The organism is Streptomyces sp. C36 (assembly GCF_040932295.1).
Taxonomy (GTDB): domain Bacteria; phylum Actinomycetota; class Actinomycetes; order Streptomycetales; family Streptomycetaceae; genus Streptomyces; species Streptomyces triculaminicus.
This window is the reverse complement of sequence record NZ_JBFQGI010000001.1, coordinates 342,878-568,582: the sequence shown is the minus strand read 5'-3', so window position 1 is coordinate 568,582 and position 225,705 is coordinate 342,878. Positions and strand designations below refer to the sequence as shown.

General features: G+C 72.6%; 200 protein-coding genes, 1 tRNA gene, 1 pseudogene and 1 riboswitch (2 of these 203 only partly in view). Of the genes and pseudogenes, 89 read left to right on the top strand and 113 right to left on the bottom strand.

Going from position 1 to position 225,705, the window contains the following annotated elements; genetic code table 11:
• From AB4K12_RS02465 to AB4K12_RS02430, 8 genes are all read left to right on the top strand, one after another.
• On the top strand, nucleotides 1–1,050 hold the 3' portion of the coding sequence (locus AB4K12_RS02465; protein ID WP_368432547.1) for a DegT/DnrJ/EryC1/StrS family aminotransferase. Its footprint begins 129 nt before the window's first position; the window shows 1,050 of its 1,179 coding nt (coding positions 130–1,179); the start codon falls outside the window, past its left edge; it ends in the stop codon at nucleotides 1,048–1,050.
• Nucleotides 1,047–2,327, top strand: a complete 1,281-nt coding sequence (locus AB4K12_RS02460) for an ATP-dependent carboxylate-amine ligase (RefSeq protein ID WP_368432546.1) — start codon at nucleotides 1,047–1,049, stop codon at nucleotides 2,325–2,327. Before AB4K12_RS02465 ends, AB4K12_RS02460 begins: the two co-directional genes overlap by 4 nt.
• Nucleotides 2,328–2,418: 91 nt before the next feature.
• Nucleotides 2,419–3,648 (top strand): MFS transporter, encoded by a 1,230-nt coding sequence (locus AB4K12_RS02455; RefSeq protein ID WP_368432545.1) that lies wholly within the window; start codon nucleotides 2,419–2,421, stop codon nucleotides 3,646–3,648.
• Between the two features lie 99 nt (nucleotides 3,649–3,747).
• Entirely contained in the window at nucleotides 3,748–5,634 is a 1,887-nt protein-coding gene (locus AB4K12_RS02450) for a hypothetical protein (protein WP_368432544.1), read from the top strand.
• A 65-nt stretch (nucleotides 5,635–5,699) separates the two neighbouring features.
• Complete coding sequence (locus AB4K12_RS02445) at nucleotides 5,700–6,317, top strand: class I SAM-dependent methyltransferase (RefSeq protein ID WP_368432543.1); 618 nt, start codon at nucleotides 5,700–5,702, stop codon at nucleotides 6,315–6,317.
• Nucleotides 6,318–6,340: 23 nt separating this feature from the next.
• Nucleotides 6,341–6,868 carry a nucleoside 2-deoxyribosyltransferase gene (locus tag AB4K12_RS02440; protein WP_368432542.1) on the top strand — a complete coding sequence of 176 codons (528 nt, stop codon included), beginning with the start codon at nucleotides 6,341–6,343 and terminating at the stop codon, nucleotides 6,866–6,868.
• A gap of 103 nt (nucleotides 6,869–6,971) precedes the next feature.
• Nucleotides 6,972–7,334: a hypothetical protein gene (locus AB4K12_RS02435; protein ID WP_368432541.1), complete on the top strand. Its 363-nt coding sequence runs from the start codon at nucleotides 6,972–6,974 to the stop codon at nucleotides 7,332–7,334.
• Between the two features lie 30 nt (nucleotides 7,335–7,364).
• On the top strand, nucleotides 7,365–8,072 hold the full coding sequence (locus AB4K12_RS02430; RefSeq protein WP_368432540.1) for a ribonuclease H: 708 nt from the start codon (nucleotides 7,365–7,367) through the stop codon (nucleotides 8,070–8,072).
• Nucleotides 8,073–8,107: 35 nt separating this feature from the next.
• On the opposite strand, the gene AB4K12_RS02425 is transcribed toward AB4K12_RS02430, so the two are convergent.
• Nucleotides 8,108–8,947 carry an SDR family NAD(P)-dependent oxidoreductase gene (locus AB4K12_RS02425; RefSeq protein WP_368432539.1) on the bottom strand — a complete coding sequence of 280 codons (840 nt, stop codon included), beginning with the start codon at nucleotides 8,945–8,947 and terminating at the stop codon, nucleotides 8,108–8,110.
• Nucleotides 8,948–9,177: 230 nt separating this feature from the next.
• Here AB4K12_RS02425 and AB4K12_RS02420 point away from each other — a divergent pair, with 230 nt between their 5' ends.
• The 3 genes from AB4K12_RS02420 to AB4K12_RS02410 all read left to right on the top strand — a co-directional run bounded on the left by AB4K12_RS02420 (nucleotide 9,178) and on the right by AB4K12_RS02410 (nucleotide 10,273).
• Entirely contained in the window at nucleotides 9,178–9,534 is a 357-nt protein-coding gene (locus AB4K12_RS02420; RefSeq protein WP_368432538.1) for a zinc ribbon domain-containing protein YjdM, read from the top strand.
• 78 nt (nucleotides 9,535–9,612) lie between these two features.
• Nucleotides 9,613–9,834, top strand: coding sequence for a hypothetical protein (locus AB4K12_RS02415; protein ID WP_368432537.1), 222 nt, complete (start codon nucleotides 9,613–9,615; stop codon nucleotides 9,832–9,834).
• A 166-nt stretch (nucleotides 9,835–10,000) separates the two neighbouring features.
• Nucleotides 10,001–10,273, top strand: coding sequence for a hypothetical protein (locus AB4K12_RS02410; protein ID WP_368432536.1), 273 nt, complete (start codon nucleotides 10,001–10,003; stop codon nucleotides 10,271–10,273).
• Nucleotides 10,274–10,390: 117 nt separating this feature from the next.
• On the opposite strand, the gene AB4K12_RS02405 is transcribed toward AB4K12_RS02410, so the two are convergent.
• Nucleotides 10,391–10,786: a hypothetical protein gene (locus AB4K12_RS02405; RefSeq protein ID WP_362261174.1), complete on the bottom strand. Its 396-nt coding sequence runs from the start codon at nucleotides 10,784–10,786 to the stop codon at nucleotides 10,391–10,393.
• 122 nt (nucleotides 10,787–10,908) lie between these two features.
• Nucleotides 10,909–12,099 (bottom strand): MFS transporter, encoded by a 1,191-nt coding sequence (locus tag AB4K12_RS02400; RefSeq protein ID WP_368433133.1) that lies wholly within the window; start codon nucleotides 12,097–12,099, stop codon nucleotides 10,909–10,911.
• 140 nt (nucleotides 12,100–12,239) lie between these two features.
• On the opposite strand from AB4K12_RS02400, the gene AB4K12_RS02395 reads away from it, so the two are divergent.
• Nucleotides 12,240–12,986, top strand: a complete 747-nt coding sequence (locus AB4K12_RS02395; protein ID WP_368432535.1) for a helix-turn-helix transcriptional regulator — start codon at nucleotides 12,240–12,242, stop codon at nucleotides 12,984–12,986.
• Between the two features lie 54 nt (nucleotides 12,987–13,040).
• On the opposite strand, the gene AB4K12_RS02390 is transcribed toward AB4K12_RS02395, so the two are convergent.
• The gene (locus tag AB4K12_RS02390; protein WP_368432534.1) at nucleotides 13,041–13,871 is read right to left on the bottom strand and encodes a DUF1206 domain-containing protein; all 831 of its coding nucleotides are present in this window, start codon (nucleotides 13,869–13,871) and stop codon (nucleotides 13,041–13,043) included.
• A gap of 139 nt (nucleotides 13,872–14,010) precedes the next feature.
• Nucleotides 14,011–14,460 (bottom strand): DUF6098 family protein, encoded by a 450-nt coding sequence (locus tag AB4K12_RS02385; protein WP_368432533.1) that lies wholly within the window; start codon nucleotides 14,458–14,460, stop codon nucleotides 14,011–14,013.
• Nucleotides 14,461–14,705: 245 nt separating this feature from the next.
• Nucleotides 14,706–14,876, top strand: a riboswitch (cobalamin riboswitch).
• Nucleotides 14,877–15,016: 140 nt separating this feature from the next.
• Between AB4K12_RS02385 and AB4K12_RS02380 the strand changes: the two genes are divergently transcribed.
• A complete protein-coding gene (locus tag AB4K12_RS02380) occupies nucleotides 15,017–15,475 on the top strand; it encodes an acyl-CoA thioesterase (RefSeq protein ID WP_368432532.1) in 459 nt (152 codons plus the stop codon).
• A 224-nt stretch (nucleotides 15,476–15,699) separates the two neighbouring features.
• Nucleotides 15,700–16,950 (top strand): MFS transporter, encoded by a 1,251-nt coding sequence (locus tag AB4K12_RS02375; RefSeq protein ID WP_368433132.1) that lies wholly within the window; start codon nucleotides 15,700–15,702, stop codon nucleotides 16,948–16,950.
• 9 nt (nucleotides 16,951–16,959) lie between these two features.
• On the opposite strand, the gene AB4K12_RS02370 is transcribed toward AB4K12_RS02375, so the two are convergent.
• Nucleotides 16,960–17,163 (bottom strand): hypothetical protein, encoded by a 204-nt coding sequence (locus AB4K12_RS02370; RefSeq protein ID WP_362261162.1) that lies wholly within the window; start codon nucleotides 17,161–17,163, stop codon nucleotides 16,960–16,962.
• A 191-nt stretch (nucleotides 17,164–17,354) separates the two neighbouring features.
• Here AB4K12_RS02370 and AB4K12_RS02365 point away from each other — a divergent pair, with 191 nt between their 5' ends.
• On the top strand, nucleotides 17,355–18,290 hold the full coding sequence (locus AB4K12_RS02365) for a hypothetical protein (protein ID WP_368432531.1): 936 nt from the start codon (nucleotides 17,355–17,357) through the stop codon (nucleotides 18,288–18,290).
• A gap of 97 nt (nucleotides 18,291–18,387) precedes the next feature.
• Here the strand turns inward: AB4K12_RS02365 and AB4K12_RS02360 are convergent, their stop codons facing one another.
• Both AB4K12_RS02360 and AB4K12_RS02355 read right to left on the bottom strand, forming a co-directional pair.
• Nucleotides 18,388–18,663, bottom strand: coding sequence for a peptidoglycan-binding protein (locus AB4K12_RS02360; RefSeq protein WP_368432530.1), 276 nt, complete (start codon nucleotides 18,661–18,663; stop codon nucleotides 18,388–18,390).
• Between the two features lie 40 nt (nucleotides 18,664–18,703).
• Nucleotides 18,704–19,129 carry a peptidoglycan-binding protein gene (locus tag AB4K12_RS02355; RefSeq protein ID WP_368432529.1) on the bottom strand — a complete coding sequence of 142 codons (426 nt, stop codon included), beginning with the start codon at nucleotides 19,127–19,129 and terminating at the stop codon, nucleotides 18,704–18,706.
• A 73-nt stretch (nucleotides 19,130–19,202) separates the two neighbouring features.
• Between AB4K12_RS02355 and AB4K12_RS02350 the strand changes: the two genes are divergently transcribed.
• Complete coding sequence (locus tag AB4K12_RS02350; RefSeq protein WP_368432528.1) at nucleotides 19,203–19,559, top strand: hypothetical protein; 357 nt, start codon at nucleotides 19,203–19,205, stop codon at nucleotides 19,557–19,559.
• 58 nt (nucleotides 19,560–19,617) lie between these two features.
• Here AB4K12_RS02350 and AB4K12_RS02345 read toward each other — a convergent pair whose 3' ends face one another.
• The gene (locus tag AB4K12_RS02345) at nucleotides 19,618–22,104 is read right to left on the bottom strand and encodes an ABC transporter substrate-binding protein (protein WP_368432527.1); all 2,487 of its coding nucleotides are present in this window, start codon (nucleotides 22,102–22,104) and stop codon (nucleotides 19,618–19,620) included.
• A 155-nt stretch (nucleotides 22,105–22,259) separates the two neighbouring features.
• Nucleotides 22,260–22,616: a DUF805 domain-containing protein gene (locus AB4K12_RS02340; protein WP_368432526.1), complete on the bottom strand. Its 357-nt coding sequence runs from the start codon at nucleotides 22,614–22,616 to the stop codon at nucleotides 22,260–22,262.
• 225 nt (nucleotides 22,617–22,841) lie between these two features.
• Here AB4K12_RS02340 and AB4K12_RS02335 point away from each other — a divergent pair, with 225 nt between their 5' ends.
• From AB4K12_RS02335 to AB4K12_RS02325, 3 genes are all read left to right on the top strand, one after another.
• The gene (locus tag AB4K12_RS02335; RefSeq protein ID WP_368432525.1) at nucleotides 22,842–23,795 is read left to right on the top strand and encodes a GNAT family N-acetyltransferase; all 954 of its coding nucleotides are present in this window, start codon (nucleotides 22,842–22,844) and stop codon (nucleotides 23,793–23,795) included.
• A 268-nt stretch (nucleotides 23,796–24,063) separates the two neighbouring features.
• Nucleotides 24,064–24,312: a hypothetical protein gene (locus tag AB4K12_RS02330; RefSeq protein WP_368432524.1), complete on the top strand. Its 249-nt coding sequence runs from the start codon at nucleotides 24,064–24,066 to the stop codon at nucleotides 24,310–24,312.
• 122 nt (nucleotides 24,313–24,434) lie between these two features.
• A complete protein-coding gene (locus AB4K12_RS02325) occupies nucleotides 24,435–24,659 on the top strand; it encodes a hypothetical protein (RefSeq protein ID WP_143587571.1) in 225 nt (74 codons plus the stop codon).
• Nucleotides 24,660–24,811: 152 nt separating this feature from the next.
• Here the strand turns inward: AB4K12_RS02325 and AB4K12_RS02320 are convergent, their stop codons facing one another.
• Nucleotides 24,812–24,967, bottom strand: a complete 156-nt coding sequence (locus AB4K12_RS02320; RefSeq protein WP_086566821.1) for a DUF6131 family protein — start codon at nucleotides 24,965–24,967, stop codon at nucleotides 24,812–24,814.
• A gap of 296 nt (nucleotides 24,968–25,263) precedes the next feature.
• On the opposite strand from AB4K12_RS02320, the gene AB4K12_RS02315 reads away from it, so the two are divergent.
• Nucleotides 25,264–26,883 (top strand): alkaline phosphatase, encoded by a 1,620-nt coding sequence (locus AB4K12_RS02315; RefSeq protein WP_368432523.1) that lies wholly within the window; start codon nucleotides 25,264–25,266, stop codon nucleotides 26,881–26,883.
• Nucleotides 26,884–26,942: 59 nt separating this feature from the next.
• Here the strand turns inward: AB4K12_RS02315 and AB4K12_RS02310 are convergent, their stop codons facing one another.
• From AB4K12_RS02310 to AB4K12_RS02280, 7 genes are all read right to left on the bottom strand, one after another.
• Complete coding sequence (locus tag AB4K12_RS02310; RefSeq protein ID WP_368432522.1) at nucleotides 26,943–27,716, bottom strand: alpha/beta fold hydrolase; 774 nt, start codon at nucleotides 27,714–27,716, stop codon at nucleotides 26,943–26,945.
• A gap of 124 nt (nucleotides 27,717–27,840) precedes the next feature.
• The gene (locus tag AB4K12_RS02305) at nucleotides 27,841–29,067 is read right to left on the bottom strand and encodes a nucleotidyl transferase AbiEii/AbiGii toxin family protein (protein WP_368432521.1); all 1,227 of its coding nucleotides are present in this window, start codon (nucleotides 29,065–29,067) and stop codon (nucleotides 27,841–27,843) included.
• Nucleotides 29,068–29,329: 262 nt separating this feature from the next.
• A complete protein-coding gene (locus tag AB4K12_RS02300) occupies nucleotides 29,330–30,625 on the bottom strand; it encodes a CAP domain-containing protein (protein ID WP_368432520.1) in 1,296 nt (431 codons plus the stop codon).
• Nucleotides 30,626–31,115: 490 nt separating this feature from the next.
• Complete coding sequence (locus tag AB4K12_RS02295; RefSeq protein WP_368432519.1) at nucleotides 31,116–31,856, bottom strand: ferritin-like domain-containing protein; 741 nt, start codon at nucleotides 31,854–31,856, stop codon at nucleotides 31,116–31,118.
• A 177-nt stretch (nucleotides 31,857–32,033) separates the two neighbouring features.
• On the bottom strand, nucleotides 32,034–33,923 hold the full coding sequence (locus tag AB4K12_RS02290; RefSeq protein WP_368432518.1) for an endonuclease/exonuclease/phosphatase family protein: 1,890 nt from the start codon (nucleotides 33,921–33,923) through the stop codon (nucleotides 32,034–32,036).
• A gap of 119 nt (nucleotides 33,924–34,042) precedes the next feature.
• Nucleotides 34,043–34,282, bottom strand: coding sequence for a hypothetical protein (locus tag AB4K12_RS02285; protein WP_086566796.1), 240 nt, complete (start codon nucleotides 34,280–34,282; stop codon nucleotides 34,043–34,045).
• A gap of 131 nt (nucleotides 34,283–34,413) precedes the next feature.
• A complete protein-coding gene (locus tag AB4K12_RS02280) occupies nucleotides 34,414–35,544 on the bottom strand; it encodes an amidase domain-containing protein (RefSeq protein WP_368432517.1) in 1,131 nt (376 codons plus the stop codon).
• A 236-nt stretch (nucleotides 35,545–35,780) separates the two neighbouring features.
• Here AB4K12_RS02280 and AB4K12_RS02275 point away from each other — a divergent pair, with 236 nt between their 5' ends.
• On the top strand, nucleotides 35,781–36,227 hold the full coding sequence (locus AB4K12_RS02275; protein WP_368432516.1) for a hypothetical protein: 447 nt from the start codon (nucleotides 35,781–35,783) through the stop codon (nucleotides 36,225–36,227).
• Nucleotides 36,228–36,245: 18 nt separating this feature from the next.
• Here the strand turns inward: AB4K12_RS02275 and AB4K12_RS02270 are convergent, their stop codons facing one another.
• From AB4K12_RS02270 to AB4K12_RS02245, 6 genes are all read right to left on the bottom strand, one after another.
• Nucleotides 36,246–36,707, bottom strand: a complete 462-nt coding sequence (locus AB4K12_RS02270; RefSeq protein WP_368432515.1) for a hypothetical protein — start codon at nucleotides 36,705–36,707, stop codon at nucleotides 36,246–36,248.
• A gap of 201 nt (nucleotides 36,708–36,908) precedes the next feature.
• Complete coding sequence (locus tag AB4K12_RS02265; RefSeq protein ID WP_368432514.1) at nucleotides 36,909–37,364, bottom strand: Lrp/AsnC family transcriptional regulator; 456 nt, start codon at nucleotides 37,362–37,364, stop codon at nucleotides 36,909–36,911.
• A gap of 99 nt (nucleotides 37,365–37,463) precedes the next feature.
• Nucleotides 37,464–39,302 carry a peroxidase family protein gene (locus AB4K12_RS02260; RefSeq protein ID WP_368432513.1) on the bottom strand — a complete coding sequence of 613 codons (1,839 nt, stop codon included), beginning with the start codon at nucleotides 39,300–39,302 and terminating at the stop codon, nucleotides 37,464–37,466.
• Between the two features lie 26 nt (nucleotides 39,303–39,328).
• The gene (locus tag AB4K12_RS02255) at nucleotides 39,329–41,269 is read right to left on the bottom strand and encodes a GMC family oxidoreductase (protein ID WP_368432512.1); all 1,941 of its coding nucleotides are present in this window, start codon (nucleotides 41,267–41,269) and stop codon (nucleotides 39,329–39,331) included.
• Complete coding sequence (locus tag AB4K12_RS02250) at nucleotides 41,266–41,712, bottom strand: hypothetical protein (RefSeq protein WP_368432511.1); 447 nt, start codon at nucleotides 41,710–41,712, stop codon at nucleotides 41,266–41,268. The genes AB4K12_RS02255 and AB4K12_RS02250 overlap by 4 nt, the downstream gene beginning before the upstream one ends.
• Before the next feature lie 145 nt (nucleotides 41,713–41,857).
• The gene (locus tag AB4K12_RS02245; RefSeq protein WP_368432510.1) at nucleotides 41,858–43,177 is read right to left on the bottom strand and encodes an alpha/beta hydrolase family protein; all 1,320 of its coding nucleotides are present in this window, start codon (nucleotides 43,175–43,177) and stop codon (nucleotides 41,858–41,860) included.
• A gap of 155 nt (nucleotides 43,178–43,332) precedes the next feature.
• Between AB4K12_RS02245 and AB4K12_RS02240 the strand changes: the two genes are divergently transcribed.
• Nucleotides 43,333–44,352 (top strand): ArsR family transcriptional regulator, encoded by a 1,020-nt coding sequence (locus AB4K12_RS02240; RefSeq protein ID WP_368432509.1) that lies wholly within the window; start codon nucleotides 43,333–43,335, stop codon nucleotides 44,350–44,352.
• 38 nt (nucleotides 44,353–44,390) lie between these two features.
• Here AB4K12_RS02240 and AB4K12_RS02235 read toward each other — a convergent pair whose 3' ends face one another.
• From AB4K12_RS02235 to AB4K12_RS02220, 4 genes are all read right to left on the bottom strand, one after another.
• Nucleotides 44,391–44,984, bottom strand: a complete 594-nt coding sequence (locus AB4K12_RS02235) for an NUDIX domain-containing protein (RefSeq protein WP_368432508.1) — start codon at nucleotides 44,982–44,984, stop codon at nucleotides 44,391–44,393.
• 40 nt (nucleotides 44,985–45,024) lie between these two features.
• Nucleotides 45,025–46,287, bottom strand: coding sequence for a glycosyltransferase (locus AB4K12_RS02230; protein ID WP_368432507.1), 1,263 nt, complete (start codon nucleotides 46,285–46,287; stop codon nucleotides 45,025–45,027).
• Nucleotides 46,284–47,060 carry a MerR family transcriptional regulator gene (locus AB4K12_RS02225; RefSeq protein WP_368432506.1) on the bottom strand — a complete coding sequence of 259 codons (777 nt, stop codon included), beginning with the start codon at nucleotides 47,058–47,060 and terminating at the stop codon, nucleotides 46,284–46,286. The genes AB4K12_RS02230 and AB4K12_RS02225 overlap by 4 nt, the downstream gene beginning before the upstream one ends.
• A 163-nt stretch (nucleotides 47,061–47,223) precedes the next feature.
• Nucleotides 47,224–47,296 (bottom strand) — tRNA-Ala (locus tag AB4K12_RS02220).
• A gap of 192 nt (nucleotides 47,297–47,488) precedes the next feature.
• Between AB4K12_RS02220 and AB4K12_RS02215 the strand changes: the two genes are divergently transcribed.
• Both AB4K12_RS02215 and AB4K12_RS02210 read left to right on the top strand, forming a co-directional pair.
• Nucleotides 47,489–47,920, top strand: coding sequence for a hypothetical protein (locus AB4K12_RS02215; protein WP_368432505.1), 432 nt, complete (start codon nucleotides 47,489–47,491; stop codon nucleotides 47,918–47,920).
• A 162-nt stretch (nucleotides 47,921–48,082) separates the two neighbouring features.
• A complete protein-coding gene (locus AB4K12_RS02210; RefSeq protein WP_368433131.1) occupies nucleotides 48,083–48,361 on the top strand; it encodes a DUF1540 domain-containing protein in 279 nt (92 codons plus the stop codon).
• Between the two features lie 17 nt (nucleotides 48,362–48,378).
• Here AB4K12_RS02210 and AB4K12_RS02205 read toward each other — a convergent pair whose 3' ends face one another.
• A complete protein-coding gene (locus AB4K12_RS02205) occupies nucleotides 48,379–49,392 on the bottom strand; it encodes an alpha/beta hydrolase (protein WP_368433130.1) in 1,014 nt (337 codons plus the stop codon).
• A gap of 295 nt (nucleotides 49,393–49,687) precedes the next feature.
• On the opposite strand from AB4K12_RS02205, the gene AB4K12_RS02200 reads away from it, so the two are divergent.
• Nucleotides 49,688–50,155: a hypothetical protein gene (locus AB4K12_RS02200; protein WP_368432504.1), complete on the top strand. Its 468-nt coding sequence runs from the start codon at nucleotides 49,688–49,690 to the stop codon at nucleotides 50,153–50,155.
• Between the two features lie 13 nt (nucleotides 50,156–50,168).
• Here the strand turns inward: AB4K12_RS02200 and AB4K12_RS02195 are convergent, their stop codons facing one another.
• The 3 genes from AB4K12_RS02195 to AB4K12_RS02185 form a co-directional block, all read right to left on the bottom strand.
• Nucleotides 50,169–50,846, bottom strand: a complete 678-nt coding sequence (locus AB4K12_RS02195) for an AIM24 family protein (RefSeq protein ID WP_086566815.1) — start codon at nucleotides 50,844–50,846, stop codon at nucleotides 50,169–50,171.
• Between the two features lie 79 nt (nucleotides 50,847–50,925).
• Nucleotides 50,926–53,352, bottom strand: coding sequence for a SpoIIE family protein phosphatase (locus AB4K12_RS02190; RefSeq protein WP_368432503.1), 2,427 nt, complete (start codon nucleotides 53,350–53,352; stop codon nucleotides 50,926–50,928).
• Between the two features lie 80 nt (nucleotides 53,353–53,432).
• A complete protein-coding gene (locus tag AB4K12_RS02185; RefSeq protein WP_368432502.1) occupies nucleotides 53,433–54,044 on the bottom strand; it encodes a helix-turn-helix domain-containing protein in 612 nt (203 codons plus the stop codon).
• A 118-nt stretch (nucleotides 54,045–54,162) separates the two neighbouring features.
• Here AB4K12_RS02185 and AB4K12_RS02180 point away from each other — a divergent pair, with 118 nt between their 5' ends.
• Entirely contained in the window at nucleotides 54,163–54,996 is an 834-nt protein-coding gene (locus AB4K12_RS02180; RefSeq protein ID WP_368432501.1) for a trans-aconitate 2-methyltransferase, read from the top strand.
• Between the two features lie 58 nt (nucleotides 54,997–55,054).
• Here the strand turns inward: AB4K12_RS02180 and AB4K12_RS02175 are convergent, their stop codons facing one another.
• The 3 genes from AB4K12_RS02175 to AB4K12_RS02165 form a co-directional block, all read right to left on the bottom strand.
• Nucleotides 55,055–55,957, bottom strand: a complete 903-nt coding sequence (locus AB4K12_RS02175) for a phytoene/squalene synthase family protein (protein WP_368432500.1) — start codon at nucleotides 55,955–55,957, stop codon at nucleotides 55,055–55,057.
• A 142-nt stretch (nucleotides 55,958–56,099) separates the two neighbouring features.
• A complete protein-coding gene (locus AB4K12_RS02170; protein WP_368432499.1) occupies nucleotides 56,100–57,326 on the bottom strand; it encodes a S8 family peptidase in 1,227 nt (408 codons plus the stop codon).
• 282 nt (nucleotides 57,327–57,608) lie between these two features.
• Nucleotides 57,609–59,666: a phosphocholine-specific phospholipase C gene (locus AB4K12_RS02165; RefSeq protein ID WP_368432498.1), complete on the bottom strand. Its 2,058-nt coding sequence runs from the start codon at nucleotides 59,664–59,666 to the stop codon at nucleotides 57,609–57,611.
• Between the two features lie 281 nt (nucleotides 59,667–59,947).
• On the opposite strand from AB4K12_RS02165, the gene AB4K12_RS02160 reads away from it, so the two are divergent.
• Nucleotides 59,948–60,130 carry a hypothetical protein gene (locus AB4K12_RS02160; RefSeq protein ID WP_086566758.1) on the top strand — a complete coding sequence of 61 codons (183 nt, stop codon included), beginning with the start codon at nucleotides 59,948–59,950 and terminating at the stop codon, nucleotides 60,128–60,130.
• A gap of 305 nt (nucleotides 60,131–60,435) precedes the next feature.
• Here the strand turns inward: AB4K12_RS02160 and AB4K12_RS02155 are convergent, their stop codons facing one another.
• The 4 genes from AB4K12_RS02155 to AB4K12_RS02140 form a co-directional block, all read right to left on the bottom strand.
• Entirely contained in the window at nucleotides 60,436–61,368 is a 933-nt protein-coding gene (locus AB4K12_RS02155; protein WP_368432497.1) for a MurR/RpiR family transcriptional regulator, read from the bottom strand.
• A 69-nt stretch (nucleotides 61,369–61,437) separates the two neighbouring features.
• Nucleotides 61,438–62,556: a PP2C family protein-serine/threonine phosphatase gene (locus AB4K12_RS02150; RefSeq protein WP_368432496.1), complete on the bottom strand. Its 1,119-nt coding sequence runs from the start codon at nucleotides 62,554–62,556 to the stop codon at nucleotides 61,438–61,440.
• A gap of 133 nt (nucleotides 62,557–62,689) precedes the next feature.
• Nucleotides 62,690–62,998, bottom strand: coding sequence for a hypothetical protein (locus AB4K12_RS02145; protein ID WP_368432495.1), 309 nt, complete (start codon nucleotides 62,996–62,998; stop codon nucleotides 62,690–62,692).
• A 32-nt stretch (nucleotides 62,999–63,030) separates the two neighbouring features.
• The gene (locus tag AB4K12_RS02140; protein ID WP_368432494.1) at nucleotides 63,031–64,713 is read right to left on the bottom strand and encodes a cytochrome bc complex cytochrome b subunit; all 1,683 of its coding nucleotides are present in this window, start codon (nucleotides 64,711–64,713) and stop codon (nucleotides 63,031–63,033) included.
• Between the two features lie 305 nt (nucleotides 64,714–65,018).
• On the opposite strand from AB4K12_RS02140, the gene AB4K12_RS02135 reads away from it, so the two are divergent.
• Complete coding sequence (locus AB4K12_RS02135) at nucleotides 65,019–67,049, top strand: M6 family metalloprotease domain-containing protein (protein ID WP_368432493.1); 2,031 nt, start codon at nucleotides 65,019–65,021, stop codon at nucleotides 67,047–67,049.
• 171 nt (nucleotides 67,050–67,220) lie between these two features.
• On the top strand, nucleotides 67,221–69,194 hold the full coding sequence (locus AB4K12_RS02130) for a transglycosylase domain-containing protein (protein WP_368432492.1): 1,974 nt from the start codon (nucleotides 67,221–67,223) through the stop codon (nucleotides 69,192–69,194).
• A gap of 4 nt (nucleotides 69,195–69,198) precedes the next feature.
• Here the strand turns inward: AB4K12_RS02130 and AB4K12_RS02125 are convergent, their stop codons facing one another.
• The gene (locus AB4K12_RS02125) at nucleotides 69,199–69,645 is read right to left on the bottom strand and encodes a hypothetical protein (RefSeq protein ID WP_368432491.1); all 447 of its coding nucleotides are present in this window, start codon (nucleotides 69,643–69,645) and stop codon (nucleotides 69,199–69,201) included.
• Between the two features lie 78 nt (nucleotides 69,646–69,723).
• Between AB4K12_RS02125 and AB4K12_RS02120 the strand changes: the two genes are divergently transcribed.
• Entirely contained in the window at nucleotides 69,724–70,056 is a 333-nt protein-coding gene (locus tag AB4K12_RS02120) for a hypothetical protein (protein WP_368432490.1), read from the top strand.
• A 34-nt stretch (nucleotides 70,057–70,090) separates the two neighbouring features.
• Here AB4K12_RS02120 and AB4K12_RS02115 read toward each other — a convergent pair whose 3' ends face one another.
• Nucleotides 70,091–70,852, bottom strand: coding sequence for a hypothetical protein (locus tag AB4K12_RS02115; protein WP_368432489.1), 762 nt, complete (start codon nucleotides 70,850–70,852; stop codon nucleotides 70,091–70,093).
• Nucleotides 70,853–71,070: 218 nt separating this feature from the next.
• Here AB4K12_RS02115 and AB4K12_RS02110 point away from each other — a divergent pair, with 218 nt between their 5' ends.
• Complete coding sequence (locus AB4K12_RS02110) at nucleotides 71,071–71,220, top strand: hypothetical protein (protein WP_368432488.1); 150 nt, start codon at nucleotides 71,071–71,073, stop codon at nucleotides 71,218–71,220.
• A gap of 175 nt (nucleotides 71,221–71,395) precedes the next feature.
• Here AB4K12_RS02110 and AB4K12_RS02105 read toward each other — a convergent pair whose 3' ends face one another.
• Nucleotides 71,396–72,400: a cobalamin-independent methionine synthase II family protein gene (locus tag AB4K12_RS02105; RefSeq protein ID WP_368433129.1), complete on the bottom strand. Its 1,005-nt coding sequence runs from the start codon at nucleotides 72,398–72,400 to the stop codon at nucleotides 71,396–71,398.
• Nucleotides 72,401–72,662: 262 nt separating this feature from the next.
• On the opposite strand from AB4K12_RS02105, the gene AB4K12_RS02100 reads away from it, so the two are divergent.
• On the top strand, nucleotides 72,663–73,571 hold the full coding sequence (locus tag AB4K12_RS02100) for an endonuclease/exonuclease/phosphatase family protein (RefSeq protein WP_368433128.1): 909 nt from the start codon (nucleotides 72,663–72,665) through the stop codon (nucleotides 73,569–73,571).
• Nucleotides 73,572–73,595: 24 nt separating this feature from the next.
• On the opposite strand, the gene AB4K12_RS02095 is transcribed toward AB4K12_RS02100, so the two are convergent.
• Entirely contained in the window at nucleotides 73,596–73,973 is a 378-nt protein-coding gene (locus AB4K12_RS02095) for a hypothetical protein (protein ID WP_368432487.1), read from the bottom strand.
• Nucleotides 73,974–74,358: 385 nt separating this feature from the next.
• Here AB4K12_RS02095 and AB4K12_RS02090 point away from each other — a divergent pair, with 385 nt between their 5' ends.
• The 3 genes from AB4K12_RS02090 (at nucleotide 74,359) to AB4K12_RS02080 (ending at nucleotide 78,333) form a co-directional block, all read left to right on the top strand.
• Nucleotides 74,359–75,015: a hypothetical protein gene (locus AB4K12_RS02090; protein ID WP_368432486.1), complete on the top strand. Its 657-nt coding sequence runs from the start codon at nucleotides 74,359–74,361 to the stop codon at nucleotides 75,013–75,015.
• A gap of 102 nt (nucleotides 75,016–75,117) precedes the next feature.
• Complete coding sequence (locus AB4K12_RS02085; RefSeq protein ID WP_368432485.1) at nucleotides 75,118–77,793, top strand: LuxR C-terminal-related transcriptional regulator; 2,676 nt, start codon at nucleotides 75,118–75,120, stop codon at nucleotides 77,791–77,793.
• An 84-nt stretch (nucleotides 77,794–77,877) separates the two neighbouring features.
• A complete protein-coding gene (locus AB4K12_RS02080) occupies nucleotides 77,878–78,333 on the top strand; it encodes a hypothetical protein (RefSeq protein ID WP_368432484.1) in 456 nt (151 codons plus the stop codon).
• Between the two features lie 63 nt (nucleotides 78,334–78,396).
• Here the strand turns inward: AB4K12_RS02080 and AB4K12_RS02075 are convergent, their stop codons facing one another.
• On the bottom strand, nucleotides 78,397–79,107 hold the full coding sequence (locus AB4K12_RS02075) for a YoaK family protein (protein ID WP_368432483.1): 711 nt from the start codon (nucleotides 79,105–79,107) through the stop codon (nucleotides 78,397–78,399).
• A 336-nt stretch (nucleotides 79,108–79,443) separates the two neighbouring features.
• Here AB4K12_RS02075 and AB4K12_RS02070 point away from each other — a divergent pair, with 336 nt between their 5' ends.
• Together AB4K12_RS02070 and AB4K12_RS02065 are read left to right on the top strand one after the other, a co-directional pair.
• Nucleotides 79,444–80,460, top strand: coding sequence for an ETX/MTX2 family pore-forming toxin (locus tag AB4K12_RS02070; protein WP_368432482.1), 1,017 nt, complete (start codon nucleotides 79,444–79,446; stop codon nucleotides 80,458–80,460).
• 142 nt (nucleotides 80,461–80,602) lie between these two features.
• Nucleotides 80,603–81,202, top strand: a complete 600-nt coding sequence (locus AB4K12_RS02065; protein ID WP_368432481.1) for a hypothetical protein — start codon at nucleotides 80,603–80,605, stop codon at nucleotides 81,200–81,202.
• Nucleotides 81,203–81,291: 89 nt separating this feature from the next.
• Here AB4K12_RS02065 and AB4K12_RS02060 read toward each other — a convergent pair whose 3' ends face one another.
• Both AB4K12_RS02060 and AB4K12_RS02055 read right to left on the bottom strand, forming a co-directional pair.
• On the bottom strand, nucleotides 81,292–82,029 hold the full coding sequence (locus tag AB4K12_RS02060; RefSeq protein ID WP_368432480.1) for a transglycosylase SLT domain-containing protein: 738 nt from the start codon (nucleotides 82,027–82,029) through the stop codon (nucleotides 81,292–81,294).
• Between the two features lie 273 nt (nucleotides 82,030–82,302).
• Complete coding sequence (locus AB4K12_RS02055; RefSeq protein WP_368432479.1) at nucleotides 82,303–83,196, bottom strand: LysR substrate-binding domain-containing protein; 894 nt, start codon at nucleotides 83,194–83,196, stop codon at nucleotides 82,303–82,305.
• 127 nt (nucleotides 83,197–83,323) lie between these two features.
• Here AB4K12_RS02055 and AB4K12_RS02050 point away from each other — a divergent pair, with 127 nt between their 5' ends.
• A complete protein-coding gene (locus AB4K12_RS02050) occupies nucleotides 83,324–84,139 on the top strand; it encodes an alpha/beta fold hydrolase (protein WP_368432478.1) in 816 nt (271 codons plus the stop codon).
• Between the two features lie 28 nt (nucleotides 84,140–84,167).
• Here AB4K12_RS02050 and AB4K12_RS02045 read toward each other — a convergent pair whose 3' ends face one another.
• The 5 genes from AB4K12_RS02045 to AB4K12_RS02025 form a co-directional block, all read right to left on the bottom strand.
• Entirely contained in the window at nucleotides 84,168–85,013 is an 846-nt protein-coding gene (locus tag AB4K12_RS02045) for a hypothetical protein (RefSeq protein ID WP_368432477.1), read from the bottom strand.
• A 100-nt stretch (nucleotides 85,014–85,113) separates the two neighbouring features.
• Nucleotides 85,114–87,456, bottom strand: coding sequence for an Orn/Lys/Arg decarboxylase N-terminal domain-containing protein (locus tag AB4K12_RS02040; protein WP_368432476.1), 2,343 nt, complete (start codon nucleotides 87,454–87,456; stop codon nucleotides 85,114–85,116).
• Between the two features lie 166 nt (nucleotides 87,457–87,622).
• Nucleotides 87,623–88,834 carry a cytochrome P450 gene (locus AB4K12_RS02035; RefSeq protein ID WP_368432475.1) on the bottom strand — a complete coding sequence of 404 codons (1,212 nt, stop codon included), beginning with the start codon at nucleotides 88,832–88,834 and terminating at the stop codon, nucleotides 87,623–87,625.
• Nucleotides 88,835–88,944: 110 nt separating this feature from the next.
• Nucleotides 88,945–89,661 carry a transglycosylase SLT domain-containing protein gene (locus AB4K12_RS02030; protein WP_368432474.1) on the bottom strand — a complete coding sequence of 239 codons (717 nt, stop codon included), beginning with the start codon at nucleotides 89,659–89,661 and terminating at the stop codon, nucleotides 88,945–88,947.
• 333 nt (nucleotides 89,662–89,994) lie between these two features.
• The gene (locus tag AB4K12_RS02025) at nucleotides 89,995–90,660 is read right to left on the bottom strand and encodes a hypothetical protein (RefSeq protein ID WP_368432473.1); all 666 of its coding nucleotides are present in this window, start codon (nucleotides 90,658–90,660) and stop codon (nucleotides 89,995–89,997) included.
• Between the two features lie 197 nt (nucleotides 90,661–90,857).
• On the opposite strand from AB4K12_RS02025, the gene AB4K12_RS02020 reads away from it, so the two are divergent.
• Both AB4K12_RS02020 and AB4K12_RS02015 read left to right on the top strand, forming a co-directional pair.
• Nucleotides 90,858–92,126, top strand: a complete 1,269-nt coding sequence (locus tag AB4K12_RS02020; RefSeq protein ID WP_368432472.1) for a sensor histidine kinase — start codon at nucleotides 90,858–90,860, stop codon at nucleotides 92,124–92,126.
• Nucleotides 92,123–92,818 (top strand): response regulator, encoded by a 696-nt coding sequence (locus AB4K12_RS02015; RefSeq protein WP_368432471.1) that lies wholly within the window; start codon nucleotides 92,123–92,125, stop codon nucleotides 92,816–92,818. Before AB4K12_RS02020 ends, AB4K12_RS02015 begins: the two co-directional genes overlap by 4 nt.
• Before the next feature lie 31 nt (nucleotides 92,819–92,849).
• Here AB4K12_RS02015 and AB4K12_RS02010 read toward each other — a convergent pair whose 3' ends face one another.
• Complete coding sequence (locus tag AB4K12_RS02010) at nucleotides 92,850–94,631, bottom strand: serine/threonine-protein kinase (RefSeq protein WP_368432470.1); 1,782 nt, start codon at nucleotides 94,629–94,631, stop codon at nucleotides 92,850–92,852.
• A 162-nt stretch (nucleotides 94,632–94,793) separates the two neighbouring features.
• On the opposite strand from AB4K12_RS02010, the gene AB4K12_RS02005 reads away from it, so the two are divergent.
• Entirely contained in the window at nucleotides 94,794–96,188 is a 1,395-nt protein-coding gene (locus AB4K12_RS02005) for a sensor histidine kinase (RefSeq protein ID WP_368432469.1), read from the top strand.
• A 7-nt stretch (nucleotides 96,189–96,195) separates the two neighbouring features.
• Entirely contained in the window at nucleotides 96,196–96,879 is a 684-nt protein-coding gene (locus tag AB4K12_RS02000; protein ID WP_368432468.1) for a response regulator, read from the top strand.
• Between the two features lie 45 nt (nucleotides 96,880–96,924).
• Here AB4K12_RS02000 and AB4K12_RS01995 read toward each other — a convergent pair.
• From AB4K12_RS01995 to AB4K12_RS01970, 6 genes and pseudogenes are all read right to left on the bottom strand, one after another.
• A pseudogene (locus AB4K12_RS01995) lies at nucleotides 96,925–97,575 on the bottom strand (phosphatase PAP2 family protein); the annotation flags it as partial.
• Nucleotides 97,576–97,663: 88 nt separating this feature from the next.
• On the bottom strand, nucleotides 97,664–98,263 hold the full coding sequence (locus AB4K12_RS01990; RefSeq protein WP_368432467.1) for a hypothetical protein: 600 nt from the start codon (nucleotides 98,261–98,263) through the stop codon (nucleotides 97,664–97,666).
• Between the two features lie 124 nt (nucleotides 98,264–98,387).
• Nucleotides 98,388–100,424, bottom strand: coding sequence for an RICIN domain-containing protein (locus tag AB4K12_RS01985; protein ID WP_368432466.1), 2,037 nt, complete (start codon nucleotides 100,422–100,424; stop codon nucleotides 98,388–98,390).
• A 182-nt stretch (nucleotides 100,425–100,606) separates the two neighbouring features.
• On the bottom strand, nucleotides 100,607–102,202 hold the full coding sequence (locus tag AB4K12_RS01980; protein WP_368432465.1) for a sigma-70 family RNA polymerase sigma factor: 1,596 nt from the start codon (nucleotides 102,200–102,202) through the stop codon (nucleotides 100,607–100,609).
• A 198-nt stretch (nucleotides 102,203–102,400) separates the two neighbouring features.
• Nucleotides 102,401–104,635 carry a DNA/RNA helicase domain-containing protein gene (locus AB4K12_RS01975; RefSeq protein ID WP_368432464.1) on the bottom strand — a complete coding sequence of 745 codons (2,235 nt, stop codon included), beginning with the start codon at nucleotides 104,633–104,635 and terminating at the stop codon, nucleotides 102,401–102,403.
• Between the two features lie 172 nt (nucleotides 104,636–104,807).
• A complete protein-coding gene (locus tag AB4K12_RS01970; protein ID WP_368432463.1) occupies nucleotides 104,808–105,869 on the bottom strand; it encodes an enoyl-CoA hydratase/isomerase family protein in 1,062 nt (353 codons plus the stop codon).
• A 286-nt stretch (nucleotides 105,870–106,155) separates the two neighbouring features.
• Between AB4K12_RS01970 and AB4K12_RS01965 the strand changes: the two genes are divergently transcribed.
• A complete protein-coding gene (locus AB4K12_RS01965; protein ID WP_368432462.1) occupies nucleotides 106,156–107,274 on the top strand; it encodes an alpha/beta hydrolase family protein in 1,119 nt (372 codons plus the stop codon).
• Between the two features lie 211 nt (nucleotides 107,275–107,485).
• Here the strand turns inward: AB4K12_RS01965 and AB4K12_RS01960 are convergent, their stop codons facing one another.
• Together AB4K12_RS01960 and AB4K12_RS01955 are read right to left on the bottom strand one after the other, a co-directional pair.
• Complete coding sequence (locus tag AB4K12_RS01960; RefSeq protein WP_368432461.1) at nucleotides 107,486–108,973, bottom strand: amino acid permease; 1,488 nt, start codon at nucleotides 108,971–108,973, stop codon at nucleotides 107,486–107,488.
• A gap of 417 nt (nucleotides 108,974–109,390) precedes the next feature.
• Nucleotides 109,391–110,572 carry an Ig-like domain-containing protein gene (locus tag AB4K12_RS01955; protein ID WP_368432460.1) on the bottom strand — a complete coding sequence of 394 codons (1,182 nt, stop codon included), beginning with the start codon at nucleotides 110,570–110,572 and terminating at the stop codon, nucleotides 109,391–109,393.
• A 214-nt stretch (nucleotides 110,573–110,786) separates the two neighbouring features.
• Between AB4K12_RS01955 and AB4K12_RS01950 the strand changes: the two genes are divergently transcribed.
• The 3 genes from AB4K12_RS01950 (at nucleotide 110,787) to lepB (ending at nucleotide 112,822) form a co-directional block, all read left to right on the top strand.
• Nucleotides 110,787–111,101: a hypothetical protein gene (locus tag AB4K12_RS01950; RefSeq protein ID WP_368432459.1), complete on the top strand. Its 315-nt coding sequence runs from the start codon at nucleotides 110,787–110,789 to the stop codon at nucleotides 111,099–111,101.
• 69 nt (nucleotides 111,102–111,170) lie between these two features.
• Nucleotides 111,171–111,758: a hypothetical protein gene (locus tag AB4K12_RS01945; protein ID WP_368432458.1), complete on the top strand. Its 588-nt coding sequence runs from the start codon at nucleotides 111,171–111,173 to the stop codon at nucleotides 111,756–111,758.
• A gap of 209 nt (nucleotides 111,759–111,967) precedes the next feature.
• Nucleotides 111,968–112,822: a signal peptidase I gene (lepB, locus tag AB4K12_RS01940; protein WP_368432457.1), complete on the top strand. Its 855-nt coding sequence runs from the start codon at nucleotides 111,968–111,970 to the stop codon at nucleotides 112,820–112,822.
• 63 nt (nucleotides 112,823–112,885) lie between these two features.
• Here the strand turns inward: lepB and AB4K12_RS01935 are convergent, their stop codons facing one another.
• Nucleotides 112,886–113,632, bottom strand: coding sequence for a lysophospholipid acyltransferase family protein (locus tag AB4K12_RS01935; RefSeq protein WP_368432456.1), 747 nt, complete (start codon nucleotides 113,630–113,632; stop codon nucleotides 112,886–112,888).
• 82 nt (nucleotides 113,633–113,714) lie between these two features.
• A complete protein-coding gene (locus AB4K12_RS01930) occupies nucleotides 113,715–116,144 on the bottom strand; it encodes an MMPL family transporter (RefSeq protein WP_368432455.1) in 2,430 nt (809 codons plus the stop codon).
• Between the two features lie 201 nt (nucleotides 116,145–116,345).
• Here AB4K12_RS01930 and AB4K12_RS01925 point away from each other — a divergent pair, with 201 nt between their 5' ends.
• Nucleotides 116,346–116,738 carry a rodlin gene (locus AB4K12_RS01925; RefSeq protein WP_368432454.1) on the top strand — a complete coding sequence of 131 codons (393 nt, stop codon included), beginning with the start codon at nucleotides 116,346–116,348 and terminating at the stop codon, nucleotides 116,736–116,738.
• A 66-nt stretch (nucleotides 116,739–116,804) separates the two neighbouring features.
• On the opposite strand, the gene AB4K12_RS01920 is transcribed toward AB4K12_RS01925, so the two are convergent.
• Nucleotides 116,805–117,602 carry a VOC family protein gene (locus AB4K12_RS01920; RefSeq protein ID WP_368432453.1) on the bottom strand — a complete coding sequence of 266 codons (798 nt, stop codon included), beginning with the start codon at nucleotides 117,600–117,602 and terminating at the stop codon, nucleotides 116,805–116,807.
• A 186-nt stretch (nucleotides 117,603–117,788) separates the two neighbouring features.
• On the opposite strand from AB4K12_RS01920, the gene AB4K12_RS01915 reads away from it, so the two are divergent.
• Entirely contained in the window at nucleotides 117,789–117,974 is a 186-nt protein-coding gene (locus AB4K12_RS01915) for a hypothetical protein (RefSeq protein WP_368432452.1), read from the top strand.
• A gap of 7 nt (nucleotides 117,975–117,981) precedes the next feature.
• On the opposite strand, the gene AB4K12_RS01910 is transcribed toward AB4K12_RS01915, so the two are convergent.
• The 3 genes from AB4K12_RS01910 to AB4K12_RS01900 form a co-directional block, all read right to left on the bottom strand.
• On the bottom strand, nucleotides 117,982–118,263 hold the full coding sequence (locus tag AB4K12_RS01910; protein ID WP_368432451.1) for a hypothetical protein: 282 nt from the start codon (nucleotides 118,261–118,263) through the stop codon (nucleotides 117,982–117,984).
• Between the two features lie 144 nt (nucleotides 118,264–118,407).
• On the bottom strand, nucleotides 118,408–118,980 hold the full coding sequence (locus AB4K12_RS01905) for a hypothetical protein (protein ID WP_368432450.1): 573 nt from the start codon (nucleotides 118,978–118,980) through the stop codon (nucleotides 118,408–118,410).
• Nucleotides 118,981–119,138: 158 nt separating this feature from the next.
• Entirely contained in the window at nucleotides 119,139–121,466 is a 2,328-nt protein-coding gene (locus AB4K12_RS01900) for a polyprenyl synthetase family protein (protein ID WP_368432449.1), read from the bottom strand.
• Between the two features lie 230 nt (nucleotides 121,467–121,696).
• Here AB4K12_RS01900 and AB4K12_RS01895 point away from each other — a divergent pair, with 230 nt between their 5' ends.
• Both AB4K12_RS01895 and AB4K12_RS01890 read left to right on the top strand, forming a co-directional pair.
• Entirely contained in the window at nucleotides 121,697–123,934 is a 2,238-nt protein-coding gene (locus AB4K12_RS01895) for an MMPL family transporter (RefSeq protein WP_368432448.1), read from the top strand.
• The gene (locus AB4K12_RS01890; RefSeq protein ID WP_368432447.1) at nucleotides 123,931–124,530 is read left to right on the top strand and encodes a hypothetical protein; all 600 of its coding nucleotides are present in this window, start codon (nucleotides 123,931–123,933) and stop codon (nucleotides 124,528–124,530) included. Before AB4K12_RS01895 ends, AB4K12_RS01890 begins: the two co-directional genes overlap by 4 nt.
• Before the next feature lie 7 nt (nucleotides 124,531–124,537).
• On the opposite strand, the gene AB4K12_RS01885 is transcribed toward AB4K12_RS01890, so the two are convergent.
• Nucleotides 124,538–125,323 carry a hypothetical protein gene (locus AB4K12_RS01885; protein WP_368432446.1) on the bottom strand — a complete coding sequence of 262 codons (786 nt, stop codon included), beginning with the start codon at nucleotides 125,321–125,323 and terminating at the stop codon, nucleotides 124,538–124,540.
• Between the two features lie 153 nt (nucleotides 125,324–125,476).
• On the opposite strand from AB4K12_RS01885, the gene AB4K12_RS01880 reads away from it, so the two are divergent.
• Entirely contained in the window at nucleotides 125,477–126,640 is a 1,164-nt protein-coding gene (locus tag AB4K12_RS01880; RefSeq protein ID WP_368432445.1) for a hypothetical protein, read from the top strand.
• On the opposite strand, the gene AB4K12_RS01875 is transcribed toward AB4K12_RS01880, so the two are convergent.
• Nucleotides 126,633–127,208 carry a heme-binding protein gene (locus tag AB4K12_RS01875; protein WP_368432444.1) on the bottom strand — a complete coding sequence of 192 codons (576 nt, stop codon included), beginning with the start codon at nucleotides 127,206–127,208 and terminating at the stop codon, nucleotides 126,633–126,635. The two genes, AB4K12_RS01880 and AB4K12_RS01875, sit on opposite strands and share 8 nt — an antisense overlap.
• Nucleotides 127,209–127,520: 312 nt before the next feature.
• Here AB4K12_RS01875 and AB4K12_RS01870 point away from each other — a divergent pair, with 312 nt between their 5' ends.
• Entirely contained in the window at nucleotides 127,521–128,684 is a 1,164-nt protein-coding gene (locus AB4K12_RS01870) for a sensor histidine kinase (RefSeq protein ID WP_368433127.1), read from the top strand.
• On the top strand, nucleotides 128,681–129,334 hold the full coding sequence (locus AB4K12_RS01865) for a response regulator (RefSeq protein ID WP_368432443.1): 654 nt from the start codon (nucleotides 128,681–128,683) through the stop codon (nucleotides 129,332–129,334). Before AB4K12_RS01870 ends, AB4K12_RS01865 begins: the two co-directional genes overlap by 4 nt.
• 1 nt (nucleotide 129,335) lies before the next feature.
• Here AB4K12_RS01865 and AB4K12_RS01860 read toward each other — a convergent pair whose 3' ends face one another.
• Nucleotides 129,336–130,559: a globin domain-containing protein gene (locus tag AB4K12_RS01860; protein ID WP_368433126.1), complete on the bottom strand. Its 1,224-nt coding sequence runs from the start codon at nucleotides 130,557–130,559 to the stop codon at nucleotides 129,336–129,338.
• Nucleotides 130,560–130,836: 277 nt separating this feature from the next.
• Between AB4K12_RS01860 and AB4K12_RS01855 the strand changes: the two genes are divergently transcribed.
• Nucleotides 130,837–131,658 carry a VOC family protein gene (locus AB4K12_RS01855; protein WP_368432442.1) on the top strand — a complete coding sequence of 274 codons (822 nt, stop codon included), beginning with the start codon at nucleotides 130,837–130,839 and terminating at the stop codon, nucleotides 131,656–131,658.
• A 208-nt stretch (nucleotides 131,659–131,866) separates the two neighbouring features.
• The gene (locus AB4K12_RS01850; protein ID WP_368432441.1) at nucleotides 131,867–132,553 is read left to right on the top strand and encodes an AAA family ATPase; all 687 of its coding nucleotides are present in this window, start codon (nucleotides 131,867–131,869) and stop codon (nucleotides 132,551–132,553) included.
• A 22-nt stretch (nucleotides 132,554–132,575) separates the two neighbouring features.
• On the opposite strand, the gene AB4K12_RS01845 is transcribed toward AB4K12_RS01850, so the two are convergent.
• A complete protein-coding gene (locus AB4K12_RS01845) occupies nucleotides 132,576–133,019 on the bottom strand; it encodes a nitroreductase family deazaflavin-dependent oxidoreductase (RefSeq protein WP_368432440.1) in 444 nt (147 codons plus the stop codon).
• A gap of 72 nt (nucleotides 133,020–133,091) precedes the next feature.
• Complete coding sequence (locus AB4K12_RS01840; RefSeq protein WP_368432439.1) at nucleotides 133,092–139,049, bottom strand: TIR domain-containing protein; 5,958 nt, start codon at nucleotides 139,047–139,049, stop codon at nucleotides 133,092–133,094.
• Nucleotides 139,050–139,120: 71 nt separating this feature from the next.
• Between AB4K12_RS01840 and AB4K12_RS01835 the strand changes: the two genes are divergently transcribed.
• On the top strand, nucleotides 139,121–140,311 hold the full coding sequence (locus AB4K12_RS01835; protein ID WP_368432438.1) for an SLC13 family permease: 1,191 nt from the start codon (nucleotides 139,121–139,123) through the stop codon (nucleotides 140,309–140,311).
• Here AB4K12_RS01835 and AB4K12_RS01830 read toward each other — a convergent pair.
• The 5 genes from AB4K12_RS01830 to AB4K12_RS01810 all read right to left on the bottom strand — a co-directional run bounded on the left by AB4K12_RS01830 (nucleotide 140,301) and on the right by AB4K12_RS01810 (nucleotide 145,004).
• A complete protein-coding gene (locus AB4K12_RS01830) occupies nucleotides 140,301–141,197 on the bottom strand; it encodes an inositol monophosphatase (RefSeq protein ID WP_368432437.1) in 897 nt (298 codons plus the stop codon). The genes AB4K12_RS01835 and AB4K12_RS01830 overlap by 11 nt on opposite strands.
• Complete coding sequence (locus AB4K12_RS01825) at nucleotides 141,178–141,876, bottom strand: hypothetical protein (protein WP_368432436.1); 699 nt, start codon at nucleotides 141,874–141,876, stop codon at nucleotides 141,178–141,180. The genes AB4K12_RS01830 and AB4K12_RS01825 overlap by 20 nt, the downstream gene beginning before the upstream one ends.
• 8 nt (nucleotides 141,877–141,884) lie before the next feature.
• Complete coding sequence (locus tag AB4K12_RS01820) at nucleotides 141,885–142,847, bottom strand: hypothetical protein (protein WP_368432435.1); 963 nt, start codon at nucleotides 142,845–142,847, stop codon at nucleotides 141,885–141,887.
• 68 nt (nucleotides 142,848–142,915) lie between these two features.
• A complete protein-coding gene (locus AB4K12_RS01815) occupies nucleotides 142,916–143,476 on the bottom strand; it encodes a L,D-transpeptidase family protein (RefSeq protein WP_368432434.1) in 561 nt (186 codons plus the stop codon).
• 94 nt (nucleotides 143,477–143,570) lie between these two features.
• The gene (locus AB4K12_RS01810) at nucleotides 143,571–145,004 is read right to left on the bottom strand and encodes an NAD(P)/FAD-dependent oxidoreductase (protein WP_368432433.1); all 1,434 of its coding nucleotides are present in this window, start codon (nucleotides 145,002–145,004) and stop codon (nucleotides 143,571–143,573) included.
• A 260-nt stretch (nucleotides 145,005–145,264) separates the two neighbouring features.
• Here AB4K12_RS01810 and AB4K12_RS01805 point away from each other — a divergent pair, with 260 nt between their 5' ends.
• The 3 genes from AB4K12_RS01805 to polX all read left to right on the top strand — a co-directional run bounded on the left by AB4K12_RS01805 (nucleotide 145,265) and on the right by polX (nucleotide 151,310).
• Nucleotides 145,265–149,176, top strand: coding sequence for a helix-turn-helix domain-containing protein (locus AB4K12_RS01805; protein WP_368432432.1), 3,912 nt, complete (start codon nucleotides 145,265–145,267; stop codon nucleotides 149,174–149,176).
• 170 nt (nucleotides 149,177–149,346) lie between these two features.
• Nucleotides 149,347–149,541 (top strand): hypothetical protein, encoded by a 195-nt coding sequence (locus AB4K12_RS01800; RefSeq protein ID WP_362253983.1) that lies wholly within the window; start codon nucleotides 149,347–149,349, stop codon nucleotides 149,539–149,541.
• Nucleotides 149,542–149,582: 41 nt separating this feature from the next.
• The gene (gene polX / locus AB4K12_RS01795; RefSeq protein WP_368432431.1) at nucleotides 149,583–151,310 is read left to right on the top strand and encodes a DNA polymerase/3'-5' exonuclease PolX; all 1,728 of its coding nucleotides are present in this window, start codon (nucleotides 149,583–149,585) and stop codon (nucleotides 151,308–151,310) included.
• A gap of 45 nt (nucleotides 151,311–151,355) precedes the next feature.
• Here the strand turns inward: polX and AB4K12_RS01790 are convergent, their stop codons facing one another.
• Together AB4K12_RS01790 and AB4K12_RS01785 are read right to left on the bottom strand one after the other, a co-directional pair.
• Entirely contained in the window at nucleotides 151,356–152,012 is a 657-nt protein-coding gene (locus AB4K12_RS01790) for a class I SAM-dependent methyltransferase (protein ID WP_368432430.1), read from the bottom strand.
• Between the two features lie 167 nt (nucleotides 152,013–152,179).
• Nucleotides 152,180–152,614: a hypothetical protein gene (locus tag AB4K12_RS01785; protein ID WP_368432429.1), complete on the bottom strand. Its 435-nt coding sequence runs from the start codon at nucleotides 152,612–152,614 to the stop codon at nucleotides 152,180–152,182.
• A gap of 374 nt (nucleotides 152,615–152,988) precedes the next feature.
• Between AB4K12_RS01785 and AB4K12_RS01780 the strand changes: the two genes are divergently transcribed.
• The 3 genes from AB4K12_RS01780 to AB4K12_RS01770 are packed head-to-tail and all read left to right on the top strand — an operon-like array spanning nucleotide 152,989 to nucleotide 154,603.
• Nucleotides 152,989–153,255 carry a hypothetical protein gene (locus AB4K12_RS01780; protein WP_368432428.1) on the top strand — a complete coding sequence of 89 codons (267 nt, stop codon included), beginning with the start codon at nucleotides 152,989–152,991 and terminating at the stop codon, nucleotides 153,253–153,255.
• Nucleotides 153,233–153,757 (top strand): DUF6879 family protein, encoded by a 525-nt coding sequence (locus tag AB4K12_RS01775; RefSeq protein ID WP_368432427.1) that lies wholly within the window; start codon nucleotides 153,233–153,235, stop codon nucleotides 153,755–153,757. Before AB4K12_RS01780 ends, AB4K12_RS01775 begins: the two co-directional genes overlap by 23 nt.
• Nucleotides 153,758–153,763: 6 nt before the next feature.
• Nucleotides 153,764–154,603, top strand: coding sequence for a helix-turn-helix domain-containing protein (locus tag AB4K12_RS01770; RefSeq protein WP_368432426.1), 840 nt, complete (start codon nucleotides 153,764–153,766; stop codon nucleotides 154,601–154,603).
• A gap of 394 nt (nucleotides 154,604–154,997) precedes the next feature.
• Here the strand turns inward: AB4K12_RS01770 and AB4K12_RS01765 are convergent, their stop codons facing one another.
• Together AB4K12_RS01765 and AB4K12_RS01760 are read right to left on the bottom strand one after the other, a co-directional pair.
• Complete coding sequence (locus AB4K12_RS01765) at nucleotides 154,998–155,444, bottom strand: hypothetical protein (protein ID WP_368432425.1); 447 nt, start codon at nucleotides 155,442–155,444, stop codon at nucleotides 154,998–155,000.
• 194 nt (nucleotides 155,445–155,638) lie between these two features.
• Nucleotides 155,639–156,811 carry an amidase gene (locus AB4K12_RS01760; RefSeq protein WP_368432424.1) on the bottom strand — a complete coding sequence of 391 codons (1,173 nt, stop codon included), beginning with the start codon at nucleotides 156,809–156,811 and terminating at the stop codon, nucleotides 155,639–155,641.
• A 253-nt stretch (nucleotides 156,812–157,064) separates the two neighbouring features.
• Here AB4K12_RS01760 and nadE point away from each other — a divergent pair, with 253 nt between their 5' ends.
• A complete protein-coding gene (nadE, locus tag AB4K12_RS01755) occupies nucleotides 157,065–157,895 on the top strand; it encodes an ammonia-dependent NAD(+) synthetase (RefSeq protein WP_368432423.1) in 831 nt (276 codons plus the stop codon).
• Nucleotides 157,896–157,953: 58 nt separating this feature from the next.
• Here the strand turns inward: nadE and AB4K12_RS01750 are convergent, their stop codons facing one another.
• Together AB4K12_RS01750 and AB4K12_RS01745 are read right to left on the bottom strand one after the other, a co-directional pair.
• A complete protein-coding gene (locus AB4K12_RS01750; protein ID WP_362253971.1) occupies nucleotides 157,954–158,706 on the bottom strand; it encodes an acyltransferase in 753 nt (250 codons plus the stop codon).
• Between the two features lie 31 nt (nucleotides 158,707–158,737).
• Nucleotides 158,738–160,207 carry a flavin monoamine oxidase family protein gene (locus AB4K12_RS01745; protein WP_368432422.1) on the bottom strand — a complete coding sequence of 490 codons (1,470 nt, stop codon included), beginning with the start codon at nucleotides 160,205–160,207 and terminating at the stop codon, nucleotides 158,738–158,740.
• 112 nt (nucleotides 160,208–160,319) lie between these two features.
• Here AB4K12_RS01745 and iscX point away from each other — a divergent pair, with 112 nt between their 5' ends.
• Entirely contained in the window at nucleotides 160,320–160,514 is a 195-nt protein-coding gene (gene iscX / locus AB4K12_RS01740) for a Fe-S cluster assembly protein IscX (RefSeq protein ID WP_362253965.1), read from the top strand.
• 82 nt (nucleotides 160,515–160,596) lie between these two features.
• On the opposite strand, the gene AB4K12_RS01735 is transcribed toward iscX, so the two are convergent.
• The 3 genes from AB4K12_RS01735 to AB4K12_RS01725 all read right to left on the bottom strand — a co-directional run bounded on the left by AB4K12_RS01735 (nucleotide 160,597) and on the right by AB4K12_RS01725 (nucleotide 163,740).
• Complete coding sequence (locus AB4K12_RS01735; RefSeq protein WP_368432421.1) at nucleotides 160,597–161,247, bottom strand: VC0807 family protein; 651 nt, start codon at nucleotides 161,245–161,247, stop codon at nucleotides 160,597–160,599.
• 152 nt (nucleotides 161,248–161,399) lie between these two features.
• A complete protein-coding gene (locus AB4K12_RS01730) occupies nucleotides 161,400–162,626 on the bottom strand; it encodes a cytochrome P450 (protein ID WP_368432420.1) in 1,227 nt (408 codons plus the stop codon).
• Between the two features lie 148 nt (nucleotides 162,627–162,774).
• Complete coding sequence (locus tag AB4K12_RS01725; RefSeq protein WP_368432419.1) at nucleotides 162,775–163,740, bottom strand: GlxA family transcriptional regulator; 966 nt, start codon at nucleotides 163,738–163,740, stop codon at nucleotides 162,775–162,777.
• Between the two features lie 231 nt (nucleotides 163,741–163,971).
• On the opposite strand from AB4K12_RS01725, the gene AB4K12_RS01720 reads away from it, so the two are divergent.
• Nucleotides 163,972–165,021 carry a questin oxidase family protein gene (locus AB4K12_RS01720; RefSeq protein WP_368432418.1) on the top strand — a complete coding sequence of 350 codons (1,050 nt, stop codon included), beginning with the start codon at nucleotides 163,972–163,974 and terminating at the stop codon, nucleotides 165,019–165,021.
• Nucleotides 165,022–165,634: 613 nt separating this feature from the next.
• Entirely contained in the window at nucleotides 165,635–166,750 is a 1,116-nt protein-coding gene (locus tag AB4K12_RS01715; protein ID WP_368432417.1) for a WD40/YVTN/BNR-like repeat-containing protein, read from the top strand.
• Between the two features lie 13 nt (nucleotides 166,751–166,763).
• Here AB4K12_RS01715 and AB4K12_RS01710 read toward each other — a convergent pair whose 3' ends face one another.
• From AB4K12_RS01710 to AB4K12_RS01695, 4 genes are all read right to left on the bottom strand, one after another.
• Nucleotides 166,764–167,870 carry a choice-of-anchor A family protein gene (locus tag AB4K12_RS01710; RefSeq protein ID WP_368432416.1) on the bottom strand — a complete coding sequence of 369 codons (1,107 nt, stop codon included), beginning with the start codon at nucleotides 167,868–167,870 and terminating at the stop codon, nucleotides 166,764–166,766.
• Between the two features lie 132 nt (nucleotides 167,871–168,002).
• A complete protein-coding gene (locus AB4K12_RS01705) occupies nucleotides 168,003–168,719 on the bottom strand; it encodes a L,D-transpeptidase (RefSeq protein ID WP_368432415.1) in 717 nt (238 codons plus the stop codon).
• A gap of 105 nt (nucleotides 168,720–168,824) precedes the next feature.
• Nucleotides 168,825–169,151, bottom strand: coding sequence for a putative quinol monooxygenase (locus AB4K12_RS01700; protein WP_086570744.1), 327 nt, complete (start codon nucleotides 169,149–169,151; stop codon nucleotides 168,825–168,827).
• A gap of 142 nt (nucleotides 169,152–169,293) precedes the next feature.
• Complete coding sequence (locus tag AB4K12_RS01695; protein ID WP_368432414.1) at nucleotides 169,294–170,208, bottom strand: LysR substrate-binding domain-containing protein; 915 nt, start codon at nucleotides 170,206–170,208, stop codon at nucleotides 169,294–169,296.
• A 95-nt stretch (nucleotides 170,209–170,303) separates the two neighbouring features.
• Here AB4K12_RS01695 and tdh point away from each other — a divergent pair, with 95 nt between their 5' ends.
• Both tdh and AB4K12_RS01685 read left to right on the top strand, forming a co-directional pair.
• Nucleotides 170,304–171,344 (top strand): L-threonine 3-dehydrogenase, encoded by a 1,041-nt coding sequence (gene tdh / locus AB4K12_RS01690; protein WP_086570740.1) that lies wholly within the window; start codon nucleotides 170,304–170,306, stop codon nucleotides 171,342–171,344.
• A gap of 34 nt (nucleotides 171,345–171,378) precedes the next feature.
• On the top strand, nucleotides 171,379–172,560 hold the full coding sequence (locus AB4K12_RS01685) for a glycine C-acetyltransferase (RefSeq protein WP_086570738.1): 1,182 nt from the start codon (nucleotides 171,379–171,381) through the stop codon (nucleotides 172,558–172,560).
• Between the two features lie 220 nt (nucleotides 172,561–172,780).
• On the opposite strand, the gene AB4K12_RS01680 is transcribed toward AB4K12_RS01685, so the two are convergent.
• The 3 genes from AB4K12_RS01680 to AB4K12_RS01670 form a co-directional block, all read right to left on the bottom strand.
• Nucleotides 172,781–172,960, bottom strand: coding sequence for a hypothetical protein (locus AB4K12_RS01680; protein WP_086570736.1), 180 nt, complete (start codon nucleotides 172,958–172,960; stop codon nucleotides 172,781–172,783).
• A 16-nt stretch (nucleotides 172,961–172,976) separates the two neighbouring features.
• Nucleotides 172,977–173,717, bottom strand: coding sequence for a hypothetical protein (locus tag AB4K12_RS01675; protein WP_368432413.1), 741 nt, complete (start codon nucleotides 173,715–173,717; stop codon nucleotides 172,977–172,979).
• Between the two features lie 166 nt (nucleotides 173,718–173,883).
• Nucleotides 173,884–175,107 carry a DUF418 domain-containing protein gene (locus AB4K12_RS01670; RefSeq protein WP_368432412.1) on the bottom strand — a complete coding sequence of 408 codons (1,224 nt, stop codon included), beginning with the start codon at nucleotides 175,105–175,107 and terminating at the stop codon, nucleotides 173,884–173,886.
• Nucleotides 175,108–175,402: 295 nt separating this feature from the next.
• Between AB4K12_RS01670 and AB4K12_RS01665 the strand changes: the two genes are divergently transcribed.
• The 8 genes from AB4K12_RS01665 (at nucleotide 175,403) to AB4K12_RS01630 (ending at nucleotide 181,776) form a co-directional block, all read left to right on the top strand.
• Nucleotides 175,403–175,786, top strand: coding sequence for a hypothetical protein (locus AB4K12_RS01665; protein WP_368432411.1), 384 nt, complete (start codon nucleotides 175,403–175,405; stop codon nucleotides 175,784–175,786).
• On the top strand, nucleotides 175,783–176,598 hold the full coding sequence (locus tag AB4K12_RS01660) for a transcriptional regulator (RefSeq protein WP_368432410.1): 816 nt from the start codon (nucleotides 175,783–175,785) through the stop codon (nucleotides 176,596–176,598). Before AB4K12_RS01665 ends, AB4K12_RS01660 begins: the two co-directional genes overlap by 4 nt.
• Nucleotides 176,599–176,653: 55 nt before the next feature.
• Complete coding sequence (locus AB4K12_RS01655; protein ID WP_368432409.1) at nucleotides 176,654–177,088, top strand: roadblock/LC7 domain-containing protein; 435 nt, start codon at nucleotides 176,654–176,656, stop codon at nucleotides 177,086–177,088.
• Nucleotides 177,089–177,167: 79 nt separating this feature from the next.
• A complete protein-coding gene (locus AB4K12_RS01650) occupies nucleotides 177,168–177,542 on the top strand; it encodes a hypothetical protein (RefSeq protein WP_086570725.1) in 375 nt (124 codons plus the stop codon).
• Between the two features lie 165 nt (nucleotides 177,543–177,707).
• Nucleotides 177,708–178,391 carry a hypothetical protein gene (locus AB4K12_RS01645; protein WP_368432408.1) on the top strand — a complete coding sequence of 228 codons (684 nt, stop codon included), beginning with the start codon at nucleotides 177,708–177,710 and terminating at the stop codon, nucleotides 178,389–178,391.
• An 84-nt stretch (nucleotides 178,392–178,475) separates the two neighbouring features.
• Nucleotides 178,476–179,993 (top strand): hypothetical protein, encoded by a 1,518-nt coding sequence (locus AB4K12_RS01640; protein ID WP_368432407.1) that lies wholly within the window; start codon nucleotides 178,476–178,478, stop codon nucleotides 179,991–179,993.
• Between the two features lie 170 nt (nucleotides 179,994–180,163).
• Nucleotides 180,164–181,018, top strand: coding sequence for a geranyl diphosphate 2-C-methyltransferase (locus tag AB4K12_RS01635; protein ID WP_368432406.1), 855 nt, complete (start codon nucleotides 180,164–180,166; stop codon nucleotides 181,016–181,018).
• A 116-nt stretch (nucleotides 181,019–181,134) separates the two neighbouring features.
• Nucleotides 181,135–181,776 carry a 50S ribosomal protein L25/general stress protein Ctc gene (locus AB4K12_RS01630; RefSeq protein ID WP_368432405.1) on the top strand — a complete coding sequence of 214 codons (642 nt, stop codon included), beginning with the start codon at nucleotides 181,135–181,137 and terminating at the stop codon, nucleotides 181,774–181,776.
• A gap of 81 nt (nucleotides 181,777–181,857) precedes the next feature.
• Here AB4K12_RS01630 and AB4K12_RS01625 read toward each other — a convergent pair whose 3' ends face one another.
• Nucleotides 181,858–183,282: an erythromycin esterase family protein gene (locus AB4K12_RS01625; RefSeq protein ID WP_368432404.1), complete on the bottom strand. Its 1,425-nt coding sequence runs from the start codon at nucleotides 183,280–183,282 to the stop codon at nucleotides 181,858–181,860.
• Nucleotides 183,283–183,552: 270 nt separating this feature from the next.
• Between AB4K12_RS01625 and AB4K12_RS01620 the strand changes: the two genes are divergently transcribed.
• Nucleotides 183,553–184,968, top strand: coding sequence for a glutamate decarboxylase (locus tag AB4K12_RS01620; protein ID WP_368432403.1), 1,416 nt, complete (start codon nucleotides 183,553–183,555; stop codon nucleotides 184,966–184,968).
• A 36-nt stretch (nucleotides 184,969–185,004) separates the two neighbouring features.
• Here AB4K12_RS01620 and AB4K12_RS01615 read toward each other — a convergent pair whose 3' ends face one another.
• Entirely contained in the window at nucleotides 185,005–185,877 is an 873-nt protein-coding gene (locus AB4K12_RS01615; protein ID WP_368432402.1) for a universal stress protein, read from the bottom strand.
• Nucleotides 185,878–186,266: 389 nt separating this feature from the next.
• On the opposite strand from AB4K12_RS01615, the gene AB4K12_RS01610 reads away from it, so the two are divergent.
• A complete protein-coding gene (locus AB4K12_RS01610; RefSeq protein ID WP_368432401.1) occupies nucleotides 186,267–187,298 on the top strand; it encodes a zinc-dependent alcohol dehydrogenase family protein in 1,032 nt (343 codons plus the stop codon).
• 33 nt (nucleotides 187,299–187,331) lie between these two features.
• Here the strand turns inward: AB4K12_RS01610 and AB4K12_RS01605 are convergent, their stop codons facing one another.
• Both AB4K12_RS01605 and AB4K12_RS01600 read right to left on the bottom strand, forming a co-directional pair.
• On the bottom strand, nucleotides 187,332–187,922 hold the full coding sequence (locus AB4K12_RS01605) for a nitroreductase (RefSeq protein ID WP_368432400.1): 591 nt from the start codon (nucleotides 187,920–187,922) through the stop codon (nucleotides 187,332–187,334).
• Nucleotides 187,923–187,961: 39 nt separating this feature from the next.
• Nucleotides 187,962–188,771 carry a proline hydroxylase gene (locus AB4K12_RS01600; RefSeq protein ID WP_368432399.1) on the bottom strand — a complete coding sequence of 270 codons (810 nt, stop codon included), beginning with the start codon at nucleotides 188,769–188,771 and terminating at the stop codon, nucleotides 187,962–187,964.
• A gap of 669 nt (nucleotides 188,772–189,440) precedes the next feature.
• On the opposite strand from AB4K12_RS01600, the gene besD reads away from it, so the two are divergent.
• The 3 genes from besD to besB are packed head-to-tail and all read left to right on the top strand — an operon-like array spanning nucleotide 189,441 to nucleotide 192,488.
• Nucleotides 189,441–190,133 carry an L-lysine 4-chlorinase BesD gene (besD, locus tag AB4K12_RS01595; protein ID WP_368432398.1) on the top strand — a complete coding sequence of 231 codons (693 nt, stop codon included), beginning with the start codon at nucleotides 189,441–189,443 and terminating at the stop codon, nucleotides 190,131–190,133.
• A 40-nt stretch (nucleotides 190,134–190,173) separates the two neighbouring features.
• A complete protein-coding gene (besC, locus tag AB4K12_RS01590; protein ID WP_368432397.1) occupies nucleotides 190,174–190,947 on the top strand; it encodes a 4-chloro-allylglycine synthase BesC in 774 nt (257 codons plus the stop codon).
• Nucleotides 190,944–192,488 (top strand): L-2-amino-4-chloropent-4-enoate dechlorinase/desaturase BesB, encoded by a 1,545-nt coding sequence (gene besB / locus AB4K12_RS01585; protein ID WP_368432396.1) that lies wholly within the window; start codon nucleotides 190,944–190,946, stop codon nucleotides 192,486–192,488. Before besC ends, besB begins: the two co-directional genes overlap by 4 nt.
• A 111-nt stretch (nucleotides 192,489–192,599) precedes the next feature.
• Here the strand turns inward: besB and besA are convergent, their stop codons facing one another.
• A complete protein-coding gene (gene besA / locus AB4K12_RS01580) occupies nucleotides 192,600–193,985 on the bottom strand; it encodes an L-propargylglycine--L-glutamate ligase BesA (RefSeq protein ID WP_368432395.1) in 1,386 nt (461 codons plus the stop codon).
• Between the two features lie 258 nt (nucleotides 193,986–194,243).
• On the opposite strand from besA, the gene AB4K12_RS01575 reads away from it, so the two are divergent.
• The 3 genes from AB4K12_RS01575 (at nucleotide 194,244) to AB4K12_RS01565 (ending at nucleotide 197,009) form a co-directional block, all read left to right on the top strand.
• Nucleotides 194,244–195,356 carry a DMT family transporter gene (locus AB4K12_RS01575; protein WP_368432394.1) on the top strand — a complete coding sequence of 371 codons (1,113 nt, stop codon included), beginning with the start codon at nucleotides 194,244–194,246 and terminating at the stop codon, nucleotides 195,354–195,356.
• Nucleotides 195,357–195,448: 92 nt separating this feature from the next.
• Nucleotides 195,449–196,132, top strand: coding sequence for an alanyl-tRNA synthetase (locus tag AB4K12_RS01570; protein WP_368432393.1), 684 nt, complete (start codon nucleotides 195,449–195,451; stop codon nucleotides 196,130–196,132).
• Between the two features lie 169 nt (nucleotides 196,133–196,301).
• Nucleotides 196,302–197,009 (top strand): response regulator, encoded by a 708-nt coding sequence (locus AB4K12_RS01565; protein ID WP_368432392.1) that lies wholly within the window; start codon nucleotides 196,302–196,304, stop codon nucleotides 197,007–197,009.
• A 27-nt stretch (nucleotides 197,010–197,036) separates the two neighbouring features.
• On the opposite strand, the gene AB4K12_RS01560 is transcribed toward AB4K12_RS01565, so the two are convergent.
• The gene (locus AB4K12_RS01560; protein ID WP_368432391.1) at nucleotides 197,037–198,254 is read right to left on the bottom strand and encodes an RNA-guided endonuclease InsQ/TnpB family protein; all 1,218 of its coding nucleotides are present in this window, start codon (nucleotides 198,252–198,254) and stop codon (nucleotides 197,037–197,039) included.
• Between the two features lie 331 nt (nucleotides 198,255–198,585).
• Entirely contained in the window at nucleotides 198,586–199,005 is a 420-nt protein-coding gene (locus AB4K12_RS01555; protein WP_368432390.1) for a MarR family winged helix-turn-helix transcriptional regulator, read from the bottom strand.
• An 82-nt stretch (nucleotides 199,006–199,087) separates the two neighbouring features.
• On the opposite strand from AB4K12_RS01555, the gene AB4K12_RS01550 reads away from it, so the two are divergent.
• Both AB4K12_RS01550 and AB4K12_RS01545 read left to right on the top strand, forming a co-directional pair.
• Nucleotides 199,088–200,134 carry a hypothetical protein gene (locus tag AB4K12_RS01550; protein ID WP_368432389.1) on the top strand — a complete coding sequence of 349 codons (1,047 nt, stop codon included), beginning with the start codon at nucleotides 199,088–199,090 and terminating at the stop codon, nucleotides 200,132–200,134.
• A 241-nt stretch (nucleotides 200,135–200,375) separates the two neighbouring features.
• On the top strand, nucleotides 200,376–201,494 hold the full coding sequence (locus AB4K12_RS01545) for a helix-turn-helix domain-containing protein (RefSeq protein WP_368432388.1): 1,119 nt from the start codon (nucleotides 200,376–200,378) through the stop codon (nucleotides 201,492–201,494).
• Nucleotides 201,495–201,609: 115 nt separating this feature from the next.
• Here AB4K12_RS01545 and AB4K12_RS01540 read toward each other — a convergent pair whose 3' ends face one another.
• The 12 genes from AB4K12_RS01540 to AB4K12_RS01485 form a co-directional block, all read right to left on the bottom strand.
• Nucleotides 201,610–202,242: a hypothetical protein gene (locus tag AB4K12_RS01540; RefSeq protein ID WP_368432387.1), complete on the bottom strand. Its 633-nt coding sequence runs from the start codon at nucleotides 202,240–202,242 to the stop codon at nucleotides 201,610–201,612.
• A gap of 452 nt (nucleotides 202,243–202,694) precedes the next feature.
• Nucleotides 202,695–203,084, bottom strand: coding sequence for a hypothetical protein (locus tag AB4K12_RS01535; protein WP_368432386.1), 390 nt, complete (start codon nucleotides 203,082–203,084; stop codon nucleotides 202,695–202,697).
• Between the two features lie 6 nt (nucleotides 203,085–203,090).
• Complete coding sequence (locus tag AB4K12_RS01530) at nucleotides 203,091–210,008, bottom strand: polymorphic toxin-type HINT domain-containing protein (protein ID WP_368432385.1); 6,918 nt, start codon at nucleotides 210,006–210,008, stop codon at nucleotides 203,091–203,093.
• A gap of 154 nt (nucleotides 210,009–210,162) precedes the next feature.
• Nucleotides 210,163–214,347 carry a LamG-like jellyroll fold domain-containing protein gene (locus AB4K12_RS01525; protein ID WP_368432384.1) on the bottom strand — a complete coding sequence of 1,395 codons (4,185 nt, stop codon included), beginning with the start codon at nucleotides 214,345–214,347 and terminating at the stop codon, nucleotides 210,163–210,165.
• Nucleotides 214,348–214,653: 306 nt separating this feature from the next.
• The gene (locus tag AB4K12_RS01520) at nucleotides 214,654–216,333 is read right to left on the bottom strand and encodes a GAF domain-containing protein (protein WP_368432383.1); all 1,680 of its coding nucleotides are present in this window, start codon (nucleotides 216,331–216,333) and stop codon (nucleotides 214,654–214,656) included.
• Between the two features lie 65 nt (nucleotides 216,334–216,398).
• The gene (locus tag AB4K12_RS01515; protein ID WP_368432382.1) at nucleotides 216,399–217,115 is read right to left on the bottom strand and encodes a L,D-transpeptidase family protein; all 717 of its coding nucleotides are present in this window, start codon (nucleotides 217,113–217,115) and stop codon (nucleotides 216,399–216,401) included.
• A gap of 99 nt (nucleotides 217,116–217,214) precedes the next feature.
• A complete protein-coding gene (locus AB4K12_RS01510; protein WP_368432381.1) occupies nucleotides 217,215–219,035 on the bottom strand; it encodes a complex I subunit 5 family protein in 1,821 nt (606 codons plus the stop codon).
• Nucleotides 219,036–219,041: 6 nt separating this feature from the next.
• Nucleotides 219,042–219,386: a sodium:proton antiporter gene (locus AB4K12_RS01505; protein WP_368432380.1), complete on the bottom strand. Its 345-nt coding sequence runs from the start codon at nucleotides 219,384–219,386 to the stop codon at nucleotides 219,042–219,044.
• On the bottom strand, nucleotides 219,383–220,162 hold the full coding sequence (locus AB4K12_RS01500; RefSeq protein WP_368432379.1) for an MnhB domain-containing protein: 780 nt from the start codon (nucleotides 220,160–220,162) through the stop codon (nucleotides 219,383–219,385). The genes AB4K12_RS01505 and AB4K12_RS01500 overlap by 4 nt, the downstream gene beginning before the upstream one ends.
• Nucleotides 220,159–220,407, bottom strand: coding sequence for a hydrogenase subunit MbhD domain-containing protein (locus AB4K12_RS01495; RefSeq protein ID WP_368433125.1), 249 nt, complete (start codon nucleotides 220,405–220,407; stop codon nucleotides 220,159–220,161). Before AB4K12_RS01495 ends, AB4K12_RS01500 begins: the two co-directional genes overlap by 4 nt.
• A gap of 4 nt (nucleotides 220,408–220,411) precedes the next feature.
• A complete protein-coding gene (locus tag AB4K12_RS01490) occupies nucleotides 220,412–220,843 on the bottom strand; it encodes an MrpF/PhaF family protein (protein ID WP_368432378.1) in 432 nt (143 codons plus the stop codon).
• A 1-nt stretch (nucleotide 220,844) separates the two neighbouring features.
• Entirely contained in the window at nucleotides 220,845–221,015 is a 171-nt protein-coding gene (locus AB4K12_RS01485; RefSeq protein WP_368432377.1) for a hypothetical protein, read from the bottom strand.
• 317 nt (nucleotides 221,016–221,332) lie between these two features.
• On the opposite strand from AB4K12_RS01485, the gene AB4K12_RS01480 reads away from it, so the two are divergent.
• Entirely contained in the window at nucleotides 221,333–223,156 is a 1,824-nt protein-coding gene (locus tag AB4K12_RS01480; RefSeq protein WP_368433124.1) for a thiamine pyrophosphate-requiring protein, read from the top strand.
• Nucleotides 223,153–223,710, top strand: a complete 558-nt coding sequence (locus AB4K12_RS01475; protein ID WP_368432376.1) for a type 1 glutamine amidotransferase domain-containing protein — start codon at nucleotides 223,153–223,155, stop codon at nucleotides 223,708–223,710. The genes AB4K12_RS01480 and AB4K12_RS01475 overlap by 4 nt, the downstream gene beginning before the upstream one ends.
• Nucleotides 223,711–223,760: 50 nt before the next feature.
• On the opposite strand, the gene AB4K12_RS01470 is transcribed toward AB4K12_RS01475, so the two are convergent.
• On the bottom strand, nucleotides 223,761–224,360 hold the full coding sequence (locus AB4K12_RS01470; RefSeq protein WP_368432375.1) for a TIGR03086 family metal-binding protein: 600 nt from the start codon (nucleotides 224,358–224,360) through the stop codon (nucleotides 223,761–223,763).
• A complete protein-coding gene (locus tag AB4K12_RS01465; RefSeq protein WP_368433123.1) occupies nucleotides 224,350–225,381 on the bottom strand; it encodes an SDR family oxidoreductase in 1,032 nt (343 codons plus the stop codon). Before AB4K12_RS01465 ends, AB4K12_RS01470 begins: the two co-directional genes overlap by 11 nt.
• Before the next feature lie 291 nt (nucleotides 225,382–225,672).
• Here AB4K12_RS01465 and pqqC point away from each other — a divergent pair, with 291 nt between their 5' ends.
• Nucleotides 225,673–225,705 carry the 5' end (the start) of a pyrroloquinoline-quinone synthase PqqC gene (gene pqqC, locus AB4K12_RS01460; RefSeq protein ID WP_368432374.1) on the top strand. The gene runs 732 nt beyond the window's last position, so the window shows 33 of its 765 coding nt (coding positions 1–33); the start codon lies at nucleotides 225,673–225,675; its stop codon lies off the right edge, out of view.

Sequence of the window (225,705 nt, the reverse complement as noted above, 5' to 3'; positions counted from 1 at the left end):
GAGAGCATCGCCTCCCGCCTGGAGCGCCGCGTCGCCGAACGGCTGGGCGCACCGCACGTCCTGGCGGTGCACAACTGCACCGAGGCCCTGCGGCTGGCCCTGATCTCCACCCGCCCCCGCACCGGCGACCTCGTCCACATCCCGGCGGTCACGTTCGTGGCCGTCGCGGGCGCGGTGCTCTCCAGCGGGCTGATCCCCGTGCTCGTCGACGTCGACGACTCCCTGTCCCTGGACACGACCCTGCTGCCGCCGGGCACCGAGCGGGTGATCGTCGCCCATATGGAGGGAACGGTCGCGCCGCTGCCGGAGGGTGTGCCCTATGTCGTCGAGGACTGCGCCCAGGCGCTCGGCGCGGTCCTCCCCGACGGCCGGCACACCGGGACCGCCGGCTACGCCGGCACGTTCAGCTTCCACCACAACAAGGTGCTCACCTCCGGCGAGGGCGGCCTGATCGCGACGTGCGACCCCGACGCGTGGGCGACCATGCGCCGCTACCACGACCACGGCTCGGCCCGGGTGCCCGGCCGCTACCCGACGTGGAACCCCGACGCCCACTACGGCGAGAACTTCGTCACCAGCGAGGGGGTGGCCGCCATCCAGTTCCAGCAGTTCCGCCACCTCGACGAGGTGCTCGCCGGGCTCGAGCGCCACCACGCGATCGCCATGGACGCGCTGCCGGACCGCACGGACCTGCGCGTCCTGCCCCGGGCCCCGGGCGATGTGAAGATCAGCCTGCGGTTCCGGTGGGAGAGCCGGGAACTGCGCGACGCGGCCGTGGCGTCGCTCACCGGGCGCGGCATCGCCAGCTGGACGCTCAACAAATACCTGCTGCCGGAGCACCCGGTGTTCACCGGCCGGCGGTCCCTCTACGCCGACGGCTTCCCCTGGAGCCTGGCCCCGGACCACCCGCTGCTGCTCAGCCGCGACGGCTTCGCCCGCACCCGCGACCTGCTGGACCGCACCCTGTGCGTGCCGCTGTCGCCGGAGCTCTCCGAGCAGGACCACATCATCGCGGTCAAGACCCTGCGCCAGGCGCTGGAGGCGGTGTGAACGGCGGCCCCGCGACGGGAGCCGGCCCGGAGGACGGCCCGGTGCTGCTGATGGCGGACGACCGCGCCACCTCCTTCACCCGGTACGCGGCCCGGCACCTGGCCGGGCGGCTGGTGCTGCTGCGCTTCGCCGAGGTCCGCCGCGACCTGTCGGACGGCTATCTGCGCGAGACCGCGCACCTGCCGGCGTTCTGGGTGCGTGAGGGGGTGCCGCTGGAGGAGGAGGTCCGGCGCTACGGGACGTGGGCCGCCGGCCTGCCCGTACCGCCCGTCCGCTTCTGCAACCCCTCGGAGCCCCGGCAGGCGGTGGCCCAGCGGTTCGCGCGGCTCGCGGGCCTGCCGCACCTGACGGAACGGCAGGTGACGTGGGTACGGGACAAGGCCGCCATGAAGGACAGGTTCCGGGAGCTGGGGCTGCGTACGGCCCGGTACGCGCGCGTGGAGTGCGCGGCCGACGCCGAGCGGTTCGCGGCGGAGTGCGGCTGGCCGCTGGTGCTCAAGCCCACCGACTCCTTCGCCTGCGTGGACACCTTCCGGCTGGCCGGGCCGTCCTCGCTCGCCGGGATCGACTTCGGCGCGCGGGAGTGGATGGTGGAGGAGTACCTCGGCGGCACCGAGTGGGAGGTGTGCGGCCTCGTCCACGACGGGCGGGTGCTGGACGCCTGGCCGAGCGCGATGCCGTGCCGCCCGCTGGACATCGTCGACGGCGCGATGAACGCCAACATCAGCGTCGCCACCGGCGAGGGGCCACCTCTGGACCTGAGGGCCCTGCTGCAGCGGATCGTCACCGGCATGGACCTCGACCACGGCTACCTCCACATGGAGTTCTTCGCCGTCGACGGGGAGGCCTACGCCGGCGAGATCGGCGTACGGCTGGCGGGCTGCGAGATCACCGCCAACCACGGACACGCCTACGGTTTCGACGTCTTCGGCGCCACGCTGGACGTGTACCTGGGCCGGCGCCCCGCGCTGCGGTACGGCGAGCGGCGCTGCGCGGGCGACCTGCTGCTGCCGCTGCCGGGCTCGGGCGTCGTGCGGGCCGTCACTCCCCGGGAGGAGTTGTTGCGCATCCCCGGGGTCGTCGACGCCGTTCTCAGGGTGGGCGTCGGCGACGCGGTGGCGGCACGCCGTGCCTCGCACAACGCCTCCGGGTACGTCCATGTGACCGGCACGTCGATCGGCGAGGTGGAGCAGCGCATGCGCGAGGTCCTGGGCGTGTTCACGATCGACGTGGCTCCCGCCGCCGGGGCGCGGGAGGCCCCCGCCCCGCACTCCTGACCCCGGCACCCCTGCCCCGGCCGGCCCCGACCCCGCCCGCCCGCGCGCCGCCCGGCGCCACGGCGCGGCCACCGAAACGGAGACCGAGACAGTGTCGAACGGCTTGCCCCGCCGGTTCCTCGAGCTGCTGACGCGCCGCCATGTCGCGGGCCCGGCCTGGTGGAGCGTGGTCGCCCGGATGCCGGTGTACCTGATGTCGCTGGCGATGGTGCTGGTCGTCCGTGAGCAGGGCGGCAGCTATGCGCGGGCCGGGCTGGTGGCCGCCCTCTACACCGTCGGCATGGCGGTGGGCGGGCCCCTCGTCGCCCGGTACGTCGACCGCAGGGGGCGGCGCCCGGTGCTCGTCGCCACCGGCCTGCTCTACCCGTCGGCCCTCGCCGTGCTGGTGTGGGCCACCGGTCCGGGTGACGGGGCGCAGCCCGTCGTGGCGGCCGTCGCCGGTGTGGCCCTGCCGCCCGCCAACGCCTGCATGCGCTCGCTGTGGGCGCGGCTTCCGCTCCGGGACGACGAACGGGAGATCGCCTACCTGTGGGAGGCGCTGCTCACCGAAGTGCTGGTCATCGGCGCGCCGCTGATGCTGGCCACGCTGATGATCACGGGATCGGCCGCTCTGGCGCTGACGACGGTGGCCGTCATCGGCGGCGTCGGCGCCCTGGGGCTGTCCCTCACGCCGCTGCCCGCCGGCACGGCGGCGGCGGCCCCCCGCCCGGACGGGGTGCCGCACAGCCTTCTGGGGCCGCTCAGGGAACCGGCGATGCTGGCGCTGACGGGCGTCATGGCCGTGTGCGCGGTGCCCATCGGTCTGATGACGCTGGCGATTCCGGCCTTCGTCGACACGCACGGATCGCCGGGCGGCACGGGCGTGGTGTACGCGTGCTGGGGGGTCGGCAGCGCGGTCGGCGCGCTGTGGCTGGGGCGTTCGCAGTCGGAGGTGGTGGTGCACCGGCGCTTCCCTCGCCTGGTGCTCGCCTACGCCGTCGGCACGGCCCTGCCGCTGCTGGCCGTCTCCGAGCTGACGCTGGGGGTGGCCCTGGCGGTGGGCAGCGCTCCCATCGCCCTGGTGTCGGCCTGCGAGATGACGCTGGTCAGCACGGTCGCGGACGGCAGGCTGCTGACGGAGGCGTTCACCTGGGCGTCCCTGGCGACCGTCGTGGGCGACGCCGTGGGCCAGCAGGCCGGCGGCCTGCTGATGGAACCGGTCGGACCGCACGGGGTGTTCGCGGCGGCGACGGGCGTGGCCCTGGCGGGGGCGGCACTGGCGTTCGCCTGCCGGGGGCTGCTCGGCCGCCTTACGACCGTGCCCGCGCGGTGCGCCGCGTGAGCGGGGCCGGCCCCGCCCGGCCGCCGCCCACCCCGCGCCCTCTTCCTCCAGCGTCCTTCCAGCTCGTCCAGGTCAGCCGAGAACACGAGGTAACGTCCCATGAACCCTGCCGTCAACGGTCGGCGGCCCGAGCAGCCGTCCGCCTCGCCGGTCAGCGGCCCTTTCCGTACGGTCGCCCTCGACCGGTTCCCCGCGGCCGTCGGGGAGTTCCTGGCGGCGCCCGGCCGGGCGCCCGTGCCCGTACCGGTCGACGGCCGTGCCGACCTGGCCAACGGCGTGGCGGCGGCCAACGGCCTGTACAGCGCCGTCCGCCCTCCGGCGCCCCTGGACTTCGGTGTGGTGCTCGGGTCCGGCGACCTGCCCGTCGGTGTGGCGGAGCTGGCCCGTCCGCTCGCCCGCGAGTGGCTCGACGAGAAGGAGCTCGACGACGCCGGCTTCCACGACCGCTACCCGGGCACGCTGGTGGTGGTCGGCTGCTACGACCGCATGAACCTCTCCCCCGTACGGGCCCTGCTCCTGGCCACCTACCGGGGGCCCGAGCACGCGCTGACCCTGCTGAGCGGCCGCGACGGCGCGTCCGTGGCCTGGAACGTGGCCAAGCAGTACGCCCGCCCGGACGCCGGCGTCGAGGCGCTGGGCCTGTTCACCGACACCGACCGGCCCCCGCACCTGCCGGGCGTCAAGGTCTTCGACGACCGTGACTTCGAACGGGCCGACATTCAGGCGGAGATCCTCGGCACCCGGTGGCGCAGGGTCGTCTTCCAGGGCCACGGCAAGGACGACAGCGTCAACCTCGGCGAGTTCACCATCTGCGGCCTGAACCCGGCCGTTCCCGCCGTTCCCGGCCTGCTGGGCCCCCGGTGCGCCTACGGACTGCCGTGCTACAAGCCGGAGGACAAGCTCGTGCCCCTCCACCGCGTGGAGGCGGTGGAGCTGGTGCTCAGCGCCTGCAACAGCGGCCCGCTCGCCGACCTCGCGCTCTACGACCCCAAGTACCAGCTACTGCTCAACGCCCTCGACGGCCCCGCCCGCACCGTCGTCTCCGCCGTCTCCGTGCACGACTCGGACCGGCCCGAGAACGTGGCGTGGATGCGCGCCGCGCTCTCCGGCGCGGACTCGGTCGACACCCTCAACGCCAGCCTGGCGGGCTCGCACCCCTATCCGGCGTTCATGCGCTTCGGCATGCCGGGCGAGCCGGACGACGCGCCCCCCGCGCCGGCGCCCTCCGACCACCGGCCCGATCCCCTGGTCCTCACCACGGGCCGCCGGCTCACCGCCCTGCTGGCCTCCGAGCTGCTGCCGCACCACCACGCCCTGCGCCCCCGGCTGGCCAGACTCGCCCGCAAGGTGGACCAGTGGGTGGCCCGCCCCACCCACTCCGCCGACCGGTCGCCGCAGGAGATCCGGGCCTCGCTCACCGCCGACCTGCAGTCGCTCGACCACGTGATCGCCGAGCAGGTCGCCGAGAACCCCGAGAACGAGATCATGAACTACCCGGCGCACTTCGGCGACCGCAGCTCCCTCGACCCGCACGTGCGGGAGGTGACCTGCCACTGCGGCCGCCCCGCCCAGGAGTTCACCCGGCGCGGCCTGCTCCCGCACGTCCTCGACACCACCTGCGCGGTCTGCATGCGCTGCGGCGACGTCACCTTCCGGGTGCCCGACGCGCCCGCGCTGCTGGCGTACGCGGACGACGAGGTCGGGCAGGGCGGCGTGCTGGAGGTACGTGCCGCGCTCACGGCGTCCCGGCCCGGCCCCGTACGGCTCGGCCTGTTCGTACCGACGTACCTGCGCGAGGACACCACGGTCGAGCCGGCCACGGTCAAGGTGCGGGCCTCGCACGAGCAGCCCCGGGACGTGCTCTTCCGGGTGCGGTTCGCCGAGGCCACCGCGCCCCAGGCCTACTACTTCACGGTCTTCGCCGTGCAGGACCTCGCCGTCTCCACCGCCCGGCGCCACTTCGGCGTCGTACCGCGCCGCGCGTGAGACGGCCCGCACGCACCCCGACGGAACCACCACTGGCCGGCCCCGACGGACGAAGGACGGTTGTCATGAAGAACCAGGCCACGCCCGCGATCGAACTCGTCGAACACGACGGCGAGGTGACCTTGAGCATCGACGGCGAGCAGGCCATGCAGGCGTGGGAACGCGACCTCATGTGGGCGAGCGCCGACATGCTGTGCGAGTACGGCCACGACTTCTACGAGGTGGGCCTGGGCCTCGGCCTGTCCGCCCTGCGCATCGCGAACAACCCCGCCACCCGCAGCCACACCGTCCTCGAGCTCTTCGACAAGGTCGAGGACCTCTTCCGCGCCCGGCACCCGCGGCTGCCCGGCAACCTCGCCATCGAGCGCGGCGACTTCTTCCGGCGCGTCTTCGAGCTGCCGTCGGAGAGCGTCGACGGCATGTTCTTCGACCCGGCCCTCGACATGGACGTCTGGACGGACAAGGAGCTGTGGGACCGGACCATGCCGGAGGTCGTCCGCGTCCTGCGCCCCGGCGGGGTGTTCATCCCGTTCTTCAGCACCAAGCCGGAGCTCCGCTGGCAGTACCTGCCGCACTTCCGCACCATCCGCGTCGAGCGCCACCCCTACCGGGCGTACGACACGACCGAGTACACCTACGGGACCAGCGGCGACGCCTACATCCAGTGCTTCCGCAAGGACTGACGACGCCCGCCTTGGAGGCTTCGATGACATCCGCGCCCCGCCCCGCCACCGACGCCGTGACCCACCCTCCGGGCATTCGCTCGGTCTTTCTCGCCGGCCCCTTCCTCCAGCTCCTGGACCCGGCCACCGGAGAGATGCCCGAGAGCGCCCGCTCCCCCTTCGACACCCTGATCAAGCACTTCGAGGCGCAGGGCCTCTCCGTCCACAACGCGCACCGCCGCGAGGCGTGGGGGGCGGACCTGATGCGCCCGGAGGTGTGCACCCGGATCGACCAGGAGGAGATCCGCAAGGCCGACGCCTTCGTCGCCCTCCCGGGCTCCCCCGCCTCTCCCGGCACCCACATCGAGATCGGCTGGGCCAGCGCCTTCGGCAAACCGATCGTTCTGCTCCTGGAGAGGGGCCGGGACTACACCTTCCTCGTCCAGGGCCTGCACACCGTGGCCACGGTCGAGTACGTCCTCCACACCGACGTCGCCGACGCCCTGACCGCCGTCGACAAAGCCCTGCACCAGGCGGTGGCCCGCCGCCGGGAGGAGAGGGGCGAACGCTGAACGGCCGGCCGCCGCACCCGGGCACCGCGGCGGCCATCGGCCTCTGTACGGTGATCGCGACCGGGGCCGATCACGGCCCCGAGAGCGTGAGGAACACCCGGCGATGCCCCCCGTACCCACCGAGCCCCGGAGGCCCGCGGACCTGCCCCCGCCCTACGGCCCGAACGACAGCGGCGAGCCGGGAGAGCTGGGCTGTCTCCGCATGGTGATCGGCGGGCCGCTGGTCCTCCTGCACCTGCTGTCGGCGTTCCTGGTCGGCTCCGCGTACATGGTCCACCCCGACGGCATCTGGGACGACAACGCCTATACCGGCATCTCGGCGGTCTGCTTCATCGCGCTGCACGTCAGCGGCCTCGCGCTGCTCCTCACCCTCACCCGTTCCGCGCGCCGCACGCTGGGGCCGTGGTGGCTCCTGCCGCCCGTGATCCTGATCCTCCTCGCCGTGCTGCGTGTGAAGACGGTCTGACCGCTCTTGGCGGGCTGGCACCATAGAGGGATGCACGAGAAGATCATCGCCGCGTGTGACGGCGCGTCGAAGGGGAACCCCGGGCCCGCCGCCTGGGCCTGGGTCATCGGGGACGCCACGGGCGGGATCCACCGCTGGGAGGCCGGCCCCCTGGGCACCGCGACGAACAACGTCGCCGAACTCACCGCGCTCCAGGAGCTGCTGGAGGCCACCGACCCGGCCGTGCCCCTGGAGGTGCGGATGGACTCCCAGTACGCGATGAAGGCCGTGACCACGTGGCTGCCGGGCTGGAAGCGGAAGGGGTGGAAGACCGCTTCGGGCAGCCCGGTGGCCAACCGGCCCCTGGTGATGCGGATCGACGAACTGCTGACCGGCCGGACGGTCGACTTCGTCTACGTTCCGGCCCACCAGGTCGACGGCGACCCCCTCAACGCCGCCGCCGACGCCGCCGCCAGCCACACCGCCCGTGCGCAGATCGCCGCGGGCACCTCGCTCGGCTCCCCGCTGCCGGAGCCGGAGCCCGGGTCCGCGACCGGAGCCGGTGCGGGCGGTCGTGCCCGTAAGCCGTCGAACGCCTCGGGGGAGCGGCGGCCGCAGAGCGGGCGGACCCGGGGATCGCTCAAGGCGAAGTTCCCCGGCCGCTGCCGCTGCGGACGGTCGTACGACAAGGGCGAGACGATCGCGAAGAACCCCGACGGCTGGGGCCACCTCGCCTGCGCCACGGCGACGGCGGGCTGAGCGGGCCGCTTCCCGCCGGGCCGGCGATCATCCGGTCAGCCGCCCGGCGGGGGCAGCGTCGTCGGTTCGTCGCCGCTGAGGATCCGCGCCGTCCGGTCCCTGATGTGCTCCTCCCATTCCGGGTGCGTCAGGACGTAGAAACGCTGCTCGCGCATCGCCCGCACCACATGCTCGCCGATGGTGCGCGGGCCGGTGCCGCGCCGAAAAGCCTTCCGGGCCGCTTCGGTGTCCCAGCCGCTCGGAAACGGGCCCGCGTCGGGGAAACGGTCGGGGCGGTTGCGCTGGGAATGGAAGATGTTCGTGTCGACCAGGCCGGGGCACAGCACGGATACCCGTGGCTTGAGACCTCCGCCGGCGAGTTCGAGTTGCACGGTCTCCGACAGGGCGACGACGGCCGACTTCGTCGCGCCGTAGAGCGAGCCGCCCGTCATCAGGCCGGCCAGCGACGCGGTATTGACGATGTGCGCTTCCTCGTCCTGCTCGATCATGACGGGCAGGAAGGCCCGGATGCCGTGCACGACGCCCATCAGGTTCACCCCGAGGATCCAGGCCCAGTCGTCGAGCGTGCTCTCCCAGCTCGGCCTGCTGCCGGCGTAGACGCCCGCGTTGTTGCACACCACGTGCACGGCGCCGTATTTCTCCAGCGTGGACGCGGCGAGCGCGGTGACGTCCTCCGCCTTCGACACGTCGGCCACCACGGCGTGCACGTCCGCGCCCCCGTCGCGGAGACCGGCCGCGGTGGAGAGAAGCGCCGCCTCCTCGATATCACTCAGCACCACGCGCATTCCCTCGTCGACGAACGCCTCGGCCATTCCACGGCCGATTCCGCTCGCCGCGCCGGTGATCACGGCGACTTTGTTCTCCAGGTCGTCCATATCCCCTCCCCATCGCACAGGGCCGCTCCGGATTCAGAGATTAGGGATCCGGCGGTCGCATGGACATCCTTCTGCGGGCCGATGCATTCCGGCCCCCGGTTCGGTTACGGTGAAAATGGCCGGGAAACCGGGAAACCAGGGAAAGCGGACGGGCCGGCCGGGGCCGGGCCCACGGCGGCCGGAAGCGGTCGGTGGGGCGTACCGCCCCGGGTCTGAAATACACTCTCCGGATGACCGAGAACCTTCCGCCGTGCCCTGAATGCTCCAGTACGTACGCCTATGAGATGGGTGCGCTCCTGATCTGCCCGGAATGCGGGCACGAGTGGTCGCCCGCGTCCGCGGAGCCTGCCGCCGGTGCGGCTGAGGACGGAGTGATCAGGGATTCGGTCGGCAACGTCCTCGCCGACGGCGACACCGTCACGGTGGTCAAGAGCCTGAAGGTCAAGGGCAGCCCGAGCGGCATCAAGGCGGGCACCAAGGTGCGCAACATCCGCCTCGTGCAGGGCGTGGACGGCCACGACATCGACTGCAAGATCGACGGGTTCGGTGCCATGCAGCTGAAGTCCAGCGTGGTCCGGAAGGCCTGATCCACGACGCCGGGGCGCGGCCCGCACTCCCCGCGGGCCCCAGGTGCGGGGAGTGCCCCGGGAACGCACCCTGGTGCCATGGCCGCGCCCGTATCCGTCCACAAGCTCGACGCCGGAGGCGGCCGCCATGTGGTCGTCCGTCGGCAGGGGGTCGACCACAGCCTCGGCCTGGCCTACAACGACGCCGACGTCGTGGAATTCCTCCGCCGGGCCGGCCTGCCCGACGCCGAGGAGCTGCTCGACGATCCCGAGGTGGTCGAGTGGACGGGAAGCCCGCCCCACGAGTGGACGGCCCCCTGAGCGGCCGGGCGGCGCCTTCGGGGCGCCGCTCGCCGTGATCACGGCGTCGGGGCCACGCGGCCGGTCACCCGCCCGGCGCAGGGGCCGGCGCAGCCTTCGCCCATTCGGACACGGCCCGGCCCGGTCGCCCCGGCCGCGCCCCACCGCGCGGTTAGCCTGGCGGACCATGAACGCCCATCCCGACCGCTACACCGTCGTCCTCAGGCCCCAGCTCACCGACGAGGACAACCGCCCCCGGCACGGTGCCCCGCTGCGCTCCGCGACCGTCGAGGCCACCGGCGAGATGGGCGTCTCCGGCTTTCCGCGCTACGAGGGGGACGGCGTGCAGGCGGAGATCGATCCCGAGACGCGTGCGGTCGAGAAAGTGACGGTCGACGGGCAGGAGCTGCCGTACGGCTGGGTGGCACAGGTCATGGGCCGCGGCCGCCGCCGCGCCTGAGGCGTCCCGTTCCGGCGCACGGCGGTCCCGCACGGCGTACGGGCTCCCGGCGGGACGCACCCGGCCCCGCTCCCGTGTCACCGGGGCGGGGCCGTGCGTGTGCCGACGGCTATCGCGTCACCACCGGTCGATGCCCATCACCTTGGCCGCGCTGTGGATCGCGTTGTAGTGCGGGATGGACATGCCGGACTTCTTCTGCTTGGCCGGCAGCTTCTTGTCGGTGTTCCGGAACTCGTCGCGTGCGGCGGCCAGCAGGCTCGTTCCGTAGCCGACCGGCACGTCGTCCTTCCCGTGAACGGGGTGCGACTTGGCCGCCGTCTGGCTGCCGGCGTTGGCCAGGATGCTCCGCGCCTGGTTGTACGCGGCCGGCTTGATCGACTTCGGGTTGGGAACCACCGCGTGCGTACCCGTGGCCACGTCGCCGGCGACGGCGGCGGAAGCCGGGGCGACGGCCACGGCAAGGGCTCCCGCGGCGACCACTGCGGCGATCCCGGTCCGGACGGTGAGCTTCATGACGTCTCTCCTCTTGACGGACGAAAAGATTTCCGATTGGTGCAGGAGCAAGACTGCCCAGACCGACACATGGATAACAAAGGGCTTTTAAGCCACAAGCGTGAACGACCGGTTGAATGCGCTCAGGCAGTCTCCGTGGCACCGGCCGGCCCGGGGTCGGGGGCGGAGGCCGGGGCGGGTGCCGGTGGTGCGGCGACGGGTTCGTGGAGGGTGCGCAGGAGGAGCCAGCCGAGGGCGGGCAGGGCGATCAGGGGGGCGAGGGCGGTCTGGAGGGTCGTGGCGTCGGCCATGGCGCCGACGAGGGGGCCGGCGAGGCCGCCGACGCTGACGGCCAGTCCCATGGTGACGCCGGCGGCGGTGCCGACGCGGCGGGGCAGGTAGTCCTGGCCGAGGGTGATGTGCAGGGAGAAGGGCACGTACAACCCGGCCGAGGCGAGCGCGACGAACAGGTAGAGCGACGGACCCGGGACGTAGACGACGCCGGCGACGGCGAGGACGGTCAGGGCGTACGACCACCGGACGACCCCGATGCGGCCGTAGCGGGTGGCGAGTTTCCCGCCGGCCACCGTGCCCACCGCGCCGCCGAGGTAGAGCACGAACAGGGCGGCCGTGCCGGAGAGGTCCCCTCCGCCGGTGCGCTGGCGCGCGTAGAGGGAGATGAACGTGCTCAGGCCGACGAAGACGATCGAGCGGCACACGATGGCCCCGGACAGCGTGACGAAGGACGACCAGTCGTCCTTGGCGGTGGCCTCGCTCGCCCCGGCGGCCGCCGTCTTCGCGCCGGGGGTCCTGACGGCGCGTAGCGCGGCCGCGCTCAGGGCCGCGCCGACGAGGGCGGGGACGGCGAGGAGCGGAGAGGCCCGCAGGCCTCCGGTGGCGACGACCGCGGAGACCATCAGGGGGCCGGCGGCGAAACCGAGGTTGCCGCCGAGCGAGAACCAGCTCATCGCGGTGTGACTGCCGCGGCCGGCGGCCCGGGCCGCGCGAGCGGCCTCGGGATGGTAGGCGGCGATTCCGATCCCGGATACGGCGATCACGGTCAGGGTGAGGGCGTACGAGCCGACGACGCCGCTCAGTGCGACGCCGGCGCCGCCCAGCAGCGTGCTCGCAGGCAGCAGCCACGGCATGGCCCACTTGTCGGTGAGTGCCCCGAACAGCGGCTGCACCACCGACGAGAGCAGGGAGACGGCCAGAACGATGCCGGAAGCCGCGGCGTAGGTGTAGGCCCGCTCGGAGACGAAGAACGGCACCAGCGCGGCCACCGCCCCCTGGTAGATGTCGACGCAGGCGTGCCCCAGGGACAGCAGGGTGATGGGCCGGGGCTTCCTTCGTAAGCCGGTTGCGGCGATCGAGTCGGATGCGGCGTTCGATGCGGCTGAGACGGTGCGGTTGGTGGACACCCTTCGATCGTGGCGACGCCGCGCGTGTCGTGCTTTCGATAAACTGCCAACCTGTGCCGAAAATCCGCCACATGCCCCAGGCCCCCACCCGCGCCCGGACCTTGGTCGCGGGGGAACGCGTCGACGCGCACCACCACGACGACCACCAGCTCGTGTACGCGGGCTCGGGCGTCCTGGCCGTCACCACCGACGCCGGCACATGGTTCGCGCCCGGCACACGCGCCATCTGGGTTCCCGCGGGCACCGTCCACGCCCACCGCGCCCACGGCCACCTCGAGCTGCACCTCGTCGGCCTGCCCGCCGACGACAACCCGCCGGGCCTGGAGGCGCCGACCGTCCTCGCCGTCAGCCCGCTGCTGCGCGAACTGATCCGCGCCTACACGCGCACACCCGAGGACACCGGCGCCGAACGCCGACGCCTGCTCGCCGTCCTCCGCGACCAGTTGCGCGCCTCGCCCCAGCAGCCCCTACGGCTGCCCGCCCCCGCCGACCCCCGCCTGGCGGCCGTCTGCGCGATCCTCCACGACGACCCGGCGGACCCCCGCCCCCTCGCCGCTCTCGGCGCCGCGGCCGGGGCCGGCGAGCGCACCCTCAGCCGCCTCTTCCGCCGCGAACTCGGCATGACCTTCCCCCAATGGCGCACCCAGGCGCGCCTCTACCACGCCCTGCGCATGCTGGCCGACGACGTCCCGGTCACCGCCGTCGCCCACCGCTGCGGCTGGTCCTCCACCAGCGCCTTCATCGAGGTCTTCCACCGCGCCTTCGGTTACACCCCCGGCACCCACAACCGACGTCCCTGAAAGTCCTGAAGCCCGCGGGGGGACCGGTCAGGAACCGGCCCCGTCGCGGCGACCTCACACGTTGCGCCATCTGGCCATCGCGAAGGAGAACAGTCCGAACAGGACGAGCCCCACGGCCACCACGGTGAGAAGCCAGGGGCCGGCCGGCGTTCCGGCGAAGGTACGCAGGGTGTCGTCCAGCCCCTTGGCCCGGTCGGGGTCGTAGGCGACGGCCGCCTGGATGGCGAAGCCGCCCGCCGTGGCGAAGAGCAACCCCCGGCAGACGCCGCCGGCCACCCCCAGGACGTCCACCGTCCGCCGCGTGCCCTCGGACATGTCCCCCAGGTTCAGCTGCCGGCGGTACGTGCGCAGGGCGGCTCGCACGGCGATCCATACGCCGGCGCCGGCCAGGGCGGCCCCGGCGCAGATCACCAGCGCCTGGCCGGCGGGCCAGCCCAGCACCCGGGCGGTGATGTCCTTGGACTGCTCGTCGGTCGAGCCGGCGCCGCTGCCGCGCTCACCCGCCGCGAAGGCGATCACCGAGCCGGCGACCACGGAGTAGAACACGAAGCGCACGGCCGACAGCAGCCGCGTACGGGCCTTCCGGCCGTCGGGGCCCGCCGCCCCGAAGAGCGCCTCCGACAGCCGCCACAGGGCCATGCCGATCAGGCCGATGCCCACGGCCCAGACCAGCACCTGCCCGAACGGCTTCTCGGCCAGCTCCTGCACCGCTCCCCCGCGGTCGGCCTGCTCGCCGCCGCCACCACCGCTGTGCGCGATGCGCAGCGCCAGCACCCCGACGAGGAGGTAGATCACGCCGCGTGCCACCAGTCCGGCGCGCGCCGCCATGGCCGTGCCCTTCCCACGGGCCGCCCGCGCGCCGCCGTCGTTCGACCACCGACCCATCACGCCGCCTCTCGCGTCGCGCGCTCCGTCCCCCTGCCATGGGGAGGATCGGCTGCCCCCGGACGCGGGGACGAAACGGCCCGCGCGGGGGCGGGCGCCGGACGGAGGCGCCCGGCCGTCGTCCCCCGGCTCACGGGGGTCATGACTTGCGCCTCACCGGCCCCCATGGGCCCGGCTGTCTCTCGATCTCCCGGGTGGCCTCGTCGATCACCCACGGGTCGATCCAGGCCAGGGGCTCGACGTCGTTGACCAGGGGCTCGTTGTCCGGGCCACGGCCGCACTCGCGGCCCCGCAGCAGCCACGGGCGTACGTCGCCGCCCCTGGTCCGGGGCAGGTGGCAGTAGTCGTACAGACGGCGGGCGGCCCAGATCCGCAGCGGCCGGTCCTCCCACCACGACTCGACGTCCAGGGGGCTGGCGGACAGCCCGGGCAGGGGGACGCCGGTCAGTTCGTCCCTGCTGGAGGTGGCGGACAGATCGACCCCGGGGCCCAGGGACCAGCGCACGTACAGGCGCCGTTCACGCCTGATCCGGTCGGCCACCTCCTTCAGGCTGTGCAGGGTGGCAAGGTCACCGGGGCCGTTCGTCACCGTACCTCCTGGGTGGGCCCGGGCAGGGCGGCCTTCAGCACACGCCTCCCCGTCCCGGCGCACCGATAACGCGGGGGCCGCACGAACCACCCGGGCAGCCGGACGCCTCCCCCGTCGCGGGAAACGTGTCCCCGTGACAGAAGAACGTGTCTCCCGTCACGGGAGGAAACATGAAGGCCCGCGCAGGTGGGGCCGTAGGCTGATCACGCAGCTGGTTCGCCCCGTCCGCCAGGCGGGAGGCGTCGTAAGAGGGAACCCGGTGCGATTCCGGGACTGCCCCGCAGCGGTGAGCGGGAACGACCGCCGTCATACGCACTGGATCAGCGGCCCTCGGGGCCACGGGTCCGGGAAGCGACGGCCAGTAGGAGCCCCGTCCGGTCCCGCCGGACGAGGCGTGTCCGCGAGTCCGAAGACCTGCCGCTGCCCGCGTGCGGCGGTCGCACGCGGACCACTCGGTGACCTCGAGGGCGGGTCGGCGACACGGCCGATCGCGCCGTGTCCTTCGCGTCCCGGCGGGCCGCCGAGGCCGATCCTCGACTCGCGAAGGAGAGTTGACGTGACGATCAGCCCCCAGGACACCGAAGCCGCCCCGGCCCGCGCGCCCAAGACCCCGGCGGACTCCCGGGTGACGCTCGCCCACATCATGAGCGAGCACGACACCAATCTGTACGGCACCATCCACGGCGGCGTCGTGATGAAGCTGATCGACGACGCGGCCGCCGCGGCCGCCGGGCGTCATGCCGACGGGCCGGCCGTGACCGTCTCCGTGGACCGCATGTCCTTCCTCGCCCCGGTCCGCGCCGGCGACCTGCTGAGCGCTCACGCCGAACTGCGCCGAGCCGGCCGCACGTCGATGACCGTAGCGGTCCGCGTCACCGCCGAACGCTGGAACGCCTCCGGTCCCACGGCCGAGGTCGCCAACGCCGGCCTGACCTTCGTCGCCGTCGACGCAGAGGGGTGCCCCCGCCCCGTACCGCCCCTGGCGGTGCCGGAAGCCCCCGCCGACCGGGGCTGATCGCCGGCCGGGCGTGCTCCGGGTGCCGGGGCGCCGCCCGGCCTCCGCTCCTTACGCGTCGTCGGACACCGCGTACGCCGCGGTGTCCGCCGCGCCGCGCGAAGTGGCCCACGAGGACGGCCCGTCATTGGACCTGCCGGGCCGGCCACTTGCGGCCGTAGCGTGGCAGGGCAAGCGAGGAGGACGCGGCTTCCGAGCCGCTCGCACCCAGGAGAGTCGTGCCGATACCGATGATGCCGCGCGCCGGAGCGCCCCGCGTTCTGACCGTCGCCCAGTTGAGCAACTCCGTCGGTGACGGCGCGTACTACACGTGCTCGGCGCTGTACTTCACCCAGGTCGTCGGCCTGTCCCCCGCCCGGCTCGGGGTGGGGCTCACGGTGGCGTGGGCCGTGGGTTCGCTGGCGGGCGTCCCGCTGGGCCATCTCGCCGACCGCCGTGGTCCGCGCGGCACGGCGGTGCTGCTGGCGCTGGCCACGGCGGTGGCCGTCGCCTCGTTCCTCGTCATCCGTTCCTTCGCGCCGTTCCTGATCGCCGTCTGCCTGTACGCCACCGCGCAGTCGGGGCTGGCGGCGGCCCGCCAGGCGCTGCTCGCGGGCCTGGTCGCGCCCGCCGAACGCACCGGCGTCCTCGCCCACCTGCAGGCGGCGCTCAACGCGGGACTGGCCGTCGGCGCGGCCCTGGGCGGCCTGGCCCTGGCGCACGGAAGCCGGGCCGGGTACCTCGCCGTGTTCGCCGTCGACGCGCTGAGCTTCGTGGTCTGCGCCGCGCTCACGCTGCGGCTGCCGGCTGTGGCGCCCGTCGCGAGACCCGTGGACGACGGGCCCGCGCTGGCGGTGCTGCGGGACCGCCCGTACGCCCTCGTCACGCTCCTCAACGCGGTCCTGCTGCTGCGGATGCCGCTGCTCAGCCTCGCCGTTCCGCTGTGGATCGCCCTCCGGGCGCCCCAACTCACGTGGCTCGCGTCGGCGCTGTTCGTCCTCAACACGCTCGGGGTGGCGCTGTTCCAGGTCCGTACGGCGCGTTCCGTCACCGGGCTGCGCTCCGCCGCGCGCGCCGTGCGCGTCGCCGGCGCCGTTCTGCTGGCGTCCTGCGCGGTGTTCGCCCTGTCGGCCGCGGACCTGCCGTTGTGGGCCACGGCGGCGGTTCTGGTGGCGGCCTCGGCTCTTCTGCTCGTCGGCGAGATGAAGCAGTCCGCCGGTTCCTGGCAGATCGGCTTCGACCTCGCGCCCGACGACCGCATGGGCCAGTACCAGGGCTTCTTCGCCACGAGCGTGGCCGCCGCGCGCACCCTCGGCCCGCTGTTGCTCACCACGACGGTCGTGTCCCAGGGAGTGCCGGGCTGGCTCCTGCTGGGTGGCGTCTTCCTCGCCGCGGGCCACGCGATGGGCCCGGCCGTACGGTGGGCGCGGCGCGACCGCCCCTACGCGCTGCCGGAGCCCGGGGCGGCAGGGCCCCGGGCGGCCACGGCCGCGTGACGCGCCCGGTCACCCCGGGAGCGGTTCCTCCGCACGGCGCGGGCCACCCGGCCCGCACACCCGCTTCGCCGCCAGCCACTGCACGGTGAGCCGCTGGTACTCGAGGCTCTCGTCGCGGGTGAGCAGGCGCCCTTCGCGGGCGCTCAGGAACGTACGGATCTTCGCGTTGATCACCTCGGGGCGTGCCTGCTCGCAGGTCTGGATGACGGACATGTGCCACAGGCTAAAGGCAGGCACTGACACGGAGCCGACGACTGTGATCAAGTTCGGCAAATGCTCATCGAATCGTCATGAAGACGAGGCATAAGCCTTTCTCACCCCGGTTCTCACCCCGCTCGCCAGCGAGTAACAGTTGGCAGGCGAGTGACTGGTGGGAGTGGAGGTGGGCCGGTACAACGGAGGGCATGCGTATTCGATCATTAGCGGTCATAGGAAGTCTGCTGGCGACGCTGGCGGTTGGCATGCCGGGGGTGTCGCACGCGGCATCCGGACGGTCGGCTGCCCCGGCTCTGGACGCCTGCCAGGAGCGGGCGAGCGTAAAGGTGTTCCACGAGGGCGGCATACCGCTGCTGGACTGGCGGGAGAACCTCGAGTTCGACGGGCGCGGCACGCTCTGGGTCGCGCACATCACCAAGGGCCGGGTCGAGGGGTACGCCCCCGACGGGACGCTCAAGACCAGCTTTCCGGTGAGCGGGGCGGGCGGCATCCGGCGCGGTCCGGACGGGATGATGTACGTCAACTTCGGCGTGAATCCGCTGACTCCCGTCGGCGGCATCGTGCGGTTCGACCCGACTGCCGCCCATCCGAAGCCGGAGAAGGTCGTCAGCGGTATATCCGGCATCAACGGCCTCGCCATCGACACCGAGGGCAACTTCTACCTCAGCCGCGAGCTGTCCACCGGCATCCTCAAGATCCGGCCGGACGGCACCAGGGACGAGGAGTGGACGAAGAAGGCGAACGTCTTCGGCACCAACGGCCTGGAGATCGTCGGCGATCAGCTGTACGCGAGCGTCATCACCGACACCTCGTCCCCGGTCGTGCGCATCCCCCTGAACGACCCGGCGCGGCACACGACGGTCGTCAAGCTCAGCAAGGGCCCCCTGGGCATCAAGCTCCTCGACGACCTCACCGCCTTCAACGGCGACCTGGTGGTCGCGAGCTTCCGCGACGGCGAACTGATCCGGGTGAACCCGGAGACCGGCCGGTCCTGCGTCCTGGTGAGCGGCCTGCGGATGCCCAGCAGCGTCCGCGTCGCCCGGGCGTTCGGCGACAACGACCCCCGGCACGACCTCTTCGTCGTCGAGGCCTCCGGCCGCATCCTCAAGGTGACGGTCGGCTGATACGGGGACGGCGGTCTCCGGGTCCGAGCCCGGAGACCGCCCGGACCACCCGGACCGCCGGAGCCCTCCGGCGCGCATCGCGCACCGCGCGGCACGTTCAGCAGGCGAAGCCCGGGCTGTTGGCGAAGAACGCCAGATGCGACCAGGTCTGCGATCCGATGACGCCGTCGACGGTGATGTCGGCGCAACTCTGGAAACGCCGTGTCGCCGTCTCCGTGAGCGGACCGAAGTCTCCGTCCACCGCGAGGTCGGTGTCCGTCAGGGAATTGTTGAGGTAACACTGGGCCTGCTTGACGGCCGTACCCTGCGAGCCGCGCTTGACAGTGGGCCGGGTATTGGTATGACTGCAGATTTCCGTGATTTCCGTTGCCATGGCGGACCTTCACCTTCCTCCCCCGAGTCGGCTTCCGGCGCTACTCGAATTGCGGGAAGGGAACCTGCAGTTTGTCCCAGGACTTCTCCCCCGGCCAGCCGTCCGCGTCGGCTCCCTTGAAGCCGAGCTTCTGCTGCCAGAGTGAATAGGACCTGCGGTCCTCGTCGTCCCACTGCGACCGGCCACCGTTCGGACCGTAGGCGGAGCAGCCCTCGTCGATCAGACGAACAGCCATCAGGCTGATGATCGGGTGGTTGGGCTTTGCCTTGAACCATGCGGCCCCGGGGAACGGAACGAACCCGGAAGGGGACTTGGCGACGAGCAGCTGCTGCCCTACCTCGATATGATTCGGGTCGGGAATGTGATTCCACGCCTGAAGCTGCTCGACGGTGGTGTTGAACCGGGTGGCGATTTTGAAGAGCGTGTCACCCGTCACGACGACATAAAAGGTGTCCTCGACTCTCATAATTGTATGCTAGGCGGGCCGGCCGGAGTCTGCATGTTCACACACCGGACGCGGCGACGGCATGGAGGTTCGTATGGGTCACCAGCGAAACGCTTCCGACGTCGGATTGCAGAAAACCCGTGCGTGGGCCGGCCTCGTGGTGGTGGTCCTCGGCGACGCGGCGATCACACTCGCCGCGATCTGGGGCGTCCACAGCGCCGACGGCGCCGCCACCACGGCCATCCTCACAAGCGCCTTCACCGCGGTCAGCACCATGACCACGGCCTACTTCGGCATCCGAGCCGCCACCAACACCGCCCAGGCACACAGCCAGGCCCAGGCCGACCAGGCCGTGGCCCGGGCAACCGGGGCGGCTCCCGGTCAGAACCGCGAGAACCCCCTTGGCCACTCGGCGGACGGAGCGGCGGAGGGTGAGCCCTCCGGGTCATGAGCCATACCGGACCGGGCCGTTCAGGACCGGCCCGGCCGGCCTGGGCGTCGGCGCGTGCTCAGCTGAGGGGCCTGCCGTCCGCCGGTTGGCAGGAGGGGGTGGCGCCGGCGGTGTGGGGGGAGGTGCACAGGAAGAGGGGGCGGGTGGACAGGGAGCGGTCGTCGGCGGGTAGGTGGAAGGGGCGGTCCTGGGTGACGGTGTCCTTGACGTCCACCCCGTTGCGCAGTTGCTGGAAGACGTTGGACGCGCGCAGGGGGATCTTCGTGCCCGTCCAGGTCCGGTTGATGGCCGCCGCGGCGGCGCGGAAGGAGTCGCTTCCGGCGGCGTGGTCGCTGTGGCGGTCGGCCGAGAAGGCGATGTAGGTCAGGTCGACCGCCGTGTAGCGCTCGAGTTCGGCGAACTCCGGGAGCTCCGGGTACTCGATGAGGGTGTCGACGTCGGAGGCCAGCAGCGGGAACGGCGTTCCCTGGGCGGAGCCGCACTCGGCCTGGACCTCGTTGAGGATCTTGGGGAGTTGGCCGCCGCGGGCGGCGAACACGGTGATGGCCTCGTTGTGGTTCTGTCCGCAGATCCTCTTGGCGAGCTCCGGCAGGGCACTCGCCACGCCGGGCTGTCCGAAGTCCGGGGTGCGGACGATCGAGGGCTCCAGGACCTCGATGCCCTGTCCGGTGAGTTCGTCGCGGAGGTCCTCCCGCAGGTTGATGCTGTAGCGGTCCTTGTCGTCGTAGATGATCAGGGCCTTCTTGCGCCGCAGGGAGGTGATGCGCCGGGTCAGGGCCCGGGCGAGGTGGCGGTTGGTGGGCTGGGTCTGGAAGTAGGTGTCGGTCTCGGTGGCCATGAAGTCGCCGGTGACCGCCGCCCCGATGACCGGCAGGTCCGGGGAGAGGCGTTGGATGGCCTTGACGGAGGCGTCGCGGCTCTGGGAGATGCCGATCACGGCGGAGATGCTCGTACCGTCGCCGGCCAGGACGTTCAGCCGGTCGGCGACCTCCGTGCCCTGGGCGAAGGCGTAGCCGGCGTTGGCGACCAGCAGCCGCAGGTAGGGCCGTTCGGCGTCGCCCACGGTCTGCTTGTTGAACTCGCGCTGGGCGTCGGCGGCGCCCTCGAGTTGGAGGACGCCTGCGGGAGTGAGCTGTTCGCTCCGGCTCTGGGGGTCCGCGGTCAGCGGAGCGAAGAAGACCACCGTGCGGTACGCGCCGCGCCGGGCGACGTCGTTCTGGGCGCGGATGCGGTCCTGGAGCGTGCGCAGCAGCTTCTGGCTGCCGCCGTCCGTGAAGTAGCAGCCGTGCGGGGCGGTGTCGACGCCGACCCTGACGCCCTGGGCCGGCCAGGTGTCGTGGCAGGGGTCCTGACGCAGCCAGTCGACCGCCGGCACGGCGCCGGCCAGCAGGACGACGGCGAGGATGGCACCCAGGTAGGCGGACGGCCACGGCACGGCGAAGGGGCGTACGGCCACATTGGTGTCCAGCCAGTCGATCGCCTCCTGCCGCTCCTCCCCGGCCAGGCGGACGTGCAGTCGCCCCTTCTCGGCCCCGGGTCCGGCGGAGCGCACGCGCCGCTCCAGCAGCGGTCGCAGGCAGGCGGCGGCCTCGGCCGGGGTACGGACGCCGCCGGGCTCCTGTTCGTCACGGAGCGCGCCCGGTGCGGCGGGGGCCGCCAGGACCAGCAGTGGCAGGCCGCGCCGTTGCAGCTTCACCAGGCCGTCCAGCAGGCGCCGGGTGGCCGTACGGGGACCGTGGACGCGCGGCAGGAGGACGACGAAGGGCCAGACGCGGCGGCGTCGCCAGGGAAGGAACACGCCCCTGCGGGAGGCCCGGAGCAGGTCCACGGCCAGCGCTTCGAGGAGCAGGGACTGGCGCAGGGCCGCGCGGTCGCGCAAGTCACCGCGGCGGCTGAGAGAGACGGCGGCGGGCAGGAACCGGGTGGCGGCCGCGCCTCCGGCGCTGCTCACCTTGGGGGCGTACCAGCGCAGCCGCCGGGTGTGGTTCAGCCACGTGCGGTAGCCCCACTCGAGCGGCCAGGCGATCAGAACCGCCGCCAGCGCGCCCAGGCGTGCGCTGATCTGGCCGGCTCCGCCGGTGTCGATGAAGGAGCGCAGCGCCTTCAGGCCGGTCGTGTCCTGCTGCCAGGCCACGCACAGCTTCTCGGCCAGGGTACGGCGCTGCGCACGCTCCGACCCGGCGCCCGCGTCGATGTCCAGGACCCTGCGGCACGTCCAGTAGGTGGGCAGCCCGAGTCCGCCCGCGGCTCCGGGCGTCGTGCGCTCCAGCTGGGCGGTGAGGCCGTCGAGCAGGACGACGTCGGGTTCGGCGGATCTCCCCGCCCGGTCGAGGAGTTCGCCGTCGAGCAGTGCGTGGGGGACGAGGGCGGGCCCGCCGACGGCACGCAGTCGGTCGCCGTAGCCGGTGACGAACGCCGCTCCCTGCCCCTCCTCGCCCTCCAGGATGACGGCGGGGAGCTCGCGTTTGCCCACGGGCCGGCCCACCAGCTCGTCCAGTACGGTCACGAGGTCCTTCACGCCGTCCAGCGGTGGAATCCCGTTCATCCCGCCCCCCACTTACGCAGTGTTACTTGAAGGGCAGAACTGTCCCACCGGAGCGGGGTGCGCACGGGGTCGTCGTCCTCAACTGACCGCGAATGCCGGAAAGCGCTTGCCCGGGCGCGGCCGACGACCGCCGCGCGACCGGAATTGACCTGACGTCAGTACGCCGCAGCCTCCAACGGCTTCGGACCGTAGGAGTTCTCCCCCGGCGTACCCGGGAGGGCGAAGAACACCAGCAGGACGATCGAGCCCAGGATCGGGATCAGGGCCAGCAGCAACCACCAGCCCGACCGGTCGATGTCGTGCAGGCGACGCACGCCGACGGCGAGGCCGGGGAGGAGCACGGCCAGGCTGTACACCAGGCCGATGACGGGGGCCGTGCCGAGCGTGGAGTCGATGACGGCCAGCACGATGCTGATGACGAAACTGATCAGGGTGAACATCCAGAATTCGGGGCGGCCCGCGCGCCCGCTGAATGTCGCGTATTTCTTGAGCACATCCACGTACCAGTGCACCTGCGCCCCCAAGAGCCGCGGCTGGCCCCGTTCTCGTGGACGGGGCCTCATGGGGAACGTAGGTGGCGCGCAGGGGTCGGTCAACCGTCGGCCGGGCTCGGCCGACGGCGCCCGGGGGCGCACCCGGCCGCCGGCGTGCGCGACGGCTCGCGACGGTGAATTCGGTGGCCGCTTCGCGCGGAGAATGTGATCATCGCGGGGCTGTTCACCCGCCCCGGAGGCCGCATGCTCTTCCGTCCCACGACCGTCCACGATCTCGACCGTACGGCCGCCTATGCCGTCCATGCCGTCGACGACCCCGTGAGCGGGATCGCCGAGGACCGCTACCGCGCGGAGCTGGCGGAGCGGCGGTTCCGCCCCGAGTGGACCTGGATCGCGGAACGGGACGGCGAGATCCTGGCCCGTGCCGTCTGGTGGGGCCGCAGCGACAGCGAGCACCCGGTGGCCCTGGACTGCCTGTACGTCAGCCGCTCGGTCGAGGACCGCGCGGGACTGGCCGCCCGGCTCATCGCCGCCGGTCAGCGGGCCTTCCGCGCGGCAGGCGCGACGCAGGACCCCCAGTACAACCTCTCGCTGCCGGGCGGCTGGCGGCGGAATCCCGCCATCGCGGCCGCCGTGGCCTGGCGGAAGACCGCCGCCGCCTCGGCCGGCCTCGGCGAGGAGATCGAGCGGCTCCGCTACGAATGGACCCCCGCTGCCGGGGTGCCTCCGCGCACCGGCCGGCTCGTCTTCTCCCCGGAGCCGGACGACGAGGCGTTCGTGGCGGTCTTCCGGAGCATCGCCAGGGGGAGCCTCGACATCGCCACTCGGCGGGACGTCGCCGCGCTGGGCGCCGACCGCCAGGCGCGCGAGGACCTGGACTTCTACCGCGACTGCCCGGGCGAGAGGGACTGGTGGCGCCTGGCGCGTACCCCCGACGGCACCGTCGTCGGCATGGCCCTGCCCTCTCGCACGCCGTACCACCCCAACGTCGGATACCTGGGAGTGGTGCCGGAATTCCGCGGCCGGGGACACATCGACGAGATCCTCGCGGAGATCACGCGCTTCCACGCGGCCCGCAGCGCCCAGCGGATCACGGCCACCACGGACACGGTCAACGTCCCCATGGCGGCCGCCTTCGACCGCGCCGGCTACCGCACCACCGAGATCCGTCTCGTCTTCGAGGCACCCGCCGGGTGACGACGCGCCGGCACCCGGGTGGGCGGGCGAAGGGCCGTCGAAGAGTCCGGGGTCCGAGCGGCGACAGCGTCATGGTCACGGGCCGTATGCCACCGCGTCGCGCCGGCCACGTCCTCCCGCGGGCGGGACCGCCTCCGCCGGAAGGGGGAAGGCACGGGCGGCCTCGGGCTCACCCTGGACTCCGGGCGCACGGACCGCGACGAGAGCGGGGACCACCGCACGGACGACAGCGGGAGTGACCCGTGCGCCAGGGCGTCGTTGTCACGGCATGATCAAGCGCCTGACTCTCGCCATGTCCGTCACCGGTGCCGCGCTCGCCCTGAGTGCCGGTATCGCCTCCGCCGCGCCCATGCCGGCGCCCGCCACCGCTCAGCCCGCCGTGGCACCCCAGGCCCCCGCTCCCGCGCCGGACGGCGGCGAGATGGCGGAGCCGCGGTTCAACAACCCCCTGACCTCCGTGCTGGGCCTGCTCGCCCCGGTCACCGACCTCCTGCCCATGCCCATGCCGCCCTCCTAGCCCGCACGCCCGTATCGCCTGTACCGCTCGTACCGCTCCACGGAATTCCGTGGAGCGGAAACGTTTCCGGCATAGGGGTGAGGTAACGCGAAACGAGAACGGACCCCTCAGAAGGAGTTCTCGTGCTCTTCGCCGCCCTGTCCGTGCCACCCCTGCTGCTGGGCCTGGTGCTCGCGCTCGCGCAGTACGAGGAACGCATGCTCATAAGGCCACGTGTCCCTCGCCACGCCGCCGGAAAACGACATGTGCGAGCCGTTCCCGACCCTCCTGACGGCGTCCGTCGCCTTCCCGTCCACCGGCGGCGGCGCGGCCGTGACGCCGGCGGACGGGAAGAACGCGCGGCCTGACGCTCTCAGGCCGCGCGGGATCTCATGGCGATCTCACGGTGGCCGCACGGCATCACGGCCGTACCGGATCACACACCGGCCCGTTCCCGGGCCCGGTCACACGGGACGGCAGGGCGGGGAACAGGCCCGCAGCGCACTGCGCCGACCGTTCCCTACCAATAGTGCTTCCGCCCGCCCACAGCGTGACCGACGGCGCCGAGGATCCACAGGACCAGCCCGATGATCACGAGCACGATGCCGATGGTCCACAGGATCGCGATTCCGGTCAGAAAACCGATGATGAGCAGGATGACTCCGAGAACGATCACGGCGTCCTCCGATCTCGCGTCTTATCGCTCAATATCCACTATCTCCCCCTGGACCGAGTCCGGCAATCAGGACCGCACGGCGGCCTTACGCGGCACAACGGCTACGGAGAGTGAGCGCATGCGGAGCCGAGCAGACAATCGGACACACCGCCCGTAGGCCATCGGCCGTTCAGCGGCACACCTCCCCCTCACGGGTGAACTCCCGGTCAGAAAGTCACAGAAACGCCGGTTCCAGCCGGTCGATTCACGTGGCGTTGTCCTGACGTGTACGGGAGTGCGGAGGGAGCAGAGGTCTCATGGCGAGCAATGCGGGGCCCGGATGGGCCGACCCGGCGGCGACGCATGTCAGACGTCGATTCCTCACTCTGACCGCCGCCGCCACCGCTCTGGCGTTCACCCACACCTCTCCGCGGGCCCGCGCCGAGGAGAGACGGCTCGGAAGGCTCACCGAGAATCCCTTCACCCTGGGGGTGGCCTCGGGAGACCCGCTGCCGGACGCGGTGGTGCTCTGGACGCGGCTGGCCCCGCGTCCCTTCGAACCGGGAGGCGGGCTTCCTCCGTCGGCCGTGGTCCCGGTGAGCTGGGAGATCGCGGACGACGAGCGCTTCGCGCGCGTCCGGGGCAGCGGGGTGGCGAGCGCCCGCGCCGAGCAGGACTACAGCGTCCACGTCGACGTACGGGGCCTGGAGCCGGGCCGCACGTACTGGTACCGCTTCCGGGCGGGTTCCTGGCTCAGCCCCGCCGGCCGGACCCGTACCTCCCCCGCTCCCGACTCGCCCGCCGGCCGGGCGCGGCTCGCCGTCATCACCTGCCAGCAGTACGACGACGGCTACTACACCGCCCTGGCCCACGTGGCCCGCGAGGAACTCGACGCGGTCTTCTTCCTCGGCGACTACATCTACGAGAACGCCATCGACACCTACGGCGGCGCCCGCCGGCTTCCCGCCGGCAGCAGGCTCCCGGACGTCTTCCACCACGAGACGGTGACGCTGACGGACTACCGCCTGCGGTACTCCCTGGGAAAGACCGACCCCGACCTGCAGGCCGCCCACGCCGCCCACCCGTGGTACGTCACCTGGGACGACCACGAGGTCGAGAACAACTACGCGGCGGACGTCTCGCAGAACCGCGATCCCACCGGGGAATTCCTGCTGCGCCGGGCCGCGGCCTACCGCGCGTTCTGGGAGAACATGCCGTTGCGCGCGCCCTGGAGCCCGGCCGGGCCGGAGATGCGGCTCTACCGGCGCTTCCAGCACGGCCGGCTGGCCCAGTTCGACATCCTCGACACCCGGCAGTACCGCTCCGACCAGGCGTACGGCGACGGCTGGCAGTACCCCGGGCCGGAGTCCGACGATCCCGCCCGCAGCCTCATCGGCCCCGCGCAGGAAAGCTGGCTCCTCGACGGTTTCCGCACCTCCAAGGCGCTGTGGAACGTCATCCCCCAGCAGGTGGCCTTCTGCCGGCGCGCCCTCAACCCCGGCCGGTCCCGCCTGTCGATGGACGCCTGGGACGGCTATCCCGCGTCCCGCGGCCGGATCCTCGGCGGAGCCCGCGCGGCGGGGATCACCAATCTCGTCGTCCTGTCGGGTGACTCCCACAGCCACCTCGCCATGGACATCAAGAAGGACTTCGACGACCCGCGCTCGCCCACCCTGGGCGTCGAGGTCCTCACGACGTCCGTCTCCAGCGACGCGGACGGCGTCGAGAAGCCCGCCGACGAGGAGAGCCTCCTGCGCGTCAACCCGCACATGAGGTACTACGCCAAACGCCGCGGATACGTGATCCTCACGCTCACTCCGTCACACGCCCGGGCCGACTACCGCACCCTGCCCTATGTCACACGCCCCGGCGCCCCCGCCTCCACGGCCTGCAGCCTGGTCTCGGAGGCCGGCCGCCCGGGCTTCGTCCCGGCATGACACCGATGGGACCGGCACCAGGACGACGGCGGTCATGGGCCTACGGGATCCGCTCCGCCTCAGCGGCCGTCCTCGCGCAGGAAGTCCTCCACGACCCGGATGAGCTCCAAGGGGGTCTCGTCCATGGCGTAGTGCCCGGCGGCCGGCAGTTCGCGGATCCGGCCGTCCGTGTACCACCGCATCCATGTGTCACGGGTCAACTCGGCCGTCAGCGCCGGGTCCAGGGCCCCGACGACCGCCAGCGCGGGGACGGAGGAACCCTCGACTTCGGCGTGGAAGTCCTCGCCGGCCCAGGAGTCCAGCCAGGCCCGGAACGCCTTGGGGTCGCTGCGCTCCAGCGACCGCCGCACCATCCGGTCCAGCCAGCGGGCGGGGCGCTGTCCGCCGGTGGTGAGGTCGATGATGAGGCGCCGGTTGTCCGGCCGTTGGTCCGCCGCCGCGAACAGCTCCCACTGTTCCGGCGGCAGGGGGAGCCCCGAGGCGGGGACCGGGGAGACGCCGACGATCCTGCGCACGCGCCCGGGCGCCATGGCCGCCACGCGCTGGACGACACCGCCGCCCATCGAATGCCCTATCAGCGAGAACCGCTGCCAGCCCAGCCGGTCGGCGAGCGCCAGCACGTCGGCCGCGCCCTCACCCGTGGTGTACGCACCGGCAGCGCCCATCGCCTCGCCGTAGCCCCGCAGGTCGGCCAGCGCGTACTGGAAGGCGTTCCCGTCGAGGTCCGGCGCCACCGCGTCGTAGGCCGAGCGGTCGGCGAACCATCCGTGCACGGCGACGACCTTGTGCGGTCCGTCCCCGATCAGGGCATGAGGCGGTACGAATGAGGCCATTACGACTCCCGACGCGTCATGGTCATCCCGCACGACCGCTGGAACCGGCGGTCCACTGTAGTGGCTCCGTTCACGGCGGGACGAGGGTCCGATTCAGGCCACCGTGCCGGAAGGCTCCACCGGATCACCCGGAGAGGGACCGCCCGCTGAGCTCGGCGGCGGCCGTGTCGGCATCGCCGAGGAGGTCGCGCAGGTCGTCGGCACGCGGGTGGCGGTCGGAGGCGCGGTATTCCGCGACGATCCCGGCCGCCCGTGCGATGTCGCACGCCTCGCGGCCGAGCAGCTCGCGGGTGATCACGATCGCCTGTGCGGCGTGGTGGTATCGGGTCATCAGCACTTCCTGGAGCCCGTCCGTGCCGCCCGCCCTCAGGGCCTCCCGGAAGGTGGGCATCGTCGCGGCGAGCCACGCGGCGCGCAGCTGGTAGGCCGGGGGCTCACCGCTGCCGTCGTCGAGGGCGAAGGTGGGGGCGAGGGCGGCGGTGAGCCTGCGTACGAGGTCGGCCGGCGGGCCGTCGCCGGGGCGGCCGGGGGCGCCCGCCAGATGGGGGCAGTCCTTGGCGAACTCGTACCAGTCCGCGTGCGACCCGCAGGACGCGACGGTCTTCGGGAGGACGGGGTTGCGGTTGTAGTAGCCGTCCGCGCTCACGAACACGGTGCGCAGTAGGTCGAAGGGGAGGCTGGTGGAGGGGTCCTCGGCCAGCAGCAGGGCGTCGTAGAGGTCCTTGCCCTGGGGGTACATGTCGGAGAGCAGCCACAGGACCTTCCAGGCGAGGGAGAGTCCGGGCGTGGCGGCGAGGAGGGTCAGCGGCTCTCCGGCGCCCTCGGGGCGGGGCAGGGAGGTGGGGGCGGCGGGGACGGGCAGGGGCTCGTTGAAGACGAAGTCCACCTGGACCGTTCCGCCCGGCAGCCCGTCGGCCGTCCACGGGATCACCACGCGGCGGCCGGGCACCCGGTCGTACGTCCAGATCTCGTCGCTGACGGCGCCGCGGGCGTCGAACCGGACCGGGCCCCCGCGCAGCGACAGCTCCTCGGCGGCCCGTGCGATGCCGGTGAGCATGCGCTCGGTACGGGCGTCCGTCGCCTGCCATGTGGCGGGCGTGACGACGAAGTCCACGTCGCCCGGCTCGCGTGCGGCCCGCCCGTACCGGGCCCGGAGCAGGACACTGCCGCGCAGCACCAGGTGGGCGGCCCACTCGCCGCCCGCGACGGCGGCGAGGACGTGGTCGAGGGCGATCCGGCGGGCCGCGTACCAGCGCTCGCCCGTCGCGGCGTCCGCGAACCGGGGCTCGCTCGGCCGCACGGCCCGGGCGTGGTGCTTCATGGAGGGGTCGAAGACGGCGGATTGTGTCACTCCGTCACCCTTGACGGGCCTGAGCGTGCCGGGGAGCCCTCGGCCGGTGAGGGTCGCCTCGTCCGGCACCTCATGCGGAATGTCTTCGTCAGCACTCCACGGACCCCAGCCGTACTGCTCCCACGACGCCGTCATCGCCTTGCCCTTCACTGCCTTCGCCTTCACTGCATTCGTCGGCGGCCATTCTGCGGCACGGCGGTCCGGGTGCTGAACGGTGAAAGAGGTGAAAGAGGGGCCCCGGGGTCTCGCGAGGCCCCGGTTCTCAGGAGGCTCCTCCGAAGAGCTGGGTCCAGTACGTGCCGGCGCGGCCGCCGGGCGCGTACCCCACGCCCAGGTGGGAGAAGCCCGGCGTGAGGATGTTGGCGCGGTGGCCGGGGCTGTTCATCCAGCCGCGGACGACCTCGGCGGGCGTGCGCTGGCCGCAGGCGATGTTCTCCCCGATCGCCCGGTGCGCGGCGCCCGCGGACCGGGCTCGGTCCCAGGGTTCGCGTCCCTCCGGGGTGGTGTGGGAGTAGAAGTCCCGGCGGACCATGTCCGTGCTGTGGTCCCGGGCCGCGGCGGCCAGGCGGGGGTCGGCGGCGAGCGGGGGCAGGCCGGCGGCGGCCCGTTCGGCGTAGGTGAGGGCGAGTACCTCGTCCGTGGCACTCCGCAGGCCGGCGGCGGAGTACGGCCGCGCCCACAGCACCGTCCAGTACGTGAGCCCGCTCCTGGCGTCCACCGCGTGGCCGCCGCCGAGGTGCGTGAACGCCTCGTCGCCGAAGGGGGCACGGCGTTCGTGCCCCGCCCGGCAGTAGTCCACGAACTCGGCGGCCGTGCGCGGGCCCGAGACCATGTGTTCGGCGAGGACGAGGTAGGTATAGCCGGCGGCGGTCACGCGCTGGAAGAGCGAGTCCCCGCCGGGGCTCTCGGCTGAGAGGCGGCCGTGCGCGGCCATGTCCGCGGCGTGGGCACGGGCGGCCGCGGCGAGCCGGGCGTCCACCGCCAGCGGGCGCACGCCCGCCCGGGACCGCTCGGAGTTGACCAGGGCGAGGAGTTCGCCGGGTCCGCCCGGTCCGCCGGGCTCGCCGGCATCGGCCTCGTCCTCGACGACGTCGATGCCGAAGTCGCGGGCGATCCCGGCCAGTCCGTCCGCGTAGCCCTGCCCCAGCGCCCGTATCTTCCATCCGCCGTCGCGCGCGTACAGCTCGGCGAGCAGCAGGACGGTCTCGGCGGCCGGCCGGGGAGGGGCGAACCGGGCCAGCGGCCGGCGCCCATCGCCCGTAACGGTCATGACGGGCGGGGGCAGCGAGGCCAGCGGGGTGTGGGCGTCGGCCGGGCTGAGGACGACCGTGACCCGCGCGGCACCGGGCCGCAGCAGGGCCGGGTCCACGGTGACGGTGTCGCCGTCCAGGCGCGCGCCGGGTGCCGAGGGCTGGTTGAAGAACACGAAGTCGCCGTCCCCCGACGTCCTGCCGTCCGTTCCGGTGACGATCAGGGAGACGTCGAACGGACCGGGCACACGGATCGTGACCGCCCCCGTGGGCAACGCACGGTTCCCCCCGGCCACCAGCTCGTTCATCACCGCTCCCCCCGTCCTCCCGTTCGCCCGCGCCGGGCCCCTCGGGAGAAGCAACGCGGGCCGGACCGGGGTGGTTCCCCCGGGGTGCCCAGGGGGCGGCGACGGTGGTGCCGTCGGGCAGGTACAAGGAGATGGACCCCTGGTTCACCAGGCGGAACCCGACCACCAGCAGATGGTTGACGTGAGGTCCACGTCCCCACCCCTTTGAACGCGTTCAAGCAGGGATTTTCTTCACCCCTTGACTTTGGACAAATAAGGAGGAAACTGGCGATTACACCAGACAACCGGTGAGAGCCGCACCGTCGGTGGAGACGTCCATCGGCCCGAGTGACCCCCATCTCGGCAAACTGGCTAGGCCCCCGGAGGGCACGCAGCGATATCGGAGCAGGTCAGCGACGACTGGAAGGCTCGAGAGTCGGTGCGAGCACCGGGGGCTGTCGTATGCCCGGACGCAGGCAGCCCGGGCGTACGACCGGAACCGGCCCGTGAGCTACCGGCCGCCGGTCGGGACCTCGAGGGGCCGGCTGCCGTCCAGGACGTCCGCGACGACCCCGCCCGTCGACGCCATGACGTCCGCGACGAAGCGTCCGCGCCCCACTCCCAGCCGCCCCAGGGCCGCGCCGTGGTCCGCCGCCACGAACAGCGCGGCGCCAAGCGTCAGCCCACGCCAGCCCGCCATCGTCAGCGTCCGCAGCGGGCGCGCGGGCAGCTCGGCCACGGAAGCGCGCAGGCGTCGGCAGTGGAACGGGATGTGACGCTCCTCGTCGGCCAGGATGCGGGCCGCCACCTCGGACGTCAGGGCGTCCCCGGCGCCGTCCCGGACCGCGCGGTAGTACCGCACGGCCACGAGTTCGGCGACCATCAGGGTCAGCAGCTCCATGCGCAGGCCGAGCAGGCGACGCATGCGCACGAAGACCTTGTCGCTCCAGCACGAGTCGATGATGCCCTGACCGCCGGCCGCCAGCAGGAGCGCCAGCAGCCGCGCGTGGTCGCGCTCCTCGGCGACGAACAGCCGAACGGCCGCGGCGTAGTCGGCGTCCCCCGCCAGATCCGCCTTGCCTATGAGGTTCGCCCCGTCGCCGTCCTCGCCGAACTGGAAGCGCTGCAGGCTCCGCCACACCGGCACCGGCAGGTCGGCGCCCGCCGTCCAGCCGGGGTCGCCGACCCGCTCGCGGCGCTCGGCCTCCGCGATGAAGTGCTCGGTCCACTCCGCGAATCGTGCTGCGCTCATGTGGCCGCCCTGCCTCGTTCGTGATGGTGCTTCAGTGGTTCGGGAACGAGTCAAGCAAGCGTTTGTTCGGGTTTTGTCATGAATTTGTCAGGGCTTGAGATCACCGGATGCGACGGAGCGGCGTACGCGGCGACCTCGGCCGCCGCGTACGCCGCCGTCGATGCTCCGGTCAGAGCGTCACGGCACGATCGTCCAGCGCTGACGGGCGTCGTCGCTGCACGTTTCCATCGTGACGTAGCCCGTCTCCCGCGCGGGTGCCACCAGGCACATGTGCGCAGCCTCGTTGCGGAAGCGGAGGCTGCCGTCGGCGTAGGTCTCCGCCTGCCAGCGGTGGCCCGAGCCATCGATCTTGCTGCCGCGGTCGGTGCAGCCGTGCAGCACGGAACGGTCGCCGGGACGGGGCCGCTCCTCGTTCACGAGGTCGATGCACCTTCCGCTGCCGCTTCCCTTGAGCCGGACGAGGTTGTCGCCGCTGCCGGCGTACTGGGTGTCCCATCGCTGGCTGATGACCCCGATGTTGCGCCGGCGGGTGGTCAGCGGGGTGCCGTCGCGGCCGGGCGCGCTGAAGTTGTCCAGGAAGAGGCCGTTGTACGCGCGCAGCTGGACCCGCTTCTCCTCGCCCTCCCAGGCACGCTCGTCCACCGCACGGGAGTTGTCCCACCACTGCTGAGTGGTGCTGTCACCGCACGCGAGGGCTGCGACCTCCCCGTTCCTGCCACCGGTCAGGCACAGCTCCGGGTGGCGGGAGTTGCGCCAGCGCAGCGGGCCGCCGGGCGTGCCCGGGTCCTCGGGGCGCCACTGGGCCCCGGGCGCGCTGCACGGCAGCATGACGACGGCCAGCGGGAGGAACGGGTTGATGCCGGGGCACAGCTCGCCGTCGGCGCGGGCGGCGAGGGAGCCGGACGCGGCTCGGGGACTGTTGCCGCGGGCGAAGCGGTACCAGTGCCCCTGCACGGTGTCCATACGGAACCGCTGACGGAGGTTGTACCGCTGCCGGCCGGTGGTCACCCGGCCTCCGGCGGTGCCCGGAGTGTCCAGGACCTGCCCGGTCGCGGTGTTCTCGAGGGCGGTGGAGAAGTTGTGCACCGGACCGTCGGGCGCGGCCGGCACCGGAGTGGGGGCGGGTTCGAACTGGACGGCATAGTGGTCCGCGCCGCGTCCTGCGGGGATGTCCGCGTTGAACCGGGGCGTGCCGTGCGTGATCGCGTAGTCGAGTTCGCCGCCCCGCTGGTGGGTGGAGCGGCCGGGCCGGGCCAGTTGCTCGTCGGCCCGCAGGTGGAGGGTCTGCTCCCGGGCCTGCCGGTCGGTGCGGTTGCGGATGTCGAGGTTGAAGTCGCCGACCATGACCCAGTTCTCGCCCGCCCGGGTGGCGGCACGGATCCGCCTGAGCAGAGGAGCGACATCCCTGCCGCGCGCGTGGACGTTGTAATAGACGGTGTTGCCGAACCGGAGGCCGAGGGCGCGGCGGTACCGGTACTCGCTGCGGGGCTCGTCCCGGTTGTACAGCGGGTTCTCGATGATGCGGACCTCGTCCGCGCGTGCGTGCGTGACCACCGCCATGTTGACCCGGCCGCCGGTCCACCGGTCCCGTCCCGTGGTGCTGTCGCGCCGGGGGTCGGTCTGGAGGAAGTACACGTGGCGGCGGTGGTGGCGGTACTCCCACTGTGTGTGGTTCACCGCGGTCGGCAGGCCCGCCGGGAACGGACCGGGGATGGGGATCGACTCACCGGTGCCGCGGTACTGGTGCGGTTCGGCGGGCGGCCCGCTGCCCGCCTCCTGGAGCACGACCACGTTGTGGTGCATCGTCAGGGGGCCGACCTCGCCGTTCCAGCGCAGCCCGTGGTCGGAGCCCTGCATGTTGTAGGTGGTGAACGGCAGGCTGCCGGACGGCGGGTCCGCCTGCCTCGTCGGCCGGTCGTCCGCCCGCGCCGTGGCGCCGCCCGGCCCGGGGGCGGTGCCGACCAGCAGTCCGGCCGCCAGCAGCGCGGTGGTGAGGGCCGCCGTCAGCCGCGAACGGGGCGGTCCGGAACCGGACTTGGCGCGGGGCGGTGGTAACGGTAATCGCATCGTGCTCTCCTCATGGAGTGGTCGGGTACGAAGAACCGCAGGAACGATCCGTTCACATTCGGAGAGTTCATGTCAAGGGTCCTTCGCGCGCCACACGCCAAGGGGAGGAAGGAGCGGGATCAGCCGACGAAGGTGATCTGTACGAGCGTGACGGTGCCGTCGCCGATGAGGATGACGCCCGCCGTACGGCCGTGGGCTATCGTGCGCAGCACGCCGTCGTCGACGCCGTAGACGGCGGAGTGGGCGAGCGGGTCGGCGAGGGCGTCGAGGAGGCAGACGGCGAGGTCACGGCGTGCCGCGTCGGGCAGGTCCCGGTAGGCCGCGTGGAGGCCCGGATCGATGCGCAGCCTGTAGGTCACGCCTGTGAGACTAGCCAGCCGGCCGGTGGCCGGGCGGGCGTTCGCGCCGACGCGTCCCGGTCGTCGGCCCGCGTCCCGGTCGTCGGCCCGTGTCGGGGGCGCCGCGCGAACGACGCCCCCGACGGCACCGGTCAGGTGCGGTAGGCGTAGTACACCGCGTCCGGGTAGGAGGCGACGATGCTCGCCACCGACTTCCGGTACGTGTTGGTGGAGTGGTACGTGACGTACGGCACGCCCATGCGGCTGCGGTAGGTCGTGATCATGGAGTGGTCCTTCGAACCGTCACGGTCGAAGTCCATCTGCAGGATGTCGCCCACCTCGAGCTGGTAGACGTTCGAGAGGGTGGTGACGCGCTTGGAGTTCAGCGCGTACCAGGACCACTCGTTGGCGCCCACCCAGGAGTCCGACTGGGCCTTGGGGTCGTACCACCACTTGCGGTAGTCCGAGGCCGGGCCGGTCTCGTTCTTCCAGCCGCCGGCCTTGAGGGCCTGGCTGATGAAGTTGGTGCAGTCCCCGCCGTCCGCGTTGAACTTGCGGTAGGAGGGGTTGTAGTTCCGCCAGTACTTCTCCGCGTAGGCCGCCATGGCCGCGTAGTCGTAGCCGGAGGTCGTCTGCCTCTTCGGCACCGCGCGGGCGGGCCACGAGGTGGCGGCGCGCGTCGCGCTCGGCGTGGAGCCGGCGGAGGCGACCGGCTTCGCGACCGGCGCGTTGACGGCCCGCAGGCCGTTGTCCGTGGAGCGGATGCCGGTCAGCTCCCACTTCCCGCCCTTGGAGGCGGAGAAGCTGAGCTCGTGACGGGCCTTGAAGCCCGTCGTCGACGGCTCGTCGCCCTTGACCCGCTTGTAGGTGAAGGTGGTGGTCTCGGTGACCTCCACCGTCGCCCGGCCGTCCTTGACCTTGGTGTCGTCGACCGAGACCTCGGTCCTGGCGGCGGAGTACGCCTCGCCCAGCTTGGCGAGGAGCTTCTTGCGCGCGCGCAGCGAGGTCACCGCGGTGTCCTCGCTGTGCGTCAGACCGGCCGAGACGCGGACGTTACGGCCGGCCTGCGGGCCGGCTATTCGCTCGGCCGCGCGCGGGTCGTCCACGAGGGCCGCCGTGCGCTCGGAGAGCACCGTCTGGGCGATGCGGCCGAACGAGTCCACCGTCCCGTCGTCCACGGAGTTCGTCTGCGACGCACCGGCGGACCAGGAAGGCAGCAACGCCGCCGAAGCGGCCACCGCCAGACCCACCCCCACGGCGGATCTCACTATCGCTTTTCTCACGAAGGGTTCCCTTTCACCCCGGGCCCCCTACGGGCCAGGGAAACGGAATCCTCGCACACGGATGCGGATCTGTGGACACATTCTCGGAATGTGCATCCGAGACCTGGTCAGATGTGCTAACTCCATGCACTCTGCAGACGAACTGACAGCGACGCGGCCATAACCGGAGGCGACTTCCGGGCCATGTCAGGGGCCCGTCGAGGGGCCCGCCCGGGGCCCGGTTAGGCTCCCCGATCATGAATTACCCCACCTACCCGTCACCGCCGGGCATGCCCTCCGCGCCCCCACCCCCACCCGCGCCGGAGCCCGCCTCCGCGCCGACGGGCCGACGGCGGCGCTTCCGGGTGCCCAAGCCCGACTTCGACGCCCTCTTCGCGAACAAGGGCCTGCTGCTCGGCCTGCTCCTGTTCCCCTTCCTGGTCGTCGTCGCCTTCCTCGCGCAGTTCCTCGAGCTCCTCTACTACGCGGGGTGGACGATCTACGCGATCGTGATGAGCCCGTACTGGTCCGTCCGCGCGCTGTGGCGCGCCTTCGGACCGGCCACGACGCCGCAGGAGCTGACCCGCCGTGCCGAGGCCCGCGCGACCGTCAAGACCACGTTCGGCTGCCTGGGGATCCTCCTGATCCTCGTCGCGGTCGTGCTGGGCGTCATGATCTGGATCGGGCTGAAGCAGGACGTGTAAGAGGCTGCCGGGCGTCGGCTACGCGTCGGTGATGTGGAGAGCTCCGTCGTGCAGGACCACGTGGCGGAGCGCATCGTCGTCGACGGTGACGCGCGCGTGGCCGGTGCCCTGGAAGGCCTCGGTCCGCAGCCGGAACCGGGCGAGTGCGGTGCTCCGCGCGGACCGCGGGCGCCACGGAGTCCCTTCGGTGTCTTCGGGGTGGGGCGGCACGGCCAGGTGCACGAGGGAGGAAGCGCCGTGATGAGTGCCGTAGCGGGTGTGCGCCGCGGTGTACACGGCCGGCCGGAGCTCGGACTCCGGCGGACCGGGGAGCGCCCAGGGGGTGGGAGCGGGCCACCAGGATGTGTCCACGGGCCGGGCCGCCCGGGCCTGTTCGCGGAGGTCGGCGACGAAGTCCGGTCGACGGCCGGTCACACGCAGCACCTCGGCGATCCATTCGGTCAGAGCCGGACCGCCGCGCCGGGGGAGTTGCTGTCCCACACGTCGGCCGTCGCGCGGATGAGTTACCGGTCGAAGCGGCGGGCGTCCGCCGAGACTTCGGCGATCCGCGTCAGCGAGCGATCCGCGTCAGCGAGCGATCCAGCAGCGCCCCCGGCACCGCGAGCGCGGAGCCCCCGTCGTCGAAGTCGATCACGACAAGATCGTCGCACAGCGCGTGATCACGCAGGACGACACTCGGTCTCAGCCGCCGACCGGCAGGCCCCGCGATTCCTTGATCCGCTTCATGATGATCTGCGAGTTGACCTCGGTGATGCCGGACAACGTGGTGAGGCGTTCGATCCACAGCCGTTCGTAGGCGGTGAGGTCGGCGACCGCGATGCGCAGCAGGCAGCCGGGGCTGCCGAAGAGGCGGTAGGCCTCGATGACGTCCGGGATGTCCTGGAGTGCGGCCTCGAAGGCCTCGACCGCCTCCCGGTCGCGTTTGACCTCGATGGAGACGAGGACCTCGAAGCCGCGCCCGACGGCTTCGGGGTCGATGACCGCCCGGTAGCCCTGGATCACCCCGTCCTGCTCGAGCTGCCGGACGCGGCGCATGCAGGGCGAGGAGGTGAGGCCCACCCGCTGGGCCAGTTCCTGGATGGTCAGCCGACCGTCGTTCTGCAGCTCGCGCAAGATATTCCTGTCGATCTGATCCATGGCGCGATTATTCACCACCGCCTGAGCGCGCGTCGGCCGCGCGGGGTCTCCCGCGCGGCCGTGCCGCCCACCAGGGTGCGCGCCGGCTGCGCGCCGGGTTCAGACCGTGCGCGGCGCCGTGTTCCACGGCGCGAACGCGTTGCTCAGGCCCGCCAGGGCGGAGCGCAGTTCCGGGTGGTGGCGCAGCAGGATGGTGAGCATCGTGTTGTCGTCGATCCACGCCATGCCGGCCTTGGAGTACACGGCCGGGGTGTAGTACTCGGTGAAGAAGCGGTCGCTGTTCAGGCGGCGCGAGGCCATCAGGATGAAGATGCGGAACGCCGTGTCGCTGAAGGCGAATCCGGCCGGCAGCGTCTCGGCGAACATCCCGACGGTGAGGTCGACCTTCTCCACGTCGCCCGCGTAGAGCCGCTTGATCTCCTTGGCCCACGCCGGGTTGTCCGTCAGCTCCTCGAAGCACTCGGCGGGCTTCAGTCGCAGCAGCCGCCGGAACTCGTTGTAGCGGGGGACGCCCATTTCGCGGTTGCGCAGGATGTCGGTGGCGGCGAGGTCCTGCAGATGTCCGTCCGGGCGCTCGTACTCCTGCAGGAACCGCGGGAAGTTGTGGAGGGTGACCAGGCCCGGGGGGAGCGTGCCGAAGCTGTAGAGCAGGTCGGCGGCGTCCACGGTCTGCAGGACCTGGAGCGCCTTGGGGCCGGCGATCTCGCGGAAGGTGCATTCGCGCAGCGTGGCGTTGTCCGCAGCCGAGCGCAGGTGCCAGTCGTCGCGGATGAGGGGGTGCATGCGGTAGACGGCCACGAACTCCTCGGTGAGGGCGTACGGGATGCCGTAGTGGTCGGTCTCGCCGCCCGGGATGCCGCTGATGATCTCGCTGTCGCTGACGCGGCCGAAGAGGTCGTGGACGCGCTCGCCCGCGAGGCCCCACCAGTTGGTCCGCAGCGCCTTGACGGTGGTGGGGTGGCTGATGACGGCCGGGGTCCACTCCGTGGTGTGGATCTTGGCGAGGAGGGCGGCGTTGACGAGGCGGGCCCGCTGGAAGAGCTCCTCGTCGTCCCAGGCCGGGTACGCGGCGTGCAGCTGGTCGCAGATCGCGTTGTGCTCCCGGGTGAACAGGTCGTGCATCATGGCCAGGCCGAGCCAGAAGCCGGGGATGCTCGAGGGGTCGGTGGCGGGGCCCGGCGTGGGGCGCTCGTCGTCCCAGAGGTAGAGCTTGCCCAGGTTTCCGGTGCGCAGCCGGCGCTGTTCGTCCGCGTCGGCGCCGTAGATCTGGGAGGCGTCCCACCAGTGGGAGAAGACGTTGACGCGGGTGTCGGGGGTGCCGGCGGGCGCGTTCGGGTCGCGGGTCGGGTCGTCCGGGGTGCGCATGATGCGCATGGGGCGTTCCGGCCAGCGGTCGTCGGCCATGAGGGGGACCTCCCAGGGCCGGTCCGTGGGGCTCGTGCCGTGGCTGAACCAGTCGCGGATCATGAACTGCAGCCAGGCGGCGACCAGGGAGTTGACCGTAGTGGCCGGGACGAGCTCGTGGCGGGTGAACAGGGCCCGGCTGACCTCGCGCGGGTTCGGGCTCGACAGGACGTCCTCGGGCTTGGCCGGGGCGATCCGGTCCAGCGGGACGTTGCGGCCGAAGCGGGTTCCGGCCATGCCCATGCGCGGCTCGTCGAGGTCGTTGTGGCTGCCGTCCGCGGTACGGGCGACCCGGTGCTTCGCGGACGGGGGCGCGGGTTCGGGGAGGTTGACGGAGGGCAGATGGGTGGTGTCGTGGAGGTTCTCCCGGCGGTACCTGACGCGCAGCCCGAGGATGGTCAGCAGCCCGGGGATGACGGCCAGTTTGTCCCAGCCGACGCGCCGGTCGACATAGCCCGCGAGGCCGGCGAGGAGCCGCCACGGAAGGCTGGAGCGGTAGCCGGAGCCCCGGGGGGCGCATCGTCGCGTGCTCATGGTCGTACTCCTCTGGCTGTCCCTGGTCAGGTCGTCGGGGGCGGTGCGGGGGTCCTGTCGCTGCGGGCCGCGTCGGCGAGGATCACGTCGCTCGCCTTCTCGCTGATCATGTAGACCGGCGTGACGATGAAGAACCCGGGGATGCGGGGGAAGACGGAGGCGTCCACGATCCGCAGGCCGGACACCCCGCGGACCCGGAACCGGCTGTCGACGACGGCCGACGGGTCGTCGGCCCGTCCCATCCGGCAGCTGCAGGACGCGTGATGGCCCCATGCCTCGTCCCGGACGAAGCGGCGGATCTCCTCGCGGTCGCAGACCTGCGGGCCGGGCCACAGCTCCTTGACGATCACCGAGTCGGCCCTGCGGTTCATCCGGCGGACGAACTCCACGGCGTCGGCCATCGCCTCCAGGTCCCGGCCGTCGGTGTCCGTGCCCTCGGTGAAGTAGTGGAAGTCGACGTCGGGGGGGTCGCGCGGGTCGTCGGAGCGCAGCCGCACCCGGCCGCCGGTGTTGTGCGTGCGGCTCTTGAGGATCGCCCAGGTGAAGCGGTCCCGGTGGCGCGTCAGGTCGAGGGAGTAGCCGGGGCGGTAGCCGCGGAAGTCGAAGGGGCCGCCGAAGACGAACAGGTCCGGGGCGTCGAGGTCCGGGCGGGACTTGCGGGTGATGCCGACGACGGCGCCGTTGGTGGTGTACAGGCCCTCGCCACGCCGCCAGGCGCGGTAGCAGCGGTCGGGTTCGGCCCCGGGCCGTGGCGCGTGGAAGTCGCAGTCCTTGATGACGGGGAACTCGCGGTCCATCTCGCTGACCACGCCGACCTCATAGCGGTCCTGCAGGTTGGCGCCCACGCCCGGAAGGTCGACGCGTACGGGGATGCCGTGCCGGCGCAGCTCCTCGGCCGGGCCGATGCCCGAGAGCATCAGCAGCTGGGGGGTGTTGAAGGCACCGGCCGCCAGGATCACCTCCCGGGAGGCGAGGACCGTGCGGCGTACGGGCGGCGGCCCGGTCGCGTCCCCGCCGCGGGGGTCGGCCCGGTAGGCGTGCGGACGCTCGACGCACTCGACGCCGACGGCCCTTCCCGACTCGTCCAGCAGGACCCGGGTGACCAGCGTGTCCGTGCGGACAGTCAGGTGGTCCGGGTGGCCGGCCGCGGCCGTGAGGACGCGCTCGCGCGCGGCGCCGCGCCGCCCGTTCGCCGTGGACAGCGGGATCTGCCACAGGCCCTGCAGCCCCTGCGTCTGGACCCGCCAGTCGTTGGGGTCGACGAAGGAACGCAGGCTCTCCGCCGGGGACAGCGGACGGCCGAGGAAATCGGCGAGGGTCTCCTCGGCGGCGGAGAGGATGACCTTCAGCAGCTGCTTGTCCTGGACGATGAGCTCGGGATCGGCGAGAGCGGTCGAGAGCCAGCCGTCGAATCCGTGCCGCGAGTCGTTGCGGTACGTGGCGGCGATGAAGGGCAGATGCCGCAGGAGAGCGGCCAGCAGAGGGTTCGCGGGCGGCTTCCTGGGCGCGGACCGGTAGGTGCAGCGCTCCAGGCGCTCGAAGTAGCGGCGCATGACGCTGCTGCGCCAGGAGGCGTCGCCGGTCTCCTCCGCGATCGCGTCCCAGTCGCGGTTGTACGGGTAGACGGTGATCAGGGCGTGGTGGGCGGTGCAGCCGCCGACCGTCCCGGCACGCGGGTAGAGGATGCCCTTGCCGGGAACGAGCTTGCTGTCGCGCTGGTGCTGCTGTTCGTCGGCGTAGTGCCGCACGAAGTAGTCCCAGCGCTGGACCGGGTCCTCCGAGGCGTCCGCGTGGAAGGCGGGCACCGCGTAGTTGTCGTTGTCCTCGGCGCCGCCGGCGTCGATCAGCAGGACGCGCGTGCCGGCGGCGGCGAGGTTGGCCGCCAGGGGTCCGCCGCCGGCGCCCGCGCCGACGACGACGTAGTCGAAGCCGGTCTCGGTGGCGGGAGCGCCGGGCTCCGTGGTCACGTCCGCTTCCTCTTGCCCGCCCGCTTCCCGCAGCAGCGGTGGGAGGTGGCGCCGCACCCGCCGACGCGGTCGGTCGCGGTGGCCGCCAGGACCGTGTTCGTGGCCGAGATGAGCGTGGTCAGGGCGGCGGTGCGGGGCGCCACCCGTCCGGTGACGCCGAGCAGGGCCGCCGTCGCGGTGTCGCTGCCGTGGATCACGACGCCCTCGCGCAGGTCCTCGCGCAGCCGCTCGCCCCGATGGGTGAGCAGGTCGAGGCCGAGGAGGATCGTACGGATCCCGAAGAGCCGGAAGGCGTAGACGGCCGCCGGACTGAGCCGGCTGCCGGGCTCGAGGCGCCGGATGAGGACGGCGGGCATCAGCAGCCCGCTGACCCCGTTGAAGAGCCGGACCCCGGCCAGCGCGTACACCGAGACGGGGCGGCGGGCGGCACTGTGCTTGACCATGGTGTCTCCCTGAGGGTGCGGTGGCTTCTGTGGCGGCGGAAGCACCGGCGAATACCCCGAATACGGGCGGAAAGGCCGCTCCCGTCCACGCTAGGGGAACGCCCTTTCCAGTGCACCTCGGGCCCGGCCCGCCGGGGCCCGCCCCTCAGCCGGCGGCCCGGACCGGCAGGTGGCGTGCGAAGAAGGAGAGCAGATGGCCGCGCACCGCGGGCACGCTCACCGCCGGGTCGACGCCGCCGACCAGCTCGACCCGGTCCCGCGCCGTCATCAGCCCGGCGGCCTGCAACTGGGGCGCCATGGCCGCGTGGTCGGTGAACACCCAGTGCGCGGCGTCGTCGATCCGCAGACGGCGGGTGCGGCCGCCCGGGTGGGCGAGCATGGCGGCCCAGGAGCGGTCGATGTCCCCGTCGCGGAAGCCGTCCGTGCCCAGCAGGAGCAGCGGCCGGTCCACCCCGTCGCGGGCCACCGGGAACAACTCCCCTTCCTCGCCCGGCGCATGCGGCGGATGGTCGAGATAGCCCTCCAGGTCCACGGCGGCGCCGATGCGCCGGTCCTCGTACATCGCCTCGGCGGCGGTGGTCCCGCCGGCCGAGTGCCCGTACACGCCGACCCGCCGCGGGTCCAGCGCGCGGCCGAGGCCCTCCGGCAGCCGACGCGCCTCCGCGTCCGGGTTCCGGCCGGCGGCCAGCGCCCCGAGCCGGTCCAGCACGAAGCGCACGTCCGCGATCCTGGTGTCGATCAGGGCCCGGAAGAAGGCCGGGTCCTTCCGGGGATCCCCTCTCAGTACGGTGTGCCGGACCTGCGGCCGCCACGGCGCCCGACGGGGGAAGGCGACCTCGGAGGCGTCGCCGGGATGGTCGACGGTCACCACCACATAGCCGTGGCTCGCCAGTTCCTCGGCGTTGGTGGTGCCCATGGTGCGCGGGTCGCCGCCTCCGGGGCTGTACAGCAGCACCGGCCGCCGCCCGGCCCGCGCGGGCGCGCCCGTGTGCGCGTGCGTCAGGGTGGCCGCCCAGTCCACCCCCGCCTTCGGCAGCTCAGGGTGCAGCAGAGGGTCGATCATCTCCCGGGCCGCGCCCGCGCTCATCTGCGGTGCGCGCGGGTACCCATGGACGGTACGGGCCGGGTAGAACACCGTGACCATCACTTCCCGGACCGGGATCGCCGGATCCCACGGATCCTTTCTGGCGCGGTCGACCAGGTGGAGCTCGGTCGTCCCGATCGGGTACGGGCCGGTCGGCGCCGGCAGCCGGAGGGTCAGCCCGGCCGCCTGCCGCTCCCCCGCCCGGGCGACCGCACTCCCGCCCCCGCCCGTGACCAGCAGCGCGGCCGCCGCGACGGCCGACGCGGTGACGGCCCGCCGGCTCACTCCGGGCACGCCCGCACCCCTGCTACCGCCGGTGTTCGCGGTGGTGTTCGCCGTGGCATTCGCGGTGGCATTCGCGACGGCGTCCTTGCGGAACATGACGTCCCCTCACTCCTGTGACCTCGGTCCTTGCGCCTTGCGGCGGCCCCTGCGTGAATGGCGGGGGCATGACCGAATGCTGGCGCCCGGCCCGGGGCGCGGGCGAGGGTTGAGGCTCTGACCGAAACGATGGCGCGGCGTCGCCGGGGAGTGTAGTGATCCGGATCCATCTCACGGCCGCCGACGTCGCCCGGGTCCGTTTCGCGTCCCGGCCGGCCCCGCTGCAGGAGTTGAACGCGACCCTGATGATGCTCGTGAGCGGCCACCGGGAGGAACTGCTCTACGGCCGCTGGCGGCAGCGCCTGATCCGGTCCCTGCCGGCCGCCGTCGAGCCGCTGGCGGACCTGGTCCCCGCGGGGCGGGCCCCCGCCTTCCTCGACGTCTTCAGCACCGACCTCCGGGAGGGGCTGGACACCGCCCGGGCCTCGCACCCGGACCTCGTGCGCTCCGGGATCGAGCGCGCCTACGCCGGTCACGGCGCCCCCGCTCCCCTGTGGGTCCGCGACCTGCACCGGGGCGACGCCGACGCCTGGCAGGTGCTGCGCCGCGCCCAGCACGCCGCCTTCGAGACGGTCCTGGGGCCCGTGTGGCCGCTGGTACAGGACCTGCATCAGGCGGAGTTCACCCGCCACGCCCTGACCGTGGCCGAGCACGGCGTCGGCGCCGCGCTCACCGCGCTCCTCCCCGGCTCACGACTGCGCGAGAACGTCTGGGAGTTCGACGGCCCCGGCCCCCAGGACGTCAGGCCGCACGGGCGGGGGCTGGTGCTCGTCCCCACCTTCCACTGGACCGGCCATCCGGTCGTCGCCGACCCGCCCGACGGCCCCTTGTACCTGACCTACCCCGCCGGTCCCGGCCTGCCGCTCTCCGCGTCCGCGGCCCCCGGCACGGAGGAGGCGCTGGCGGCGGTGCTCGGCCGCACCCGCCTCGGCGCCCTGGTCCTGCTCGCCGACGAGCACACCACCGGCGACCTCGCGCGCCGGCTGGGCGTCAGCGACGCCACCGCCTCGGCCCACGCCGCCGCGTTGCGCGGCGCGGGCCTGATCACCACGGAACGCGCCGGGCGGGCGGTCCTGCACCGGCGCACCGCCTTGGGCAGCCTGCTGGTCCGGCGGCGCGGGCCGGCGCGGCCCCCGCCGGACGTCAGCCGCGCGGGGCGTCCAGCAGATCCGTGACGAACTTGCTCATCCGACCCGGCACGGCGTCGAGGCCGCTATCGTCCGGGCGACCGGACCGTGCCCGCCTCGGCGGGCGTGAGCACGGACGCCGCGAGCAGCAGGCCGATCGCGCTGCCCGCCTCCGAGACGGCCCCCGAGCACACCGCGGCCACCGCCTCGCCGAGCGGCACCCAGCGCACGCTCATCGTGGCCTCGGTCGGATCCCTGCGCAGGGCACCGCGCCGCAGGTCGGTGGCGAGGAAGAGGTGGGTCACGGCGGACGTCCGGGCCGGGAGCGGGTGGTAGGCGGTCAGCGGGCGCAGCGTGCCCGGGCGCAGGCCGGTCTCCTCCTCGCACTCGCGCGCGGCCGCGTCCTCGGGTCGCTCGCCTGCCGCGATCGCGCCGCCCGGCACGTGGAGGAGGCGTTCGCCCAGCGGGTAGAAGGCGTCCTCCACGAGGGCGACCCTGTCGTCGGCGTCGATCGCGACGACCCTGGCGCCGTCCGCGAGGGTGATCCGGTCGTACGTCCCCTCCATGCCGTCGGGCTGCAGTACGCGGTCGTGGTGCAGGGTGAGATGCTCGCCGCGGTGCACGGGCCGGCTGCTCAGCCGGGTCCACGCGCACCGTCGCGCACCGGGGTCGTCGCTCATCGCCGTGCACAACGCCCCCGTCCGCGAAACGTTGCGGCGGCTACGGACGCCGCTCCTGCCGTGCCATGTCCTCGATCGCCCCGACGACCTCGCCCGCGCCGTCCTGCGCCTTGAGCGCCGTGGCGGCGCTTCGGGCCCGGTCGCGGTAGGAGGGCTCGTCGAGGGCCTGCCGTATCGCGTCGGCCAGGCGGTCGGCGGACAGCTCGGCGAAGGGTACGGGGGCGGTCGCCGCGCCGAGGGCGGCGACGCGCCGGGCCCAGAAGGGCTGGTCGGCGGTGACCGGCACCGGTACGGCCGGTACGCCCGCCCGCAGCGCGGCCGCCGTCGTGCCCGCACCGGCGTGGTGGACCACGGCGGCCATGCGGGGAAAGAGCAGGGCGTGCGGCACGTCGCCGACGGTCAGGACGTCGTCGGTGGCGGCCGACAGGCCGGCCGAGCCGGCCTGGACCACGCCGCGCGCCCCGGCCCGGCGCAGTGCGCGGACGGCGAGCCCGCTCAGGCGCTCCCCCTCGCCCGCCCCCATGCTGCCGAAGCCGACGAAGACCGGGGGCGGGCCGGCCCGCAGGAAGTCCTCGACGGCACCCGGCAGGCGGCGGCCGGCGTCGGTGTGGGGCCACCAGTTGCCGACGACCCGCAGTCCTTCGCGCCAGTCGGCCGGGCGGGGTACGAGGGTGGGGCTGAAGCCGTGCAGGACCGGCCAGTCGGCCTGCTCGAGCCGTCGGCGTACCGCGCGGGGCGGGACGGGCGGCAGGCCCAGCCGGTCGCGCAGGTCCTTCACCGCGGCCGCGTGCACGCGGTCGACGACGCGCAGCGCCAGCCGCCCGGCGCCCCGGTTGCCCCAGCGGCCCAGCGACCGGCCTCCGCCGACCACCGGCGGGAAGTCGGCGGTGGGGGCGACGGGCTGGAGGTAGGCGCCGAGGGTGGGGATCCCCATGGCCTCCGCGACGTGCCAGCCCAGCGGGGCCGTGGTGGTCGAGAGCAGCAGCAGCTGGGCGTCGTGGGCCTCGGCCGCGTCGGCGAGGCCCCGGCCCAGGTCGCGGACGAAGGCCGCCGCCGCGCGGATGAGCTCCCTTGTGCCGCTCGGCGCGCCACCGGAGCCCCCGGAGCCGTCGGCGGGCGGTTTCCGGCCGCGGGGGTCGACGGGCAGGCCCCGGAAGTCCAGGCCGCTGTCGGCCACCAGTCCGGCGAAGGACTCGGGCGCGGCGACGGCGACGTGGTGGCCGGCCTCCCGCAGCCGGGCGCCGATGCCCGTGTAGGGGGCGACGTCGCCCCGGGAACCGGCCGTCATGATGAGGACTCTCATCGCTCCCGCGTCCTTTCGGCGTTGGCGTGGACTGCCGCCCGGAGAAAGGCGGCCAGGCCGGTGCGCTGCTCGGAGGGCGGTACGACGAGCGCGAAGGCGCGGGCGTCCTCCACGTAGTCGTCGGCGATGCGGCAGTGCATCTCCGGAGGGCACGGCGTGAACCAGCGGCCGATGTGGCCGCGGTGCTCCTCGGCGAGGTCCATGGCGCGTTCCCCGTCGCACGCCTCGTCCGCGTCGTACGCGGCGATCAGGCGCCGCCGCCACTCGGCGGCCTCGGACATGATCTGCCGCCAGTCCTCCTTGGTGTGGGCGGCCGCCCGGGCCATCGACTGCCGGTGGCCCTCGCTGTGCCCCCATTTGAGATGGGCGTCCGTCGCGTAGCTGAGGTCGAAGGCGACCTCGCCGAACACGTCGAAGCGCTCCTGCGGGGTCAGCTCGACGCCCGTGCCGCTCACCTCCATGGCCTGCTCGGCGACCTCGACCAGCCGGTTCAGCCGGGTGATCTGCTCCTTGAGCAGCCGGTGCCGGCGCCGCAGGTGACCGAGCGCGTCGGCGTCGGGGTCCGCCATGATGGCGGCGATCTCGTCGAGCGGGAATCCGAGCTCGCGGTAGAAGAGGATCTGCTGCAGCCGCGCCAGGTCCGCGTCGCTGTAGAGCCGGTAGCCCGCCGGGCTCCGGTCGCTCGGGGACAGCAGCCCCGCCTTGTCGTAGTGGTGCAGGGTGCGGACCGTGACTCCGGCGAATCCCGATACCTGCCCGACCGAATAACTCATGCAACCGCCCTTCGTCCGGATCAGGGTGGAGCCTGACGTAGGGGGAGGGTCAAGCGGCGACGGGATCGACGGCCTGAGACAGGAAAGGGAAAAGGCAAAGGGAAAGGGAGAGGCCGCCGAATCCGGCGGCCTCTCCCTTATGTGCTCGTCGAGCACGTTCCTGTGGAGCTAAGGAGAATTGAACTCCTGACCTCCTGCATGCCATGCAGGCGCTCTACCAACTGAGCTATAGCCCCTTGTTCTGTTGTCCGCCGGGCGTCCCTGGCGGCACGGAGAACATTACACGGACATCCCGCCCGTCCGCCAAATCGGTTCCGCTCCCCCGCCGCCCGGCTTCCGGCTGACCCGTACGGGTGACACGCCGGATCGTCGCCGGGTGGCTGGGCATGCACTCGTACGCCCTGTGATCGGACCGAAGGACGGACCTCATGAAGCGTGCCCCGCACCGTGCCCCCGCCCGCACACGCCGGTTCCCGCGCGCCGCCGCGTGCGTGACGGCGGTGACAGCGGCGACGGCCCTGCTCGTCACCGCCGCCCCCTCCGCGTCGGCGGGCGGCCGGAGCTGCGCCGGCCAGGCCTGCCTCACGGTCGAGGGCACGGGCCTGTACGTGGCCAGAGCGACGGCCACCACCGCGCCGGACTCCGAGTTCTTCGGGCACTTCCGCATGTACGGCGGCGGCCTGGACGGCATCAGCTCGACCCAGCACTGGCACGAGGGCTCCCGGTACACGCTGGCCCTGGGCCGTAGGCTCCCCGACCACACGAAGATCTGCGTCGAGGGCTGGGAGCACGTCGACAAGAAGCACGTCGACAAGAAGGTCGTCCCGCGCGGGCGCACCTGTGTGGAGATCCGCGGCTGACGGCGGGACCGCCCCGGCTTCCGGGTGAACACGCGCGGCCGTCGGTGTCACCGTTCCTTCCCGGAGGAAGGCATCGGGGGACAGGTGGCGGCCGGCGGGCCGGGAGCGCGGCGCGGCCTGCGCGGGTAGTCGTGACGTCGCACCGAGGAGAACGCCGTGGAGATGCCTCAGGTGGCCGTGTGCCAGGTCGCCGACTGCGCGTACAACCAGGACAGCACCTGCCACGCCCTGGCGATCACGGTCGGCGACGGGACGCACGCCCGCTGCGACACGTTCTTCACCTTCCCGTCGAAGGGCGGCGACGCCACCGCCACCGGCCGGGTCGGCGCGTGCAAGGTGTCCGGCTGCCTCCACAACGTCGGGCTCGAATGCCAGGCCCCCGGCATCACGGTGGCCGCGCTGCAGGACGCGGCCGACTGCCTGACGTACACGATGCGGTAGCGACCCGGCGCCCGGCGTCAGGAGGAAGGCGTCGGGCCAGCCAGCTGCTCGCTGACCCACTGCATGGGGCCCTCCATGTTCGCGAGGTAGGTGGCGCCGTTGTGGTCGCCGCCGGGGATCTCCCACAGCCGCGTGTGGACCGGGCCCTTGCCGTAGGAGGCCATGAACTTCTTGACGGCGGACATGGTCGCCGGGTTCTCCTTCGTGCCGACCTGGAAGGCGACGTAGACGTCCGGGCCCTTGGCGGCGATCAGGTTCTTCGCCAGCACCTCGGGGTTGTTCTCGGCCTTCTCCTTCTCGTGGCCCCTCCACAGCGGGGAGTCGGGGACGATGTCCGGGCCGTTGGCGACGGCGGCCTTGAACTTGTCGGGGTGCTTGAGCACGGACTTCAGGCTCGCGAAGCCACCAGTGGAGGAGCCCATGTAGCCCCAGCCGTCACGGGACTTGATCGTACGGAAGTTGGCCTTCATCAGGTCCGGGACGTCCTCGGTCAGCCACGTGCCCATCTTGGCCTGACCGGGGATGTCGCTGCCGTCCCAGTAGATGCCCTTGGTGTCCGGCCCGGGGTTGAGGATCGGCATGGCCAGCAGGAAGGGCTTGCTCTTGCCCTCCTGGTACCACGTGGAGATGCTCTTCTCGAGCGAGAGCTTCTGCTTGCCGAACTCGCCCAGGGACCAGTAGTTGCCGTCGTGGCCGGGCCCGCCGGGCAGGGCGACGAGGACGGGGAACCCGCTCGAGGCGAACTTCGGGTCGTCCGTGTACTCCTTGGGCGCCCACACCCACACCTTGCCCTTGAACCCGGACTTCTTGCCGTCCAGGGTGACGACGCTGACATGCGTGCCGTCGGAGAGGGTCTTGACGTTCGTGAAGTCGGCCTTGGGGCCCGTGGGCATCAGGGTTCCGGTGTTCCCCGCCGTCGCCCCGGTCGCGCCGCCGGCCCGGTCGTAGCTGACCGGGTCGCCCTTGTCCGTGAAGGGCGGTATCTCGAAGTAGCTCATGACCGGCCAGGCGATCAGACCGAGCACGGCTATGGATGCCACCGCGAGGATCCATCGTCGAGCGCGGGACGCTCGGCGGCTGCCCCGGGAGCGGTAGGCCCCGGTGGTTGTGTGCGTCATCGTGTTGCTCCGGCGGGTGCTGCCCCTGAGGACAAGACGGTCAGTTCCGTCCCTGCTGATGAGGAATCCGGGGCCGGAGGTTCCAGGAATGTCCCCCTAACCGGACCTTTGCAACAGAACCATCATATGGCCGTTCGCCCGGACGGCCCGGCGGGAGAAACCGCCGATCTTTGGCCACGGCATGCGCGCATTGTGATCGACTGCTCTCATGGAAGCTGTTCTCGCGAGTGTCATCGCCGTGCTCGGCACGCTGCTGGGGTCCGGCGCCACGCATCTCTTCCAGCGGCGGTCCGACGAGCGCAGCGCGCACTTCACGCGGGCCGAGAGGCTGCGGCAGGAGCGCATCGACGCCTACTGCGCGTACGCCGGGGCGTTCCTCGACTACCGGCGGGTGATCGTGCACCGGTGGTTCGTCACCCACGAGAACCGGCGGGACGAGGACACCCCCGAGCTGCGGGAGACCGTCTACAAGCTGCGGTACGCCGCCCAGGAGGCGATGTTCCGCGCCCAGATGGTGTCCGACGACCCGGCGCTGGTGGAGCTCACCGAGCACGTGCTGGAGTCCCTGGCCGACATGGAGCGGGCCGGGGACCGGGGACAGCTCGCCGAGCTCCGTGCCGTGTCACGGCAGCGGCTGCGGGACTTCATCGCCACCGTCACCCCGCAGGTGCGCTGAGGGAGGCGCGCGCTCAGCCGTTCTGCTGCTTCTGCGGCTTCACCTCGCTCGGCCGCACGATCACGAAGCCCTCGCCCTCCAGCTTGAGCTGGACGGCCTCGCCGGAGCCTCCGCGCAGCATGGAGCCGAGGCTCTGCGAGCGGTGCAGGGAGGTGTGCAGGGCGGTGGACCAGCCGACGACGGCGTCGGTGTCCACGAAGACCGGGGACTGCGGGGAGACGGGGATGACGATGGGGTTGCCCTCGCAGATCACGCCGAGCTTGCCGTGGCCGGTGAAGACGCTGTTGAACAGGCCGCCGCCGGTGATGCCCGCGCCCTTGACCGTCTGGATGTCGTAGGAGAGCGTCGGGTCGAAGCACAGGACGTTGCGGCCGTTGATGGTGAGGCTGTCGCCGGGGGCTATCTCGACGATGAAGCAGTTGGCCGCCTCGTGCGCGAACCACACCTCGCCCTGGCCCTGGACGGTCATCAGCGCCAGGCCCTCGCCGGTCACGGCGCGCTTGAGGAAGTTCCCCACGCCCTGGCCCTGCTTCTCGAACCGCAGGTCGCCGCGGTAGGCGACCATGGCGCCCTGGCGGGCGTAGCACTCGCCGTTGACGGCGTAGACGATGGACTTGGCGTTGTGGACGGACATGCCGGGCGCGGTGGCGGGCTTGGCCATGTTCTCGTGGGCGAAGAGGTCGCTGTGCATGACGTGCATGATCGCCTGAAAGCGGGTGGTCCGGCAACGGGCGCGCGTCCGGCGCCCGGGGCGGGCCGGCGGGCGCCCCTCAGGGCAGGCGCTGCTCGGTCCAGACCGCCTTTCCCTCGCGTCCGTAGCGGGTGCCCCAGCGCTCGGTGAGCTGAGCCACCAGGTACAGGCCGCGGCCGCCCTCGTCGGTGGTGCGCGCCCGGCGCAGGTGCGGGGAGGTGTTGCTGGTGTCGGAGACCTCGCAGATGAGGGAGGAGCCGAGGATGAGCCGCAGGGTCACGGGCCCGCCGCCGTAGCGGTAGGCGTTGGTGACCAGCTCGCTGACGACGAGCTCGGTCGTGAAGACGAGTTCGTCCAGCTGCCATTCGGTGAGCCGCTCGCCGACGAGGGTGCGGGCCCGGGAGGCGGCGGCGGCTTCGGCCGGCAGGGTCCAGGTGGCCACGCGGTCGTCCCCGAGCACCCTGGTGCGGGCGAGGAGCAGGGCGACGTCGTCGGGGGGCTGCGCGGGCAGCAGCGCCTCCACGACCGACTTGGCCGTCTCCGGCAACGGCCGGGAAGGGCCCGCGAGTTCCTCGGAGAGGCGGGCGAGCATGTCGTCGACGTCGCGGGCGGGGGTGTGGATGAGGCCGTTGGTGTAGAGGGCGAGCACGCTTCCCTCCGCGAGTTCGAACTCGGCCTCCTCGAAGGGCAGGCCGCCGAGCCCGAGCGGCGGCCCGGCGGGCAGGTCGGGGAAGCTCACCTGCCCGCCGGGGGTCACCACGGCGGGGGGCGGATGGCCCGCCCGCGCCACGGAACAGCGGCGGGAGACGGGGTCGTAGACGGCGTACAGACAGCTGGCCCCGGTCACCTGGTCCAGCGGGAAGTCGCTGGTGCCGGCCTCCTGTTCGGCGGCGAGCCGGTGCACGAGGTCGTCGAGGTGGGAGAGGACCTCCTCCGGGTCGAGGTCGAGTTCGGCCAGGGTGTGGACGGCGGTGCGCAGACGGCCCATGGTGGCCGCGGCGTCGATGCCGTGCCCGAGGACGTCGCCGACGACGAGGGCGACGCGCGCCCCGGACAGGGGGATGACGTCGAACCAGTCCCCGCCGACGCCCTCCGCCGCGCCCGCGGGGATGTACTGGTGCGCGACCTCGGCCGCCGGCAGGTCGGGCAGCTCCGCCGGCAGCAGTCGGCACTGCAGGGTGAGCGCGGCCTGGTGCTGGCGGGTGTAGCGGCGGGCGTTGTCGATGCAGACGGCGGCGCGGGCGGCGAACTCCCCGGCGAGGGTGAGGTCGTCGGCCTCGAACGGGTAGGGGCTGCGGGAGCGCCACAGGGTGACCAGGCCCAGGACGAGTCCGCGCGCGGCGAGGGGGAGCATCATGGCGGAGTGGACGCCCTGGTTCCGCGCGTGGGCCGCGCGGCCCTGCGCGACCGCCGCGAAGTCGGCGGTCGTACGGATGTGGGGGACGAGGAGGGGGGCCTGGTCGGCCAGGCACTCGGCCTGGGGGGTTCCGGGCGGGAAGCGGATGAGCGCGCCGAGCGGGTTGACCGCGTCCTTCGCGCCGGGGACGACGGATCGCACGGCCGTCCTGCGGACGGGCCCGAGGCCGTCGGGGTAGGGCTCCTCGCCGCGGCTGACGGGTTCGAGGAGGTCGACCGTGGCGCAGTCGGCGAGCTCGGGAACGATGACCTCGGCCAGTTCGCGGGCGGTGGTCTCCACGTCGAGAGTGGTCCCGATGCGGGCCCCGGCCTCGTTCAGCAGCGCCAGCCGGAGTCTGGCCCGGTGGCGTTCGGTGACGTCCTCGACCAGCTGGGTGACGCCGAGGATGTCGCCGGCCGAGTCCTCCATGCGGAAGGCGGAGACGGAGACGTAGCGCGTGTACGCGGGGTCGGAGCGCAGCCTGCAGGGCTGCTCGGTGAAGATCATCGGCCGGCCGGTCTCCAGGACCTCCCGCAGCCGGCCCTCGACGGTCCGCGCGTCCTGCTCCACCAGGAAGTCGCCGGTGCGCCGGCCCCTGGTCTGTTCCGCCGTGATGCCGCCGATGCGGGTGATGGCGCGGTTGACGCGCAGGATGCTCAGGTCGGGCGCGTGGACGGCGAGGCCGATGGGCGACCGCCGGAACAACCCGTCCAGGACCGACCGGTCCGTCTCCCACTGGCTGACCTCCCGCGCCGGGGCTCCGACCAGGAACCACTCCTCCCGGGAACCCTCCCGAGTGACGCGACGGGCCCGTACGCCCAGCAGGAGCCGGTCGCCGTCGCGGTGGACGACGGGGAGGACGCCGAAGCAGCCGACGGTCCGCCGGCAGGCCGCCGCGGTCTCCGCGACCCGGTCCCGGTCCTCCGGGGCGACCAGGGCGTCGAGCGCGGGCCGGCCGATGACGTCGGCGGCCCGGTGGCCCAGGAGCGCCTCGGCCCGGGGGCTCCAGCCCACGATGCCGCCGCTGTGGTCGAGCACGGCCGTGGCGGCGCTCGCTACCGAGAACGGGTCCTCCGGGCTCTCGTGGAAGAGCGTCGTCGGGTCGTCCATCACGCCGGCCTCCTTCCGCCGGACCCACGGGGACGGAACGTTCTCCTTCCACAGTGAGGGGTGGGCGACCTCGGCGCCTGTCAGTCCCCGGGGCGGCAGCCGGCCCCGGGCCGCCGGGCCGCGCCCTCCGGGGCGGGCCTCGCGCGGACGTGCATGCGTTCGCCCTGCGGCCCGAAGAGGCTGAGGACCTCGACGGGCCCCCGGCCCGTGCTGCCGAACCAGTGCGGCAGCCGGGTGTCGAACTCGGCGGCCTCCCCCGCCCCCAGCACCATGTCGCGCTCGGCGAGCACCAGGCGCAGCTCCCCGGCGAGGACGTACAGCCATTCGTAGCCCTCGTGCGTCCGCGGCTCGGGGGTGCTGCGCGCGGTGCCGATGACCATCTTGAACGCCTGCGGGCCGCCGGGCTGCCGGGTCAGCGGCACCACCGTGCAGTCGTCCCGGTGCTTGACCGGCCTCAGGCGCACCCGCGGGTCGCCCACCGGCGGCGCGCCGACCAGCTCGTCCAGCGGCACCTGGTGGGCGTGCGCGATGGGCAGCAACAACTCCAGGCTCGGCTTGCGCTGCCCGGCCTCCAGCCGGGACAGCGTGCTGACCGAGATGCCGGTGGCCTTCGAGAGCGCGGCGAGGGTGCAGGCCCGCTGCCGGCGGATGTGCTTGAGCCGCGGCCCGACGGCGGCGAGGACGTCTTCCATTCCCTTATTGCAGAAACGGCAACAAGGTTTGTCAACCGGCCGGGCCCGGGAGCAGGGTCGGCGATGCGGTCGGCGCCGGACCGGCCGCGACCCGACGACGACGTGACGGAGACGTGTGATGAACGACTTCGACTGGGCCGCGATGGCCGACCTGCTGGAGCTCGAGGGCGAGACCCACAGCCCGTATGTGCGGCAGGCGTTCGAGGAGCTGAGGCACCTGGCGCCGCGCAGGATCCTGGACGTCGGCAGCGGTCCCGGCGTGGCGGCCTGCCGGCTGGCGGCCACCTTCCCGGAGGCCGAGGTGACCGCGGTGGACGGGGCGCCGGAGCTGCTGGCCCGGGCCGAGGAGCGGGCCGGGCGGCTCGGCGTCGAGCTGCGGACGCGGGTGGCGGAGTTCCCGGCGGGGCTCGCCGGCCTCGGGCAGGCCGACCTGGTGTGGTCGGGACAGGTGGTGCACCACGTCGGCGATCAGCAGGGGGCGCTGGAGCGGCTGGCCGGGCTGCTCGCCCCCGGCGGCGTGCTGGCGATCGTCGAGGGCGGCCTGCCGGAGCGGTGGCTGCCGCGCGACCTGGGCTTCGGGCGTCCCGGGCTGGAGGCCCGGCTGGACGCCGCGATGGCGGGGCGCTTCGCCCGTATGCGGGCCGAGCTGCCGGGCTCGGTGGCGGTGGTCGAGGACTGGCCCGGCATGCTGCGCTCCGCGGGCCTCACCGACGTACGGAGCAGGACCTTCCTGGTGGACCACCCGGCCCCGCTGGCCGAGGGGCCCCGCCGGTCCGTGCGCCGTGCGCTGGAGCGCCGGCGCACGGTGCTGAACGAGCTCCTGGACGCCGAGGACCTCGCGACCCTGGACCGGCTCCTCGACCCGGCCGCCCCGGAGGGCGTCGACCGGCGCGCGGACCTCTTCCTCCTGACCGCGAAGACCGTCCACTTCGGCCACCGCCCCGGCCACTGACACCGTCGCCGTTGCCGTCGCCGTCGTCGTCGCCGGAGGAGGAGGAGGAGCGTGTCCGTCAGCGCAGGGCCCGGACCAGGACCCTCAGCAGGGCGTCCAGCGGCGGGCGGGCCGATCCGCGGAACAGGGCCGTGCCCTTGGCGAGCGCCGCGTCGGCGGTGAGCACCTCCAGGGTGATGACGGCGCGCACGAAGGCCCGGTGGGCGGGCGGCGCGAGGCCGGGCAGGCCGCGGGCGGCGAGCAGGTCACGGCGCGCCTGTCCGAGGAGGGTACGGATCAGCTCGCGCGTCCCGGGGGTGTCCCGTCCCTGCTCGAGGTCGGCGCGCGTGACGCCGTGCCGCGTCAGTGTCTCCTCCGGGATGGTCAGCCGGCCGTCCCGGAGGTCTTCGGCGAGGTCGTTGACGAAGTCGAGGCGCTGGCTGCCGTCGATGTACGCGCGGCACAGCTCCCGCACGGCGGTGGCGTCGGCGTCGGGTTCCACGAGCAGGCAGGCGATGAGCATGAAGGCGGGAAGCGAGTACGCGTCGACGTAGCGCTGGTAGCCGGCCTCGTCGGCGAAGCCGGTGAAGTCCCTGTCCACGGGCGCGCCCGCGAGGAAGTCCTCGACGTGGGAGCGCAGGCGGGGGTGGCGGGTGAGGGTGTGCAGCAGCGGGCGGAGCACCGGATGTTCGCTGTCCCCGGTGGCCAGGGCGTCGCGGACCTCCTTCTCCCACGCCGCGCACGCGTCCTCGCCGCTCGCCGTGGCGGCGTCGCTCCCCTGGTCCAGGAGGGTGTCGGTGTGGTGCATGAAGGCGGTGGCCGCGATGACGTGCGGGGCCAGCGACGGGGGCAGCAGGAGCCGCACGGCGAGGTAGGCGTGCCGCCGGTACGACGCGACCAGAGCGCGCTGACGTGTGTAGTCGGCGCGCAACGACGGAGTGTCGATGCCCGCGATGGTGAGCGTTCCGCCCCAGGTGCGCATGTCGGTGAGGACCCCCTGCAGTGATGATTCGACGGGCCCGAGCCTATCGGCGGCCGGGGTGCCGCCCGCGCCGGGCACGCGACCGGCCGCCGGTCCCCGCCGAAGCGGGGCCGGCGGCCGGCGCGAACGTACTGCCGTGTGCCTACGGCACGACCTTGAGCAGCTTGTTGGGCGTTCCCGCGCCCGGGTTCGAGACCTTGCCGTCGGTGGCACCCTGCGTCAGCGCGCCCGCGACCTGCTCCGGGGTGGCGTCCTTGTGACCGCCGAGGTAGAGCGCGGCGGCACCCGTGACGTGCGGGGTGGCCATGGACGTGCCGGAGATGGTCTTGGTGCCGGAGTCGCCGTCGTTCCAGTCGGAGGTTATCTCCGAGCCGGGGGCGTAGAGATCCACCACGGAACCGTAGTTGGAGAAGTCCGACTGCTGGTCGTCCTTGGTGGTGGAGGCGACGGTGATCGCCTCCTTCACCCGGGCCGGGGAGCCCTTGCCGGCGTCGGTGGACTCGTTGCCCGCCGCGACGGCGAAGGTGACACCCGAGGCGATGGCCTTCTGCACGGCCGCGTCGAGCGCCTCGTCCGCCCCGCCGCCGAGACTCATGTTGGCGACGGAGGGACCCTTGTGGTTCTTGGTCACCCAGTCGATGCCGGCGACGACCTGCTCCGTGGTGCCCGAGCCCTGGGCGTCCAGCACCCGGACGGCCACGATCTTGGCCTTCTTGGCCACGCCGTGCGCCGTGCCGGCGATGGTGCCGGCCACATGGGTGCCGTGGCCGTTGCCGTCTTCGGCCTTGTCGTTGTTGTCGACGGCGTTGAAGCCGTACACGGCACGACCGCCGAAGTCCTTGTGGCTGATGCGCACGCCGGTGTCGATGACGTACGCGGTGACGCCCTCTCCGGCGCCGTCGGGGTAGGCGTACTTACCGTCGCCCTTGGTCTCGGCCTGGTCGATCCGGTCCAGCCCCCAGGAGGGTGGGGCCTCCTGGCTGGCGTTGATGCTGAACCGGTGGTTCTGGACGACCTTGTCCACGGCCGGGTCGGCGGCGAGCCGCTTGGCCTCGTCACGGTCGAGACCGCTGGCGGAGAACCCGTTGAGGGCGGAGCTGTACGTACGGTTCAGCTTGCCGCCGTACCGTTCTGCGAGGTCCTTTCCCTGCGTGGTGATGGACGCGGTGGCGCCCTTCTTGCCGTCCTTCAGCAGGACGATGTAGCTGCCATCGATGGCGCCCTTGGCGTCGGCACCGTAAACGGTTCCTTCGGCGGGCGCCGCGGCACCGGCGGGCAGAGCCAGCAGAGTGGCTCCGGCGGTTACGGCCGCCGCGGCGGAAATGGCCAGGACGATCCGCCGTTTGCCGGTGCGCTGGTGAGTCGGCATAAGGAGGTTTCCTCCATGCGAAGTTGTGGGGGGGAATTGCGCGTTGTCGCACAACGCACCCGGAGCGAAGGGGTCCGTTCCGGGTGTTCAAAACCCTGTCAGTCTTGACGCGCTCAGTTCAACTCCCGTCCGGAGGTGTGACATACGCAACGCTCCTGCGTAAATGCAAACACCAATGAACGACGGCAAAGCGGACGAGCGCGCCAAGCCCCTTTCCCCACAAGGGAGTTGAGATCAGGCCGGTCTGGCCGGAATCCCTCCCTCCGAACCGCGCCCCGCCCGTCAGCGCGTGACGATCGCGGGGTCGCTCACCCCCGGTTCGCCGTTCTCGACATGTCCGGCGAAGCGGCGCAGGAACGCGCCGTCCCCGTCGGACACCACCGACACGTCGTACCAGCGCTTGCCGCGGCGCAGGTCCAGCTCCCGCACCACGCGTCCGCCCGCGGGGACGGTGAAGGTCTCCTTCTTCGCGCCGTACGCGTCGGTGACCGTCAGATGGCAGGCGGCGCTGCCCGCGTTGGTCATGGTCAGCTCCAGGCCTCCGCTCGCCGTCAGATGACGGGCCGTCACCTCCGGCCCGACCGCGTCACCGGTCCCCCGGAACACGCGCAGGAAGCCGTTCGGGCCGTGCGCCGAGAGGTCGTACCGCCCCTTCGAGTAGGCGGAGTTCCAGGTGTCCGAGATCTTCTTGCCGGCCTCGGCGGTGTACGTCCACGGGCCGTCCGTGCGGTTGGCGGAGGTGACGGTGAAGCAGGCTCCGGCCTGGTCGCCGCCGCTGAACGTGAGCGTGAAGCGGCCCGTCCGTGGCGTCGCCGCGCCGTCGACCAGCGGCGCGTAGCGCAGCGGCCGGGTGCGCTTGGTGCCCTTCTCCTGCTGGGGGAGGGAGGGGGTGGCGGGCGGCTTCGGCACGTAGTCGGGGTGGCGCTCGCGGTCCTTGGGCTCGTAGGACGCGGTGTCCGGCAGCTCGGCGGGCTCCGGATCGCGCAGGCGGAAGTCGAAGGCCGAGGTGAGGTCGCCGCAGACGGCGCGCCGCCAGGGCGAGATGTTGGGTTCGCGCACGCCGAAGCGGCGCTCCATGAAGCGGATGACGGAGGTGTGGTCGAAGACCTCGGAACAGACGAAGCCGCCGGTGCTCCAGGGCGAGACCACGATCATGGGGACGCGCTGGCCGAGCCCGTAGGGGCCCGCGGAGTAGTGGCCGTTGCCGCCGAAGACGTCGAGGGCGGTGTCGACGGTGGACAGGCCCTGCGCGGCCGAGGCCGGCGGGAAGGGCGGCGGTACGTGGTCGAAGTAGCCGTCGTTCTCGTCGTAGGTGATGAACAGCGCGGTCCTGCTCCACACCTCGGGGTTGGCGGTGAGGGCGTCCAGGACCTGGGAGATGTACCAGGCGCCGTAGTTCACCGGCCAGTTGGGGTGCTCGGAGAAGGCCTCGGGGGCGGCGATCCAGGAGATCTTCGGGAGCCGGCCGGCCATGACGTCGGCCTTGAGGATGTCGAAGTAGCCGTCGCCCTTCTTGACGTTCGTGCCGGTGCGCGCCTTGTCGTGGAGGGGGTCGCCGGGCTTGGCGTTGCGGAAGTTGTTGAAGTAGAGGAGGGAGTTGTCGCCGTAGTTGCCGCGGTAGGCGTCCTTGATCCAGCCCCAGGAGCCGGCCTGGTCCAGGCCGTCGCCCTCGTCCTGGTAGATCTTCCACGAGATCCCGGCCTTCTCCAGCCGCTCCGGGTACGTCGTCCAGTCGTACCCGGCCTCCTCGTTGCCCAGCACGGGGCCGCCGCCCTTGCCGTCGTTGCCGGTGTGGCCCGTCCACAGGTAGTAGCGGTTGGGGTCGGTGGCGCCGATGAAGGAGCAGTGGTAGGCGTCGCAGACGGTGAAGGCGTCGGCGAGCGCGTAGTGGAAGGGGATGTCCTCGCGCGTCAGGTGGGCCATGGTGCCGGCCGACTTGGCGGGGATCCACTTGTCGTACTTACCCTGGTTCCATGCCTTGTGCCCGCCGGCCCAGTCGTGGTTGAGGCCGGCGATGAACCGCATGCCGAGGTCCTCGGCGTCGGGGCGGTAGGGCAGCACGTCCCGGGTGCCGTCCGACTGGTGCCAGACCGGCTTGCCGCTGCCCAGGGTCACCGGGCGGGGGTCGCCGAAGCCGCGGACCCCCTTGAGCGAGCCGAAGTAGTGGTCGAAGGAGCGGTTCTCCTGCATCAGGACGACGATGTGCTCGACGTCGTCGATGCCGCCGGAGCGGCGCCGGGCGGGGATGGCCGCGGCGCGCTCGATGCTGTTCGACAGTGCCGCGAAGCCCGCGGTCGCTCCGGCGATCTGGAGGAAGCGCCGACGGTTGAGTTCAACCATGAGTCTGGAGACCTCTTGGAGTCTGGGGACGGGGACCGAACTGACTGGCGTAGCGCCAGGCAAGCGTTCCAAGAGGAGCCAGTGCCGGGGAAGGGGTGGTGTCGTCCGAGTGAAGGAACACGGTCGCCGTGACGAACACCGCGGCCCGGTGGGCGGGCGCACGCGTCGTGACGTCGGCACGGAAGTGGCGTCCCGCCGGTTTGGGTGGGCGGAGCGAGGGCACTCGGGTGCTCACTCCCGTCTCCACAGGCATGCGGGGGTGCGTCGCACAAGGAGGTTCGATGGAGCGCGCGAACAGCAAGCACGGGGCCAAGCGGGACGACGAGCTCAAGAGGGAGGTGGCGGAGCTGATGCGGTCGGGACGGCCGACGCACACCCAGGAGTGGCAGGACGCCGAGTCGCCGGCGGCGGACGAGACGCCCGAGGGCATGACCGCACCCCGTCAGGGCAGCACCCGCCGCTGAGGATGTGGCAACCGGCGGTCCCGGTCCAGGGGTAGACCGGGGCCGCCGGGGGTGTCCGAGGGGAGCGGACGACCCGAAGAGAACACCGCCGGGACGACGAGGAGGGTGGTCGTCCCATGGCGTTCGCCACTCGGCACCGGGGCTCGCCGTCGCGAGCGCTCAATTCCGGTTCAGCCCATCAGGCCCAGGCGCCACATGCAGTAAATATATTTACTGCCGAGTATGCAAGAGCATGAAAAATTTCATTCGACTCAGTGGCATGAAAATCTGCGGACCCGGGAAGGCCCGCGAGCCGCCAGGGCTCCTCAGAGGCCGAGGAAGAAGTCGTGCTGCTCCGCCGCCTGCTCGTACTTCTCCAGCCGCAGCTGGGTCCGCTCGGGGTCGGCGTCGGCCATCGCCTGCAGGATCGCCGCGGAGATCACCCCTGGCGCCGCGTACGAGTCGAAGACCAGGCGCGAGCCGGTCCCGGCAGTGAAGGCCACGTCGGCCTCCTCCACCAGCGGCCCGAGCGTCACGTCCGTGATCAGCGCGACGCGCAGCCCGGTGCTGCGCGCGGCCCGTATGGCGGCCAGGGTCTCCTTGGAGTGCCGGGGCATGGCGAAGGCCAGCACCCATGTGCCGCCCGCCTCGCGCGACTGCAGCAGCGCGTCGTAGGCCACGCTCCCGCCCCGGGAGACCAGGCGCACGTCCGGATGGATGCGGCTCGCCGCGTAGGCGAAGTACTCCGCGAGCGAGACCGAGATCCGCAGGCCCAGAACCGTCAGCGGGACCGACCGGGCCAGCTCCCGGCCGATGCCGAGGACCTGGTCGGGGTCGGCGAGGACGCGGCGCAGGCTCTCGAGGTTCGCGATCTCGGCGTCGACGGCCGCCTGGAGCTCGTTGCGGCGGTCCTCCTGCGCGACGCTCTCCGGTGAGCCGGCGACCGCGCTCAGCGCGATGGGCTGCAGCGCCTCCCGGAGCGCGGGATAGCCGCTGAACCCCAGCGAGGTCGCGAAACGGGTCACCGACGGCTGGCTGACCCCCACGCGCTCCGCGAGATCGGTGATCGACAGGAAGGCGGCCTCGGTGAGGTGGTCGGCGATGTACTGCGCGATGCGCCGCTGCGCGGGGGACGGCCGGTGGCCGCCGAGCAGGGCCCGGACCTTGTCCGCGGGAAGCTGCTCGACCTGCGTGGACCGCCGCTTTCCCGGTGTGATCGCGGAGGCCCGCGCCCGCGCCCGTTGCTGCCCTGATGGCACCGCTGTGCCCCCTTCCCGCATATTCCGATCAACATAGCCCACGCGCCGCCGCGGCCCGCCGGCCGGCGGTCACGGCCGGCGCTTGAGGGCGACCAGCGCGACGTCGTCGTCGAGGGCGCCGCCCGTGTGCGCGAGCAGGTCCGTGTGGATGCGGTTCACCAGCCGCTGGGGGTCGGTCTCCCGCCACGCGGCGAGGCGCTCGGTGAGCGGGTAGAAGACTCCTCGGGAGTCGCGGGCCTCGATGACTCCGTCCGTGTACAGCAGGAGCAGGTCGTCCTCCCGGTAGGAGAAGTCCTCGGCCTTGTAGTCGCTCTCCTTGATGTCGCCGGTCAGGCCCAGCGGGAGGGCGATCTCGCGCACCATCAGCGGGACGACCTCGCCGTCGCGCAGGCGCAGGGGCGGCGGGTGGCCGCAGTTGATCAGACGGACCGAGGGGTCGTCGTCCGGGATCTCCAGGACCAGGGCGGTCACGAAGCTCTCCCCCGCGCTCTCCCCCGCCGCGTCGTCGTCGACCAGCCCCTCCAGGTCCCAGTAGACGGTGTTCTGCAGGTGGGCGACCAGCCGGGGGAAGGGCGGGAAGCGATGCGCCGCGGCACGGAAGGCGCCCAGCAGCAGGGCGGCGTCGCCGACGGCCGTCAGCCCCTTGCCGCGCACGTCGCCGATCAGGACCCGGGTTCCGTCCCGGGTGCGCACGGCCGCGTAGAGGTCGCCGCCGATCTGGGCCTCCGCCTCCGCGGCGACGTACACCGACGCGATGGTCAGCGGGCCGATGCGCGGGGGGAGCGGCCTGAGCAGGACCTTCTGGGCGACGTCGGCCACCGAGCGCACCTGGTCCAGGGCCTGCTCGTGCCGGGCGTGGACGACGCGGAAGACCACGATGAAGAGGGTGGCCAGGAAGAGGGCGACGGTCTGCGCCTGGTTGTCCGGCACCGTCAGGCGGCCGAAGAGGATGCTGAGCATGATCTGGGCGGCGATGGCGAGCGCCCCGACGAGGGCGGTCAGCCGGGGGCCGGCGAACGCGGCGGTGAGCGCCGGCGCCGCCACGAGCAGCGGCCCCAGGTGGATGTCCGGGCCGGTCACCAGGTCGAGCACCATGATCACCGCGATCAGCCCGAGCGGCACCGCGATCAGGGCGGGTCGGTAGCGCACCGCCCTGCGGGGGCGAGGGAGAGGCTCGGGAAGGCTCACCCCTCCTGCTTACCGCCCCGGCCCTCCCGCTGCCCCTCCGGCGCGTCCGACCGGCCCCGCACCGCCGCTCGCCGGTGCGGGAAATGCCGCCGGGCCCGTGGGATCCCGCCGGGCGGCCGGGATTCCCGCCGGCTCAGGGCTCCGGCCGCGGGTCGGGCGCGTCGGCCGGCAGGGTCCAGTCGTTGACCAGGCGTCTGGCGCGTCCCGCGTCGTCGGCGAAGACCAGCACCTGCAGCGTCCAGGGGGCGGGGGCGCGCCGCCGGCGCCGGGGCGTGTACGGGGCGACCGTGGAGCGGATCCGCCAGGCGCCGAGGAACCGGCGGATCTCGTCGGCGGCGGTCCGCGTCGCCACGTTGGCCACCGGCACCAGCAGCCCGTAGGGGTAGGGCCTGCGCCGGGCGAACGCCGGCGGGCGCAGGCCGGCTCGCGCCAGACGTCTCACGGATCACCGCCCTGGGGAGTGGGGGTCGCGGGTCAGTGACTGCGCTCGGTGACCGGTGCGTGCTCGGCGCCGTGGTCTCCGTGGGCCGCCAGGGCCTCCCTGTACTCCGCCGGTGTGGGCTTCGGGTACTGCCCGCCCTCGCCGAAGTAGGCCTTGGACAGGTGGGCCCGCATCCGCTGCGACCAGCCGATCTTGCGGCGGATGCCGTTCTCGTCCACCTCGGGCGGAAGCTCGAGGGGCCGGTACTGCTCGTGGGCGGTCAGCGAGTACAGGCTCGACTGCGTCAGCGGCTCGTGGACCTCCACGAACTCGCCGTGGGGCTTGCGCACGATGATTCCCGACTCGCGCCCGTGCAACACCTTCTCGTGGTCGCGGCGTTGCAGCCCCAGGCACCATCTCTTGGTGATGACGAAGACGAGGACGGGCAGGACGAAGAAGCCGACCCGCACGGTCCAGGTGATGGCGTTCAGCGAGAGATGGAAGTGCGTGGCGAAGAGGTCGTTGCCGCCTCCGACCAGGAGGAGCGCGTACTCCGAGATCCAGGCCGCGCCGAAGGCGGTGCGGTTGGGGTTGTTGCGGGGCCGCTCGGTGATGTGGTGCTCGCTCCGGTCCCCGGTGAGCCAGGCCTCGAAGAAGGGATAGAGCCACAGCGCGAGCAGGATCAGGGGGAAGACCATCAGCGGGATGAGCACGCCCAGCACCAGGGTGTGTCCGAGGAAGTTGATCTCCCAGCCGGGCATGACGCGGATGAGGCCCTCGGAGTAGCCCATGTACCAGTCGGGCTGCGCGTCGGTGGTGACCTGGTCCGGGCGGTAGGGGCCGTACGACCAGATCGGGTTGACCTGCGCGATGGCGGAGAAGACGGCCAGTACGCCGGTGACGAGGAAGAAGAAGCCGCCCGCCTTGGCCATGTAGACCGGCATCAGGGGCATGCCGACGACGTTCTTGTTGGTCCTGCCCGGCCCGTAGCCCTGGGTGTGCTTGTGGAAGAAGACCAGGATCAGGTGGGCGACGAGCAGGCCCAGCATGATGCCGGGGATCAGCAGCACGTGGACGGTGAACATGCGCGGCACCCAGATGGTGCCGGGGAACTGGCCGCCGAAGATGAAGAACACCAGATAGGTGCCCACGATCGGCAGGGAGAGGATCGCGCCCTCCATGAAGCGGATGCCGGTGCCGGACAGCAGGTCGTCCGGGAGCGAGTAGCCCATGAATCCGTCGAACATGCCGAGGATCAACAGGCCCGCGCCGATGAGCCAGTTGAGCTCGCGGGGCTTGCGGAACGCGCCGGTGAAGAAGACGCGCATCATGTGCACCAGCATCGCCATGATGAAGACGAGCGCCGCCCAGTGGTGCAGCTGACGCAGCAGCAGCCCGCCCTTGACGTCGAAGCTGATGTCGACCGTCGACTTGTACGCCTGGGACATCAGGACGCCTTCGAGCGGCGCGTACGGCCCGATGTAGCGCACCTCCTCCATGCTGGGCTTGAACCACATCGTCAGATAGACGCCGGTCAGGATGATGATGAGGAACGAGTAGAGGGCGACCTCTCCCAGCATGAAGGACCAGTGGTCGGGAAAGATCTTGCGCAGGTTCGACTTGGCGAGCGAGAAGAGGCCGACACGGCCGTCGGCCCAGGTCGCGAGCCTCTCCCCCCTCGACGCCTGGGCGGTGGAACCCCGTCCGGCCGCAGTGGTGTGTGGGGTGTTGGTCATGCGCTGCGCTCCCGGACCCTGATGGGCGGCATCTGCCTGCCTGCCCCTTCGTAGTGAATTTAGGGAAAACCGCCATTTCTGACGCCGTGGCCCATCTTCCACCCTTTCAGCCGCAGCATGCGTGATTTGCGAAGAGTGTCGGAGTGGGCGAGGAGGCGGCGGCGGGCCGGGTTCACGTCGCCTCAGGAATGTCCCGCAGGCACTCTGGCGTCACCCCCCTCCCCGCCCTACCTTGACCGCGAGGGCCACAGCCGTCGCCTTGCTTGTCATGTCCCCATCCGTCCACTCCCGGCAAGAGGTGAGCCTTGTCCATCCGCCACAGAGGCACCCGCCGATTACGCCGAACGGGCGTCCTCGCCGCGCTCTTCGGCACCCTGGCCGCCGTCGCGGCCGGCCCCGCCGGGGCCGCACCGGACGTCGCCCCCCGGGTCCGGCCGCCCCTCGTCCAGCCGATCGACCCTCAGCACTGGCGCAATCCGGACGACATGACCTGGGCCGAGTACCGCGCGGTGCCCGGCACCGACTGGGCGAACCCCGACGTCAAGCCCACCCGGCGCACGTTCAAGGGCGCACTGGTCCTCCTGGACTACCCCGACGAGGAGTTCTCGGTCAGCAAGCCGGCCGGCTCCGCCCGGTTCGGCAATCCACTGCCCGCCGCCTCGAACGTGCCCCGCGAGCGACTGCCCGGCTTCTACCGGGACTTCCTCAACAAGCCCGGCCCGCTCAACCACGGCCACACCATCAACGAGTACTGGATGGAGGACTCCGGCGGTCGCGTCGGCGTCGACCTGACGGCCTTCGGCGTCTACCGCATGCCGTGGAAGTCGTACCAGTACGGCATCGAGCCCGGTATGAACCCCGGCGCCTGCCCGCGCGGCGACACCTGCGGCAAGGACATCCGCGCCGACGGCAAGCGCGCGTGGGTCGCCGACGTGGGCGCCGGCAAGACAGGCGAGTTCGACTTCGTCTTCTACCTCACCGCCGGCGTGGACGAGTCCTCGGCCTGGCAGGAGTTCGGGCAGATGAGGTTCGCCTCCCCGCAGGACGTACCGGCCGCGTGGGGGCCGCCCTCCCCCATCCCCTCCGGGGGCAACGCCGCCGCGACGCGCTACGTGCCGTGGACCTCCTGGCAGGCGGCCGCCCGCATCTGGCCCAACGCCGCGAACGGCTCGTCCACCCAGGCCGAGAGCTCCGGCATGGCCACGTTCGCCCACGAGCTCAGCCACATCCTGGGCATCGGCGACAACTACAACAACCCCTACGGCACGCCCCTCAGCCGGGCCTACACCGGCATCTGGAGCATGCTCTCGCGCGGCTCCTTCAACGGCCCCGGAGGCCCCCACACCCGCTGGCGGATCCCCGCCGCGGCCGGCGGCTCCATGGGCTCCCAGCACGTCCTGCGGGACAAGATGAAGCTGGGCATCGTCGACGACAAGAACGTGCTGCGGCTCGACCGCGACGCCCTCAAGACCTCCGGCCTCGTCGTCGCCCGCGTCACCGCCCGCTCCGCGCCGCCCGGGCAGCAGGGCCTCGCCGGCGTCAACGTCGGCATGGGCCGCGACCTGTCCCCCGCCTGCGACCGCACCACCGACCCGCTGTGCGACGGCGGCGGCTACGACAACTACACCGTCGAGGTCGTCGACCGCATGGGCATGGACTCCTTCACCCCCGACCACGGGGTCCTGCTGAGCAAGACCAAGAACGCGGACCGGGCCCCGTTCGCCTGGGTGATCGACGCGCATCCGGAGGACATCGGCCTGGTCGACTTCACCCGCCCCGACGGCACCCGCCAGAAGATCACCATGGGTGACTACCGCCAGCTCAGCGACGCCCTCTTCCACGCCGGGGCCGACTCCGGCAGCTCCTACGAGTACGTCGACGAGGCCAACCGGCTGCGCTTCTACGTCCTCAACGTGCGCCGCGACGCCGCCGGCGTCCTCTCCTACGACATCGGCGTCAAGTCGCTGGACGGCGCGGGACCGCAGGAGCGCGGGGTCGCGCTCCGCCCGGGCTCGGCGAAGGGCAGGCCGGCGGACGGCCGCGCCCTGTGCACCTTCGCGCTCGCCAACACCGGCGGGCCCGCCCCTCAGGGCGACGCCCTCGCCTCCTCCGACGTCTACCGCCTGTCCGCCGAGGCCTCCGGGCGCGGCTGGTCGGCCTGGCTGCCCAACCGCCTCACCACCGCGGCCGCCGGCACCTCGGTCCCGGTCGACGTCGCCGTGAGCGCGAAGGCGGGCGCCGACCGCGGCGGCAAGGTCACGCTCACCGCGCGCTCGGAGAGCGACCCGAACCGCACCGCCAAGGCCACCTGCTCCCTCACGGCATCCGGGAGGTGAGGAGGATCACCCCGCGGGCCCCCGGCCGTGCACCGCGGCCGGGGGCCCGAGGTGACGGAGCTGTCACACAATGATCATCTGAACCGGCCAACCACCACCCCATTCAAGATCGTCTTACTCGGTGTCACCGATTTCCCACGTGAGCCCCCCTCGTCGAGGAGCGACTGACACTTGAGCAAGCACCGGAACACGCCACGCCCCCGCCGGCACCGCATGAAGGACGCCACGACCCGCAAACGCTTCATCGACTACCCACGCCGCGGCCGAGGCCGGCTGCGACGCTGGCTGCCCTCCTGGCGGCAGGTCCTGTGCGTCGTGACGCTGTGCGTGGGCTGCCTGGCCGGCCTGTTCGCGTGGGCCTACGCCGCGTTCGACATCCCCGACGAGAACGCGGCGGCCCGCCAGGAGGCCAACACCTACTACTGGTCGGACGGCAGCCAGATGGTGAGCCTGGGAGCGCTCAACCGCAATATCGTCCGCCTGTCGGACGTGCCGGACTCCGTCGAGAACGCGGTGATAGCCGCCGAGAACGAGAGCTTCTACCGGGATTCCGGCGTCTCGTTCCAGGGCATCGTCCGGGCCGCCGCCAGCGCGGTCCAGGGTGAGGAGACCCAGGGCGGTTCGACCATCACGCAGCAGTACGTGAAGAACACCTACCTCTCCCAGGAGCAGACCGTCTCCCGGAAGGTGAAGGAATTCGTCATCTCCCTGAAGGTCGACCGGACCAAGAGCAAGCAGGAGATCCTCCAGGGGTACCTCAACACCAGCTGGTTCGGGCGCGGCGCCTACGGAATCGAGGCCGCCGCGCAGGCCTACTACGGCATTCCCGCCAAGAAGCTCGACCCGAGCCAGGGCGCCATGCTCGCCGCCCTCCTCAAGGGCGCCGAGCTCTACGACCCCTCCACCGGTGCGAGCAACCACGACCGGGCGGTGGACCGCTGGAAGTGGATCCTCGACCGGCAGGTCAAGGTGGGCCTGATGTCCCGGGCGGACCGGGACGCCTACCGGACGTTCCCCGAGCCGCGCAAGCAGTCCACGTCCACCAACCTCGGCGGCCAGACCGGATACCTCGTCGACGTCGCCAACAAATACATCAAGCAGCGCACCCTGCTCACCGACCAGGAACTCGCCCACGGCGGCTACAAGATCTACACGACCTTCGACAAGAACCGCATGCGCACACTGAGCACCGCGGTGGAGGGCGTGCTCAGCAAGAACATCGACCCCGGCAAGCGTGAGGCCGACAAGGGCGTCCAGGTCGGAGCCGCCTCGGTGCGCCCCTCCGACGGGGCGATCCTCGCCCTCTACGGCGGCCCCGACGCCACCAAGCACTTCACGAACAACGCCGACACCTCCGGCGTGCCGGTGGGCTCCGCCTTCAAGCCCTTCGTGCTGGCCTCCGCCCTCGAGAACGGCGCACGCCCCCGCGGCGGCGACGGCGGCCGGCAGGACGTGTCGCCCGACACCTACTACGGGGACGACGGGGCACTGCGCACCGCCTCGGACGGAGCCGGGCCCGACGACTCCCACCCCACGCTGCGCCAGGCCCTGACGACCGGCGGCAACGCCACCTACGTCACGCTGGGCCGGGACGTCGGCCTGGAGAAGGTGCGGGAGACCGCCGTCAACACCGGCCTGCTCAAGGAGAGCATGGCCGAGCTGGAGCAGACCTTCCCCGTCGGCACCTCGACGCCGAGCGCGATCCGCATGGCGGAGGCGTACGGCACCTTCGTCCGCCACGGCCTGCAGAACGACCCCTACTCCGTGACCAGGCTCCTCAAGGACGGCACGTCCATCGGCGGGTTCGAGAGCAGGGCGAAGCCCCGGCGGGCGCTGGAGAAGGACGTGGCGGACCGGGTCGCGGACACGCTGCGCGAGGCGGGTACGAAGAGCACGGCCGACATGGACGCCGACGCGGCCGAACGCATCGGCCCCTTCGCGGCCGGCCGGACGGGTGATCAGGACCGGCTGAGGTCGGCGTGGTTCGTGGGCGCCACGGACGAGCTCTCCACCGCCGTGATGATGTTCCGCACCTCGCCCGACGAGCCTCGGCTGCTGCCCATGTCGGACGTGGGCGGCGACACGACCCAGCGCGGCAACGCCTTCCCGGCCCGCATCTGGGCGGACTACACGAGCGCCCGGTGACCCGTCAGGCGTACGGGCGCAGGGCGTACGACGGGTCCTGGGCGGGGGCGATGTCACGGTCGCCCCGGGCGTAGAGGGTGGTGAACTCCACCGGTTCGTCGAAGCACACGGCCGTCACCGGCACCGGCTCGCCCACGGCGGTCTCCTCCTGGCCGATGGTGTAACCGGTGACGGTGACGGACTGGCGGGAACGCTGTTCGTCCACCGAGGAGAATCCGCCGGTGGACCCCTCCCACTCCCACTGTCCGCTGACGGACCATTCCTCCCGTATCTCCAGCCGCCCGGGGGCCGGGCAGTGCCAGCGGAAACGGGTGACGGACGTCCCGCCCAGGTTGGCGAAGACCGACCAGCCGCGGCCGTCGGGCAGGAAGGCGAGGTCGCTGCCCTCCATCACCCCGTAGTCGAAGGGGGCGCTGCTCCAGTGGCCGATGAGGGCGTCGTCGTATCGCATGACGGAATCATGCCGCACCCGTCCGGCGGCACGGCTCGGCACCCAGGGCGGAAGGCGGCCGCGTGCGATGGTGGAGGCATGAGCGAGCTGCCTTCCGAACTCTTCCGGCGGTGGGTGCACTCCTACGAGGAGGACGCCGAGGGCGTGACCGTCTACCGCCCCGCCGGCCACCCCCTGCCGCCCGCGCGCGGCCGCCGGGGCATGGAGATCGTCCCCGACGGCACCTTCGTCGACCGCCCCATCGGCAGCCGCGACGTGCCCGGCGAGGTCGTCGGCCGGTGGACGTCCGAGGACGGGCGCACGCTCGCCGTCTCCTTCCCCGGGACGGACCGGCCGGGCCGCGCTCTCGAGATCGTCCACTGCGACGAGGACGTACTGAAGGTGCGCGTCATGGACGGCACACAGTGCTGAGCGCCGCCGGCGGTACCGGTCCGTCGGACACGCCCTAGCGGTTCAGGTGGTCCCGGGCGAGTGCGGTCAGGACGGTCTGGGTCTTGGGGGCCTGCCGCGAGGACGGCCGCAGGCCGCGCTCCAGCATGGTGCGCTCCAGCAGCTCCTGGGCCTGGGGGGCCTCCGAGTGCCGGGTGCGCAGGGACAGCTCCAGGAAGCGCAGGTCGTCGCCGACGCTCCAGAACTCCGCGATGAGCGGGTGGATCAGGTCCCGGCGGCTGGGCTTCCACTTGATGGCCCGGACCGGGCCGAGCGCCACGAGGTCCTCGAGGTCGCCGTCGCCGATCTCGGCGCTCGCCAGCAGGTCCCGCTGCTCCGGGGTCAGCCGGGGTCCGCGCGAGCGCTTCTCCCCGCCGTCGTCGTCGAGGGGGCGCTCGAAGTCGCCGTCCACCTTCAGTGAGGCCGCCCAGACGCGGTCGCGGCCGCTCCAGTCCTCCTCGATCTTGAACTCCCACCCCTTGCCGTCACGGTTCTCGCGCCAGCGGGAGGGAAGGGCGTCCGGATCACACGGGCGCAGTTTCGCCGTGAGGTCGCCCTTGTCGCCCTTCGCGGGCCGGCGGAGCCGGATGATGGCTCCGCCCTCCGAGAGGGGGAGGCGGATGTCGTCGCCGTCCGCCCATGGCCTGTCCCAGAAGTAGACGGTCAGACGCTTTCCGTCCGCGGCGTCCAGCCCGAGCGCCCGGCGCGCCCGCTCGGCCGTTCCACCGGAAACGATGATCTTTACTTCGGCCTCCGCGTTCCTGAACGTATCCGCCATGTCACCCTTTATGGCACAGGAAGAGTGGGCGCGCCAACTGGCTTGCATTCCAAGGGCATTCAGCGTAGGTGGCTATGTGATGTCACCCGGAATCGGACCTTCAACCGTGGATTCCAGACGTCGACCGCGATGTCCGGGAGCCGGTCCGCGGCACGGCCCCTAGCATCGGTCGCGCCTCCCGGGAACTTCCCGGGAGCATGTGTCAGGGAGGCATTCCTGTGCGCACCATGAAGGCCATCGCCGCTCTCGCCCCCGTCGTCCTGGGGGCGGTCCTCTCGCTCCCCGGCAGCGCCTCGGCCGCCGGAAAGGATCACGCCCCGGACCGTACCGCCACGGCCGGCGCGTCGGCGTTCGGAACGGGACCGTGACGGCCGCCCCGACCTCGTGGCCGTCAAGAAGAGCCGCACCGGCACCAACAGCACCGAGGTGCACATCCTCGGCTGAGCCTTCCGGCGGGCCGGCGGCGGGCCGCGTCCGCTCGGCGTCCGACCCGGCGACGAGAGCCGCCAGGGCGGACGTCCGGCATGCGGGCCGCCGCGGCCGTCAGAGTCCCAGGTCCTGTGCGGCCAGGGCGGTTCCCTCGACGCGGGCCCTGATCTTGGCGAACGCGGTGTCGCGCGAGGTGGAGGTGTCGTCGGCGAAGGGGGAGAACCCGCAGTCGTCGCACGTGCCCAGGCGATCCGCGGGCAGGTGCCGGGCCGCGGCGAGGACCCGGTCGCGCACCTCCTCCGGCGTCTCGACGCGCGGGTCGATCGGGTCGGTCACGCCGACGAACACCCGCGCGTCGGCGGGCAGGTGCTCGGCGATGACGCCGAGCGCCTTGTCCGGATCGGGTTCACTCGCGAGCTGGACGTAGAAGGCGCCTGCCTTGAGCTGCAGCAGCCTGGGCAGGAGCGCCGCGTAGTCGACGTCGGCGCTGTGGGTGGAGTCCTGGTCGCCGCCCGGGCAGGTGTGCACTCCGATCCGTGCCCGCTCGGCCTCGGAGAACCGCTCCAGGACCCGGTTGTTGAGCGCGACGAACTGTTCGAGCAGGCCGCCGGACGGGTCCAGCTTGAGCGAGAGCCGGCCCTCGGTGAAGTCGAGCTGGACGACGTGCGCGCCGGCCGCCAGGCAGCGGCGGATGTCCGTCTCCGCCTCGGTCGCCAGGTCGTCCAGGAACCTCTCGTGGGGGTAGCCCTCGATGCCGTCGGCAGGGTAGAGGAGGCTCAGCGCGGAGGGGGCGATGACGGCCTGCTTGACCGGCACGCCCGCGTGCCGCAGAGCGGCCCGCAGATACCCGTCGGCGTGGGCGGCGTAACGGAACGGCCCGCCCGTCAGCCGGGGAAGCTGCCGCTGGTGGCCGTCGGCGAAGGGGATGACGGCGCCGTCGGGCGCCAGCCGGTCGAGCCCCGCGACGGGATAGGTCGCGAAGCTCGGCTTGGCCTGCTCGCCGTCGGTGACGACCGGAGAGCCGGTCTCCTCCAGGCGCTGGATGGTGTCACGGACCGCTTGGTCCTGGGCGGCGGCGAGCTCGGCGTCGCCGATCTCGCCGGAGGCGTGGGCCGCCATGGCGGCCAGCAGCTCCGCGGGGCGGGGGATGCTGCCGATGGGCTCGGTGGGAATGGCGGGAATGGTCACGCGGGGAGGCTAGGTAACGGGCGGTAACACGGCAATCGCACAGGTGAACTCCGCACCGTTCGCGTGACGGCGACGGTGCTTTCCGGCCATCGTGGGCCGGCCGCCCAGGGCGTGATTACGGGAACCCGCCTTCCGGGAAGGAAGGTTACGCCTGCTGCCGAGCCCGCACCGGGAGGGCACCGTGCCCGTATCCGTGCCGAGACCGCCGTTCAGCCGTCGTACCGCCCTGCACGCGGCGGCCGCGGCGGTGGCCGCCGCCCAGGCCACCACCGTCGCCGTGGCCACCGTCGCCTCCGCCTCCACCACCCCGTCGCCGGACCGCCGGCGGGCACTGCGGGTGATGAGCTTCAACCTGCGCTACGCCTCGGAGACGGGCCCGCATCCCTGGTCCGAGCGCCGGCCCGTCATGCGCCGCCTCCTGCGACGCGAGGAGCCCCACCTGCTGGGGACGCAGGAGGGGCTCCACGGACAGCTGCGGGACATCGTCCGCGACCTCGGCGCGCGCTACGCCTGGATCGGGCTGGGCCGGGCCGGCGGCAGTCACGACGAGTTCACGGCCGTCCTCTACGACACGGACCGGCTCACGCCCGAGGAGTACGACCACTTCTGGCTCTCCGACACCCCGGCCCTGATCGGCTCGGCCACCTGGGGCAACACCGTCGTTCGCATGGCGAGCTGGGTCCGCTTCGCCGACCGGCGCACCGGGGGGCGGTTCTACGCGCTCAACACCCATCTCGACCACGCCCACCAGTACGCCCGCGAACGCGGCGCGGAACTGGTCACCAGCAGGCTGCGGGGGCTCGATCCGTCCCTCCCCCGCGTCGTGACCGGCGACTTCAACGTCGCCGCCCACCGCAATCCCGTCTACGACACGATGCTGGACCGCGGCACGCTGAAGGACACCTGGGACGACGCCGCCGAGCGCGGCCGGCAGTACGCCACGTTCCACGGCTACCGGCCGCTGGTGCCGGACGGGGACCGCGTCGACTGGATCCTGGTGTCCCCCTCGGCCCGCACGCTCAGGGCCGGCATCAACACGTTCTCCGAGGACGGCCGCTTCCCCAGTGACCACCTCCCCGTCCAGGCGCTCGTCGAGCTCTGACCGGCCGCCGGCGCCGGCCCGCGGTCAGCAGGGGGCCAGGTCCTCGGTCTCCACGGCGGTGCGCAGCTCCGGGTCCGTGATCAGGTCGGCGGGGTAGAGGGCGCGGCCGACCTCGTGGGGGCGGGCGTAGACGGCGACGAGCTGGCGGACCTTCAGGGGGTCGGCCTCCACGGGCGAGTCGTCCGTCCCGTCGTAGGCGTCGGGCTCGGAGAGGGCCGACCACATCTCCTCGGCGGCGCTCATGAGCTGGTCGGCCTCCTCCCGCGCCCGCCTCCAGTCGCCCTCGCGGACCGCCTGGTCCATGGCGGACACCGTGCCGAGGATCGTGACGTAGTCCTCGGCCAGGCGCTCTTCCTCGGCACTGGGCTCGACAAGCTTGGCAGCCAGCTCGGCAGCGTACATGGGTCCTCCGTACAGAGACATGGTCCGAGGGGCTGATGAGCCTCGGTCCCGGGTATCGTCGCGCGACCGGGGCCGTCCGCTGTTTGTTGACAGCGCAATGGCGGTGATTTGTCACCCGCGCGGTTGAGTCCCGGCGCGTCCGCCACCCCTTGGGCCCGGTGGCGGCCGCCCGTAACTTCCCCGGGATAGCAGCGGGGTTGCTCGGCCGCCCGCCCCGCCCGCGCCGCGCCCCCGGCCGGCCGGGAGGACCGCGTACGGAGCCTTCGCGCGGCAGCACGCCGGGCCGATCTTCCGCCCATCGGAGGAATCATCGGCCGATCGCGGCCACGGACTCCCGGGGATGTGCAAGCTGTTCCGGGTGAGGGGATGGCTGAGAACTGGCGTTGTGGTCTTGACGGTTACGGCCGGGCTCGCCCCGGCCGGCGCGGCGGTCGCGGACGAGGCGGGGCTACGGGCGGAGGCCGGCGGCGTATCGCTGAGCGCCGTCGCCGGGAGCCTGCCGGCGCTCGCACCGTCCCGCGCGGACGTGGGCGTGCTGGGGGTCGCCGTGCCGGGCGGTGCCGTGAGCGCGCGGGTCACCGACAGTGGTGCGGGGTGCCTGAGCGTCACCACGCGCCTGGTCGCCGCCGACATCGGATGGTGGCCCGCGTGCGGAAGGCCGCGCCCGGCCGTGCCGGTGCGTCGGCTCCCGGCACCGCCGGTGGCCCCGCCGCCCGCGCCCCCGCTTCCGCCTCCGCCCCGGGTCACGCCCGTACGCCCCGCGCCCGCACCCGTCCCCGCCGCGCCCGAAGCGGCGGCCCTCGTCGCGGAGCCTCCGCCGCCGCCCTCCGCCCCGCCGGTGGCGGCGGCGAAGGTCGTATCGCCCGCGCGCGTGCGGCTCGCTCCTCACCGGGTGCGTCGCCACTACGTCGCGGCGCTGGGGAAGCCGCCGGTCCGCGGCACCTCGATGGTCACGCTCGCGCTGATGATCACCGCACCGGCCGTCCTGGCGGCCGCCATGCTGCGACCGCGCTCCGGCGGCGGCGGTGGGCGCCGCCGCTGACCGTGCGCGCTCCCCTCACCTGGCGATCACCGGAGGCGGCGGGCGAAGATGGTCACGGCAGGTCGAGACCGCGCTCGCGCTCCCCCTCACGGTGGTGATCGAATGCTCCCGACCGAATTCCCGGACTCCCGGGACGAACGCGGGGAACCGCTGCCCGCCGCGCGGTTCTCGGCCCCGGCCCTTCCCCGCGCCCACGTCCGCAGACAACGGCTCCTGGACCGGCTCACCGACGGTGCGAACGGGCCCCTGACGCTGGTCACGGGCCCCGCCGGGTCCGGCAAGACGACGCTCGTGGCCGCCTGGGCCCGCTCGGAGACCTGCCGCCGGCCCGGGCCGGTGGCCTGGCTGACGCTGCACACGCACGACAACGCCCCTGGAGTCTTCTGGTCCGGTGTGGCCGAGGCCCTGCGGCGGGCCCTGCCCGCCCTGCCCCTCGACCCGGTCGCCGCCACCCGCCTCCGGAGCGCCGGACGGTCCCTGCCGGACGCGCTCGCGGAGGCCGTGGAACGGCTGCCCGAGCCGGTGGTGCTCGTCCTCGACGGCTTCGAGAAGCTGCCCGGACGGGACGTGCCGGCCGGCCTGGAGTTCCTCCTCGCCCACGCCGGGCCGCGGCTCCGGCTGGTGCTGACCGGCAGGTCCGACCCGCCGCTGCCGCTGCACCGCTACCGCGCGGAGGACCGGCTGTCCGAGATCCGCGGCGCCGACCTGGTCTTCACCCCGCGCGAGGCGGCGGAGCTCCTGCGGCGGCACGGCCTGACGCCGGGCGAGGACGCCGTGCGCACCCTGACCGGCCGCACCGAGGGCTGGGCCGCGGGCCTGAGGCTGTGCGCCCTCGCCATGCGGCGGTCCGACGACCCGGACGGCTTCGCACGCTCCCCCGCCGCGCCCGAACACGCCGTCACCGGCTACCTGCTCGCCGAGGCCCTCGGCCCACGCCACCCCGACGCGCGGGAACTGCTGATACGGGCCAGCATCCTCGACCCCGTCACCCCGGGCCTGGCGAACGCGCTGACGGGGCGCCGGGACGCCGAGCGGATCCTGTCCGGGCTCGCCCGCGTCAACGCCTTCGTCGAGGCCGGTCCCTCACCCGGACCGGACACCGGGGCCTCGTGGTACCGCCTGCATCCTCTGTACGCGGCGGTCCTGCGGACGTACCTGGAGACCGAGCGGCCCGGGCTCGCGCCGCGGTTGCATGCCCGGGCCGCGCGCCGCCTGGCCGGGTCCGGGCAGGTCGCCGAGGCCCTGGAGCACGCGGCGGCCGCCGGGGACTGGCGGTTCTGCGCGCGGGAGGCCGTCCGCCACTCGCCGGTCACGGCCCTGCTCGCCGGGCCCGAGGCGGAGCGGCTCGACGACGTGCTCCGCCATCTGCCCGCGGACCTCCCGGGCGCCGAAGCCGCCCTGCTGGCCGCCGGCCGCCGCCTGGCGCGGCACGACGTCGCCGCCTGCCGCCGGTGGCTCGCGGAGGCCGAACGCCACCTGCGGGACGGGCGCGGGCGCCCGTCGGTGGAGGTGAGGCTCTCCCACGCGCTGCTGCGGCTCCTGAGCGGGCCGGACGAGGCCTGCGCGGACGCCCTGGAGGCCTCCCGCGCCGTCCAGGAGCTCGCGGGTCAGGCGCACCCCGCACTGATCGAGGCGCATCCCGAGCTCGAGGCGCTGCGGTGCCTGGGGCTCGCCCGCGCGCTGCTGTGCGCCGGCCGCGTCGACGAGGCGCGCCGGCACTTCGCCGCCGCCGTCGAGGCCTGCTCCGCCGAGACCACGGCCCTGATCCGGCACGAGGCCCTCGGCATGCTCGCGCTCACCGAGAGCGCCGAGGGCGCGCTCGGCGCCGCACAGGACCATGCCTCGCGTTCCCTGGAGCTCGGCGACCGGCACGGCGTGCCTCCCGGCCGCCGCCGCGCGGCCGGCCACCTGGCCCTCGCCATGGTGGCCTGGGAGCGCGACGACCACGGCACCGCCCGCCGCCACCTGGAGGAGGCCGGGACCTGTCCGGGAGGCGGCGACGATCCGGTGACGGCGGCCTGGAGCGCCGTCCTGCGCTGCCGGGCGGAGGCGGCCCGCGGAAGAGCGGAGGCGGCACTGGCCGCCCTCGACGCGTACGGCCCGCCCCGGGGGGCGTGGGCAGCCGAGCGTCTCGCCCTGGAGCGCTCCGCCGTCCTCCTGGCCCACGGCGACGCCGAGGGCGCCGCCGACGCCCTGCACGAGGCGGGGACGGACGGGCCCGCACTCGTCGTCGCCCTGGCCTCCGCCCACCTCGCCGCGGGACGCACCGGGCGGGCGCTGCGGCTGGCCGCGCACGCCGACCGCTCGTACCGGCTGGACCTGCCGGACCGGGTCCGCGTCGCGCTGCTGCGCGCCCACGCCGCGGCCCTCGAGGGCGACCCGGCCGACGCCCGCCGCCTGCTCGGCCGGGCCCTGGAGGACGCCCGGCCCGAGGGGCTGCGCAGGCCCTTCGCCGAGGCCGGTGCCTGGCTGCCGCCGCTGCTCGACGGGACCGCCGGCCACGACGGGGCCTCGGCCGCGCCCTGGCCCCCGCCACGGGCCGACGGCCACGAGGTGCGCGCCCCCGCGCCCGTACCGGCGCTCGTGGAGCCGCTCAGCGGCCGTGAGCGGGAGGTGCTCGCGTGTGTGGCGCGGATGCTGTCCACGGACGAGATCGCGGCGGAACTGCACCTGTCGGCCAACACCGTCAAGACGCACCTGCGCAGCATCTACCACAAGCTCTGTGTCTCGCGCCGACGCGCCGCCGTCGAACGCGGCAAGGAGCTGCACATCCTCTGACGACTCACCCGTTACGGGCGATGCGGGCGGCCCGCGGGGGTGGCGAAGCTGGGAGTGTCCCGATGCATACGCCGGAGGTGGATCATGTCGTCCTCGCTCAACCCGCGTCCCGGCGGGTCCCAGGCCGCGGCAGAGGGGCTGGCGGTCTTCGCCGCCGTGATGATGCTGGTCCTGGGGTTCCTGGATGTGTTCCGGGGCGTGATGGCCCTGGTCCATGACAACATCTTCGTCACGACGCCCAACTACGTCTTCCATTTCAATCTGACGAGCTGGGGCTGGATCCATCTCCTCCTGGGGATTCTGGCGATCATGGTGGGTGTGAGCCTGTTCAAGCTCTCGCTGTGGTCCAGGATCGTCGGCGTGGCACTGGCGGCTCTGCTGCTTCTCGCCAACTTCCTGTCCATCCCTTACTACCCGCTCTGGTCGATCGTGGTCATCGCCCTGTGCGCGTTCGTCATCTGGGCCCTGTGCGTGGTGAAGCCGAACTCGGCGCCGCCCGGTGGGACCGGTGGGACGACCCTGGGGCCGACCGGCCACTGAATCGCCTGGCTGGACGACCGAGCACCCGGTGGACGAAGACCGCCGGGTGCTGCGGCTGGGCACTCACCCGCGGGGCGGCGGCAGGTGGTGCGCCCGCGTCGCGTAGGCGGCGGCTGTCGCGAGCACGCCGACGGCGGCGGTCAGCAGCACCAGGGCCGGGCGCACGGCCGCGTGCAGCATCCCGGCGCCCAGCAGGCCGCCCACGAACATCGCGCCGACCGAGGCCGCGCGGCGACCCTGGTCCTTCAGGACCGCGGAGGTCCGGGGGGCGGGCGCCACGGGTGAGCCGCTGAGGAGGGCCGTCATGGCCCGGGTGGCGAGCGTCGTGGGCAGGTCCGGCACCCGGACCCGCATCGTCGTCACGTTGCGCGCCCCCATGGCCGCGGCCACCACGGCGGTCACGGCGTAGTGCCGGGCCGTCAGCGCGCCGCCCACGCCCTCGAGGTCCCACGCCACCACCGCCCCGGCGGCCAGCACGACGGCCTCGGTCACGAGCGCCCACACGAACCACCGGTGCCCGCCGGCCTCCTCGCGCGCCTCGGACCGGGCGCCGGACACGACCCCCACGGCGAACCCGCCGAGGGAGGCCAGCGCCGCCGTCGGGGACAGTCCGCCCTCGCCGGCGATGGCGAAGCCGAGGAAGAGCAGGTTTCCCGTCTGCACCGCCGTGAAGACGGGGCCGAGCACGAGGAAGCTGACGGCCTCGACCATGCCCGTCGTCAGGGTGAGGGCCACCATCGCCGTCGTGAGGGCGACGCCGGGCGCCGGCCTCACGGCACCACCGCTTCGGCCGGCGCCCCGTACTCCCGCACCCGGCACGGGCCCACGACGTCATCGATCACGCCGCAGACGATACGGCCGCCGGACACCGGCGCCCGGCCACCGGGGTGCGCGGCGTGGCGCCGCGGCATCCCGGCTGCGGATTTCGTCGTCTGACGGTACGCCATGTTCTGTTACCAGCGGTAGACATGGGGCGAGAGTCACGTCATGATGCGTTTGGGACTCTCTTGACCAAAGTCCCCCTGCAGCATGGATGACCACGGATCGCCCTGCATGTCAGGGAACTTCGTCCGTTCTGCCGTCAACACCCGCAAGAAAGTACGGAATTCAATGAGTCATGTCTCCAGGCGGCGTCTGCTGACGTTCGCCCCCGCCGTCGGGGTCGCCACGGCCCTTCCCCTCGCCGTCGCGACCGCGGGCTCCGCGGCCGCCGCCCCTCGGCCCCAGAGCGCCGGAAAGGGCAAGGGCGCCGCCCGCTCGCTCCAGGAAATCACCGACGAGTGGGGCAAGTGGATGGCCAGAGAGCGATTCCCCCGGTCCAACGGCTGCCGCTACACCGCGTCCACGGAATACGGCAAGCAGAGCTCGCTCGGTGACTACCACCAGCACCAGGTGCGCACGAAGTACACCGGGATCGTCTACGACCCCAGCGCCCCCTCCCCCGTTCCCGGTCAGGTCACCTCCGTGGTCACCAACTACCGCAACGGCACCGACGTCGAGCAGCAGGTCACGTACAAGCAGAGCAAGACGACCGAGCAGGACCTGCGGATCTCGGTGACGGAGTCGCTGAAGATCGGCGTCACGATGGAGGTCTCGGCCGAGATACCGGCGGTCGCCAAGGTCAGCGAGACCACGTCGATCGAGGCGAGCCTGTCCTCGACGCAGGAGTTCGCGCACAGGGAGACCCAGAACTGGAGCGTCGACCTGCCGCTGAGGATCCCGGCGAAGTCCCTCGTCGAGGCGTCCCTGGTGGTCGGCACCCAGAAGTACGACATCGACTGGACCGCCACCGTCGCCATGTCGGGGAACGTGGCCATCTGGTTCAACGAGAAGGTCGACCTCAACCACGACGGGGACAACCACTGGCTGTGGTTCGTGCCGATCGAGGAGGTCTTCCGCGACTGCCGGGCCAACGGAATCATCGACACCACCGGCTATGAGGTCACCGCGGACGGCGTGAACGCCTTCGCGAGCGGCACGTTCACCGGCGGCCAGGGCGTCTCGCTGAACATCAACGCCGTCCAGAAGACGCTCGACGGGAAGCCGAAGCGCGGCGTCGCCGCCGTCCGGACCGTCCCCGTTCCGCTCAACCAGAACGGCAAGCGGGTCATCGCCTCCGGCCGCTGACCGGTGCCCGGCGCACGGGGTCCGCACCGGGGCCGACCCCGCGCGCCGGTGCGTGGCAGGGGTGCACGTACACTCATGGGCCAATTCCGGGTTCCGCTACCGGAAAAGCACCATCAATAACGGGGACACCTTGCTGACGCACATGAATTCCGGTACACGCCGCCGATCCGCGCTCGCCATGGCCGGGGCCGTACTCGCCGCGGTCGCACTGACCGCCTGCGACGACTCCGACGGGACCAAGTCCGGCGCGAAGGGCGGAAATGACAAAAATGCCTCCGCCGAGGCGTCGAAGCCGCTGAAGCTCGGGCAGCCCAGCCCCGAGAAGCAGGTGGACGAGCGCTACGGCAAAAAGGGCGAATTCATCATCACGCCACAGCGCGTCGTCATGGGGAAGGCGTCCGACCTCACCGAACTGGACGCGAGCAAGTACCAGGGGAAGACCCTCGCCTGGGTCTATGTGAAGGCCAAGCTGGCCGGCGGCGACCCGGAGATGAAGGGCCCGATGCTGTCGACCGACGTCGGCACCATCTCCGAGGGAGAGCTGCGCGGCACGCGGCTCATCCTCATCGGCAGCCTCAGCAGCAAGCCCGCCGACTGCAAGGACACCACCGACGGCACGTGGAAGCAGGGCGACGAGCAGACGTTCTGCACCCCCTTCATCGTGCCGGACGGCAAGAAGATCACCTACGTGACCTACGCCCGGGGCTTCTACAAGGAGCCCCTGAAGTGGGCGACGCAGTAGGCGCTCCGGTACGGGCGACGAACGACAGGGCGGCCGCGACCTCGTGCGAGGTGCGGCCGCCCTGCGGCATTGTGCGGGTCGCGTCCGGATCAGTACGCGGAGTTGACGTTGTCCATGGAGCCGTACTTGTCGGCCGCGTAGTTGCAGGACGCGGTGATGTTGGCGACCGGGTCGTAGATGTTCCAGGAGGTGCCCTCGACGTGATACGCCTTGAACGTCGGGTCGATGATCTGCAGCAGACCCTTCGACGGCACACCGTTCACCGCGTTGACATCCCAGTCATTGATCGCCTGGGGATTACCCGTCGACTCACGCATGATGTTCCGCTTGATGCCGTCGTAGGAGGCCGGGATGCCCTTGGCGCGCAGGATGTCCAGGGACTCGCTGATCCAGCCGTCCAGATTGTCGGCGTAGGCCTTCTTCACCGGAGCGGCGGCAGCCTTGGCGGCGGGCTTGGCCGGAGCCGGCTTCGCAGCGGGCTTGGCGGCGGGCTTCATCGGCTTACGGGCCTCGGAACGGCTCGCACGCTCACGGTCGGCGGCATCGGCCTTCGCCTTCACCTCGGCCTTCACCGCAGCCTTGGCCTTCACCTGCGCCTGACCGGCAGCATCGTCCGCGGCCTTCGCCAGCTCGCCGTCCTGCGTCACACCGAACTCCTGAGCACTCAGCGACACCGTCTTCACACCGGCCGACTGAACATCCGCGGCCTGGGCCTGGGGCACCAGGGCGAAGGTCAGAGCGGCGGCACCGGCCACGGTCACCAGACCGGCAGCGGAGAACTTATGAGCCTTGGACAGAGCGGAATAACCGGAGACGGTGGAGCGCATAACGAGCTGAACCCTTCCAATCGCTTACGTCGCAATGGCCGTCAATGGCGCAAAAAGAGCGCCGTTTCTCGGTCGACGGCGCCGTGCGACTCAGCAATTGTTAGCGGCGCAAAAACCCCCTGGCAAAGGTGTGACCTACGGCGGAACGCCGTACCCCCGCACCCCCGACGTGAGATCAAATACCGGAATTCCGCCGCCACTCCAGTACGGCCCTCTTTCGTATGTGAGCCACGCCCCATGAGCGCCCTCACATCCCCGGCCCCCTTCGCTCGCTCAGTGCGACTGTTCGTACACGGCGTGGCAGGCCTCGATCAGCGCGCGCAGCCCGGCGCCCGGCGGGTCCGGTCGTACGGCGAGATACGTGCGCATCGCGGGCGCGGGGTTGCGCAGGGGGCGGAAGGCCACGCCCGGTACCGGCAGCTGGTCGGCGTGCGGGGCGTAGAAGACGGTCCAGGAGGGCTTGCCGTAGGCGATGGTGGCCAGGGTGTCCTGGACGGTGGTGAATTCCGGGCCGAGAACCGGCTCGAAGCCGGCCGCCCGGCAGGAGCGCGTCACGAGGTCGAACAGCGCCGGGTTGCGGGGCCGCGGGGTGAGTCGTAGCGGCAGGCCGGCGAGGTCGGCCATGTCGATCCCGTCCCGTGCGGCGAGGTCGTGCCGTGCGGGCAGGGCCACCATGAGCGGGTCCTGCCACAGCGGCAGCAGTTCCAGGCCCGTGTCCTCGCGCTCCCCTCGTAGCAGGGTCGCCGTGAGCTCCCCGGAGCGGACGTCCTTCAGCCTGGTGTCGGTGGCCGCGGTCACGAGTTCCAGCGGCGCGTCCGGGGCGAGCCGGGCGAACGCGGCGAGGATGCCCTCCAGCCGTGTGCCCAGCCCCGAGCTGGTGCCCAGGCGCAGCGTGACCGCCCGCTCGGTGCGCAGCCGGTCGATCGCGGCGCGGGCGCGTGCCTCCGCGGCGAGGACGTCCCTGGCGTGGGGCAGCAGTTGCCGGCCCGCCTCGGTGAGGGCGACGGTCCGGGTGGTGCGGTCGAAGAGTTCGGCGCCCAGATCGTGCTCGAGGCGGCGTACCTGCTGGCTGACGGCCGACTGGACGATGTGCAGCCGGTCGGCCGCCCGCCCGAAGTGCAGTTCCTCCGCCACGGTCAGGAAGTAGCGCAGCTGCCGGATCTCCATGCCCACCCCATTGATCACTTCTCGTGATGAGTGTAGGCGCGCTTCGCCGGTTGGTCGCGGGCCCGGTCCGCGGTGGGATGGATCCCGCAAGCGATCAAGGAAATCGAGGCGGCGAAGGAGCCGGGCCATGCCGTATCTGAAGGTCGACGACACGTCCTACTACTACGAGGACACGTACTCGGGCGGGAACGGGACCGCCGTGGGGTCGCTGCTGTTCCTGCACGGCTGGGGAACCAGCGGGCGGGTCTGGAGCGCCCAGGTGCCGGCGTTCGCCGGTGACCACCGCGTGGTCACGGTCGACTGGCGCGGCTGCGGCCGCTCGGACAGGCCGCTCGGGGGCAACACCCTCGACACGGTCGTGACCGACCTCGTCGGCCTCATCGGCGCCCTGGGCCTCGAGCGGCCGGTCGTCGTCGGCTCGTCGATGGGCGGCATGTTCGCCACCGAGCTGGGCCTGCGGCACCCCACGCTCGTCGGCGGCGTCGTCTCGGTGGGCGGTCCCGCCTACTGGGCGGCCCAGGCCGTCCCCATCGACGATCTGCTGCAGAACCTGCGCCGCGACCGGACCGGCACCGTGGTCGGATGGGTGCCCGAGTGGTTCGCGCCGGGCGCGGACCCGGCCCTGAGCGACGAGACGGTGCGGCAGGTCCTCGACGCGGCCGTGTCCATCGACGAGCAGATCGCCGGGCTCGCCGGCTACGACCCGCGACCGTCCCTGCCCGGGCTCGGCGTCCCGGTCCACTACCTCCATGGCGAGCTCGACAGCCAGATTCCGTTCGAGGTCGCGCGGACGTGCGCCGCGCTGACGCCCGGCGCCGGTGTGACCGTCATCCCCGGGGCGGGCCACATGCCGCATCAGGAGTCGCCCCGCGCGTTCAACGCCGCGCTGCGGGACGCGCTCGCCGGGATGCGCGGCGCCGCCCGTACCGCCGCCGTCGCCTGAGCCCCGGCCCCGTCCGGCGCGGGCCCGCTCAGCGCGGCGACGCGTACTGTTCCGCGTCGCCGAACCGCGCCAGGACCAGGGCGCCGGCGATCGAGACGGCGAAACCGGCGAGGGCCAGCGGCCTGAAGCCGTGGCGCGTGGAGTCGCCGAGCCAGAGCACCCCGTAGGCGGCGGGCCAGACGGTCTCGCCGATCACCATGGCCGCCGTGGCCGCGGTGACCGCCCCGGAGCTCAGCGCCTCGATCAGCAGGAGGTAGCCGCCGAGGCCGGCGACGGCCACGGCGTAGGCCGACGGCGCGGTGAGCAGGCGCTGGACGCCGAGGTCCGGCAGCAGGCGCACGGCGACGGCGACCAGGCCGAAGCACACGCCCGCGATGCCGCCCAGCACCGCCGCCCGCCCGCGCCGGACGCGCCGGGCGACCACCCGGCCGGCGACGACCAGCGCCAGCGTGACGCCGAGGATCACCCACCGCATGCGGGCGTCCCCGGCGCCGGTGCCCTCGTGCCCGGCCGCGACGGCCAGCAGGGCCAGGCCGCAGCACACCCCGCCGACGGCGGCCCACTCCGCGTGACGCAGCCGGATGCCCAGGACGGCCGCGGCGACGACGGCGGTGACGGCCAGCGACGAGGCGAGGGCCGCCTCGACCAGGAACAGGGGAACCGAGCGCAGGGACACCAGTTCCGCCACGAAGCCAAGGGTGTCCAGGGCGATGCCGGCCAGGAACGGCCACCGGCGCAGGGTCAGCGCCAGCGTCGCCAGGCCCGTCGCCGGTGTTCCGCCGGCCTGCGCCGTGCGCGCGCCCATCGCCTGGAGCACGGTGGCCGTGCCCATGCAGACGGCGGCACAGAAGGCCATGACGACGCCGAACACCATGGACGCACCGTAACCGCCCGGTCGCGAAGGAGCCGCGCACGTCCCTCCTCGGCGCGCCCGCCCCGGTCAGGGCGGCGGGCCGGTCGGCGCCGCTGTCCGGTCAGGGCCGTGCGTCGGCCACCCGGTCCGCGCGTACGCACTCGATCATGTAGTCGCCGGTGTCGGGGTCCACGGTGACACCGTGGGTCTCGCTGCGGAAGCCGGGGAACTCGCGGTCGAAGGCCTCCAGGGCGCCGAGGTAGCGCAGCAGCGGCCCGTCGGCGGTGCCGGTGGACTCGCCGGGCATGAGGACGGGGATGCCCGGCGGCGTGACGGTGACCATGGCGGCCGCCACCCGCCCGGGAGCGTCCGCGAGCGTGACCCGCTCGGTGCCCTCCCGGATCAGCTGCTGGTAGCACCACTGGGGCGGGGTGACCGGCTCGGGCAGGTCCTGGAAGGCCGTGTCCAGCAGGGTGACCAGATCGGCCCGGCGCAGGTGGTCGTGCATGCTCCGGCACAGCTCGCTCAGCGTCGTGCCGGCGTAGCGCCGCGGGTACTGCGCGACGAGGTCGGGCAGGACGCGGTCGAGGGGGGCGTCGTTGTCGTGGAGCGCCTTGAAGTCCATCAGGGCGTCGAGGAGCGTTCCCCATTTGCCCTTGGTGATGCCCATGGAGAAGAGGATGAGCGTGGTGTAGCTGTCGGTCTTCTCCACCATGATGTTCCGGGTCGCCAGGTAGGCGGTCAGGACACGGGCGGGAACACCGTGGTCGGCCCACCGGCCGGTGGCGTCGATGCCCGGGCAGGTGAGCGTCACCTTGACCGGGTCGAGCATCGCGTACCCCTCGCCGAGGCCGGCGAAGCCGTGCCAGTCGGCGCCCGGCTCGAGCTGCCAGCAGGACGGCTGGGTGCGCAGCAGCTCGGCGGGGGCGTCGGCGAAGTCGTGCTGTTCGCCGGTGGCCGGGTCGGTGACCGTACGGGGCTGCCAGACGCCGAAGAACCAGGCGGGCCGGTCCCCCGCCGCCGCCACGCGCCTGCCGGTACGGACCACGGCCTGGCGGAAGCGGACGGCCTCGGTGACCGCCTCGTCGACGAGCCACTGCCCCTGCGGCCCGTCCATCATTCCGGCGGCCACGTCGAGGGAGGCGATGGCGGGATAGAGCGGCGAGGTGGTGCCGTGCATCATGAAGGCCTCGTTGAACCGGTCGTGCTCCACCGGCGCCCGGGGCGAGGACTTCACGTGCACCATGGCGCTCTGGGAGAGCGCGGCCAGCAGCTTGTGCGTGGACTGGGTGGTGAAGACCGTGGGACGCTCGGGGCCGGCGAAGGTGTCGGGCCCCACCGCCATGCCGTAGCGCCGGGCGTAGAGCGGGTGGAAGCGCGCGTAGGCGAACCAGGCCTCGTCGAAGTGCACGCGCGGCGTGCTCGCCGCGAGCTCCCGGGCGACCTCGACGGCGTCGTAACACAGCCCGTCGTACGTGGAGTTGGTGACCACCGCGTACTCGGCCCCGGGCGAACGCGCGGCACGGGCCAGCGGGTTGCCGGCGACGCGCTCGCGCACGGCCGCCGCGCCGATCTCGGCCGGGGGCAGCGGGCCGGCCAGTCCGTAGCCGTTGCGGGTGGGGACGAGGTAGACGGGACGGGCGCCGGACAGGATCAGGCCGTGCAGGACGGACTTGTGGCAGTTGCGGTCGACCAGGGCGATCTCGTCGTGGGAGACGCAGTAGTGCCCCACCATGCGGTCGGCGGTGGAGTTGCCGTGGAGGACGAAGTACGTGCGGTCGGCGCCGAAGACACGGGCGGCGTTGCGCTCGGCGTCCCCGATCGGTCCCGTGTGCTCGAAGAGGGAGCCGAGTTCCTCGACCGAGATGGACAGGTCGCTGCGGAAGAGCCGTTCGCCGTAGTAGTCGAAGAAGGCACGCCCGACCGACGACTTCAGGAAGGCGACGCCGCCCGCGTGCGCCGGGGTGTGCCAGGAGTACTCGTGGGCGCCGTCGAAGTGGCGCAGCGCCTTGAAGAACGGCGGGAGCACGGTCTCCCGGTAGGCGCGCGCCGCGCCGGCGATCCGCCCGGCGATGAACGCCGGGGTGTCCTCCAGCGGCCAGACGTAGCCGACCACGGCCTCGGACACCCACAGCGGCAGGTGGTCGAGGTCCTCGTCGGCCCCGTCGGCCATGACGAGCAGCACCGGCAGGTCCTTGAAGCGCCGGCCGATCTGGCGCAGCACCGCCGCGCCGCCCGGCTCGTCCTTGCCGCTGTCGCCGGGAGCGAGGTCCCAGGCCACCACCGCGGCGGCGATGCCCGCCTCCGTGCGCAGCACCGCCCGCGCGTCGGCCTCGGTGCGGGCCCAGCGCACCTCCAGGCCGTGGTCCTCCACGGCCTTACGGATCCTGCGCAGCTGCTCCGCCCCGGAGTCCGGCGCGTGCGGGTCCTCCCGCAACGCGAACAGAACGGTGCCGACGGCCATGTCGCCCCCCATGTTCCCCTGCCATGCCTTTTGTGATCATCACGCCGCTGAGCGTTCAGTCTCGTCAGGATGAGAGGGGGTAGGTGGCGAGGGAACGGCTGAACCACCCGTGGGAGGGGCGAGGCCGGGGGAAACTCGCTCACGCGCTCGACGGGCCGGCCGCCGGTCAGCAGGCGACGAGCAGCTCGCGCAGGCCGCGGATGACGAAACCGGGCTTCCACTCCGGCTCGGCCACGAGCCCCATCCCCGGTGCCTGGCGCAGCAGTTCGCCGAACACGGCGATGAGTTCGCGGCGCGCGAGGGGAGCTCCCAGGCAGTAGTGGATGCCGGCCCCGAAGCCGAGGTGGGGATTGTCGGAGCGGGTGATGTCCAGCCGGCCGGGGTCGTGGAAGCGGGCCGGGTCGTGGTGGGCCGAGCCGAACAGCAGGGCGACCTCGCCGCCGCGCGGGATCACGGTGCCGCCGATCTCGATGTCGTCGAGCACCCAGCGCTCGAAGAGCTGCAACGGCGAGTCGTAGCGGATCAGTTCCTCGACCGCCGTGGGCAGCAGCCGGTGGTCGGCGCGGAGGGCGGCGAGTTGGTCGGGGTGACGGAACAGGGCCCACCAGCCGTTGCCGGTGGTGTTCACGGTGGCCTCGTGGCCGGCGTTGAGGAGCAGGACGCAGGTGGAGACCATTTCCTGCTCGGTGAGCCGGTCCCCGGCGTCGTGCGCGGCGATCAGCGCGCTGATGAGATCGTCGGCGGGCCGCGTGCGCCGGTGGGCGATCAGGTCCCGCAGATAGGCGGAGAAATCCTCGGACGCGCGGACCGCGCGGCGTGCCGTCTCCTCGTCCGGGTTCAGCTCGTACATCCCGCAGATGTCCGCCGACCAGGGCCGCAGCAGCCCCCGGTCCGCCGCGGGGATGCCGAGCATCTCGGCGATGACGGCCACCGGCAGCGGTTCGGCCACCGTGGCCATCAGATCGCCGCCGCCCTCCGCCACGAGGCCTTCGACCAGCTCGCGGGCCAGCCGGCGCACGGTCGGCTCGAGCCCCTCGACCGTGCGGGGAGTGAAGGCCTGCGACACCAGGCGCCGGATCCGTGTGTGGTCGGGGGCCTCCAGGTCGAGCAGGCCGTTGCCGTTGAGGACGTGGAAGGGCTCATGACCGGCCGGCGGCGGGGTCCGGCCGAACTCCTCGTGCGTGAAGCGGTGGAGGTACGTACGCCCCAGCCGCCGGTCCCGCAGCAGCGCCCGTACGTCCGCGTCGTGCGGCACCAGCCACTGCCGACTGGGGGCGAACCAGTGGACGCGCCCGGAGGCGCGCAGCCGGGCGTAACCGGGATAGGGGTCGGCGACGAATCGGGGGTTCCACGGGTCGAAATCGGCGCTCGCGTCCATGCAACGGATGCTAGCCGGGCGGCCGGGTTGTGGAGAGGGCCCGACGAAACCCAAGGCCCCCGGGAGCATGTCCCGGGGGCCTTGAGGGGTGCTTCATCCGCTCGGTTCGATCAATAAGCGGAGTTGACGTTGTCCATCGAGCCGTACTTGTCGGCCGCGTAGTTGCAGGACGCGGTGATGTTGGCGACCGGGTCGTAGATGTTCCAGGACGTGCCCTCGACGTGATACGCCTTGAACGTCGGGTCGATGATCTGCAGCAGACCCTTCGACGGCACACCGTTCACCGCGTTGACATCCCAGTCATTGATCGCCTGGGGATTACCGGTGGACTCACGCATGATGTTGCGCTTGATGCCGTCGTAGGAGGCCGGGATGCCCTTGGCGCGCAGGATGTCCAGGGACTCGCTGATCCAGCCGTCCAGGTTGTCGGCGTAGGCCTTCTTCACCGGAGCAGCGGCAGCCTTGGCGGCGGGCTTGGCCGGGGCCGGCTTGGCGGCGGGCTTGAGGGTCTTGCGCTCGGTGGAACGGCTCGCGCGCTCGGCGTCGGCCTTGGCCTTCGCCTCGGCCTTCACCGCGGCAGCGGCCTTCACCTGCGCCTGACCAGCAGCATCGTCCGCAGCCTTCGCCAGCTCGCCGTCCTGCGTCACACCGAACTCCTGCGCGCTCAGCGACACCGTCTTCACGCTCATGCTGTGAGCGTCGGCGGCGGAAGCCTGCGGCACCAGCGCGAACGTCAGCGCAGCAGCACCGGCAACGGTCACGAGACCGGCGGCGGAGAACTTGTGGGCCTTGGACAGAGCGGTATGGCCGGAGACGGTGGAACGCATGAGGAACTGAAACCCTTCCGATCGCTTACGTCGCAGTGGCCGTCATTGGCGCAAAGAAGAAGCGCCGTTTCTCGGTCGACGGCGCCGTGCGACTCAGCAATTGTTAGCGGCCCGAAAACCCCCTGACAAAGGGTGTGACCTACGACCAAACCCCGTAAAACACCCAGCCAAATGCCCTGGAACGCCCTATTCGGGACCTTCGGCGCCACGGCCCTTCTTCGTATGTGACGCAGGCCCCATGAGGGGCCTCACAGCAGCACTTCTCCGCGCGAGCGTGCGCACGCGGAGCGTCAGCGAATTCGGTCGCCGCGACGGCGCCGGCAGTGACCGCCGTCAGTGGTCGCGGCCGGGCCAGCCGGCGGGCAGCGGGGGCAGCTCCGCGTGCTTCACCGTGAAGCCGCCCTCGGTCACGGAGGCGAAGGGGGCGGGGGCCATGCAGGTGCCCACGTGCGGCATGACCGCCTTGCCGTCGACGACGTCGAGGTTGCTGACGCCCCAGTGGAATCCGAACCGGCCCTTGCCCGGGCCTCCGGTCCTGACGCTGAAGCCCATGCGCGTGCCGATCTCGCCCGGGTCCTGCGACTTGGTGACCACGGCGGTGAGCGTCGCGGTGTCGCCGCCGGTGACCAGGCAGTCCACCGCGGCCTCGCCGCGCCGCGCCTCCTTCTTCTCGGGCGACCAGTGGTAGATGGTGACCTTGCCCCGCGCGTCGGTGGGCATCCCCATCGGGAACTCGCCGACGGGGCGGCTGAAGGGCGCGGACTGGGCGTCCACGGAGAAGCGGATCTCGTCCTTGGGCGAGTACGCGTAGGAGATGCGGGCCTTTCCGCTCACCTGGGCGACCGCCGCCGGCTTCTTCGCGTGAACAGCCTCGTGAGCCGTGTCCGAGGCGGAGGAGGAGGCCGAGGCGGAGGACACCGTGGCCAGCGCGGCGAAGACGGTGGCGGTGGCGAGGGCCGCGGCGGTGGTCCTGCGGCGGGGCGTGGAGAAGACGCTCATGTCGGGCTCCCTGGTGTTCGGGGTGGATCCGTTGACGGGCTCCAATCTCGTCGGCGGCCGGGGGCCCGGGCCATCGGCCGATCGGCAGAGATCCGGTGTGAACGGGCCTGTGTGCTCTGCCGATCGGGAGAGGAGAGAGTCGAACGCCCGCTCGTAGGATCAGGGGTGTGGGGACGACGGAACGGACGACGGGGCGCATGGGACACCGGGATGTGGGGCCGGCCGTGATCGCGGCGGGGTGTGGCGGGGCGGGGGCCGTCGGCGCGTACGGCGCGCGGGTGGCGCCGTACGGGGTCGTGCCCGCCGTCGCCGCCGTGGCGCTGCTCGTGTGGTGCCTGTGCCGGTGGCGCCGGGCGCGGGGCCGTCTCGCCCTGCCCGTGGCGCTGGTGGGCGTGGTGTCGCTGGCGACCACGCTGGCCGGCGTTCCGCCGACGGTCTCCGGGGGCGCGTGGCCGCGGCTCGTGGAGACGGCGACGCTGCTCGTCCTGCTCGTCGTCGTGGCCCGCTGGGCGCCGCTGCGGCACGCGGTGGCGGCGGGTGCGGTGGCGGGCACGGCGGTGGCGGTGTGGACGCTCCCACTGTTGACGCACCCGTCGGTGCTGGTGATGGCCGGCGCGGTGGCGTTCTGGTGGCTGCCCGTGTGCGGGGCGGCCGTCGTCGGCGGCTATCCGCGGCTGATGGAGTACCGCAGGGACCGGCTGGTCGCCGAGACGCGCCGCTCCCAGCAGCTGGAACTGGCCCGCGACCTGCACGACTTCGTCGCTCACGACGTCAGCGGCATCGTGGCGCAGGCGCAGGCCGCGCGGTTCGTCGCGGCGGCCGACCCGGGACAGGCCGTGCCGGCTCTGGAGCGCATCGAGAAGGCGGGCCTGAACGCGCTGGCGTCGATGGACCGCATGGTCCGGATGCTGCACGCCACGGACGGGGCGGACGGGACCGGCGGGGCACGGGGGGCCGGTACGGGCGACGACGCGGTCGAGCCGCTGCCCGGCGTGGACCAACTCCCCGGTCTCGTCGAGCGGTTCACCGCCGCCGGTCCGGGCGAGGCCCGGCTCTCCATGGCCCCGGAGGCGGCCGGGGACCTCTCCCGCGACACGGGCTCCACGGCCTACCGGGTAGTCGTCGAGGCCCTGACCAACGTGCGCCGTCACGCACCCGGCACCCCGCGCGTCGCCGTGACGCTCGGGCGCGTGCGGGGCGCCGACGGCACGCCCCGCGTCGAGCTGCGCGTGGCCGACGACGGAGGGGGCGGGCCCGGAACGCGTACCCGTGCGGCCGCGCGCCGGGAGCGGGAGGGTCTCGGCGGGCGCGGCCTGAGCGGCCTGCGGGAACGCGTGCGGTCGACGGGCGGGACCTTGGACTACGGGCCGTACGAGGACGGCTGGCAGGTGGTCGCCCTGCTGCCGGTGGCCACGGCCGTCACCATGGAGCGGGCCGTGGAGCACACCGTGGAGCGGGCGTCATGAGCGGCGCGCCGACCCGCGTCCTGCTGGCCGACGACCAGGACGACGTACGCAGCGGCTTCCGCCTCGTCCTGGACTCGCAGCCGGACATGACCGTCGTCGGTGAGGCCGCCGACGGGGCCACCGCGCTCGAGCTGGCCCGGCGGCTGCGGCCCGACGTGGTGCTGGCCGACATCCGCATGCCGCGCCTCGACGGCCTGGAGCTGACGCGTCTCCTCGCCGGACCCGAGGCGGCGCACCCGACGCGGGTGGTCGTCGTGACGACCTTCGACCTCGACGACTACGTGCACACGGCGCTGCGCCACGGCGCCTGCGGTTTCCTGCTCAAGCGCTCGGGCCCCGCCCTGCTCATCGAGGGTGTCAGGGCGGCCATGGCCGGGGACGCGCTGATCAGCCCGCAGATCACCGTGCGGCTGCTGCGGCGGCTGTCCGCCATGCCGCCCGCGCCGCCCGCTCCCCCGGTGTCCGCCGCCCCGGCCGCCGCCGTCGTGGATCCCCTGACCGACCGCGAGCGGGAGATCGTCCGCCTGATCGCGCGTGGGCGCACCAACGCGGAGATCGGCGCGGAGCTGTTCATCTCTCCGGGGACCGCGAAGACCCATGTGGCCAACATCCAGGCGAAGCTGAAGGCCGGCAACCGGGTCGGGATCGCGGCGTGGGCGTGGGAGAGCGGCCTGGTGGCCCCGGGTTCCTAGACACCCGGCGGCCCGTCGGCCCGGCGGCCCGTCAGGAGGGCTGCTTCCAGAGGGTGAGGAGGCCGGAGTAGCCGGGCGGGTCGAAGGGCTTGCCCGTCGGCGACACCTCGGTGATCTTGAGCATCGCAAGGTTGCCCTTCGAGGTCACCGTGCACAGCACGTCGTCCTTCTGCAGGATGTTCTTGTCCATCAGGTCCGCGCGGGTGAGCTCGGCGGGCAGCGGTGCGGTGTCCACCGCCTGGCGGCACTCCTGGGGCGTGGTCCCCTTGCTCTTGGCGGTCGCCTTCTTGAAGTTCATCCACTGGGCCATGTACGACAGTTCGGTGTCGTGGCCCGGGATGTCGTCCTGCGGCGACACCCTGGGGGCGTCGAAGTCCACCGTCTCCAGCGAGTTGACGGGCGGGCCGATGGTCAGGGGGCGGTCGGCGAAGACGGTCTCGTAGTCGCGCTTGGCGGGCTTGGCCTCCTGCTTGGCCTCCTCCTTCGCCTTCTTGCTCGGCTCGGCGGCGGACGGGGCGCTCGCGGACGGCTTCGCGTCCGCGTGCGCGTCGGACTTCTCGTCGTCGCCGGACATCGCCCACGCCGTACCGGCCACGACGGCCAGGGCCACCACGAGTCCGACGGCCAGCGGCGTCCGCCGGCCGCTGGACGGCGGCGTCGGGGTGGTCGCCGGGGTGGTCGCCGGGGCGGGGGGCGTGTACGCGGGCCGCGGGGGCGTGGCCGGGGCCGCGCTCGCGGCCTGCGTGGGTGCGGCGTGCACGGCCGCGTCGCCGGAGGGCGCGCCCTGGTCGTGTCCCGGCACCTGGGTGGGGACGTAGGTGGCCGTACGGCGCGGCCCCTCCTGGTCCGGGCCCTGCGGCGGCTGCTCGCCCTCGCCCGCCAGCAGCAGCCGCATCCGGCGCTCCCGTTCGCCGACGGCGGCCGCGAGCGGGGCCGGGAGCCAGCCGTCGAAGGCGCGCGGCGGGCGGCACGAGGCCCGCTCGCACAGGTCCGCCAGTTCACGGGGCGTGGGCCGGGCGGCGGGGTCGGCGGCGAGGGTGCTCTCCAGCAGGGGGCGCAGATCGTCCGGGTAGCCGGACAGGTCCGGCGGCCGCTGTGCGGTGTTGGCGATCTGTGTGGCCACGGTCAGGGCGCTACCGGAGCCGTAGGGGTGGTTGCCGGTGGCGGTGACGGCGGCGATGAGGCCGAGGGAGAAGAGGTCGGCGGCGGGGGTGAGGTCGGCCCCGGTGCCGTGCTCGGGCGACATGAACTGCGGGGTGCCGATGAACCCGCCGCTGCGGGTGAGCTGGGTGGCCTCGGCGGCGCGTGCGATGCCGAAGTCGATCACCCAGGGGCCGTCGGCGGCCAGCAGGATGTTGCCGGGCTTGAGGTCGCGGTGGATGACGCCGGCGGCGTGCACGGACTCCAGGGCCCGGGCCACGCAGCCGACGAGCTGCAGCGCCGCGGGCAGCGGCAGCGGGCCGTAGGTCCGCAGCGCCTCGTCCAGCGGCAGGCCCGGCACGTACGCCGTGGCCAGCCAGGGCTGTTCGCCGTCGGAGTCGTGGTCCACGACGGGCACGAGGTGGTAGCCCCGCACCTGCTGGGCCGCGCGCACCTCGTGCTGGAAGCGCCGGCGGAACTCGCCGTCACCGGCGTACTCCCGGCGGATCATCTTGAGGGCGACCGGCTGGTTGCCGCGCGTGTGCGAGAGGTAGACGGATCCCATGCCGCCCTCGCCGATCCTGGCGAGCAGCCGGTAGCCGGCGATCTCGCGCGGATCGGTTGCCGTCAGCGGGCGCAGTGCGCCGCCGTAGTTCCCACTGATGGGTCCCACCCCCGAGGTGATGCGTTCATGCCGAAGATCAGAATCTACGTCATGGGGAGGGCGGTGGCACATCCGGCCTCATGAGCCCCATGAGGCCGGATGAGGCCGGACTTTCGGCGAATGTTTCGCGCCGGCGCCTTCCGTACCGTTCGTGACGTGCGAGGAACGACAGTGAACAGGCGTGACCCCGGAGTGGTGCTCGCGGCGGCCGCGGTGGCGGCCACCGGGCTGAGCGCCGTGACGAGTCTGTGGTGGGCGATGGTCGCCGCGGCCGCGGCGTTCTCGGCGGGCCACCGCTCGGGGCGGACGCGGACCATGGCCGTGGCCGTGAGCGTGCTGGTCGTCGCGGCGGCGACCGCCGTGGTGACCGTGCCGGCGCTGCTGGCGCTGGGGGGCGTCTTCGTGGCGACGGTGGTCGGCGCGCTGCTGCTGCCCTGGTGCGCGGGCCGCGTCCTGCGCCAGTACCAGGAGCTGGTGCGGGCGGGCTGGAGCCGGGCGGAACAGCTCGAGCGCGAGCAGCGGCTGATCGCCGAGCAGGCCCGGCTGCGCGAACGGGCCCGGATCGCCCAGGACATGCACGACGCGCTCGGCCACGACCTGAGCCTGATCGCGCTGTCGGCGGGGGCGCTGAAGCTGGCGCCCGGCCTGCCGGAGCGTCACCGCGCGGCCGCCGACGACCTGCGGGGCCGGGCCGCCGGGGCCGTGGAGCGGCTGGCCGAGGTGATCGGCATTCTGCGCGAGGACGCCGAGGCGGCCCCCGGGGCTCCGGCGGACTTCGCCATCGGGCCGCTGGTCGAAGGGGCCGCGGCCTCCGGCCTCGATGTCACCCTGTGCGTCGAGGGCGCGCCGGGCGAGGTGCCCGGGGTGGTCGAGCGGGCCGCGCACCGGGTCGTACAGGAGGCGCTGACCAACGTCGCCAAGCACGCGCCCGGTTCGCGGGCGACGGTGCGCGTCGTCCACGCGCCGGGCCGGACCACGGTCTCGGTGCGCAACACCGCCCCACGCCCGGCCGCCGTCGCCGCGCTGTCCGGCGGCGGCCGGGGGCTGATCGGGCTGGACGAGCGGGTGCGGCTGGCGGGCGGGTCGCTCTCCCACGGCCCGCAGGACGGCGGCTTCGCCGTCACGGCCGGCCTGCCGCACGTCCCGCCGCCGCGCCCGCCCTCGCCACCGGCCTCCGGCGCACCGGCCGCTCTGCCTCCCGAGCACCGCCGGGCCCGCCGGCGTGCGGGCCGCGCCCTCGTCGCGGCGGTCGTCGTGCCGCTGGCCGCCACGGTGGCGCTGAGCGCCGCACTGGTGACGTGGGCGTCGCTGACGCTGTCCCACACCGTCCTCGACCCCGCCGCCTACGCCGCCCTGCGCGTCGGGCAGAATCGCGCCGAGGTGGCGGCCGTGCTGCCCGAGCGTCAATTGCCGTACCGGCCCCGGGCGGCGGAACCGAAGGGACCGGGAGTCCGGTGCGAGTACTACGCGGTCACGACCGACCGGTTCGTGGACGCCGCCGGCGACGCGTATCAGCTCTGCTTCCGGCGCGGCACGCTGGTGGCCCTCGCCGTCCTGCGCGAGTGAGCACCCCGTGATCCGGGTTCTGGTCGCCGACGACGAGCCGATGATCCGCGCCGGCGTACGGGCCGTGCTCGCCGCCGATCCCGGGCTGGACGTCGTCGCGGAGGCCGGCGACGGGGACGAGGCCGTGGACCTGGTCCGCCGTCACCGGCCCGACGTGGCCGTGCTCGACATCCGGATGCCGCGCGTGAGCGGCATCGAGGCGGCGGCGCGCATCCGCGCCGACGCCCCGGACACCAGGGTCGTGATGCTGACGACGTTCGGCGAGGACGACTACATCCTGCGGGCCCTGTCCGGCGGGGCCGCCGGCTTCCTGGTGAAGTCGGGGCCGCCCGAGGAACTCATCGCCGGTGTCCGCGCGGTGGCCGGCGGCGCGGCCTGGCTCTCACCCCCGGTGGCCGCCCGGGTGGTCGCCCATCTGACCGCCACCGGCGCCGCCGGCGCGGCCGGGCGCCGCGCCACCGCCCGGGATCGCGTCGCCGCCCTCACCGCCCGCGAACGCGACGTGCTGTCCCACCTGGGCGCCGGCCTGTCCAACGGTCAGATCGCCCGGCGGCTGCACGTGGTGGAAGGCACCGTGAAGGCGCACGTCAGCTCCATCCTGGCGCGGCTGGGCGTGGACAACCGCGCCGCCGCGGCCGTCATGGCCCACGAAGCGGGCGTCATTCCGACGCCGGGCCCAGCCGGTCCGTGACACCACGGCCTCGGCGAGCGACCGCAGCGCCATCATCGCGGCCGCGGCCACGGCGCCGCCGAGCAGCGCGCCGGCCATGACGTCGTGGGGGTAGTGGACGCCGACGGCCACGCGCAGGAGCGCGGCGAGCGCTGCCAGCGGCAGCGTCACGGCGGCGAGCCGCGGGCGCACGACGGCCAGGCCGACGGCGAGCGCCGCGGCGAGGGTGGAGTGGTTGCTGGGGAACGACCAGTCGCCCGGCTCCGGGCACGGATCGACAGGATTGATGCCCGCCAGCGCGCGGCAGGGGCGTTCCTCGTCCAGCATCGTCTTCAGGAGCTCGCTGGTCGCGTACGCCAGCACGGTCGCCGCGCCGGCCAGGAGGATCCCGGCGACGGCCCGGACGTCGTGCCGGCGCAGGGCGGTCAGGCCGGCCCACACCAGCAGCAGCCCCAGCACCACCAGCGTGCCCTCGGTGGCCGCGCCGAGCAGCGAGCCCACCCAGGCCGGGGCGTCCGCCGCCGCGCCGGCCAGCGACCGGTAGGCGGAGACGGACGGGCCGCCGGTGACCCGTACCGCCCCGGACGCGTCCGCTCCGGAGGGTGCGAGCCAGGCCAGCAGCCCGGCGGCCGCCGCCAGCACGCCGGCGGCGGCCAGCGGGCGGGCCCCGGGCTTCCGGGCGTGACCGGCGCGTTCTTGTTCGGTTCTGCGTTCCATGCCGTCGAACCTACGGACGGCGAACCGCCGGCGCCCGACCCGAACGACAGCGTCGTACCCCTGACGATCGTCAGGGGTCGACCACCGGTCAGGCCCGGTTCCTCGAGCGCCGGGCGCGCAGGACGAGCACCCCGGCCGTGAGGGCGGCGGCGAGGACGGCGGCCGCGGTGACCACCGTCGCGGTGACGCTCTTGTCCGCGTCGTCGGAGGCGTCGGAGGCGTCGGCCTGCCGGGACGGCGCGGCGGCGGAGCGCGCGGCGGGCGACGACGGCGGCGCGGAGGACGGGGAGGCCACGGGGCCCTGGGCGAGGGCCGGTACGTTCACGGTGGCCTCACCATGGCCGAGGTCGGGGAAACCGCAGTGGACGGTGATCTTCCAGGTACCCGGGGTCAGCACCTCGCGAGTGGTGTACGTGGCCTTCTCGCCCTCGACGCGGACGAGCTGCCAGGGCCCGCGCGTGGTGCCGTTGGGGTCCTGTGCGGTCAGGGTGCCCGCGACCGGCTCGTCCACCGGGTCGTCGTCGTTGTCCCAGAGGGCGACGGCCCGTACGTGGCCGTCCGGCCGGTCGCCGGAGACGGTGAAGTGGATGGTGTCGCCGTGCGCGGCGGCCGGTTGGGCGGCGCCCAGCACGATCAGGGCGCCGAGCAGTCCGGCCGCCGGGGCGAGGGCTGCGGGACGGAAGGTCATCGGGTACTCCTGGTGGGGGACGGCGAAGGAGGGAAGGGGAAGGGCCGGCGACCGCGGTGGGGGGTGGGGGTGAGGTGGGTCGTGGTCGCCGGCCCGGTTCAGGGGGTGCCGGGGCTTTCGCCCGTCAGGACGCCTCGGAGAGCGTCCAGTTCTGGTAGCCCTGCTTGTTCTGCTCCTGCAGCTCGAGCAGCCATCCGCCGTAGTACCAGCGCTTGCTGATGCCCAGCGCCAGGGTGGAGCCCTGCGGCTGGAGGACGTAGGAGCCGGAGCCGTTGGCGGTCAGCTTCCACTTCTGGGCCGAGGAGCCGCCGCAGGGCTGCTGGGCGACGTACTGGCCGGCCACCGCACGCCCGTCGGTGCCGGGCTGGAGGCACTTGCCGGACTGGACGGACTTCACGCGCACGGCGCCGCCGCCCGCGTCCTCGAACGTCCACTGCTGGTTGGCGTAGCCGTGGCGCTGGTAGGCGATGGCGACCGTGCCGTTCGCGGTGGAGCCGCTCCACAGGTCGGCGGCCTGGCCGGTGAGGCTGTTGAGCAGCAGGAACTTACCGCCCGGCTTGGTGGTCGGGCCGTTGCCGGAGGGCAGGGTGCGGAAGGAGGCGGTGCGGCCGGGCGCGGAGACCTTGCCGTCGGCGCCGCGCGCGGCGACGGCGACCTTGTAGGCCGTGTCGGGGGTGAGGCGGACGAGTCGGACGGAGGTCTCCTTGACGTCCGCGTACTTCTTGCCGTTGAGCAGCAGGTCGTAGCCGGCGGCCGAGGCGGCCTTGGGCCAGCTGACCAGGGCGGAGTCCGGGGCGATCTGGGTGACCTGCGCGGCGGGCCCGGTGGTCGGGTCGGGGGTGGCGGTCCCGGTGGGGTTCGGGGTGGGGGTGGGGCTGGGGTTGGGGTCGGTGCTGCCGCCGCCGGCTATGAGGAAGCGGTTGTTGGCGATGTTCCAGTGGGTGGCCAGGTAGCTGCCCGGGCGCGGGTTGGTGTGGAAGTAGTCGTCGTGGCCGCAGTCCAGGCGCTCGTCGTTGGAGCGGTCGGGGCAGATGGTCTGCATCGCGGGGTAGTACGGCGCGTCGGAGTAGCACATGATGTCCCACTCGTCGACGCAGTGCGCGGCCTTGCTGGTGTGCGGGGCGCTGTTGTTGACGGCGCCGAGGTTGTGGCCGAGTTCGTGGGCGGGGGTGCTGCCGCCCCAGCAGCCGTTGTCCGTACGGCCGTAGGAGGGACCGAAGTTGCTGAGGTTGTCGGCGCCCGGGCGCTCGTCGCCGTTGAAGGTGCCGATGCCGCAGTACACCTGGGCGTCGGCGAAGATCATGTACTTGCGGTCGCGGCGGTTGAAGCCCTTGGCGGCCAGGGCGTTGTTCGTCGCGCCGAACTCGGCCAGGGAGCCGTCGGGGATCTCGACGTTCAGGACGGACGGGGTGCAGTCGGCCTCGGTGACGTAGCGGACGTGCCGCTCGCCGCCGGTCTCCTTGGCGCTCGCGTTGTAGATGACGTCGGTCTCCGCCGCCCACTGCTTGAACGAGGCGGCGTACTGCCCGAACCGGTCGCGGCCGGGGCCGTGGACGTACAGCACCTGGACCCGGTTGCCGGTGGAGCCGTCGCCCTCGCAGACGGTCTTCGAGCCGCCGGGAGCGCCGGGGGCGGCCGGGGCCGGGCCGCCGGCGGCGACGCTGCCGGTGCGGGCGTCGAGGGCGGCCGTCGAGCCCTGCAGGGCCTCGGCCGCCGCGGGGGCCTGCTTGCCGTCGCCCTTCAGGTCCGGCGCGGACGCGGCCTTGGCCACGGGCGGGGTGTCCTTGGTGATGTCGATGCCCTTGGGCGGCGCGTCCGGGCCGTGGGTGCACAGCCGGGCGTCGGAGACGCGGTAGACGCCGACGCAGGGGTCGCCCTTGGGCGCCGGGTCGAGGCCCTTGTAGACCAGGCCGCGGCCCGTGTCGGCCTTGGGGGTCTTGGTCAGCGGCGCGGGCGGGGCCTTGTGCACCGGCTGGGCGGCGGCGGGAACGCCCTTGGCCTCGGTCGTCGGGTCGTCCGGCGTCGTCGCCGACCCGATGCCGATGACGCCGATGGCCAGGGCGGCGGCCGCGGCCGTCGCGGCGGCCGTGACGATCACCCGGCGCCGGGTTCTGCTCCGGCGGTGCGGGCTGGGTTTCTTGCGGGCGTGCGTGGTGCGCATCGTGCGAGTCCCATCGGTGGTGGAGGGTCAGTACTGCGGGGGCCTTTCAGGCCCCGGAACCGCCGGGCCCGCCCTTGACGGTGCGTGGGGGGTTCGTCCGGCGCCGTGACAGCGCGCGGCGGGACGATCCGGGCGGGCCCGGCGGTGGCTCAGGGGGTCTTTCGGGGGCGCTGGGGGGCGCTTCAGCGGGTGGCGAAGGCCTGGTTCCAGCGCCGGGCACCGGCGTCGGCGGTGACCCCGACGCCCATGCGGGTGCGCGAGCAGTCGAGGACGGCCTCGCGCCGGCCCGGCGTCTTCATCCAGACGGACACGACCGCGGCCGCGTCGAGCCGGCCGCCGACCGTGGTCACGCCGGAGAAGGTCCACCGGCCGCCGGCCGTGCGGGCCGCCCCGGCGGAGCCCTCCCGCGCGGTGGCCGCCAGCCCGGCGTCCCGCCGCAGCGGGCAGCAACCGGCCCGGGCGCGCTCCGCGTTGACCAGGCGTACGACCTCCCGCTCGAGGTCCTCGCGCGGGCCCCGCGGGCGCGGGGCGTCCTCGCGCGGGCCCGGCGGGGGCACCGGGCGGCGGGACGCCGTACGGGCGGGAGCGGGGGCCGGCGTCGTCGGCGAGGTCGCCGGCGCGGTGGTGCGGGCGGCCGGCTCCACGGGGCGACGGCCGCCGGGCGAGGAACGGTCGGCGGGCGGGGCCTCGCCGGTGCGCTCGGACGCCTCCGGGGTACCGGGCGTCAGGGGCCGGGCGGACGGAATGTCACGGCCGGGGGCGCTCAGCTCCGTCGGGGCGGCCTGCTCCGGGGAGGCGGAGAAGTACTCGCAGCCGCCGAGCACACCGCCGGCGACGACGGCGAGAGCGGCGACGGCCAGGGCGGGCCGGGCCATCCTGCGCGGACCTCCGGCCGTGCCGTCCTGTCCGGGGGCGTCGCCCGCGCCCCCGCCGGTATCCTCCGCGCCGTCCGGCCCCAGGGGCGCGGCGCCCGCCACGGGAGCCGCGGGCAGCGCCTCGGCGACCCGGTCGGCCAGAGCGGCGGCGACGGGCACCAGGCCGAGGCCGGCGAGCAGCCCCTCGGCGGGCACCAGAACGGACCGGTGGCCGCCGCACTCGGCGCAGCCGCGCGCGTGCCGGGCGATGCGCTTGCGCCACAGCGGGGAGGGCACACCGTCCCACGGGCCGAGGACGCCTGCCAGCTCCGGGCAGCGCGGGGCGGCGGACAGGACCCGCACGACACCGCGCGCGGTCTCCAGCTGGCCCTTGATGCGCTGGACGCGTACGGCGGTGTGCTGGGGCGACAGTTCCAGCGCGGCGGCGACCTCGGCGCGGGTCAGTTCGCCGGTGGCCTCCAGCCACCACAGCGACAGCACCGCCCGCTCGTCGTCGTCCAGCCAGCGGGTGGCCTCCGCCGCCTCTCTGCGCTCGCCCTCCAGGCTCAGCCGCACGATGGTCAGCCCCACGAAGTCCGCGTCGGGGTCGTGGACGTCGCCCGCGTCCTGCAGCCCGGTGACGGGCGCCTCCTGACGCTCGCTGCGCCAGTGCCGGCGTATCTGGTTGACGGTGATCGCCACGAGCCACGAACGGAAGCGGCCCGGATCGCGCAGCCCGTCGAGGCCGCTGACCATCCGGATCATGGTCTCCTGCACGACGTCGTCGACGTCCGCGTGCCCGTTCAGCGCGCGCCCGACGATGTTGTAGACCAACGGGAGGCAGGCCGCGACGAGCTCCTCGCGCGCGGCACTCTCCCCTGCCTGTGCCGCCTCGACCATGTCGGCCACGTTCGTTCCCGTCACGCTCCGCCCTCCTCGTTCCCGCCGCGCCGCTGTGGCGTCCCGGCACTTGGGAGACCTGGGGAGTACGGACGCATAACAAAAAAGCTGCGATCCGATCGATTTTTCGTTCCGGCACGGCCCGTCCGGGTGGCCGCCGGCGGCCGATCCGCGCCCGGCCCGCCGGCGCGCGGCGGGCCGGGACGGGCGGCCGGTGGGCGGTCAGGAGACGGCCGGCATCCGAAGGCCCGCCGGCAGCGGGCCGGTGTGCGTCACGCCCAGCCGCTGGGTGGCCCGGGTGAGCGCGACGTAGAGGTCGCTCACCCCGAAGTCCCCCGGCTCCGCCACGATCACCGTGTCGAACTCCAGGCCCTTGGCCTGCCGGGGGTCGAGCAGCACCACCGGGCTGGTCAGGTCGGGCGCCGGGCCGGTGGAGGCGGCCGGGAGGGCGGCGGCCAGGGCCGCGTGGTGCTCCCGCGCGGCGATCACCGCCAGCCGGCCCTCCTCCCGCGTCTCTCGGGCCACGGCCTCGGCGACGGCGCCGGGCAGGTCGCCGGTGCGGTGCGCCCAGGGCCGTACGCCCGTGGAGCGGATCGACTCCGGCGGCGCGAACGAGGGGTCCGCGGACCGGGCCACGTCCGCCGCGACCTCCATGATCTCCTGCGGGGTGCGGTAGTTGACGCCCAGCCTGACGTGCCGCCAGCGGTCGCCGACGTACGGGGCGAGGATCGTCTGCCACGCGCCGCACCCGCCCGGCTCGGCGGTCTGCGCCGGGTCGCCGACCAGGGTCATCGAGCGGGAGGGGCAGCGGCGCATCAGCAGCCGCCACATCATCGCGGACAGCTCCTGCGCCTCGTCCACGATGACGTGGCCGAACGCCCAGGTGCGGTCGGCGGCCGCGCGTTCGGCGGCGCTGCGGTGGTCGGCCTCCTCGTGGCGTTCGGCGAGCCGTTCGGCGTCGACGAGGTCGTGGGCGGCGAGCACCTCCGAGTCCTCGTCCTCCCGGTCCTCGAACTCCTGGGTGCGGGAGCCGTAGGAGAGGTTGAGGACGCCCTGCGCGTAGGCGATGCGTTCCTGCCGCTCGGCCTCGGCGGCCGCGCGGGCGGCCGAGTCGTCCTCGCCGAGGAGTTCGGCGGCCTCGTCGAGGAGCGGCACGTCGGCGGGCGTCCAGGCGCCGTCGGCGCGGCGGACGGCGTCCACGTCGGCGTCGGGCAGGTGGACGGGGTCGGCGAGGAAGTCGGCCACCAGTCGCTGCGGGGTGAGCAGGGGCCACAGTTCGTCGATCGCGGCATGTACGCCGGGGCTGGCGGCGACGCCCTTGCCGAGCTGGGCGATGTCGTCGGGGCCGAGGAAGTTGGGGCCGCCGTAGGGGTCGGCGCCGAGCCGATCGGCCAGCTGGGCGGTGAGCGCGTCGATGACGTGGAAGGCGAAGTAGGGGCGGGCGAGGTTGTGGGGCAGCCGGGTGGCGCGCGCGTGGCGGCGGGCCTCGGCGGCCAGGCCGGCGTCCAGCAGCAGTTCGCCGTCCTCGTGGTCGATGACGGTCACCGGGTCGGGCAGGGTCTGCCGGTCGCGGACGAACGCGGCGAGGGCGCCGGCCATGGCGGCGGAGCCCTTGACCTCGGCGGCACGGGGGGTGTCGGTGCCGTCGGCCGTCACTCCGGGGAAGAGCTCCCCGGGCGTGGCGAGCAGGACGCCCGTCTCGCCGAGCGAGGGCAGGACCTCGGCGATGTAGCCGAGGAACGCCGGGTTGGGCCCGACGATCAGCACGGCGCGGCGGGCCAGCTGCTCGCGGTGGGCGTAGAGGAGGTAGGCGGCGCGGTGCAGGGCGACGACGGTCTTTCCGGTGCCGGGCCCGCCCTCGACGACGAGGACGCCGTGGTGGGGGGCGCGGATGATGCGGTCCTGCTCGGCCTGGATGGTCTGCACGATGTCGTGCATGCGGCCGGTACGGGCCGAGTCGAGCGCGGCGAAGAGCACGGCGTCGGCGTCGGTGCCCTCGTGGCCGGTGCGTTCGGCGTCGGTGAGATCCAGGATCTCGTCGTGCAGGGCGGTGACGCGGTGGTTCTCGGTGGTGATGTGGCGCCTGCGGCGCAGCCCCATGGGGGTGTGCCCGGTGGCGAGGTAGAACGGGCGGGCCACCTCGGCCCGCCAGTCGATGACCAGCGGGGTGCGGTCCTCGTCGTCGCGGCGGATGCCGATGCGGCCGATGTGGTGGTCGCGGCCGTCGCGGAAGGCGAGCCGGCCGAAGCACAGGCCGCGCTCCCCCGCGTCGAAGGCGGCCAGCAGGCCGGACTGTTCGGCGACCAGGACGTCGCGTTCGAGCCGCGCCTGGTGGGTGGTGCCCGTCGGCACGAGGGCGGCCCGGACCGAGTCCTCGGCCGAGGCGCGCAGCTCGGTGAGGCGCTCATGGAGCAGATCGATGAATTCCTGCTCGTGTCGCAATTCCTCGTTTGACAATTCGACTCCCGCCCGGATATGATGGCCTCATAAAGCTTCTCCATACCCTGATTTCAGTCGGGCATGGAAACCCCCAATATACGCAGAGAAATACCCCGGCCGTCAATACGGTCGGGGTATTTCTTTCTTGTGACGGGGCTATGGCGGGGTGCGCGGGGCGGCCGTGACGCGCTCAGCCGTTCGTGAACTCCGGGGTGTCGAGGGAGAGTTCCGCTTCGCCGGACGGGGCGAAGAAGCGGGCCACGGCCTCGTCCGCGACCTCGGCGAGGGTGGCGGGGGACCATCGCGGGCTGCGGTCCTTGTCGATGACCTGCGCGCGGATGCCCTCCACCAGATCGGGCGTGGAAAGGGCCGCGTAGGAGACGCGGTATTCCTGCTCCAGCACGCGCTCCAGCGAGATCGGCCCCCGGGCCCGGCGCAGCGCGGCGAGCGTGACCTTGAGCGCGGTCGGGGACTTCGCGAGGATCGTGGTGGCGGCCTCCTTGGCGTCGGGCGTGCCGTGGTCGAGGAGCCGTTCCACGATCTCCTCGACGGTTCCGGCCGCGTAGCAGGCGTCGATCCATTCGCGGTGGCCGGCGAGTTCACCGTCCGGCGCCGGACGGGTGTGGCGGGGCAGGACGTCCGCGGCCGCCTCGTGGGCGAGGTCCGCGACGAGGGCCGGCACCGCGTCCGCCGGGACGAAGTGGTCGGCGAGCCCGCACAGCAGGGCGTCCGCCGCGCCCACCGCGGCGCCGGTGAGCGCCAGGTGGGTGCCGAGCTCGCCGGGGGCACGGGCCAGCAGGTAGGTGCCGCCGACGTCCGGTACGAAGCCGATGCCGGTCTCGGGCATGGCCACGCGGGACCGTTCGGTGACGACGCGGACGTCACCGTGGGCCGAGACGCCGACGCCGCCGCCCATCACGATGCCGTCCATGATCGCGACATAGGGCTTGGGGTAGCGGGCGATGCGGGCGTTGAGCCGGTACTCGTCGCGCCAGAACGCCGCCGACGCCGCTCCCCCGCCGGAGCGGACGTCGTCGTGGATCGAGCGGATGTCGCCGCCCGCGCACAGCCCGCGCTCGCCGGCCCCGCTGATCACCACGGTCGTGACCGCGTCGTCGTGCTCCCAGGCGGTGAGCGCCTCGTCGACGCGGCGCACCATGGCGTGGTCGAGGGCGTTGAGGGCCCTGGGGCGGTTGAGGGTGAGGTGTCCGGCGCGCCCTTCGGTGCGTACCAGTACGGAGTCGTCGGTCATCGCGGGGCTCCCGGTCCTCGCAGGGCGTGTGGTCCCGCCGGCCCGAGGGCGACATCGAGGCGCATGTTCTCGTTCGTTCCTTCCGGGGCCCGGTGGACCCGTCGATCGGGGACGATCTTCTCGAGGTCATCGTCGCCCAGTCGGCCACCGCCTGCACAGGCCCCCCGGGCCACCCTCTGACGTCATGTCACACCGCCGCACTCCTCCGGGCGGAGGAGCACGGGGCGGTCGCTCTCCGTCCTGAGTCGGATGCCGGGTGCGACGGGGGCCGCCTAGCGTGTCGATCATGAAGAACACGACGTCACGGCGGGCCTTCACCGTCGCCGCACTCCTGACGGCCCTCGCCGCGCCGCAGATACCGGCGGCCGCGGCGGCGGCGCGTCCCGCGCCCGCCCCGGCCGAGCTGCCGGCGCCGGCGACGCGAGCGCCGATCGGCACCCGGACCCTGCACCTGGTCGACTCCTCCCGGCCCGACCCGTGGAAGCCGGCCGCGGGCCACCGCGAGCTGATGGTCTCCCTCTGGTATCCGGCGGCGGTGCGGCACGGCGCGCGGGCGCCGTACGTCTCGAAGGAGCTGTCGAAGAAGGTCCTGGGCATCGAGGCCATCGCCGACGTCCGCACGCACGGCCTCGTCAACGCGCTGCCCGCGCCGGGGAAGCGACCGCTGGTCGTCCTGTCCCCCGGCTTCGGGATGAGCCGCGCCACGCTGACCGGTCTGGGCGAGGACCTGGCCTCCCGCGGCTACGCCGTGGCCGCGGTCGACCACACCTACGAGGCGCCGGTGGAGTTCCCCGGCGGCCGCATCGAGGACTGCCTGATCTGCGACAGGCTGGACCTCCCCGTCGTGCAGAACCGGGCGAAGGACATCAGCTTCGTGCTCGACCGGCTGACGGCCCCCGGCAGCGGCCTGGTGATCGACCGCAAGCGCGTCGGCGTGGCCGGGCACTCGATCGGCGGGGCGAGTGCGGTCGAGGTCATGCGCGAGGACCCGCGGGTGAAGGCGGCGGTCAACATGGACGGCAATTTCTTCACCGAGCCGCCCGCCGAGGGCCTCGCGCGCCCGGTGCTGCTGCTCGGCGCCCAGCGGGGGAAGCTGCCCGAGCCCCGGGCGAACTGGGAGCACACCTGGGACCGGCTCACCGGCTGGAAGCGCTGGCTCGACGTCCCCGACGGCGGGCACCTGACCTTCACCGACGCGCCGTGGCTCGTCGACCGGTTCGGCCTCGGGGACCGCATCCCGCCGGAGGCCGTGCCCGGCGCCTTCGGCACGCTCAAGCAGGACCGGGCGACCGCCCTGACCCGGGCCTATGTGAGCGCCTTCTTCGACCGGCACCTGCGGGGCGCGCGCGGCACGCTGCTCGACGGGCCGTCCGCGGCCTATCCGGAGGTGACCTTCCTCCGCTAGGGCCCGTGCCGACCCATCGGACACGCCCTGGGAGGACGCGCGGCGGGACGTCCGGCTCCGGACGTCCGAACGGGGACGCCGCGCTCCTCGCACCGCGGTGTCACCGGGACACACGGGGGTTCCGGCGGCACAACGCCGGAGGCGTCCCCCATGGCCACTGCCGTGGGGGACGCCTCCGTTTACGACCGGTTCCGGTCAGCCGATATGGGGGTTACGACTGCTCGGCACCGGCCCGCTCGAGCTCGGTCTCGCGCTGGATCCGGGCGACGCGGCCGCGCACCAGGAACCATCCGCCGACCAGGGCCGCCACGATGATGGGCAGGCACATGACGGTGGTGCGGCTGGCGCCCTCGTCGGAGGCCATGATGCCCAGGACACCGGCCAGGAAGACCAGGGTGACGATCTGGGTGTACGGGGCCCAGGGCAGCTTGTAGCCGGGGCGGGTGACCCGGCCCTCCTTGGAGCGCTTCCAGAAGAGCAGGGAGCAGACCATGATCATGCCCCAGGTGCCGATGATGCCGATCGCGGCGAAGTTCAGCACGATCTCGAAGGCGTCCGCCGGGACGACGAAGTTCAGACCGACACCGAGGACACAGAAGAACGCGGTGAGCAGGATGCCGCCGTAGGGCACCTGGCCCTTGTTCATCAGGCCGGTGAACTTCGGCGCGGAGCCGGACATGGCCATCGAGCGCAGGATGCGGCCGGTGGAGTACAGACCCGAGTTCAGGCTGGACAGCGCCGCGGTGAGGACGACGAGGTTCATCACGCCGGCCATGTACGGCACGCCGATCTTCCCCAGGACGGTGACGAACGGGCTCTCGCCGACGATGTAGGAGGTGTACGGCAGCAGCAGCGCCAGCAGGACGACCGAGCCGACGTAGAAGAGACCCACACGCCACATGATCGAGTTGATCGCCTTCGGCATGATCTTCTCGGGGTTCTCGGTCTCACCCGCGGCGACGCCGCACAGCTCGACGGAGGCGTAGGCGAAGACGACACCCTGGATGACCATCAGCATCGGGACGACACCGGTCGGGAAGATGCCACCGTGGTCGAAGATGTTGTCCAGACCCGGGGTGGTGGTACCCACCTTGTGCTGGCTGGCCAGCAGGAAGATGCCGACGACCATGAAGATGGAGATGGCGGCGACCTTGATGATCGCGAACCAGAACTCCATCTCACCGAAGTACTTCACCGAGATCAGGTTCACGGTGAGGACGACGGCGAGGGCGATCAGGGCGAGCACCCACTGGGGGATGTCGCTGAACATGCTCCAGTAGTGGGTGTACGTGGCGACGGCGGTGATGTCCGCGATGCCGGTCGTGGCCCAGTTCAGGAAGTAGAGCCAGCCCGCGGTGTAGGCGCCCTTCTCCCCCATGAACTCACGGGCGTACGAGACGAACGCACCGGAGGAGGGACGGTAGAGCACCAGCTCGCCGAGCGCACGGACGACGAAGAAGGCGAAGAGCCCGCAGACCGCGTACGCGATGAAGAGGGACGGGCCGGCGTTGTGGAGACGGCCACCGGCGCCGAGGAACAGACCGGTACCGATGGCACCGCCGATCGCGATCATGTTCACGTGGCGGGACTTGAGGTCCTTGCTGTAGCCCGCGTCACCGGCGTCGACGTGTGGGGACGTCGTCGCCGGCGCGGCAACGCCGGGCTGGGGGTCGGCCGCAGTGAGGGTGCGGTCACTCATATATGTCTTCGCCTTCACTGGAGGGGGGAACAGCATGCTCGGATACCGGCTGGCGACGCCGGAGCCCGAGGTTGTTCGGAAGGTGTGGACCGGTGGTCATCGACTATCGGACACCGTGGCCCGATCCAGTCCATGAGGTGAATGGTGTGAGGCGCGCCTGTACGCCGTCAAGAGTTTACGGAGAGTTGATTTTATGAATTGCATACGCTAGCCACGCCGGAACCCAGGAAACGAGCGGCCCGAGGAATGCTGTGTAACGAAAAGACAACCGACCTCGCTATGTGGCGGCGATAACAGCGGGCATCGCCGTCCGTGACGTCCCCATAACCGTGGGGAGTGAATGTCGGGGGCACCTATTTTTGGAATAAAAAATCCGCGGGAGAGCAGGTCGCTCTCCCGCGGACGAAGGAAGCCGGGTTACTTCAGCGCGCTGCGCTTCTGCCACTGCTCCCAGTTCTCCTGCCAGACCTCGAGACCGTTGCCGACGTCGGTCACCTTGGTGCTGGTGGTGTTCTTGACCTCGACGGTGGAGCCGATGGACAGGAAGTCGTAGGCCCTCTTGGCGTCGGAGGTGGTCATGCCGAAGCAGCCGTGGCTGTTGTTCTCCACGCCGACCGAGTTGTTCCAGGGCGCGGAGTGCAGGAACGTACCGGAGGCGGTGAGGTGGGTGACCCACTTGGAGTCGAGCATCCACTCGTTGCCGTGGCCGATGGTCGCGGAGTCCATCGTCTCGGCGGCGTTCTTGCTGCGGACGGTGTGGATGCCGCCTCGCGTGGGGTCGACGGGCGAGCCCGCGGAGCCCTTGATGGTGCCGACCGGCTTGCCGTCCTCGTACATGGTCAGGAGGTGCGAGGGGACGTCGATGACGGCCTTGTGGTCGGCGCCTATGGTGAAGCCGAAGTCGTAGTTCCGGGCGAACCAGCCGCCCTCGCCGGAGTCGACGCCCGTCAGGTTCCCCTTCACGGCGACCTTGGTCCCCGACGGCCAGTAGGTCTTGGGCCGCCAGTCGACGCGGTCCTGCCCCGACCAGTCCTTCACCCAGCCCCAGGCGCCCTCCACCTTCGGCTGCGTGGTGACCGTCAGGGACTTCTCGATCTCGGCGCGCTTGCTCTTGTCGACGGGGTGGTCGAAGAGGATGGACACCGGCATGCCCGTACCGACGGTCTCCCCGTTGCCCGGCGTGTTGGTGAGCTTGTTGACGCTCGGCGCCGACCGGGTGGTGAAGGTGGCCGTGGCGGAGGACTCCTTGCCCTTGCCGTCCTTGCCGCCCTTCGCGGTGGTGCGCACGGTGTAGGTGGTCTTGGGGCCGACCTTGCTCTCCGAGGTCCAGGTGGCGCCGTCACCGGCCATCCGCCCCTCGACCTTCTGCCCCTTGTCGTCCTTGACCTCCACCACCGTCAGGCGGCCGCCGTCGGCCTTCACCGATATCGGCGCGCCGAGCGCGACGTCCTGGCCGCCGCCCGGAGTGACGCTGACGCGGGCCTCTGCCGACGCGTCGGAGCCCGAACCGCCGGAGCCCGACGAACAGGCGGAGAGCGCCAGGGAGCCCATGAGCGCGGATGCCAACAGGACGGAGCGACGGCCCGTTGCGACGTGCACGTGAGTCGACCTTTCTCTACAGCGACGAAAGTGACGCGGCGGGCCCTGCTTTGCCGTCCTCCCTGCGGTCGACGGCACCCCCCACCACACTCCTAGAGATGATCGACAACCTTGTACGGTTGCACGAAGAAAGAAACATTTGTTCAGCGCGGCCCGGCGGTGTGCCGCGCTACGTTCCGTACGCCGGCGGGCGCCTCCGCGTAATGTCGGGCGCATGGGAGATGACGCGCTGCGCGATGACGTCCTCGAGGAGCTGGGCGAGGACCGGATCCAGGAACTCGCCGGGGAGCTCGGCACCGACTCCGAGGGGGCGAGGCAGGTCGTGGCGGCCACCGTCTCCGCGCTTCCCGCCGACTTCGGCGAGCGGTCCGGCGGCGGTCTGATGTCCGGGGTCCTGGCCCGGATCTCCGCTCCCGTGGCCGAGTCCGTCGCCGGGCGGACCGGGATCCCCGTCCCGGCCGTCAGCCGGGCCCTCGAGCTGCTGCTCCCCGTCATCGTCACCACCGTCGCCAAACGCCGGAAGGGCTGATTCCGCCGCTGGTCACGGAACCCGACCCCCCGCGGTCCACCGCTTCGAAGCAGAGCGGATCATGGGGGCGTGAACACGAAAACCGCAGGTCGCAGGGTGTGGACGTGGTCGGCGATCGCCACCTCGACGGCAGCGCAGCTTGTCGAGATCTGGTTCGTGGGAGCCGCTCTGTTCGGCTGGGGCCTCACCCACCCCGATCCCGACCCGGACGCCGACAGCCCCGCCTTCTTCATCGTGTTCGGCGTGCCGGTCCTGACGGCGTTGCTGACGGTGGTGTGCTCGGTCGTCACCCTCGCGCTCGTCATGCCCACCGTCACCCTCGCCCAGCGGGTGGGCCGCCGGTGGGGCGGCGACGCCCTGTGGTGGACCCCGGCCACGTCCGCCGTGACGTCCGTCGCGGCCGTGGGCGCCACGGGACTGGGGGCGGCGGTGCTCGGCGGGCACGTCGGCGCGCCGGTGGTCTACGCGTGGTGGTGGTTCGCGATCACGGTGCTCATCGCTCCGGCGGGCATGATGGCCCGCCTCTCCTCGCAGCGCACGGCACTGGGCCGGCCGAGCCTGTGGCGGCCTCTGCTCCTCCGCGGCGGCGCCGGCGCGGTGGCCGTCGCCGTCGTCGCGACGTTCGCCGGGATCCTGTGGGAGAGGGCCACCGGCTGACGGCCGGTAAGGGCGTACGCCGGCGGCCTCGCGGGGCCGTACGGTGCTCCTGCGGAGCCCCCGATGATCGCGGGCGTACCGGCATCGGCGACAATTTCCCCGGGCCGGCCGGCGCCGGCTCGTGCGGCCCGGAACTCCCGCTCGTTGAGTAAGTGGTGGGCCTGCGCCGCGGACGGGGGCGGGCCGCAGCACAGACGGAGGAGTAGCACGTGGGGAATCCAGCACAGACCGACGATCCCGTCGCCGGGGGCGGCAGCCCGCCGGACGACGGGGATCGGACGGACGGCACGCGAGGCCGGAGGCAGGCAAGGCAGCAGCGCTCCTTCTGGAAGGAGTTCCCCTTCCTCATCGGCATCGCCCTGCTGCTGGCGCTGCTCATCAAGACGTTCCTGCTGCAGGCGTTCTCCATCCCGTCGAACTCGATGCAGAACACGCTGCAGATAGGCGATCGCGTTCTGGTCGACAAGCTGACGCCGTGGTTCGGCTCCAAGCCCGAGCGGGGCGAGGTCGTCGTCTTCCGCGACCCCGACAACTGGCTGCGGGACGAGCCGACGGCCGAGCCGAACGCCCTGCAGAAGGCCCTCAGCTTCGTCGGGCTCATGCCGTCCGCCAACGAGAAGGACCTCATCAAGCGGGTCGTCGGAGTCGCCGGCGACACGGTGGAGTGTGTGGGCACCGGCCCGCTGAAGGTCAACGGCAAGGCGCTCGACGAGCCCTACGTCTTCGCCGGGAACACCCCCTGCAGCACTGAGGAGCAGAACGGCCGGGGCGGCCAGTTCAAGGTGACCGTGCCCAAGGGCAAGATCTGGGTGATGGGCGACCACCGGCAGGACTCGGCCGACTCCCGCTTCCACCAGGACGGTCCGGGCCAGGGCTTCGTGCCCGTCGACGACGTCGTCGGGCGTGCCGTGGTGATCGCCTGGCCGCTCAACCGCTGGGACACGCTGCCCGTTCCGGACACCTTCGACCAGCGGGGCCTGAGCGCCGCGGCGACCGTGGCGCCGGGGGCGCTGGCCCTCACCGCGGCCGTGCCCGCGGTGCTCTGGCGCCGGCGCCGCCGGTAGGAACTCCCGTACGTCCTGGGCGCGCCGGCGGCGTGCCCGGGACGGAAACGGGATGACGTACGGTCAGGCCGCGGCGGACCGGCCGGTGGGCCGGGCCGGCGCGGCGACGTCATGACCGGCGGGCGGGGGCGCCAGGCGCAGCGCCGCCCGGGCCTCGGTGGCGTAGGTGTCGACGTACTCCTGCCGCGAGAGCTTGAGGATCGCGTACATGATCTCGTCGGTGACCGCGCGCAGCACCGCGCGCTGGTCCTCCATCCCCGCGTAGCGGGAGAAGTCGAGCGGCTCGCCGAAGCGGATGGTGATGGGCACCAGGCGCGGCAGCCGCCGTCCGGTCGGCTGCGCCTCGAAGGTGCCGATCATGGCGCAGGGAATGACCGGGGCCCCCGACTTGAGCGCCATGGCGGCGACGCCGACCTTGCCCTTGTACAGCCGCCCGTCGTGCGAGCGCGTCCCCTCCGGGTAGATGCCGAGCAGCTCGCCCCGCTCCAGGACGCCCAGCGCCGTGTCGACCGCCGCCTGTGCCGCCTCCTTGCCCGAGCGGTCCACCGGGATCCCGCCGATGCCGCGGAAGAACGCCGCCGTGAGCCGGCCCTTCAGGCCCGTTCCGGTGAAGTACTCCATCTTGGCGAGGAAGGTGATCCGGCGCTTGACCATCACCGGCATCATGAAGTGGTCGGAGAACGACAGGTGGTTGCCCGCGATGATGGCGGACCCGGACGTCGGCAGGTGCTCCATGCCCTCGACCTTCGGCCGGAAGACCCACCGCAACAGCGGTATGAGCACGATGTTCTTGAAGAAGTAGTAGAACATTGTTCGACAAGCCCCTTGTCCGAGCGACCTGACCCCCGCGCCGAGGCACGCTAGCCGGAGGGCGGGATCATGGGGAGAGTGTCTATTCGGCCACTCTGCGCAACCGCTTGGCGGGCCACCAGTTGGCCCGGCCGGCCAGCGACATGATCGCGGGTACGAGCAGGGCGCGCACCAGGGTGCAGTCGATGACGACGGCCACGGCCAGTCCGAAGCCGATGAACTGAAGCATGATCAGATCGCAGGCGGCCAGCGACGCCATGACCACGGCGAAGATCAGCGCGGCGGAGGTGAACAGCCGCCCCGTGCGCTGCAGGCCCACGGCGACGGCGAGTCCGGTGGGTGTGCCCCGGCGGTGTTCCTCGAGGATGCGGGAGAGCAGGAAGACCTCGTAGTCCATGGACAGGCCGAAAGCCGTGCAGAACATCACCGCCGGAATGATCACGTCGGTGGTGGCCGGGCCGTGCGCGTGGCCGAGCAGGACCTCCAGGCGCCCCTGCTGGAAGACGGCGACGATGATGCCGAACGTCGCGGCCAGGCTCAGGGCGTTGAGCAGCACCGCCTTGACGGGGACGAGCAGGCTGCGCGTGTAGAGGAACAGCAGTACGAGCGTGGCGACCACCGTGAGCAGCATGGCCAGCGGCAGGGGGCCGGTGAGGGCCTGTTCCGTGTCGGTCAGCCGGGCTCCCGGGCCGCCCACCAGTGCCCGGGCGGGGGCGGGTTCCTCTCGCAGCCGCTCGGTCAGCAGGCGGCCGTCGGGAGAGAGCGGGGAGTCGGTGGTGGGGGTGACGTCCAGCCAGGTGCCGGCCGGCCCGGTGAAGCCGGCGGCCCAGGGGCCGGCGGCGGCGATGCGCCGGCCGTGGTGGTAGACGCCGGTCGCGGTCCGGACCTGGCGGACGCCGGGCAGGCCGGACAGGCGGGCGGCGTAGGTGTGCACCCGGGTCGCGGCGGCGGCGCCCGCGCGTGCCGCCGGGGCGGGCTCACTGGCGGCGGACGTGTCACCGGAGGGCGTGGTGCCTCCCGGCGCGCCGTTCGCCGACGCGTCGCCGGAGGGTGTCGTGCCCCCTGGCGCGCCGTTCGCCGACGCGTCGCCGGCGGGCGCATTGCCTCCTGACGTGTCGCTCGTGGCCCCGTCGCTCGTGGAACCGTCGCCGACGGCCGCGGTGCCCGCCGGCGCGTCGCTCACGGGCGGGACGCGGAGGTGTGGGAGCACGACGGTGGCCGCGGTGCCGCTTCCGCCGGCGAAGTCCTGGCGCAGCCGCTGGGAGGCCTGGGCCACGGGTGAGGAGGCGGGCAGGACGCGGTCGTCGTACATACCGAACCGCGCGCCGGCGCCGGGGGCGGCCAGCAGCCCGAGCAGCAGCAGGGTGCCCAGGGTGACGAGGACCGGCCGCCGGGTCACCCACATGGCCAGCCGGTACCAGCGCCCTTCGGCGACCGGCCGTCCGGGGCCGGTGCGCCAGCGGGCGAAGGCGTCCCAGGCGTTGACCTTCTCCCCCAGCAGCACCAGCAGTGCCGGCAGCACCAGCAGTGCGCCCGCCGCCGAGCACAGGGCGACGGCCGCGCCGCCGACGGCGAGGGAGCGGGTCAGGGTGAGCGGGAAGACCATCAGGGTGCCCAGGACCGCCGCGATGGTGGTCGCGGAGAAGAGCACCGCCCGCCCCGCGGTGCGTACGGCCCGTTCGACGGCCCTGACCGGTGAGGCACCGTCGGCGAGTTCCTCGCGGCAGCGGCTGACGAGCAGCAGGCAGTAGTCGACGGCCAGCCCGAAGCCGAGGGCGGTGGCGATGTTCAGGACGAACACCGAGACCGTCATCACCTCGCTCAGCGCGCGCAGCAGCGCGGTGGTGGTGAGGACGGCGAACGCGCCGACGGCCACGGGCAGCAGGGCGGCCACCACGCTGCCGAAGACCCACAGCAGGATCAGCAGGACCACCGGCGCGACGACGATCTCGGCGATCAGCGCGCCCTTGGTGCTCAGGCGCTCCATCTCGGAGAACAGCGCGGCCTCACCGGCGACGGAGACCCGCAGCGGCCCGGCGCGCCCGGTCTCGCTCGCGGCGACGGCCCGCCCGGCGGCCAGGACGGCCCGCTCGTCGCCCTTGAAGCGCACGGCGACGACGGCCGTGTGCCCGTCGCGGCCGCGCAGTTCGGGCGTGGCCCGCGGCCAGTAGCCGTGCACCCAGGCGGTCCGGGGGTCGGCGGTGAGACGGTCGGTCAGCGCGCGGCCCGCCCGGGCGGCCTCGGGCGAGTCGACCGGTTCCTTCGAGGTGGCGAGCAGCATCAGGTGGGGCTGGCCGGCGCCGAAGCGGGCGGCCAGGAAGGCGTCGGCCCGGGTGGACTGCGCGGTGGCCGGCGTCCAGCCGCCCGGTGCGAGCCGTTCGCCCACGCCGTGTCCGGCCACGGCGGCCGCGAGGGTCACCAGGCCCAGCAGGACGAGCAGGACGGCGGCTCGCCGCCGGGTTCCGTAGGCCGTACGCGTCCAGGGCGGGCGGCGGGGCTGGTGGAGGAGCATCACGCATCGCGCCCTTCGCCGCGTCACCTGGCGGGTTATCTCGTCGTATTAACTCGTCCTATTAAAAGGCGTGGTGATGAAATTCCCGGCAGGAAACGTGGAGCGAATGAGTGAGCGTCAGGAACTTCGGCGGGCGGCCGGAGTTACTCCGCATGACCACCCTCGCCCGGGGCAGCTCTGATGACCCAAAAGGACACACACGTGCTCAAGAAAGTTCTCGCCACGGCCGTTCTCACGGCCTCGGCCGCCGGTTTCGCCGCCAGCCCCGCCGTGGCGAGCGTCGGCGACAGCAGGACCACCGCCAACGGCAACGACTCTGCGACCGAATACGGAGAGACCGTCACCGGCGGCCAGGAAAGCCCGCAGATGACCGCCGTACAGGGCTCGCTCGACAAGCTGTGCCTCGGCCTGGGGAAGCTGAACCTCCAGTCGATCCTGCTGGGCGGCATCAGCCTCCAGGACATTCCCATCCTCACGTCGCAGCAGCAACAGCAGTGCACCGACAACTCCACCATCAACGACGGCGACGACCCGCTGTCGCACCTCATCGAAGAGATCGCTGTCGCCTCGGGCAACGGCTCCGCCAACGGCTGAGCACCGGCGCCCCCTTCGCCCCGGGCGGGGTGAAGGGGGCGCCGCGGCGTCCAGGACGTGTCCGCACTAGGAATCCGCGGTGAGCCTGGGCATCTCGCCCTTCGTCGTCCCCGTGTCGATGACGGCGAAGGCCGCGCCCTGCGGGTCGCTGAGCGCGGCGAACCGGCCGAAGGGGCTGTCCACCGGGCCGAAATGCAGCCGTCCGCCGCGCTCGAGCGCCTTTGTGACGGTCGCGTCGCAGTCCCCGACGGCGAAGAACACGTTGATGTAGGGCGGGACCTCGGGCGGGAAGTCGTCCGTCATCCGCATCCGGCCCAGGACGATCTCGTCGCCCACGCTGAAGACCTTGAAGTCGACCGCCTCGTCCTCCATCCGCTTCACGGTGTAGGGGAAGACGGCGGGGAAGAAGGCGTCGGCCTTGCCCGGCTCGCGCGTGAAGACCTCGGCCCAGCAGTACGCGCCCGGGACGCCGCGCTTCTCGAAGCCCTGGTGGGTGCCCGCCTGCCACACGCCGAAGGCGACGCCGCCCGGGTCCTGCGCGAGCAGCATGGAGCCGAAGTCGCCCACCTTCATGGGCTCCATCAGTACGGTGCCGCCGTTGGCCCGGATCTTCTCGGCCGTGGCGGCGGCGTCCGGCGAGGAGAAGTACAGACACCAGGCGGACTGGCCCTCCTGCCCCGGCATCGGAGGGACGACGGCGGCGACGGCCTTGCCGTCGGAGTAGGCCTGGGTGTAGTTGCCGTACTCCGCCGCGCTCTCACCGAAGGTCCAGCCCAGCACGTCGCCGTAGAACCTCTTCGCGCTCTCGAGGTCGGCGAACATCGCGTCGGCCCAGCACGGCACGCCTTCCGGTGGTGCGGCCATGGCGTTCGCCCCTTCCGATCGGTGGATGATCCGGCTTCACGCTAACCGGATGACCACCTTCCGGTGCGTACGCACGACCGAGGTGACGATTCCCCTTGCCCCGTACGGGCGACATGGTGCTTGTGCGACCGGGGGTGAGGGCAGGCACTGCTATGTCAAAACCGATGACCGGATAAGAGGTACTTCATGCGCCGTCCCGCCGTCATGACCCTCGGAACCGCCGCCGTACTCGGTCTGCTGGGCGGTCCGGCCGCCGCGCCGGGCGGGGCCGGCCGCGTGCCCGGCATCCCGGCGGCCCGTGCGCCGTACGGCCGGTCCGGCCGGCCCCTCGCCCCCGGCGCGGAGGCGAAGGACCGGCGTCCCGGCGACTAGGCGCGCGTCAGCGGCCGTTCTCGTCGCGGATGAGGGCGCGCACCATCCGGCACGTGACGTCGGAGGGGCGGTGCACCCCGATCTCGACGGCCACCCTCCGTATCCTGCGGTTGCTCGCCGTCCTCGGGCGGTAGACGCCGGAGTGGAGCAGGGCGATGGCCAGGCGCATGGCCTTCAGCCGGCGGTTGTGCGACTCGTACCACTCGCGCGGGCGCCCGGCGGGCAGCCTCTTCCTGGGCAGCGTCGCAAGGCTCGGCAGCTCGGTAAGGGACGTTGCGGCGACAGCCATCGGCATCCTCCTGACGTGGACGTGCGCTCTTCCTCGACTCTTCGATTTTACTGCGGGGCACTGACAATCGGCCCAGGTCAGAAGGTTCTTGGAGCGCGCACGACGGGTGGCCGAAGGGCGGCCGGCGGATGGCGCGAGGGACCGTCAGGCGCTGCTGTTGAGGAAGCCGATGCCGGTCGCGCCCCACCAGCCGGCCTGGGAGACGAGCACGCTCGCGGCGCAGCGGGCGAGCAGCGGGCGCGAGGCGCGGTGGCCGAGGAGGCGCCGGTGCAGGGCCATGGCGTGGACGCCGTTGAGGGCGACGAGGAGGACCAGGCCGAGCTTGACCTGGGTGAGGGTGGAGCCGGTGTCCGGGTGCAGGAAGACGCCGCTGGCGGTCAGGCCCACCAGGCCGCCCCATATCGGCGCGTGCACGGCGCCGGCGGTGGAGAGGACGTCGCCGAGGGTGCGCCGGCCCATGAGCCACAGCACCCCGATCCAGTCGACGGTCAGCACGGCGCCGAAGCCGACGAGCAGGCAGGCGAGGTGGGCGAAGAGCGCCACCCGGTGCAGGAGGGGGTCGGCGTGCACGTGCGGCGCGGCCCAGACGGCCGCGGCCCACACCGCGCAGGCGGCGCCGCCCGCGAGCAGGTGGACGGCGCCACGGGGGATCAGGCGCTCGGACTCGGCCGGTGCCGGCCCGGCGGGGGTGGGAATGTGGGGGGCGAGGAGCGTCATGGTCTGGCCCCGGGGTCACGCGTGAGGCGGGCAGCGCGGAGGCTCACCACAGAGTTCACCGCGGAACATGCGGATATGGGTGATATAGGCGATACGGAACTCACGGCAACCTCCGGTTCTTTAGGCGAGGCTTACCTAAGAGCCTGCGCGACCGGATGTCAAACCCGGTCCCCGGTCAGTCGCAGCGGCTTGCGGGGGGCCGGCGGCTGGGCGGGCGCGACGACGTCGGGGACGTCGTCCTCGCGCTGCGCGGCGTAGCGGCCCAGGCCGCGCAGGAGCGCCTTGGGCATCGTCGGCGGCAGCGCGGCGTCGACGGCGGGCCACGCCTCGTCGAGCAACCGGACCGCGTGGGCGCGGGCGGCGTCCACCGCGCCGCACTCGGTGAGCACGGCGGCCACGGCCGCCGCGACCGCGGGCGTGGCCCGGCCGCCGCGCACGGCGGCCCACACGGAGCGCCGGCGCTCGGGCGACAGCAGCGGCACGGCGTGCGCCAGGGGCACGGTGACCTTGCCGTTCAGCAGGTCCTCCGCCACGCGCTTGGCCGCGCGGCGGCGCCCCTGGTGCCTGACGGTGCCGACGCCGCGCAGGTCCGCGACGTCGTCGCTGATCTGGTAGGCGACGCCGACGGCCTCGAAGTACGCGCCGACGGCGGCGATCTGCTCCTCCCCCGCGCCGGTCAGCAGGGCGCTGGCCTCGGCGAACATCCGTACCGGCAGGCCGGACTTGAGGCGGTGGGTGGAGTGCAGCCGCTCGAGCAGCCCCGAGGCGTCGCCGGTGGCCACGGCGGCGTCCATGGCCGGGCCGTGTCCGGCGATGTCGAGCGCCTGCCCGGCGTGGCCGGCCCGCAGGGCGCGCAGGAAGGCCCGGTGCACGCGCAGGCGCAGCACGGGATCCTCGGGCAGGACGTCGTCCGCCACCCGGTCGAACACGAAGTAGGCCGCCGTACCCGCGTTGATGGCGGTCGGTACGCCGAAGACCTCGTGGACGGTGGGGCCGCCGCGGCGCAGCGGGGAGTCGTCCTCGACGTCGTCGACGATCAGGGATCCGGCGTGCAGCAGCTCGGTGACGGCCATCAGGGGGCGGTAGCGGTCGGCGTGACGGCTGAAGAGGGCCATGACGCAGACCGAGGCGAACGAGCGCCAGGACTTTCCGCCCAGGTCCGTCAGATGCCGTACCGGCAGGACGAGTTGGGCGTGCACCTCGGCGGCCGAGGAGTCGTCGAGCGGCGTGTGGCCCTCGAGGCCGGCCAGGTCGCGCAGCGCGGCGCCGTCCGCGGTGTCGGGGTAGTAGCGGCGCACTTCCGCGCGGGTGAGGCGGCCGACGCGGCGCATGAAGTCCTCGAGGTCGCCGATGGCGTGGGGCGGGACGAACTCCACCCGGGCGTGGCCGCGTACGGGCCGTCCGGCCATGGTGCCCTCGACCTCGCACTCGCCCTGCCAGAAGGCGCGCCCCACGGACATCGACAGGACCTCCTGGTCGCGCGGCGCGGCGGTCAGGCGCACGTCCAGGCCGGCCTCGGGGATCCGCAGCCGGGTGCCGACGGGATAGGAGTTGAGGGTGAGTGAGGAGTCCCAGTGGCGGACGGTGCGCAGGTCGGCGGTCACGGGGCGGGCGGGGCCGTCGGGGCCGGCCAGGGCGCACACCGTGTGCTGGTCCGTCGTGGTGTGGGTGGCCATGGGCCGGTCCGGTCCGGCGGCGTCCGGCGGCGGCGCGCCGGCCGTCTCCTCGACGAGGCTGGTGCGCAGGACCGTCGCGTCCCAGCCGTTGTCCAGCCGCACCTGCGCCCACGTGCGGGCGCTCGGCGCGCCGTCGGGGCCGGGTGCCCGGCCGGGCACCCCCGCGAAGGAGCGCTCCAGCCACGCCTCGCCGGTGACGGGCGCGGGGGCGCGGCCGGGTGCGGTCAGCGTGCCGTCGGCCGCCATGCGGGGCAGGCAGGAGGCGAAGAGGCCGTCGGGTCCTTCGCCGGCGCTCAGCGGCAGTGGGGCCCTGCGGGGCCGGACGGTCAGCGTGAAGCCCTCCTCCTGGCCGGTCACCGTCAGCGCGTACGAGCCGTCGGGGTTCCGCCGCAGGGTGGCGACGCCCCCGAAGTCCAGGTCCAGCCGGTGCGCGTCGACGCGTACGGGCAAGGGCAGCAGCCGGTCGGGAAGCAGGGGCCGGCCGTCGGCCAGGATGTCCAGGACGGCCCGGCGGACGTGGGGGTCCCAGGCCCGGCCGCCGTCCTGGATCGCCGATCGGGCGCGGGCGAAGGCGGCGTCGTCCAGCCAGGACTCGAAGGTGTGGCCGTTCGTGGTGTGGTCGGTGTGCGACCAGACGAGGGTGTGGGCGGACGGCCGGGCCGGCGTGCCGCCGGGGTCCTGACGGTGGCACAGGAACAGGACGGACAGGCCGTGTTCGTTCCCCTCGGCCGTCCGTACGCGGGCGTTGACGCACCACCGCTCCACGGCGCGGTCCGGGTGGGGCGGATCCTGAGCGAAGTGCTTGTTCACGGGTGTCCCAAGGAGGAGGTTCCTGCGGTACGGAACGCGTACTGGCCGTAACCACGGAGTCGTCAACACGGTCACGCGTCATCACTCGATCGAATGTCGATCGCCTGGCGATTGACACTTCGTCGACCGGCCATCCAGGTGAGGACGCAGCGCGCCGCCCGTGGGCGCGCCCGGTGGCCCCCGTATACCCGGGACACGACCCCCGAGGCGGACGGGAACGGTGGACGAGCATGGTGACGCGGTGGGTGATCTCCCGTCCCTGGCGGGTACTGACCGGGGCGGCGCTGCTGGGCGCGGTGCTGGGGCTGTGGCTCATGGGGGCGCACCCGCGGTTCAGCGGTGGCGGCTATCTGGCCACCGGCACCGAGGCCGCCCGGGCCGACGCCGTGCTGGCCGAGCGGTTCCACGCGGGCCTGCCGGACCTGGTACTGCGGGCGGACGCCCGCTCCCCCGTCACGGACGAACCGGTCGCCGGCGCCGGCCTCGGCCTGACCGCCGACCTGGCCCGGCAGCCGGGCGTCGAGCGCGTCTACTCCTACTGGAACACCGGCGCCGCCGAACTGCTCGGCGCGGACCGGCGCGGCGCGCTGCTCGTCGTCGACCTCGCCGGGGACGACGCGACCACCGCGCGGGCCGCCGAGCGCCTGGTGCCGCGCTTCACCGGCCGGCACGGCCCGCTGCGGGTCTCGGCCACCGGCACCTCCTACGTCTCCGCCCAGGCCACCGCCGTCAGCCGGCATGAGCTGCTGCGGGCGGAAACGCTGGGCGTGCCGCTGACCGGGCTGGCCCTGCTGCTGGCCTTCGGCTCGCCCGTCGCGGCGCTGCTGCCCGTGCTGACGGGGCTGTTCTCGGTGCTGGGCGCCTATCCGCTGCTGTGCGCGCTCGCCACCACGATGCCGGTGTCCGCGCTGGCCACGAACCTCGTGACGGCCCTCGGCTTCGGGCTGGCCGTCGACTACGGCCTGTTTCTCGTCAGTCGCCACCGCCAGGAGCTCGCCGCGACGGGCGGCGACAACCGCGAGGCCACGCTGCGCACCATGCGCACCGCCGGTCGTACGGTCTTCTTCTCCAGCGGCACGATCGCGGTCTGCCTGACGCCGATGCTGTTGCTCCCCGTGCCCTTCCTGCGCTCGCTGGCCTGCGCGGGCATCGCGGTCGTGACGTGCTCGGGGCTCGCCACCGCGCTGCTGCTGCCCGCGCTGCTGGTGCTCCTCGGCCGGTGGATCGACCGCGGGGACCTGTTCGCCCGGTGGCGCCGGGAACGGTCCGACGAGAGCCCGCTGTGGCGACGCGTCGCCCGCGCCGCCACCGCCCGGCCGCTGCTGGCCGGCGGCTGCTGCGTGCTGCTGCTCGCCGCCTCCGCGCTGCCGTTCACGCACGTCCGCTTCGGCGTCTCCGACTACCGCGTCCTGCCTCCCGAGCTGGAGTCCCACGCGGTCGCCGTGGGCATCGGGCGCGACTTCGCGCTCCCGTGGGACCGGGCCGTCACCGTGCTGCTGCCCGCCACCGACGCCGTCGAACAGGAGGCGGAGGTGACCGACTACGCCCGCCGGCTCTCCGCGCGCCCCGACGTCTCCCGCGTGGTGACGGGGCTGGGCACCTACGCCCACGGGCGCGAGGTCGCCGGCCCCACGCCCGGATCACTGCTGCAGATCACCGACGGCGGCACCTGGCTGGCCGTCACCGGCTCGGGACCGCCGTCCCGGGACCCCGCGCTGGTACGCACCCTGCGCGCACTGCCCTCACCGGGCCCGCACCTGGTCACCGGCTCCCCGGCACGGGTGCTGGACACCAAGTCGGCGCTGGCGCACTCCGTGCCGTTCATCGGCGCGCTGCTGATCGGCTGTGTGCTGGTCCTGCTCTTCCTGTTCACCGGGTCCGTGGTCATCCCGCTCAAGGCGGTCGTCCTGGCCGCGCTGAGCCTGGGCGCGAGCTTCGGGGCGATGGTCCTCGTCTTCCAGGAGGGCCATCTGCGCGGGCTCCTCGGGCCGTTCACGGTGACCGGCGAGCTGGAGACCTCCATGCCGGTGGTGATGTTCTGCTTCGCGTTCGGGGTGTCCGTGGACTACGAGCTGTTCCTCATCGCCCGCATCCAGGAGGAGTACCGCGCCGGCGCCGACTGCCGGGACGCCGTCGTCGGCGGCATCGCCCGTAGCGGACGTGTGATCACCACGGCGTCGGTGCTCGTCTCCCTCGCCGTGCTGCCCCTGCTGACCTCGCACGTCGTCCTGCTGAAGATGTTCGGGTGCGGCATCGCGCTCGCCGTCCTCATGGACGCCACCGTCGTGCGCGGGGTCCTCGTGCCCGCCTTCATGCGGCTGGCCGGCCGGGCCAACTGGTGGGCGCCCGCGCCGCTGCCGCGCCTCCACCGCCGCCTGGGGCTGCACACCGCCTTCCTGCCGTCGGCGCCGGCCGGCGCCGTGCCGGCCCAGCAGAAACAGACCCTGAGGAAGAAGATCCGGACATGACCCTCACCCGACGCTCCCGCACCGCGGCCGCCCGCGCGACCGCCGTCGCCCTGCTGCTCGGCGCCCTCACCACGGCGGCCGGCCCCACCGCGCCGCCCGCCACCGCCGTGCCCGCGCGGAGCGCGTCGGCGGCCGCCCTCAACTGCGCCCTGCAGACGGCGCCGGGCGAGCCCGTCGTCTTCCGGCCGAGCCTGACGGGCCGCATGCGCCAGGTCTCGGCGACGGGCACCGTCCTGCTCGACCGCTGCACGTCCCCCGACGGCAGCCAGCACGGCGTGCGCTCCGGGCGGCTGGTCCTGCGCGGCTCCGCCATGGCCAACTGCCTGACGGCCGACCGGATCGAGGGATCCGGCACCGTCACCTGGTACCACGGCTGGGCCCAGCGCGGCTACCGGGCCGGAGTCTCCCACCTCCGGCCCGCCGCCCGGGGCGGCGGCTACACCCCGGCCGACGCCTTCCTCAGCGGCGGCGTCGTCTCGGGGCGGATGGCGCGGCGTCACGTCCACGGCTGGGCGGTGCCCACCACCGACGTGACCGGCTGCGCCCTCCGCGGGCTGCGGGCCGTCGCGGGACGGGGCAACATCTCCTTCGGATGAGCCGCCGTCAGGCGCAGTCCTGGGTGGCGCACAGCCGCCAGGGTTCCCACGACACGAAGCGCTCGCGCTCGGTGATCTGCCAGAACCGGTCGCGGTTCCACTCGCGGACGACCAGGCGCAGGCGGCCGTCGGGCAGTTGGGTGACCGAGCCGGGCTGGCTGAGACCCACGTTCGGGTCGGGGACCGTGCCCAGGCCGCGTACGGGCCCCCACCGGCCGGTGGCCGGGTCCTGGTCGCGCATCCGCATCGAGTCGCCGTCGTAGGCCGAGGCGAAGGCGTCGAGCCTGCCGTCGCGCTCCTTGAAGAGGACGATTCCGCCGTGGTACGGGCCGGGGTTCAGCCCGAACCACTCCGCCGGGCTCCACTCGCCCTCGTGCTCGCCCTCCACGACGTGGCAGAAGGGGCCGCTGGACTGGAAGAACACCTCGATCCGGCCGGCGGCGTTCTCGGCCGCGGTGATCTGGTAGTACTTCGGCCCCACGGGGGTGGCGCTGACCCGCTCCCACGCGCCGTACGGGCCGCCGGGCTCGTCCTGGGCGCGGTGCCAGACGAAGGGCAGGTACACGCTGGGGGTGGGGTCCTCGTAGAACAGCCGGAACTCGTCCACGCGGCCGTCGGCCCGCCGCACGGGCACCGGGTCTCCCGAGGGGATGCTCGCGCGGCCCTGGGAAGCGGTGTTGGGCGCGCACGCGGCGGCGGCGCGGGCCGCGGGGGCGCCGGCCACCGCTCCCCCACAGGCCATCACCAGGGCGAACAGGCTGTACAGCAGTGCTTGTAACGGTCTTCGGTACACGATCGGTGAACCTCCACAACCGGTGCTGACTCAGGTGATCAGGGTCGACCCGGGGGTCATCCTCACCCACACGGCGGCGCCCGCGCTACGGCGCGAGCCGCCGTCCGTCGCGGCACCCTCCCCGGCCGGGCCCGGCTCGTCGATCCTTGGGTCATGAAGATGCCCGTGCCGGTCGCCGTCCTCGCCGCGCTCGCCGCCCTGTGCGCCTTCCTGCCCCCACGACCGGCCCCCGCCGGGCCTCCGCGCGTGACGGACGTGCGGCCGCTGCGCGCCCTCGACGAGGCGTTCGGCCGGTACGCCGACCACGGGCGTTCGCCGCGTCACTGGACGGGCGGCGACAGCACGTACTCCGTGCCGACGCCCGCCGGCGAACTGTGGGTGTTCTCCGACACCTTCCTCGGCGCGGTACGGCCCGACGGCTCCCGTTCCCCCGTCATCGGCGAGGGCGGCACGACCCCCTTCGTCCACAACAGCTTCGTGCTGTGGAACACGAGCGGACCCCGCACCGTCACCGGCCGGGACGCGTCCGGGCGTCCCGCCCCGCTCGTCGCCGGCACCGACCCCGCCCAGTGGTACTGGGCACGGGCCGCACTGCGCGACGGAAACGATGTGAGCGTGGTCTACGCGCGCTACGCCCGCACCGGCAGCGGCCCGCTGGACCTGGCCTGGCGCGGCAACGTCCTGGCCCGCTTCCGCACCACGGCGCTGTCCCGGCCCGCCGCGCCGACCCCACTGCCGTCCTCGTCCGGGGTCTCCTGGGGCGCGTGGCTCGAGCGCCGGGGAGCGTACACCTATGTCTACGGCACCGAGCCCACCGCGTCGGGCGCCCACCACCTGCGGCTGGCCCGCGTCGAGGGGAGCGACCTGCGGCGGCCGTGGCGCTACCGCACCGCCCGCGGCGGGTGGTCCGCCCGCGAGGCGGACGCCGCCCGGCTGTCCGGCCCCGGCGGCGCCGCGCTGCTCACCTCCGACGAGCTCAGCGTGGTCCGGCACGGCGACTGGTACGCGCTGGTGACCCAGCGCGCGGACCAGCCGTTCAGCGCCGAGACGCAGCTCGCCTGGGCCCGGGATCCCGGCGGCCCCTTCACCCGGCCCCGGACGGTCCACACCGCGCCGGAGGCCGGACCCCACGGTACGTACCGCGACGCGGACGTCATCGCCTACAACCCGCACGAGCATCCCGAGCTCGAACGCCGGGGCCACCGGGAACTCGTCGTCTCCTACAACGTCAACAGCCTGGAGCCGCGCGACGTCATCCGCCGCGCGGCCATCTACCGGCCACGGTTCCTGCGCATCACGCTCGCGCCCGCTACTTGACCGCGCCGAGGCCGGCCGCGCCCGCCCGGGCGTACTTCTCGTCCAGGTCCCCGCTCGGGGCGCCCGCGACGCCGATGCCCGCGACCGGGGCGCCGTCCGCCTGGACCGGGGTGCCGCCCGGCAGGAAGAGGGTGCCGGGGATGTCCTTGAGGTTCGGCGTCTGCTCGAGGCGCTTGACCAGCTCGGACGTGGGGGCGTTCCAGGACACGGCGGTGTACGCCTTGCGCTGGGCGGACTCGTAGGACTGCGGGCCGGCGCCGTCGCCGCGCAGGACGACGACGGTGTTGCCGTTGCGGTCGACGACGGCGACGGTCACCTTCTGCCCGTCCTTGCGCGCGGCCGCCAGCGCGGCCTGCGCGGCCTTGGCCGCCGAGTCCACCGACAGGTGGGACGAGCGGGTGAGGCCGCCGCCGGAGACCTGGACGGGGGCCGCCTGGTCCGCGGCCGGGGAGGCGGTCGCGGAGACGGCGCCGAAGGTGGCGGCGCCGATGGCGGCCGCGGCGGCGACGCCGGTCAGCACCCGGGCACGGGTGGACGGACGGCGGGAGGACTTCTCGGTGTTCGGCACGGTGACTCCTCGGTGAAGGGGACGGGATGGTGCGACGACCTCATCCTCGAACCCGGGCCCGCCCCCGGGGATCGCCGTTCCGGCTGCTCCGCCGGGGCGGTACGGACGACCCCGTGTCAACCGATCGGATGATGCGCGGCGGCCCCGCACGGTTTAGGACAGAAGACGGGAGATCCCCGCCGCGCGCAGAGGCGCGGCACGACGAGGCCACGCCAGAAGGAGACGAGGTACGTGCACGCCGACCCAGCGCACACCCCGGAACGGGAGCCGGACCGGGAGCCGGAGCGGGAGCCCGACGCCTGGTGGCTCGCCATGGTCAGGCACAGCGCGTTCCTCCTCCTGCTGGGCGCCTCCCTCGTCCGCTTCCTGATCCGCCACCCCGGCGACCCGCGCACCGCCTGGGTCGTGGCCCTGAGCGCGGTGCTCGCCCTGCTGTACGGGCTCGGCCGCGACGACGACCGCGCCACCGCGAAGCGGCGGCTGTGGCTCGGCGCGCTCGTCGCGGTGTGGGCCGTGCTCGTCGTGCTCGCCCCCAGCTTCGCGTGGTGCGCGATCCCGCTGGTCTACACGAGCCTGCGGGTGCTGCCCGCCCGCGCCGCCCTGATCCTGATCGCCGTCCTGACGGTCTTCGTGACGGCCGCGCAGATCAGCCTCTTCGGCTTCGACCCCGCCCTGGTGGTCGCCCCGCCGGTCGTCGCCGCGATGGCGACCGCCGTCTTCGTCCACATGGAGCGGCAGGCGGCCCGGCAGCGGGCGCTGATCGACGACCTGCTGCGCACCCGCCGCGAGCTGGCCGCCACCGAGCGGCGCGAGGGCACCCTGGCGGAGCGGCAGCGGCTGTCGATGGAGATCCACGACACCCTCGCGCAGGGCCTGTCCAGCCAGGGGATGCTGCTCCAGGCGGCGGACCGGGTCTGGGACGCCGACCCGGCCACGGCACGCGCCCATGTGCGGACGGCCACCCGGATCGCCGCCCGCGGCCTGGCCGAGGCCCGCCGCTTCGTCCACGACCTCGCGCCGCCCGACCTCGAGCGCGGCGTGCCGCTGGCCAGAGCCCTGCGCGGCCTGGCCGAGCGGGAGTCGGACGACGCCCTCACGGTGCGCTTCCACCTCGAGGGCGAGCCGGGAGAGCTGCCCGCGCGGGTCGAGTCGGCCCTGCTGCGCATCGCCCAGGGAGCGCTGGCCAACGTTCGCGAGCACTCCGGCGCCCGCCATGCGGCCCTGACCCTCACCTGCCTGGACGACCAGGTGGTCCTGGACGTGGCCGACGACGGGCGGGGCCTGGGCCCGCGCGGCGGGGAGCGGCGGCGGCCGGGCCGGGGCCGCGGGCACGGCCTGCCCGGCATGCGCGCCCGCGCCGAACAGGTCGGCGGCCGGCTCAGCGTGGAGTCGGCGCCCGGTGAGGGCACCGTCGTCTCCGCCCGTGTCCCCCTTCCCCCGCACACCCCCGCGCCGTCCCCCTCGGAGTCCTCATGAACGCCCCCGTACGCCTGCTGCTGTGCGACGACCACGTCGTCGTCCGGGCCGGTCTGCTGGCCCTGCTGGCCAGCGAGCCGGGCATCGAGGTGGTCGGCGAGACCGGCAGCGGCGAGGAGGCCGTCGCGCTGGCCGGCCGGCTGCGGCCGGACGTGGTGCTGATGGACCTGCAGCTCGGCCCGGTCACGGGCGCGGCGGCCGGCATCGACGGCGTGGAGGCCACCCGCCGCATCACCGCCGTGCCCGGCGCGCCGTACGTCCTGGTCCTGACGACCTATGACACCGACGCGGACGTCCGGCGGGCGGTCGAGGCCGGGGCGACCGGCTATCTGCTGAAGGCGGAGCGCCCCGAGGAGCTGTTCGCCGCGATCCACGCGGCGGCCCGGGGCCGGACCGCCTTCTCCCAGCCGGTCGTCGGCAGGGTCATGGCGCACATGCGCGGCGGGGCGGCTCCCGGCACCCTCACCGAGCGGGAGCAGGACATCCTCGGCCAGCTGGCGCGCGGCCTGGGCAACCGGGAGATCGCCCGGGCCCTGTTCATCAGCGAGGCCACGGTCAAGACCCACCTGGGCCGGATCTACGCCAAGCTCGGCGTGGACACCCGCGCGGGCGCGGTGGCCGTGGCCAAGGAGCGGCGGCTGCTGCCCTGAGTCACCGCCCGTAGGCGGGCGCGGCGGCGTGCCGGGGGGCGTGCGGGAGGGGGTCGTGGTGGATCCGCCCGGCGGGCAGGCCCATCTCCGTCAGCCGTGCGACCGTGGCGGCGACCATCGCCGGCGGGCCGCTGACGTAGGCCGTCCTGTTCGACCAGCCGCCGTCCTGCCGCCGGAGGGCGTCGAGGACCGTACCGCCCCCGCGCGTCGTGCTCTCGTCGCCGAGCACGGGCACCACGCGCAGCCACGGCCGCCGGCTCTCCAGGTCGGCGAGCCACTCGCCGTCGTACAGGTCGGCGCGGTCCCGGGCGCCGACGGCGAGGTGGACCAGCCGATGCCCGGAGGGGCGGGCGGACACCTCCTGCAGCAGGGCCTTGAGGGGGGCGAGTCCCGTCCCGCCCGCCACGAGCAGCAGGTCGCGCGTGAGTTCCCCGCCCAGGGTCATCTGCCCCTTCGCGGGGCCCAGCCGCAGCGTGTCGCCCACGCCGGTGCGGCGGACGAGCGCCTCGCTGACGCCTCCCGTGCCGGTCTGCCGGACGTGGAACTCGACGACGTTGTCGGCCCGGGGCGCGCAGGCCATCGAGTAGTGCCGCCAGGCGTGCGGCAGCAGCGGCGACTCCACCGCGGCGTACTGCCCGGCCCGGTAGGGGTAGGCCTCATGGGTCCGTACGCGCAGCACCGCGAGGCCGGAGCGGCGGAGTTCGTGGGCGACCACGACGGCGTGCCAGGAGGGCGGTTCGCCGATGGCGGCGTCCGCGCCGGCGACCATGGCGTCGACGGCGGCCCGCAGCATGCGCAGCCAGGCCCCCTCCAGCTCGGCGCTCCACCGCTCGCCCGCCCGGATCTTCAGCGCCTCGCACAGCGCGGCCTCGAAGGCCTCGTAGTGCGCCGGCCGGACGCCGAGCTTGCGGTGGTCGCGGCCCAGCCGGGTGAAGGTGGCGGTCACCTCGTCGGGGTGGTCCAGATTCTCCGTCAGGTAGTGGAACATCCGGGCGAGGTGCTCGCGCTGGAAGGCCATGGACTCGGGGAAGAGGGACCTCAGGTAGGGCCAGCGCCGGAACATCACCTCGTACAGGTGGGTGATGAGGTCCTCGAAGGGCGTGACCAGGGGGAGCTCACGGCGGATCAGCCGCCGGTCGGCGTCGTCGGGACCCGACGCGGGCGCCGGGGGCTCGTCCCGGGGGGATAACGCGCCCGGCGAGAGCAACTGCCTGCGCAGCCGCATCGCGTCGTGCCTCGCCAGCAGCGCGTAGTAGTCGTTGCCCTGGGTGCTGGTGTTCACAGGCCGGATCTCCGGTGAAGGGGGTGGGGTGGCAAAGCAGTATGACACCGCCCAAAAGTGCCCGTTCGGCCCGGGGCGACAGGGCCGAACGGCCCTGTTCCGGCGGGCGGATGCGGGTGCCCGGTGCCAGGCTGTCGGGGCGAGGGCCCGGGCGGGTGCGACAGGGAGACCACCCCGGGATTCCGGCGCGGACCAGACGAGGACCGGCGAAGGGCAGCCCATGATCACCACCGATTTCCGTCCCGGCTCTCCGTGCTGGATCGACCTGGGCACCCCCGACCTGGGCGCGACGGCCGGCTTCTACCGGGCCGTCTTCGGCTGGGAGTTCGAGACCGGCGGCCCCGAGACGGCCGGTTACGGCATCTTCAAGCTGAACGGCAAAACGGTGGGCGGGCTGGGCCGGCTCACCGAGGAGGGGGCCCGCTCGGCCTGGATGATCTACTTCAACACCCCGGACGCCCGCACCACGGCCCAGACCACCGAGCGCGCGGGCGGGCGGGTGCGGGTCGCCCCGGTGGACGCCGACGGCGAGGGGATGATGGCCCAGCTCACCGATCCGCTGGGCGGGCAGTTCGCGGTCTGGCAGCCCGGTACGAGCCAGGGCCTGGAAGCGGTCGATGTGCCCGGCACGCTGGCCTGGACCGAGCTCTACACCACGGACGCCACGGCCGCGCGGGACTTCTACGGCTCCCTCTTCGACTGGCAGACGTCGGACATTCCGCTGCCGGGCGGCGGCGGTACGTACACCCTCGTCACCCCCGCCGGCTGCGGCGAGGAGCGCATGCAGGGCGGCATCATGCAGCTCTCCAGGGAGCACCTGGCCCTCAACGACGGCCGGCCCTACTGGCACCCGGTCTTCGGCGTGACCGACTGCGACGCCACCGTCGCCGCGATCACGGGCAACGGTGGCGCTGTGCAGATGGGACCGGAGGACGTGGAGGGGGTCGGACGGCTGGCCGTGTGCCAGGACCCCTCCGGCGCCGACTTCGTGGCGCTGGCCCCCGCGTCGGACGCCGGAGGGTCAGGCGCCGGCCAGGGGTGAGCGGACGTGGATCCGGCCGGGAGACCCGCTCGGTCAGGGAAGGGGCTTCGGCGCCGCCCTCGCCGGCCGGTAGCCGGGGGCGCGGGCAACCGACCGGCTCGCACCGGCGTCTCCCACCCTGTCCCCGGCCCGGTCCGGCGGGGGCTTCCACCGGGCCCGCCGAGCGCGTGCGAGGCTGGGGGAACCACAGGTCGGGACAGGGGACACAGTGAGCGATATAGGCGGGCCGGCCGGCACGGTCGCGAGGACCGGACCGGCCGGGGAGCCGGAGCCGACGCTGAGGCCGCGCGGGCTGGTGGACCTCAGGGGGCCGGGCGCCGTCCCGGCCGTGCTGTCCTACCCTCCGGGGGCCGTGGTCGTCGTCTCCGGCCTGCCCGGCAGCGGCAAGAGCACCCTGCTGCGCCGCTGGTCCCGCGCGGCGGCCGTCGTCGACCCCCGCACCGTCCACGTCGCGTGCGAGGCCGTGATGCCGGCCCGTCTGCCGTACGCGGTGTACCGGCCCTGGGCCCGGCTCGAGCACGTCCGGTGGCTGCGCACGGAGGCGCGCGGCGGCGGGCCGGTGCTGGTGCACGACTGCGGCAGCCGGCCCTGGATGCGCCGCTGGCTGGCCCGGACCGCGGGGCGCCAGGGGCGCGAGCTGCACGTGGTGCTGCTGGACGTGGGCGCCGCCGAGGCGCTGGCCGGCCAGGAGGCCCGCGGCCGCCGGCCCCCGGCCCGCGTCTTCGACCGGCACCGGCGCGGCCTCGAGCGGCTGCTGACCGCCCTCGGCGGGCACGACGGGCGGCCGGAGCGGGGCGCCCCGCTGCCGGACGCCGTCGCCGGGGCGGCCTCGGTGGTGCTGCTCGACCGGGCGTCGCGCGAGCGCGTCGCGGCCGTGGAGTTCACCGGCCGCTAGCGCGTGTCCGGGTGGCCGGCCGTCAGTCGGCCGGCGCCGGCTCGAGGACGAACACGGGGATCTCGCGTTCGGTCTTGGCCTGGTAGTCGTCGTAGTCGGGGTACGCCTCGACCGCGCGCCCCCACCACAGGGCCTTCTCCTCGCCCTCGACCTCGCGGGCGACCATGTCCCTCCTGACCGTGCCGTCCCGCAGCTCGACGCGCGGGTGGGCCTTGAGGTTGAAGTACCACACCGGGTGCTTGGGAGCGCCGCCCAGGGAGGCGACCACGGCGTACTCGCCCTGGTGCTCGACCCGCATCAGGGGCGTCTTGCGGAGCTTGCCCGAGCGCGCCCCGACCGACGTCAGGATGATCACCGGCATGCCGCGCATCGTGGTGCCCTGGGTGCCGCCGGAACTCTCGTAGAGCTCGACCTGCTCGCGTACCCACTGGGCGGAACTCGGCTCGTACTCACCGTCAAGAGGCATACCCCCCAGTGAACATCATGGGCCGGGCGCTCACCAGGGGTCACACGCCGGGGCGCCCGGCCCCGCGCCCCCTCAGATCGCGCCGTCCTGCGGCAGGCGCCGGACCCCCGGGAGAAGGTCGTCGAGCTCGCCGGGCTCGAACCGGCACATCCCCACCACGTGCCAGAACTCCCCCGCCACGTCGCCGTCGAACTTGTAGCCGCCCGAGGGGTTCAGCGCGGCCCAGCCGCCCGGGACGCCGATCAGGGTGGCCTTGGCGGTGGGGGCGCCCTCGTCCGGCACCGACCACAGCCGCACCGTGCCGTCCTCGCCGCCGCTGGCCAGCAGCGTTCCGTCGGGGCTGAAGGCGAGGGACAGGACGCGGCCGGTGTGACCGGTGAGGCGGCCGGTCTCCCGGCCGGACTCGGGATCCCACAGCCGGACGACCCGGTCGTCCCCCGCCGTGGCCAGCAGCGAACGCGTGGGATGGGCGGCGGCGGTCCAGATCCTGCCGGAGTGCCCGCGCAGCCGGTGACGGATCCCGCCGTCCCCCCAGACGATGGCCTGCCCGTCCCAGGACGCGCTCGCCAGCCAGGCGTCGCCCGGGCCGTGCACCACCGCGTACACCCGGCCCTCGTGCCCGGCGAGCTCGGCGGCCAGGCCGCCGCCGGGCAGGTCCCACAGCCGTACGCGGCTGTCGTCGCAGCCGGTCACCAGCCGCGAGCCGTCGGCGGTGAAGGCGATCGAACGCACCCGGCCGCGGTGCCCGTCGAGGGTGGTCACCTGCGCGCCCGTGCCGCGGTACCACAGCCGCACGGTGTCGTCGTCGTTGGCGGTGGCGAGGATCTCGCCGTCGGCACTGAACGCCTCGGCCCAGACATGGTCGGTCTCGGCGTCGATCTCGCGTTGGTACTCACCCGTGGCGGCGTTCCACAGATAGACGTCGCCGTCGTTGCTGGGCGTCGCGAGCACGGGCGCGCCGGGGGCGAACACGGCGGAGACCAGGCGGTCGTTGTCCCCGGTGAGCTCGCGGATCCTGCGCCCGGTGGACGGCTCCCACAGGCGGACCACGCCGTCGTTCCCGCAGGCCGCCAGGTGGGCGCCGCCGTCGCCGAACGCCAGACTGACGATCTTGCGTCCGTGGCCCCGCAGGATGCTCCTGCCGCGGCCGGTGACGGTGTCCCACAGCCGCACGGCTCCGTCGTTGCCCGCCGAGACCAGCAGCGGCCCGGCGTCCGGCGCCCCCGCCGCACCGCCGTGCGGCCGGAACCGGCAGGCCCACACCGAGCCCTGGTGGTCGGCGGGCTGACGGCGCAGCGCGGTGGCGGACCAGCCGGTGCCGCCGGCCGGGGCCGGGGCGAGCTGCCAGAGCCGGACCGAGCCGTCGCTGCCGCCCGCGGCCAGCAGGCCGCCCTCGGGGTCGAACACCACCTGGTAGACGGCCCCGCCGCCGAGGAGCGGGGCGCCTGCGGGGCTTCCCGTGCGCGGATCCCACAGCAGGACGTGGCCCTCGGTGTCGCCACTGGCCAGCAGCGTGCCCGAGGGGTGGAAGTCGAGGGTGTAGACGCGGCCGGCGTGCCCGGCGCAGGTGTGGCGCAGCCGCCGTTCGGCCACGTCCCAGATCCGTACGGTGCCGCGGTCGGCCTCGCCCATGTCACCGGTGGCCAGCAGCGTTCCGTCGGGGCTGAAGGAGGCGCGGTAGACCGCTCCCCGGTGGCCGGTCAGCTCGCCGAGGAGGCGGCCGGAGCGGGTGTCCCACAGGCGTACGGCCGCCGCGGCGTCGCCGGTGGCCAGGACCGTGCCGTCGGGGCTGAACACGGCGGTGTAGACGGGGGCGTGGTGACCCGCCAGCCGGTGCAGGGGCGTGCCGCCGACGACGTCCCAGAGGGTGACGGTGCCCTCGGCGTCGCCGGTGGCCAGGCGGGTGCCGGAGCGGTCGAGCGAGACCGGCCAGACGCCGTCGGGGTGCACCTCGAGCCGGTGCAGGCAGGCTCCCGAGACCGGATCCCACAGCCGTACGGTGCCGTCGGCTCCTCCGGTGGCGAGCACGCCGGGGCGGAACTTGACGGCGTAGACGCGGCCCATGTGCCCCTGGAGGGTGCGCAGCGCGGTGCCGGTGGCGGCGTCGCACACCAGCACGCCGCCGTCCTCGCTGCCGAGGGCGAGGAGTTCGCCGCCGGGGCTGAACGCGACCGGTTCGGGCAGGCGGCTGGTGCGCATGTCGAAGCCGTAGGGGACGCCGACCGCGGAGGGTCTGAAGCCCGGTTCGGCGGGCAGGCCGGGGGCGACGGCGGCGGCCCGCAGCTCGGGGGTGGCGAGGACGTCCCGGTCGGCGACGACGTTGATCAGGGCCGCGCGGTGCCAGCTGCTGCCGGTGACCCGGGCGCCGCGCAGGTCGGTGCGTACGAGGCGGGCGCGGCGCAGGTCGGCGTCGCGCAGGTCGGCCCGGCCGAGGTCGGCGTCGTCCAGACGGGCCCCGGCCAGGCGGGCCTCGCGCAGGATCGCGCCGGAGAAGTCGGCGCCCACCAGGCCGGCGTCGGTGAGGTCGGCGCGGGTGAGGTCGACGCCGGAGAAGTCGCGGTAGGAGAGGTCCTCCCCGGCGAGGACGGCGCCGCGCAGGTCGGTGTGGGCGGGTACCCGGAGGCGGTTGAGGATCTTCACGGCGTTGGCTCTGGCGATCTCGCCGGCGCCGCCGTCGGCCTCGCCCGTCTCGGCGGCCAGCGTCGCCTCGGCCCACCGCTGGCAGGTGCGGTGGTCGGCGAGGTCGCACAGGAACTCGACGGCGAGCCGGCTGAGGTGGCGGCGGGCCAGCAGGGCGGCCTCGCCGTGGCCCTCGTGGCCGAGCCGCTCCGCGGCCTCCCGGGCCACCAGCCATTCGGCCACCGAGCCGTGGATGAACCGGAACAGGCCCTCGTCGGTACGGACGAGCAGGCTGCCCGAGCCGACGGCGTGCGCGGCCTGCGGCACGGACAGCCTGCTGTCGGCGAGTTCGGTCAGGGTCTCGGCCACGTCGTTGAGCTCGTCCAGCCGCAGGGCGCTCTCCCCGCTCTCCCACAGCCGCAGCGCCAGCGTGGTGACGGCCTGCCACAGCTGGCGCAGGCCGAGGCCGGGAATGCCGCCGGGGCCGCCCAGGCCGCGCCGTTCCTCGAAGCGCAGCCAGGAGGTGAACACCTCCTCGTACAGCCTGGCGGGGCTCAGGGCGCGCCCGGCGCCGGCGACCGCGCGCAGCCGTTCGTGGTCGAGGTCGGCGACGAAGCTGAGGAGGCGGGGGTTGCGGCAGAGGGCGAGGAGGTCGGGGATGCCCTCCAGGAGCCGCATCCGGCGGTCTGCGGCGTGCTCGTCGCCGTAGCGGTTGACGAGGTAGGAGCGGATCTGGCGCGGGGTGAACTCCTGTACGGCCAGGACGCGCCGCTGCGGGAGGAGCCCGACCCGCTCGCCGAGGGCGGTGAGCACCTGGGCCTGGGAGCGGAAGTGCTGGGTGCGGCTGCTGACGATGATCTTCGCGCTGTCCACGGCGGCGTCGAGCAGCACCTGGAGGTGGTCGGCGGCGCGGTCGTAGCTGACCTGGTTGACCAGTTCGTCGAAGCCGTCGAAGAGCAGGACGATGCGGCCCTGGCGGAGCATGTAGCGGAAGGCGCGCAGGTCGATGGTGTCGACGCCGTGGCCGGCCAGATGGGCGGCGACGAGGCCGTCGAGGGTGTGGGCCTTGTCGAGGGCGTTCAGCTGGATCAGCACGGGGACGAGGTGGGGCAGCTCCTCGGGGATGCGGCGGGCGATCTCGCGCAGGGCGAAGGTCTTGCCGTGCCCGAAGTCGCCGAGGAGCAGCAGGAAGCGGCCGTGGTCGGCGTCGAGCAGGCGCAGGACGTCGTCGACGAGGCCGTCGCGCTCGACGCCGCCGGGGCGCTCGAGTTCGCGGTAGCGCTGGGGGAGGTAGAGGGAGGGCTGGTACTGGGGGTCGCCGGTGAGCCGCTCCGTCTGGCCGGCGACGTAGCCGCGCAGGTCCAGCAGGCCCTGGAAGGCGGTGAAGCTGCGCACGAGGACTCCGCGGCGGCGGGCGCGTTCGCGCAGGGCGCGCTCGGGCGGCGGTCCGTCGTGGACGAGTTCGGCGTCCGGGTCGCTGTCGGAGGCGTGCACGTGGTCGATGAAGCGGTCGATGTCCTCGGCGCGCGGGGTGCCGGAGCAGACGCCGACGCGCTGCTGGCGCACGAAGCCGGACTCGGTCCAGGTGACCAGCAGGCTGGGCGGGTCGCCGGGGACGCGGCGCAGCTGGACGCCTTCGTGGCGGATGCGGCAGACGTCGGCGACGCGGTCGACGAGCGCCTCGAGGGGGCCCTGGACCGTGCGGGTCTCCGGCCCGGGCGGCTCGTCGCCGGGCGTGGGGTCGTCCGCGGGGGCCGGTTCGCCCGGGGCGGGGTCCGGCTCGAGGGCGCGGGTGCCGTGCCAGGCGACGGCGTAGCGGCGGGGTGTCCCTTCGGGGCTCTCCGGCCAGGCGGTGAACCCGTCGCGGGTGAGCTTCAGGAGCCGGTGCCGGCCCGGGCCGGCGGCGCCGAGGACGGGCAGGTCCCGGCCGGTCAGCGGCAGCGCGAAGGCGTCCGCCGGGCCGGAGGCCGCCCGTCCGTCGCCCGTGGGGCCGTGCAGCAGCAGGTGCAGGCGTGGTGCGGTGAGGCGGGTGAGGACGTCGGTGTCGCGCAGGCGCGGGGTGGTGGTGCGCCGCCCGGGGCCGGGGGTGCGGCCCGGGTCGTAGCCGAGGGTGGTGCGCGCGGGCCGGGCGGTGGTGCCGGGGCGGCCGTCGCCGGCGTCGTCGTGGTCGAGCGCGCGGCCGGTCTCCGGGGCGTGCCGCAGGGCGCCCAGGCGCAGCCAGCCCTCCTGCTCGTACGGGCGCAGGGCCTGGGCGAACCAGGCGGCCTGCTCGGCGCCGACCCAGCCGTACTGGTCGTCGGGCCGGTGGCTGTAGGCCATGGAGGAGTTGAGGCCGGCGACGACCGTGCGCAGGGCGGGGACGGGGAACAGGGTCCAGGGCTGGTCGCCGTCGAAGACGGTGTCGAGGCCCTGGTAGAGCTCCTGGAACAGCCGTGCGTAGTGCCGCCACTTGGGCCAGTAGGGCGGCCGGGGCTGCATCTCGTCGGCTTCGCAGGTGCTGAAGTAGGCACGACAGGCGGCCTGGTTGACGTCCTGGCCGCCGGGTACGACCACGAGCCGGTCGGCGGCGAGGCCGAGCCGGGAGCGCAGGCCGGTGAGGAAGTTCAGCGCCTGGTCGCATTCGCGGGGGCTGCCGGAGGCGGTGAGGTCGCCGGTGACGACGAGGAGGTCGGGGGCGGGGGCGCCGGCGTCGGTGAGCTCGACGAGGTCGCCCCAGATGGTGGCCTGCAGCTCGGCCGGGTCGGCGCCGCGGCCGAAGGAGGGCCCGGCGAGGTGGAGGACGGAGAGGGACTCCCTGCCCCGGCCGCCGTCGGGCGCCTGGGGGTAGCCGGGCGGGCTCGCGGGACGGCGGCGGCCCGCCCAGCCGGGGCTGCCCGGTTGCCGGCCGGGCGGCGGGACGCTCGCCGCGGCCGGCCGGTCCGGCGGCTGGGGGAATCCGGGGAAGCGGGGGTGGCTGTCGGGGCGAGCCCGGCCCTCGAGCGCGTGGCCGACGCGGGTGAGCAGCAGTTCGCGGGCGGCGTCGGTGTCCTGGACGCCGACGAGGTCGACGTAGGTGATGGTGGCGAGCAGGCCCTCGACGGGGATGTCCTCGACGCGGACGGTGATCAGCCGGCGTTCCGGGGCGTCGGGGTCGGCGCGCAGCGCGGCCTGCCACTCCATGCGGCCGTAGCGGGAGCGTTCGTAGTTGCGGGAGAGGACGGCGATGACGGCGGCGGACTCGCTGACGCCGCGGTCCATGAAGTCGACGAAGTTCGTTCCCGGTACGAAGTCCCAGGCCTGGATGACCGTGCGATAGCCGGCCTCCTCAAGGGTCCAGGCGATCCAGGCCGCCCAGCGTTCGTCGGCCGGGGAATAGCTGATGAAGAAGTCCAACAGCCGGTTCTGCCCGGCGATTTCCTGGCGTGCGACCATGGCCCCCATCCTAGGAACGGTCTCGCACCCGGTCACTGTGTTCGCGCGAATGGTGTGCGATGCTCTTGCCCGTGCACGCCTTACGACGTCTGCATGTGCTGGACTGGCTGGCCGGGGGGGTGTTGGCCTGCGGTCTGCTGTGCCTTGCCACGGGGCTGCTGCCGGCGCGGTCGGCGGGGGACGCGATGACGCGCATCGCGCCGCTGCTGGCGTTCCTCGGCACGGTGATCGTGCTGGCCGAGCTCACCAGCAGGGCCGAGGTGTTCGACGTGGTCGCCTCGTGGGTGGCGCGGGCGGGGCGCGGCAGTTACGCGATGCTGTTCGTGCTGTGCGTGGTGTTCGCCTCCCTGACGACGGTGACCCTCAATCTCGACACGACGGCGGTGCTGCTGACGCCGGTCATGCTGGCCCTGGCCTCCCGGGTGGGGATCGCCGCGGTGCCGCTGGCGATGACGACGGTGTGGCTGGCCAACACCGCGAGCCTGCTGCTGCCGGTGTCCAACCTGACGAACCTGCTGGCCGCCGACCGGGTGGCGCTCTCCCCGGCGGGCCTGGCGGCGCGCATGTGGGCGCCGCAACTGGCCTCCGTGGCGGTGACGATGGTCTGCCTGTGGCTGTTCTACTGGCGGCGCGGCGTGCGGGGCGCCGAGGTCTACGTGCCGCCCGCGCCGCACCGGCCCGCGGACCGGGTGCTGTTCCGGGTGTGCGCCCTGGCCTGCGCGGGGTTCCTGCTGGCCATCCTGATCGACGCCGTGCCGCTGTGGGCGGCGTCCGCGGCGGCCGCCGCGCTCGCCGTGGGGGCCTTCGCGCTGCGGGCACGGTCCGTGCTGCGGCCCTCGCTGGTGCCGTGGCGGCTGCTGGTGCTCGTGCCGGGGCTGTTCCTGGTGGTGCAGACCGTCGACGTCAACGGCCTGCACCGGCTGCTGGCGACCGCAGTGGGAACGGACGGCGGGCTGCCGGGGATGCTGCGGGCGGGAGCGGTCGGCGGCGGGCTGTCCAACGTGCTCAACAACCTCCCGGTCTACCTGGCCGGGGAGTCGGCGGTCCCGGTGGACAACCACGATCAGCTGCTGGCACTGCTGGTGGGCACCAACGTGGGCCCGGTGGTGACGCCGTGGGCGTCGCTGGCGACCCTGCTGTGGTTCGAACGCTGTCACGCGCAGGGGGTTCGGGTCTCGCCCGGGCGGTTCATGGCGACGGGCGCGGTGCTCGCGGCGACCGCCCTGCCGGCGGCCGTGGCCGCGCTGGCGCTCACCCGGTGAGCACGGGCGGGCGGCCGTTGTCCGCCCGGCGCGTGAGCAGGCCGAGGAGGTAGGGCATGTCCTCGGGCCGGCCCGCGACGAAACTGCGGTCGGTGTCCGGGCCGCTGACGCCGCCCCGGAAGACGCCGCCGTCCAGCGCCCGGATCTCCAGCCCCGCCTCGGCCGCCAGCAGCGCGCCCGCCGGCAGGTCGATGGCCTCGGCGCGGTAGCCCACGAAGCCGTCGATGTCGCCGCGGGCGAGCATGGCCCAGGCCAGCAGGGGCGCCCACAGCTGCAGCAGGCGGCGGCAGCGCCCCTCCAGCGCGTCCTTGAGCCCCAGGGCGACGGGGTCGCGGCGGCCGACGGCGTGGCCCTGGGTCCAGGCGAGCAGCGGCCCGGAGGGCGACAGCGGCGCGCGGGGGCCGGTGAGCCGGCCGCGCGGGCCGTAGGCGCCGCCGCCCCGCGACGCCGTCCACGTCCGCTCGGTCACGGGATCGTGGACCACGCCCACCACGGGTCGGTCGTCGACGCACAGGGCGACGCCGACGACGTAGGCGGGCAGCCCGATGACGACGTTGTTGCTGCCGTCGAGCGGGTCCACCAGCCAGGTGCGGCGGGTGCCGGCGTCCGCCGCGCCCGTCGCGCCGGTCTCCTCGGCGAGGATCCGGTCGTCCGGATAGCGCTCCCGGATCCGGCGCACCACCAGGCGTTCGGCCATCAGGTCGAGGTCGGTGACCACGTCGCCCGCGTCGCCCTTGGCACGGACGCCGTAGTCGTCCTGGAAGCGCGAGCGCAGCAGCGCCCCGGCCTCCCGGGCGGCGTCGACGGCCACCTGGCGTTCCGCCGCGAAGGGCTCGGCCGGCGGGGCCGGGGAGCGGGGGCTGTCGTCATCCGGAAGGGTGCCCATGGATCCTCCTGAGGACGGTGCGCGCCGTCCGGGCGGTCTGCTCGGCGCCGCATGTCAGTCGTACCACCCGGTGGACGGCGCCATGCACCGGACCGAGGCTCAGGTCGTTCCGGCCGGGGAGCGAGCGGCCGAGCAGCAGGGTGGCGGCGAAGGTGCCGGGCGGTACCACGGTGGCGTGGAAGTGCCCGGCCGGCAGGGTGTAGATCTCGCCGCCGACACTGGTTTCCTCGGGGCCGGCCTCGTAGGTCACCAGGCGGGGGGTCGGCCGGATCTCGTCCACGGACGCGGGGCCGCTGCGCACTTCGTAGACGCGGTGGGTGGGCCGCTCCGGGCTGTCGCGCACCCGCACCCGCAGATTGCCGACCTGCCCGTACAGCACGCAACTGGCCAGATCCCAGCTGTGCGCGTGGACGGGCGAGGTGGTCAGGGCGGCGGCGTGCCGTGCCGCGGGGCCGTCGACGCCGAAGACATGGACGCAGACCCCGCGCTCGGCCTCCCGCTCCACGGGCAGGCACAGGAAGCCCAGCGGGTGGCGTACGGCCCGTAGCTCGCGCCGTCCGGAGGCGATCTCCTCGAGGGCCGCGGCGGCGGCGCCCAGCAGCGCGCCCGTTCCCCCGGTGCCGTCGCGGGCCCGGGTCATGGCCGCCTCGATCAGTCCGTACTCCAGGGGACGTCGCACGGGGGAGTTCACCTCCGGTAGGGATTCTCCGCGTGCAGTGCCTTGTCGATGATGTCGCCGACGTCGCGGTCGGTGAAGGACGCCGGGAGCGGCAGCGCGAGCCGGTCGAAGAGCCGCAGCACCTCGTCGACCGTCGGTTCCTCGCTCAGCCGCTCGGTGCGGCTGAGGTTGAGGGTGTGGGCCTGTTCGCGGCTCTGGTGGAGCTCGGTGACGTAGTAGTCGTACAGCGGCCGGTCCCGTTCCACGAGCAGGTTGACGCGCTGCGGGTCGTCCTGAGTGATGATCAGGCAGGACGAGGAGAGGTCGAAGCGGAGCGTGGGGACGACCGAGGAGAGGTAGACGTCGATCTCCAGGGTGTCCAGGCGCTGCCGGTACCAGCAGGCGGCCAGGACCGTGGCGAAGGACTCCTTGCGGGTGCGCTCGGCGCTCCAGGCCTCGGCCGGGACCGCGTGCAGCCGGTGGGCGAAGGTCTGCCGGAAGCGGGCGTAGGCCGCGCAGGCCTGCTCGTCGGCCGGATTGACGATGTCGATCTTCATCGTGAGGGAGCGGCGCTGACGCTGCGCCTCCCTCACGCACACCGGCAGGGTCACCGCGCGCAGGTAGGTGCCCGTGCCGCCCTTGAACACCCAGCGGTCGGTGTTCTGGCGGGCCCGGTCCAGGGCGCTCTCGAGCTCGGCGCCCGAGAGCGAGCGCACCATGGTGAGGTCTTCCAGGGCGTGCCGGGTGCCGCTCATCGCCTCCCTGATGTCGACGATCCGGCGCCGCCGCTCGGTCAGCGTCCCGAACACCAGCGCGGCCAGGACCAGCAGGATGGCACCGGAGGTGACATTGCTGTCGATCTTCTGGTCGAGGATGTCCAGGGTGCCGATGATCAGGGCGGCGGCCATGGCGACGACGCCGTCGAGATTCCGTAGCGTCCAGGCGACCGCGTGCTCGATCCCGCGTCCCAGTTCAGCTGTTCTGCGCGCCATGGCCCACGACCTCTCCCCCGGTTACGGCAATCGTAGGATCGGTGCCTGGCCGAAAGCCAGGCTGTGGATCAGCCGTTGACGACCCGAAGGGTCGTCGGCCAGCCAATTCGGTCGAGGGTGCGGAAGAGGCTCTTGATGTCCTGCGGACTGAGTTTGACGCAGCCGTGGGAGGAGTAGTCGCCGACGCCGTCCCAGCGCTGCCCCTCCGGGCCGCCCTGGCCCCCGGAGCGGGTCATCTCGCTGTGGATGAACAGCTCGGTCCGGTTGATTCCCTGGTAGCAGAGCTTGTTGCCCAGTTCGATGGCGTAGCCCTTGATGAGGTTTCCGCCGTAGGCGGTGTGGTGCCGGCCGAGCGGATAGGTGCCGTTGGGCAGCCAGCCGCGTCCGCGTTCGCATTCCTTGTCGTTGACGCCCGACCCGGCCCGGTAGACCACGACGGTCCTGCCGTTCCGCAGGACGCTCAGCCGCGAGTCGGTGGGCGAGTACTTGGTGAACTGCAGCCGGGTGGGTTCCGGGGCGGCCGCCGCCCGCCCCGTGGGGGCGGCGAGCAGGGCGACGGCGGCCAGGGCGGCGCCGAGGGCGCCGCCCCGCACGACGGCGGCCGTCCGTGTCGGTGAGGTGAGGGACATCGTCGGCTCTCCTTGGTCGGCGCTGGGGCGGCCCTGAGCTGGTCCGGGCCGGCCCCTGGGTCGGCGCGTCCGGGACGCGGGGCGGAGCGGCCCGTCAGCCCTGTTCCTCGGGGTGGGCCGGCGGCTCGGTGGGCGCCCACGGCGCGGGGCCGAGGAGGACGGCCCGGACGATGGACGGTGCGAACAGGGCGGTGGTCGGGGTGGTGAGGGACAGCACGCCGCGGAAGACCTCACCGACGCGCGGATCCCCGGTGGCGCGCTGCTGCACGCGCCGCAGGTACCAGTCGGCGGGCCGGTCGGCGAGGCGTGGGCGCAGCGCGCTGCCGGTGGCGCCCGGCATGTTCTTGTCCGCCCCGGCGGATATCTCCCACGCCTGCCGGACGGCGTCGAACAGGGCCTTCTGCACCCGCCGCGTCGTGGGCACCCGGCGCCCGCCGGCCAGGGCGTCGCGGAGGACGACGGCGCTGAGCGCGGCCACCGACATGCCCTGCCCGTAGACGGGGTTGAAGGAGCACAGGGCCTCGCCGATGGCCAGGAAGCCGGCGGGCCGGCGTCCCGGACGGTCGTAGCGGCGCCGGACGTTGCCGGTCTTGCGGTACCCGTGGATGGGCGTGTCCGGTTCCGCCTTCTGCAGCCAGTCGTGCAGGACCGGGTGCGGCAGATGGGAGGCGAACTCGAGGAACCCGGCCTCGTCGGTGGGCGGTTCGGCGCCGCGCAGGCCGGAGAGGATCACGGACCAGCGGCCGTTCTCCAGCGGCATCAGGATGCCGCCCCGCAGCTGGGCGGGGTTGGGGACGATGAAGACGCCCCGGAAGGGCTCCTCGTCGCGGCCGGAGGAGCGGTAGAAGCGGGTGGCGTACGCGAGTCCCGTCTCGATGGTCTCCTCGTGCGGCGGCTCGGCGCCCAGCGCGGTCAGCCACTGGGGGGCGCGCGAGGAGCGTCCGGAGGCGTCCACGACGAGGTCGGCCGGCAGGTCGCGGGTGTCCCGCGCGGCCGTGCCCCGCTCGCGCAGCCGGACGCCGCGCACGCGGGCGGCGTCGCCCAGCAGGCCGGTCACCTCGGCGCCCTGGACGGTGTCGATACGGGCGTGGGCCAGGACGCGTCGGCGTACCAGCCAGTCGGTCAACGGCCGGGAGCCGGTGAGGACGTGGGCGGTCGGCGCCGTGCGGCGGTACCAGTGGCCCGCCTGCCACTGCACGACCTCGGTGGGCATGGCCACGCTCGGCGCGCCGTGCTCGCGCATCTCGTCGAGGATCCCCGGCAGCAGGTCCTCCAGCGCCCGCTGGCCGCTCTCCAGCATGACGTGCGTGTGCCGGTCCTGCGGCACGCCGGCGCGGGACTCGGGGCCGTCGGGGAAGCGGTCCCGCTCCACCAGCGTCACCTTGTCGGCGTGGCCGCTCAGCACGTGCGCCGTCAGGAGACCCGCCAGGCCGCCCCCGATGACGACGGCGTGGCGCGGCGCCCGCCCGCCGACGGCCCGCAGGCCGTGCTCCCCCGCCGTGACGTCCGCGTCCGCTGTGTTCTCCATGCCCACCCCATCCGGTCGTCCGGGCTGCCAACTGCCCGTGCGGGCAACGGTACCGGCAGCGACGGCGGGGCGGGGGCGGCCCCGGCCCCGCCCGTCTCCCCCGTCACCTCCGTTCCGTCCGGTCACCCGAAGGACCGGTTTTGCCGGTGGCACATCCCCGTACGGTCCTTGCGAGCGTCTCACGGGGACAGACTGCGGAAAAGGGATCAGAAGAACGAGATCGGGGAAAACCGGATCGTTCGCGGAGAAAGGCCGCCTTCATGGCCCCACGGGGAGACGACGGCGAGAGCGGCGGCGCGCCCGCCTCCACCGTCGAGCCGGGCGAACACCTGCGCCGGCTGCGGCAGGAGCGCGGGATGTCGCTGGCAGGGCTGTCCCATCTGGTGCACTACACCAAGAGCTACCTCAGCCGGGTCGAGTCCGGGAAGAAGCCGATGACCGTGGAGGTCGCCCGCCGCTGCGAGGGCGCCCTGCGGGCGGGCGGGGAGCTGACCCGGCTCATCGCGCCGACGGGGCGGCGCGGGACGCGCGGGGCACCGCTCGAGGTGTGCCCCTACCGGGGGCTCGCGGCCTACGGGAGCGCCGACGCGGACTGGTTCTTCGGCCGCGAACGGGCGACGGCGGCGCTCGTACGCCTGCTCACCGAGCGGCTGGACGGCTGCGGGCCGACCGCCGTGGTGGCGGCCTCCGGCACGGGCAAGTCGTCGCTGCTGCAGGCCGGGCTGGTGCCCGAGCTGCGCCGGGGCGTGCTGCCGGTGCGCGGCTCGATCCGCTGGCCCGTGGTCACCCTGCAGCCGGGAGAACGACCGGTGGCGGAGCTCACGGCGAGCGTCGCCTCCGCCGCCGGCACCGACCCCGCACGGCTCGCGCGGATCCTGGCCGACGACGGCCCCCGGGCCTTCGCCGAGGCGGTGCGCGCCGCGCTCGACGGGACGCGGGAGGGAACAGGGGACGGGGAGGACGAGCCCGTACGCCTGGTGCTCGTCGTCGACCAGTTCGAGGAGGTCTTCACCCTCTGCCCGGACCCCCGCGAGCAGGCGGAGTTCATCCGCGCCGCGCACGCGCTGACGACCGGCACCCCCGCGAGCGCGTCCGCCGACGGCCCGGGCGTCCCGGCGGCGCTGGTCGTGATCGGCCTGCGGGCCGACTTCTACGGCCGGTGCCTGGCCTTCCCCGAACTGGCCGCCGCCCTGCGGGACGGACAGCTTCCCCTGGAGCCCCTGCGGGCGGCGGAGCTGCGCGACGCCGTGGTACGGCCCGCGCACGCCGTGGGCCTGGACCTGGAGCCGGGACTGGTGGAGCTGATCCTGCGCGACCTGGGCGCCGGAGACGGCGAGGAGCGGGAGCCCGGCCACGAGCCGGGCGCCCTGCCGCTGTTGTCCCACGCGCTGCTGGCCACCTGGCAGCGGCGCCGGGACCGTTCGCTGACGGTGGCGGGCTACCAGGAGGCGGGCGGCATCGCCGGGGCGGTGGCGGCCACGGCGGAACGCGCCTACGCACGGCTGCCCCCGGACCGTCAGGACGCCGCCAGGTCCGCGCTGCTGCAGCTGGTCCGCATCGACGCCGACGGCCGGGCCGCCCGCCGCCGGGTGCCGCGCGAGGTGCTGGCGCCGGAGACGGTGGAGGCCTTCGCCCGGGCCCGGCTGCTGACCGTCGACGCCGACCGGGTCGCCCTGGCCCACGACGCCGTGCCGCACGCCTGGCCCCGGCTGCGGGAGTGGATCGAGAGCCACGCCGCCCTGCTGCACGGATGGCAGCGGCTGCGGGCCGCCGCCGAGCAGTGGGACGCGGAGGGCCGCGACCCGGCGCTGCTGCCGCGCGGCGCCCGCCTCGCCGCCGCCCGCGACCTGGCCGCCCACCCCGTCGCGACGGTCACCGGCGTCGAACAGGCCTACCTGGACGCCGCGACCGCGCACGCCGCCGCCGAACAGGAGGCCGAGCTCCGCCGCACCCGGCGGCTGCGCCGGCTGCTGGCCTGCCTGGCCGTACTCCTCGTGCTCACCCTGACCGGCGGCGCGGTGGCCCTCCACCAGGGCCTGCGGGCCATGGCCGAGCGCGCCGCGGCCCGCTCCGACGAACTGGCCTTCCGCGCCGCCGCGCTGAGCACCTCCCGGCCGGAGGCGTCGATACTGCTGGCGACCGCCGCCTGGCGTCAGGCGCACACCCCGGCCGCCGCCAGCGCCGTGCTCAGCTCGCAGTCCCAGTCGTACGCCGGACGGCTGACGGGCCACCACGGCCCGGTCCTCGCCGTCGCCTGGCGGCCGCCGGGCCCCGGAGGCGGCGGACCGCTGTCGGCCGGCGCGGACGGGACCGTACGCGCGTGGGACACCACCCGCTCCCGGCCGGCGCGCGTGGTGGCGCGCGGCACCGCGCCGGTCGGCGCGCTCGCCGTGGCACGCCGGAACGCCCTGGCCGCCTGGGGCGACGACGCGGGCACGGTGTCGGTGTGGGACGCCGGCACCGGCCGCCGCGTGCCGGTAGCGGCGGGCGCGCGGCACCACGGGCCCGTACGGGCCGTGGCCCTGTCCGGCGACGGGAGACTGCTGGCGACGGCGGGCAGGGACGGTACGGTCCGGCTCTCCCGCCCCGGCGACGCCGCGGCCGGGGTCACGGTGCACGACCCCGGGCTCGGGCAGCTGTACGCCGTGGCCGTCACCGACGACGGCGGGCGGGTGGCCGCGGCCGGGCTGGACGGCAGGCTGTGGCTGCTGGACGTCCGCGACGGCGGCGCCCGGGTCATCGGCACCCGCGAGCACGGCCAGGTCCACGCCCTGGCCTTCTCCCCCGACGGAAGCCGCCTGGCCACCGGCGAATGGCACGACGCCGTCGGGCTGTGGAACACCGCGACCGGCGCGCGGGAGGCGGCCCTCGAGGGCGCCCAGGACTCGGTCTTCGCCGTCGCGTTCTCCCCGGACGGCACCCGCCTGGCCGCCGCCAGCCAGGACGACACCGCCGCCGTCTGGGACGTCGCAGGGCGCCGCCGCATCGCCCTCCTGGCCAGCCACCTCGGCCCCGTGCACGGCGTCGCGTTCTCCCCGGACGGCCGGTCGCTGGCGACCTGCGGCGAGGACGGCACCCTGCGCCTGTGGTCCCCGCAGTCGTCGGTCAACGCCCCGCTGCCCGGTACGGCCTGGCTGGACGCCGCCCTCAGCCCGGACCGGTCGCTGCTGGCGGCCGCCGGGCACGACGGCACGCTGCGCCTGTGGCGGACCCGGGAGGCGGGGCACCGGACGACACGGACGCTGCGGGTGTCCCAGGAGCCCGTACGGGCGGTGGCCTTCAGCCACGACGGCTCGCTGATCGCCGCCGGGGACCAGCAGGGCACCGTCACCGTATGGCGCACGGCCGACGTCCTGCCGATGGCCGACGTGTCGCGGACGGCCGATGTATCGCGAACGGCCGACGCACGGCACGCTGCCGGCCCGGACCGGCCGGTGGGCCGCTGGCGGGCGCACGGCCGGGCCGTCACGTCCCTCGCCTTCCGGCCCGGCGACGCCGGCTCGCTGGCCACCGGCGGCGAGGACCACACCGCCAAGGTGTGGCGCGTCACCGGCGGGGCCGCCGAGGAGACCCCCCGGCCGGAGCGGACGTTCACCGGTCACGCCGACGCCGTCTACCGGGTGCTCTTCCTCGACGACGCCACACTCGTCACGGGCAGCCTCGACAACACCGCCCGTATCTGGCGGCTGTCCGACGGCCGCGTCCTCCACCGGCTGACCGAACACGCCGACACCGTCCTCGGCCTGGCCGTCGGCCCCACCGGCATCCTCGCCACGGCGAGCCGCGACGACACGGTCAAGCTCTGGAACCCGCGCGACGGGCGCAGCCTGCGCACCCTGGCGGGCCACACCGGCCCGGTCACCTCGGTCGCCTTCAGCCCCGACGGCACCCGCCTGGCCACGGCCGGCCGCGACAACACCGTACGGATCTGGGACGCGCGCGAGGGGCGTCTGCTGCTCACCCTGACCGGGCACACCGACCGGGTCCGGTCCGCGGCCTTCGTCGCCGACGAGGGCCCGGTGGTGTCCGTCTCGGAGGACGGGTCGGTGCGCTGGTGGCGGCTCGACGTACCGGGCGTCCTGGCCACCACCTGCCGCGCCCTGAGCCGCGTCGACGAGCCCGCGTGGCGCCGTCTGCTCCCCGACGTGCCCTACGGGCCCGGCTGCTCCTGAGGACGACACCGCAGGTCGCAGGGGGTTGCCCGACGGCCTCTCGTACAGAGGCAACGGGAAACCCCTGTGCCCGGCCAGCGCGTCCGCCGAAGCTCTGAATGTCGGACATATCCGGTCCGCGCCACTCGCTCCTCGCCCCCTCGCCCTCCTGATGTGAAGGAAGCCCCGACATGAACCACATCGCTGCCACCCCCGCCGCGACGCCCCCCGGAGCGGACCGCGACGAGGTGTACGCCTTCACCGTCACCATGGCCGCCTGCCTCGCCCTGGCCCTGGCCGGCCGCGCCTCCCCGGCCGCCCTCACCGACTACGCGGCCGCCCTCACCGGCCTCTACACCGCCTGGCACAACCGCCCCAGGACGTGACCCGCCATGCGCCGCGGACCTCCCGATGGCACGCTGGACCCATGGCCCGGGCCAACGAGGAGGTCGAGGCGCTGCTGCAGGAGTACGCCGACCTGATCGCGATCACGGGCGGCGATGCCTACAAGGCGCGCGCCTACGAAAAGGCCGCCCGCGCCATCGGCGGACATCCCGGCGACGTCTCCACGCTCGACGCGAAAGGCCTGCTCGACATCCCCAACGTCGGCAGGTCCATCGCCGACAAGGTCCTGGAATTCCTGCGCACCGGCCACGTCACGGCACTCGAGGAGACCAGGGCGGACATTCCCGCCGGGGTGCGCGAGCTCATCACCATCCCCACCCTCGGCCCCAAGAAGGCCATGACCCTCTACGAGGAACTGGGCGTCGCGTCCGTGGAGGGACTCCTCGACGCCATCCACGAGGAACGCCTGCGCGGCCTCAAGGGCTTCGGCGAGAAGACCGAGGCCAACATCCTGCACGGCATCGCCCTCATGCAGCACGCCGGCGGCGGCCGCATCCTCCTCAGCAGCGCCATGGACGTCGCCGACCTGGTCGTCGCCGCGCTCTCCGCCGTCCCCGGATGCCAGGGCTGCGCGTACGCCGGCTCGCTGCGCCGCATGCGGGAGACCATCGGCGACGTCGACGTCCTCGTCGCCGCCGAACGGTCCGCCCCCTTCATGGAGGCCTTCACCGCCCTCCCCCACACCGCCGAGATCATCGCCCACGGCGAGAAGAAGACCTCGGTCCGCACGACCAAGGGCCTGCAGGTCGACCTACGGGTCCTGCCCCCCGACTCCTGGGGCGCGGGCCTGCTCTACTTCACCGGCTCCAAGGCGCACAACATCCGCGTCCGCGAGATCGCCGTACGGCAGAAGCTCAAGCTCTCCGAGTACGGCCTCTTCCACGCCAAGAGCGGCAAGAAGATCGTCTCCGAGACCGAGGAGGAGGTCTACGCCCGGCTCGGCCTCCCCTGGATCGCGCCCACGCTGCGCGAGGACCGCGGCGAGATCGCCGCCGGCCTGCGCGACGAGCTCCCGGACCTGGTCGAGGAGAGCGACATCCGCGGCGACCTGCACACCCACACCGACCTCACCGACGGACTCGCCTCCCTCGAGGACATGGTGACCGCCGCGGCGGCCCGCGGATACGCCTACTACGCCGTCACCGACCACGCCCCCGACCTCTATATGCAGCGCATGACCGACGCCAAGATGCTCGCCCAGCGCGAACGGGTGCGCGCCCTGGACGGCAAGCACCGCCGCATGCGCCTGCTCCACGGCACCGAACTGAACATCGGACCGGACGGGAGCCTGGACTGGCCCGACGAATTCCTCGCCGGCTTCGACCTGTGCGTGGCCTCCGTCCACTCCCACTTCAACCAGAGCCGCGAAGAGCTGACCCGACGCCTGGTCCGCGCCTGCGAGAACCCCCACGTGGGCATCATCGGCCACCCCACCACCCGCCGCATCGGCAAACGCCCGGGCATCGACGCCGACTTCGACGCGGTCTTCGAGGCCTGCGCCCGCACCGGCACGGCCCTGGAGGTCAACGCCCATCCGGAACGCCTCGATCTGGGCGACGAGGACATCCTGCGCGCCAAGCGCCACGGCGTGAAGTTCGCCGTGAACACCGACGCCCACTCGGTCACCCACCTGCCCTACATGCGCTACGGCGTGGGCACGGCCCAGCGCGCCTGGCTGACGAAGGACGATGTGATCAACACGTGGCCGTTGCAGAAGCTGCGGCGATTCCTGCGGCCGAGAACCTCCTGATTCGCGCTCCGCCACTCCGTAAGAGGGCGGAGCGCATCGGCATGGTCAGACCGTTCGGGCTGTGACGATCAGGGTCCCCAGGTTCTCAGGGTCGGGGGCCTCCAGAATCCGGGCCTCCACGTCGAGGAAGCCATGGTGCATGAGGATGCCCTTCCACATCTCTGCGGAGTACGCCCAGCGCTGCACCGGAAGGATCTTGCCGTTGAAGCCGTTGCCGTACATTCCTTGCGCGCCGTAGCAGCCGTCGACGGCCGGTGCTTGGGAGAAGGCGAGGACGCCGTGTGGGTTGAGTCGTTCACGGATGGCGGGCAGGAGCCGACGGGGGTCGGTGAACCAGAAGGCTCCCCAGATCGAGTAGATCGCGTCGTACGTCTCGTCCGTGGTCCTGAGGTGGTCCACGGCCTCCCGGAGGACGAAGCGGGCACCGGCTAGATCGCCCCAGCGCTCGCCGGCGGTCCTGATCTGCACAGGCGACAGGTCCAGGCCCGTTGCGTCGATGCCCTTGCGCGCCAGGTAGGCGACGGTGTCGCCGCACCCGCATCCCAGCTCCAGCGTCTTCTCCGGCTGGCAGAGCAGTTCCTCGCCGGGGCCGTGGTGGTCGTACTGGGTCCAGCCGAACCCCTTTTCGATGGAGACCTCCACCGGGCCGATCTTCTCGACGGCTCCGGTTGCGTAGCGGTCCCAGTAAGTCTCAACGCTCATACAGCAACGTTCCTTGGTGGCTTGTTGGTGAGCATCCGTACCGTCAGGCTCCGACGGTCACACGCTACTCCCGGGCCTTCGCGAGAGGTGGGGGTTCCGCGGCCTTCCCTCGAACGAGAACCGGCGGCACCCTGAGGGTGCCGCCGGCCTTCACGCGGTCGTACTACTCAGTGGCAGCTCGTCCCCTGCGTGCAAGGCGAGCAGGTGGAGGCATCGCGCTCCCACAGCGGCCAGTCCACCTCGAACCCGTGCCGCTCGACCACGGCCGCCGTCCTCATGACGGTGCCGTCGGCCTTGCGCTCGATCTCGGGGATGTGGTGGAGGAACCGACCCTTGTTGTACTTCTTGCAGAACTCGGCGTAGTTCGCCGTGTCGAGGATGAGCGCGTGGACCGCCGTGTCCACCAGCTCTCCGCAGCCGAGCTCCAGACCCTCGCCCATGGTCTCCATGGCGGTGATCAGGTAGGCGACGGCCTGGCCGAGGAGGCGACCGGCCATCACGGTGTCCATGAGGTTGTCGCGGACCAGGAGTTTGACCTCGCGGTCCCAGACAGCCTCTCCCAGAATTTCCTTCGGATCGCGTACCGCTACTGCCGTACCCACGTGGGCACCTCCAGCTCGAACGGATCATGCGGAACCCTCCCCGCCCGACGGATGCGGCGTTGTCGGAGCCGACGACGAGCGGGGAGGGGCTCGGGTTCTCAGACGACCGTAGGGAGCTCATGACTCAAACGCCAAAGAGATTGCGCGAGTTTGCAGCACCTGGATTGACGGGGTGATTCGCCACGCGGACGATCGGTTGTCTGAGCAATCCGGCGCAAGGCAGCGGACGGGAGAGCGACGATGAAGCTACGGTTCCTCGGCAAGAACAGCCCCCTGGGGACAGCCCCACCCTGTACGCCACCGACCGGGACAGCTACGTCGTCCAGGGCTGGAAGGTCTACGCGAACGACCTGCTGACGCAACTGGAAGTCCCCGTGGGCCACACCGCCGTGGAGGGGCCACCCGAGCTGTTCGAGCACCTGACCAAGGATGGTCGTCCCTCGGGGAAGGTCAGGCGCTTCGAGGCGCCGATCGTGCTGGTGACCGAGGAGGGGACATGCGTCGTTCAGGGGCCTGCCATGACGGACGCCGAGGCCCTGGGCCAGATACGCATGCCCGACTACGAGACCTGCATCGAGGTCCCCAAGTCCTCGATCACGGCCCTGCTGGAGGAGAACAGTGGACCTGATCACCAGTGCTGAGCGCGACGAGCTCTTCGAGAGCTTCGAGCGAGACGCCTTCCACCTCGAACTACGAGACGACTACGGCTCTCCCGTCGAGGACACCCCGTACGCGCGCTGGCAGCGCGGCGAGCCGGACGACTACGCCTGGCTCGACCCGTGGATGACGCTCATGAAGCGGGTGACGGGTGAGGGCAAGAGCGTGCGGCGGGTCCGCGTCATCAGCGAGCCGCACTCGGAGTACGTCCACTGGGAGCACTCCCTGACCCATTTGAACATCGAGGCCGGCGAGGACATCCGGTGGCTCCCCCGGCACGCGGTGCCCGACAGCACCACCTTCCCCGTGACCGGCAACGACTGGTGGCTGTACGACGACCGGCTGTTGGCCATCGGTCATTTCAGTGAGGACGGTCGAGTCCTCGGCTCCGAACTCCTGGACGATCCCGCCACGGTCGCCGAGTGCATCACAGTCCGGGACCTGCTCTGGTCACTTGCCGTCCCGCACGGCGAGTACCAGCCCTGATCCACCATGAGCAACAGAGCACAGGAGGCGCGCGAGGCCCTGGGCGCCCGGCTGCGTGGATTCCGCAAGGACGCGGGGTTCTCCAGCGGCCGGGCATTCGCCGCAGCCACGGGGTGGCAGGAATCGAAGGTCTCCCGCATTGAGAACGGGCGGCAGAACGCCGGCGAGGACGACATCCGGCTCTGGTGCCAGAAGACCAATGCTGAGGAGCAGATCGAAGACCTCATCGCCACCGTCCGGCACATCGAGGAGCTGTGGCTGGAGTGGCGACGCCAGCTTCAGACCGGCGCCGAGCAGCGGCAACGCAAGGCCCTGCCCGTCTATTCCAAGACCAGGGTATTCCGCATCTTCCACCCCACGGTGGTCTGGGGCACTCTCCAAACAGCCGAATATGCTGCGGCGACCTTTCAACAAGTGGTCGGGTTCTACGAGATTCCCGACGACACGGATGCCGCGGTGGCCAAGCGGATGGAGCGTCAGCAGTACCTCTACCAGGGCGACCGCATATTCAACGTCTTGCTGTCCGAGCAGGCTTTGTACACCAACATCGGCGGTAAGGACGTCATGCGCGGGCAGCTTGACCGCCTTCTCGCAGTCATGCGGCTGCCACGCCTGAGCCTGGGTCTCATCCCCCGTGACGCAGTGATGCACATCTGGCCCGGCAACTCCTTCTCGATGTTCGATGACAAGCTTGTGCTCGTCGAGACGTACTCTGCCGAGTTCTCGGTTACCCAGCCCCGAGAAATTGCCCTGTATGCCAAAGCGTTCGACCTTCTGAAGCTGTCGGCCGTCTACGGCGAGCGCGCCAAAGCGCTCATCATCAGAGCATTGGCACACCTGGACTAGGTCCTGCCCGATAGGCCGAGGGGCAGGACCCGCGAGACTCGTCAAAGGGCCGCTGTCTTCCACAGCCGCCCCGAGTTCCTCGCCCGAGAGGAGGCGGCCACCGGGCACAGCCTTCAACGGGGCTTCGTCCGCTGGCAGACGGAGCGCTCGTTGGCCGCGCTCGGCCGCGCGGAAGGCGTGAAGACGACCGTCCGGGACGGATGGATCGAACGGGCCTTCCCTCAGTTCCTTGGCACCTTGCGCCCCGACTCGTTTCCCGCACGGAGGCCCTCACCGGAGTGCACCCGCCCGTCCCCGTGCACTCCGGGGTCAGCACCTGACCGCGCCCCCGTGCGCCCGCATGGGCATGGGGCGACCGGGCCGGCTGCGCCCGGTCGCCCCGTGGACTCCTCGGCTAGTCCTCGCTGATCGGCCTCACGAATTCCAGGGTCCACGTCTCCTGGAACTCGGGCTTCGGCGGGACGAGCGTGATCTGCGCGCCGCGGTGGCCGGCGCGGAGGGCGAGTCCCTTGTCCGACAGGATCTTGACCCCGCCGATGACCGACTCGAACGTGAACTTCGCGAACTCGGCGCGCGGAACACTGTTGACCCAGAGCCTGTCCTCGGGACTCACGATGCCCGCCTCCTCGTGATAAGCGAGGCGGATCACATAGGGCGCACCCGGGACGGGCTCGGCGGGCTCTATGATCCACTCCTGCTCGATCGGGAGGGGCTGCACACGGTCGGTGATGACCGGGGCGCCGTGCTTGGTCGCGTGCTCCGTGGCCGCCAGCACGGCGGACGGGCCGATGATGTGAGCGTGGATCTTGTAGATGCCGGGACGGACCGGGATCGGAGGCATGTGCGGGACTCCCTCTCTCGCGGTGCGCTTCCGCCGCCGACGGGCCACCGGCGGCGCAGGACCCACCCTCATGGCCGGTCCGCCCCGGGGACAGGGCAAGAAGCCGCCAAGTCCATTACGGCGCGGACTGCTCGATCACGATTGCGAATAGGGCGCACTGGCCCTGGCTCGCCGGCCGTCCGTGCGCTGTCGGCTCAGCCAAGGCCGACGGAACGGGCCGGAAGGAACACCTTCTCGGCCTCGACCGCCAGATGCAGAAGCAGACGCTCGCCGCCGTGGCGGGTGACGAGCTGGAGGCCGACGGGTTCCCCGGCGGGTGTCGTGCCGGCGGGGAGGGTGACGGCCGGGTGTCCGCTGATGTTGAAGGCCCAGGTGAGAGCCACGCTCATGCGGGGGCCGGGGCCTTCGTGGCCGTGGGGTGGATGCGGCGTCGTCGGGGTGGCGAGGACGTCGACGCGGGCGAAGATCTCCCGCAGGTGCCGGTCGTTGTCGCTGATCAGCTCTGTCACGGCCGGGGACGCGCCGTGCGACGCGTCCCGCAGGCCGCTCCACGCGGGCGCGGGATCGCGCAGGCGCACGGCGATGTCGGTGGGGGCGAGCAGACCGGCCTCGACGAGACGTCGCAGGGCGGAGCGTGCGGTGTCGGCGACGGCGGGCGAGGTGTCCGCGAACCCGAGCGTCGGCGACCAGCCCACCGAGCGGGGCGATAACGACGCGAGGTCCGGGTGCCCGGTGAGGGCCCGTAGGTACGCGGCGGCGTCGTGGGCGTGGCGGGCCAGGGGGCCGGGGGTGTTGAGGCCGGCGCGATCGCGGGCGGGGAGGACGCCGTTGGTCGGCTTGAGCCCGACGATGGCGCACCACGCGGCGGGGATACGAACGGACCCGGCGCCGTCCGACCCCGTGGCGAGTGGAACCATGCCGGCGGCCACGGCGGCCGCCGACCCCGCCGAGGAGCCGCCCGGGGACCAGTCGGGGTTGAGGGGGTTGGTGGTGGGCCCTCGGTCGGTGTGGCCGTACGTCTGCCAGCCGCCGCCACGGTGCGGCACCGACGTGGCGCCGATGGGCACGCACCCGGCAGAGGCCAGGCGGGTGCTCTGGAACGCGTCAAGGCCTTCGCTGGCCTTGACGCCGAGGGGCACTCCGGCGAGCGGGAGCCGGATGCCCCGGCGGATCTGCGCGTCGACCTCGGCGGCGCGTTCCCGGGCGTGGGCGGGCCAGGTCCGGCGGAAGGCTCGTACGACTCCGTCACGTTCCTCGACGCAGGCCAGGGCGGCCTCCACCACCTCACGCGCGGACAGCTCGCCGGCCTGAACGGCCGCGGCGATCCGGGTGGCGGACAGAGCCGTGTAGTCGGTGAGGGTGAGCACGGCGGTCTCCGTTCAGCGGGGGCGGCCGCCGTCGCGGCTGTTGCTGTTTCCCCATTCTCTTGGGACGCGGGGCCTGACCGGCGCCGGCCCCCGTCCGAAAACCATGATCGAATCATTTCACGGTCGGTCGTCCGCCGGCATCCGATTCGGCCCCCTCGGCCGCCCGTGCGTTCACCGCCCGGCCCTGGCCCGTCCGCACCGCCTGGGTAGGGTGGTGCCACAGCACATCGTGAACCGGAAACAAGGAGCAGACGTGAGCGAGCCGGCGTCCATGGCCCTGCAGCAGGAGATCGCCCGGGAACTCCAGGTCGCCGAGATCTTCGAGGCCGAGCGGGAGATCGAGCGCCGGGTGGCCTTCCTCGCCGAGCGGCTGACCTCGACCGGTCTGCGCTCCCTCGTGCTCGGCATCAGCGGCGGCGTGGACTCCACCACCGCCGGCCGGCTGTGCCAGCTCGCCGTCGAGCGGGCCCGGGCCGCCGGGCACGAGGCGCGGTTCTACGCGATGCGGCTGCCCTACGGGGTCCAGGCCGATGAGCACGACGCCCAGCTCGCGCTCTCCTTCATCCGGGCCGACCACGTGCTGACCGTGGACGTCAAGCCCGCGAGCGACGCCGCGCTCGAGGCTTCGCGGGCCGGCGGGGTGAGCTTCCGCGACGCCCATCACGAGGACTTCGTGCACGGCAACATCAAGGCCCGGCAGCGCATGATCGCCCAGTACGCGGTGGCCGGCGCGCACAACGGTCTGGTCGTCGGCACCGATCACGCCGCCGAGGCGGTCTCCGGCTTCTTCACCAAGTTCGGTGACGGCGCCGCCGACCTGGTGCCGCTGACCGGCCTGACCAAGCGCCGGGTGCGCGCGGTCGCGGACGCGCTGGGCGCGCCCGCCGAGCTGGTGTGGAAGACGCCGACGGCCGACCTGGAGACCCTCGACCCGGGCAAGGCCGACGAGGACGCGCTCGGGGTCACCTACGACGACATCGACGACTTCCTCGAGGGCAAGCCGGTGGACGAGCGGGCCTTCGAGACGATCGTCAACCGCTACCGCCTCACCGACCACAAGCGTCAGCTGCCCATCGCCCCCTGAGGACTCTCTGAGGACTCCCTGGGGACTCCCTGAGGACCGGCAAGCAGGACCTCGGCCGTCAGTCGTGGTCGAGGGTCGCCGCTTCGAGGTGTGCGAGGCCCTTGAGCTGCTCGGCGGTCAGGCCCTCCGGGAGGGGGGCCGGGGCGGGGGTGCGCAGGGGCGGCTGCCAGCCGGTGTCGCGGTTCCAGGTGCGGACGATCCTGGCGGGGGCGCCGGCGACCACCGCGTGGTCGGGGACCTCGCCGCGTACGACGGCGCCGGCCGCGACGACGACGTTGCGGCCCAGCCGGGCGCCGGGCAGGATGACCGCCCCCGTGCCGATCCAGCTGCCGGGGCCGATCTCCACGGGCGCGCTGCGGGGCCACTGCTTGCCGATGGGCACGTCGGGGTCGTCGTAGCTGTGGTTGGTGGTGGTCACATACACGCCGGGGCCGAAGAAGCAGTCGTCGCCGATGGTCAGTGGCGCCTCGGCGACGACGTGGCTGCCGCGGCCGAGGACGACGCCGTTGCCCAGGCGTACGACGGTGTCCTGCCCGAGGTCGAGGTCGGGCATCATGCCGGCGGTGAGGGTGACGCCCTGGCCGATGATGCAGTGGTCGCCCAGCTCGATCCACGCCTCGCCGAAGACGGTGCCCTGCGGGAAGGCGAGCCGGGTACCGGTGCCGAGGGCGCGGAAGCGGTACGGGCCGGGGCGCTCGGCGCTGACGGCGCCGGCCTCGCGTACCCAGCGCGCGCCGCGGTGAACGGCCCGGGAGACGGCTCGGCGCCTGAGGGCGGCGAGGCTGGAGAACAGGTTCTGCTGTGTCGGCACCCGCTCACCGTACTCAGCGCGCCGCCGCCCGTTACCCGCCCTGACCTGTGATCTTCGCCCCACGCGTCGTCCCACGCATCGTCCCACGCGTCGTCCCGCCCTTCGTCCCGCACGCGGTGGCGCGCAGGATGCGGCGGGCCTCCTCGCGGCCGGAGATCAGGGCGCCGTGGACGGTGCCGGGGAAGTCGCCGGTGGTGGCCTCGCCCGCGAAGTGGAGGCGGTCGCCGACGGGGGCCGCCAGGGCGGGGCGGTCGCCGGGGAGCGTGCCGGCGGCGGGGAAGGAGTAGGAGCCGCGGGCGTGGGGGTCGGCGGCCCAGCGGGTGCGGCGGTGGGCGACGGGCTCGGTCACCGCGTCGCCGTAGATGCCGCGCAGGGACGCCAGCGCCTCGCGGACGAGGGCCGCGTCGTCGAGGGTCTCCAGGCGGCGGGCCACCGGGCCGCCGGCCAGGGTTGCCAGGACGGGGACGCCGAGGACGCGCCGGAGGTCGAACCAGTTGGCGAACGCGCCGTGGCGGGTGCCCTCCTGGCGGATCAGGTCGGTGTCGTCCCAGAAGGCTTCCGGGAAGCGCAGGTAGAGCTTGTCGTAGACGCCCATGCCGAGGCGTTCGACAGCGTGGCGCTTGGGGGCGGGGAGGGCGGGGGCGAAGGTGACGGTACCGGCCTTGAGCACGCCGAGGGGCAGGGTGAGCAGGACACGGTCGGCGGTGAACGTTCCGTGGCCGGCGGTGTGGACGCTCACCCCGGGGCCGCTGTGGTCGACGTGGGTGACGTGGTGGCCGAGTCGCACGTCCAGTCCCCGGGCGAGGTGGGCGGCCAGGGCGTCGTAGCCCTGGGGGAAGACGACCTCGTGGCCCGTGAAGTCCTGGCCCTCGGACATGAACGCGAGCGAGAGTTCCTCGAGGCCGGCGCCCCAGTCGTCCTCCATCATGCGGCCGCGCGCCTCGGTCACCCGCGCGGCGCGCTCGGGGGCGAGGCCGCCGTCCTTCAGCACACCGCCCTTCAGCACGCCGTCCCTCAGCACGCCGCGCAGGGCATCGGCCACGGAGACGCGGTGGTCCGCGCGTTCGGCGCGGGCGGCCAGTTCGCCCGCCGCGGCCTCCTCGTCGGCCTCCCGCTCGAGCGCCTCCGCGCGGGTGAGGCGGCGCCCGTCGGCGGCGTAGGCGGTGACACCACGGGGGTTGCCGTAGTCGAAGTCGAGGGTGCCGACGTCGTAGACGACGGTGGGGGCGCCGGCCTCCTCGGCGAGTTCCGTGACCGGGTTGCCGTCGACGCCGTGGATCCAGGACGCGCCCAGGTCGATGCGCACGCCCTCCCAGTCCTCGCTCCACAGCCGACCGCCGGTGCGCTCCCGTGCCTCCAGCACGGTGACGGCGTGTCCGGCCCGGTGCAGTTCCCGGGCGGCGAAGAGCCCGGCCATGCCGGCGCCGACGACGAGAGTGGTGGTGCCGGCGGGGCGCGAAGCGGACGGGCCGTCCGGGGCGGGCGGGAGATGTGCGGGCATGTCCCCATTACACACCGGCATGACACACCGGCCGTCAGGCCGCTTCGGCCATGGGCCGCAGGGGCTGACGGCACCCTGGACCTGGCACGCCCGTTCGGACACACTCATGGCCATGCGATGGACTGACATCGAACAGATCGCGGCGGATCTCGCCGCGCGGCACCCTGGCACCAAGCCGCTCGCGGTCAAGCCCACGGAGATCCGCGACCGCGTGGCCGCGCTGAGCGGGTTCACCGACGACCCCACGCTGTGCAACGCGCGCATCCTGGAGTCGATTCAGCTGGCCTGGAGCGACAGAGCGAGATGAGAACCGGATGAGAAAGCGCCGGCGCCCCGGCGGTCGGCTGATGCCGTCCTCCGGGGCGCCGGTCTCCGCGGGCGCGGCGGGGTCACGCCGCCGCGGGCGCCGATTCCGCTTCGGCGGCGGCAGCGGCGGCGGCCGTCGCGGCCTGTCCCTTGGCGCGGGCGCGCTTGGAGTAGCTGATGGTCCAGGTGATCAGGACGACGGGCATGCCGTACGACAGGACGGAGTTCACGCCGACCATGGCGTCCGTCGACAGGGCGTAGGACAGGGCGATGCGCGCCGCCGCCTCGACGACGTAGCCCACACCCCACACGAGCGTGATCGTCTTCAGCGTCTTCCGGAAGCCCGGGAACCGAGCGAACATCTCGTTCCAGTGGGCGACGCCCTCCTTGGTGCCGTCGGTGCCGAACTTGCGGCCCATGAAGAACATCAGCGGTCGCGGAGTGGCCAGGCTGACCAGGCAGACCACACCGAACAGGCCGGTGATGGCGGAGTCCTTGACCAGCAGCAGCCGGGTGGAGTGCGGGCCGATGCCGGTGACGACGAGCGTCAGCGCCATGAAGATCATCGTGATGATGGCGAACTCGTCGAGCCTGCGGTGCCAGAGCAGGTACACGACGGTGTCGACCACCGGCCACAGGCCGGAGACGGCGAGGGCGGAGAAGTCGCCCCAGCCGTGGTCGGTCAGCTGGTTGTACGTGATGATCGGCAGTACGACGTTGAAGACGATCGACACGATCCAGCTGAGTGCGGTGGTCGCACCGAAGCGCCGTTCCGGCGCTGACGGCTGAGCAGACACAAGTCCCCCGAAAGTAAGATCAAAAAACAAACCGCACGGACCATAGGGGGAAGATCCGCTTCCGGGCAACTCCCGTTACGTCGGGTACGTCACCAGCTCACCCACAGCTCCTCGGGACCGCGGTTGATCGACCCCTGACGCCATCTCATCTGTTCGGGAGAGGCGGTCAGGCGAAGGCGCGGAAAACGCTCCAGCAGGGTGGAGAGCATGACCTCGGCCTCCATGCGCGTCAGCATCGCGCCGACGCAGTAGTGGGCGCCGTGTCCGAACGACAGGTTGGGGGCCTCGTCGCGGGAGAGGTCGAGCCGGTCGGGCTCGGTGAAGACGTTGGAGTCCCGGTTGGCCGCGAGGTAGGACACGTAGACCACCTCGCCGTCGCGGATGACGCTCTCGCCGATCTCCAGGTCGCCGGTGGCGATGCGCGGCAGGCCGACGCCGTTGCGGTGCGGGATGAAGCGCAGCAGCTCCTCGACGGCCTGCGGCAGCAGCGCGGGATCCGCCCGCAGCTTCTCGAGCTGTTCGGGGTGGGTCAGCAGGGCGTAGACCATGTTGGAGACCTGGTTGCGCACGGCGTCCATGCCGTTGAGCACCAGCATCACGGCGAGCGAGATCAGCTCCGGCATGCTGAGGCCGCCCTCGGCCTGTTCGGCCACCAGGGCGCTGAAGAGGTCGTCGCCGGGGTGCTCGGTGCGGTGCCGGGCCATCCCCCGGAAGTAGTCGGCGATCTCGCGCTTGACCGCGTCGCCGCGCTGCTGCGAGTGGCTGCTGGAGAGGATGACGCCCCGCCAGGCCTGGAGCCGGTCGATGTCGTGGGACGGCACCCCGAGCAGATCCCCGATCAGCTGGGCGGGCAGCGGCCCGGTGAGGTGCTCCGCCAGGTCGGCCGGCGGGCCCTGGTCCAGCATCCGGCCGGTCATGCGCTCGGCGAGCTCCTGGGCCCGGGGGCGCAGGGCCTCCACCCGCTTGCGGCCGAAGGTCTGGGCGACCAGGCGGCGCAGCCGGGTGTGGTCCGGCGGGTCGGTGCGGCCGATGCCGCCGGCGGGCGCCACCACGTGCGGGGTCATGCTGGTGACCGGCCGGTCCACGGTGAGGGCGCGGCTCATCCGGGGGTCGGCGGCGACGGTCTTGACGTCCTCGTACCGCGTGACCAGCCAGGCGTCCCCTTCGCCGAAGCGCATCCTGATGCGGGCGACGGGCTCGTCGCGCAGCAGGCGGTGCAGGAGCGGGTCGAACTCCAGGCCGGGCAGGTGGTCCACGGGCCAGTCGTGGACCACCTCACCGGTCCGCTGCCGGGCCGGACAGGCTTCCTCGGTCATGGGTCGCTCCCCGTCTCGTGCCGGCCGTGTCCCGCCGGAACCGATCATGGGCCGCACAGCGGACAGCCCCGTACAAGGTGGGTATTCCCGCTGTGGTGGTGCTTGTCCCGATGATGGCGGATTACACCCGCAGGGGTGAGGGCCGGGCTCACAGCGGCCGTCGGCGCACCCGGCCGGGGGTGGTGTCCAGGCGCTCCCGGAGCAGCGTGGTGAGCGTGGTGGCGTTCTCGTAGCCGACCCGGCGGGCGACGGCGTCGGTCGGCAGGGTGGTGGTCCGCAGCAGGTGCACGGCCTGCTCCAGGCGGACGCGCTGGGCGAAGCGCAGGGGTGAGACGCCCAGCACGCGGTCCACCGCGCGCTGCAGGGTGCGTTCGCCGGTGCCCAGCGCGCGGGCCGCCTCGGCGATCCGCAGCGGCTGTTCGAGGTGCTCGCGCACCCAGCGTTCGAACGCGCCGACGGTCGGGTCGGCGCGCGCCAGGTGGCCGGGCACGGCGTAGGCGGCCTGGCCGGTCCGGCTGTCGATCAGGAGGTAGCGGGCGGTGAGGTCGGCGAGGACGGGGCTGGCCTCGCGGACCAGGCCGAGCGCCAGGTCCAGGTGGGCCATGGCGGCCCCGGCGGTGGTGATGCCGGGCGCGTGCGTGAGCAGGCGGGTCTCGTCGAGGACCACGCCGGGGTAGCGCCGGCGGAAGTGCGGCCCCAGCCACCAACTGGTGGTGGCCGGCAGCCCCTCGAGGACCCCGCTCTCGGCGAGCAGGTACGTCCCGGTGCACGCGGCCGCCAGCGGCACGCCGTCGGTGTGGGCCTGCCGTACGGCGTCCAGCGCGGGCCGCCGCTCGGCGGAGCCGACCCAGGCGGCGAGCGGCTCGGCCCGCGTGTACCCGACGCCGGGCACCACCACGACGTCCGGGCCGGCCGCCTCCCCGGGTGCGATCGCCTCCACCAGATGGCCCGCGGCCGTACGGACCGGGCCGCTCTCGCCGACGCAGCTCACCCGCCACGGCGGTGGGGGCTGCGGCAGTTCCCCGCGCAGTTCGTTGGCCGTCCGCAGGACGTCGAGCACGGCGGAGAGGCCGGAGTCGAGGACACGGTCCATGACCAGCACGGAGATTCTCACGCCGGGAACGGTAGGTGATGGCGCGCATCCGCCACCGGGGACACGACGGGCCGATCGGTAGGTTGATCACACCGGCCGCGCCGGGCGTCCGCCCGGTGGACGCCCCGCCCGCCACGCGAGCGAACGCACGGCTGGTCGTAGGTCCTTCGACCCGGGCCGCGGACCGTACGACCAGCGGTGTAGGGCCCAGGACCGTTACGCGGGCGGCGGCCGGAAGCCTAGCCTCGGGCCATGGACACGACGAACGGCACCCTCGACGAAGCCCTGCAGCGTCTCCACCGGTCGGGCCCCGAGTTCCAGGGCTACCTCAGCAACCACGGCCCCATGGCGGTGGAGGCGCTCGTCCGCAACGGCCACGCCCCCATCGTCCACCGCTGGCTCGACGCCTACGAGACCAGGCTCGAGGACTTACCCCCCGCCCGCACCCCCATCGGCGACGACGACTGGCGGGAGGCGCTCGGCGACACGGCCCGCGTCACCGACTGGACCGGCTACTTCTCCCGGCGCATCGCCGAACGGCCCTGGCGCGAGGTCCTCACCGAATGGTGGCCCCGCCTGCTGCCCGGCATCGCCGGCGCCGCGACCCACCCCGTCATCCGCGTCGGCCACGCCGTGCGCGCGCTCCTGCGGGACGGCGAGGACGCCACCCGCCTGTCCGAACTGGCCTACGCCCTGGGCTACTGGGCCGCCCGCCACACCCTCCTGCCCGTCACCGTCGCCCCCTCCGGCCGCGCCACACCCGCCGACGCCATCGCCGCCCTCCCCCGCGTCGCCGAGCGGAACCTGCTGCCCCAGCGCGGCTACGACCAACTGCCCACCACCCCCGGCTGGCTCGGGGCCGCCGAGTCGCTGTACGTTCCCGAGAACCCGGACGCCGTCCGGGACCGGCTCGCCGACCTGGTCCGCGCCGCCACCTTGAGCTACGCCACCCACGGTCACGGCGGGCCCGTCATGCTCGTGCACGCCGCCACCGCCCCGAACGCGGTGCTGCGCACGCTGCCCGCCCTCCCCCGGGAGCTGTGGGGCCTCTCGCTCACCGTCGCCTGGGCGGCGACCGCCGCGATCACCTCCATCTACGCGGCCGACGAGCCCCTGACCCCGCCCGTCGTCTCCTCCCTCACCCCCGAGGAGGTCTTCGAGCGGGCCGTGGCGCACGGCGACGAACACGTCATCAAGTTCGCCGACACCGCGCTCGACGTGGCCGCCGCGTCGAAGGACGGCGACGACCGGGCCCTGTCCGCCGCGCTCAACGCCGTACGGCTGATCGAGGCCGACGACTGAGCGACGCGGGAAGTCGATGGGCGCCGGGTGGGCCGATCGGCCTCACCCGCGCCCTCGCGCCTCCGCGCGCACGGCCGCCAGGAAGTCCTCGAGCGTCCGCCTCGGCGCCCAACCGCACCCGCGCCTTGCCGATGTCGAGGACCACCCGGTGGGCGAGCTGGTCGACCGCGTAGCGCGACAGCGCGACCTCGGCCCCCGGCCGCGGGCGCGCCGCCGCCTCGGCGGCGCGGGCCGCGAAGCGGGCGACACCATACGGAAGATGATGGACCGTCACCTTGTCGCCGTGGGCGCGCAGCACCCCGCGCAGGGTCGCGTCGCGCGCGTACGCCTCGCCGTCGGCGATGTTGTAGGCGCCCGGCGGCCAGCCGGCCGCGGCGAGAGCCGCGGCGCGCGGTGCGACGGGCGTGAGTACTCGTACTCATATGCGACTGGGGAGATCACGCAGCGAGGCCCGTCATGCACGCAGGGGCCCGGTTTTTTTCGCAAGGACCTTTCACGCCAGGAACTTTGACGCTTCATCGCGTTCTGCGACGGAGGATCGACGGGATAGAACGTGATCGTCGACCCGACATCACCCCCCGCCTCACGTCTCATGCCTCACAAGGGAGAGCTCATGAAGCGCCTCGGTGCCGCCGTCACCACGGCAGCCGCCGCCCTCGTCCTCGCCGCACCGACCGCCGCCCCGGCCGCCGGTGCGGACACCGCCGCGTGGCCCGTCCCGTCCTGCGGTCGCGTGGTGGGCGACGGCGGGGTCACCTTCACCACCGACGACGGCGCGAGCCTCGCGCCCACCACCGGAACGCTGCAGCGGACTAGCTACACCCACGGCCTGGTCGCGCTGGACACCCCCGGCACCCTGCTGGCCACCCGCGACGGCGAACTCCAGCGCTCCACCGACGCCGGCTGCACCTGGAGCCGGGTGGCCGCGCTCGGCAGCGGATCCACCCGCCTGGCGGCCGCCAAGGGGGGCCGGGCCTTCGCCTGGGAGATGGGCGGCGGCTACCTGGCCCGCGTCGACGGCCGGACCGTCACCCGCCTGCCGTCGCCCACCGCGGACATCGTGGGCGTGGGCACCGACCGGGCCCGTCCGGACCATCTGCGCGTCGCCGGGCGCGACGGCCGGCTCTACCACTCCGCCGACGCGGGCGCCCACTGGCGTCCCGTCGGCACGGCGGCGTTCGGCGGCGGGGCGAGCGTGTACTCCGTGGCCTTCGACCGCGCCGACCTCGACCACGCCGTCGCGGGCGCCATGGTGCGCGGCGGCGAGGTGACCACCGACGGCGGGAACACCTGGAAGCCGTCCACCGGCCTGGCCGCCGGCGGCTCGGCGAACCTCTTCGACGTCGCAGTCTCCCCCGCCGACTCCTCGGTGGTCTACGGCCTGGGCCTCGACCTGGGCGAGAACGGGCCGGGCCGGGCCGGCGAGGGCCGGCACCTGTACCGCTCGGCGGACGGCGGCCGTACCTTCACCCGGGTCGTCGACGACACCGCGGACACCCAGCTCACCAACAGCACGCTCCTGGCCCCGAGCCCGGCCGACGCGAACGTCCTCTACTTCGAGTACGGCACGTACTTCTCCGGCTACGGCACCGACCTCTACCGCCTCGACGCGGCCACCGGGAAGGTCACCAAGACCCACAACGCCTACGACGGCATCTCCGCCATCGCCTTCCACCCCGCCCGGCCGTCGGTGATGTACCTGGGCCTGGAGGAGGTACGGGTCGACTGACGCAGCGTCACCATCAGTTGCCCACAGGGCTGCTCGCGCACTCGGGCGGCTCGCCGGTGAAGGGGTAGGCGTGGAACGCCTGCCCTCCTCCGCCGGTCGGGGCGGAGGTGTGGGTCAGCGAGCCGGCGGTGAAGAACCGTCCGTTGACGCCCGGCACGGTGACCGTCGACTCGCCGGAGCGCTCGCCGACCAGCACGCTGCCCTGGAACTGCCCCGTGCCGTGGAAGTCGGCGCGCCGGGCGTCGGGCAGGTTCCACAGCAGGCGCTCGCGCAGCCGGTTGAGCGGGGCGTCGTCGGTCAGGCCGCCGCTGTGGGTGTTGACGACGCGGGCGGGGCCGTTGAGGTTGACCAGGACGGTGGCGGCCGTGGGGATGCCGGTGAAGCGGATGCCCTGCGGGCCCCCGCCGGGGCCGACGAGGTCGAAGTCGACGTCGAAGACCTGCAGCGCGGAGGTGCCGTCGCCGGTGAAGACGGTCTCCGAGCCGGTGTTGCGGGCGGTGCCGGTGGCCGGGCGGCCCCGGCCGTCGGGGCCGCGGGCGTAGCAGCGGCTGGCGGCCGCCAGCTCGTCGCGCAGCGCGGCGTACGGGCCGGCCGCGGCCGGGTCCTTCACGGCGCGCCGGAGGATGGTTCCGCTGACGGGGCCCGCGTGCCGTACGACGCCTCGTTCGGCGTCCAGGTGCTGGCCGCGGGCGACGGCGACCGGGCCGCCCGCGGTCAGGAAGTCCGCGCCGTCGGCCGGGGGGACGCGGGAGCCGGTGGCCAGCACGCCCACGCCGTAGCCGAGGCCGCCGGAGGACTTGTGCACGTCGAAGCGGCCAAGGGCGACCACGCGCCCTTCGGCCCCGGCGGCCGCTCCGCGCACCCGGTAGTCCCCGCCGACGAAGACGTTGACGTTGTTGTCGCGGCCGGCGAACGGCCCGTCGCCGACGGCGGGGTAGGCGGTGGGGCAGCTGCCGGGCCGGCACGGCCCCAGGCCTCCGGGCAGGTGCGCCGCGGCGGCCGGCACGGCCGGGCCGCCGGCCAGGGCGGCGGCCGAGGCGACGCTCACCGCCGCCCGCCACAGCCGCCTCGAGCGGCGGACGGGGGCGGCGGCGGGGTGGCCGGACGTGCTTGCGTTCACGGTGCCTCGCCTGGTCGCATCGCCATGTCGACGTTTCCGCCGAACCGATCCCGACTATGGCGTTGGGCATCTCGTCCGATATTCCGACGCGCCGGGGCGTTGCCCCGGACAGCCGATCGGCGCCCACCGGCGTCACGTCCCGGGTTTGCGGCCCCACACCTGCACCGGGTCGCCGAGCCGCAGCACGTCCCACAGCCGCTGGGCGTCGGGAACGGTGAGGTTCACGCAGCCCGCCGAGCCGCCGCCGTCGAAAAGGGTGCCCAGCCGGCCGTGGAAGGCCTGGCCGCCCGAGAAGAACTGGGAGTACGGCATGGGGGAGTTGGCGTAGAGGGTGGAGACGTGGTCCTTGCTCCTCACGTACACCGTGTACCGCCCCGTGCGCGTGGTCTGCCCCGCCCGCCCGGTGCGCACGGCCACGGGACCGAAGGCGACCCGGCGCCCCTCCTGCACCCACATCAGCTGCCGGTCGAGGTCCACGCAGGCCGTCCGGCCGGTGTCCACGGGGCACTTGCCGGCCGCGTTGGGGTTCGCCCGCGCCTGTGCCACCAGCATCGTGCGGTACGTGGCCAGGCCCGCGTACCCGTCGGCCGGCCGGACGTCCTCCGTGCGCTGGAACGCGGCGATGGCGGCGCAGTCCGCCGCCGACTGCCACCCGTTCCGCGGCCGGCCCAGATACGCCTCGAGCTCCCACTGGTACGGCCCCGTCTCCACCCGGCATCCCGCCTCCGCGCGGGCGTGACCCGTCGCCGGGAGGACGCCGACGGCGCACGCGGCCACGAGCAGGGCCGCCGTGATGGCGGTGCGCCGGGGCGCCGGGCCCACCCGGGGCACCGCCTGTCCGATGTTCATGAACGACATCTACCGGTCGTGGCCGCGACCGGCATCCCGCGCGGGCCGAACAGGCGGACCGTTCACCCGTGGGGGTCGGGCCCGGGCGCCGGGCCCGGGCGGCCGTCACCGGCGCGGCTGGACCTCCGCCATCGCCGACCAGCCGGTGCCCGGCACCTCGACGTTGATGATCTGCGGGGTCTCGGCGACGGCGTCGGGCATCCAGGCGATGGCGGTCTTGAAGTGCTCGGAGTTCACGTGCACCGCGCCCGCCTCCGCGGACTCGAAGGCCTCGAGCAGCACGTACTGGTGCTCGTCGTCCACGCTCTTGGACCACTCGTAGAAGACGTTGCCCGGCTCCTCGCGGGTGGCCCGGGTGAACTCCGCGACGTCCTCCAGCCACCGGGCGCTGCGCTCGGGGCGGATGGTGAACTTGACGGCGATGAAGATCATGCGGCGCTCCAGGAGTCGTCGGTCGGGGTGTTCCGGGCGGAACCGGCACCATGCTGCCGCCCGCGCGCCGGGCGGGCGAGCGGAAGCGCCGCGCATTCCGGCCCTGCCGGAAAACCGGCCGGCTGGTGACGCCGCGGGCCCCTCAGGTCGTGAGCCGGGCGGCCTGGGCGCGCAGCCCGTCGAGCGCCAGCCGCAGGAGGGGGTGGCCCTCGCTGCCCCGGCGCACGGCGGTGAAGACGCGGCGGGTGGGGCCGGGGCCGCGCACCGGCCGGACGGCCGGGGTGAGCGCCGGGCGGATGCCGTGCAGCGCGGAGCGGGGCACCAGGGCGACGCCGGCGCCGACGGCCACCAGGGCGCAGACGGCGGAGAAGTCGTCCGACAGGCACTCCACGCGCGGCTGGAAGCGCGCCTCCTCGCAGGCGCGCACGACGGCCTCGTGGACGGGGTTGCCGGGCCACGGCGTGATCCACGGCTCCTCGCGCAGGTCGGTCAGGCCGATCTCCGGCTCGTCGGCGAGCCGGTGGCCCGGCGGCAGGACGACGTCGAAGGGCTCCGCGTAGAGGGGGGTGCGCAGCAGTTGCCCGTCCATGGTGCCGAGGGAGTCGCGGTGTTCCACGGCCACGGCGATGTCGACCTCGCCGTCCATGAGCAGCCGGGCGCTGGTGTACCCCTCGGCGTCCTTGACCCGCACGCGCACCTGGGGCGCCCGCTCGCGCAGAGCGGCGACGGCCGGGGCGACGACCTCGGTGATGGAGGTGGCGAACGCCGCGATGGCCACGTCCCCGGCCAGGCCCGTCGAGCACCGGGCCAGGTCGGCCTCGGCCCGCTCGAGCTGGGCGGCGACCTCGGTGGCGTGCCGGGCCAGGACGCTGCCGGCGGCGGTGAGCCGGACCGTACGGCCGCGGCGCTCCAGCAGGGTGTGCCCGGTCTCCGTCTCGAGGGCGGTGAGCTGCTGGGAGACCGCCGAGGGCGAGAGGTAGAGGGCGTGGGCGGCGGCGGTGACGGTGCCGTGGTCGGCGAGGGCGCGCAGCACCCTCAGCCGGCGGGGGTCGATCATTTGTCCACTATCCCAGATCGTGAAGTGGAGCTTCACAGGCAGTACCGCAAAACGTTGATGGACTTCACAGTTCCGAGGCGTCACAGTGATCCCTCATGAGGGCATTGGTGAAGACCACCGCTGGACCGGGTCTTGAGCTGACCGAGGTACCGACGCCGACGGCCGGCGCGGGCCAGGTACTGATCAAGGTTCTGCGCACGGGCATCTGCGGTACGGACCTGCACATCGACAGCTGGGACGAGTGGGCGGCCCGCGTGGTCCGCGCCCCGCTCGTGCTGGGCCACGAGTTCGCCGGCGAGGTCGTCGAGACCGGCCCCGGCGTCACCGGCGTCGCGGTGGGCGACATCGTCAGCGGCGAGGGCCACCTGGTCTGCGGCACCTGCCGCAACTGCATGGCCGGCCGCCGCCACCTGTGCATCCGCACCGTCGGCCTGGGCGTGCACACCGACGGCGCCTTCGCCGAGTACGTGGTCCTGCCCCAGTCGAACGTCTGGGTCCACCGCCACGAGATCGACATCGACGTCGCGGCCATATTCGACCCGTTCGGCAACGCGGTGCACACCGCCCTCTCCTTCCCCGTCCTCAACGAGGACGTGCTGATCACCGGCGCCGGCCCCATCGGCATGATGGCCGCGGCCGTGGCCAACCACGCCGGTGCCCGCTCCACCGTGATCACCGACGTCAGCCCCTACCGGCTGGCCCTGGCGGAGAAGATGGGCGCCACCCTCGCCGTCGACGTCAGCAGCCGCCGGATCGCCGACGTCATGCCGGAGCTGAACATGACCGAGGGCTTCGACATCGGCATGGAGATGTCCGGCCGCGCCGACGCCCTGCAGGACATGATCGCCACCATGTCGCCCGGCGGCCGCATCGCCGCCCTCGGCCTGCCCGCCGGCGACGTGACCATCGACATGGCCACCGTCGTCACCCGCATGCTGACCCTGCGCGGCATCTACGGCCGCGAGATGTTCGAGACCTGGTACGCGATGTCCGTCCTGCTGCGCAGCGGCCTCGACATCTCCCCGGTGATAACGCACCGCTTCGGCTTCGAGCAGCACGCCGAGGCGTTCGCCACCGCCCGGTCCGGCCAGTGCGGGAAGGTCGTCATCGACTGGACCCGGCCGACCGCCCCCTGACGCCGCCCACGACCGTACGACGAGGAGAGTCCCCGTGTTCGACAGCATGCGCGAGCACCTGCGCAATGAGCTGCAGGGCATCCGCGACGCCGGGCTGTACAAGTCCGAGCGCGTGATCACCAGCCCCCAGTCCGCCGCCATCAGCGTCGGCGACGGCCGGGTCGTCAACTTCTGCTCCAACAACTACCTGGACCTCGCCGACCACCCCGACGTCATCGCCGCCGCCAAGCGGGCGCTGGACGAGTGGGGCTTCGGCATGGCCTCGGTGCGCTTCATCTGCGGCACCCAGTCGCCGCACAAGGAGCTCGAGCGGCGGATCTCGCAGTTCCTGGGCACCGAGGACACGATCCTCTACAGCTCCTGCTTCGACGCCAACGGCGGCGTCTTCGAGACGCTGCTCGGCGCCGAGGACGCGGTGATCTCCGACGAGCTCAACCACGCCAGCATCATCGACGGCATCCGCCTGTCGAAGGCGGCCCGCTTCCGTTACCGCAACCGCGACATGGCCGACCTGGAGCGCTGCCTCAAGGAGGCCTCCGGCGCCCGCCACAAGCTGATCGTCACCGACGGCGTGTTCTCCATGGACGGCTACATCGCCCCCCTGGACGAGATCTGCGACCTGGCCGAGCGCTACGGCGCCCTGGTGATGGTCGACGACTCGCACGCGGTCGGCTTCGTCGGCGAGGAGGGCCGGGGCACCCCGGAGCTGTTCGGCGTGACCGAGCGGGTCGACATCATCACCGGCACCCTGGGCAAGGCGCTCGGCGGCGCCAGCGGCGGCTACGTCGCCGCCCGCGCCGAGATCGTCGAGCTGCTGCGCCAGCGCTCGCGCCCGTACCTGTTCTCCAACTCGCTGGCCCCCTCCATCGTCGGCGCCTCGCTGCGCGTCCTCGACCTGCTGACGGAGTCCGGCGACCGCCGGGCGCGGCTGCGGGAGAACACCGCGCTGTTCCGCAAGGAGATGACCGCCGCGGGCTTCGACGTCCTGCCCGGCGAGCACCCGATCAGCCCGGTGATGGTCGGCGACGCGGCGCTGGCCGGCCGCATGGCCGCGGCGCTGCTGGAGAAGGGCATCTACGTGATCGCCTTCTCCTACCCCGTCGTGCCCCAGGGCAAGGCCCGCATCCGCGTCCAGCTCTCCGCCGCGCACTCCCGTGAGGACGTCCTGCGCACGGTGGCCGCGTTCCGCGAGGTCCGGGACGAGTTCGCCGCCTGACGGCCCGTACGGCCCGTACGGCCCGTACGGCCCGTACGGCCCGTACGGCCCGTACGGACGACGAAGGCCCCCGCACAACCGTGCGGGGGCCTTCTGCCATCGCGGCGCCACGGCCGCGATCACCACGTGATGTTGTGCGCCATGCCGTTGAGGATGAGGACGATCAGAACGGCCAGCACCGCGATCGTCGCCTTCTGACGCGTAGTGGCGGACAGCTGCGTCATGCCGCGGCTCCTTCCCCGACGACGGAGACCACCGGCGCACCGCTTATCTTGCGGTCGCCGCCGCTGCCGCCGTCGTCACCGGAGGCGAAGAGGGCGATTCCGGCGATGGCGAGGGCCACCAGTGCTGCGAGGATCACGGTCAGTGCGGTGATGACCGTCTTGGCGGACAGGGTCATGCGGCCTCCCTCAAGGTCAGATGTTCTTCAGGTACCCGCCCTGGTAACCGTACTCATTGGCCCAGACCTCCTGGCGCTTGTCGATCTGGATGCCGAAGCCCTTGTAGATGATGCTGCCTTCCCAGTTGACGGAACCGTGGGCGTACGAGCCCGACTGCCACGCCTTGGGCACACTCATGGAGATGGAAACGGCGGCGTTGAAGTTCCGCTTGGCGCCGTCGGCGAAGTTGACCTGACGGATCAGGTTGCCGTCGGTGTAGTAGTTCACCCACACCTTCAGCTTGGTCACGGTGATGCCGAAGATCTTCTGCGAGGCGGTGTACGTGGTCTCCCAGGTGCCCCTGGACAGCTTGCCCTTGGCCGCCAGCCCGTTCACCGCGTCGGGGCGGAAGGTGGCCGTGTGCTTGCCCTCGAGGACGACGTCGCCCTTGTACAGCGAGGTCGAGCGGGCGGCGGCACCGGGCCGGGACGTCTCCGTCAGGAGCGCCTTGAGCGCCTTGGGGTCGTTGAGGTAGTCGAGGTACTTCTGCTGCTTGGCGGTCGACAGGCCCTTGAACTCCTTCAGGGTCTGCGCCGCGCCCTCCTCGTGAGAGGCGCCGAGGTACTTGACGTAGGCGGCCGGCGTGGCCGTCTTCGCGCTGCGGGCGGGGGCGGAGCCGCCTCCCGTGGCGGCGGTGGCGGCGGTGGCGGTGCCTCCCGCGAGGACGGCGGCGGTACCCAGGGTGGCTATGGCTCTGACAGCGGTACGACGGTTCACTTCGTCTCCCCGTCCCCCAATGGGTCATGTTTCACGGGCTGTTGGGGGTTCCCGGCCCACGGGAGAGATCCTGCAGCCGCGCCGGGAAGGGGGACAAGTGATTTGAGAGAGTTCTGAGTATCAACGGAACGGCCTCCGGTTCCCCTTGGACCCCGGAGGGCCGTCGTCACCTCCGCAGCACCCACTTCTGCACCGCTTCCAGCGGGCCGGTGGAGAAACGGCGCAGCCACAGGGTCGAGGCGGTCATGAGCAGCAGGCAGACCACGGCCCACAGGCCCATCACCCACCACGGTCCGCTGCCCTCGAGGCGGGCCGCCAGGCCCAGGCCGATGCCGTAGCAGGCGAGGACGCACAGCACGTTCTGGGTGACGTAGCAGGACAGCGCGGTACGGCCGACCGACGTGAGGCCCGTCGTGAGGAGGCCCCCGCCGCGCAGACGGTCCGTCAGCACGCCGACGAGCCCGAGGTAGCCGAGGGCCAGCACGGGGGCGGCCACATAGCGGCTCAGGACGTAGAAGTCGGGGCCGGCCAGGGAGGCGGCGAGGTTCAGCGGCAGGCCGAGGCCCAGGCCCCAGCCGAGCAGGCGGGCGCGGATGCGCCGCCCGGTGGCGTCGGAGCCGAAGGCGCCCGCGCGGAAGAGCCGCACGCCGAGCAGGAAGAGGAAGACCAGCAGGCCGAAGGAGAGCACCGGCTCCATGCGCAGGGCGCCGGCGTTGCGCAGGCGGAAGAGGACCTGGTCCAGGTAGCCGCCGTCGGCGTAGAGGTCCACCACGTTCCGGGAGGTCCCCTCGCCCCCGCCCGAGTCGGAGGAGGCCACCGACGCCAGCGTGAGCAGGGACATGAACGCGAGGTGCAGCGAGGCCGCCGTCCACATCGCCACCCGCCGGAACCGTTCGGTCCGGGTGAGCAGCCAGGCCACCAGGAGCGCGGTGACCGCGTACCCCATGAGGACGTCCCAGGCGAAGACCAGGACGAAGTGGAGCGTTCCCTCGGCGAGCAGGAACAGCGCACGCCACCGGTAGCGGCCGGGCCAGGGCTGCCCGCGCCGGGCGGTGGAGCCGAACTGGATGGCCAGGCCCACCCCGAAGAGCACGGTGAGCAGGGCCAGGAACTTGCCGTCGGCGAGGAAGCGGAAGACGCTTTCGGCGGCCCGTGGCAGGGAGGGGTCGAAAATCAGGTGGCGCAGCGACGAGCCGTCCGTGGCGCCCTCCAGGACGCCCCACTCCGCCCCCGGGCCGGCGAAGATCCAGACGTTGGTCATGAGGGTGCCGAGGATCGCCGCGCCGCGCAGGACGTCGAGGAGCGGAAGCCTGCCCGCCGGAGCGCCGGGGGCGGCCCTCGCCAGGGTCTCGGCCGGGCTTCTGGAAGCCGACCGTACCGTGTCCGACATGAGAGCCTCCGAAGCGATCGTTGGTGGTCGTTTCCCTTCATCGTCGATCGCGCATAGGGCATAAGGCCTCGTATGCAGAGATGAAACGGGCCTACATCCTTCGATGTAGTGCAGGCGGAATTCAGCCATCCAGGGCCGCCGCGGACCTCCACATGTGACCGGAGAAAATGCCAAACCCTCACCACACGCTCCACTTTTCGATTACCTTCCGTCGCAGACGACACGCCATTCGGTGATTGACACCCGTACGTAAGGCGCGGCACTCCCCTGCCGCCGCGCAGCTGGAGAGGATCGTGTGACCGGTATCGACGGGTGCTTAGCCGAGGCCATGACCATTCCCGGCGCCCGGGGCGCGGGCCTCGTGGACTGGACCAGCGGGCTCACCTTGGGGGCGGTGGGCGAGGGACCGGCGGGCGACCACGAGGCGGCGGCGGCCGACGCGGCGGAGCTGGCCAGGCTCGCCTTCGAGAACGGCGCGTTCACCCGCGCCGGCCGCGACGCCGGACCGGTGGAGGACCTGGTCGTCACGGCGCGCGGCAGCTACCACCTGATGCGCTTCGTGGAGACCGGCTTCGACAGCAGCGTCTTCCTCTATCTGTGGCTGGACCGCGCCGAGGCCAATCTCGCCATGGCGCTGTTCCGGCTCAAGGATCTGACGGCACGGCTGGTGCTGGCATGACCGCCGCCACCCCGGGCCCGGACCCCGCGAGCAGCCCGCTGGCCCGGCTGGCCGCCGAGGGGGCGACGGGCGCACTGCACGGCCACGCCGGGGCGCTCTACCTCGCCGACGGCGCCGTGGTGCACGCCGAGAGCCCCGTGGTCCCCGACGTCGGCCGGCGGCTGACGGCGGGCGGCCGGCTGTCGGCGGAGGCCTGGGAGGAGGCGGTCGCCGAGGGAGGCCCCGACTACCGGGCCGGCCGCTTCCTCGTCGAGCACGGCCGGCTCAGCCGCGGCGAACTGGAGCTGTGCCACCTGAGCGCCCTCTTCGACGCCGCGTACTTCGTGCTGTTCCCGCCGGACAGCTCCCAGCGCGCCCCGGAGCGCTTCCTGAAGGAGGCCCGGCACTGGCTGGGGCCGGTGCGCCCGGTGCCCGTGCCGCTGCTCCAGCGGGAGTTGCGACGGCGCGGTGACCTGCTGCGCCGGGCCTGGCCCTGGCCCGAGGTGGACACCGCCCCGGTGGTGCCCGTTCCCGGAGCCGTGCCGGCCGGGGCGCCCGGCGCGGGGCCGACGTGCGGGCGGCGGGCGGTCCTTCAGGCGGCCGACGGGGTGCGCACCCCCGTCCAGATCGCCCGCGCGCTGGGCCGCTCGGCCTTCACCACCCTCCTCGACGTCCGGCGGCTGGCGGCCGCCGGCCTGGTGCGCACCCCGCCGCCGGACACCGGGCCCGGGGCCGGCCCGCGGGCGCGTACGCCGCTGCCGGCCCGCACACCGGCCGCCACCGTGGAGGTCTCGCTCCTCTACCGGATCCGTGACGCCTTGGAGGCCCTGTGACCCCTCTCCGCCCCGGGACCGTGCCATGCACCGGTCAGGTCCCACCGATCTCATGATGAGGCGCGCTTTGAGACAGCTCGCCGGAAGGAGGCAGTCCATGACCGCCGCACCCGAGGTGCTCGCCGAGCTCCAGGGGTTACGTGTCCGGGTACCGCATCTGACGGGTGCGATGGTGGCGAGCACGGACGGGCTGGTGATCGCGCATCTCGTCACCGGAATGGAAGCGGACCCGGTGGCCGCGCTCACCGCCGCCGCGCTGGGCGTCGGCTCGCGGCTGACGGACGCCGTGGGCCACGGAGGCTTCCGCGAACTGATCGTCAGCGGCGAGGGCGGCTACGTCGCCACCTACGCGGCCGGGAACTCCTGCGTGCTGACCCTGCTGGCCTCGGCCGACGCCAACGTGGGCCGGCTGAACCTGGAGGCGCGCAGAACGGGCGCCCGGATAGCCGAGCTGGCCGGGGCCGCGCTGGAGCGCCCGGGCCGGCTGTGACGGGCGGCCCGCCGGGCCGGATTCCGTCGACACATCGATACCACCACAAAACCGAACCCTCTACGGAAGCGGAAATCTCATGGCGAACACCGAAGCGGCCCTCAAGGACGCGATGGGCTCGATCGACGGAGCGATCGGCGTGGCCCTCGTCGACTACGGCAGCGGCATGGCCCTCGGCACCCTCGGGGGATCCCAGTCGCTCGACCTCAACGTCGCCGCCGCGGGCAACACCGACGTCGTACGGGCCAAGTTGAGGGCCATGGAGATGCTCAACATCCAGGACACCATCGAGGACATCCTCATCACCCTCGGCGGCCAGTACCACCTGATCAGGCTGCTGACCGGCCGCGGCGGACAGGGCCTGTTCCTCTACCTCGCCCTCGACGCCAAGCGCGCCAACCTCGCGATGGCCCGCCACCAGCTGCGGCGCATCGAGAGCGAACTGGAGGTGTGAATCCGTTCCGGCGGGCGGATCATTGACTTGTCGACAAACCGCCCGCCGGACGCCTCGTCACCTGATTACGCGTCAACTGGCGCCCGGTCAGACTCCTCCGGATTGCGGGGACACCACTCCCGCCGCAGGGTGATCGTGAAGATGCCCCGCTCGAAGGAGTACGTCATGAGTGCCTCCCGAAGATCCCGCCTCCTCGTCTCCGGCGCCGTGTGCGGTGCGCTCGCCCTGGGCGTGGCCGGTCCCACGGCCATGGCCGGGCCCGCCTCTCCCCCGCCCGGCTCGTCCGGCTCCCGCGTCGCCGGCCCGCCGGCCCCCGAGGTGTTGCGCAAGGCCGCCGGTGACGGCGTCAAGGCCATCGACGACAACGTCATCGGCAAGCAGGCCCTCGCGGACCTGTCCCGGTGCCGGGCCGCGCGGCCACCGGAAGCGGGGGCGGCCGGGTACTGCGCCAAGGTCGAGAGCCACCTCGGCGAGCTGGGCGGGGCCCGCGCCGGCCTGGCCCGGCAGGCCGGCGCCGAGCGGCCGTCCACCGACGCGATGGCCACCGCGACCACCGACGCCGTCGCGGCCATGGCCCGCCTCGCCAAGGCCCGCGCGGAGCACGACCGCGGCGACGACCACGACCGCGGCCGCCACCGCGACGACCCCCGCGGGCACCACCGCGACGACGACGAGCACGACCGTGGCCATTTCCGCGACCAGTACGGCCCGGGCCGCGGCCAGAACGGCTCGCTCGGCCTGCTCGGCACCGTGACCAACGCCGTCAACCCGCTCGTCGGCACGGTGGGCAGCGTCGTCGGAGGCCTCGGCAACACGGTGACGGGCCTGCTCCAGTCACTGCTGGGCTGACCGTCCGGCCCGCGTGCGCCCGGTCGTTCGGCCGACTGCCCGGCCCGTGTCGCGGGCCGGGCCCGGCCGCCGGATCGTGGCCCCATGAGGTCGGCACGCCTCGCTCCCGGCGCCCCGGTCCGCCGGGACGCGATCCCGGCGGGCCGCGGAGCGGACACCCCGGCCCTGCCGTGGCTCGCGGCCGTCGCCGCCGCCTTCACCGTCGCCCAGCTGGTCCTGGTCGTGCCCGGCGTGGGCCTCGGCTGGGACGAGACGGTGTACGTCAGCCAGGTCGGCCCGTACGCCCCGGCCGCGTTCTTCAGCGCGCCCCGCGCCCGGGGCATCACCCTCCTCGTCGCTCCGGTGGCCGCGCTGACGGCCTCCACCACGGCCCTGCGGATCTGGCTGTCCGTGCTCTCCGGCTGCGGGCTGCTGCTCTCCCTGTGGACCTGGCGGCGACTGCTCCCGCCGCACGTGCTCGCGACCGCGGGCGCGCTGTTCGCCGGCCTGTGGATCACCCTCTTCTACGGGCCGCTGGCCATGCCCAACCTCTGGGTGGCCTACGGCGCCCTGTGCGCCACGGGCTGCTTCCTGCGCGCCGTGCGCGACCCTGGCGACCGCCGCGCCCTGCCGGGCCTGGCGGCCGCCGTGGCGGGCACCGCCCTGATGCGGCCGGGCGACGCGGTGGCACTGGTCGCGCCCCTGGCCCTCGCCGCGGTGCGCGTACGGGCCTGGCGGCGCCCCGCCGTGCTGGCCGCCCTGGTGGCGGGCGCGGCGCTCGGCGGCGCCGAGTGGGTGATCGAGGCGTACGTCCGCTACGACGGCCTCGCGGCGCGGCTGCACCGGGCGGCCGAGATCCAGGGCGGCATGGGCGCCCACCTCGCCCTGGACGACCACGTCCGCGCGCTCGAGGGCCGGTCGCTGTGCCGGCCCTGCGACGTGCCGTGGCGTCACCCCGTCACCGCCGCCTGGTGGTTCGCCCTGCCGGTGCTCGCGGCCGGCGGGCTGGCGGTGGCGGCCCGCACCCGCCGCCTCGCCGTCGTCCTGCCGCCCGCCCTCGTCGGGCTGAGCCTGGCCGTCCCGTACCAGCTGATCGACTACGCCGCGCCCCGCTTCCTGCTGCCCGCCTACGCGCTGCTGGCCCTGCCCGTGGCGCTGTGCCTGTCCGCCCTGGTCACGGCCCCCCGCCGGGGGTGGCGCGCGCCGGTCGCCGCGGCCCTCGCCCTGGCGCTGCTCGGGCACCTCGCGGTCCAGTACAAGGTCCTCGGGCGAGCCGTCGCCCACAGCGGCGCCGCCCACGAGGCCATCGACCGCGTGGTGGCCGTGCTGCGCCGCCAGGGCGTACGGCCACCGTGCGTCGTCACCGGATCGGAGGCCGTGCGCGTCGCCTTCCGGGCGGGCTGCTCCTCCCGTCAGACGAGCGGGCACGACGGCAGCATCACCGTGCCGGAGCTGACGGGGACGGCCCGCCGGCAGCCGGTGGCGGTGCTGGTGGACGGCGACCATCCCGTACCCGCGTACGCCCGTGGCTGGCGCTCCGAGCCGCTGCCGCCCCTGCCCGGGGCGGCCGACGGATTCCGCGTCCTCCTCTCGCCGCGCCCCGGGACCGACGCCGCGCACTGAGGGGCGGCCGGCCGGGGCGTGCGGGCGCACAGGGTCCTCACAGAATGCACCGGGTACGCCTGTTCACCCCACAGTGCGCCTCCCGTCGGATCACCAGGGTGGTGTGCAGTGGAGGAGGTACCGGGGCGAAGCGGAAATTCATCGGCGCAGCAGAGAAAGCGGACAGCACCATGGACATCCCCCGGAAGGAACGGCGCGCCCCCTCGGGACGCCCGGCGGCCGCCCCCTGGTGGGCCCCGGGCCGGGACGGCCGCGCCGACGTGCTCCTCGGCGAGGTCGGCGACCTCTACCACCACCACTACGGCCTCGGCCCCTACGACCCGTCCGTGCTCGAGGAGCCGCCCGAGACCCGCGACCAGCGCATCGTGGACGAACTGCACCGGCTGGAGACGGCCCAGGCCGACGCCCTGCTCGACCGCCTCGGCGACATCCGGCCCGAGGACCGGCTGCTGGACGCCGGATCGGGGCGCGGCGGCACGAGCTTCATGGCCCACGAGCGCTTCGGGTGCCGTGTGGACGGCGTGTCCCTCTCCGACCACCAGGTCGACTTCTCCAACCACCAGTCCCGTGAGCGGGGTTGCCGGGGCCAGGTGTGCTTCCACCACCGCAACATGCTGAACACCGGCTTTCCCGACGGCTTCTACCGGGCCGTGTGGACCAACGAGACGACGATGTACGTCGAACTGGCCGCGCTGTTCAGGGAGTTCTCCCGGCTGCTGCCCCTCGGCGGCCGCTATGTGTGCGTCACCGGCTGCGCCAACGACGCCCACGGCCGGCGCTCGCCGGCCGTGGCCCGCATCGACCGCCACTACATCTGCGGCGTCCACTCCCGCGGCGACTACTTCCAGGCGCTGGCCGCGAGCGGCCTCGCCCCCGCCGAGGTCGTCGACCTCACCCCGCAGGCGATCCCCTACTGGGAGCTGCGCGCCCACTCGCCCGTACGCACCGGGATCGAGGAGGCCTTCCTGACCGCGTACGCCGAGGGCGGCTTCCAGTACCTGCTCATCGCCGCCGACCGGGTCTAGACCCGGTCGCCGCCCGCGACATGACGGCTGGGCCGAACGGAGTACGGACGGGTTGTCCGGCTTCCCGGGCTGGATACACTCACGCGGAATCGTCCGACATCCGAAGGAGTGCCGTCATGGCCGAGGTAAAGCTGAATGCCAGTAAGCGTACCGACTTCGGCAAGGGTGCTGCGCGCCGCACCCGCCGGGAGAACAGGGTTCCCGGCGTCATCTACGGCCACGGCGCCGAGCCGAAACACGTCGCGCTCGACGGCCACGCGCTGATGATGGCCCTCAAGACGCCGAACGTCCTCCTCCGCCTGGACATCGAGGGCAAGGGCGAGCTCGTCATCCCCAAGGCCGTCCAGCGCGACCCGCTCAAGGGCTTCCTCATCCATGTGGACTTCCTCGCCGTGAAGAAGGGCGAGAAGGTCACCGTGGAGGTGCCCGTGCACACCGAGGGCGAACTCGCACCCGGCGGAAACCTGCTCGAACACATGCTCAGCGCGGTGCCCATCGAGGCCGAGGCGACGCACATCCCCGAGGGGTTCACCGTCTCCATCGAGGGCCTCGAGGCCGGTCACACCGTACGCGCCGAGGACATCGACCTGCCGCGCGGCTGCTCCCTCGCGGTCGACGGCAGCACCGCTCTCCTGCAGGTCGTCACCGCCCAGACCGAGCCGGTCGAGGAGGAGGCGGAAGAGGAGGAAGAAGGCGCGGAGGCGGCCCTCGCGGAGGGCGAGCAGGCGGCGCCCGCCGAGGAGGGCGCCGAGGGCTGACGCTCCCTCGGCCCGGCGGCTCCTCCCCGTGCGAGGCGCCGCGACGCCGCCCCGGCTCCGGGCTGGGGCGGCGTCGCGCCGTCAGGAGGTCGCGGCGGGCAGCAGCCGGGCCGCCGTGACACGGTGCAGGTGGATGAGGATGTCGTACGAGGGCGCGAGCGCCGTCGTGTACAGCGGCTCGGGATAGGCGGTGCCGATGTTGCGGGTCGGCCGGGCCACGTCCAGCCAGGCGCGGGCCGCGGCGGGGGCGGTGCGCATGTCGAGGACGTAGTCGCGGTACGGCACCCGGTCCAGGGTGTGTTCGTTGCTGCCGGGATCGGCGGGGCCGACCGTGCAGACCTCGATCTTCGTCTCCTCCGGGTCGGTCGTGGCGTTGAACGAACCGGCGTCGAAGGTCAGCCGGACGTTGACGTAGTCCTTGCCGAGCCGGTCCCGCAGGAAGGCGCCCTGCACCTTGGGGTACCTCTCGTCGTCGCTCCGGTAGGCCACGTGCGCGTTGTGCGCGGAGAGCAGGACCTTGCCGCCCGTGTGCTGCCGCCACCAGGCGACGTTGGCGGCCATCTGCTCGTCGCGGTAGAGCATGGCGCGGGTGACGTCGGCGGTGTCGTTCAGGTCGTACGCGTACTGTCCCGCGACCTGCGCGATGTTACGGGCGTGCTGGACGACGAGGTCGAACTCCGCGCGGTCGGCGCCCGGTCGCTGCTCGCTCAGCAGCTCGAGCGCCCGGCGGGCCCGGTCGGCCATGTCCTTCCGCTCGGCCAGGGGCTTTTGCAGATAGCCGCGCATGTGCTCGCCGACGCCGGTGCCGTCCGCCGGGCGCAGCCCTTGGTAGAGCTCCGCGAAGCGGGCCCGCAGGCCGGGGTGGTTGCGGGCGACGTAGCCGGTGACCTCGTCGTAAAGCCGCGGTCCGCCGTAGCCGATGTCGTCGCCGATGAAGTGGACCTTCTTCTCGTGATGGATGTTGTACTGGCGCATCCACTGGATGAGGTCCAGGTACTCCCGGGTGTTCCAGAAGTTGTAGTCGCGCTGGAACTCCTCCTTCATGATCTGCTTCGGATCCCCCTTGCCGTGCACGACGTAGTCGTCGATGCGCAGCCCGGTGCTCCAGGGCGCCTCGAGGGCGAAGGCGGTGAACCCCTTCTCCTCGACGAGGTAGCGCAGGACGCGGTGCTTGTTGGTGAAGAACTCGTGCGAGCTGTGGGTGGCCTCGCCCATGCCGACCACGCCGACGTCCCCGACCATGCGCCCCAGCGGCCGCAGGTCCCGCAGGTCGCCGCCCGGTTCGGTGGTGCGCAGCGGGTGCGCGGCGCGGGTGAGGGCCGGCAGCGGGTCGGTGGCGCCCCGCTCCGCCGCGGACGTGGCCGGCCGTGCGTCGGCCCCGGAGGCGGTGGCCGGTTGCGCGGCGGCCGGTTGCGCGAGCGCGGCCGCGGAGACGCCCGCGCACAGCAGGAGCGCGGTCAGCGCCGACGAGGTGCGGTGCCGGAGGTGAGGTGCCTTGTGTGCCATGCCGTTCATGGTTCCGGCCGGGCGGCCGCGGCCGCCATCCGGCGCTCCCCCGGGAGGGGGTGGGGCGGCCCCCACCCCGGTGGCCCTACCCCGGTGGCCCCACCCCGCCGGCACCGGCGTGTTGGCCGGGCGCCTCCGGCGGCCTGGGTCACAGTGGTGCGTACCCGCGGCGGACGGGCACGCGGGATCGCGGCGAGGACGGTGCTGGTGGAGACCACGGTGACGACCGAGCGGTTCGCCCGCTCGCAGGACGACTGAGGAGGGTCCGCGATGTCGCTGCACCCGGGCGAGCGCGGTGGGGCCGGCCGGCGCGGCTACGCGCTCAACCCCTTCTACGGCGAGGCCGATCCGCTGGGGGACATGACGGCCGAGCCGCCGCGGCACTGCCTGCCCGACGGGCCGATGCCGCCGCGCACCGCCTATCAGTTCGTCCACGACGAGCTGATGCTCGACGGCAACGCCCGGCTCAATCTCGCCACGTTCGTCACCACCTGGATGGAACCGCAGGCGGCGGTGCTGCTGGCCGAATGCGCCGACAAGAACATGATCGACAAGGACGAGTACCCGCGCACCGCCGAGCTGGAACAGCGCTGCGTGGCGATGCTCGCCGACCTGTGGCACGCCCCCGACCCGGCCGCCGCCGTCGGCTGTTCGACCACCGGCTCGAGCGAGGCCTGCATGCTGGCTGGCATGGCCCTCAAGCGCCGCTGGGCGCTCGCCAACGCCGATCGCCACCCCGCCGCCGGTGTCCGGCCCAACCTGGTGATGGGCGCGAACGTCCAGGTCTGCTGGGAGAAGTTCTGCAACTTCTGGGAGGTCGAGGCGCGCCAGGTCCCCCTGGAGGGCGACCGCTTCCACCTCGACCCGGAGGCCGCCGCCGGCCTGTGCGACGAGAACACCATCGGCGTCGTCACCGTCCTCGGCTCCACCTTCGACGGGTCCTACGAGCCGGTCGCCGACGTCTGCGCGGCCCTGGACGCCCTGCGGGAGCGCACCGGCCTGGACGTCCCGGTCCACGTGGACGGCGCCTCCGGCGCGATGGTCGCACCGTTCCTCGACGAGGACCTGGTGTGGGACTTCCGGCTGCCGCGCGTGGCCTCCATCAACACCTCCGGGCACAAGTACGGCCTGGTCTACCCCGGTGTGGGCTGGGCGCTGTGGCGGGACCGGGCGGCGCTGCCGGAGGAGCTGGTCTTCCGCGTCAACTACCTGGGCGGCGACATGCCGACGTTCGCCCTAAACTTCTCGCGCCCCGGCGCCCAGGTGGCGGCGCAGTACTACACCTTCCTGCGTCTGGGACGCGAGGGCTTCAAGGCCGTGCAGCGCACCACCCGCGACGTGGCCCTCCACCTCTCCGAACGCATCGGCGCCCTGGGCGACTTCCGGCTGCTGACGCGGGGCGACCAGCTGCCGGTGTTCGCCTTCACCACGGCCGAGGGCGTGACGAACTTCGACGTCTTCGACGTCTCGCGCCGGCTGCGCGAGCGCGGCTGGCTGGTGCCCGCCTACACCTTCCCGCCGAACCGGGAGGACCTGTCGGTCCTGCGGATCGTCTGCCGCAACGGCTTCTCCCTCGACCTCGCGGACCTGCTGCTGGCCGATCTCACCGCCCTGCTGCCCGAGTTGCGCCGGCAGTCCGGGCCGCTGGACCGGCCGGAGTGGCAGGCGACGGCGTTCCACCACTGACCGGCGGGCCGGGCCGCCGGGCCGTCGGCGGTCGTCTCAGTCGTGCGGCACCACCGCGACCGGGCAGGGCGCGTGGTGCACGCACGCCTGGGCCACCGCGCTGAGGCGGGGGACGAGCGCCGGGCGGTGCCGGCGGCGGCCGACGACCAGGAGGTCGGCGCCCTCGGCCGCGCGGACGACGGCCTTGGCGGGGCTCTCCAGGCTGACGGCGTCGATCACGGTGACGTCCGGGTGCCTCTCGCGCCACGGCCGCAGCGCCTGCCTGACCTCCAGCTCCGCGTGCTCGGTGATCTCCTGGGCGACCTCGGGGTCGACGCCCCAGGGCGCGTACGCCTGGACGGGCAGCGGCCGGCCGTGCAGCACGCGCAGGGGCGCCCCGCGCGCCGCCGCGGCGTCGAACGCGAAGTCGAGCAGGTCGTGCGCCGGGCGGCGCAGCCCCAGGCCCAGGACGACGCCTCCGCCGTCGGGGGCCGGGGGGACGCGCGATCCCATGCCCTTCCGTACGAGCACCACCGGCCGCTCGGCCCGCCCGGCGACGTGGAGGCCGACGTCGCCGAGGAAGAAGCTCTCGAGGCGGTCCAGGCCGCGCGAGCCGAGGACGACCATGGCCGAGGCCTCCGCCGCCGTCAGCAGGGCCGCGCCGGGTTCGTCCCCGACGATGTCCTCGGTGACCTCCAGGGCGGGGAAACGGTCGCGGACCTCGGCGTGCGCGGCGTGCACGATGCGCTTCGCCCAGTAGTCGCGGTCCCGCTCGGGCGGGACGTCCGCGGGCTCGGGCACATGGAGGATCCAGGCGTGGAGCAGGCGCAGGGGAAGCCCGCGCCGGGCCGCCTCCGCCGCGGCCCAGTGGGCGGCGGCCAGGCTCTCGGCCGAGCCGTCCAGCCCCGCGGTGATGGGTACGGGCTCCATCGCGACCGCCTCCGTCCGTGCCGGCCCCTCCTCCCCCGGGCCCGGTCCCTGCCGGGGCCGGGGGAGGTGATGCTTCCAGTGTCGGCCCGGCACGTCGTACCCCGCCGGGCCACCGGAGTGCACCCCGGGCGTTCCGGCCGCTCACGGCCCCGGACGGCCCGGCGGGAGCCCGGCCGGGGACGGGCGCGGGACGGGTGTCCGGCCGGGCTGCTCCCAGTCTCGTGGCGGGCGGGCGGCCCGCGCATGGGCCGGGTGGTTCTCCCGTAGGGGTCCGCCCGGCCCCCTTCTCGCTTCCCTCACATGCGTCTCCTGGGGTCGCACCCGTGCTCTGCGGCCTCGCGCGTTGCCCCGGGCCCTCGCCCGGCGCACGGTGGAGGAAGCGAGCGGAGGTGAGCGCGATGACCACATCCGAGGCCGGCACGGCCTGGGTGGTCGACCACCCGGCTCCGGCCGCCGAGCACCCGCTGCGCCGTGTGCGCCGCGCCCCGGGCACGCCGGCCGGGACGGAACTGCTGCTCGAGGTGCGTGCGTGCGGCGTGTGCCGTACGGACCTGCACCTCGCGGAGGGCGACCTGCCGCCGCGCCTGCCGCGCTGCACTCCCGGCCACGAGATCGTGGGCCGGGTGGTGGCGTGCGGGCCCGACGCCCAGGGCTTCGCGCCCGGCGACCGGGTCGGCGCCGCCTGGCTCGCGACCACCTGCGGCGGCTGCCGGTACTGCCTGGCCGGCCGGGAGAACCTGTGCCCCGCCTCCCGCTACACCGGCTGGGACGTCCACGGCGGCTACGCGGACCACACGGTGGCCGACGCCCGCTTCGTCTACCGGCTGCCGGAGGGCCCGGCGGACGAGGAACTCGCGCCGCTGCTGTGCGCGGGCATCATCGGCTACCGGGCGCTGGAGCGGGCCCAGCTGCCGCCCGGCGGCAGGCTCGGCCTCTACGGCTTCGGCGCCTCCGCCCACCTGACCGCCCAGCTGGCCACGGCCCGGGGCGCCACCGTCCATGTGCTCACCCGCGGCGAGCGGGCCCGGCACCTGGCCCTGGAACTCGGCGCGGCCTCGGCGGGCGACGCCCGCGACGCGCCGCCCGAACCCCTCGACGCGGCCATCCTCTTCGCCCCCGTCGGCGACCTCGTACCGGTGGCCCTCGAGGCGCTCGACCGCGGCGGCACGCTCGCGGTGGCCGGCATCCACCTCACCGACATCCCGGCCCTGACGTACCGGCGGCATCTGTTCCAGGAACGCACCGTGCGCAGCGTCACCGCCAACACCCGGGCGGACGGCAGGGCGTACCTCGCGGAGGCGGCCCGGCACCCCCCGGTCGTCCATGTGCGGCCGTACCGCATGAGCCGGGCCGACGAGGCCCTCGCGGACCTGGCGGGCGGCCACGTCACGGGCGCGGCGGTGCTGGTGGCGGACCACTGAGCGGAAGCCGCGGGGACCGGGAGAGGTCACCGCTCATTCCGCGCCGACGGCTTCCCGGAGACCACGCGCCGCCCCTGCCGCGGTCACGGTCTCCAGGACGGAGACCCGGTCCGAGACGTCGGGAAGCGGCCTGCGCTGCCGGGGGCCCTCGGGGGACGTACCGATGTCCAGGGAGCCCAGTAATCGTTCCCCGTCGGCCATGTGCAACAGGCCGCGCGGGCCGGGGCTGGTGCACAGCCGGCCGGTGCGCCAGATGCTGCCGTAGCCGCGGGCGTGGAGCAGCATCATCAGCGCGTGCGTCATGGAGCAACTGGCGGCGAGCTGTTCCCAGTCGGGAATCCGGTGCCCGGGAAGGGGGGCGAAGACCAGCAGCGCCCGCAGCGGCGGATCCTGACGGCCGCGCGACCCCTTGCCGGCGGCCTGCGGCGCCTTGGGGGTCAGCGTACGGGCCAGGGCGGCGCGCGCCTCACCGCGCACCAGGATCCAGCGCCAGGGGCGCAGCCTTCCATGGTCGGGCGCGGTGGCCGCGCCGCGCAGCAGGTAGTGGAACTCCTCGTCGCTCGGCGCCGGATCGGTGAGTACCCTCTCGCTCCTGCGGGTGGTGATCGCGGTCATGACGTCCATGGGTCCTCGGTTCCTTCCGGGTCGTGGGGCGGGGCGGACTCAGGACCAGGCGACCAGATCGCCCGCCGGGGTGAGGCCGAGGAAGAACGTCACGGTGATCCGCCGCTGGCCCTCGGGGCCCCCGGGCCCGTTGGGCAGCACGCGGTGGTAGTGGTTCGGGTTGAACAGCAGGGCGTCACCGCGACCCGGACGGATCGTGAGGTTCCGGCAGCCGTCCACCACCCGGGGGTCGTACCCGTAGCGTTGACGGTGGACGTCGTCGGCCGCCTCCCAGCGGTGCTGCCACAGGCGCGTCCCGCCGCCGTCCTCCGGCACCACCAGGTAGGCGTTGTAGGTGAGCTCGGAGACGATCTCCTGGTCGAAGAGGCCGCCCGGGTATTCGAGGTGGATGTCGTCGTAGTGCAGGAGCGTGCCCGCGTTGATCTCGCGCATCATCCCCACGAAGGCGGGCCGCCCGCCGATGGTGGCGGTGGTCACCTTCGTGCCCCATGCCCTGCCGAGCATGTCCAGCGACTCCAGGGCCGGGTCCGGGTCCATGCCGGCCTCCCGCCAGGTGCGCTCCGCGGCTTCGGCGTCCGGCCAGTAGCGGTCCGCCCGCAGCACTCCTTGGGGGGTCCGGTAGTCGTTGAGGGCCGGGCCGAACCTCGTCATGGCGACCCGCTGGGGGTAGTAGTCGACCGTGGGCAGCCGGTGCAGCGCGGCCGTCATGCGTTCCAGGGTCGCCCGGCCGAAGAAGCCGGGAATGCGGACGGCGGCGAGTACGCCCGCCGCGACATCGGCGATGTGTCGTCTGGAGAAGGCGGACACGTCGACGGCGGAGAATTCCGGTCCGAGCGCTGTGCTGGGCATCATGCCTCCACATCCGAATGTCGGGACTGGGGGGTGCCGGGCTGGAAATGGCAGGGCGGAGCAGCGGTTTCGCCCGCGAGGACGCACGGGCTCCTGACGTCGGTGGCGCATCGGGTGCCGATGACGGGTGGTCACCGAGGCGCGGAAGAGGTGGCCCGGTCGATGTCGGGCCACCTCAGTATGCCTGCCGCGCATGCGTGCGAGTAGGGGCCGTGCGGCGACGGATCCCCCGATGACGCGATCATTCGAGCGATGGGACGGAAACACCGACTGCCATGCGATTCGCGCCACGTTGGTCGCGGGATGACCTTGTGAGCGGCCCGGAAGATCGGTCATGACGCATCGCGGACGCCCGCCTGCCCGTATTCCCGGAAGCCGATCGTTCGAGGTGTGCGGTCCGACGTCTATCGGGCGTCGCCGATCGGCTGTAGAACATGGATGAGTTCGCCTTCAGAGTTGACCGGAACTCACGCTCGCGGTTCGTCGCGTGGTTGATCGCGTCCAGGAAGCGCACTTACGGTCCTGGACGTGTGTTCCACCAGGTACCGCATTTGATCAAGGCAGCGGATCCCGTATTCACCGGCCGAACATCGGAGACCCCTCGTGAGCGGTAACGGGCTTGGACCCAAGAACGTCTGCACCGACCTGGAGAACAGCGAAATCCGCCGCATGTCGCATGAATACCACCGGCGCGGCATCGTCACCGTGACCGATCTCTTAGAGGCGCACACCCGCCAGGTGGTACGCGCCGAAGCGGAACGTCTCCTCGACAAGCACGCGGAGCGGCGCGACCTGCGCCTCGAGACCACCGGCTACACCCGGCGCTCCATGTCCGTGGTGCCCAGCGAGGTGATCGCGGGCAACAGCGAGCTGGTGACCTCGCTCTACGCGAACCCCCAGCTGCTGGGCGCTCTCGAGGCCATCGCCGGTGAGAAGCTGCATCCCTGCCCGAAGGCGGACGAGGAGTTCCTGATCACCCGCCAGGAACAGCGGGGGGACACGCACGGATGGCACTGGGGCGACTTCAGTTTCGCCCTCATCTGGGTACTCCTTGCGCCGCCGATCGACATCGGCGGCCTGCTCCAGTGCGTACCCCACACCGAATGGGACAAGAGCTCGCCGCGGATCAACAACTACCTCGCGGAAAACCCCATCGACACCTACTACTTCGCCTCCGGAGACGTGTACTTCCTGCGCACCGACACCACGCTGCACCGCACGATCCCGCTGCGCGAGGACGCCACCCGCATCATCCTGAACATGACCTGGGCGGGCGACCGGGACCTGAAGCGTGAGCTCAAAGCGGATGACCGGTGGTGGGACAACGCCGACGTCTCGGCGGCGTCCGCGATCAAGAAGTGACATTGCCCGACGCCAGAACCGTCCTCGAAGAGAGACGCCCATGACCGAGCTGAACGTTCCGGACGCCGAGACCACGGCCGTCTGGGAACACTTCGACCACGTCGAACCGGGAATCCGCCGTCGGATCGCCGTCCAGGACCCCGCGATCAAGGAATACCTGGACGGCATGCTCGCCCGCATCGCCGGGCACCGCGGTGTCGAACACCCGTATCTGAACGCCTACCGCACCACGCGGCTCACCCCCGAGCAAGAACGCCTCATGTACAGCGAGTGCCACTACTTCTTCCGCTATCTCCCGTTCTACATCACCGGGATGGCGATCAAGACCCGCGACGAGATGATCCTCCGGGAGATCATTCTCAATGTCGCCGACGAGGTCGGCGGCGACCCCACGCATTCCACCCTCTTCGCCCGCTTCCTCGCCCGGATCGGGATCGACAAGGAACACCTCGACCATTACAAGCCGCTCGAGGTGACCACACGCCTGAACGACGGCATTCGGATCCTCTACACCGAATCCCCGATCAACAAGGCCCTCGGCGCGCTGTACGCCGACGAGACCATGTCGTCCATCATGGTCTCCAAGATCAATGACGGTCTGGGCAACCAGGGCTACGACAAGGACATGCGCCACTTCTGGCAACTGCACATCGACGTCGAGGTGGGGCACAGCAACTCCGTCTTCAACGCGATCGCCCCGTACGTGGGATCTCCGGCCGCACGGGCGGAGTTCGAGGAGGGCGCCTTCGAGTTCCTCGGGCTCGTCGAGCGCTACTGGGACGGCGTGCAGCGGCTCGTGGGCCTCGAGGCATGACCCTCGCGGCATCCGGTGGGTCCGGGGACGTCCAGTCGGCCTGCGGCCTGCGGCACACGGCCGTCGGCCGACTCGTCCCCGGCTCCATCCACTCGGTGTCCGTCTCCCTCCCCGACGTCGCGACGGTCATCGGCTACGAGTCGGACGACCCCGCCACCCGGCGCCTCGTCTCCTGGGGCTACCCGCGCTTCCGTCCCCATCCGTATGTGACCCGGGTGGCGGAACTCCTCGCCCAGGAGGGCACCGGCCCGGGCGAAGGCCTCGTCCCGACCCGCTCGGCACGCGCCGCACGAGCCGCCGCGGCGTACGCCGGGCTTCCCCCGGAAGCCGTGTTCGCCGGACACGACCTGCACGGGGTACGGCTCTCCCCGGACGCTTCCGCGGCCGCGCGGGTGCGTGCGTACGTCCAGCACACCGGCAGCCACCTGTCCTCGCGCGAGGCGGAGGACGTCCTGCTGGACGCCGGCCTGATCGAGAGCGGGCAGGCCGAGGACACGGTGGAGGACGCGCCCTCCCAGGCCGTCAGGACGGTCCTCGCCCAGGCCTATGGAGCCCGCACGGAGGACGTCTCGCTGTACAACAGCGGAATGAACGCCGTGGCGGCGACCATCGCCGCGGTCTCCGGGATCCAGCGGGAGAACGGCCGGCGCATCTGGCTCCAGCTCGGCTGGATCTTCTTCGACACCATGAGCCTGCTGGAGAAGCGCGTCATCGACGTCGAGCACGTCACGGTCCCCGATCCGTTCGACCTCGCGGAGGTCGCCCGCGTCGCCGAGGCCCACGCGGGGCGGCTCGCCGGCATCATCGCGGAGGTGCCGAGCAATCCGAGCCTGCGCACCCCGGACATCCCCGCCCTGCGGGAGATCGCCGACCGGGCCGGCTGCGCGCTGGTGGTCGACGCGACGATCGCCACGCCGTACAACGTCGACGTGCTCTCCCACGCCGACGTGGTCTGCGAGAGCCTCACCAAGTACGCCACCGGATCGGCCGACGTCCTATTGGGCGCGGTCGTGGTCAACCCGGACTCTCCCCTCGCGCCGGATCTCCGCGGGGAGCTGCCGCGCCACGGCGACGAGCCCTACCACCGCGACACGGCACGCGTGGCCGCCCGGATCCGGGGCTACGCGGACCGCATGGACCGGGTGAACGCCAACACCCTCGCCCTCGTCGCCTGCCTCGAACGGCACGACAAGGTCGTCCGGAGCGTCGACTGGGCGTACGGCGCCGGTTCCGAGAGGAACTACCGCAAGGTCGCGCGCCGCCCCGACGCGCCGGGGGGCCTGCTCATGGTGGACCTCAGGGTTCCGCTGGAGCAGGTGTACGACCGCCTGGCGGTCACCAAGGGCCCCAGTTTCGGGGCCGAGTTCACCATGGTGTCCCCCCAGGTCTTCATCGCCCACCACGACCTGCTGACGACGCCGGAGGGCCGTGCCACCCTGCGCGCCAGGGGGCTGCACCGGGACATGATGCGGATCTCCGTCGGCACCGAGGAGCCGGAGCGCATCGTGGAGACCTTCGAGGAGGCCCTGCGCCAGGCCTGAACGCACCCGCGCCGATCCTGAACGCACCTGCGCCAACCCTGAACGCGAGGGACCGCCCCCCTGCCGTGCCCGGGGGGGCGGTCCCTCGTGCTCAGGCGTGCTCAGGCGTCCTCAGCCACGCATCAGGGCCGCTTCCGCCGCCTTGCTGTACGCGTCGGCGGCCTCGAAGTCGGGCGCCAGGGCCGTCAGCTCCACGAAACCGCAGGACCGCAGGGCCCCCAGCACGTGCAGGACCACGCCCTCGCCCTTGTCCGGACGGTAGAGCAGCCCCTCGGCCTTCAGCCGCTCGACGGCGGCCCTCGGGTCGAGCCTGCCGAGCGCCTCCGGTTCGAGCAGCCGGCCGTGCACGTAACACACCGGCCGTCCGTCGGCATGCCGCAGCAGCCCGTCCTCGTCGACCTCCCGGCCGACGAGCGCCTCGGCGTACCGCAGCACGTGGCTGGGGCCGACCTTGCGCAGGTTGATCTCCACCGCGAGCGGCCCGCGCTCTCCGGCGATCACGAAGTCGATGCCGAACGTGCCCCGGTGGCCGAGCTCGGACAGCACCGCGCCCGTCCGCCTGACCGCCTCGGTGATGACGGGCCGCCACCGCTCCTCCGCCGGGAACCGGCACCCCCAGTACTGACCGCCCGACAGCACCTGGTCATGGCAGGCGACCACCTTGACCGAGCCGTCCGCGCGGATGTACCCCTGCCCGCTGGGTGAGGAGGTGACCTCCTCGAGGAACTCCTCCACGATCGCCCCGCCCTCGGCGAGCTCCTGGTAGAAGTCGTCGGCGGGCATCCGGATCACCTCGGCCGCGGTGAGGAGGTTCCCGGTGTCGGTGAGCTTGGCGCAGTCGATCAGCACATTGCCGATCGACGCGGCGTAGGTGCTCGCGCTCAGCTTCACCATGACGCGCCGTGCACGGCGCGGGCCCGAGGAGAGCCGCTCGATCTCCCGGAGCACGCCCTCCTCGCTGCGCAACTCCTCCGCGGACCCGTCGGGCACCGCGACGCCGGCGCGCAGGAGGATCTCCTTGCCCCCGCCCTTGCTGCCCCAGCGGGTGACGAAGGGCTGGCTGCCCTCCTCGAGGCCGGCGCCGACCCTGCGGGCCAGCTCGTCGAGCGAGTCGGAGGCCATGAAGTGGACGATCGTCGTCCGGGTGCTGTCCTGCGCGGCGCTCCGCAGGGCGTCCACGATCCGGTCCTCACCGAGGACCAGGTCGTCGAGGGGGCGCAGCTGGTGGGAGTCCGGCGTCAGCAGGGTCAGCCGCTCACGGACGCTTTCGATCGTGCGGTCGTCGAACCGGAAGACGTCGCGGAAGTGGTACTCGAGCGTGTAGGGATCGACCGGCTCGGACGTGATGACGACAGCCCGCACCGCCGGGTCACGGAGGTCCCACAGAAAACAGAGGCTGCGCTCTGCCGAGAACCGAAGATACGGCACCTCCTGCAGTATCCGGTCGGCGTAGTTGAAGGCGTAGATCAAAATCCGAGTGGAGTCGAAATCAGCCATAAGGAAGCGCTCTGCCTCGCTTGTCTGGGTTGTGGTGAACGGACCGCACAAGTTCCGTAGGTACCAGGTGCTCAGGGTGCTGCTGGTGAGGTTACGAGCATGGCAGGGAAAACGGTATCGGAATTACTCATTCCGGTGACTTCTCGCAAATAAGTGCGAGCGTTTCCTGTAATGGATGTGGCTCGAAAATACCCATCTCCGCTTTATTTGCGTCTGGGTCATTTGCTCCGTACACGCGACGGTGACAGGATCGGGCACGTGAAGCTCTCTAAAGCCGTCTGGGCTCTGGCTCTTACTGTCTTCGCGTGGGCCTCGGCCTTCCCCGCCATCCGCGTGGGTCTGGAGGGCTTCGGAGTCGCCGGACTCTCCCTGGCCCGCCTCATGGTCGCCTCGGTCGCCCTGGCCGTCGCGGCGCCCTTCCTCGGCGTGCGCATCCCGCGCCGTCGGGATCTGCCCATGATCGTGCTCTGCGGGCTGACCGGCATGTCCGCCTATCAGGTCCTTCTCAACTGGGGCGAGGTCAACGTCCCCGCCGGCACCGCGAGCCTGCTCATCGCCGTGGCTCCGGTGTTCAGCGTGCTGCTGGCCGCGGCCTTCCTCGGAGAGCGGATCACCCGGCTCAAGGTCATCGGAAGCGTGGTGGCCATCGCCGGCGCCGCGGTGATCGCGGTGGCCGGAGGCCACGCCGAATACACCACCTCGGCGTGGGTGGTCCTCGCGGCGGCCGTCGTCCAGGGCGTCTACCACTTCGCGACCAAGCCCCTCCTGGTCCGGTACACGGGCCTCGAGGTCGCCTGTTACGCGATGTGGGCGGGGACGTTCTTCCTGCTGCCGCTCCTCCCCCAGATGGTGCACGGCTTCGCGACCGCGTCGACGGCGCCGCTCCTGTCCACCGTGTTCCTCGGGCTGTTCCCCTCCGCCGTGGGCTTCGTCGTCTGGGGGTACGCGGTCGCCCGGCTGTCCATGGCCTCCTCCACCGCGGCCCTGTACCTCGTACCACCGGTGGCCCTCGTCGTCGCGTACCTGTGGCTGGACGAGGTGCCCTCCCCGCTGGCCCTGGTCGGCGGGGTGCTCGGGATCGCGGGTGTCGCGCTCATCAACCGGCGGCCGCGCCGGGCGGACGGCGGCGACGCCGCCGGCAAGGCGACCGGCAGGCACACGACGGACCGTCCGGCCCATGTGAACGGGCACGCGAACGGGCACGCGAACGGGCACGCGGCGGACCGTCCGGAGCATGCGAACGGGCACGCGAACGGACATGCGACGAGCCATTCGGGGCACGCGAACGGGCGGGACCGGATGGACGCGTCATCGTGTCAGGGAACGGGACACCCGGCCGAGCGAAAAGGGCCGCCGGCGGGATTCAAATAATTCGCTGTTTCCCCTCCCCCGCCTGTTCCCGTGACGCACCATGAGCACTCTCCCGCACCACACCATGAGTCGCATGGAAGGCACCCAGGACATTGGGCACGCAGAACAACGTCTATCTGACCCGGACGTACACCTACGAGGCCAGGACCACGATCCTGAGCAGCACGCCGAGCGCGGCCGGAATCCGGCTCGCCCTGGTGGACAACATCTTCCACCCGCAGGGCGGAGGGCAGCCGAGCGACCGGGGCTGGGTGGACGGGATTCCCGCATCCCCCATCCGTGAGCCCGGCTCGGAACGGGTCTATCTCGACCTGGTGCCCGAGTCCGGTGAGGATCGGAGCACATTCTCCGAAGGACAAGCGGTCACCGCGGCCATCGACGCCGAACAACGCCGTCTGTTCGCCGCCCTGCACACCGCGGGCCACCTGGTCGACGCGCTGATCGACCCCTTCGGGGTGCGACATGTGGGCAGTAATCACTTTCCCGGTCAGGCTCGGGTGGAATACGAGCTGGACGGCGCGGAAGTGGACAAGGAACGTATGGCCGATTCCCTGCGGGAGGGGCTGGCGAAGGCCATGGCCCAGGCCCTGCCGGTCTTCTCCGGCGAGCGCGAGGGGCGGCGGACCATCACCATCGAGGGGTTCGCGACGGAGTTCTGCGCCGGCACCCACGTCACCGACCTGAGCTGCCTCGCCGACGTCGCCATCCGCTCCATCAAGGTCAAGTCCGGCCGGCTGAAGGTCGGCTACGAGGCGCACCACGCGGCGCCGGCCTGACCGGCGCCCGCTACCGCCCGGGCCTGCCCCCACCGCCGGGGCAGACCCGGGCCGAGCCGGGGCCGTTCGGCCCATGGCGTGACACCCTCCCGATGGACCATGATCGAATAAGCGTGGCAGCGCGTGCGCGTGGATCGTCGACCGCGCGGACCGTCGACAGGGAGCGGTAGTGGACCAGTCAAGGACGTTCTCCCAGGAACGGCCGATCCGGGTGTTCCTGCTGGACGACCACGAGGTCGTCCGGCGGGGCATCCATGACCTGCTGGACGGCGAGGACGACATCACGGTCGTCGGCGAGGCCGGCACCACCGGACACGCCCTGACCCGGGGCCCGGCCCTGCGGCCCGACGTGGCCGTGCTGGACGTACGACTGCCCGACGGCGACGGCATCACGGTCTGCCGGGAGCTGCGCTCGCGCATGCCGGACCTGGCGTGCCTGATGCTGACGTCGTTCGACGACGACGACGCGCTCCTCGACGCGATCATGGCCGGGGCGGCCGGTTACGTCCTCAAGCAGATCAAGGGCTCGGACCTCGTCGCCGCGATCCGTACGGTCGCGGCCGGCCAGTCCATGCTCGACCCCGCGACCACCACCCGGCTGATGAACAGCCTGCGCGGCGGCGGCGAGGCCGAGGCGGACGCAGCCGAGCCCGAGGACGAGCGCCTCGCCGTGCTCTCCCCGCGCGAGCACGACGTCCTCGCCCTCATCGGGGAGGGCCTCACCAACCGTCAGATCGCCCAGCGACTGTTCCTGTCCGAGAAGACGGTCAAGAACCACATCTCCCGCATGCTCGCCAAGCTCGGCGTCGAGCGGCGCATCCAGGCGGCCGTCCTGGCCACCCATGCGGGCCCCTACCGCCCGGCGGGCGGTTCGTAACCCGCGTTTTGACTTCCGCTCCCCGGCCTAAAGGCCGGGGATTCCTACCACGGTCGTCTGACCGTCTCGGTGGGTTCCTGCTTCAATGCGCTGTGCCGGGACGAATCCCGGTCTTACCTGCGCTCGACAGGCTGACACCGCCAGTCCGGCGGCCCTGGCGACGTTGACCGCCGCGTTGATGTCGCGATCGAGGACGGCTCCGCAGGCCCCGCAGGTCCAGACGCGGACATGGAGGGGCTTGGGGCCGTCCTTGACGCCGCACGCCGAGCACACCTGAGAGGTCGGCTCGAAGCGGCCGATCCGGATGAAGGTGCGCCCGTACCGGGCGGCCTTGTATTCCAGCATGGTCACGAACGCCGACCATCCGGCGTCGTGCACGGACTTGGCCAGGCGCGTGCGGGCGAGTCCCTTGACCGCCAGGTCCTCCACGGCAATCGCTTGGTTGTCACGAATGATCCGTGTGGAGAGCCGGTGGTGGAACTCGCGGCGCGCGTCGGCCACCTGCGCGTGGGCGCGGGCGACCTTGACACGGGCCTTGTCCCGGTTGTTACTGCCTTTCGTCTTCCGGCTGAGGTTCTGCTGTGCGCGCTTGAGCTTCTTCTCTGCCCGGCGCAGGAAGCGCGGGGAGTCGGTCTTCGTTCCGTCGGAGAGGACGGCGAAGTGCCCCAGCCCAAGGTCGATGCCGATGACGGGTTCCGTCCTGGGCAGCGTGGTCGGCTCGGTCTCGACCACGAACGAGGCGAAGTACCTACCGGCCGCATCCTTGATCACGGTGACCGTTGACGGAACCGAGGGCAGGTTGCGGGACCACTTCACCCGTACGTCGCCGACCTTCGGCAGCGACAGGTCTCCGCCGGTGGTGATCTTCCATCGGGCGTTCGCGGTGAACCGTACGGCCTGCCGGGTGTCCTTGCGGGACTTGAACCGGGGTGCGCCCATGCGCGGGCGCTTGCCCTTCAGCCCGTCGAAGAAGTTCCGGTACGCGGTGTCCAGGTCCCGGAGAGACTGTTGCAGAACGACGGCGGACACGTCGCCGAGCCAGGCGCGCTCCTTGGTCTTCTTCGCCTCGGTGATCAGCAGCTTGGACAGGTCTCCGGTCTTCAAGAACGCCTTGCCTGCGGCGCGGGCGGTCTCCCGCGCCCTGAGGGCGTCGTTGTAGACCACCCGCGCGCACCCGAACGCCCTCGCCAGCGCTGAACGCTGAGGACCGTTCGGGTAGAGGCGGAAGGAGTACCGGAGCTGCATGCCGATCACCGTACTACGGTTGATTTATACCTGAATATCAGAACATTCGTACTGGCCGTCACTGTACTTTCGCCGTCCACGCGCACTTGGTTTTCGTGAGCTGGTCAACAGCTTGAAGGGCGTCAGTTCGCGAAGGCTCCGCCAGGAGTACCCCGAGCTGGTCCGGTGGGCGGGGCTCCGCTGTCGATCGTGCGGCAGTACATCGAGCAGCAGGACCGCCCCGCCTGAGCTGAGGTCAACGGTGCGGACCCGTGCTCACGCGCGGGTCAGAGCACTCCTCAGAATCGCTTCACCACCGAGCTGAAGCCCGGTGCACCGCGATGAGACCCGGTTAACCCACGTTGTAGCGCAGGAGATAGCCGGCGAAGCGGGCGAGGTCGTCCTCGTCCCATTCGGCGAGGCGCTCACGGAAGGCCGCCAGGCGGCTGGCGGCGACCTGGGCGAGGGTCGCGGCACCGGCGTCGGTCAGGTGCAGCACCTGCACGCGCTGGTCGTCGGGGTCGAGGCGGCGCTCGACGAGCCCGAGGCGCTCGAGGGTGGCGATCTGGCGGCTCACCGTCGACTTGTCGAGCAGGTAGTGCGCCGCGAGGTCGGTCGCCCGGCAGCCCTGCTGGTCCTCGAGGTGGGCGAGCAGGGTGAAGGAGACGAGCGAGAGCTCCGGGTGCATCCGGGCGGCGGTGGCCCGGGCACGGCGCGCGAAAGCGGTCAGCTCGCGCTGGATGGTCTCCACGGACGCGTCACGAGGGGGCACGGGGGTTCCTTTCGGCCATGTAGTTGTATAGTACAACTTGAAGTCGGAGTTGTATTTACCAACCATTCGAGGAAGGGCGCCGATGAAACCCGCCACCGGTGGCGCGCTGCGACACGTGCTGACCCACCTGCTCACCCCGCTGCTGATGTGCGTCGGGATGGGACTCGCCTACCTGGGCGCGTTCGCCCACCCCTCGCCGCACCAGCTGCCCGTCGCGGTCGTCGGCGAGGCCCCCGCCGCCCGGGTCCTGGCGCAGACCATCGACGACAAGGCGGACGGCCGCCTCGTCGTACGGACCGTCGCCGACCGCGCCGAGGCGGTCCGCCGGCTCGAGAACCGTGACGTCTTCGGGGCCTACGTCCCGGACCGGCACCACCCCGAGCTGCTGGTGGCCTCCGCCGGCTCGGACACCACCGCGATGGCGGTGCAGAAGGTCTTCACCCCCGTGGCCGCGCGGCAGGGCGCGCCCTTGAAGGTGACCGACATCGTGCCCCCGGCCGAGGGCGACCCCACCGGCCAGGGCGTCTTCTTCCTGCTGGTCGCGCTCAGCATCGGCTCGTACGCCTCCGTGGCCGTCATAGGCGGCGCGGGCGGGGCGCTGCCGATGCGGCTGCGGGCGGTGCTGGCGGCGGGCATGTCGCTGGTGGTCGCCGTGATCGGCGCCGCCTTCGCCGGTCCCGTCTTCCACCTGGTCGACCACGGGCTGTGGGGGCTGTGGGGCATGGCGTGGCTGTACTCGGCGGGCATCCTGCTCGTCGGCACCGGCCTGCACACCTTCCTCAAGCGCTGGACGACGCTGGGCGTGATGGTGCTGTTCGTGATGCTCAACTTCACCAGCGCGGGCGGCGTCTACCGGCCCGAGCTGCAGAACGGCTTCTTCGCCGCCCTGCACTCCTTCTGGAACGGCGCCGGGTTCGTCGAGGGCGTACGCTCCCTCGTCTACTTCGGCCACGCGGGGCTCGGCCGGAACGTGACCACGCTCGCCGTGTGGCTCGCCGCGGGCGTGGCGACCGTCGCCGCCGCCTGGGCCGTCGAGAGGCGCCGCGCCACGCCGCCCGCCGCGGCCGCCGCTCCCGCCGCCGGGGCCGAGGAGGCCGAAGAGGAGATGGAGGAGGCCGTAGGGGTGTGACACCCCGGATCGAACGGATCGAGCCGTGCCCGGGCCACCGCCTCCCCTCCTATGGCGGTGGCCCGGGCATCGCACCGGCGACGGGCGCGATGGCCCGAGCCATGAGCCCGGACGGACACCCCCGTGGCACGTCCGGACCTGATGATCACCCGTCGCTCTCACTGTCTCCGGGCGATCGGCCGCCCGGTAGTGGCATACGTAGTGGCATTCGTGGGGTGATTTCCGGGGGAAGATGGCCTGTGTGGCAATGGGTGAGGTCGTCAGGGAGCTGCGGAGGGCGCGTGGATGGAGTCAGGGCCGGCTGGCCTCCGAGATCAACGACGCCTTCGCCACCAGCCTGACCCGCGAGTACGTGAGCGGCTGGGAGCGCGGCAAGGTACGGCCCGGTCCGTTCTACGTCCGGTGCCTGGCGACCGTGCTCGACGTCCCGCCGGCGGTCCTGGAACAGGAGACCGCCCGTCAGGACCCCGCCGGTCAGGGCCTGACCGGCGGCGTCGCCACGGCCTCCGTCGCACCCCAGCTGGCGGCGGACCTGCTCGCCGTAGGCTTCACCGCCCGGCTGCGGGGCGGGCCCTCCCCCCAGGAGTGGGAGGACAAGCTGACCGCCTACGGCGCCGACTACATGTCCCTGGGAGCGGCCGACATCCAGCGCCGCGCGGCCCACGACCTCATGGTCGTACAGCAGCAGCTCGACGACGACCGCATGTGGTCCGTGGCGGCCCGTCTGATGACGCTCTACGCCACCACGTTCACCTGGCCCGACCAGTCCAAGGCCGTCGCGTGGTTCCGCATGGCCGCCGAGGCGGCGGACCGCTCGGGCGACGTACGCACCCGCGTCTGGACCCGCGGCCGGGCCGCCCTCACCCTCGGCTACGGCGGCAAGGGCCTCGGCTACGCCAACGTCCTCGCCGACCAGGCCATGGCCATCAGCGACAAACCCTCCGCGGGCCTGCTCAACGCCACCCTGGGCAAGGCCTACGCCCTCGCTCTGCAGGGCGACAAGGCCACCGCCCTCGACCTCGCCGACCACGCCCGCCGCGTCTTCGACGCCTCCGGCCCCAGCACCCAGGTCAGCGACTACGCGGTCACCCACTGGCGGCTGAACGGCTTCCTCTCCCTGCTCTCCGCCCGCCTCGGCGACGAGGACCGTGCCATACGGGCCCAGGAGGCGGCCCGCCGCGAACTCCCCGCGAGCCTCCCCCGCTTCGCCACTCACCTCGACATGCACACAGCCCTGATGCTCACCCGCTCCGGCGACAAAGCCGGCGGCCACGCCCACGCCCGCGCCACACTGGAAGCACTCCCCCGCGAAAAGCACTGCGGGACGCTGCGGATGCTCCTGGACGAGATAGAGGGCTGAGGCGCCTCACCCGGCGCGGCCATCATCCGCTGACGATGCCGTCGACGCCTGCCGCCACTCCGAACGAAGCTCCGCCAGGTATCACCTGACGGAGCCTCACATCTTCATCGTGACGTTACAGCCGTCTACCGCCCGGAGGTCCATAGTTGGCGGTCAGGGCCGCGGCGTACGCGTCCGGAACAGGCCGCCCGCCGAAAGCCATCGGAAGATACGTCTCCAACGCACCTGACACGTCGAGGAAGGGCCCGAACCGAGCGCCCCATTCACTGCGCGCGGCCGCGTCCGGGAACCCCTGGAATACCGCCACCTCGGGATCCCTTTCAGCCCAGCACCCCCACTTTGCGGATGCTCCGGTCAGCGCGACGACGTTCGCCGAGATCGCGATCGACCCCAGGGCGTCACCGTCCGGCTCGAAGCCGACAGCAGCCCAGTAGCCGTCCTCACCGGCCTCGACGGACAGAGAGACCGCCGGGTATCCCAACCCCTCGGGGATATAGAAATCGTCACAGTCCGGCTCGAGAACCAGCAGTTCGATGTGGTCGTCTCCGTGCCACCGGGCCATCGCGCAGAGCGCCGACCAGATTTCCGGAGCGAGAACCGCGTCGAACTCACAGAACAATGAGTCTCCCGCACGCTCTCTGAAGACCTGATCAGGGAACCTGGCATCAAGATCGAAGGTCGCCGCGCTACGGGAGCAGATGGCACGATACCCGTCGCGGTCCGGCGTGAGCGAACCCTCGCTTGGCATCAGTCCTCCCCCAGTCTGATCTTGATGTCGGGCTTCCTGAACCCCGCATGACGGTAGTCCACCGCCGATCGGCACTGCCACCATCCGCCGCACCCCCACCAACAGCGAAACCCGCCGACGGAGTCACCGCCATCGGTAGCCACGTTGGACTCCAACTCCAGCGAGACGTCATCGACGCCCTCGGCACCTCTGGCGACGAACCGCCACCGTGCGCAGCCCCCGTCCGCTGACGTTGCCGTCAACTACTGCCGTCAGACACCCCAGAGGCCCCACCGGAGCATCATTCCGGTGGGGCCTCTCGACTTATCGCTAGGCCGTTATCGACGCGGGATTCTTCCTTCGCTGGGCGGCCACGCCTCGCGTCAGAGTTCAGCGTTTCACCTGAAGAAACGGGGAGTTCGCCGACTCGATCTGCAACCGCTCCGCCGATTCTTGGAAATTGACAAATCTCGCTATTTCTTCGAGATCATCGAAATCCCGCCGCTCGCAAGGGAGAACATCCGAATAAGAACCTTCCGAACATCCGGGTCTCGATCAAGCCGCTCCAACGATTCGAACCTCGCCGGATCAAGATCGATCGTGGCAACTCCGCCAGAATCTCCGTCATCCACGGTGGAGAACAGGAGAAGGCATCGGTACGCCCGCACAACTCCCCCTCTCTCTTCGCGCATCAGCGACTGAAGGACGACGCTTCCTTCTTTGACCTGACTGCGGAGTGCGTCCACCGAGGACCACCGAGTTGCCCAGCCGCGCTCTTCCGCCTCCAATTGAATCGCCAGCAGCGTATCGAAGCTGATCTGACACATCCGGAAGTCAGGGTCGGTCGAATGAATCAGCGACATCAGGCATTACTCCCCGTCGTAGACTTCAATGCGGATTCGGGTATCTGGGTCGATACGCCCGTCTCTCATCCTTCTTTGGAGCTCGTCCTTGCGATGATGACCCCCAAGAATCGTTCCATCACGCGAGACGAGAATTCCGTCTCCTGCACCAGGGTTGTTGATCCCGTCCAGGAGTTCCTCATTACTCAGTTCCTCGTGATACCACTGCGACGCTGGATCCCGGGTCTTCTGTCCATCGGTATATTTACCGATGTCACCAGCCTTTTCGTTACGTGTCGAGATTCCCGGCCCGCACTTGCCATTGCTGTTATGAACGAGGACCGGAGTCTTACCCGCCAGTACATAGTACGTGTGGGTGCTACTGACGGTGAGGTCGTGGGTGCGCTGCTGCTTGACGAAGTGACGGGTCGATGTGACCTGGAGGGTTTCGCCGTTCGGATTGCGCAGGTGGGCGCCCGGGCGGAGGTTGCCGGCGTCGATCCACGTCTTCTCGGTGGTTTCCCAGAAGGGGTGGGTGTTCGTCGCGATGATGCTCGCCGCGCCGTCGGCGGTCTTCACCGTCAGGTCGGTGAAGTTCTTGTCGTGTTCGGTGTCGAAGGTGGCGACGACCTCGCGTGCGGTGGTCTCCCCCGTCTCGGGATCGGTCGCCAGGACCTTGTCGCCTGTCTCGACGTCCTCAATGGGCTCGCTGCTGCCGTCCTCGAGCAGGACCTCCGTGCCGGTCGTGAAGCTGTGGCACGGGCCACTTCCTCCGCGGCCTCCGGACCGGCCTCCTCCGCTGCGGGCACCGCGGAGGCCGGGGTAGCCGCCGCCCATCCCGTTCTCGAGCTGCATCGCCGCCGCGGCGGCGAAGGCCTCCATGGGGGTGCTCACGCTGTCCGGGCAGTCGACGTCCCGGCAGGCGATGTAAGCGAAGAACTTCAACCGGTTCAGTGCCGATCGCGCCTGACTCTCGTAGCCGGAGTAGATCACATCGCTCAGGCAGTTGATCGACTCGCCGTGGCAGAAGGAGGCCACTTCCCGGTAGAAGGCCTTTTCGAACTGCTCCTTCTCCTCCCAGTGGGCCGGCACCTCGATGCCCGCATAGATGACCTCGTTGCCGCGGCTGGCCGCGTCCTCCCAGTAGTTGTAGACGGGGCCTTCGTAGTCGTCGTAGTCGTAGTCGTCGTACTCCGCCTCGCCCCAGAGCACGTTGGCGGTGGATCCGCAGCCGTACGGACATCCACCCGAGCTGGGCGAGTATCCGTAGCACTTGCCGAGCGTTCCGCAGCCCTCGGGTATGAGGCCCGACGGGTCGGAGAGGGTCGCCGGGTTGTTGTTCGCGTACGTGTAGCCGTGGTTCTGCTGGGGGTCCTGAAGGTCCAGGAGGGGGTCGACGCTGATGAACCGGCCGGTCGACGGGTCGTATTCACGGGCCCCCAGATGCGTGAGTCCCGTCGTCGCGTCGTTGGTGCCGCCGACAAAGCCCTTGGTTCCAGGCCAGCTCTTGGGTTGCTCCCCACGCGGAGCGCCGAAGGGTGTGGTGCGCCGGTGCGTGGCCGTCGCCGACTTGGAGTCGATGGCGAGCTGGCCCGTACCGGCCTGGTCCGCGATGACGAAGGACGCGCTGCCGTCGTCGCTCTGGACCGCCTGGACGCCGTTGCCGAGGTCGATGTAGCGGGTGGCCTTCGGAGTGGTGGCGCCCTTGGTGAGGGTGATCTCGGTGGGGCCGAGGTAGAGGGTCGTTTCGGTGTCGGTCCGCCCGATCAGCCGCTGGCCCTCGGCGTCGTAGAGGTAGGACGTCGTCCCGGCGGGCTTGTCGTCCTTCATCTGGGTGGCCTTGGCGAGGTGGCCCTCGGCGTCCCACTCCAGCGCCTGTGTGTCACCGCCCATGACGCGGGTGGCGGTGTTGCCCACCGGGTCGTAGGTGTAGGAGTCCTTGGCCGTGCCCGTCGGACCGCTGGTGTTCACGGCGGACAGGGCGTGCGGCTGAGGACCGCCGGCGGCCGGGTAGGCATAGGTCCGCTTGACGTCCTTGGCGCTGTCTCCGCCGGCGTCGTGCCGCGTCTCGGTGAGGCGGTTACCCGTCTGGTCGTAGGTGTACGAGTTCCAGTAGGGGGCCGGACCGCCGGTCAGATTCGCCGCCGGCGCCGCGGCGCACGTCGGCGTGGGCTGTGTCCACTCGTCCGTGACGCGGTGCAGGTAGTCGTAGGTGAAGCACTGCGTGTCCGTGCCGCCTGCCGCGGCGTCGGACACGGAGCGGATGTTGCCTGCCTCGTCGTACCTGTACGTCGCGGCCTTGTCGACGACCGGAGCGTTCTCACGGTCGACCCGAGTGTCGGCCAGGCGCTGGGTTCCCCACTCATAGCCGTTGGTGATCTGCGTGAACTTGCCGCCGCCCGTGAGCTTCGCCTGGAGGGGTTTACCGGTGAGGCTGTAGCTGGTGACGGCCGCCTTGAGGCCGCCGGATCCTCTGATCTCCGTGGGGCGCAGCAGGTTGTCGTAGTCGTAGATGACGCTGTCGCCGGCGAGTGAACCCGCCTTCGGCAGGAAAGTGCTCTTGATGCTGCCCGACAGGTTGTAGTTGGTTCCGAACCGATAGGTGCCTGCCAGGGCCCCTTCATTCGCGGGGACGAGGAGGGCCGACCGCGTGACCCGGTAGAGCGTGTCGTACTCGTCCACACGACTGACGTAGGCATTGCCGTCCACGTAGCGCGTGGCCGAGGCCAACTGGCCCTTGCCGCCCGCGACCGTGTCGTAGGACCATTCGGCGAGCTTCGTTCCGCCGGCGGTCCCTTCGTGGAGTTCGGTCTTGCGACCGATGTTGTCGTAGGCGTAGTACAGCGTGTTCTTGGTCTTGCGGGCGTCGGTGACGCTGGTGAGCTGACCGCGGTCGTCGTACGTGCTGGTGCTGGTGCCCTTGTCCGGGTCGGCCGCCGACACCTGGTGTCCGAGCTGGTCGTAGACGTACGACCAGGAGTTGCCTGCGGGGTCCGTGTAGCGCGACAGCTTGCCCTGGGGGCTGTACGCGTAGCGGATGACGTCGGAGTCCGCGCCAGAGCTGCGCTCGTGCAGCTGGTGGAGCTCCGTGGTCCTGCCCCGGGCGTCGACGACCGCGGTCGTCGCCGTGGATCCCACGGGTGGGATCACGGTCGTGCGGTCACCGCCGTAGAGCGTGCGGGTGGTGGCCAGCACCTTGCCCGCGTCGCCGTTTCCGGCGATCTGCTTGGTCTCCGTGACGCGACCGAGCCCGTCGTAGGTGTTCCAGGTCTGGGATTCCACCTTCAGCGCGTTGTCCGGGCTGAACAGACCGGTGCCCGGTGCGCCCAGGGCGTAGTACGGGGCGAACGTCTTCGCGGCGAGGCCGCGCTCGTCGTAGAAGGTGTCCGTGATCAACTTGCCGCCGTCGGGGCCCGGTTCCTGTGTCTGCCGGGGACGCTGGAAGCCGTCGTAGAGGGTGTAGGCGGTCAGCTGGCCGTAGCTGTCGTTCAGCTTCCGGGTAGCGACCGCGACGGGCTTCCCGTCCGTGATGGAGTAGGAGAATTCCAGGCTGGGCGGGCCGAACGAGGACTGCGGCTTGTTGGGCAGCCAGACTTTGACGGAGCGACCGAGGGCGTCGTAGGCGATGTCGGTGCGCCTGTTGTTGGCGTCCGTCTTCCTGAGGACCTGTCCACGCAGCGGATCGAACATGGTGGTGCTCGTCCAGGCGGTCGACGGGTCACCGGCCTTGACGGGGGGCGCCGTGGTGGTGACGGTCGTGGCGAATCCCGTGCTCGGCGTATAAGCCGTCCTCGTGGTACGGCCGTCGGTGCGCTTGGTGGTCGTCACGAGTCGGCCCGAGTCGTCGAAGACGACCTCGGCGGTGAGGTCGGTGCTGGTCAGCTCTCTCGCGTAGGCGTCGTATGTCTTGCCGGACTCGAGGTAGGTCGCCCGGTTGTTGTCGTCCTTCTTGAGCGTGGCCACGCCGGTGGCGTCGCCCTTGGTGGGCCGATCACCGTAGCCTCCGCCGTCGTAGGCCGTCCGGACGTCCGATACGACCTGCTTGGCGCGGTCCACGGAGGACGTGGCACAGGATGCCGCCGTCGTCACCACACGGGAACGCAGAACCAGGATGTTGGCGTCGGCGTTGTCGTTGTACGTGGTCCGGGTGCACTGATCGTCGTCCGGGGTGGAGAGGTCCCCGAAGTCGTCGGCTTCCGTGGGCCGCCCGGCGACGGTGTCGTACTTCGTGGCCGCGGACTTCTGACGCCACTTCTTCCCGGCCCCGTCATCGAGGGATGTGAAAGATCGCGCCGACTCGGTGCCGGTGAAGTTCGCGGTGACGGTTCCCCAGGAGCGTTCGCTCTTGGCGGTCTCGTGGTGCCAGGGCCGGCTGACGGTCTTGGCCAGCAGTTTCCCGCCGGGGCCGGAGTAGCTCTCGGTCTTGTAGGTGAATCCCGCCGCGGACGAGTGATCGGTGATCGCGTCTCCCTCGTCCTTGCCCAGGGCGACGCTCACTTCCTTCTTGCCTCCGTCGGCACCCTTCCTGTCGCCGTCCATGCCACGCAGGAAGTACGTGTCCTGCTGAGACTTCATGCCGTCCGCACCCTGACCGCCGGTGCGTACGCGCACGTGCCCATAGCCGCGCCACTGCGACCAGGTCTTGAACTTCTCCTTGGTCAGCCCGTTGTCGTCGTCGTAGTGCCAGGCGGCGTCGTCGAGGTAGTCGTAGCGGGTGACCTGGTCCGGGGCACCCCCCGTGCGGTCGGTCGCTGTCACCGCGTCCACGACGTACTTGTTGAACCACTGCTGGGTCGGGTCGTCGCTGCTGCTCCCGCCGATGAACTGCGGGAAACAACGCGTCGTGTTGCTCTCGGGCGTCGGCAGCTTCGCCCAGTCGCACACGGGCTGCGAGTAGGTGACGTCGGTCTGGCCACCCGTCTCGTCGGTGACGGTGGACAGGCGCTCCTTGATGAAGGGAGCCTTGCCGTCACCGGTTTTGTCGAGGCGGTTGGGGCGCTGGGTGTAGACGAGTGTCGTCTTCGGAAGGGTGATGGCGGGGCTGGCGCTGTGGCCGGTGTGCTGAATGGATTCGAGCAGCAGCTGGTAGTCGGTGTCGGCCATGCCCCACCGGTGACCGAGTTTCCATGAGTCGACGGGCGCGTAGCCGCCGTCGGCCCGCAGAACGCTGGTGGTGATGTCCGTCAGACGCTTGCGGGTCCAGAACGATGGCGACAGGCGTCCCTTGTCGCACTCCGTCCCGGCTTTGCAGTTCATGTCCCAGGGCGTGTCGTACCAATACTGCTTCTTGTCGTCGATCGTGTCCTCTGCGCAGGTGACCTTGTCCTGGTCCTGCGGCAGGCACCGTTCGGCGTTGCCGAACTCGACCTTGGCCAGGGGCTTGGCGTACAGATCGGACGACTGCAGGCCGTACTCGATGCGCTTGAGGTAACCGCCTCGCACGTACGGCGTGTCGTCCTTGGATTCCAGGTCACGGCCGTAGGAGTTGGTCTCCTTGCCGTAGTAGTAGCCGACGGCGTTGCCGTGCCGGTCGACCGCGTAGTCGAGGTTCCACCGCCAGGCCTGCTGGCACCAGGATTCCTTGAAGCCGTCCTTGTGGCACGGCTCGCCGGCATTGTTGCCGTAGACGGGGACGGTCCAGGTGGAGTCGGTGGTGTCCTTGCCCTTGGCCCAGGCATTGAGCTTGTGGTAGCCGAAGTAGTAGCGGGTGCCTTCCGGTGTCGTCACACGCCAGTACTCGTTGTCGTTGTCACCGTTGTCGTGTTCGCTGCCGGTCAGGCGGGCGACCCTCGTGCCGTCGTCCTTCTTCAGCTTCCATTGGTCGCCGCCGGCCGGGACGAGTTCGCCCGCTTTCCCGTTGAAGGAGATCGTCGCGTTGTCGTAGGCCCAGCACAGATCGCCGGGTTTGTTGCCGTCGCCGTGCTCCTCGCCGTCCTCGGAGCACGGTTTGTAGCGGCGCTCGATGAAGCCCGGCCACAGCTCGAATCCGTCGCCCACCCACGAGGACTGGTTGTTGGTGTTGCCGGTGCGGCCGTCGATCGCCGACGAGGTATACCCCAGCCCCAGATCGGGCTTGAGGCCGCCGGGTACCTCCGGCACGGGGATGTCGTACGACCAGGTGAAGGAACCGCTGTTGAGGTCGGTCATCCATGTTGCGGACGGGGAGAGCGGTGTGGCCTTGTAGTCACCCTTCTCTCCTCCGGCGGCGGGAGCGGCGGCCAGGACCGTTCTCGCACTCGCGCGCAGGCTCACTCGGTCGGCCGTGAGGGTCCGCTTCTCCGTGTCGTTGACGGCGGCGACCGGCTTGGCAGTGCGGCAGCCGACCTTGTCCGGGGTGGTGAGGACGCATTCCGGGAGTTCCATCAGCCGGAGCCGGGACGCGTAGCCGCCCCCGTACGCCTGGGCGAAGCCGGAGTAGTCGAGGCGAACGCCGGAGGGCGCGAATACCTTGGCCTTCAGGTCCGCCTTGGTCGCCTGCGCCTGGAGGACGATCAGCGGACCGGGAATCCCCGCACGATCACTCGCCTTCCGGTCCGCGATCCGCACCTCCGCCTTGCTCACGGCCGGAGCTGCTGCCACCCCCTTCGCACTCTTGTCGCGGGAGGCGGGCAGGAAACTCACCGGCAGGCCATCGGCCTTCAGAGCCCGCCCCGCGCCCTTGGGGAGCTTCGACAGGTCCACCACGGTCTTCCCGCCCTTGGGCCATGCCGTCCTAGGCTTCTCCGACGGAACCCTGGGGGCCGGATCGGTCTTGCGCGGCTTGCTCCAGGCCACCTTGCCGGCCACGGGCTTCCCCGGGTCCGGGGCGCCGGGCAGGGCATGGCCGCCCTTGGCGACGGCCGGCGGCGCCACGCCTTGCAGCAGCGACACCATCAGGGCCGTGGGCACGGTCAGTGCCAGGTTCCTGCGCCACCGAGCCCTGTGGGCATGGGTTCTGCGCTTCATTCCTCGTCATCCCTCGCTGAATTGCTGAGTCGGCACGGCGCGCGACCTGTGCGCGGCGGCGTGCGGCGTGCGGCGTGCGGCGTGCGGCGTGCGGCGTGCGGCGTGCGGCGTGCGGCGTGCGGCGGAATTCTTCGTCCGGCTGTGCTCCGCCGGTTCAGTCGCTCGGCACCTGGGTGGGAAGGTCGCGCTGGCCGGCGGCGAGTCGCTCGATCTGCTTCCTGGTCAGGGCTCCCTGGAAGACCCATACGTCGTCCAGTTGCCCCGACCAGTGCTCCGACGCCGTCCCACCGAGCACGGACCGGCCGAGCTGAAGGGACTTGCCCGCTCCGGACGACACCACGTTCCCGGTCCGGGACGAACGGTCCGCGCAAGCGGTCTCGACGGGGGTCGCGCCGGCGTCCGCACGGCAGGAGAACTCCTCCAGGACGCCGTTCACGTACAACCGGAGTTCATGGGCGAATCCGTCGTAGACCAGGGCCAGGTGGTTCCAGGCACCCGCGTCCTGGAAGGCCCGGTTCTCCACCGTCGTGAGAGTGACGCCCTTCTCCGCGTCCTTGTCCGGCAGGGTCACCTGCCAGCGCCCGGGCCCCTCGGCGTCGGTGCCGTCCGGGGCCTTGGCACCCGGGACGTAGCGAACGGTGAAGGCGTCGCGGAACGTGCCCTCCGCGCTCATCACGGTCATGGCACGCCCCGGCCTGTCCGCCACGCGCTGCGCCCAGGCGGTCATGGTGAAGCTTCCGCTGGTGTCGACGGGCATCCCCTTGGTGGAGGCCGCGTCGTCGGAGCCGTCGAGGCGCAGACCGCCGTCGTCTACGTGGCCGGTTCCGATCGTGGCCCCGCCCGTCAGGGCCAGGTCGTGACGCGGCGCCTTGTCGTCCGCGAGGTCGTCAGGGGAGATGGGAGGGGTTCCCGTGGCCGTGTCCAGCTTCCAGCGTCCCGTGACCAGCAGACGCTGCTGGAACAGCTGTCTGATCTCGTCGGCCGACACCGGCCGGTCGTAGAGGCGGACGTCGTCGATCTCGCCGGAAAAGAAGTTGCCCGGCTTGCCCGCGTAGGATCCGGCGCCGATCTGCAGCTGGCGCTCCGCGTACCACGGGGCGGACACGGGGGCCGACCCGGCCTCCACACCGTTGACGTACAGGGTCAGCGTCTTCGCCACGACGTCGTGGACTCCGACGAGATGCGTCCATTCGCCGCCCCGGGGCGGTGCCCCGGCGTTCTGGACGACCTTGTTCTGCCCTGCGTCGGCGGTGTCGGCGGAGTGCTGGTTGAGCACCCACCTGTCGTAGGTGGACGAATAGTAGAGCTCGACGCCGCTCGCGTTCACACCCGACTGCGTCATGACCACCGCGGTGTGCGACGGCTTGTCCTTCGGAAGGCGTGCCCACGCGGAGATCGCGAAGGCGCCCATGGTGTTGAAGTGCGGCGCGTCCACTGTCGCGTAGTCATGTATGCCGTCCAGGGAGAGGGCCTTGCCGTCGACGCCGGGCGTGCCCGGCTTCGGGCCGCCGTGGAAGGTGGCCGGCATGACGTCCGCGCGTCCGGTCACCTCCTGCGCACCGGCCGGCTCGTCCAGCGGGAAGACCGCACGCGCCGGGCGGCCCGGACCTCGGATGTGTTCCTTGGCGTAGAGCCGTGAGACCTCATTCTGGGACGCCGGCTTGTTGAAGATCTCCACTTCGTCGATCCGCCCGGGGAAGAACGCGGTCGGCTTGCCGTTCGCCGACGACGCGCCGATCAGCAGCCCGCGTCGGGCGTCCCAGGGCGTCGTGTACGGCACGGCCGCCTCCTGCTGGCCGTTGACGAACAGCCGCAGCTCGCCGGGGCCGCTGTCGTAGACGCCCACGAGGTGAGTCCACTCCCCTGCCTTCACCCCACCGGGCTTCTTCTGCATCACCCGTACCGGCAGTGCGCCGTCAGAGTCCGAGGCGAACTGGCTGAACGCCCACCGGTCGTAGTCCTTCGAGTAGTACAGCCCGAAACCCGGCGAGTGGTTGCCCGCCTGCGCGGCGACGGCCGCGGGTTCCGAGGGCATGGCCGAGAGCTTCGCCCAGGCGGACACCGTGAAACTGCCCGAGGTGTCCACCACAGGGGTGTCGCTCTCGGCGTAGGCGTCCTTGCCGTCGAGGGTCAGCGACGCGCCCGTCACTCCCTCGGCCCCGGTGACCGCTCCCCCGTGCAGCCGCGCGGTGCGTGGCGGAGCCGCGCCCTGTGCCTCCTTGGCGTCCGGGCCGTCGTCCATCGACCACACGGCACGCTCGGGCTGGCCGGCCCGTACCTTGTAGCGGTAGGTGTACGGCTCGCTGACGTTGCCCGCGGCATCCATGGCCTGGACGGTCAGGAAGTTCAGTCCCGCCGAGCCGGGCAGAGCCTTGATGGTCCTGGCCGCGCCGTCCGTCGTGGTCAGCGCGTTCTTCTCCGAGGCGTCGCCGTTGACACCGTAGAGGTATTTGGTGACGCCCTTCTGGGCCGGGCCGACGGTGAAGGTGCCGTGGCGGCCGACTCCGTCGAACCACGGGTCGTCCCCGTCCGTGGTTCCCGGCTTCGATTCCGGATAGTCCCCCGAGGCGACCTTGGGAGCGGGAAGGACCTTGGGGTCGACGACGAAGTAGCAGCCGCTGGGCGATCCGGCGTACGACCAGGGGGAGTACCCCTGCCGGTCGTAGGACCGCACGTACCAGTTCACGGGTGTGCCCACCCTGACGTCGGTCGGCAGGGAGACCGCGAAGTCCGAGCCCGACTTCTTGAACGGGGTCAATCCCGGCTTCCACCGCGCGATGTTGCCCTTGCTGTCGCCCGCGTCCCATTCGGCCTGGAACTCGACCGCGACGTCGTCGCCGTCGGGGTCGGTGACGTTGTTGGCATAGACCTTGCCCAGGCTGCGTACGTGCACCGCCTTCTCGGGGATCCGGCACTGGCCGCCGTACTCCATCGACAACTGCGCCATGCTGATCTGAGGCGGTGTCTGGTTGTACTTCACGCGCAGATAGGCGCGGTCGGAAAACCGCTTCCAGGCGTAGGTGTCGGACTCGTCCGAGGCACGCAGACCGAACGTCATCGAGGGCCAGCCCTTGGACGCCGCCTCCTTCACCGGGTCCAGCACATCGAATTCGGCGTCGGCGGAGGCACAGCCCTCGAAGCCGTGGGCGAAGGATTCCTCCCCCATCTTCTTGATCCAGAAGCCGGATGCCTTCTGGGAGTTCCACGTGGTGGAGGAGTCGATGCCCTTCGTCCGCCAGAGCTGAACGCCCTTCTTCTCACACGAGGCCGACCACGTCTCCCGCACCACGAACTCCGCCGAGAGGATCGTCTTGCCCGCGAACCTCGAGGTGCCGATCTCGTAGAACAGGCGCTTGGTGTCCTCCGGCTGGCAATGCATCCAGTCGCAGAAACCCATGCCGGCGTCGCTCTTGCCGTTGAACTTCCACTGCGGCTCGTCGGCGAAGTAGCTTGTCGCCATGGTCCAGGCGGAGGCCTGCGGGGTGTACCACTGCGGGTCGATGAACACCGGGTACACCGTGCCGGGCCCGCCCAGAACGGCCTTGTCCGGTGTGAGTACCAGCTCACGACCGCTGTCGGCCACGTCCACGCCGACCCGTGCCTGCTTGCCGGACTCCCCCGCTCCGGGCTCGTCCGTGCCATTCCCTGAGGCCTTGGCGACCCGGGCCGCCCCTGCCCGGGCTTCTTTCGCCTTGCCCACCGGGGCCCGGCCGGGACTGGAATCCCACATCATCGGCGTCGGCGCCTCGAAGACGGTGCCGCCGGCGCCCTGGTCGACGGCCGTCAGGCCGCCCTGCGCGGTCTCCCGTACGGTCAGGCCCTCTCCGCCCAGCCTCAGGCGCAGCCTGGCCAGCTCGGGATTGGCCGCCGCTTTCGCCGACTTCACGACGAGCAGCTGGGTGAAACCGTCCGCCTGCGCGGCCAGTCTCAGGTCGACATCCGGGAGGACGTCGGGGTAGGTGGCGGTGTCCCCGTCCAGGCGAGGGGCCGGGAGCTTGGACGGCCAGCCCAGAGCGAGCCTGCGTCCGCCCTTGTCCAGCCGGACCAGGGGTGCGTCGCCGCCGCCGGAGAACGTCACCCCAACGGTGGCCGCACGGGGCGAGACGCCGCCGTCGGCGGTCTTCTCCAACGTGGCGTCGACCGGCTTCCACCCACCCCCGACCCGCGCCCGGACCGGGCGCAGGTATTCCCTGCCCTCCAGCCTTCCATCGGGCCGGGCCACCACGTCCGAGGTCTCGGCGCGCAGGGACTCCACCTCGACGTTCCGGCCCGAGCGCTTGGCCAGGGCCAGCGCCTCGGTCTCCGACGGGGCGGACGCGTCGCCGGCCGGATCGGACACGGCGGGCGAGGCCCTGCCCAGTGAGGCGAAGCCCGCGGCCCTCGCCGCCGCCTGATCCGGTAACACCCCGGTCAGCAGCACCAACCCGAGTCCCCACACAGCGGCACCGCCGAGCGCACGCACGCGCGCATGACGAAACATCCCCCCAGCCCTCCCCAGAGCCTGACGCATGGTCGCGAGCTGTGACGGTAGGGGCACATGATGTGCGCGGTCCATGCCGGAAAATTGGCAAGAATCACGGAAGATTCCCCCTAAGAGGGGCATTCGTCAGTTGTGCCTTATCTCACAAACAACGACAATGCGCCATCATCGCACCGGTATCCGCCATACCAGGCGCGTGCCGCCGCCCTCCGGTGTGGTCAGGTGGAGTTCTCCGCCGTGGTGGGAGGCGCGCTCGGCGAGGTTGCGGAGGCCGCTGCGGCGGGGGTGGCCGGTGTGGGGGATGCCGGTGCCGTCGTCGGTGACGGTCAGGGCGAGGTGGTGGCCGTCGTTGACGACGGACACGTCGGTGGTGGTGGCGCCGGCGTGGCGGGCGACGTTGGCGAGGGCCTCGCCGAGGACGGCCACCACGTCGTCGACGACCGGGCGCGGCACCTGGGTGTCCAGGAGGCCCTCCATGCGCAGGCTCGGGGCGAAGCCGAGGAGGGTGCCGGCCTCGCCGACGGTCTGGACGACGCGGGTGCGCAGGCCGTGCTGGGGTGCGGCCTCCCGGGAGCGCAGGCCGAAGATGGTCGACCTGATGATCTTTATGGTCTCGTCCAGGTCGTCGACCGCGCGGTGGACGCGCTCGACGGCCTCGGGGTGGTCGATGAAGCGGTCGGCGCTCTGCAGGGTCATGCCGGTGGCGAACAGCCGCTGGATCGCCAGGTCGTGCAGGTCGCGGGCGATGCGGTCGCGGTCCTCCAGGAGGGCGATCTGCTGGGCGTCCGCGCGGCGTTCGGCCAGTTCCATGGCCAGGGCGGCCTGTCCGGCGAAGCCGGCCAGGTGCTCGGTCTCCTCGTGGGAGAACTCCGCCTGCCCCTTGACGCGGGCCAGCAGCAGCACGCCCCGTACGGCGTCGCCCGAGGTCACCGGCACGGCGACGGCCGGGCCCGGCAGGGACTCGGTGGCGCGGCCGTGCACCGGGCCGCCGCCGGTGTAGGCGGCTCCGGACAGGGAGCCGTCCACCGGCAGGACGCGGCCGCGGATCCCGTCGGCGCGGTCGCCGACGGCCACCTCGACGGACAGCGCGTCGCCCTGGGGCACCGGCAGGGCCACCGTGGCCAGGGCGGCGCCGGTGATCTCCTGGGCGAGCTCGGCGATCAGGCCGATGACCTCGTCCGGCGGGCTGCCGGACATCAGGCGGTTCGTGACGGCGGCGCCGGCCCGCAGCCACTGCTCGCGGCGCGTGGCCTCCTCGTACAGCCGGGCGTTGTCGATGGCGACGCCGGCGGCGACGGCGAGCGTGGACAGCACGGACTCGTCCTCGGCCTCGAACTGGGCGCCGCCGTGCTTCTCGGTCAGGTACAGGTTGCCGAACACCTGGTCGCGTACCCGGATGGGCACGCCCAGGAAGCTGTGCATCGGCGGGTGGCCCTCCGGGAAGCCGTACGACGCGGCGTGCTCGCAGATCCTGGGCAGCCGCAGCGGCTCGGGGTGCCGGATGAGCTCGCCGAGGATGCCGTGGCCGCTGGGGTGGGGGCCGATGGCCGCGATGCGGTCCTCGCCGAGCCCGACGGTCAGGAACTGCGACAGCGTCCGCCCGTCGGGACCGATCACCCCCAGCGCGCCGTACTCGGCGTCCACCAGCACCACCGCCGCCTCGACGATGCGGCGCAGCACATGCTCCAGATCCAGCTCGCGTCCCACCGACAGCACGGCCTCCAGCAGGCTGTGCACCCGGTCACGGGTGCCGCGCGCGGCGTCCAGCCTGGACTGGAGCTCCTCCAGCAGCTCATCGAGCCGAAGGTGCGGTAACCGCACCGCACCGTCCCCGGTGTTCTCCACAGTTGCTCTCCTCAAGCGACGCCCGACCCGAAATCTATCTTGATCATCGGGGTCGTGGCGCCCCCTCAGGTGCCGGGCTTGCGTCCGTAGACGTACACGTCGTCGCCGTTCTTCAGCAGCGACCAGTACGACTTGGCGTCACCGCGCCGCATGTTGACGCAGCCGTGCGAGCCGGGGGCCGACCAGACGCTGCCGTCGATGGAGTGGAAGGCCTGCCCGCCGTCGAAGAACTGGCTGTACGGCATGCTGACCTTGTAGATCGTGGACCAGTGGTCGATGCTGCGCCAGTAGACCTTCTTCAGGCCCGTGCGGGTCTCGTAGCCGTCGCGGCCCGAGCGGATGGGGACGGGGCCGAACTTCAGCTTCTTGCCGTCCTGGACCCAGCTCAGCTGGCGGGTGAGGTCCACGCAGGCTATGCGACCCTTGTTCGTCGGGCACTTGCCCGCGGCGTTGGGGTTGGAGCCGGCGGCCCGCTGCTGGGTGACGAGGTCCATGACGCCCCAGGTGACGGCGCCCGCGTAGCCGATGGCCGGGCTGATGCCGTGGTCGCGCTGGAAGTCGCGTATCGCGCGGCAGTCGGCGGCCGACTGCTTGCCGTCGGCCGTCCGGCCGAGGAAGCGCTCCGCCTTCGCCTGGTACGGGCCGGTGCCGGCGGTGCACGCGGAGGTCGCCGCCTGGGCGGAGCCCGCGCCCAGCGCCACGGTGAGGGGCGCGGCCAGTCCCGCCGCGCCCAGCAGGACGCCGAAACGGCGTGCGAGGGTTCTCTTCGGTGAACTTGTCATGAACGATATGACAGCCCGGCCCGCCCGTTGGTTGCGCCCGCTCCCGGACATCCCCTGCGGCCTCCGGTACGCGGCGAGCGCCGGGCGGCAGCCGTGAGATCACCACAGCGTCAGCAGGGACAGCAGGCCGATCCCGGCCGTCGTCCAGGCCACGTAGTCGCCGATGTGGCCGGAGTGCAGCCGGCGCAGCGGCGCGCTCCAACCGCGGGAGGGCACCAGGCCGACGACGGCCGCCGCGGCGAGGACGACGGCGAGGGCTGCCGAGAGCAGACCGAGGGCCGCGCCGGTCCAGGTCCACCACGCGCCGCCGTGTGCCGCGGCCGCGTGGCCCGGCTGCCCGCCGCCGGCCCGGCCGCCGAGGACGGTGGCGGCGTAGCCGGCGTGGTCCAGGAAGGCGGAGGAGGCCGCGTACGTCGCCTCGGCGAGCGCCGGCACGGTCCCCACCGCGAGCGCGCCGGCCAGCAGCGCCACGGCGACCGACACCATCGGCGGGGGCGCCAGACGGATCCGGCGGCCGGTTTCCGGCTCCTCCTCGCCACCCGCCGTCTCGGGCTCCTCCTCACCGCCCACCGTCTCCGGCTCCTCCTCGCGGCCGCGCTCGCCGGCCCCGAGGAAGACCCGTGCCGCGACCCTCAGCGCCGCGCCGCCGGTCAGCGCCGACACCAGGCCGAACAGCGCGGGCAGCCAGGCGGACCCCTCCTCCACGACCGCCTTGCCCAGGCCGGTGCCGAAGGGCGGCAGGCCCGCCAGGGCGAGGCCGCCGAGGGCGAAGAGCAGGCCGATGCCCCGTATGTCGCGGCCCCGGCCGTGCAGTTCGTGCTCGTCGACGCTGCCCAGCCGCGCGAGGAGGATGCCGGTGCAGGCGAAGAGGGCGGCCTTGGCGCCCGCGTGGCCGAGGACGTACAGGCATGTGCCCGACAGGCCCTCGTCGGTCAGCAGGCCGACACCGACGAGGAAGAGGCCGGTGTGGCCGACCGTGGAGAAGGCCAGCAGCCGCTTGATGTGCCGCTGCTGCCAGCACATCACCGCGCCGGTCACCGCGCTCACCACGCCCAGGACGACGAGCACGCGCCGGGTGCCGGCGGCGGGGATGCCGCCGGGGCCGCCGAAGACGGTCGTGTGGACGCGGGCGACGCCGTAGACGCCCGTCTCGACCATGACGCCGGAGAGGACCAGGCACACCGGCGTGGGCGCGACGGCGTGCGCGTCCGGCAGCCAGAAGTGGAAGGGGACGGCGGCGGCCTTGACCAGCAGCCCGGTCATCACCAGGACGAACGCGGCGGCCACCGGCGCGTCGCGCTCCGGCGCCGCGGCCAGCTGCCGGCCGATCGCCGCCATGCCCAGTTCGCCGGTGCGCGCGTACAGCAGGGCGATGCCCATGAGCATGGCGTAGCCGCCGAGGGAGTTGACGAAGCCGAAGGCCAGGGCGCCCTGGACCGGCCGGGCCTCCTCGACGTGGTAGCCGGTGAGGGCGTAGCCGCAGACGCCCATCAGTTCGAAGAAGACGAAGGCGTCGAAGAGGTCCCCGGTGAGCGCGAAGCCGCACATCCCCGCCTGGAAGAGCAGGACGAGGGCCGGGAAGGCGCCGGAGTGGCCGCGCGGCGGCTCCTCGAAGTAGCGCCAGGAGTAGGCCAGTACGGCCAGGACGAGGACGGAGGCCAGCGCCGCGAGCCCCAGTCCGATGCGGTCGCCGACCAGGACGATGCCCACGCTCACGCCGTCGCGCGGCCGCCAGTCCCCCACCCAGGACACCACGGTCGTGGCCCGCGCCAGCGCGGCGCAGGCGAGGGCGGTGGACGCGGCGGCGCAGGCGCACGCCACCGCCTCCGCCGCGAGGCGCGGCATCCGGCGGCCCGCGCCCACCAGCACCGCGGCGCCGAGCAGGGGCACCGCCACGATCAGCGGGAGCAGCCGGTCCACGGCGGGTCAGCCCTTCAGCCCGGACAGTTCGTCGGGGTCGACGGTGCCGTGCCGCTTGCGGGTCTGCACCACCAGGGCCAGCAGCAGCGCGGTGACCGTGGCGCCCACGACGACGTCGGTGAGGGCGAGGGCCTGGACGACGGGGTCGACGACCGGTGTGCCCGGGGGGATGTCGGAGAAGACCGGCGCGGTGGCGCCCCGGCGGTAGCCGACGGCCAGCAGCAGCACGTAGGTGGACGACTGGGCCACCGCCAGGCAGCCGACCGCGTGCACGAGGTGGCGGCTGGTGGCGAGGCCGTGGACGCCCACCAGGAAGATCCACCCGGCGACGAGGTAGGGCAGGACGCTCATTCCTTTTCCTTCCCTTCCTTCTCGTCCACGGTCTTCTCGTCGACGGTCTTCTCCTCCACGATCTCCAGGGCCTGGGCGAGGAAGTGGGCGAGCAGGACGACCACGGCGGAGGCGACCTCCATGCCCACGGCGGCGTTGAGCAGCGGGACCGTGCCGCCGGAGGCCAGGGTGTTGAAGGTGCCGTGCGGGAGGGTGTTGGCCAGGTAGGCCGAGCCGGCGAGGAGCCCGGCGGCGCCGAGGACGACGTACGCCCCCTCGCCGACGCCGTCGGCGAGTTCGTACGGACCCACCGGGCGGACGCGTTCCAGGGCGCGGTGGTCGACGCCGATGTAGAGCAGGTGCAGGGCGGTGGCGACGACCACGCCGCCCTGGAAGCCGCCGCCCGGGCTGAGCTGGCCGTGGGCGACGACGTACAGCCCGATGAGGAGGGCCAGGGGCAGCACGGTGATCGCGTATCGGCGCAGGGCGGGCGGTACGGACGCGGGCCGCGGGGCGACGCGGCGTTCGTCGGGCGTGCGGCGCAGCAGGACGACCGTGCCGAGGACGGCGGCGAAGAGGATGCTCTCCTCGCCGAGGGTGTCGAGGGCGCGCTGGTCGAAGTTGACGGAGGAGACGGTGTTGGCGGTGCGCTGCGCGATCGCGGCCGCGACGGCCCGGTCGCCGTAGGGGTGCCAGGTGCCGCCGAACGGCGGCATGCGCGGGCAGGCGGCCGCGAACAGCGCCGCCGTGCCGAGCAGTCCGGCGGCCAGTACCCACAGCCGCGCCCGGCGCGTCACTCGCGCCGCCTCCGGCGGCGGACCCGGCGGACCGTCAGCAGGATCATCAGCGGGGTGACCGCCGAGCCGACCGCGAGCTGGGACAGGGCCACGTCGGGCGCCTGCAGGACGGTGAAGAGCAGGGCGAGGGCGAGTCCGAGCAGGGAGAGCACGACGGCCTGCCGGGCGGGGTCGCGGGTGAGCGCGGCGGCGGTGGCGGCGGCCGCGACGAGCAGCAGCGAGGCGGCGACGAGCGTGTCGTCCAAGGCCTCACGCATGGCGCAGGACCTTGGAGGTGACGATCCCGCCGGCCATCAGGAGGGCGCCGATGAGAAGCAGCTTGAGCAGGGCCCGGCCGGGGCCGGTGGCGACGCACAGCGGGACGACGGTGGCGGGGGTGCCGACGGCGACGAGGGGGGTGAGCAGGCGCAGGCCCGGCGGGGGCGCGTCGATCTCGTCGCCGAGCAGCCGGACGAAGACGAGCGTCCCGGCCGGGCCCAGCACCGAGGTCACCAGCGCGAGGTCGGTGTACGACGGCCGCCCGTACCCCTGGGAGAGCAGGAGGAACACCAGGCACAGCAGCAGGGTCGCCGCGTTCTGGGCGACGACACGCCGGCCGACCCCGCCGCGCGCGACGCCCCACAGGCTCGGGCCCAGGCCCGCGACGACGAGCACGGCGGCGGCCACGAGCCACCCGTTCATCTCAGGCCGCCGCCCGCCGGGCGCCGCGGGCGGCGCAGGCGGCCAGGAGCGCGGCCGCGGCGCCGACGGCCGTCTCGAGCGGGTCCACCGAGCTGATCAGTACGGTCCACACGGCGGTGAGCGCCGCCCACCAGCCGAGGACCTCCGCGGCCGCGGCCGCCCTGCGCAGCACCGTCTCTCCACCTTCCCTGCCCAATCGGGACGAACCGGACTCGCGACCGAGTATCGGACATCGGGCGGGCCGGGGCGGGACGCCACCCCGCCGCACCGCGAACCACGAACCACGAACCACGAACCACGATCCGGGAACCGGAAGCCGCGAACCGGGAGGTTTCATCGCGGCGCCCGGGGGTTACCCGTTGCGTTTGAGCTCACCGCGCGGCCCCGGGGGATCCCACCGCGATGACGGAGTACGGCGAGGCCCTCGACGAGCACGTCCCGGGGCGACGCGAGGCCGCCCCGCACCGGGCGGCAGTGGAGAGGAACGGCATGAGCGAGCAGGTTTCCGACCGCATCCTGGCGCGCCTGCGCGAGTGGGGTGTGGAGCGGGTCTTCGGCTACCCGGGGGACGGGATCAACGGGCTGCTGACGGCCTGGGGGCGGGCCGAGGACCGGCCGAGGTTCGTCCAGGCCCGGCACGAGGAGACGGCGGCGCTCGAGGCCGTGGGGTACGCCAAGTTCAGCGGGCGGCTGGGGGTGTGCGTGGCGACGTCGGGGCCGGGGGCGATCCATCTGCTCAACGGCCTCTACGACGCCAAGCTCGACCACGTGCCGGTGCTGGCGATCGTGGGCCAGACGGCCCGCTCCGCGATGGGCGGCGCGTACCAGCAGGAGGTGGACCTGCACACGCTCTTCAAGGACGTCGCCTCGGAGTTCCTGGAGACCGTCACGGTCCCCGAGCAGCTGCCGAACGTCCTGGACCGGGCGATCCGCACCGCCTACGCGCGCCGCGCCCCCACGGCCGTCATCGTCCACGCCGACGTGCAGGACCTCGCGTACACCCCGCCCACCCACGACCACAAGATGGTGCCCTCCAGCCTGGACCGCAGCGGCTGGCAGGCGCTGCCCTCGTCCGACGCGCTCGAGCGCGCGGCGGAGGTCCTCAACGCCGGTCGGAAGGTGGCGATCCTCGTGGGCCAGGGCGCCGCCGGGGCCCGCGGCGAGGTGGAACGGGTCGCCGAGATCCTGGGCGCGGGGGTGGCGAAGGCGCTGCTGGGCCTGGACGTGCTCAGCGACGAGCTGCCGTACGTCACCGGCTCGATCGGGCTGCTGGGCACCCGTCCCTCCTACGAGCTGATGCGCGACTGCGACACGCTGCTGACGATCGGGTCCAACTTCCCCTACGCGGAGTTCCTGCCGGAGTTCGGCGCGGCGCGGGGCGTGCAGATCGAGATCGACCCGCATCTGGCCGGGCTGCGCTACCCCTACGAGGTCAACCTGATCGGTGACGCGCGGGCCACGCTGGAGGCGCTGATCCCGCTGCTGGAGCGCCAGGACCGGCGCGGCTGGCAGAGCCAGGTGATCGCCAACGCGCAGCGGTGGAAGGAGGTGATGGCGCGGCGGGCCGCGGTGAGCGCCGAGCCGGTGAACCCCGAGCACGTGGCGCGGGCGCTGTCACCGCTGCTGCCGGACGACGCGATCCTGACCTCGGACTCCGGTTCGGTGGCCAACTGGTACGCCCGGCACATCACCCTGCGCGGCACGATGCGCGGCTCCCTGTCGGGGACGCTGGCGACGATGGGCTGCGGGGTGCCGTACGCGATCGGGGCGAAGTTCGCCCACCCGGACCGGCCGGTGGTGGCGCTGGTCGGGGACGGGGCGATGCAGATGAACGGCATGGCCGAGCTGATCACGGTGGCCAAGTACCGGCACCAGTGGGAGGACCAGCGGCTGGTGGTGGGCGTGTGGAACAACCGGGACCTCAACCAGGTGACGTGGGAGCTGCGCGCCATGGGCGGCTCCCCGGCGTTCCTGCCCTCGCAGGAACTGCCCGACGTCCCCTACGCCCGCTTCGCCGAGCTGCTGGGGCTGACCGGGATCCGGGTGGAGAAGCCGGACGAGGTCGAGGACGCCTGGCGCGAGGCCCTGGCCGCGCCGGGGCCCGCCGTGGTGGAGTTCGTCACCGACCCGGCGGTGCCGCCGATCCCCCCGCACGCGGACTGGGAGCAGATCGAGGCGACGGCGGCCTCCGTGCTCAAGGGCGACGCCGACCGCAAGGGCGTGCTGCGGCAGGGCATCAAGGCGAAGATCCAGGAGTTCCTGCCCGGCGGCCGAGGGAAGTCCGCCACCCCGACAGAAGGGAAGTCGTCATGAAGGTCGCGTTCCTGGTGGCGCCGGAGGGCGCCGAACAGGTCGAGATCACCACCCCCTGGAAGGCGGTCGAGGAGGCGGGCGGCACCCCGCACCTCGTCTCCACGAAGCCGGGGCGGATCCAGGCGTTCCACCACCTCGACCGGGGCGACACCTTCCCCGTCGACAGGACGGTGGCCGAGGCGGGCACCGCGGAGTACGACGCCCTGGTGCTGCCGGGCGGGGTCGCGAGCCCCGACTTCCTGCGCCTGGACGAGCGGGCGGTGGCGTTCGCCCGTGGCTTCTTCACGTCCGGCAAGCCGGTGGCCGCGATCTGTCACGGCCTGTGGACGCTGGTCGAGGCCGATGTGCTGCGCGGCCGCACCCTGACGTCGTGGCCGAGCCTGCGCACCGACATCCAGAACGCGGGCGGGTCCTGGGTCGACGAGCAGGTCAAGGTGTGCACCCATGGGCCCAACACGCTGATCACCAGCCGTAAGCCGGACGACCTCAAGGCGTTCTGCGACGCGTTCACCGCCGAGTTCCGCAAGGCCGAGGGGGCTGGTGGCGGGGCCTGACGCCGGGGCATCAGGACGTCAGGGCATGAGAACGTCGGGGCATCAGGACGTCAGGGCCGCCGGCCGAGCTTGGCGAGCAGCTTCTGCCAGGTGTCGGCGCCGGGGGGCGGCGGCACCGGCTTCGCGAACAGGCCCGAGCCCGAGAGGTCGTCGGCGTACGGCTCCACCTCGTGCAGGGTGAAGTCCACGAGCTCCTTCGAGGGGTGTTCCTCGGCGCCGATCGCGCGCGAGAGGTCCCAGGCGTGCACCACCAGGTCGGCGATCATCTGCGCGCAGTAGGCGTGGGCGGCCGTGCTGCCGAACGACAGCTGCACCGTGCGGTCCAGCGCCTCATGGGCGCCGAAGGCCTCCTGGGCCGTGGCGGCCGCCCGGTCCCAGACGCCGACGGGGTCCTCGCCGAGCCGGTCGCCGTCGAAGGCGTCGCCGACCTCCTCGACGGTCGAGCCGGCCAGCATCGGCGGCACCCACATCTGCTCGACGGCCAGGTGGTTCACCAGATCGCGCACGGTCCACTCGGTGCACGGCGTGGGCGCGTCCCACTGATCCGGGCGGATGGCGTGCACCCGGTCGGTGAAGAGGTCGAGCGCCTCGGCGTGCCGGGCCAGCACGGTGCGCCGCCGGGAGTCGGTCAGGTTCTTGTCACCGGTCATGGTGCCCATGATCCGTCCGCATCCGGGCCGCGGCCAGCGCGGCGGCGGCGAACGCCGCCCCGCCGGCCAGGGCGCCCCGGTGCTCCGAGAGCCACAGCTGGGGCCCGTGCACCCGCGCGCCCCTGCCGAAGTCGCCGTGGGCGCCGTAGTCGTGGCCGCCGTCGCCGTCGACGGGATGCCACAGGTTCACCGGTGACATCCCCGGAGCGGGATCGGAGCGCTGCTGCGCGGCGTAGGCCGTCCGGGCGAGGTAGCGGTCCATCAGGCCGGGCGCGACGGCGTTGGCGACGAGGGTGGCGACGGTGCTGGCGCCGACCCAGTACTCGCGGCGGCGCGGATGGGCGGCGGCGTGCACGATGGCGCGGGCGGCGAGTTCCGGCTCGTAGACGGGGGGTACGGGGCGGGGGCGGCGCGGCATGCGGTTGAGCACCCAGCCGAACTGCGGGGTGTTCAGGGCGGGCAGCTGCACCATGGTCGTACGGACCTTGCTGCCCTGGTGGAGCAGCTCGCATCGCAGGGCCTCGTGCCAGCCCTGGATGGCGTGCTTGGCGCCGCTGTACGCGGACTGCAGGGGCAGCCCGCGGTAGGCGAGGGCCGAGCCCACCTGGACGACGGTGCCGTGGTCGCGCGGGAGCATGCGGGAGAGCGCGGCGTGGGTGCCGTACACATAGCCCAGATAGGTGACCTCGGTGACGCGGCGGAACTCCTCGGGTTCGATCTCGACGAAGGGGGCGAACACGCCGGTGAAGGCGTTGTTGACCCACACGTCGACGGGCCCGAACACCTCTTCCACGCGGTTCGCCGCGTCGGTGACCTGCCGGTGGTCGGCCACGTCCACGGGCACCACCAGCGCCTGGCCGCCGCGCGTGCGCACCTCGGCGGCCGCGGCCTCCAGCCCCTTGTGCCCGCGCGCCAGCAGCGCGACGCAGGCGCCCTGCCGGGCGAACGCCCTGGCCGTGGCACGCCCCACGCCGCCGCTGGCGCCGGTCACCACCACGACGGACGGCTTCGTTCTCTTCATCATCGGCGCCGGGTACCCAGGGCCCGGCGCCGTAAACGGAAGGGACCGATGTGCCCGGACTTCCCTCGTCCGGGCGAGGGCCCGCTCGCCGGGCGTCCGGCTCGTTCACCCGTTCCAGCGATTGCGGGCGGTGGCCGGCATTACGGACCCTTGACGGCGGGGCGCGCGTGCCCCGGTGGATGCCACGGTGCCGCCCGCGCCGGGGAGACGAGAGAGGGGAACGTCCTTGACGACCGCTCCTGCCGTGGCAGGCCCGCTCCCGGCCGAGGTCACCGCGTTCGCCGCCCGGTGGTGACGGCGCCCGGCCCGGCGGCGGACGCCGGG

Bases quoted from the DNA above. Each gene is read 5' to 3' on its own strand.
- AB4K12_RS01880 (WP_368432445.1), top strand. From the start codon at position 125,477: ATGAAGATGCCCGTGCCGGTCGCCGTCCTCGCCGCGCTCGCCGCCCTG.
- AB4K12_RS02180 (WP_368432501.1), top strand. From the start codon at position 54,163: ATGAACGACTTCGACTGGGCCGCGATGGCCGACCTGCTGGAGCTCGAG.
- AB4K12_RS01770 (WP_368432426.1), top strand. From the start codon at position 153,764: ATGAGCAACAGAGCACAGGAGGCGCGCGAGGCCCTGGGCGCCCGGCTG.
- polX (WP_368432431.1), top strand. From the start codon at position 149,583: ATGGCCCGGGCCAACGAGGAGGTCGAGGCGCTGCTGCAGGAGTACGCC.
- AB4K12_RS01630 (WP_368432405.1), top strand. From the start codon at position 181,135: ATGGCCGAGGTAAAGCTGAATGCCAGTAAGCGTACCGACTTCGGCAAG.
- AB4K12_RS02245 (WP_368432510.1), bottom strand. From the start codon at position 43,177: ATGTTCCGCAAGGACGCCGTCGCGAATGCCACCGCGAATGCCACGGCG.
- AB4K12_RS02190 (WP_368432503.1), bottom strand. From the start codon at position 53,352: ATGGACGACCCGACGACGCTCTTCCACGAGAGCCCGGAGGACCCGTTC.
- AB4K12_RS01890 (WP_368432447.1), top strand. From the start codon at position 123,931: ATGACCCTCACCCGACGCTCCCGCACCGCGGCCGCCCGCGCGACCGCC.
- AB4K12_RS01600 (WP_368432399.1), bottom strand. From the start codon at position 188,771: ATGCCCAGCACAGCGCTCGGACCGGAATTCTCCGCCGTCGACGTGTCC.
- AB4K12_RS01985 (WP_368432466.1), bottom strand. From the start codon at position 100,424: ATGCGCACCACGCACGCCCGCAAGAAACCCAGCCCGCACCGCCGGAGC.
- AB4K12_RS01870 (WP_368433127.1), top strand. From the start codon at position 127,521: ATGGTCAGGCACAGCGCGTTCCTCCTCCTGCTGGGCGCCTCCCTCGTC.
- AB4K12_RS02315 (WP_368432523.1), top strand. From the start codon at position 25,264: ATGGCGAGCAATGCGGGGCCCGGATGGGCCGACCCGGCGGCGACGCAT.
- AB4K12_RS02310 (WP_368432522.1), bottom strand. From the start codon at position 27,716: ATGGCCTCATTCGTACCGCCTCATGCCCTGATCGGGGACGGACCGCAC.
- AB4K12_RS02035 (WP_368432475.1), bottom strand. From the start codon at position 88,834: ATGGACGCGAGCGCCGATTTCGACCCGTGGAACCCCCGATTCGTCGCC.
- AB4K12_RS02175 (WP_368432500.1), bottom strand. From the start codon at position 55,957: ATGCGCACCTGGGGCGGAACGCTCACCATCGCGGGCATCGACACTCCG.
- AB4K12_RS01845 (WP_368432440.1), bottom strand. From the start codon at position 133,019: ATGCCTCTTGACGGTGAGTACGAGCCGAGTTCCGCCCAGTGGGTACGC.
- AB4K12_RS02430 (WP_368432540.1), top strand. From the start codon at position 7,365: ATGCACGAGAAGATCATCGCCGCGTGTGACGGCGCGTCGAAGGGGAAC.
- AB4K12_RS02060 (WP_368432480.1), bottom strand. From the start codon at position 82,029: ATGCGCTCCACCGTCTCCGGTTATTCCGCTCTGTCCAAGGCTCATAAG.
- besD (WP_368432398.1), top strand. From the start codon at position 189,441: ATGTCGCATGAATACCACCGGCGCGGCATCGTCACCGTGACCGATCTC.
- AB4K12_RS01700 (WP_086570744.1), bottom strand. From the start codon at position 169,151: ATGATCTTCATCGCCGTCAAGTTCACCATCCGCCCCGAGCGCAGCGCC.
- AB4K12_RS01790 (WP_368432430.1), bottom strand. From the start codon at position 152,012: ATGAGCGTTGAGACTTACTGGGACCGCTACGCAACCGGAGCCGTCGAG.
- AB4K12_RS01765 (WP_368432425.1), bottom strand. From the start codon at position 155,444: ATGCCTCCGATCCCGGTCCGTCCCGGCATCTACAAGATCCACGCTCAC.
- AB4K12_RS02185 (WP_368432502.1), bottom strand. From the start codon at position 54,044: ATGGAAGACGTCCTCGCCGCCGTCGGGCCGCGGCTCAAGCACATCCGC.
- AB4K12_RS01535 (WP_368432386.1), bottom strand. From the start codon at position 203,084: ATGTCGCTGATTCATTCGACCGACCCTGACTTCCGGATGTGTCAGATC.
- AB4K12_RS02335 (WP_368432525.1), top strand. From the start codon at position 22,842: ATGCTCTTCCGTCCCACGACCGTCCACGATCTCGACCGTACGGCCGCC.
- AB4K12_RS01915 (WP_368432452.1), top strand. From the start codon at position 117,789: ATGCGCCGTCCCGCCGTCATGACCCTCGGAACCGCCGCCGTACTCGGT.
- AB4K12_RS02405 (WP_362261174.1), bottom strand. From the start codon at position 10,786: ATGAAGCTCACCGTCCGGACCGGGATCGCCGCAGTGGTCGCCGCGGGA.
- AB4K12_RS01475 (WP_368432376.1), top strand. From the start codon at position 223,153: ATGAAGGTCGCGTTCCTGGTGGCGCCGGAGGGCGCCGAACAGGTCGAG.
- AB4K12_RS02070 (WP_368432482.1), top strand. From the start codon at position 79,444: ATGAGTCATGTCTCCAGGCGGCGTCTGCTGACGTTCGCCCCCGCCGTC.
- AB4K12_RS01620 (WP_368432403.1), top strand. From the start codon at position 183,553: ATGTCGCTGCACCCGGGCGAGCGCGGTGGGGCCGGCCGGCGCGGCTAC.
- AB4K12_RS01490 (WP_368432378.1), bottom strand. From the start codon at position 220,843: ATGAACGGGTGGCTCGTGGCCGCCGCCGTGCTCGTCGTCGCGGGCCTG.
- AB4K12_RS02195 (WP_086566815.1), bottom strand. From the start codon at position 50,846: ATGCACAGCGACCTCTTCGCCCACGAGAACATGGCCAAGCCCGCCACC.
- AB4K12_RS01550 (WP_368432389.1), top strand. From the start codon at position 199,088: ATGAAACCCGCCACCGGTGGCGCGCTGCGACACGTGCTGACCCACCTG.
- AB4K12_RS02230 (WP_368432507.1), bottom strand. From the start codon at position 46,287: ATGAGAGTCCTCATCATGACGGCCGGTTCCCGGGGCGACGTCGCCCCC.
- AB4K12_RS02260 (WP_368432513.1), bottom strand. From the start codon at position 39,302: ATGAGCACGCGACGATGCGCCCCCCGGGGCTCCGGCTACCGCTCCAGC.
- AB4K12_RS01695 (WP_368432414.1), bottom strand. From the start codon at position 170,208: ATGATCGACCCCCGCCGGCTGAGGGTGCTGCGCGCCCTCGCCGACCAC.
- AB4K12_RS02265 (WP_368432514.1), bottom strand. From the start codon at position 37,364: ATGGATCAGATCGACAGGAATATCTTGCGCGAGCTGCAGAACGACGGT.
- AB4K12_RS02355 (WP_368432529.1), bottom strand. From the start codon at position 19,129: ATGAGAGTCGAGGACACCTTTTATGTCGTCGTGACGGGTGACACGCTC.
- AB4K12_RS02210 (WP_368433131.1), top strand. From the start codon at position 48,083: ATGCCTCAGGTGGCCGTGTGCCAGGTCGCCGACTGCGCGTACAACCAG.
- AB4K12_RS01640 (WP_368432407.1), top strand. From the start codon at position 178,476: ATGAGGTCGGCACGCCTCGCTCCCGGCGCCCCGGTCCGCCGGGACGCG.
- AB4K12_RS01625 (WP_368432404.1), bottom strand. From the start codon at position 183,282: ATGGCACACAAGGCACCTCACCTCCGGCACCGCACCTCGTCGGCGCTG.
- AB4K12_RS01865 (WP_368432443.1), top strand. From the start codon at position 128,681: ATGAACGCCCCCGTACGCCTGCTGCTGTGCGACGACCACGTCGTCGTC.
- AB4K12_RS02275 (WP_368432516.1), top strand. From the start codon at position 35,781: ATGAATTACCCCACCTACCCGTCACCGCCGGGCATGCCCTCCGCGCCC.
- AB4K12_RS01895 (WP_368432448.1), top strand. From the start codon at position 121,697: ATGGTGACGCGGTGGGTGATCTCCCGTCCCTGGCGGGTACTGACCGGG.
- AB4K12_RS01930 (WP_368432455.1), bottom strand. From the start codon at position 116,144: ATGCTCCTCCACCAGCCCCGCCGCCCGCCCTGGACGCGTACGGCCTAC.
- AB4K12_RS02415 (WP_368432537.1), top strand. From the start codon at position 9,613: ATGGCCGCGCCCGTATCCGTCCACAAGCTCGACGCCGGAGGCGGCCGC.
- AB4K12_RS02115 (WP_368432489.1), bottom strand. From the start codon at position 70,852: ATGGCGGATACGTTCAGGAACGCGGAGGCCGAAGTAAAGATCATCGTT.
- AB4K12_RS01970 (WP_368432463.1), bottom strand. From the start codon at position 105,869: ATGACCGACGACTCCGTACTGGTACGCACCGAAGGGCGCGCCGGACAC.
- iscX (WP_362253965.1), top strand. From the start codon at position 160,320: ATGCGATGGACTGACATCGAACAGATCGCGGCGGATCTCGCCGCGCGG.
- AB4K12_RS01730 (WP_368432420.1), bottom strand. From the start codon at position 162,626: ATGACCGAGGAAGCCTGTCCGGCCCGGCAGCGGACCGGTGAGGTGGTC.
- AB4K12_RS02410 (WP_368432536.1), top strand. From the start codon at position 10,001: ATGAACGCCCATCCCGACCGCTACACCGTCGTCCTCAGGCCCCAGCTC.
- AB4K12_RS01855 (WP_368432442.1), top strand. From the start codon at position 130,837: ATGATCACCACCGATTTCCGTCCCGGCTCTCCGTGCTGGATCGACCTG.
- AB4K12_RS01470 (WP_368432375.1), bottom strand. From the start codon at position 224,360: ATGACCGGTGACAAGAACCTGACCGACTCCCGGCGGCGCACCGTGCTG.
- besC (WP_368432397.1), top strand. From the start codon at position 190,174: ATGACCGAGCTGAACGTTCCGGACGCCGAGACCACGGCCGTCTGGGAA.
- AB4K12_RS01655 (WP_368432409.1), top strand. From the start codon at position 176,654: ATGAGGCGCGCTTTGAGACAGCTCGCCGGAAGGAGGCAGTCCATGACC.
- AB4K12_RS01505 (WP_368432380.1), bottom strand. From the start codon at position 219,386: ATGAGCGTCCTGCCCTACCTCGTCGCCGGGTGGATCTTCCTGGTGGGC.
- AB4K12_RS02125 (WP_368432491.1), bottom strand. From the start codon at position 69,645: ATGCGATACGACGACGCCCTCATCGGCCACTGGAGCAGCGCCCCCTTC.
- AB4K12_RS02200 (WP_368432504.1), top strand. From the start codon at position 49,688: ATGGAAGCTGTTCTCGCGAGTGTCATCGCCGTGCTCGGCACGCTGCTG.
- AB4K12_RS01935 (WP_368432456.1), bottom strand. From the start codon at position 113,632: ATGTTCTACTACTTCTTCAAGAACATCGTGCTCATACCGCTGTTGCGG.
- AB4K12_RS01660 (WP_368432410.1), top strand. From the start codon at position 175,783: ATGACCGCCGCCACCCCGGGCCCGGACCCCGCGAGCAGCCCGCTGGCC.
- AB4K12_RS02025 (WP_368432473.1), bottom strand. From the start codon at position 90,660: ATGAGCGTCTTCTCCACGCCCCGCCGCAGGACCACCGCCGCGGCCCTC.
- AB4K12_RS02160 (WP_086566758.1), top strand. From the start codon at position 59,948: ATGGAGCGCGCGAACAGCAAGCACGGGGCCAAGCGGGACGACGAGCTC.
- AB4K12_RS02050 (WP_368432478.1), top strand. From the start codon at position 83,324: ATGCCGTATCTGAAGGTCGACGACACGTCCTACTACTACGAGGACACG.
- AB4K12_RS01635 (WP_368432406.1), top strand. From the start codon at position 180,164: ATGGACATCCCCCGGAAGGAACGGCGCGCCCCCTCGGGACGCCCGGCG.
- AB4K12_RS01605 (WP_368432400.1), bottom strand. From the start codon at position 187,922: ATGGACGTCATGACCGCGATCACCACCCGCAGGAGCGAGAGGGTACTC.
- AB4K12_RS01650 (WP_086570725.1), top strand. From the start codon at position 177,168: ATGGCGAACACCGAAGCGGCCCTCAAGGACGCGATGGGCTCGATCGAC.
- AB4K12_RS02020 (WP_368432472.1), top strand. From the start codon at position 90,858: ATGGGACACCGGGATGTGGGGCCGGCCGTGATCGCGGCGGGGTGTGGC.
- AB4K12_RS02055 (WP_368432479.1), bottom strand. From the start codon at position 83,196: ATGGAGATCCGGCAGCTGCGCTACTTCCTGACCGTGGCGGAGGAACTG.
- AB4K12_RS01720 (WP_368432418.1), top strand. From the start codon at position 163,972: ATGGACACGACGAACGGCACCCTCGACGAAGCCCTGCAGCGTCTCCAC.
- AB4K12_RS01705 (WP_368432415.1), bottom strand. From the start codon at position 168,719: ATGAACATCGGACAGGCGGTGCCCCGGGTGGGCCCGGCGCCCCGGCGC.
- AB4K12_RS02225 (WP_368432506.1), bottom strand. From the start codon at position 47,060: ATGAGTTATTCGGTCGGGCAGGTATCGGGATTCGCCGGAGTCACGGTC.
- AB4K12_RS01745 (WP_368432422.1), bottom strand. From the start codon at position 160,207: ATGCCCGCACATCTCCCGCCCGCCCCGGACGGCCCGTCCGCTTCGCGC.
- AB4K12_RS01920 (WP_368432453.1), bottom strand. From the start codon at position 117,602: ATGGCCGCACCACCGGAAGGCGTGCCGTGCTGGGCCGACGCGATGTTC.
- tdh (WP_086570740.1), top strand. From the start codon at position 170,304: ATGAGGGCATTGGTGAAGACCACCGCTGGACCGGGTCTTGAGCTGACC.
- AB4K12_RS02080 (WP_368432484.1), top strand. From the start codon at position 77,878: ATGTCGTCCTCGCTCAACCCGCGTCCCGGCGGGTCCCAGGCCGCGGCA.
- AB4K12_RS02445 (WP_368432543.1), top strand. From the start codon at position 5,700: ATGAAGAACCAGGCCACGCCCGCGATCGAACTCGTCGAACACGACGGC.
- AB4K12_RS01480 (WP_368433124.1), top strand. From the start codon at position 221,333: ATGAGCGAGCAGGTTTCCGACCGCATCCTGGCGCGCCTGCGCGAGTGG.
- AB4K12_RS02290 (WP_368432518.1), bottom strand. From the start codon at position 33,923: ATGCGATTACCGTTACCACCGCCCCGCGCCAAGTCCGGTTCCGGACCG.
- AB4K12_RS01910 (WP_368432451.1), bottom strand. From the start codon at position 118,263: ATGGCTGTCGCCGCAACGTCCCTTACCGAGCTGCCGAGCCTTGCGACG.
- AB4K12_RS01810 (WP_368432433.1), bottom strand. From the start codon at position 145,004: ATGGAGAACACAGCGGACGCGGACGTCACGGCGGGGGAGCACGGCCTG.
- AB4K12_RS02360 (WP_368432530.1), bottom strand. From the start codon at position 18,663: ATGGCAACGGAAATCACGGAAATCTGCAGTCATACCAATACCCGGCCC.
- AB4K12_RS01950 (WP_368432459.1), top strand. From the start codon at position 110,787: ATGGGAGATGACGCGCTGCGCGATGACGTCCTCGAGGAGCTGGGCGAG.
- AB4K12_RS02345 (WP_368432527.1), bottom strand. From the start codon at position 22,104: ATGAACGGGATTCCACCGCTGGACGGCGTGAAGGACCTCGTGACCGTA.
- AB4K12_RS02420 (WP_368432538.1), top strand. From the start codon at position 9,178: ATGACCGAGAACCTTCCGCCGTGCCCTGAATGCTCCAGTACGTACGCC.
- AB4K12_RS01680 (WP_086570736.1), bottom strand. From the start codon at position 172,960: ATGACCCTGTCCGCCAAGACGGTCATCACCGCACTGACCGTGATCCTC.
- AB4K12_RS02370 (WP_362261162.1), bottom strand. From the start codon at position 17,163: ATGTCCGTCATCCAGACCTGCGAGCAGGCACGCCCCGAGGTGATCAAC.
- AB4K12_RS01815 (WP_368432434.1), bottom strand. From the start codon at position 143,476: ATGTCCCTCACCTCACCGACACGGACGGCCGCCGTCGTGCGGGGCGGC.
- AB4K12_RS01830 (WP_368432437.1), bottom strand. From the start codon at position 141,197: ATGGGCACCCTTCCGGATGACGACAGCCCCCGCTCCCCGGCCCCGCCG.
- AB4K12_RS02450 (WP_368432544.1), top strand. From the start codon at position 3,748: ATGAACCCTGCCGTCAACGGTCGGCGGCCCGAGCAGCCGTCCGCCTCG.
- AB4K12_RS02390 (WP_368432534.1), bottom strand. From the start codon at position 13,871: ATGGGTCGGTGGTCGAACGACGGCGGCGCGCGGGCGGCCCGTGGGAAG.
- AB4K12_RS01905 (WP_368432450.1), bottom strand. From the start codon at position 118,980: ATGACGCTCCTCGCCCCCCACATTCCCACCCCCGCCGGGCCGGCACCG.
- besB (WP_368432396.1), top strand. From the start codon at position 190,944: ATGACCCTCGCGGCATCCGGTGGGTCCGGGGACGTCCAGTCGGCCTGC.
- AB4K12_RS02105 (WP_368433129.1), bottom strand. From the start codon at position 72,400: ATGGCGGCCCACGCCTCCGGCGAGATCGGCGACGCCGAGCTCGCCGCC.
- AB4K12_RS01860 (WP_368433126.1), bottom strand. From the start codon at position 130,559: ATGCGGCTGCGCAGGCAGTTGCTCTCGCCGGGCGCGTTATCCCCCCGG.
- AB4K12_RS02365 (WP_368432531.1), top strand. From the start codon at position 17,355: ATGCGTATTCGATCATTAGCGGTCATAGGAAGTCTGCTGGCGACGCTG.
- AB4K12_RS01615 (WP_368432402.1), bottom strand. From the start codon at position 185,877: ATGGAGCCCGTACCCATCACCGCGGGGCTGGACGGCTCGGCCGAGAGC.
- AB4K12_RS01540 (WP_368432387.1), bottom strand. From the start codon at position 202,242: ATGCCAAGCGAGGGTTCGCTCACGCCGGACCGCGACGGGTATCGTGCC.
- AB4K12_RS02170 (WP_368432499.1), bottom strand. From the start codon at position 57,326: ATGCCGACTCACCAGCGCACCGGCAAACGGCGGATCGTCCTGGCCATT.
- AB4K12_RS02030 (WP_368432474.1), bottom strand. From the start codon at position 89,661: ATGCGTTCCACCGTCTCCGGCCATACCGCTCTGTCCAAGGCCCACAAG.
- AB4K12_RS01960 (WP_368432461.1), bottom strand. From the start codon at position 108,973: ATGAGTGACCGCACCCTCACTGCGGCCGACCCCCAGCCCGGCGTTGCC.
- AB4K12_RS02015 (WP_368432471.1), top strand. From the start codon at position 92,123: ATGAGCGGCGCGCCGACCCGCGTCCTGCTGGCCGACGACCAGGACGAC.
- AB4K12_RS01560 (WP_368432391.1), bottom strand. From the start codon at position 198,254: ATGCAGCTCCGGTACTCCTTCCGCCTCTACCCGAACGGTCCTCAGCGT.
- AB4K12_RS01800 (WP_362253983.1), top strand. From the start codon at position 149,347: ATGAACCACATCGCTGCCACCCCCGCCGCGACGCCCCCCGGAGCGGAC.
- AB4K12_RS02350 (WP_368432528.1), top strand. From the start codon at position 19,203: ATGGGTCACCAGCGAAACGCTTCCGACGTCGGATTGCAGAAAACCCGT.
- AB4K12_RS02435 (WP_368432541.1), top strand. From the start codon at position 6,972: ATGCCCCCCGTACCCACCGAGCCCCGGAGGCCCGCGGACCTGCCCCCG.
- AB4K12_RS02165 (WP_368432498.1), bottom strand. From the start codon at position 59,666: ATGGTTGAACTCAACCGTCGGCGCTTCCTCCAGATCGCCGGAGCGACC.
- AB4K12_RS02215 (WP_368432505.1), top strand. From the start codon at position 47,489: ATGAAGCGTGCCCCGCACCGTGCCCCCGCCCGCACACGCCGGTTCCCG.
- AB4K12_RS01990 (WP_368432467.1), bottom strand. From the start codon at position 98,263: ATGACCTTCCGTCCCGCAGCCCTCGCCCCGGCGGCCGGACTGCTCGGC.
- AB4K12_RS01530 (WP_368432385.1), bottom strand. From the start codon at position 210,008: ATGAAGCGCAGAACCCATGCCCACAGGGCTCGGTGGCGCAGGAACCTG.
- AB4K12_RS01715 (WP_368432417.1), top strand. From the start codon at position 165,635: ATGAAGCGCCTCGGTGCCGCCGTCACCACGGCAGCCGCCGCCCTCGTC.
- AB4K12_RS02300 (WP_368432520.1), bottom strand. From the start codon at position 30,625: ATGAACGAGCTGGTGGCCGGGGGGAACCGTGCGTTGCCCACGGGGGCG.
- AB4K12_RS02330 (WP_368432524.1), top strand. From the start codon at position 24,064: ATGATCAAGCGCCTGACTCTCGCCATGTCCGTCACCGGTGCCGCGCTC.
- AB4K12_RS02045 (WP_368432477.1), bottom strand. From the start codon at position 85,013: ATGGTGTTCGGCGTCGTCATGGCCTTCTGTGCCGCCGTCTGCATGGGC.
- AB4K12_RS01820 (WP_368432435.1), bottom strand. From the start codon at position 142,847: ATGGCGCGCAGAACAGCTGAACTGGGACGCGGGATCGAGCACGCGGTC.
- AB4K12_RS02120 (WP_368432490.1), top strand. From the start codon at position 69,724: ATGAGCGAGCTGCCTTCCGAACTCTTCCGGCGGTGGGTGCACTCCTAC.
- AB4K12_RS02095 (WP_368432487.1), bottom strand. From the start codon at position 73,973: ATGTACGCTGCCGAGCTGGCTGCCAAGCTTGTCGAGCCCAGTGCCGAG.
- AB4K12_RS02235 (WP_368432508.1), bottom strand. From the start codon at position 44,984: ATGAGCGACGACCCCGGTGCGCGACGGTGCGCGTGGACCCGGCTGAGC.
- AB4K12_RS01965 (WP_368432462.1), top strand. From the start codon at position 106,156: ATGAAGAACACGACGTCACGGCGGGCCTTCACCGTCGCCGCACTCCTG.
- AB4K12_RS02440 (WP_368432542.1), top strand. From the start codon at position 6,341: ATGACATCCGCGCCCCGCCCCGCCACCGACGCCGTGACCCACCCTCCG.
- besA (WP_368432395.1), bottom strand. From the start codon at position 193,985: ATGGCTGATTTCGACTCCACTCGGATTTTGATCTACGCCTTCAACTAC.
- AB4K12_RS02140 (WP_368432494.1), bottom strand. From the start codon at position 64,713: ATGACCAACACCCCACACACCACTGCGGCCGGACGGGGTTCCACCGCC.
- AB4K12_RS01515 (WP_368432382.1), bottom strand. From the start codon at position 217,115: ATGACAAGTTCACCGAAGAGAACCCTCGCACGCCGTTTCGGCGTCCTG.
- AB4K12_RS01840 (WP_368432439.1), bottom strand. From the start codon at position 139,049: ATGGTCGCACGCCAGGAAATCGCCGGGCAGAACCGGCTGTTGGACTTC.
- AB4K12_RS02295 (WP_368432519.1), bottom strand. From the start codon at position 31,856: ATGAGCGCAGCACGATTCGCGGAGTGGACCGAGCACTTCATCGCGGAG.
- AB4K12_RS01805 (WP_368432432.1), top strand. From the start codon at position 145,265: ATGGCCCCACGGGGAGACGACGGCGAGAGCGGCGGCGCGCCCGCCTCC.
- AB4K12_RS02425 (WP_368432539.1), bottom strand. From the start codon at position 8,947: ATGGACGACCTGGAGAACAAAGTCGCCGTGATCACCGGCGCGGCGAGC.
- AB4K12_RS01645 (WP_368432408.1), top strand. From the start codon at position 177,708: ATGAGTGCCTCCCGAAGATCCCGCCTCCTCGTCTCCGGCGCCGTGTGC.
- AB4K12_RS02040 (WP_368432476.1), bottom strand. From the start codon at position 87,456: ATGGCCGTCGGCACCGTTCTGTTCGCGTTGCGGGAGGACCCGCACGCG.
- AB4K12_RS02250 (WP_368432511.1), bottom strand. From the start codon at position 41,712: ATGGTCAAGCACAGTGCCGCCCGCCGCCCCGTCTCGGTGTACGCGCTG.
- AB4K12_RS02085 (WP_368432485.1), top strand. From the start codon at position 75,118: ATGCTCCCGACCGAATTCCCGGACTCCCGGGACGAACGCGGGGAACCG.
- AB4K12_RS02065 (WP_368432481.1), top strand. From the start codon at position 80,603: ATGAATTCCGGTACACGCCGCCGATCCGCGCTCGCCATGGCCGGGGCC.
- AB4K12_RS01670 (WP_368432412.1), bottom strand. From the start codon at position 175,107: ATGTCGGACACGGTACGGTCGGCTTCCAGAAGCCCGGCCGAGACCCTG.
- AB4K12_RS01465 (WP_368433123.1), bottom strand. From the start codon at position 225,381: ATGAAGAGAACGAAGCCGTCCGTCGTGGTGGTGACCGGCGCCAGCGGC.